This window comes from Epilithonimonas zeae (genome assembly GCF_023278365.1).
GTDB lineage: Bacteria > Bacteroidota > Bacteroidia > Flavobacteriales > Weeksellaceae > Epilithonimonas > Epilithonimonas zeae_A.
Map to the genome: position 1 here is coordinate 230,686 of NZ_CP075338.1, position 230,686 is coordinate 461,371.

General features: G+C 35.4%; 185 protein-coding genes, 1 tRNA gene and 1 riboswitch (2 of these 187 running past the window's edge). Of the genes, 105 read left to right on the plus strand and 81 right to left on the minus strand.

Going from position 1 to position 230,686, the window contains the following annotated elements; genetic code table 11:
• Positions 1-16 carry the beginning of a type I restriction enzyme HsdR N-terminal domain-containing protein gene (locus KI430_RS00935; RefSeq protein WP_248876426.1) on the minus strand. The gene continues 419 nt to the left of window position 1, outside the view, so only the first 16 of its 435 coding nucleotides appear in the window; it begins with the start codon at positions 14-16; its stop codon lies beyond the left edge, outside the window.
• 8 nt (positions 17-24) lie between these two features.
• Here KI430_RS00935 and holA point away from each other — a divergent pair, with 8 nt between their 5' ends.
• From holA to trxB, 4 genes are all read left to right on the plus strand, one after another.
• On the plus strand, positions 25-1,062 hold the full coding sequence (holA, locus tag KI430_RS00940; protein ID WP_248876427.1) for a DNA polymerase III subunit delta: 1,038 nt from the start codon (positions 25-27) through the stop codon (positions 1,060-1,062).
• Positions 1,063-1,090: 28 nt separating this feature from the next.
• Positions 1,091-1,492, plus strand: coding sequence for a hypothetical protein (locus KI430_RS00945; protein ID WP_248876428.1), 402 nt, complete (start codon positions 1,091-1,093; stop codon positions 1,490-1,492).
• 86 nt (positions 1,493-1,578) lie between these two features.
• Positions 1,579-2,274, plus strand: coding sequence for a hypothetical protein (locus KI430_RS00950; RefSeq protein WP_248876429.1), 696 nt, complete (start codon positions 1,579-1,581; stop codon positions 2,272-2,274).
• Between the two features lie 163 nt (positions 2,275-2,437).
• Positions 2,438-3,406, plus strand: a complete 969-nt coding sequence (trxB, locus tag KI430_RS00955; protein WP_248876430.1) for a thioredoxin-disulfide reductase — start codon at positions 2,438-2,440, stop codon at positions 3,404-3,406.
• Between the two features lie 114 nt (positions 3,407-3,520).
• On the opposite strand, the gene KI430_RS00960 is transcribed toward trxB, so the two are convergent.
• The 4 genes from KI430_RS00960 to KI430_RS00975 all read right to left on the minus strand — a co-directional run bounded on the left by KI430_RS00960 (position 3,521) and on the right by KI430_RS00975 (position 7,268).
• Positions 3,521-4,369, minus strand: a complete 849-nt coding sequence (locus KI430_RS00960; protein WP_248876431.1) for a YoaK family protein — start codon at positions 4,367-4,369, stop codon at positions 3,521-3,523.
• 46 nt (positions 4,370-4,415) lie between these two features.
• Positions 4,416-4,907 (minus strand): hypothetical protein, encoded by a 492-nt coding sequence (locus tag KI430_RS00965; protein ID WP_248876432.1) that lies wholly within the window; start codon positions 4,905-4,907, stop codon positions 4,416-4,418.
• A 263-nt stretch (positions 4,908-5,170) separates the two neighbouring features.
• The gene (locus tag KI430_RS00970; protein ID WP_248876433.1) at positions 5,171-6,562 is read right to left on the minus strand and encodes a sensor histidine kinase; all 1,392 of its coding nucleotides are present in this window, start codon (positions 6,560-6,562) and stop codon (positions 5,171-5,173) included.
• Positions 6,563-6,566: 4 nt separating this feature from the next.
• The gene (locus KI430_RS00975) at positions 6,567-7,268 is read right to left on the minus strand and encodes a response regulator transcription factor (protein WP_248876434.1); all 702 of its coding nucleotides are present in this window, start codon (positions 7,266-7,268) and stop codon (positions 6,567-6,569) included.
• An 826-nt stretch (positions 7,269-8,094) separates the two neighbouring features.
• Between KI430_RS00975 and KI430_RS00980 the strand changes: the two genes are divergently transcribed.
• Together KI430_RS00980 and KI430_RS00985 are read left to right on the plus strand one after the other, a co-directional pair.
• Entirely contained in the window at positions 8,095-8,292 is a 198-nt protein-coding gene (locus KI430_RS00980) for a hypothetical protein (RefSeq protein WP_248876435.1), read from the plus strand.
• Positions 8,246-8,800, plus strand: coding sequence for a restriction endonuclease subunit S (locus KI430_RS00985; RefSeq protein ID WP_248878384.1), 555 nt, complete (start codon positions 8,246-8,248; stop codon positions 8,798-8,800). Before KI430_RS00980 ends, KI430_RS00985 begins: the two co-directional genes overlap by 47 nt.
• Positions 8,801-9,034: 234 nt before the next feature.
• Here KI430_RS00985 and KI430_RS00990 read toward each other — a convergent pair whose 3' ends face one another.
• Complete coding sequence (locus tag KI430_RS00990; protein WP_248876436.1) at positions 9,035-10,204, minus strand: serine hydrolase domain-containing protein; 1,170 nt, start codon at positions 10,202-10,204, stop codon at positions 9,035-9,037.
• A 658-nt stretch (positions 10,205-10,862) separates the two neighbouring features.
• Positions 10,863-13,334, minus strand: coding sequence for a T9SS type A sorting domain-containing protein (locus KI430_RS00995; protein WP_248876437.1), 2,472 nt, complete (start codon positions 13,332-13,334; stop codon positions 10,863-10,865).
• A 1,165-nt stretch (positions 13,335-14,499) separates the two neighbouring features.
• Here KI430_RS00995 and KI430_RS01000 point away from each other — a divergent pair.
• From KI430_RS01000 to KI430_RS01020, 5 genes are all read left to right on the plus strand, one after another.
• Positions 14,500-15,840 (plus strand): tetratricopeptide repeat protein, encoded by a 1,341-nt coding sequence (locus KI430_RS01000; protein WP_248876438.1) that lies wholly within the window; start codon positions 14,500-14,502, stop codon positions 15,838-15,840.
• A gap of 9 nt (positions 15,841-15,849) precedes the next feature.
• The gene (locus KI430_RS01005; RefSeq protein ID WP_248876439.1) at positions 15,850-17,010 is read left to right on the plus strand and encodes a lamin tail domain-containing protein; all 1,161 of its coding nucleotides are present in this window, start codon (positions 15,850-15,852) and stop codon (positions 17,008-17,010) included.
• A gap of 11 nt (positions 17,011-17,021) precedes the next feature.
• The gene (locus KI430_RS01010) at positions 17,022-23,810 is read left to right on the plus strand and encodes an RHS repeat-associated core domain-containing protein (RefSeq protein ID WP_248876440.1); all 6,789 of its coding nucleotides are present in this window, start codon (positions 17,022-17,024) and stop codon (positions 23,808-23,810) included.
• 7 nt (positions 23,811-23,817) lie between these two features.
• Entirely contained in the window at positions 23,818-24,417 is a 600-nt protein-coding gene (locus tag KI430_RS01015; protein ID WP_248876441.1) for a hypothetical protein, read from the plus strand.
• A 182-nt stretch (positions 24,418-24,599) separates the two neighbouring features.
• Positions 24,600-25,774, plus strand: a protein-coding gene (locus KI430_RS01020) for an IS3 family transposase (RefSeq protein WP_410744662.1) whose coding sequence is annotated in 2 segments (ribosomal slippage) — positions 24,600-24,867 and positions 24,867-25,774 — 1,176 coding nt in all. Because the reading frame shifts where the segments join, the coding sequence is not laid out codon by codon here.
• A gap of 171 nt (positions 25,775-25,945) precedes the next feature.
• On the opposite strand, the gene KI430_RS01025 is transcribed toward KI430_RS01020, so the two are convergent.
• From KI430_RS01025 to KI430_RS01045, 5 genes are all read right to left on the minus strand, one after another.
• The gene (locus KI430_RS01025; protein ID WP_248876443.1) at positions 25,946-26,767 is read right to left on the minus strand and encodes a T9SS type A sorting domain-containing protein; all 822 of its coding nucleotides are present in this window, start codon (positions 26,765-26,767) and stop codon (positions 25,946-25,948) included.
• A gap of 118 nt (positions 26,768-26,885) precedes the next feature.
• Positions 26,886-29,084 (minus strand): glycoside hydrolase family 3 N-terminal domain-containing protein, encoded by a 2,199-nt coding sequence (locus KI430_RS01030; RefSeq protein ID WP_248876444.1) that lies wholly within the window; start codon positions 29,082-29,084, stop codon positions 26,886-26,888.
• 81 nt (positions 29,085-29,165) lie between these two features.
• On the minus strand, positions 29,166-30,587 hold the full coding sequence (locus KI430_RS01035) for a hypothetical protein (protein WP_248876445.1): 1,422 nt from the start codon (positions 30,585-30,587) through the stop codon (positions 29,166-29,168).
• 194 nt (positions 30,588-30,781) lie between these two features.
• A complete protein-coding gene (bglX, locus tag KI430_RS01040; protein WP_248876446.1) occupies positions 30,782-33,058 on the minus strand; it encodes a beta-glucosidase BglX in 2,277 nt (758 codons plus the stop codon).
• A 60-nt stretch (positions 33,059-33,118) separates the two neighbouring features.
• A complete protein-coding gene (locus KI430_RS01045; RefSeq protein WP_248876447.1) occupies positions 33,119-34,546 on the minus strand; it encodes a carbohydrate-binding protein in 1,428 nt (475 codons plus the stop codon).
• Between the two features lie 474 nt (positions 34,547-35,020).
• On the opposite strand from KI430_RS01045, the gene KI430_RS01050 reads away from it, so the two are divergent.
• From KI430_RS01050 to KI430_RS01080, 7 genes are all read left to right on the plus strand, one after another.
• A complete protein-coding gene (locus tag KI430_RS01050) occupies positions 35,021-35,851 on the plus strand; it encodes an SDR family oxidoreductase (protein ID WP_248876448.1) in 831 nt (276 codons plus the stop codon).
• Positions 35,852-35,867: 16 nt separating this feature from the next.
• Entirely contained in the window at positions 35,868-37,052 is a 1,185-nt protein-coding gene (gene uxuA, locus KI430_RS01055; protein ID WP_248876449.1) for a mannonate dehydratase, read from the plus strand.
• A 26-nt stretch (positions 37,053-37,078) separates the two neighbouring features.
• Positions 37,079-41,206: a two-component regulator propeller domain-containing protein gene (locus KI430_RS01060; protein ID WP_248876450.1), complete on the plus strand. Its 4,128-nt coding sequence runs from the start codon at positions 37,079-37,081 to the stop codon at positions 41,204-41,206.
• Between the two features lie 200 nt (positions 41,207-41,406).
• Positions 41,407-44,241 carry a SusC/RagA family TonB-linked outer membrane protein gene (locus KI430_RS01065; RefSeq protein WP_248876451.1) on the plus strand — a complete coding sequence of 945 codons (2,835 nt, stop codon included), beginning with the start codon at positions 41,407-41,409 and terminating at the stop codon, positions 44,239-44,241.
• 31 nt (positions 44,242-44,272) lie between these two features.
• Entirely contained in the window at positions 44,273-45,886 is a 1,614-nt protein-coding gene (locus KI430_RS01070) for a RagB/SusD family nutrient uptake outer membrane protein (RefSeq protein WP_248876452.1), read from the plus strand.
• A gap of 42 nt (positions 45,887-45,928) precedes the next feature.
• Complete coding sequence (locus KI430_RS01075) at positions 45,929-47,761, plus strand: glycoside hydrolase family 2 protein (RefSeq protein WP_248876453.1); 1,833 nt, start codon at positions 45,929-45,931, stop codon at positions 47,759-47,761.
• 14 nt (positions 47,762-47,775) lie between these two features.
• Positions 47,776-48,906: a glycoside hydrolase family 5 protein gene (locus tag KI430_RS01080; protein WP_248876454.1), complete on the plus strand. Its 1,131-nt coding sequence runs from the start codon at positions 47,776-47,778 to the stop codon at positions 48,904-48,906.
• Positions 48,907-49,368: 462 nt separating this feature from the next.
• Here the strand turns inward: KI430_RS01080 and KI430_RS01085 are convergent, their stop codons facing one another.
• Both KI430_RS01085 and KI430_RS01090 read right to left on the minus strand, forming a co-directional pair.
• Positions 49,369-50,592 carry a site-specific integrase gene (locus KI430_RS01085; RefSeq protein WP_248876455.1) on the minus strand — a complete coding sequence of 408 codons (1,224 nt, stop codon included), beginning with the start codon at positions 50,590-50,592 and terminating at the stop codon, positions 49,369-49,371.
• Between the two features lie 253 nt (positions 50,593-50,845).
• Positions 50,846-50,933: transfer RNA gene (locus tag KI430_RS01090), tRNA-Ser, on the minus strand.
• A gap of 507 nt (positions 50,934-51,440) precedes the next feature.
• On the opposite strand from KI430_RS01090, the gene KI430_RS01095 reads away from it, so the two are divergent.
• The 3 genes from KI430_RS01095 to KI430_RS01105 all read left to right on the plus strand — a co-directional run bounded on the left by KI430_RS01095 (position 51,441) and on the right by KI430_RS01105 (position 54,019).
• A complete protein-coding gene (locus KI430_RS01095) occupies positions 51,441-52,955 on the plus strand; it encodes an acyl-CoA dehydrogenase family protein (protein WP_248876456.1) in 1,515 nt (504 codons plus the stop codon).
• A 301-nt stretch (positions 52,956-53,256) separates the two neighbouring features.
• Positions 53,257-53,679 (plus strand): cold shock domain-containing protein, encoded by a 423-nt coding sequence (locus tag KI430_RS01100; RefSeq protein ID WP_074233687.1) that lies wholly within the window; start codon positions 53,257-53,259, stop codon positions 53,677-53,679.
• A 79-nt stretch (positions 53,680-53,758) separates the two neighbouring features.
• A complete protein-coding gene (locus KI430_RS01105; RefSeq protein ID WP_248876457.1) occupies positions 53,759-54,019 on the plus strand; it encodes a SemiSWEET transporter in 261 nt (86 codons plus the stop codon).
• On the opposite strand, the gene pdeM is transcribed toward KI430_RS01105, so the two are convergent.
• From pdeM to KI430_RS01165, 12 genes are all read right to left on the minus strand, one after another.
• Positions 54,016-54,660, minus strand: a complete 645-nt coding sequence (gene pdeM / locus KI430_RS01110; protein WP_248876458.1) for a ligase-associated DNA damage response endonuclease PdeM — start codon at positions 54,658-54,660, stop codon at positions 54,016-54,018. The two genes, KI430_RS01105 and pdeM, sit on opposite strands and share 4 nt — an antisense overlap.
• Before the next feature lie 125 nt (positions 54,661-54,785).
• Positions 54,786-57,182, minus strand: a complete 2,397-nt coding sequence (locus tag KI430_RS01115; RefSeq protein ID WP_410744678.1) for a ligase-associated DNA damage response DEXH box helicase — start codon at positions 57,180-57,182, stop codon at positions 54,786-54,788.
• 221 nt (positions 57,183-57,403) lie between these two features.
• The gene (locus tag KI430_RS01120; protein ID WP_248876460.1) at positions 57,404-58,984 is read right to left on the minus strand and encodes an ATP-dependent DNA ligase; all 1,581 of its coding nucleotides are present in this window, start codon (positions 58,982-58,984) and stop codon (positions 57,404-57,406) included.
• Positions 58,985-59,246: 262 nt separating this feature from the next.
• Complete coding sequence (locus tag KI430_RS01125) at positions 59,247-60,263, minus strand: ligase-associated DNA damage response exonuclease (RefSeq protein WP_248876461.1); 1,017 nt, start codon at positions 60,261-60,263, stop codon at positions 59,247-59,249.
• 42 nt (positions 60,264-60,305) lie between these two features.
• Positions 60,306-60,665: a rhodanese-like domain-containing protein gene (locus tag KI430_RS01130; protein ID WP_248876462.1), complete on the minus strand. Its 360-nt coding sequence runs from the start codon at positions 60,663-60,665 to the stop codon at positions 60,306-60,308.
• Complete coding sequence (locus tag KI430_RS01135; protein ID WP_248876463.1) at positions 60,662-60,964, minus strand: DUF3817 domain-containing protein; 303 nt, start codon at positions 60,962-60,964, stop codon at positions 60,662-60,664. The genes KI430_RS01130 and KI430_RS01135 overlap by 4 nt, the downstream gene beginning before the upstream one ends.
• A 2-nt stretch (positions 60,965-60,966) precedes the next feature.
• Positions 60,967-61,428 carry a hypothetical protein gene (locus tag KI430_RS01140; RefSeq protein ID WP_248876464.1) on the minus strand — a complete coding sequence of 154 codons (462 nt, stop codon included), beginning with the start codon at positions 61,426-61,428 and terminating at the stop codon, positions 60,967-60,969.
• A 69-nt stretch (positions 61,429-61,497) separates the two neighbouring features.
• Entirely contained in the window at positions 61,498-62,088 is a 591-nt protein-coding gene (locus KI430_RS01145) for a TetR/AcrR family transcriptional regulator (RefSeq protein WP_248876465.1), read from the minus strand.
• An 88-nt stretch (positions 62,089-62,176) separates the two neighbouring features.
• The gene (locus KI430_RS01150) at positions 62,177-62,686 is read right to left on the minus strand and encodes a pyridoxamine 5'-phosphate oxidase family protein (protein WP_248876466.1); all 510 of its coding nucleotides are present in this window, start codon (positions 62,684-62,686) and stop codon (positions 62,177-62,179) included.
• 34 nt (positions 62,687-62,720) lie between these two features.
• On the minus strand, positions 62,721-63,584 hold the full coding sequence (locus KI430_RS01155; protein ID WP_248876467.1) for an SDR family oxidoreductase: 864 nt from the start codon (positions 63,582-63,584) through the stop codon (positions 62,721-62,723).
• Between the two features lie 311 nt (positions 63,585-63,895).
• Positions 63,896-64,654, minus strand: a complete 759-nt coding sequence (locus KI430_RS01160; protein ID WP_248876468.1) for an SDR family NAD(P)-dependent oxidoreductase — start codon at positions 64,652-64,654, stop codon at positions 63,896-63,898.
• 86 nt (positions 64,655-64,740) lie between these two features.
• On the minus strand, positions 64,741-65,682 hold the full coding sequence (locus KI430_RS01165) for a helix-turn-helix domain-containing protein (RefSeq protein ID WP_248876469.1): 942 nt from the start codon (positions 65,680-65,682) through the stop codon (positions 64,741-64,743).
• A gap of 188 nt (positions 65,683-65,870) precedes the next feature.
• On the opposite strand from KI430_RS01165, the gene KI430_RS01170 reads away from it, so the two are divergent.
• From KI430_RS01170 to KI430_RS01200, 7 genes are all read left to right on the plus strand, one after another.
• Positions 65,871-66,680, plus strand: coding sequence for an SDR family oxidoreductase (locus KI430_RS01170; protein ID WP_248876470.1), 810 nt, complete (start codon positions 65,871-65,873; stop codon positions 66,678-66,680).
• 11 nt (positions 66,681-66,691) lie between these two features.
• Entirely contained in the window at positions 66,692-67,603 is a 912-nt protein-coding gene (locus tag KI430_RS01175) for a helix-turn-helix domain-containing protein (protein WP_248876471.1), read from the plus strand.
• Positions 67,604-67,611: 8 nt separating this feature from the next.
• Positions 67,612-67,944 carry a nuclear transport factor 2 family protein gene (locus tag KI430_RS01180; RefSeq protein ID WP_248876472.1) on the plus strand — a complete coding sequence of 111 codons (333 nt, stop codon included), beginning with the start codon at positions 67,612-67,614 and terminating at the stop codon, positions 67,942-67,944.
• Positions 67,945-68,033: 89 nt separating this feature from the next.
• Positions 68,034-68,220, plus strand: a riboswitch (cobalamin riboswitch).
• Positions 68,221-68,330: 110 nt separating this feature from the next.
• Positions 68,331-70,355: a TonB-dependent receptor plug domain-containing protein gene (locus KI430_RS01185; RefSeq protein ID WP_248876473.1), complete on the plus strand. Its 2,025-nt coding sequence runs from the start codon at positions 68,331-68,333 to the stop codon at positions 70,353-70,355.
• Positions 70,352-71,488: a YncE family protein gene (locus tag KI430_RS01190; protein WP_248876474.1), complete on the plus strand. Its 1,137-nt coding sequence runs from the start codon at positions 70,352-70,354 to the stop codon at positions 71,486-71,488. The genes KI430_RS01185 and KI430_RS01190 overlap by 4 nt, the downstream gene beginning before the upstream one ends.
• Positions 71,489-71,710: 222 nt before the next feature.
• Positions 71,711-72,889: a cell surface protein gene (locus KI430_RS01195; RefSeq protein ID WP_248876475.1), complete on the plus strand. Its 1,179-nt coding sequence runs from the start codon at positions 71,711-71,713 to the stop codon at positions 72,887-72,889.
• Between the two features lie 141 nt (positions 72,890-73,030).
• Entirely contained in the window at positions 73,031-75,304 is a 2,274-nt protein-coding gene (locus KI430_RS01200; RefSeq protein WP_248876476.1) for a DUF5074 domain-containing protein, read from the plus strand.
• A 49-nt stretch (positions 75,305-75,353) separates the two neighbouring features.
• Here KI430_RS01200 and KI430_RS01205 read toward each other — a convergent pair whose 3' ends face one another.
• From KI430_RS01205 to kduI, 11 genes are all read right to left on the minus strand, one after another.
• The gene (locus KI430_RS01205) at positions 75,354-76,337 is read right to left on the minus strand and encodes a lipoate--protein ligase (RefSeq protein WP_248876477.1); all 984 of its coding nucleotides are present in this window, start codon (positions 76,335-76,337) and stop codon (positions 75,354-75,356) included.
• Between the two features lie 142 nt (positions 76,338-76,479).
• Positions 76,480-78,093: a UxaA family hydrolase gene (locus KI430_RS01210; protein WP_248876478.1), complete on the minus strand. Its 1,614-nt coding sequence runs from the start codon at positions 78,091-78,093 to the stop codon at positions 76,480-76,482.
• A gap of 144 nt (positions 78,094-78,237) precedes the next feature.
• Entirely contained in the window at positions 78,238-79,695 is a 1,458-nt protein-coding gene (locus KI430_RS01215) for a tagaturonate reductase (RefSeq protein WP_248876479.1), read from the minus strand.
• A gap of 4 nt (positions 79,696-79,699) precedes the next feature.
• The gene (locus KI430_RS01220; protein WP_248876480.1) at positions 79,700-81,229 is read right to left on the minus strand and encodes an MFS transporter; all 1,530 of its coding nucleotides are present in this window, start codon (positions 81,227-81,229) and stop codon (positions 79,700-79,702) included.
• 29 nt (positions 81,230-81,258) lie between these two features.
• On the minus strand, positions 81,259-81,918 hold the full coding sequence (locus tag KI430_RS01225; RefSeq protein ID WP_248876481.1) for a bifunctional 4-hydroxy-2-oxoglutarate aldolase/2-dehydro-3-deoxy-phosphogluconate aldolase: 660 nt from the start codon (positions 81,916-81,918) through the stop codon (positions 81,259-81,261).
• 4 nt (positions 81,919-81,922) lie between these two features.
• A complete protein-coding gene (locus tag KI430_RS01230; protein ID WP_248876482.1) occupies positions 81,923-82,372 on the minus strand; it encodes a YhcH/YjgK/YiaL family protein in 450 nt (149 codons plus the stop codon).
• 11 nt (positions 82,373-82,383) lie between these two features.
• Positions 82,384-83,388, minus strand: a complete 1,005-nt coding sequence (locus KI430_RS01235; protein WP_248876483.1) for a sugar kinase — start codon at positions 83,386-83,388, stop codon at positions 82,384-82,386.
• 131 nt (positions 83,389-83,519) lie between these two features.
• Positions 83,520-83,870 (minus strand): cupin domain-containing protein, encoded by a 351-nt coding sequence (locus KI430_RS01240; protein ID WP_248876484.1) that lies wholly within the window; start codon positions 83,868-83,870, stop codon positions 83,520-83,522.
• A 296-nt stretch (positions 83,871-84,166) separates the two neighbouring features.
• Positions 84,167-85,576, minus strand: a complete 1,410-nt coding sequence (uxaC, locus tag KI430_RS01245; protein ID WP_248876485.1) for a glucuronate isomerase — start codon at positions 85,574-85,576, stop codon at positions 84,167-84,169.
• 51 nt (positions 85,577-85,627) lie between these two features.
• Positions 85,628-86,413 (minus strand): gluconate 5-dehydrogenase, encoded by a 786-nt coding sequence (locus KI430_RS01250; protein ID WP_248876486.1) that lies wholly within the window; start codon positions 86,411-86,413, stop codon positions 85,628-85,630.
• A gap of 114 nt (positions 86,414-86,527) precedes the next feature.
• Positions 86,528-87,364: a 5-dehydro-4-deoxy-D-glucuronate isomerase gene (gene kduI / locus KI430_RS01255; protein WP_248876487.1), complete on the minus strand. Its 837-nt coding sequence runs from the start codon at positions 87,362-87,364 to the stop codon at positions 86,528-86,530.
• A 791-nt stretch (positions 87,365-88,155) separates the two neighbouring features.
• Between kduI and KI430_RS01260 the strand changes: the two genes are divergently transcribed.
• The 15 genes from KI430_RS01260 (at position 88,156) to KI430_RS01330 (ending at position 112,825) form a co-directional block, all read left to right on the plus strand.
• The gene (locus tag KI430_RS01260) at positions 88,156-91,446 is read left to right on the plus strand and encodes a SusC/RagA family TonB-linked outer membrane protein (protein ID WP_248876488.1); all 3,291 of its coding nucleotides are present in this window, start codon (positions 88,156-88,158) and stop codon (positions 91,444-91,446) included.
• A 10-nt stretch (positions 91,447-91,456) separates the two neighbouring features.
• Positions 91,457-93,280 (plus strand): RagB/SusD family nutrient uptake outer membrane protein, encoded by a 1,824-nt coding sequence (locus KI430_RS01265; protein ID WP_248876489.1) that lies wholly within the window; start codon positions 91,457-91,459, stop codon positions 93,278-93,280.
• Between the two features lie 246 nt (positions 93,281-93,526).
• Positions 93,527-96,091: a T9SS type A sorting domain-containing protein gene (locus KI430_RS01270; protein WP_248876490.1), complete on the plus strand. Its 2,565-nt coding sequence runs from the start codon at positions 93,527-93,529 to the stop codon at positions 96,089-96,091.
• Between the two features lie 235 nt (positions 96,092-96,326).
• Entirely contained in the window at positions 96,327-97,343 is a 1,017-nt protein-coding gene (locus KI430_RS01275; protein ID WP_248876491.1) for a pectinesterase family protein, read from the plus strand.
• 31 nt (positions 97,344-97,374) lie between these two features.
• A complete protein-coding gene (locus KI430_RS01280; protein ID WP_248876492.1) occupies positions 97,375-98,619 on the plus strand; it encodes a glycoside hydrolase family 105 protein in 1,245 nt (414 codons plus the stop codon).
• Positions 98,620-98,763: 144 nt separating this feature from the next.
• A complete protein-coding gene (locus KI430_RS01285; protein ID WP_248878225.1) occupies positions 98,764-100,401 on the plus strand; it encodes a glycoside hydrolase 43 family protein in 1,638 nt (545 codons plus the stop codon).
• A 26-nt stretch (positions 100,402-100,427) separates the two neighbouring features.
• Complete coding sequence (locus KI430_RS01290) at positions 100,428-101,264, plus strand: rhamnogalacturonan acetylesterase (RefSeq protein ID WP_248876493.1); 837 nt, start codon at positions 100,428-100,430, stop codon at positions 101,262-101,264.
• An 87-nt stretch (positions 101,265-101,351) separates the two neighbouring features.
• Positions 101,352-103,019 carry a glycoside hydrolase family 28 protein gene (locus tag KI430_RS01295; RefSeq protein WP_248876494.1) on the plus strand — a complete coding sequence of 556 codons (1,668 nt, stop codon included), beginning with the start codon at positions 101,352-101,354 and terminating at the stop codon, positions 103,017-103,019.
• A gap of 80 nt (positions 103,020-103,099) precedes the next feature.
• The gene (locus KI430_RS01300; RefSeq protein WP_248876495.1) at positions 103,100-104,044 is read left to right on the plus strand and encodes an alpha/beta hydrolase; all 945 of its coding nucleotides are present in this window, start codon (positions 103,100-103,102) and stop codon (positions 104,042-104,044) included.
• A 4-nt stretch (positions 104,045-104,048) separates the two neighbouring features.
• Positions 104,049-105,020, plus strand: coding sequence for a pectinesterase family protein (locus KI430_RS01305; protein ID WP_248876496.1), 972 nt, complete (start codon positions 104,049-104,051; stop codon positions 105,018-105,020).
• A gap of 355 nt (positions 105,021-105,375) precedes the next feature.
• Positions 105,376-106,167 carry a T9SS type A sorting domain-containing protein gene (locus KI430_RS01310; RefSeq protein WP_248876497.1) on the plus strand — a complete coding sequence of 264 codons (792 nt, stop codon included), beginning with the start codon at positions 105,376-105,378 and terminating at the stop codon, positions 106,165-106,167.
• 476 nt (positions 106,168-106,643) lie between these two features.
• A complete protein-coding gene (locus tag KI430_RS01315; RefSeq protein ID WP_248876498.1) occupies positions 106,644-107,423 on the plus strand; it encodes a T9SS type A sorting domain-containing protein in 780 nt (259 codons plus the stop codon).
• Between the two features lie 205 nt (positions 107,424-107,628).
• Positions 107,629-108,936 carry a polysaccharide lyase family 1 protein gene (locus tag KI430_RS01320; RefSeq protein WP_248876499.1) on the plus strand — a complete coding sequence of 436 codons (1,308 nt, stop codon included), beginning with the start codon at positions 107,629-107,631 and terminating at the stop codon, positions 108,934-108,936.
• Between the two features lie 42 nt (positions 108,937-108,978).
• Positions 108,979-111,615, plus strand: a complete 2,637-nt coding sequence (locus KI430_RS01325; protein ID WP_248876500.1) for a pectinesterase family protein — start codon at positions 108,979-108,981, stop codon at positions 111,613-111,615.
• A gap of 178 nt (positions 111,616-111,793) precedes the next feature.
• Entirely contained in the window at positions 111,794-112,825 is a 1,032-nt protein-coding gene (locus KI430_RS01330) for a LacI family DNA-binding transcriptional regulator (RefSeq protein WP_248876501.1), read from the plus strand.
• A gap of 58 nt (positions 112,826-112,883) precedes the next feature.
• Here KI430_RS01330 and KI430_RS01335 read toward each other — a convergent pair whose 3' ends face one another.
• Positions 112,884-113,549: a head GIN domain-containing protein gene (locus KI430_RS01335; RefSeq protein WP_248876502.1), complete on the minus strand. Its 666-nt coding sequence runs from the start codon at positions 113,547-113,549 to the stop codon at positions 112,884-112,886.
• Positions 113,550-113,664: 115 nt separating this feature from the next.
• Here KI430_RS01335 and KI430_RS01340 point away from each other — a divergent pair, with 115 nt between their 5' ends.
• The 3 genes from KI430_RS01340 to dnaJ all read left to right on the plus strand — a co-directional run bounded on the left by KI430_RS01340 (position 113,665) and on the right by dnaJ (position 117,167).
• Positions 113,665-115,209: a S41 family peptidase gene (locus KI430_RS01340; RefSeq protein ID WP_248876503.1), complete on the plus strand. Its 1,545-nt coding sequence runs from the start codon at positions 113,665-113,667 to the stop codon at positions 115,207-115,209.
• A 222-nt stretch (positions 115,210-115,431) separates the two neighbouring features.
• Positions 115,432-115,971, plus strand: coding sequence for a nucleotide exchange factor GrpE (locus tag KI430_RS01345; RefSeq protein ID WP_248876504.1), 540 nt, complete (start codon positions 115,432-115,434; stop codon positions 115,969-115,971).
• Between the two features lie 77 nt (positions 115,972-116,048).
• A complete protein-coding gene (gene dnaJ / locus KI430_RS01350) occupies positions 116,049-117,167 on the plus strand; it encodes a molecular chaperone DnaJ (RefSeq protein ID WP_248876505.1) in 1,119 nt (372 codons plus the stop codon).
• 477 nt (positions 117,168-117,644) lie between these two features.
• Here dnaJ and KI430_RS01355 read toward each other — a convergent pair whose 3' ends face one another.
• Positions 117,645-118,292: a metal-dependent transcriptional regulator gene (locus KI430_RS01355; RefSeq protein ID WP_248876506.1), complete on the minus strand. Its 648-nt coding sequence runs from the start codon at positions 118,290-118,292 to the stop codon at positions 117,645-117,647.
• Positions 118,293-118,548: 256 nt separating this feature from the next.
• On the opposite strand from KI430_RS01355, the gene KI430_RS01360 reads away from it, so the two are divergent.
• Entirely contained in the window at positions 118,549-119,580 is a 1,032-nt protein-coding gene (locus tag KI430_RS01360; protein ID WP_248876507.1) for a threonine aldolase family protein, read from the plus strand.
• Between the two features lie 53 nt (positions 119,581-119,633).
• Here KI430_RS01360 and KI430_RS01365 read toward each other — a convergent pair whose 3' ends face one another.
• The 3 genes from KI430_RS01365 to yidD form a co-directional block, all read right to left on the minus strand.
• A complete protein-coding gene (locus KI430_RS01365; protein WP_248876508.1) occupies positions 119,634-120,833 on the minus strand; it encodes a serine hydrolase domain-containing protein in 1,200 nt (399 codons plus the stop codon).
• A 90-nt stretch (positions 120,834-120,923) separates the two neighbouring features.
• Positions 120,924-121,730, minus strand: a complete 807-nt coding sequence (lgt, locus tag KI430_RS01370; protein WP_410744672.1) for a prolipoprotein diacylglyceryl transferase — start codon at positions 121,728-121,730, stop codon at positions 120,924-120,926.
• 480 nt (positions 121,731-122,210) lie between these two features.
• A complete protein-coding gene (yidD, locus tag KI430_RS01375; protein WP_074233486.1) occupies positions 122,211-122,447 on the minus strand; it encodes a membrane protein insertion efficiency factor YidD in 237 nt (78 codons plus the stop codon).
• Positions 122,448-122,740: 293 nt separating this feature from the next.
• Here yidD and KI430_RS01380 point away from each other — a divergent pair, with 293 nt between their 5' ends.
• Positions 122,741-123,892, plus strand: coding sequence for an MFS transporter (locus tag KI430_RS01380; RefSeq protein WP_248876509.1), 1,152 nt, complete (start codon positions 122,741-122,743; stop codon positions 123,890-123,892).
• Here the strand turns inward: KI430_RS01380 and KI430_RS01385 are convergent.
• The 3 genes from KI430_RS01385 to KI430_RS01395 are packed head-to-tail and all read right to left on the minus strand — an operon-like array spanning position 123,885 to position 126,545.
• Positions 123,885-124,499: an alpha-ketoglutarate-dependent dioxygenase AlkB family protein gene (locus tag KI430_RS01385; RefSeq protein WP_248876510.1), complete on the minus strand. Its 615-nt coding sequence runs from the start codon at positions 124,497-124,499 to the stop codon at positions 123,885-123,887. The genes KI430_RS01380 and KI430_RS01385 overlap by 8 nt on opposite strands.
• A complete protein-coding gene (locus KI430_RS01390) occupies positions 124,499-124,954 on the minus strand; it encodes a nuclear transport factor 2 family protein (protein ID WP_248876511.1) in 456 nt (151 codons plus the stop codon). The genes KI430_RS01385 and KI430_RS01390 overlap by 1 nt, the downstream gene beginning before the upstream one ends.
• Positions 124,955-124,964: 10 nt before the next feature.
• The gene (locus KI430_RS01395) at positions 124,965-126,545 is read right to left on the minus strand and encodes a Na+/H+ antiporter (protein WP_248876512.1); all 1,581 of its coding nucleotides are present in this window, start codon (positions 126,543-126,545) and stop codon (positions 124,965-124,967) included.
• A 157-nt stretch (positions 126,546-126,702) separates the two neighbouring features.
• Here KI430_RS01395 and hisS point away from each other — a divergent pair, with 157 nt between their 5' ends.
• Entirely contained in the window at positions 126,703-128,052 is a 1,350-nt protein-coding gene (gene hisS, locus KI430_RS01400; protein WP_248876513.1) for a histidine--tRNA ligase, read from the plus strand.
• On the opposite strand, the gene KI430_RS01405 is transcribed toward hisS, so the two are convergent.
• Positions 128,049-129,809: a helix-turn-helix domain-containing protein gene (locus tag KI430_RS01405; protein ID WP_248876514.1), complete on the minus strand. Its 1,761-nt coding sequence runs from the start codon at positions 129,807-129,809 to the stop codon at positions 128,049-128,051. The two genes, hisS and KI430_RS01405, sit on opposite strands and share 4 nt — an antisense overlap.
• Before the next feature lie 295 nt (positions 129,810-130,104).
• Between KI430_RS01405 and KI430_RS01410 the strand changes: the two genes are divergently transcribed.
• The 6 genes from KI430_RS01410 to KI430_RS01435 all read left to right on the plus strand — a co-directional run bounded on the left by KI430_RS01410 (position 130,105) and on the right by KI430_RS01435 (position 134,435).
• Positions 130,105-130,326, plus strand: coding sequence for a hypothetical protein (locus tag KI430_RS01410; protein WP_248876515.1), 222 nt, complete (start codon positions 130,105-130,107; stop codon positions 130,324-130,326).
• Positions 130,327-130,475: 149 nt separating this feature from the next.
• A complete protein-coding gene (locus tag KI430_RS01415; protein WP_248876516.1) occupies positions 130,476-131,291 on the plus strand; it encodes a hypothetical protein in 816 nt (271 codons plus the stop codon).
• Between the two features lie 148 nt (positions 131,292-131,439).
• Positions 131,440-132,264 (plus strand): S1 RNA-binding domain-containing protein, encoded by an 825-nt coding sequence (locus tag KI430_RS01420; RefSeq protein ID WP_248876517.1) that lies wholly within the window; start codon positions 131,440-131,442, stop codon positions 132,262-132,264.
• Positions 132,265-132,351: 87 nt separating this feature from the next.
• On the plus strand, positions 132,352-133,251 hold the full coding sequence (locus KI430_RS01425; protein ID WP_248876518.1) for a TIGR01777 family oxidoreductase: 900 nt from the start codon (positions 132,352-132,354) through the stop codon (positions 133,249-133,251).
• A 36-nt stretch (positions 133,252-133,287) separates the two neighbouring features.
• Positions 133,288-133,878 (plus strand): hypothetical protein, encoded by a 591-nt coding sequence (locus tag KI430_RS01430; protein ID WP_248876519.1) that lies wholly within the window; start codon positions 133,288-133,290, stop codon positions 133,876-133,878.
• Positions 133,879-133,889: 11 nt separating this feature from the next.
• Positions 133,890-134,435 carry a coiled-coil domain-containing protein gene (locus KI430_RS01435; RefSeq protein ID WP_248876520.1) on the plus strand — a complete coding sequence of 182 codons (546 nt, stop codon included), beginning with the start codon at positions 133,890-133,892 and terminating at the stop codon, positions 134,433-134,435.
• A 1-nt stretch (position 134,436) separates the two neighbouring features.
• Here KI430_RS01435 and KI430_RS01440 read toward each other — a convergent pair whose 3' ends face one another.
• From KI430_RS01440 to KI430_RS01450, 3 genes are all read right to left on the minus strand, one after another.
• Positions 134,437-135,438 (minus strand): FAD-dependent monooxygenase, encoded by a 1,002-nt coding sequence (locus tag KI430_RS01440; RefSeq protein WP_248876521.1) that lies wholly within the window; start codon positions 135,436-135,438, stop codon positions 134,437-134,439.
• 111 nt (positions 135,439-135,549) lie between these two features.
• A complete protein-coding gene (locus tag KI430_RS01445; protein WP_248876522.1) occupies positions 135,550-136,143 on the minus strand; it encodes a hypothetical protein in 594 nt (197 codons plus the stop codon).
• A 105-nt stretch (positions 136,144-136,248) separates the two neighbouring features.
• Positions 136,249-137,115 (minus strand): RNA polymerase sigma factor RpoD/SigA, encoded by an 867-nt coding sequence (locus KI430_RS01450; RefSeq protein WP_027383822.1) that lies wholly within the window; start codon positions 137,113-137,115, stop codon positions 136,249-136,251.
• Positions 137,116-137,562: 447 nt separating this feature from the next.
• Here KI430_RS01450 and gldD point away from each other — a divergent pair, with 447 nt between their 5' ends.
• From gldD to KI430_RS01470, 4 genes are all read left to right on the plus strand, one after another.
• Entirely contained in the window at positions 137,563-138,123 is a 561-nt protein-coding gene (gene gldD, locus KI430_RS01455; protein WP_248876523.1) for a gliding motility lipoprotein GldD, read from the plus strand.
• A gap of 92 nt (positions 138,124-138,215) precedes the next feature.
• Positions 138,216-139,136, plus strand: a complete 921-nt coding sequence (locus KI430_RS01460; RefSeq protein ID WP_248876524.1) for a PfkB family carbohydrate kinase — start codon at positions 138,216-138,218, stop codon at positions 139,134-139,136.
• A gap of 57 nt (positions 139,137-139,193) precedes the next feature.
• On the plus strand, positions 139,194-141,029 hold the full coding sequence (locus KI430_RS01465; protein WP_248876525.1) for a hypothetical protein: 1,836 nt from the start codon (positions 139,194-139,196) through the stop codon (positions 141,027-141,029).
• Between the two features lie 66 nt (positions 141,030-141,095).
• The gene (locus KI430_RS01470; RefSeq protein ID WP_248876526.1) at positions 141,096-142,472 is read left to right on the plus strand and encodes a peptidylprolyl isomerase; all 1,377 of its coding nucleotides are present in this window, start codon (positions 141,096-141,098) and stop codon (positions 142,470-142,472) included.
• Between the two features lie 69 nt (positions 142,473-142,541).
• Here KI430_RS01470 and KI430_RS01475 read toward each other — a convergent pair whose 3' ends face one another.
• From KI430_RS01475 to KI430_RS01490, 4 genes are read right to left on the minus strand one after another with little or no spacing between them, the layout of a single operon-like run.
• Positions 142,542-142,880, minus strand: a complete 339-nt coding sequence (locus KI430_RS01475) for a hypothetical protein (RefSeq protein WP_248876527.1) — start codon at positions 142,878-142,880, stop codon at positions 142,542-142,544.
• A 27-nt stretch (positions 142,881-142,907) separates the two neighbouring features.
• Positions 142,908-143,993 carry an MBL fold metallo-hydrolase gene (locus tag KI430_RS01480; RefSeq protein ID WP_248876528.1) on the minus strand — a complete coding sequence of 362 codons (1,086 nt, stop codon included), beginning with the start codon at positions 143,991-143,993 and terminating at the stop codon, positions 142,908-142,910.
• A gap of 2 nt (positions 143,994-143,995) precedes the next feature.
• Complete coding sequence (locus KI430_RS01485; protein ID WP_248876529.1) at positions 143,996-144,349, minus strand: DUF2116 family Zn-ribbon domain-containing protein; 354 nt, start codon at positions 144,347-144,349, stop codon at positions 143,996-143,998.
• 43 nt (positions 144,350-144,392) lie between these two features.
• Positions 144,393-144,926 carry a hypothetical protein gene (locus tag KI430_RS01490; RefSeq protein ID WP_248876530.1) on the minus strand — a complete coding sequence of 178 codons (534 nt, stop codon included), beginning with the start codon at positions 144,924-144,926 and terminating at the stop codon, positions 144,393-144,395.
• Between the two features lie 183 nt (positions 144,927-145,109).
• Here KI430_RS01490 and KI430_RS01495 point away from each other — a divergent pair, with 183 nt between their 5' ends.
• The 6 genes from KI430_RS01495 (at position 145,110) to KI430_RS01520 (ending at position 150,453) form a co-directional block, all read left to right on the plus strand.
• Positions 145,110-145,445: a single-stranded DNA-binding protein gene (locus KI430_RS01495; RefSeq protein ID WP_248876531.1), complete on the plus strand. Its 336-nt coding sequence runs from the start codon at positions 145,110-145,112 to the stop codon at positions 145,443-145,445.
• Between the two features lie 59 nt (positions 145,446-145,504).
• A complete protein-coding gene (locus tag KI430_RS01500) occupies positions 145,505-145,945 on the plus strand; it encodes an HRDC domain-containing protein (protein WP_248876532.1) in 441 nt (146 codons plus the stop codon).
• A 69-nt stretch (positions 145,946-146,014) separates the two neighbouring features.
• Positions 146,015-148,561 carry a phosphoenolpyruvate carboxylase gene (locus KI430_RS01505; protein WP_248876533.1) on the plus strand — a complete coding sequence of 849 codons (2,547 nt, stop codon included), beginning with the start codon at positions 146,015-146,017 and terminating at the stop codon, positions 148,559-148,561.
• Positions 148,562-149,211: 650 nt separating this feature from the next.
• Entirely contained in the window at positions 149,212-149,415 is a 204-nt protein-coding gene (locus KI430_RS01510; protein WP_248876534.1) for a hypothetical protein, read from the plus strand.
• A 329-nt stretch (positions 149,416-149,744) separates the two neighbouring features.
• A complete protein-coding gene (locus tag KI430_RS01515; protein ID WP_248876535.1) occupies positions 149,745-149,972 on the plus strand; it encodes a hypothetical protein in 228 nt (75 codons plus the stop codon).
• Between the two features lie 70 nt (positions 149,973-150,042).
• Positions 150,043-150,453 carry a hypothetical protein gene (locus tag KI430_RS01520; protein ID WP_248876536.1) on the plus strand — a complete coding sequence of 137 codons (411 nt, stop codon included), beginning with the start codon at positions 150,043-150,045 and terminating at the stop codon, positions 150,451-150,453.
• 43 nt (positions 150,454-150,496) lie between these two features.
• Here the strand turns inward: KI430_RS01520 and KI430_RS01525 are convergent, their stop codons facing one another.
• The 4 genes from KI430_RS01525 to pyrH form a co-directional block, all read right to left on the minus strand.
• Complete coding sequence (locus tag KI430_RS01525) at positions 150,497-150,658, minus strand: T9SS type A sorting domain-containing protein (protein WP_248876537.1); 162 nt, start codon at positions 150,656-150,658, stop codon at positions 150,497-150,499.
• The gene (locus KI430_RS01530; protein WP_248876538.1) at positions 150,648-151,160 is read right to left on the minus strand and encodes a hypothetical protein; all 513 of its coding nucleotides are present in this window, start codon (positions 151,158-151,160) and stop codon (positions 150,648-150,650) included. The genes KI430_RS01525 and KI430_RS01530 overlap by 11 nt, the downstream gene beginning before the upstream one ends.
• Before the next feature lie 87 nt (positions 151,161-151,247).
• A complete protein-coding gene (frr, locus tag KI430_RS01535) occupies positions 151,248-151,802 on the minus strand; it encodes a ribosome recycling factor (RefSeq protein WP_248876539.1) in 555 nt (184 codons plus the stop codon).
• Positions 151,803-151,908: 106 nt separating this feature from the next.
• On the minus strand, positions 151,909-152,616 hold the full coding sequence (pyrH, locus tag KI430_RS01540; RefSeq protein ID WP_027383816.1) for a UMP kinase: 708 nt from the start codon (positions 152,614-152,616) through the stop codon (positions 151,909-151,911).
• A gap of 147 nt (positions 152,617-152,763) precedes the next feature.
• Here pyrH and porQ point away from each other — a divergent pair, with 147 nt between their 5' ends.
• The 5 genes from porQ to KI430_RS01565 all read left to right on the plus strand — a co-directional run bounded on the left by porQ (position 152,764) and on the right by KI430_RS01565 (position 155,896).
• Entirely contained in the window at positions 152,764-153,762 is a 999-nt protein-coding gene (gene porQ, locus KI430_RS01545) for a type IX secretion system protein PorQ (protein ID WP_410744663.1), read from the plus strand.
• 79 nt (positions 153,763-153,841) lie between these two features.
• Positions 153,842-154,519 (plus strand): (d)CMP kinase, encoded by a 678-nt coding sequence (gene cmk, locus KI430_RS01550; RefSeq protein WP_248876541.1) that lies wholly within the window; start codon positions 153,842-153,844, stop codon positions 154,517-154,519.
• A 103-nt stretch (positions 154,520-154,622) separates the two neighbouring features.
• Positions 154,623-155,000 (plus strand): YtxH domain-containing protein, encoded by a 378-nt coding sequence (locus KI430_RS01555; protein ID WP_248876542.1) that lies wholly within the window; start codon positions 154,623-154,625, stop codon positions 154,998-155,000.
• Positions 155,001-155,090: 90 nt separating this feature from the next.
• Positions 155,091-155,399 carry a phage holin family protein gene (locus KI430_RS01560; protein ID WP_074233518.1) on the plus strand — a complete coding sequence of 103 codons (309 nt, stop codon included), beginning with the start codon at positions 155,091-155,093 and terminating at the stop codon, positions 155,397-155,399.
• Positions 155,400-155,401: 2 nt separating this feature from the next.
• A complete protein-coding gene (locus KI430_RS01565; RefSeq protein ID WP_248876543.1) occupies positions 155,402-155,896 on the plus strand; it encodes a phosphoribosyl-ATP pyrophosphatase in 495 nt (164 codons plus the stop codon).
• Positions 155,897-155,913: 17 nt separating this feature from the next.
• Here the strand turns inward: KI430_RS01565 and KI430_RS01570 are convergent, their stop codons facing one another.
• Positions 155,914-156,642: a TrmH family RNA methyltransferase gene (locus tag KI430_RS01570; protein WP_248876544.1), complete on the minus strand. Its 729-nt coding sequence runs from the start codon at positions 156,640-156,642 to the stop codon at positions 155,914-155,916.
• On the opposite strand from KI430_RS01570, the gene KI430_RS01575 reads away from it, so the two are divergent.
• The 7 genes from KI430_RS01575 (at position 156,628) to KI430_RS01605 (ending at position 166,890) form a co-directional block, all read left to right on the plus strand.
• Positions 156,628-159,225, plus strand: a complete 2,598-nt coding sequence (locus KI430_RS01575; RefSeq protein WP_248876545.1) for a BamA/TamA family outer membrane protein — start codon at positions 156,628-156,630, stop codon at positions 159,223-159,225. The genes KI430_RS01570 and KI430_RS01575 overlap by 15 nt on opposite strands.
• Before the next feature lie 18 nt (positions 159,226-159,243).
• Entirely contained in the window at positions 159,244-160,278 is a 1,035-nt protein-coding gene (locus tag KI430_RS01580; protein WP_248876546.1) for a polyketide cyclase, read from the plus strand.
• A 126-nt stretch (positions 160,279-160,404) separates the two neighbouring features.
• The gene (locus tag KI430_RS01585) at positions 160,405-163,215 is read left to right on the plus strand and encodes a 2-oxoglutarate dehydrogenase E1 component (protein ID WP_248876547.1); all 2,811 of its coding nucleotides are present in this window, start codon (positions 160,405-160,407) and stop codon (positions 163,213-163,215) included.
• A 65-nt stretch (positions 163,216-163,280) separates the two neighbouring features.
• Positions 163,281-164,522: a 2-oxoglutarate dehydrogenase complex dihydrolipoyllysine-residue succinyltransferase gene (odhB, locus tag KI430_RS01590; RefSeq protein ID WP_248876548.1), complete on the plus strand. Its 1,242-nt coding sequence runs from the start codon at positions 163,281-163,283 to the stop codon at positions 164,520-164,522.
• Between the two features lie 77 nt (positions 164,523-164,599).
• Positions 164,600-165,058, plus strand: a complete 459-nt coding sequence (locus KI430_RS01595) for a hypothetical protein (protein ID WP_248876549.1) — start codon at positions 164,600-164,602, stop codon at positions 165,056-165,058.
• 132 nt (positions 165,059-165,190) lie between these two features.
• Positions 165,191-166,273: a DNA polymerase III subunit gamma/tau gene (dnaX, locus tag KI430_RS01600; RefSeq protein ID WP_248876550.1), complete on the plus strand. Its 1,083-nt coding sequence runs from the start codon at positions 165,191-165,193 to the stop codon at positions 166,271-166,273.
• Positions 166,274-166,551: 278 nt separating this feature from the next.
• A complete protein-coding gene (locus KI430_RS01605; RefSeq protein WP_074233525.1) occupies positions 166,552-166,890 on the plus strand; it encodes a hypothetical protein in 339 nt (112 codons plus the stop codon).
• Here the strand turns inward: KI430_RS01605 and KI430_RS01610 are convergent.
• Positions 166,885-168,648 (minus strand): helix-turn-helix domain-containing protein, encoded by a 1,764-nt coding sequence (locus tag KI430_RS01610; protein ID WP_248876551.1) that lies wholly within the window; start codon positions 168,646-168,648, stop codon positions 166,885-166,887. The genes KI430_RS01605 and KI430_RS01610 overlap by 6 nt on opposite strands.
• A gap of 276 nt (positions 168,649-168,924) precedes the next feature.
• On the opposite strand from KI430_RS01610, the gene KI430_RS01615 reads away from it, so the two are divergent.
• From KI430_RS01615 to rsgA, 4 genes are all read left to right on the plus strand, one after another.
• Positions 168,925-169,137 carry a hypothetical protein gene (locus KI430_RS01615; RefSeq protein ID WP_248876552.1) on the plus strand — a complete coding sequence of 71 codons (213 nt, stop codon included), beginning with the start codon at positions 168,925-168,927 and terminating at the stop codon, positions 169,135-169,137.
• Positions 169,138-169,307: 170 nt separating this feature from the next.
• On the plus strand, positions 169,308-170,045 hold the full coding sequence (locus tag KI430_RS01620; RefSeq protein ID WP_248876553.1) for a hypothetical protein: 738 nt from the start codon (positions 169,308-169,310) through the stop codon (positions 170,043-170,045).
• Positions 170,046-170,525: 480 nt separating this feature from the next.
• Positions 170,526-171,605, plus strand: coding sequence for a chorismate mutase (locus KI430_RS01625; RefSeq protein ID WP_248876554.1), 1,080 nt, complete (start codon positions 170,526-170,528; stop codon positions 171,603-171,605).
• A 254-nt stretch (positions 171,606-171,859) separates the two neighbouring features.
• Positions 171,860-172,786: a ribosome small subunit-dependent GTPase A gene (gene rsgA, locus KI430_RS01630; RefSeq protein WP_248878233.1), complete on the plus strand. Its 927-nt coding sequence runs from the start codon at positions 171,860-171,862 to the stop codon at positions 172,784-172,786.
• Positions 172,787-172,838: 52 nt separating this feature from the next.
• On the opposite strand, the gene KI430_RS01635 is transcribed toward rsgA, so the two are convergent.
• Both KI430_RS01635 and KI430_RS01640 read right to left on the minus strand, forming a co-directional pair.
• A complete protein-coding gene (locus tag KI430_RS01635) occupies positions 172,839-174,251 on the minus strand; it encodes an OmpP1/FadL family transporter (RefSeq protein WP_248876555.1) in 1,413 nt (470 codons plus the stop codon).
• Between the two features lie 30 nt (positions 174,252-174,281).
• The gene (locus KI430_RS01640) at positions 174,282-175,370 is read right to left on the minus strand and encodes a prolyl-tRNA synthetase (RefSeq protein ID WP_248876556.1); all 1,089 of its coding nucleotides are present in this window, start codon (positions 175,368-175,370) and stop codon (positions 174,282-174,284) included.
• Positions 175,371-175,518: 148 nt separating this feature from the next.
• On the opposite strand from KI430_RS01640, the gene proS reads away from it, so the two are divergent.
• From proS to KI430_RS01655, 3 genes are all read left to right on the plus strand, one after another.
• Positions 175,519-176,994, plus strand: coding sequence for a proline--tRNA ligase (proS, locus tag KI430_RS01645; protein WP_248876557.1), 1,476 nt, complete (start codon positions 175,519-175,521; stop codon positions 176,992-176,994).
• Between the two features lie 183 nt (positions 176,995-177,177).
• Positions 177,178-178,503, plus strand: coding sequence for an OmpA family protein (locus tag KI430_RS01650; protein ID WP_248876558.1), 1,326 nt, complete (start codon positions 177,178-177,180; stop codon positions 178,501-178,503).
• Between the two features lie 115 nt (positions 178,504-178,618).
• The gene (locus KI430_RS01655) at positions 178,619-179,953 is read left to right on the plus strand and encodes an Nramp family divalent metal transporter (protein WP_074233534.1); all 1,335 of its coding nucleotides are present in this window, start codon (positions 178,619-178,621) and stop codon (positions 179,951-179,953) included.
• Between the two features lie 166 nt (positions 179,954-180,119).
• On the opposite strand, the gene fsa is transcribed toward KI430_RS01655, so the two are convergent.
• The 3 genes from fsa to gyrA all read right to left on the minus strand — a co-directional run bounded on the left by fsa (position 180,120) and on the right by gyrA (position 184,877).
• Positions 180,120-180,773: a fructose-6-phosphate aldolase gene (fsa, locus tag KI430_RS01660; protein WP_074233535.1), complete on the minus strand. Its 654-nt coding sequence runs from the start codon at positions 180,771-180,773 to the stop codon at positions 180,120-180,122.
• Between the two features lie 88 nt (positions 180,774-180,861).
• Positions 180,862-182,238: a tetratricopeptide repeat protein gene (locus tag KI430_RS01665; RefSeq protein ID WP_248876559.1), complete on the minus strand. Its 1,377-nt coding sequence runs from the start codon at positions 182,236-182,238 to the stop codon at positions 180,862-180,864.
• A 17-nt stretch (positions 182,239-182,255) separates the two neighbouring features.
• Positions 182,256-184,877 (minus strand): DNA gyrase subunit A, encoded by a 2,622-nt coding sequence (gyrA, locus tag KI430_RS01670; protein WP_248876560.1) that lies wholly within the window; start codon positions 184,875-184,877, stop codon positions 182,256-182,258.
• A 147-nt stretch (positions 184,878-185,024) separates the two neighbouring features.
• On the opposite strand from gyrA, the gene KI430_RS01675 reads away from it, so the two are divergent.
• The 3 genes from KI430_RS01675 to KI430_RS01685 all read left to right on the plus strand — a co-directional run bounded on the left by KI430_RS01675 (position 185,025) and on the right by KI430_RS01685 (position 189,586).
• Complete coding sequence (locus tag KI430_RS01675; RefSeq protein ID WP_248876561.1) at positions 185,025-185,339, plus strand: DUF4286 family protein; 315 nt, start codon at positions 185,025-185,027, stop codon at positions 185,337-185,339.
• Between the two features lie 41 nt (positions 185,340-185,380).
• Positions 185,381-187,018, plus strand: a complete 1,638-nt coding sequence (locus tag KI430_RS01680; protein ID WP_248876562.1) for an ABC1 kinase family protein — start codon at positions 185,381-185,383, stop codon at positions 187,016-187,018.
• A gap of 306 nt (positions 187,019-187,324) precedes the next feature.
• Positions 187,325-189,586: a polyribonucleotide nucleotidyltransferase gene (locus KI430_RS01685; RefSeq protein WP_248876563.1), complete on the plus strand. Its 2,262-nt coding sequence runs from the start codon at positions 187,325-187,327 to the stop codon at positions 189,584-189,586.
• A gap of 444 nt (positions 189,587-190,030) precedes the next feature.
• Here the strand turns inward: KI430_RS01685 and KI430_RS01690 are convergent, their stop codons facing one another.
• Positions 190,031-190,765 (minus strand): hypothetical protein, encoded by a 735-nt coding sequence (locus KI430_RS01690; protein WP_248876564.1) that lies wholly within the window; start codon positions 190,763-190,765, stop codon positions 190,031-190,033.
• Between the two features lie 251 nt (positions 190,766-191,016).
• On the opposite strand from KI430_RS01690, the gene KI430_RS01695 reads away from it, so the two are divergent.
• The gene (locus KI430_RS01695; protein ID WP_248876565.1) at positions 191,017-192,888 is read left to right on the plus strand and encodes an ATP-binding protein; all 1,872 of its coding nucleotides are present in this window, start codon (positions 191,017-191,019) and stop codon (positions 192,886-192,888) included.
• A gap of 229 nt (positions 192,889-193,117) precedes the next feature.
• On the opposite strand, the gene KI430_RS01700 is transcribed toward KI430_RS01695, so the two are convergent.
• From KI430_RS01700 to KI430_RS01725, 6 genes are all read right to left on the minus strand, one after another.
• Positions 193,118-195,550 (minus strand): TonB-dependent receptor, encoded by a 2,433-nt coding sequence (locus KI430_RS01700; RefSeq protein WP_248876566.1) that lies wholly within the window; start codon positions 195,548-195,550, stop codon positions 193,118-193,120.
• A 70-nt stretch (positions 195,551-195,620) separates the two neighbouring features.
• The gene (locus tag KI430_RS01705) at positions 195,621-196,061 is read right to left on the minus strand and encodes a MarR family winged helix-turn-helix transcriptional regulator (RefSeq protein ID WP_248876567.1); all 441 of its coding nucleotides are present in this window, start codon (positions 196,059-196,061) and stop codon (positions 195,621-195,623) included.
• A gap of 121 nt (positions 196,062-196,182) precedes the next feature.
• Positions 196,183-197,619, minus strand: a complete 1,437-nt coding sequence (locus tag KI430_RS01710) for a serine hydrolase (RefSeq protein WP_248876568.1) — start codon at positions 197,617-197,619, stop codon at positions 196,183-196,185.
• Between the two features lie 125 nt (positions 197,620-197,744).
• A complete protein-coding gene (locus KI430_RS01715; protein WP_248878236.1) occupies positions 197,745-198,803 on the minus strand; it encodes a DNA polymerase beta superfamily protein in 1,059 nt (352 codons plus the stop codon).
• A gap of 5 nt (positions 198,804-198,808) precedes the next feature.
• Positions 198,809-199,558: a DNA polymerase beta superfamily protein gene (locus tag KI430_RS01720; RefSeq protein ID WP_248876569.1), complete on the minus strand. Its 750-nt coding sequence runs from the start codon at positions 199,556-199,558 to the stop codon at positions 198,809-198,811.
• 4 nt (positions 199,559-199,562) lie between these two features.
• Positions 199,563-200,945 carry an RtcB family protein gene (locus KI430_RS01725; protein ID WP_248876570.1) on the minus strand — a complete coding sequence of 461 codons (1,383 nt, stop codon included), beginning with the start codon at positions 200,943-200,945 and terminating at the stop codon, positions 199,563-199,565.
• Positions 200,946-201,042: 97 nt separating this feature from the next.
• On the opposite strand from KI430_RS01725, the gene KI430_RS01730 reads away from it, so the two are divergent.
• Together KI430_RS01730 and KI430_RS01735 are read left to right on the plus strand one after the other, a co-directional pair.
• Positions 201,043-201,378 carry a HopJ type III effector protein gene (locus KI430_RS01730; RefSeq protein WP_248876571.1) on the plus strand — a complete coding sequence of 112 codons (336 nt, stop codon included), beginning with the start codon at positions 201,043-201,045 and terminating at the stop codon, positions 201,376-201,378.
• Positions 201,379-201,463: 85 nt separating this feature from the next.
• On the plus strand, positions 201,464-202,480 hold the full coding sequence (locus KI430_RS01735; RefSeq protein ID WP_248876572.1) for a helix-turn-helix transcriptional regulator: 1,017 nt from the start codon (positions 201,464-201,466) through the stop codon (positions 202,478-202,480).
• Here the strand turns inward: KI430_RS01735 and KI430_RS01740 are convergent.
• Complete coding sequence (locus tag KI430_RS01740; RefSeq protein ID WP_248876573.1) at positions 202,477-203,619, minus strand: DEAD/DEAH box helicase; 1,143 nt, start codon at positions 203,617-203,619, stop codon at positions 202,477-202,479. The genes KI430_RS01735 and KI430_RS01740 overlap by 4 nt on opposite strands.
• A gap of 109 nt (positions 203,620-203,728) precedes the next feature.
• Between KI430_RS01740 and KI430_RS18005 the strand changes: the two genes are divergently transcribed.
• Together KI430_RS18005 and KI430_RS01745 are read left to right on the plus strand one after the other, a co-directional pair.
• Positions 203,729-203,854 carry a hypothetical protein gene (locus KI430_RS18005; RefSeq protein WP_262494426.1) on the plus strand — a complete coding sequence of 42 codons (126 nt, stop codon included), beginning with the start codon at positions 203,729-203,731 and terminating at the stop codon, positions 203,852-203,854.
• A 119-nt stretch (positions 203,855-203,973) separates the two neighbouring features.
• Positions 203,974-204,138 (plus strand): hypothetical protein, encoded by a 165-nt coding sequence (locus KI430_RS01745; protein ID WP_175565863.1) that lies wholly within the window; start codon positions 203,974-203,976, stop codon positions 204,136-204,138.
• Positions 204,139-204,183: 45 nt separating this feature from the next.
• Here KI430_RS01745 and KI430_RS01750 read toward each other — a convergent pair whose 3' ends face one another.
• Positions 204,184-204,471 carry a rhodanese-like domain-containing protein gene (locus KI430_RS01750; RefSeq protein WP_248876574.1) on the minus strand — a complete coding sequence of 96 codons (288 nt, stop codon included), beginning with the start codon at positions 204,469-204,471 and terminating at the stop codon, positions 204,184-204,186.
• 141 nt (positions 204,472-204,612) lie between these two features.
• Here KI430_RS01750 and queG point away from each other — a divergent pair, with 141 nt between their 5' ends.
• From queG to alaS, 4 genes are all read left to right on the plus strand, one after another.
• Positions 204,613-205,536, plus strand: a complete 924-nt coding sequence (gene queG / locus KI430_RS01755) for a tRNA epoxyqueuosine(34) reductase QueG (RefSeq protein WP_248876575.1) — start codon at positions 204,613-204,615, stop codon at positions 205,534-205,536.
• 220 nt (positions 205,537-205,756) lie between these two features.
• Positions 205,757-206,437: a TIGR02117 family protein gene (locus KI430_RS01760; RefSeq protein WP_248876576.1), complete on the plus strand. Its 681-nt coding sequence runs from the start codon at positions 205,757-205,759 to the stop codon at positions 206,435-206,437.
• A 3-nt stretch (positions 206,438-206,440) separates the two neighbouring features.
• A complete protein-coding gene (locus tag KI430_RS01765; protein WP_248876577.1) occupies positions 206,441-207,097 on the plus strand; it encodes a hypothetical protein in 657 nt (218 codons plus the stop codon).
• 41 nt (positions 207,098-207,138) lie between these two features.
• Positions 207,139-209,742: an alanine--tRNA ligase gene (gene alaS, locus KI430_RS01770; protein ID WP_248876578.1), complete on the plus strand. Its 2,604-nt coding sequence runs from the start codon at positions 207,139-207,141 to the stop codon at positions 209,740-209,742.
• Positions 209,743-209,908: 166 nt separating this feature from the next.
• Here alaS and KI430_RS01775 read toward each other — a convergent pair whose 3' ends face one another.
• The 3 genes from KI430_RS01775 to KI430_RS01785 form a co-directional block, all read right to left on the minus strand.
• Positions 209,909-210,391: a SixA phosphatase family protein gene (locus KI430_RS01775; protein ID WP_248876579.1), complete on the minus strand. Its 483-nt coding sequence runs from the start codon at positions 210,389-210,391 to the stop codon at positions 209,909-209,911.
• 73 nt (positions 210,392-210,464) lie between these two features.
• Positions 210,465-212,759, minus strand: a complete 2,295-nt coding sequence (locus KI430_RS01780) for a GH92 family glycosyl hydrolase (protein ID WP_248876580.1) — start codon at positions 212,757-212,759, stop codon at positions 210,465-210,467.
• A 102-nt stretch (positions 212,760-212,861) separates the two neighbouring features.
• A complete protein-coding gene (locus KI430_RS01785) occupies positions 212,862-214,022 on the minus strand; it encodes an aspartyl protease family protein (RefSeq protein WP_248876581.1) in 1,161 nt (386 codons plus the stop codon).
• A gap of 82 nt (positions 214,023-214,104) precedes the next feature.
• Here KI430_RS01785 and KI430_RS01790 point away from each other — a divergent pair, with 82 nt between their 5' ends.
• A complete protein-coding gene (locus KI430_RS01790; protein ID WP_317231440.1) occupies positions 214,105-214,782 on the plus strand; it encodes a TetR/AcrR family transcriptional regulator in 678 nt (225 codons plus the stop codon).
• A 167-nt stretch (positions 214,783-214,949) separates the two neighbouring features.
• Here KI430_RS01790 and KI430_RS01795 read toward each other — a convergent pair whose 3' ends face one another.
• The 5 genes from KI430_RS01795 to KI430_RS01815 form a co-directional block, all read right to left on the minus strand.
• Positions 214,950-215,534 (minus strand): DDE-type integrase/transposase/recombinase, encoded by a 585-nt coding sequence (locus tag KI430_RS01795; protein ID WP_317231449.1) that lies wholly within the window; start codon positions 215,532-215,534, stop codon positions 214,950-214,952.
• Positions 215,535-215,777: 243 nt separating this feature from the next.
• The gene (locus tag KI430_RS01800) at positions 215,778-216,842 is read right to left on the minus strand and encodes a hypothetical protein (RefSeq protein ID WP_248876582.1); all 1,065 of its coding nucleotides are present in this window, start codon (positions 216,840-216,842) and stop codon (positions 215,778-215,780) included.
• A gap of 10 nt (positions 216,843-216,852) precedes the next feature.
• Complete coding sequence (locus tag KI430_RS01805; protein ID WP_248876583.1) at positions 216,853-219,303, minus strand: D-Ala-D-Ala carboxypeptidase family metallohydrolase; 2,451 nt, start codon at positions 219,301-219,303, stop codon at positions 216,853-216,855.
• Between the two features lie 3 nt (positions 219,304-219,306).
• On the minus strand, positions 219,307-219,996 hold the full coding sequence (locus KI430_RS01810; protein ID WP_248876584.1) for a DUF4280 domain-containing protein: 690 nt from the start codon (positions 219,994-219,996) through the stop codon (positions 219,307-219,309).
• Positions 219,989-221,023, minus strand: coding sequence for a LysM peptidoglycan-binding domain-containing protein (locus KI430_RS01815; protein WP_248876585.1), 1,035 nt, complete (start codon positions 221,021-221,023; stop codon positions 219,989-219,991). Before KI430_RS01815 ends, KI430_RS01810 begins: the two co-directional genes overlap by 8 nt.
• A 401-nt stretch (positions 221,024-221,424) precedes the next feature.
• Between KI430_RS01815 and KI430_RS01820 the strand changes: the two genes are divergently transcribed.
• The 8 genes from KI430_RS01820 to KI430_RS01855 all read left to right on the plus strand — a co-directional run.
• Entirely contained in the window at positions 221,425-223,908 is a 2,484-nt protein-coding gene (locus KI430_RS01820) for an ATP-dependent Clp protease ATP-binding subunit (RefSeq protein ID WP_248876586.1), read from the plus strand.
• A gap of 23 nt (positions 223,909-223,931) precedes the next feature.
• On the plus strand, positions 223,932-224,768 hold the full coding sequence (locus KI430_RS01825; protein ID WP_248876587.1) for a transglycosylase SLT domain-containing protein: 837 nt from the start codon (positions 223,932-223,934) through the stop codon (positions 224,766-224,768).
• A 17-nt stretch (positions 224,769-224,785) separates the two neighbouring features.
• Positions 224,786-225,226 (plus strand): GPW/gp25 family protein, encoded by a 441-nt coding sequence (locus KI430_RS01830; RefSeq protein ID WP_248876588.1) that lies wholly within the window; start codon positions 224,786-224,788, stop codon positions 225,224-225,226.
• An 11-nt stretch (positions 225,227-225,237) separates the two neighbouring features.
• Entirely contained in the window at positions 225,238-227,115 is a 1,878-nt protein-coding gene (locus KI430_RS01835) for a type VI secretion system baseplate subunit TssF (RefSeq protein ID WP_248876589.1), read from the plus strand.
• A 9-nt stretch (positions 227,116-227,124) separates the two neighbouring features.
• On the plus strand, positions 227,125-228,072 hold the full coding sequence (locus KI430_RS01840) for a hypothetical protein (RefSeq protein WP_248876590.1): 948 nt from the start codon (positions 227,125-227,127) through the stop codon (positions 228,070-228,072).
• Positions 228,073-228,105: 33 nt separating this feature from the next.
• Entirely contained in the window at positions 228,106-229,023 is a 918-nt protein-coding gene (locus KI430_RS01845) for a TssN family type VI secretion system protein (protein ID WP_248876591.1), read from the plus strand.
• The gene (locus KI430_RS01850; protein ID WP_248876592.1) at positions 229,020-230,165 is read left to right on the plus strand and encodes a hypothetical protein; all 1,146 of its coding nucleotides are present in this window, start codon (positions 229,020-229,022) and stop codon (positions 230,163-230,165) included. The genes KI430_RS01845 and KI430_RS01850 overlap by 4 nt, the downstream gene beginning before the upstream one ends.
• A gap of 186 nt (positions 230,166-230,351) precedes the next feature.
• Positions 230,352-230,686, plus strand: partial view of a hypothetical protein gene (locus KI430_RS01855; protein ID WP_248876593.1) — the start only. 634 nt of this gene lie beyond the right edge of the window; 335 of the gene's 969 nt are visible here — the first part of the coding sequence; its start codon is at positions 230,352-230,354; the stop codon falls past the right edge of the window.

Genomic DNA, 230,686 nt, shown 5'->3' on the forward strand with positions numbered 1-230,686 from the left:
GCTTCGGAACCTGCATACTTTAAGATGAAAGAAATAGATATTATCCTCAAAAATATTAAAAATAAAGAACTCTTACCGGTTTATTTTTTTCAGGGCGATGAGGCTTTTTATATCGATTTGGCTGTCAAACACTTTGAGCAGGATGTTTTGGAAGAAGATGAGAAAGCCTTCAACCAAACGATTGCGTACGGCCGTGATACCAACTATCTGGAAGTTCTTTCTCTGGCGAGACAATATCCAATGATGGGAGACAAACAGCTCATCATAGTGAAAGAAGCACAGGATATGAAGCTGAATGAAGAGGAATCCAAAGCTTTGGAAACTTATCTGGAAAACCCTGTTCCTTCAACCATTTTGGTTTTTGCTCATAAACACAAAAAGTTGGACGCCAGAAAAAAAGCGGCTAAAACTTTGGCTAAATCCGGAATGCTTTTCACCAGCGAGAAGATGAAAGATTATCAGCTCCCAACTTGGATCCAAGGAGAAATGACCGTAATGGGAATCAAATCTGCGCCTAACATCAGTCACCTTTTGGCAGAATATCTTGGGAATGATCTTTCCAGAATTGCGAATGAATTGAACAAACTTAAAATCGTTCTAAAAGACGGCGCTGTTCTCGACGGAAAAATTATTGAGGAACATATCGGAATTAGTAAAGATTTTAACATTTTCGAACTTCAGAAAGCATTGGCGACTAAAGATCAGGCAAAAGCTTTCAGCATTGCTTATTATATGGGAAAGAACAAAAAATCGAATCCCGTGCAAATGGCTTTTGGTGCGCTTTACAACTTCTTTTCCAACATTATTATTTATCATACTTTGTCCGGTCAATCTCCTCAAACGATAGCTTCCACAATGGGTGTGAATCCTTATGCAATTAAAGATTATTCTGAAGCAGCAAGATTTTATCCGTTGAAGCACGCAACCAGAGTTATTTCTATTCTTCGTGAAATGGATTTGAAATCGAAAGGCCTTGGCGTAAGACAAATGGAAGATGAAGAAATTTACAAAGAATTGGTGTACAAAATCATAAAAATTGATGAACTGAAAATGAAGGTTTAAATCAAAGCCAAAAAACTAAACACACACAATGAAAAAACTAATAACAAAAGGCATTTTGATTGGTGCAGGATTAGAATTCTTGGTCAAATTTGCCATATTCCTTTCAAGTGAAATTTCCCGAAAACCTAAATTCGATGAGCCAAGAATGGATTGTCTTGGTGGCTTGCAATATGTTATTTTTATAATTATTGCAATATTAGCGGTATTAATTAGTTTGCCTGCTTATCTTAATCTTTATCCTAAAGTTCGGAATTCAAAATGGTTATCATTTCTGACGTTTTTTGCCCTGCATCTTGTATATTTTGTACTTTGTCTTCCGTTAATTTGGGAAAAGTATTCGTCGTATTTAGATTTTTTGGCTCTTACGCCGTGTGTATTTTGGATAGTTTGGGTTATAACTTATTGGCGAATTAGAAAAATATCAAATTAGAAAAAAAATCCCAATTTCAATTGATAACAACTATTTCTGGTAGAAAAAGCTTAGATTAAACACATAAAAACTAAAATACAAAACAAATGAAAAAAGAGGCAGCTAGTAACATCAAATTATTCGGGAAAATCACAGCAAAATCATTATTCGCTTGGATAAAAGTCACTTTTATTGGAGTGGTGATTATGATTACCAACATTACAATTGCTGTCATTTTATTTAGTGATAATTCGGGTGGTGGATTTCCGGCTGCGGCGCACGGCGGAATTTTAGGTGCGATTTTAGGATTCTTTTTTCTTTTTATGGTCGAGTTTTGGTCAGCTTTATTGTTGACGGTAGGAATTCTCTCGCCGGTTCTGTTTATTATTTTAGCCAATAAAAATGCAATTGCTTCCGCTATTTATAATATTTGGAAATTCAAATTGGCGGATTTTATAGAACCTAAAATTGAGTTTTATGTTGATAAGATTCTTCAGAAACAACCGGATTTTCTAAAGAATATTACAGATTGGAGTGTGGTAAAAGTAAAATTGCTGGATACAATTAATAATGATTCACAAACACCGAAACTTCAGAAAAGAATCATCAAATTCATTCTGAAAAAAATCAAAATGGATGATGTTGATTTTAAAAATCCGAATACCAATCTGAGCAGTATTTTATCTTTTAAAATAAGACAATTCATAGAAGGTTTTGCAGAACCAGACCTCAAATTGGTTTGGATACTTGTAGCCATTGATATTGTGTTGATTATTCTGGCTTTTGTTTTCAATAAACATTAATTATTTACCATTCATATATTTCACATTGACAGTTTAGATAGGTTCTGAATAATTAATTCCCGAAATTTGTACTCGATTTTTCAAACAAAGAATTATATTTGAAAATTCCAATTCGAAAGGAAACGGAATTATTCCTTAAAAATAAAATAATTTAATAATAAAAATGGAGAACAATATCTTAGACTGTGTGATTGTTGGTTCTGGACCAGCTGGCTTTACAGCAGCAATTTACGCAGCAAGAGCAAATCTTAAACCTGAACTTTTCACAGGATTAGAACCTGGAGGACAATTAACAACAACAACAGAAGTAGAAAATTTTCCTGGCTATCCGGACGGAATCACCGGACCGGAAATGATGCTTCATCTTCAAAAGCAAGCGGAGCGTTTCGAGACCAAAGTTCATTACGAGATGATTTCCAAAGTTGAATTCTCAAAGGTAAGAGGTGGAATTCATAAATTAAGTACAGGTTCTCGTGAGATTTTAGCTAAAAGTGTGATTATCTCTACAGGTGCAGCCGCAAAATATTTGGGTTTAGCTGATGAGAAAAAATATGCAGGTGGAGGCGTTTCGGCTTGTGCAACTTGTGACGGATTTTTCTACAGAGGAAAAGATGTGATTGTAGTTGGAGCAGGTGATACAGCAGCAGAAGAAGCGACTTATCTTTCTAAGATTTGTAATAAAGTCACTTTATTGGTAAGAAAAGACCACTTCCGTGCTTCAAAAGTAATGGTTGACAGAGTTTTGAGTACATCAAATATCGAAGTGAAATATAACCACGAACTCATCGGAATCGAAGGTGAAAACGCCTTGGTTGAAAGAGCTAAAGTGGTTAATAATTTGACAGACGAAGTTTCTACAATAGATGTTCACGGGATCTTCATCGCCATTGGTCATAAACCAAACACTGGAATTTTCAAAGGTCAAATCGACCTGGACGAAAACGAATATATCATCACAGAAGGTAAATCCGCGAGAACCAATCTTCCAGGTGTATTTGCCGCAGGAGATGTACAGGATCACCATTATAGACAAGCGATTACAGCTGCAGGAAGCGGTTGTATGGCAGCGATGGATGCAGAGAAATACCTTGGCGAATTAGCTGGCGAAAACCATACTTGGGTTGAACAATAATTGAAAGATTATTAATATCACAAATCAAAACCGCCGGAGAATTTCTCCGGCGGTTTTTTAATAAAGAACTATTACAAAAAATTGATTTATGATGAAGTGTTTTTAGAGGAATAATTACTTGTCGCTAAAGGCCAATTTTGCATTAGTATTAGGTCTACTTACAGTTCTTTTCTCGTCTTTATTATGGATTTTGTAGTACAAAAATGCAATGAAGGTTGGTTTGTGATAGATTTTATAATATCTATATTCTGTATGGAAATGTCTGAGGTTAATTTTGTAGAAATCATAACCGATTACAACCAAAAGACAAATACTTATCACATAAAAAACTCGGAATTCCAGATGATAATAGGTCAATCCAGAGAACACAGCACCAAGAACATAAGCTGTCATAATGCTTAGCAAAAGTTTCGCTTTACCCATTAATTCAGGGTTTTTTCTGAATTTTTTCTGTGTAAACATAGATGCTAAAATTCCCAAATCTGTAGTTGTTCCCGTAAGGTGTGTTGTTTTTACAGAGAAGTTGGAGATACTCGCCGTTAAACCGTTTTGTAATCCAGTTGCAAATAACATCAAGGCTACCAAAGCTTCGGTTTCTCCCAATGTTTTTTCATAATAAAACTGTCCGTAGATTCCCACTGCCAAAAGACAGAGTATTTCTAGTATAATTGGAAAGGCGTGAGCAAAATATTTACTTTTCTTATTGAAATTGATAACACTTAGGTTGGCTACAAATCCTCCGAAGAAGAATAGGAAAATCCATCCTGCAACTACAGCAACCTGTGCCCAGTTTCCTTGGCTGATTTCTGCTGCAAAAATCGCATAGTGTCCTGTTACGTTGGATGTAAATGAGAGAAATATCAATAGAGATGCTATATTTATAGTCCCTGCAGTGAATGCAGTCAGCGTCCCCAGTCTAATGTTGTCTCCCAACGTTCTGCTGTTACTATAATTCCTTAACATAATTTATTATTTAAATTGGTTTGATGTGTTTTTTGAGTATGTTTTTTTACAAGAAAACTTCTGCCAATCTTCCTTTTTCAGGAACAAATTCTGGCGTTTGCGTTAGAACTTCGATAGCATTGATGTTTTTGCACTTTTTCAGATAAGGTGTCACATCAAATTGTCCTTTGCTGAGATTTTTACTTTTCACAGAAGAGAAGTAAGCCTCGTCTATCCCAGCAGTTTCGATATAACTGTTGAAAGTTCTCTGGAAGCTTCCCGTGAAAATGTCACAAGTGATTTTGTTGATCAGGTTTGGATATTTGTTGTTGATAATGCTGTAAGCATCGCAAAACTCCTGTGATCTTATTTTTCCAAAAATTGTACTTTTGGTCGTGAACAAAAGATCTCTGATAGAGTCGCCCATATCATATCCCGAAACGAAAAGGATATTATATTGGTTTTCATCATTCTGTTCCGTTTTATTTTTTAAAACTTTTTTCAATACGTCTAGAGACTCTAAAGAAAAATCCGTAGCAATTAAAATGGTTTTGATCATAACTATATAATTTTGTGAGTTGTTATTTTTTGATAATACAAAACTATACTCACCAAATTAGAAAGTTTTTGGAACGAAATTAAAATGTAATTAAAGAGATTAAAATGAGATTAGAATTTCAATTAAGAAATTAATTTAGAACAAAAGCGAGTTCCAAATTTTACTATTAAAGTATTTTTGGCAGCTTTTTCCGCCCTCCGTTCCCGCTACCTCGCCAAAGGCGGGTGAGCTCCACTCAGGTCGGGCTGCGGACAATTCTACTTTTACTCAGTTGGAACATAGATTGGAAAACGGATTTGAACCGTTGTTCCTACGTTTTCCTTAGAATTCACAATCAGTTCACCATTATGGATTCGGATGATATTTCTTGCCAAAGGTAATCCGATACCGTAACCTTCATAGTTTTTTGTATTCGAGGCACGGAAAAACGGATCATAGATTTTATCCATTTCAGAGTCCGGAATCCCAATTCCGCTATCCTTGATAATCACATAAACGTGATCATCTGTTGCGCCCAAAGAAACTTTAACCTGCTGGAAATTAGAATATTTGCAACCATTGTTGATGATGTTCGCCATTGCGAGATGCAGAAGTTGCTCGTTACCTTGGACTTTCAGTTTTTTAGGATTTTCAGGCAACATACTGATATCCATAAAAACATTATTCTTAGAATTAATCCTTGTTGCTGTTTCTATAACATCCCAAAGCAGCTGATCCATTCTTACTTTATCCATTTTTTGGATTTTACCATCAAATCCCGTTTGGGCAATCATCAATAAAGCTTTGATTTTCTTATCCAGTTTTTCAGCTTCATTCAGAATAATTTGAAGCGTTTCCTGATAATGTTCTTCCGATCTTCTGATTGATAACGCCACGTCCGCTTCGCCCATAATCGAAGTTAAAGGTGTTCTGAGTTCATGAGATACATTTCCAATCAGGTGATTCTGAGTTTCAAAAGAAGTTTCTATTCTATTCAACATATCGTTGAAGGTGTCAATCAATTCATTTAATTCTTTATTATCTGGTTGAGGTTCTAATCTCAGATGCAGATTCTCGGAACTGATTTCCTTTACCTTTCCAGTAATTTTAAGAATCGGGCGGAATAAAGTCTTCGACAGATAAAATGAAAAAATCATCGAAAAGAATAATGCTAAAACCATACAGGTAATCAAGGTTCTTTTCAGATAGCCAAGATAATAAACTACATAATGGTTTTGCGCTGAAGCTATCGCGATGTATGTTTTGTTATTCGAGGTGAAGGATTGTCCTATATAATAGAATTCTTTATCATTATAATTGGATTCGCCTTTTTTTACAATACTCTTGAAAAAAGTATCAGGAATATGGATTTGATTTGATATCTGACTGTAATTAGAATCCTTCGGAACCTCGAAAACATAATCTTTTTCCATCGGAAGTTCCTCGTTATTCAGACTGTTAAGGATATGATTTTCAGGGATGTCGAGATGTTCTTTACTTTTCTCGATTTGGACAATCGTCGTCGCCCGGATTTTCAGTAATTCGTAAAAACGCTGATGAGAAAAATTAACAATGGAAAAATATACCAATCCACTGAACAGCAGAATGACAACTGTAAAAACCAGCATCAGGAGAAGCATTGTTTTTGTTTGATTGGTAGGATTTCCTTTCAACATTTTTTTATGATTTTTTGAGAACGTAGCCCATTCCTATAACGGTGTGGATCAATTTGTCATCATCCTGATTATCAAGTTTTTTTCTGAGATAATTAACGTAAACATCTACAACATTGGTTCCCAGTTCATAGTTCACTCCCCAAACTGCTTCCAATATTTCTGCTCTGGAAATTACTTTTTCCGGATTATTCAGAAAATAGAGTAGGAGTTTATATTCTGTTGAGGTTAATGAAATTTCTGCTCCAGCGCGGGTTACTTTTTTGGTGTAATCGTTAACTGTTAAATCTGAAAATTGATAAGTGTTTTCATCATCAATCTCGTTAGATTCGTTTCCGTTGCTGTGTCCACTTCTTCTGAGAAGAGATTTGATTCTGGCCACTAATTCTATAAATTTGAAAGGCTTCACAAGATAATCATCGCCACCACTTTCTAGTCCAAGAACGATGTTTTCTGAAGAATCCAAAGCAGTTAAAAATAGAATAGGAACGCTTTTATTCTTCTTTCGGATTTCTTTACAGACTTCTAAACCATTGATATCGGGTAACATAATATCCAAAATGATCAGGTCAAAATCGTTGTCTTCGACCAATTTGATACCTGTGGAGCCGTCCAAAGCTACGGAAATCTCATAATCCAATTCTTGCAGTCCTTTTTTGATAAAGGAAACAACACTGGATTCGTCTTCTATCAGAATAATTTTTTTCATAACTAATTCTACAAAAATATAAAATTACGGTTATTGGAAAAACTTTGATGGAGTATAATTAATCTCTTCTGTTGGATGTTGATAAAAATGCGATACTTAAAACAATAATGGTTAATAAGCCAAAGTAACTGAAAGATGTATCGTCTTTTGCATCTATTAGAAATAATAATAATCTACCCAATTATTGATATCTCTTTTTAAGGTTAAGAAATAACAGAATTAGATTAATTATTACAAGCGAAATAATAATGTAATTGTCGTAGTCGCCAAACATAAATACTTTTTAGTGTGGCAAAGCTAGTTTTAAAGGGAGGATTGGGATTCAGTAGAAATACTTAAATTTTTGTATGCCTAATGAGGGATTTTGTAACCTCTGATGACATTTAGCTGTAGCATCTTTTAATTGGCCCTAAATAGGTCACCTGCAAAAAAACGACAAAATCCTAATTTAAATTTTACTTAGTAAAACTAGGAGTTTTCGCTCAAATCTGCAAGTAAAATGTCCAAAATTTGAACAGGTTTTTTAGAGTTCAAACCAAGAATTTAATACTTCTTTTTGCACCTTAAATTTCTCAGTTGAAATATTTTTAAAAGAAAACGAAGAAAAAAAAGAAAAAAAGAAAGCCTTCTTGAAAGTGAGCGAGGCATTCTGTCAAGGTTTTTTGGAAAAAATTTTTGTGTATATTTTATACATAAAAACTTTTTCTGAAAATCCGGAGGACTTGACCTTGATAGAATTTAGCTGTTTGACTGGGAAGCGAATTATCTTTGGCTTGTTTTTTTGTGAATCCTTTTTAAGATTGAAATAAATGATAATTTAGAACGTATGGCAAAGACGCTGTACGACTACTGGTTTGTGCAGTTTGATTTTCCTGACGAAAACGGAAAGCCTTATAAATCAAGCGGTGGCAAGATGATTTGGAATGAAATTTTAAAAAGAGAAATTCCGGAAGGTTGGGAAGTGAAAAATAAGAGAGATTTGTTATACTGGATCTGGCGGTACTCCAAAATCTACAGAGGTTAATTATTATGAAAATGGAAAAATCCCATGGCTAAATAGTGGTGAATTGAATAAAACATTTATTATATCAACGACTAATTTTATTACAGAATTAGGAATGAAAAATTCTAGTGCTAAGCTTTTTCCAAGCAATATAATTTTAATGGCTATGTATGGTGCAACTGCAGGTAAAACAAGTATTGTTTCTTTTGAAACAACAACTAATCAAGCAGTTTGCGCAATTATTCCTAATGATCATTTGCTTTTTCATTACATAAAATTTAGCTTGGATAACATGTATAGATATCTAGTAAACCTAAGTACAGGTTCAGCAAGAGATAATCTATCTCAGGATAAAATAAGAGATTTAAATACAATTATTCCTGCTGAAAGAACAATAAGGGATTTTTCAAATACTGTAATTATCTTGTTTAATAAAATAAAAAATAATCATATTCAAAACCAACAACTTAGCTCTCTGCGCGACTGGCTTTTACCTATGCTAATGAATGGGCAGGTAAAAATTGAATAAAATAGTAAGATAAATTATCATTTTCACGTGAGATTATTTCCTTATCCAATTGCTTATGTTGATTATATATTTAATTTTACCGATAGCAACATTATCTAAATTATGAATTTTACCATTAGATACATAATGAAGTAAATTCAGCATAAGCACTTACTTTTTTATATTTTGATATGGTACACTCAAGTATATAATTGCCTAATAGTTTTACTTCAATGAAAAATCATTTTAGCAAGACTATTTTAAAAATTCATTTTTCATCTTAAGTGTTTTTAGCCAGCTCTGGTAGATCGGAAACCACACCCGATCACCATTAGATCCATTACATAGAACAATGATACCGCTCTGGGTTGGCAGATCCAAAAATAATGCAGCGCTCCATCCTACATTTTCGCCCGTGTGTCCTACGGTTCTGAAACCTTCGTAATTCATGAACCGATATCCAAGACCACTTTCGCCTTCATTGGAATTTGGAAGGACAGGCGTTTCCATTAACTTGATGGTTCCAGGTTTCAAAACTTTATTCAACTCTTTTGGATCACGGGTAATGGACAACTCTGCGAAATGAGCAAGGTCCTTGATCGTGGTCTGAAGTCCTGCCGCTGCTTTTTCTGTAAAGATCCGTTTCTTTACAGGATTACCATTCTCGTCGTATGCTGTTGCCGAATTAACCATCATTTCGGTTTTCCAATCATAACTGCTATGTTTCATTCCAAGTGGTAGCAAGATATTATTTTTCATATAGGTGGTGAAACTTTGGTTGGTTCTCTCTTCGAGAAGCAGTTGTGCTACAGTGAAGCCTCCCCCGGAATAGTCCCATTTAGTTCCCGGCTCACTGATAAGATGTACTGTTTCGCCATTCCGTTTGGTTTTTCCATTCAATGATTCTTCCAAGCTTAGCAGTGGCTTTCCTTGGTCTGATCCGCCATAGCCATGAACAGAAAGTCCTGCAGTATGACTTAAGATTCGTCTTAATGTTACTTTTGATCTGTCAAATTCAGATTCCGGGAGATGCCATCGGGATAGCAATGGATCGACGGGATCGTCTAATTTGACAAGATCTTTTTCAGTTAGTTGCATAAAGCCCCACGCAGAGATCAGCTTGGATATGGAACCGATATTAAAGATCGTTTCAGGCGTTACAGGTTTTTTGCTTGCAAGATCCGCATAACCGATCGATTGTATCCAGGCGATCTTTCCGTCTCGGATCACAGCCACTGCGGCTCCGGGAACATTATTTTTTATAGTAAGCTCTTGTCCTAATTTCTCAATTTCTCCATATAAAGGATCTGTTGTATGAAGAATAACATCCTGTGATCTGCTTGCAGAGCAGGAAAAGATCAAAGCCAGATAACCAACGGATAAAGTAACTGCAAAGAATTTTTTTGCTTGACTAGTATATTTCATAGATTTTAATTGACCAGCAATCAAATGTCCGAAAAAATAAGACAATGGTATACTTAATATTACAAAATAGATTTTTAAATGCGTATGACCTTAACTGACAGGCAACTATATCTGTTCTTAATTAGCAGCAGATCTATCATATACAAGATTGTAATGCTCATTGAGCCTATGAGGTCTTTTGTGATTTTCTATAGCAAATGTATTCCGTTGTCCCTGCTGAAAAAAACTTTTTGGGTATCCGGAAAGTGTAGCTTTCCAAACCCTCCACAAAAATATTTCAAGCTTTCATCAATTGTCTTTCTTATTGTTTTCAAGGAATTGATTGCAGTTTTCATTGTGCCTGCCTGAATGGGTAATCCGCATAGAAAAGTCAGAAACCTCACAAGGTGCAAATGCAGTTCATTGAAATTTTTGAAAAAAATATATGAATTCTTCAGTGGCAACGGATAGACGTGTCATTAATAATTATTTGTTTCAATTCTTATTATGGATAATGAATAGAATTTAGATTTTTAATGCAAGTAAATACATCATACTGTTTAGCTTAGATAGATATTAAAGATTTGATGAAATTCTTCGATTGCTTAAATTTAATGAATTCCTTAAAATGGATATAAACAAAAACTGCCAGAATCAATCTGACAGTTTTGCGATGTTTTTACTCTTTAATAATCTTGGCTGTTTTGTTTTTTAAACCATTCTGCAAAAACAGAATGTAATTGCCTTTTGGTAAACTCTTAATATCTATATTGTTTTGACCCTTGTGTAGCTGGGATTTTGTAACAAGATTTCCTAGCATGTCGTATAAATAAACGTTTCCTTCCTCTTTGTTATCAATATGTAAAATATCTTTCACCGGATTTGGATATAAGCTGATACTTTTTTCATTAATTTCAGTATAACTAAGGATTGGTTCGTTTGTAAGTCTGGCGATCCTATTTCTTCCTATACCATTGAAAGAAACAAAAGCACCTCCAATAAGGATTTTATTATCAGGTTGTAATGCGATTGTATGAACCGTATTGTCAGCACCACCGCCAGGGTTGAAATCAACATCCAATGTACCATTAGCATTAAGTCTAGCAATCCTATTTCTTGATATTCCGTTATAAGTTGTGAAAATACCTGCTATCAAAATTTTGCCATCAGATTGTATAGCTATACTATTAACATTGTTATTTGCTCCACTTCCTGGATTGAAGTTCGTATCCAGCGTCCCATCATTATTTAATCTTGCAATACGATTTCTGGCTATCCCATTGTAAGAAGTAAAATTACCACCAATCAAAATTTTGCCATCGGATTGCAAAACAATAGTATTGATATCATTATTAGCTGCGGTTCCTGGATTAAAGCTCGTATCTAATGTTCCATCTTCATTTAATCGAGCTAGTCGGTTTCTGGAACTGTTATTATACCTATTAAAAAGGCCTCCCACCAAAATTTTACCATTTGGTTGTAAGGCAACAGTATTAATTATATGATCAGCACCGATGCCAGGATTGAAAGTTGTATCAATAGATCCATTGGCATTTAAACGCGCAAGGTGACCATTTAATTGTCCTCCTATTAAGATTTTCCCATCAGATAAAAATACAAGACTTTTAAAGGGACCTCCGGCTCCATTAACTTGTAAAAAGGTTCTATCTAGTGAACCATCTGCATTAACTCTTGCAATATTCTTTCTGACTGATCCTTCATAAAAACTAAATTGTCCCACAATTATAATTTTGCCATCAGACTGTATACCAATACTGTTTATTGTTGTAGTTGCTTCAGTAATACCTGATACAGCAGATTTGAAGCCCAAGTCCAAAGTTCCATCTATATTTAAACGGGCAAGATGGTTTCTCTCCATTCCATTATGAGAAATAAAATATCCACCAACCAATATTTTTCCATCGGGCTGGAGAGCAATGCTGGTTACCGTATCACTTGCACCACTCCCAGGGTTAAATGTCAGATCCATTGTTCCATCACTGTCTAAACGAGCAAAACGATTTTTTCCTAAGTGATTAAATATTGTAAAATCTCCACCAATCAATATCTTTTTAGTGGGAAGTAGAATGATAGTGGAAATATAACTTGTAGCTCCCGTACCAATATAGAAGTCTCTATCCAAGGTTCCGTCTTCATTCAATCTCGCAATTCTATTAGAGGATTCGCTATTGAAAGTGCTGAAAGCACCAGCAACAATAATCTTATTATCGGGCTGTACAATAATCTTTTCGATGGAATAGTTGCTTCCACTTCCTATGTTGAAACTTGTATCTAAATTTCCATTGTCATTCAATCTAGCGATATGATTTTTTATAGTGCCATCGTAAGAGGTAAAATCTCCGCTGATTAATATTTTCCCATCAGATTGTAATGATAAGCAACTAATTGAATTGTTAGCGCCAGATGCAGGATTGAAATCCAAATCCAAAGTTCCATTCGTAGTCAGCCTAGCAATTCGATTTCTTATAGAACCCTTATAATTTGTAAAGTCTCCACCAATAAGAATTTTTCCATCTGATTGTAATACAATACTATTTACAGAAGCATCTGCTCCATTACCGATACTAAAGTTGGTATCTAATGAACCATCACTATTTAGTCTGGCAATTCGATTTTGAGCAACACTGCTGTAGACAGTAAAAGCACCACCGATTAAAACTTTTCCATCTGACTGTAAAGCAATATCGTTGATGGTCTTATCTACACCAGTTCCGATATTAAAACTTGCGTCCAATGTTCCATCCTTATTCAGTCTGGCAATTCTATTTCTTACAGAGCCATTATAATTTGTAAAGTCTCCACCAATAATAATTTTTCCGTCTGGTTGTAAAATAATATCTGTAATTGTATTATCAACACCCGTTCCGATATTAAAACTTGTATCTATTGTACCATCACTATTCAGACGGGCAATACGATTTCGAGCTGTACCATTGTAGGAGGTAAATTTACCACCAATTATGATTTTTCCATCTGGTTGTAAAGCACTGCTGCTCACAACACTATTTGCTCCATCACCATTGCCAAAACCAATATCTTCAGGATTAAAATTAGAATCTGTAGTAGCTGTTTGACAAAATATATTTGATGAGAAAAGTAAAAAAACAATGATTTGCCAGTATTTTTTCATATAAATAAAATGAATTAGGTTACTTTTTTTCGGCAAATATAAATTTAAAAATTACAATAGATTGTTTTATAAATGTTAAATATATATTTTCAAAGATTGAAATTGTTACTGAAATACATTTGCGTTATCTAAATGAATATTTGTATCAATTCGATCTCAATGTTCATTCTCCATCTGAAGCTATCTCATTTTCTATAGCAAATCTATTCCGTTATCCCAGCTGAAAAAAAATCTTTTTGGGTATCCGGAAAGTGTAGCTTTCCAAACCCTCCACAAAAATATTTCGAGCTTTCATCAATTGTCTTTCTTATTGTTTTCAAGGAATTGATTGCAGTTTTCATTGTTCCTGCCTGAATGGTAATCCGCATAGAAAAGTCAGAAACCTCACAAGGTGTAAATGCAGTTCATTGAAATTTTGATTCTTTATTATTCTCTTAGTATAAATCATCTGATCAGATATTAGTATAAAATCATCTTACTATCCATTAGTATAAATCGATTATAAGACTCTTCCATTATACCTTTTATCAGATTTAGTTTTAAATCGATTTTAATTGAATTCAAATAATCGAATTTATTTAAAAATTAGTTGAACAGATTTAATCATCAAGTTTTAATAATAAAAATAGTCAAAATTTCCTTCAAGCTGCAATTACAGAATCTACAGGTTTTTAATTAGTAGATGCGGGAAAATCAAGTCTCCGCCGCACTCGGACCAAAACAGATGAAATTCAATATTGTGAATGAAATTAAATTGAGTTACACAGGAAACGAAATAGTTAGCACTCTATCGCATTCTAGTAACTTTAGCTATATATAAAGGGGTTTGTCTTAATCATAATTACGGACTATTGTGAATATAAGCACCTCCATGCCATCTTAAAAGCGCTTGCCCAAATTACTATTAACTTATTTTAAATTAAAAATTATGAATATTTCAATAAGGTTTGATTAAAATCATAAATACCGCTTAAATGTTGTTAATATCTAACGTAAAAGCGTAATAATTAATTTTTATTATCTTTTATTAACTTTTTTTAACTGATTTAAATTATTTGTATATATTTGCAAAGCAAGGGGAAGTTGAATTTTTGAATATATAACATTTACGGTAAAAAAAACAGGCCCGAATCCTTTCTTCCCCTTTTTTATAAAAACAGACACCATGATTACGAGAAAAAACTTCCTGAGGATAGGCTCTTTAGGTATAGCTTCTATTTTAGTTCCCAATTTTCTTTTTTCAAAATCGTCAATTTTATCGCCAGTTGAGGATGTCACAACACTGCTAAAGCAAGCAAGAAGATATCGACGTCAGGGACGTTTTTCCAAAGCAAAAACCACTTATCAGCAGGTGCTGTCTTTAGATGGTACAGAGATTCGTGCATACAATGGTATTAGAAAGATCTTGCTAAAGGAAAAACATAAAGAACTGGAGGTTATTCAACTTTACCAGCAAGCTTTATCAAATCTACCTAATCACTTTAGATTTAAAAGAAGTCTATATGGTGAATATTTGAGAGCTAGTATTGGAAACCAAAAACTTTTTAAGCAATTAAACCTTACATCTGGAAGACCATTATCATTTATAAAACAACATTTTGATACTTTGTTGCAGGAACGCCCTGATAATAAGAATCTTCAAAAACAGGTAGCAAAGATTAATAAGTATATCGCCATGAATGTTGATACGACTTATGCGCACAAAAATAAGGCCGTAAAACAATTTCGTAAGGATAATAAGAAAGCCCACAAGGCTAGATTTGCAACTTTAACCTCCACGGAAACAACACAAAGATTGGCCGATCTAAATGCGCTTCCGGTAAATCCTGATCGTCAACAACACATCAGGGAAATGAATCAGGTTAATGTAAAAGCGTTAAGGACAGATAAGAATTATGCAGCTGCACTTACTGCAACTGAGGCTTATCTAAACGATGTGAGTAATTCTGATGCGTATTTCATCAAGCAATTCCGGGACTTATCAAAGCAATTGAACCAATATGATAAGCTGATCAATTTTGAGATTCAAAATCATGCAGCTAAGAATACCTACTGGTCAGCTGTAGCATTATTTGATGCCTATCAAAGGAAATCGGAAGAAATGAACCAGCCGGCACCGGCTGTTATGGATACTCTGTTAACATATATCACAAATAATTACAACAATCCAATGCAAAGGTTCGAGGCTGCAACTAGAAAGATAAAGCTGAGTTTATTGAGAAATGAATTGAGCGATGTTAGAGAACTTTTAATAGAACAGTGCAAAGAGAAAATGCTGGTTAGCGATTCTCACTCCATTGACAGAATCAACATACTTATTGCAAAGTACTGGAAAAAAAGCGGTGAAAATGATTATAAGAGGATAATCTCTATCTGCAATCTGCCTAATGATTATCTACAATCAGATGATGAATTAGTTTATAAAGCATCATTAATGAATATGAATCGTTCTAGAAGCAAAGCTATCCATATTGACCAGCTACAATACAGGATTTCCAAACTTTAATTTCCGACAATGATCAAGAAAATTATCATCTTATTATCATTAATTTATATATTAAATGATATCAACGGTCAGATTGTTATAACTGAAATTCACTACGACACACCTTACAGTGAAAGGCTATATCGTTTGAACGAAACGACACAACAGATTGACGAGGCAAGAAGGCATCATTGGGGAGAATTTATAGAAATATACAATTACAGCGACAGAGATCTAAGCTTACAAAATTGGTATGTACAGGATAAGCTTGGGACAGCTTGGCTTCCTGGGAATAAAGTGATAAAGTCCGGTGAGTTAATGGTGATTGCATATAGTAAATTGGTTTACAATACCACTCCATTTACTGAATTATTTTCAAGGACTCGAGGAAAAGAATCCCAAGTGATCTTGCAAGATAAAATTTTGCTTAGAAATAAAGCCGAATTAGTCAGATTAGGGTATCACGCTTTTGGAGGAAAGGTTCCCTTACAAAAGGGAGAATTTATGTGGAGTCCTTCCAATCCTACAGCAAATTATCAAGAGAAAGCATGGATGACTCCCGATGTTAGTTATAACTACAATTCATATCAATTAACTTCCAACAACACTTATGTATTAGGACCAGTTGATCCTTTGGAAGCGGCATATAAACCACCAATCCAGAAATATGAAGATATTATGAAGGATGTTTATCAGCAGTATTATTCTTACGTAGACTGGGGCGAATTTGTACGTGAGTTGGTTGATAAAATATGTGGAATCAGTATACCATTGGAACAACAGACACCTAATGGAACATACACAAGTGCCGGAAAATGTTTTCACTATGACATTGCAGGTAATCGCGATACTGCTACAGATTGTGCTTCGCCAACAACAAGTAATCCTCAGCCTACGGTTTATACTAGTGATGAACTAGATGAAATAAAGAGTTATATTGCTGTTTACCCTAACCCAGCAACTGCTTCCAATCAGTATTTGGTTAATGTAAGCTGGAATGGTCCCGCCATCAACAAAATATATAATATTCAAATTTATAATTCAGCAGGTGGAGTTGTTTATGGGTCTAATCCAACACAAAATTCCACATCAGCTAGCTTTTCATTAGCTAATCAATTGCCGGGTGTTTTTGTTATCAATTTTACATTGAACACGGGACAGGTTATATCAAAGAATATTCTTAAATGGTAGAAAGCTAAACTATGAAACTTAAATTACTTTTTCTTTCAGCTTTAATCGGCTGCTCACTATACGCCCAGACTGATACAGAATCTATCCCCCTAGTTTATGATACCTCTGGTTATCTCGAGAATAATTCAGGATCTTCAGCTCTTGTAGCTGTCCCTGTTGATCCGGGAGATCAATTAGCGACTGTTATTCCAACGGTTAATGCTGAAATGAATGTCAATGAAGTTGGCGCATTAACCTATATGCTTCCTATTGAAGTTTTAAAGGGACTGAATAACTTTCAACCCAATTTGGCATTAGTATATAGTAGCCAGAGCGGTAATGGTCAGGCAGGTTATGGATGGAATATCACCGGGACTTCAATGATTTCGAGGGGAGGAAGAAGTAAAGAAGTTGATGGTGTAACAATAGGTCCTCAATTTGATAATTCTGACCCCTTTTATTTGGATGGACAACGCTTACTAAAAGTAAATGATACTGATTATGTAACTGAGAAGTTTTCTAAAATTAAAATTCAGAAGTTCAGCAGTGGAGAATACTCTTTCATCGTAAAATATACAGATGGCCGAATAGCTAAATATAAGCAACTATTGACAGGTCAGCATTATATTTCTGTTATGCTGGATGCTTTCGATAATGAAATACATTACGGGTATAATATCGAGCATAATACACCAATGTTGATAAGAGTTTCATATGGCGGGACGAGCTGGACAAATGATAAGTTCTTTGTCAATATTACATATAAAAATCGAAGAAATGGAATTACTATTTACAGAGATGGAGCACCTACTCTCAGTTTTTCAATAATTGATTTCATCACTACATCTTCTACATATACGGGAACTTACCGAACCTATCAGCTTTCACACGATTATATAGAAAACAATACCACTGAAAGACTACGAACAATTACGGTGTCAAACGAAAACAACGAGACACTAAAACCTGTCAAGTTCAATTATAACACTCCTTCAAGTACAGGACAAATTAATTATTTATCTAAAACTTCAACGGCAATTCCAAGCGGTACTACTGGATTAGGGAGTATTGCAATGGGGGACTTTTTTGGTAGAGGAGAAGTGGAGCCTATCTATCAAGTTAAGAATTCGAACAATTCTTATTCACTTTATGGTAACGCGGGACGACTTAATACGTCCGTGGGGAATAAGGGTAATGATGAATTCTTTGCAGGAAAAATACTTATTAATAATAGAATCAGTAAGAATGATCAATTAATTACTGCGTCTACAGATTACCTTGGTGATTTTTCGGATGAAAATGAAGGTTACAATGAATATAATAATCATTTAGTTGACAGAATTACTTTTTATATCAACGATCTTGTATCGAATGTTTCAAGACAGGTAACCGTCGACGTGAAGGGAAGCACTGCTACACATGTTGAATATGATCCTTATAATGGTAATCAGCCTGAAACAGCATATGTCTATCGAGATACTACTGAGAGGGAATTTATTTCAGGAGATTTCAACAATGATGGATTAATAGATTTTTTGATCCATGAACCTGCTAGTACTAATCGTAGTGCACAATTATATTTAGTAGAAATTGGGAAAACTCAAGGCGGATCACTAACGGCGAGTAAGATATCAGGTCCCTTGAATAATCTTTATTTGAAAGATCCTTATCTACTCGAATTTGATGGTGATGGAATTCCGGAGATTATGACTGTCAATCAATATTCTGGACAATATTCAGTTTATAAAATTGATTTGGCTAACAAAATCAATGGTATTGATTATAATTCTAAAACTCTGCTTTCCAATCAAAGTATTCCAAATTACATTAATTATAAAACACCTCTTTTTTTTGGTGACTTTAATGGTGATGGTCTTACAGACTTTATGACTCCTCATAAAGTTTATAAAATGGATGAAAATGATTCTTCATTAGCTAGGGAATTTTATAAAATTGAGAATGAACCATTAAATTGGAATAAATTCATTTCAACGGGAAAAGCATTTTTAGTTAGCACAGAAGATCTTAGTGCACAAAGAATTGCTTACATTGAATCCACTCAAAGAAACATTATTAAAAAAAGTTCATTCTGGCAAAAATTATGGTCTGGTAAAATGGATTCATATGAAGGTTCAGAATTTTCTACCAATAGTATTATTGTTACTGATTTTAATGGAGATGGCCGTTCAGACATTATTATGGTTAATAAGATTGGTAAGATTAAGTATAGTACGACAGGAAACCTACGTAGTGCTGTGGTTGAAAATATTGGAAATAACTTATCCTTTAGACAAGCGACCGGTGGATTTCCATTTTATCAAACAATTAATTTCCAGTCTAAGATTGCTAACCGAATAAGTTACATTCAGAATATATCAGCTAATACAGCTTCTACAAGTATATTTAGCTCAATCAATAACCCGGTCAAGCCAATTGATAATCTCAATTATTCTCCTTTCACACTTATTTCACCCTCCGCACAACTAGGACAACTGAACCAGTATAAATCCGGAGTTCTTTTTAACGATGTTTTAACTGGAAGTTCAGGAGCATGGGTAGTTGATAACGATAAATTTCTTGAGAAACAAATACAGGAGGTCGATAACGGCTCAGGAGTATTACAAAAAATAGAGTATAGAGTAATGGCTCCTAGCCACACCAAAAGAGAAGCTCCATACTATTATGATAAGTCAGAAGCAGATAAATTTGAGTATCCAATTTACATTCATAATACAAATTCAGGAATGTACCTTGCGCACAAAATACATACAGAATTTGATGGAAAAATTCTTACAAAAGAATATAGATTTGAGAATGGAGTACAGCATTTGGAAGGTAAAGGATTTATTGGATTTCAGAAAACTTATGTCAGCGACGCGTATGAATCTGAAATTAAAAACGGGATTTATATAAATAGATTTCCTTTGAGGGCTGTTTTTTGGAATATTTCAAGTAAAGATCCTTTAAACGAGAATGCTGTCTCACGAACTACTTACGGTGGAATAAAAGATTTTTTCACTGTAAATAGAATTAAGAATGAAAAATTCACTCAAGGCAGCCAGTACCTAATCCTTGCGACAGAAGAGGAATCAACAGATAATCTGAAAAGAATTGTAATCAATAAAAGATATAGTTATGATCTCGCGGATGATTTTAAACTGAAGAAAGCTTACACCGATTATGATAGTGTAGGCAGTACAGAATCAACGTATTCCTATAAGCCCGAATATAATAACGGAGACCACTATTTCTATGGAAAGATTGCTTCAGTAACTGAGACGACGTACAGAGACAACCTATCCTTTACTACACGTGAAGAAAGCGATTATTTTCCTAATGGGAATGTTCAGGAGAATAGAAAATTTGGTAATGATGTTAATGCACCACCAATAATTACCAATTACACTTATGACCAGATTGGAAATCTTATTACCCAAATCGCCTCTACAAGTGGTATAGCATCACAGACCACATTATATGAGTATGATGCAACTCAAAGGTATGTTAAGAAAACAGTAGAGCCGAACGGATTATTTTCAGAATATATTGTTAACTCACTAGGCAGAGTTTCCGAAGAAACTTCACCATTAGGGCTTAAAACCTATTATCAATTCGATACTTGGGGAAACATTATTAAGATCACAGATTATCTTGGCAAGAAAACGACGATCACTAAAGCACTTGCGAACTCACCTACTGGTGCTGCTTATACACTTTCAAAAAAGAGAGAAGGTGGAGCAACGACCGTTATTACATTTGACAAATTTGACCGAGAGATACAATCTAGGACCCAAAGTATTAATAATAAATGGACTGTTGTTCAGACGGAATATGATCTGTATGGTAGGAAATCTAGATATTCAGAACCTTATTATCTGGGCGAGACTCCTAAATGGAACAAAGTAGAATATGATGAGCTTAATCGACCAGTAAAAATGACATCTTTTACAGGAAAAGAAATAAAGTCCTGTTATGAGAAGATGAAAGTTACAGTTGATGATGGTGGTAAATTGACCTCTAAAACACTTGATGCAATGGGCAACATTATTCGAGTTCAAGATTATGGAGGAATTATTAGTTATGAATATTATCCAAACGGTGCTTTAAAAAATACGAACTATGAGGGAATAAAAACAAGCTTTGAGATTGATGGGTGGGGTAATAAGACAAAAATGATTGATCCATCGGCTGGTACTTTTACATACCAATATGACAATCTCAGCAGGGTCATTAGGGAAGATAATCCTAAGGGATATACGATTTTTGCATACGACGATTTAGGTCGACCATTATCAGAAAAAACATACGGTAATTCTACCACTGATAATACTAGCATTGAAAAAACGTATTCCTACAATAACAATACAAAACTGCCTTTGACAATTAGTGGGCAGAGTAACGGTAATACATTTGTTTATACTACATATTATGATCAGTATTACAGAATAAGTGGTAAAAAGGAACAGACGCCGGATTTCACTTATATAAGTAATACAACATTTGACGATTATGGTCGTGCGGACGTCATTACATATAGTAGTACAATCAATAATCCTAATCATACAACCACCTCTTCAATAAAGAACATTTATGATACTAATGGTACACTAATACGCCAAAATGATGCTGCATCTGGCAATAAAATATGGAGTATTACAAACATTAATGCTGATGGTAAAATGACCGATATGGAGTATGGAAACGGTTATATTATAAAGAATAGTTACAGGGAGAGTGATAACACTCTTACTGATATTCAGCACATAAAACAATCTGACCACTCAATAATTGATATTGGGTATGATTATGATTTAGATAGAGGTATCTTGAAGTCCCGCAATAACAGAACTTTCGGAAAAGTCGAGGCTTACGCATACGATAAGCTGAACAGACTGTTGACAGAAACTGTAAACAATAATGTCGTCAATGAGTATACATATGACCAACGCGGTCGTATGACATCTAATACTGAGCTGGGAAAATATAATTATAATGCCGGTGACTATAAATTGCAAAGCATCAATTTTAATACTAATGGTCAAAATGTCAATGCTCAAAGAGGATTTGCCGAAATAAGTTTTAATGCTTATAGAAGCCCGCTAAGAATTACTCTTGCAGGTAAAGATGACCTGCGATTTAATTATAATATACTGAAAACCCGTTACGAAATGACATCTTCCGTAACTGGGAAACAGAAATTATACTCATCCGATTTTGCCATTGAGATTACAAAGCAAGGGAATAAGACAGAGATCATTACGTTCGTTACAGGAGATCCTTATAGTGCCAATTATATCAAAAAGGAAACTTTGATCAATGGTAGTGTTAGTGAGATTGGAAATTACTACCTTCACCGTGACAATCAGGGTAGTATCCTGGCTATTACCAAAGCTAGTGATGGTGCAGTAGTAGAAAAACGTTATTTTGATGCATGGGGTAACCTAAAAGCGATGACCAATGCTCAGCAACAGCTTGTTACTAATAATGCTCAAATGCAGTTTATGGATCGTGGTTATACAGGACATGAACATTTGCAAAGTGTGGGGCTGATCAATATGAATGCGAGGATTTATGATCCTTTGGTCAAAAAGTTCCTGAGTGCAGATAATTTAGTTTCAGACGCATTCAATACACAGGCTTATGACCGATATTCTTACGTGCTAAACAATCCATTGTTATATATGGATTTGGATGGTAATGAGCCAATTACATTTACGACTGCAGTCATCATTGGGGTAGCTGTTGCGGTTTTTTCAAAAGCAATCACAAATATGATTAGTGGTATACCTTTTTGGTATGGACTTGGAAAAGCTGCTACTATGGGTGCTGTAAGTGCTGCAATAAGTTTTGGAATTGGAAGTTTAGCGACTTCGACCTTTGGAACAGTGGTAAGTGTTGGAAAAGCTGCATTCGAGGCGGGACTTCATGCGTTAAGTAGCGGTGCAATGTCTGCATTGGATGGCGGAAAATTCGGAAGCGGATTTTTGAGTGGAATGATGTCATCTTTGGTTTCTTCTGGTATTCAATCACTTGGGCAGACTGGTCAAACATTAACAAAAGTGATAAATGGAAAAGAAATCACTTCGCCAGTTCTGAATGGTTTTGGGCAAAATTTTATGAAGGCCACAATGCTTGTTGCAGGAGGCTTATCGGGCGGACTTTCTGCAACCATTGCAGGTGGGCAGTTTAGTGATGGTCTTCGACAAGGATTAATAACAAGTGGATTAAATCATTTAGCGCATTTAACTGTTGAAAGTATTAAGGAGTCAGCAATTCGAAATAAAATAAAAGATGCAATAATAGAGCGATGTGGTACCGAGTATCTAAAATGGCCTGTTACAGAGGGTACTTTGCTAGATCTAGCTGAAATTTTCCCCGATCTATATAGTCAAACTGCAAAGGATTTCTCAATAGCAAATGCTGAAAATATAAAGGATTTTGCAAGTGAAGGTTTTTCACTAAATATGGGTGGTGAAATAGTGGATAAGGTTGGATGGAAATCTAATGGACTAACAGATAGTTTTGGAAATGGTAAAGTTATAATAGCTCCCGATAGAGCCAGACAAGGAATTTTGTTTTTTGCGAGCACATGGTATCACGAAGGAATACATTCGATACACGCAGTTTCAGGATTCACTCGGGCAAACTATGCAAGATTTGTTAATCTTGGCTTTAAAAATGCTGATTATTTGGCTAGAAGTGTTTCGGAAGCGATAGCTCATTCTACAATAGACTCTATGACAGGCTCGACAACATCTCCATTTATTTTAAAACCATATCTCAAAGGGTTTGGGATGTGGTTAGGTTTATCGATACATTAATTAAATTATGAAGATTAACATTAAATATTTGCTATTTGTTTTTTTTATCAACTTATATAGCGCACAGATTGAGACTGAAATACAAACAATTCAGGAACCTGAAACATATATCCAGATAAAAGTAACTAATAGTACAGATAAAAAGGTTTTGATTTATGATAGTTTTTTATATTCAGATTATAACATTTACCAATCTGATGATGATAAAATAATAGCCTTGGAAAATTATTCCCCAAGCAGTCATTTGGACTACGGAAATTATCAGTCAAATTTTAATAAAAAGCTGATAGAAGAAACCCAGATTGAATATAATTTGTCATATGAAAATGCTGTTTATTTTCTACAGAATAAGAAGACATCAATTATCGTAGAACCAAATACCATAAAAACTATTAAATTGAGAGTATTTAATAGAGCGTCTAGACCTACTGGACTAATCAAGAATGTTTCATATCATTTGTCGGGTAAAATTGTATTTACTACTGATTTTTTTCCTAGAAAATTTGTTGACTGTTTAGAAAAACTAGGTTTTTATATTTTGAATGAAATTGAGATTCCAAAAACAAAAATAGATATAGACAAATTTTTTATTACAAATAAAAGATAGCTTTAATCCATAATTAAATTTAAATATTTTAGTCTGAAATTGGCTGAAATATAAAACCTTCAATTCTTTTTGAAGGTTTTTTTTCGTATTACTTTCGTTGTGATTTAATCTTTACAAGTTTTATCTGGATGTACTAATTTAGCTTCCAGTTAAAGTTAAGCATAAAACCTTAATTTTAACCTATGAAAGGAGAGCGAAAAATCTACGATCCTGCTTTTAAAACCAAAGCTGTTGAGCTAAGCAAAGAACGAACTAATGTGTCAGAACTCGCAAGGGAGCTGGGAGTCGCAGTCACGCTGCTTTACAAATGGCGTAAGGAGTACGAAGAATTTGGAGAAAGAAGTTTTCCAGGGAATGGAAAACTGAAACTGACACCCGAACAGGAAAAGATTCATGAGCTGGAAAAAAAGTTGAAGGATGCAGAATTAGAACGAGATATATTAAAAAAAGCAATCGGCATCTTCTCCAAGAGCGGTCGCTGAAATATAAATTCATAAAAAATAATGAATCTATTTTCCCGATTGAAAAGATGTGCAATGTTTTAAAACTATGTTCCAGTGGTTATTACAAATGGAAAAACAGGCCTTGCAGCAAGAAATTGCTTTTGAAGGAAAAAATAAAACAGCAAATCACTTCAATATATTTTTCATCAAAACAGCGCTATGGCAGCCCTAGGATTACGTCTGAGCTAAATTCCTTGGGTTACAAAATATCCCGAGTCACAGTGGCTAAATATATGAAAGAGCTTGGACTGCGAAGTAAACTGAGCAAGAAATTTAAAGTGACTACAAACTCTAAACACAATTATTTGGTGGTAGAAAATGTGCTGGACAGGAATTTTATAGCCGAAAAACCTGCGCAAGTTTGGGTTTCTGATATTACCTACATTCAAACCAAAGAAGGATTTTTGTACTTGACAACAGTGATTGATTTGTATGATCGGAAAATCATTGGATGGAGTTTAAGCAACGGAATGAGCACCGAAGAGACAAGTCTTTCTGCCTGGAAAATGGCTGTCAAAAACAGAAAAATAGGGGAAAGTCTAATTTTTCATAGCGACAGAGGCGTTCAATATGCAAGCAGAAAATTTGCAAATACTCTGGAATTTTATGGAGTTACAAGAAGCATGAGCCGGAGAGGAAATTGTTGGGATAACGCTGTGGCAGAGAGCTTTTTCAAATCTTTGAAAACAGAACTGATTTATGGAAACAAGCTTATTACAAAAGAAAAAATGGAGCTGGAAATATTTGAATATATTGAAATATGGTACAACAAAAAAAGACGCCACAGTGCCTTGAATTATCAAACTATTGAAGAGTTTAACAATCAAAACAAAATTTATCAAAATGTAGCTTAACTTATACTGGAAATTTTGTTTGCATATCCAACTTGGATGATAAAGCAAAAGAACTGTTTGAGTTTAACCATTTTGTAACAAATAGAAAAAGCAATTAAAAAATGGATAGAGAATGAAAAAGAGCTGTCTAAAATCTTAGGCAGCTCCTATATAATAAACAATTTTACTATTCTATTTTTTAATAAATTTCGATGAATTTACCCTACCATTAGATTCCACAGAAATGATGTATGTGCCTGTGCTTAGTTTTGAGATGTCAATTTGCGATATTTTCTCGCCTGACTCTTTACTGATTGCTCGTTTTCCAGTAGTGTCATAAATTGATATTTTATCTATAGTCTGATCCGATGTAACTGTAATTTTAGATGATGCTGGATTAGGGAAAATACTCAATGGCTTATTCTTTTCTCCTGACATTACAGATAAAGCACTGGAAGTAGATAAATAGACGTTGTCAACTTGAAAATTATTAGAGGAACCAACGACAGTAGAAATCGCATTTTCGCTCCTTAAAACAAATATTTCTGAAACGTTGGACAGGCTAAAACTGGATGACTCAGGAATGAAGGCAGAAAGAGGAATAGACATAATGTGCCATTCATTGTCATTAGTAAAATTATAATTGTTGGATGCTGGATTGATCAATACTTTAGCAATTACATTGTTCCCTCTTAATCTGATGTAAAAAGGATGAGGCGACGCAGTTTTGATGGCTAAATTATAATAACTATAAGCTGATATATCAATGACGGCATCCGAAGTGTTCGCTGCGTTTCGGGGAAACATGATGGCGTGAAAGTAAGTACTGGTTCCGTTATAGGTTAATAGAAAGTTTTTTGCTCCTTCGTATGCCCCCGTCCCTGGTTCTGTAAGTGTAAATCCCGACCCGTTGCTGAAGCGTAAAGAATTGATACCTGCTCCAATGTTTGAATTCTCTGTATAAATTGAGAAAGTTTGAGCATAAGTTAATGCTGAAACAAACAGCATTACCATAAAATTAATTTTTTTCATAGTGTATGAATTTTTATTGTTAATTGGTTCGAAATTACTTTTGTTGGGAAATCTTGAGGAATCAAAATGTCCTTTAATGGGGGTAGAAATGTTTGGATAATTAGTCGTTTAACTCAAATTTTGTCTTCTTGTTACCGACGATGATGTAAAAATCTCCGGATTCTAAATGTTTATCACCATTGCTGTCGACATAGGTCAAATCTTTTTCAGGATTGATTTCAAAGCGGTATATTTCTTTTTTTCCTGCTATGATTAATTTTTTTTCAAAAAATTTGAGTTCTTTCATTGGACGGGAAATATTTGCAACAGGATCATTGATATACCAAAGCACAGCTTCTTTACCATCCACGGTTCCTTTGTTAGTAATTTCTATCTCTGCTACAATTTTTTCATTTTTTCTAAATTTGTTATTCGATAGTTTTATGTTACCATATTCAAATTTGCTGTAGCTCAATCCGTGACCAAACCAATATAGTGCATCTCTCGGAATATCCTGATAATGTCCAGCTTCTGGTCTCGCCGACTGTCGCATATTATAATAAATTGGAATTTGACCCGTAGTTTGCGGAAAAGTGGCAGAAAGTTTCCCCGATGGATTGTGCCTTCCAGACAGGATACCAGATACAGCAGCTCCCGCCATTGTTCCCGGTTGCCAAATTTCCAATATTGCATCAGCCATTTTGTTCAACCGAATTAATTCTAAAGGTCTTCCACTGGAAAGCACCAGGATAACACGTTTCCCTGTTTTGGATAGTTCTTCAACAAGATCTTCCTGGATTTTTGGTAATGCAATAGTGGAGCGGGAGCCATTTTCGCCACTCCAATTTCTCTTTTCACCAAGAAAAACAAGTATAATATCTGACTGATTGGCAACTTCCACAGCCTTGGCAAAACCACTTCTGTCTTCGCCCTCAAAATCACAACCTAAAGCATAATTAATCTTTAATTGGTCATCAAATTCTTTAGTCAAGCCGTCAAAAATGGTATTCACATCTTTTGGATCACCCATTCCTTCCCAAAATCCCATAATGTGAACAGAATCTTTTACCATCGGACCAATAGCTGCAATACTTTTATATTTTGAAGTTATTGGCAACACCTGATTTTCATTTTTCAATAAAACCATAGATTCCTGCGCCAATTCTTCAGCGACTTTTAAATAATCAGGTAATAGATATCGATCTTTTTCAGAAATCACATCCACGTAAGGATTTTCAAACAGACCCAGATTCATTTTAACCCGAAGAATTCTTCTCACAGCTTCATCAATAGTTTGTATTTTAATTTTTCCTGAGGCTACCAATTCTGGGAGATAGTCCATGTAAATGTTATCAACCATATCCATTTCTACACCAGCAAGCAATGCTTTCTCCGCTGCTTCTCTGGTGTCTTTGGCGACGCCCTGTACCACAAGATTTTTAACTGAGCCCCAATCTGAGATCACAAAACCGTCGTGCTTCCATTTCTTCTTAAGGATCTCTGTAAGAGTGTAATGATTAGCTGATGCAGGAACGCCAGAGATGTCATTAAAACCACTCATTACGGTGGCTGCACCTGCTTTAATGCCAGCTTCGAACGGTGGGAGAAAGCTTTCCCAAAGGGTCTGTTGCGATATGTCACTGTAATGATAATCCCTACCACCTTCAGACATACTATAACCGATGTAATGTTTCAAACTTGCGGCAATGGTGTATTTGTCTTTCAGATTATTTCCCTGATAACCTTGGATGGCAGCAACACCAAAAGCTGAATTAGCATAGGTGTCTTCTCCGTAACCTTCAGAAATCCTACCCCATCGGGCATCTCTGGCAACGTCTACCATCGGTGAAAAAGTCCAGTCTAATCCAGACAACCAACTTTCTTTTGCGGTAATGGCGCTTGATTGTTTTACCAAATCTGTATTCCAGGAGCAAGCTTGGGCCAGCGGAATTGGAAAAATGGTTTTGTAGCCGTGTATGGCATCAAATCCAAATATAATCGGAATACCCAAACGGGTTTCGTTAACTGCCTTTTTCTGAATCTGATTGCGGTACTCTGGATTGGTACTTCGATATAGCAAAGAACCAATTTCTGGTTTTACGGTTTTCATCTGCTCGTCAATATTGTTGGGATTGGCATTTTTTCCATAAGTCCATTGGTTCATCTGCATTATTTTTTCCTCAAGAGTCATCTGACCTATCAGATCATCAATACGTTTTTCTACAGGAGCATCTTTGTTTTTGTAAAGTGGCTGTTTTTGAGCATTAGCGAATGAGCAACTCATTACCAGAATGCTTGCAGCGTAAAAGATATTTTTCATATCGAAGATTATATTGTCTTAGCTAATTATATTTTGTGGAAACTTTAGGATGATAAATTCAGATTGCTTTTTAAAAGAATTTTATTTGGAATCTAAATATTGACTTAAACCGTAGATATTATCATTAATGATTTTCATATTGTCGATGAGAGGCATATAGTATTGATATGCACTATTGATAATACCTTTATTAGAATCACGGTTTGAGTAATCTGTCTTCATATTATCTGGATCATTGTCCTGATATCGGAACCAATGCCATCCCACACAACCTTTGCTTTTCAACAACTCGATAACGAAGTTTTGGTAGAAGTAACCTCTTTCTTTTTGGGTTTGGACATTCCATCCGGCGCCAGTTTTATTAGGTAAACCTGAATCTTCGCCCTTGGTGTACCATTCAGTAATGATGAACGGTTTTCCAGACCAGGCCATCCAGTTGGATAAAATAGGCTGCTCTGGTTCCCATTTTCTGTAATGATTAATGGAAATAATATCCATATATTTTCCCGCGACCTCAAATATTTTTGGATTGTCCAATTCATCCAACTCTTGATTGAAACGGCAGCCGAGATAAAGATGGTTTGGATCATACTTTTTTATGGCAGCAGTCACCTTTTTCATATAGGTTTCAAAATAAAATCCTGTGAAATCTTGTCTATCAGCATCTGTAATATCTTCCAAAAAAGCATTTTTATGCTTGCGGTCGTCCAGCCATTTCTTTGCCACAATGTATCCCGCCTCATCCTTTTTAAGATATTTAAGATGTCTGTCCAAAGCATCGTCTACCCAAGGCAACTCATTGTCTGTAAAATATCCAAGAAGGAATTGATCATCTTTGTATTTGAATATTTTTGAAATTTCCTGATCTACATAAAGGTCAAATTCTTTATCAAATACCATCACCAAATCGTATCTATAGCCTTGCCAACCAGCTTCTTCATATTTACCATTATATTTTTTGATATGCTCGGCTTTGTAAGTACCCATTGGACTTACTATCACAGTGTAGACCAGAGGTTTTGTAGATGAACGGATCAAGTCTACATTTGACCAGGCACCGGCTCCGTTAAATCCATTTTTTTTGAGGAATTTTGTTTCTTTTGCAATCCAATTTTTACCAGTTTTATATTTTTCATTGAATGCATTCTCTTGATTTTCAGAGTTGCCAGGATTGAGCACAGCAACGCCTTTATGTATAAAAGGGTTTCCCAAAGGATCTACAATCCACCATCTGCCGTCTTTTTTTTCTGTTCTGAAAAAACCGGTTGCCTCTAGCTGACATGTTTTGTATCCACCAAATTTGTTGGTAGCAGGATCTTTTGATGATTGATATCCAGGAAGTCTGTCGATGGTTTTTGCAACATAAGGTTTCCACAAAGAATCTTCAGCATTTAGACGGGCCAGAACAGTATGATAATTTTTTTCTGAAGCTTGATTGATTGAAGATTTCTGTGCTTTGAGTTCAGAATAATTGTTGATACTTAGTGTAATAAGTGCAATCACACTTTTTTTTATAAAGTTTATTTTCACAATTTAGAGATTATAATATTATTATTGATAAGAGAAAATTGAAAACATTATTTTAGTTGATTAGCTGATAATCATAACTAAAAATGCGGTGGATAAGATCATAAGATTGACACTCCAATATTTTTATTGGATAGAATTCTAGAGTGATGAAATTGGTTTGTAACTTATTATTTTAACTCGAATTCTGTTTCTAGCAGCTGATCAGAACTGGTTCCGACAAATACTTTAAACATTCCCGGCTCCAAAAGATAATTCCCTTCATTGTCATAGTAGCCTAACTCTTCCTTATTCAAAGTGAAGCGAATGGTTTTTTGTTCGCCTTTTTTGAGAGATATCAACTCAAATCCCTTCAATTCTTTGACCGGTCTGGAAATACTTCCGCTCACATCTCTTATGTAAAGCTGAACCACCTCTTTACCATCTAAACTGCCTGTATTAGTTACAGAAACTGATACATTTACGGGCTCTCCAATAGAGAATATTTTTTTATTAATTGTAAAATCTCTATAATCGAATTTCGTGTAACTCAATCCGTGACCAAAAGGAAAGAGTGGCGTTTTTTCTATGTCGGAATAATGAGACCAGAACACATTATTTTCTGAATTGATAGGTCTTCCAGTATTATAGTGGTTGTAATAAATAGGAACTTGTCCAACATTACGGGGGAATGAGATCGGCAACTTGCCACTCGGATTGTAATCTCCATAAAGAACCTGAGCAATGGCATTACCACTTTCACTTCCCAATTGCCAAGCCTCTACGATAGCAGGAATATGATTTGCTGCCCATTGTATAGCCAATGGTCTTCCGTTATTCAGAACCAAAACTATATTTTTATTGACTTTAAATACCTCTTCTAGCAACTCCTGCTGATTACCTGGCAGATCAAGATTTGTTCTACTTCTCCCTTCACCGCTTTGGAAGCCATGTTCGCCCAAAACCATCACAACTACATCTGCTTGTCTAGCTGCTGCAATGGCCTTTTCAAAACCACTTTTATCATCATTATTGATTTCTAATTCTTTGGTAAAAGTTGGCTTACCTGAAAATACGGCAGTTCCAAGAGCATAGGTGACTGGACTGTTTTTGTATTTTTGCATTCCTTCCAAAACGGAAACTGCAGTATCATCATCTGCCGCAATTCGCCAGCTTCCCAGCGGACTTGTTTTATCAATGGCCAAAGCGCCAATTAATACTATCTTTTGCCCGGACTTTTTAAGTGGCAACAAGTTATTGTCATTTTTTAAGAGCACAATAGATTTTTTGGCCATATCCAGAACACCATCGTGATGCGATGCGCTGCCAATCACTTCTTTTTCTCTTTTTTCGTCGCAATATTTGTAAGGATTTTCAAATAGACCCATTTCAAATTTTAATCTCAAAATTCTTCTTACGGCGTCGTTTATGATTTTGATGTCTAACTTCTTTTCTTTGACAAGATTTACCAGTTCGTTTACATATAAATAAGATTCCATATCCATATCAGATCCTGCTTCTGCGGCTTTTTGCGCGGCCTCCGCACCGTCTTTCGCAAATCCGTGAGAAATCATCTCTCTAATAGACGCCCAATCGGATACTACAAAACCTTGAAAATCCCATTTTGTTTTAAGAATATCTCGAAGAAGAAAACGGTTTGCGGTAGCCGGAATACCGTTTAAAGTATTGAAAGCGTTCATAAATGTCTTGACACCAGCATCATTGGCCGCTTTGAAAGGAGGCAGTACTGAATTGTACAATCTTGATACACTCATATCTACATTGTTATATTCTTTGCCGGATTCTACAAAGCCGTATCCTGCAAAATGTTTTGCGCAGGCTGCAATTGTATTGGTTTCAGAAAAATCATCACCTTGAAAACCCTTAACTCTTGCCACTGCAATTTTACTGGCAAGAAAAGGATCCTCACCGGCGCCTTCCATTACTCGACCCCAGCGGGCATCTGTTGTAACATCTACATTGGGCGCAAAAGTCCAGTTGATACCGCTTGCAGCAGCTTCGGCAGCAGCTATTGCCGCAGATTTTTTTATTGCTTCCATATCCCAGCTGGCAGCTTCGGCTAATGGAATTGGGCTAAGTGTTTTATAGCCGTGTATCACGTCAAATCCAATAATCAGAGGAATCCCTAACCTTGTATTTTCAACGGCAATTTTTTGCACTTCGCGTACTTTCTGAACACCCCGCACATTAAGTAGTGATCCAACCCAACCTTTGTTGAGATGATCATATTTAATTTTGGATGAGCCACTCTGAGGAGCAGGACCTGTTACTTCCCAGAAACCATTGTACTGATTCATCTGACCCACCTTTTCTTCCAGCGTCATTTGATTCATCAGTAATGTAATACGCTCTTCTATAGATTTTGTAGTATCGAGGTGCGCTTTGTTCTGTGCAGTTATATTTGTAACACCAAAGACAACAAAACAAAATAGGGTGGTTTTGATCATTTCTAATTTTTAATGGTAATAACCGTTATTGTTTAGAGAGTATTTTAATTTTTGTAAAAGTTAATTTACAGTAAAATAAATATCATCAATATAATAGTCGAAAGAATTTGGTGCAGTACTGTAATCACTATCGTCGGTACGTATTGTAAATTGTTTGATGCTTGATTTAGCCGCAGCTACGGTAGAAAGAGCTGCACCATTACCATCTCTCAGAAGTTGGGAAAAAGGAATTACCAATTCGTGCCATTGTCCATCCCACAACATTCCATACGCAGGATTTCCAGGGTTAAGTGTCACCCAATAATTTCCGGAATTGGTATTCAGTCTAATTCTTACTTTTTTTGGTGTGCTGGATTTTACAGCAACATTCAAATAGTTGTAAGCTGTTGCATTATAAGGGGAAACAGTCAGATCCATATGCGAAAGGGCATATCCAGTCTGTGGGCTGCCATTTCCTGCAGGATCAAAATGATACCATAACGCCTTGCTACCGTGATTAGTATTAGTGGTAACAATTGTAATAGCCATATTTCCTCCATTTGGCGGTGGTGCTATGCCAGGATTTGAACTCACGATATCTTTTTCTGTGAAAATCCCAACACCGTCGATTGGTGGAGGTGGAACACTCACTTTAATGTTAATCTTATCCAGATTGGTGTTAGGACCTGTAAACAACAAACGAAATGTGTTTTTTCCCTCTGTCAAATTAACTCCAGTTATATTTTTGGAAATATAGGTATTATAGCTTCCTGTATTTGGAAAATTGCCTGTCTGTCCTAGATCAGTTGCAACGCCCGTATTAGGATTAACCAGCTGAAGTTTAATAGATTTTCCTCCAGCAGTATCGCCCGATGCTACACTGAAATCGAAATCATAAATTCCTGTAGCTGGAACAGTGATCGTGTAATTGGTCCATTCCCCAGCTTCTGTGTAACTGATATTAGTGATATTATTGCTTATCTGAACATCCACACCATCGTCTGTTCTATAGCGCGGACTCCCGTTCTGTACAGCAAGGTTTTGCTCCTCTGTGTCGTGATAAGCAATGCCTTCACCGCCAAGATTGTAATTCTCTGCTTCAATCGTACCAGGAATGGCAATTGCAGTCCCACCATACGGCATAGGCGGGTCGATACCTTTAACAATGATTTTAAACAATTTTGTCTCGACTGTATTATCAATATATTTTACGACCAATTTTGCATCATAGGTTCCAGGATTATTGTAAACAACTGTAGCATCAGGATTGACGGATGACGCTGGACTGCCACCTTCAAAAGTCCAGGTTGTAGTAAGATGTTTGAATGAGGTACTTTTAAAATCTACAGTTTCTCCAAATTTAATATCTGTACGGGAGGCACTAGCTTCTGTATGAGGCTTGTCGTAAAGCGTGACCTCTCTAATTTCTTCCTCAACACAGGAAAATAACAAAGCAAAAAATAAAAGTAAAAGTATGCTTTTCAAAAAGTCAGTATTTTTTAGAATCATAACTCTAATGGTTTTTAATTTTGATTATATTTTATCTGCCACAAATTTTATATAAATAACAAAAAAAATGGGTCTTAAACATTTTAGTTTGGGGTAAGAAATGTACTTTTTGGCGAATACAACTTCCAATAGATTTTTCAGTGAATTTCAGAATGCTTTTTTATTAATTAAAATAATTAATAAAATTTTTTTTAATGACTATAAAGTAGTTACAAAAATGAGATTGAAATATTGACGTTTTATATACTAGATTTTTTCTTTTAAATTGTAATGATCTCTTGTTAATATTTATGATAATAATTGATATTGTGCATACTTTAATTAATAATTTTGAAGGTAAATAAATTAGAATTTAAACATATAATATATTTTGTATATTTTTAGTACGGACGTAAATACCCCTAAAAAAAGATATTTGAACTGCATCACAATGCGGCGATAAATTACTTTTGTGAGTCTGATTATCAAAAATTTATGAAAAACAAAGTCGTTGTTATCACAGGATCCACTGGAGTTTTGTGTAGTATAATAGCAAAATCATTAGCAAAGAAAGGTTGTAAAATCGCGCTGTTGGCAAGAGAAATTGGAAAAGCAGAAATTCTGAAAAATGAGATTATAGAGGCTGGAGGTATTGCACACATTTTTGAAACAGATGTGTTAAAAAAAGAAACTTTAGAAACAGCAAGATTACAAGTAGCAGAAAAATTGGGAACTTGTGATATTCTGATTAATGGAGCGGGAGGCAATCATCCTCTCGGAACAACATCTGAACCCTATCTTTCGAAAACTGATTTGGATAATAACAATCCTGACTTTAGAACAATTTTCGATTTGCAACCTGAGGGAATAAAATCAGTTTTTGATCTCAATTTCTTGGGCACATTTTATCCTACTCAGGTATTTGCAAAAGATATGGTAGGGAAATCAGGCTGTAGTGTTCTCAATATTTCTTCTTTGAGCGCTGTGACACCATTAACCAAAATTCCTGCTTACAGTGCTGCAAAAGCTGCGACTTCTAACTTGACTCAGTGGCTTGCTGTTCATTTTTCCAAGGTTGGAATCCGTGTTAATGCAATTGCGCCAGGATTTTTCCTGACAACTCAAAATAAAACTCTTCTCACATCCGAAGACGGAAGTCTCACAGAAAGAGGACAGTCTATTATCTCGCATACACCTGCGGGAAGATTTGGAAACCCAGAAGATTTGATCAGTTCAGTACTGTTTTTATGTGACGACAGATCATCTTTTGTAACCGGAATTGTAATCCCTGTGGATGGTGGTTTTAGCGCATTCAGCGGTGTTTAATTAAAAAAAATAAAAAATGGAACAATCTTGGCGCTGGTACGGACCGAAAGATTCAGTATCATTAGTAGATATAAAACAGGCTGGAGCAACTGGTATTGTAACCGCACTTCATCATATTCCCAATGGTTCTGTATGGACTGTGGAGGAAATCAACATCAGAAAAAAAATAATCGAAGATGAAGGACTTCGGTGGAATGTTGTAGAAAGCATACCTGTGCACGAAAATATAAAAACCCGTACTGGGGATTTTCAGAAATATATTGAAAATTATAAACAAAGCATCGCAAATTTGGCTCATTGTGGGATCAGCGTTATATGCTATAATTTTATGCCTGTTTTAGATTGGACTCGTACAGATCTTGAGTTCGAACTGGAAGACGGTTCCAAAGCCTTGCGTTTTGATCAGACAGCATTTGCTGCATTCGACCTGTATTTGCTGCGGAGAGCTGGTGCGTTATCAGAATACTCACAGAAAGTAAAAGAGGACGCCAAAGCCTATCTCGAAAAACTATCACAATCAGAGAAGACAAAACTGGTCAACAATATAATTGCTGGCTTACCGGGCGCAGAAGAAGGTTACAGTCTGGAAAGTTTTCAGGAAAATTTAGATAATTATGCAGAAATTGATGCCAATCAACTAAGACAGAATCTGATTCTCTTTCTCGAAGAAATTATTCCTGTTGCCTCCCAAAATAATGCATTGATGTGCATCCATCCCGACGATCCACCATATTCCATATTGGGGCTGCCTAGAGTTGTAAGTACCGAGGAAGATTATGTTAAACTATTTTCAGCAGTTCCGGACCTTGCAAACGGAATGACCTTCTGTTCCGGTTCATTGGGAGTGCGTGAGCATAATGACTTGGTAAAAATATTTCAGCGCTTTGCGGAGAGAGTTCACTTTTTACATCTTCGCAGTACCAAGAGAGATGAAAACGGAAATTTCTATGAAGCCAATCATCTGGAAGGTGATGTGGATATGTACGGATTGGTAAAAGAAGTAATTTCAGAAGAACGTAAAAGAGCAGAGCAGGGAAGAGCCGACTCAATGATCCCAATGCGTCCGGATCACGGGCATCAGATGTTGGATGATCTGCAAAAAAAGACCAATCCTGGATATTCTGCAATAGGTAGACTTAGAGGCCTTGCAGAGCTCCGTGGTTTGGAGTTGGGTATTGCCCGTAGCTGTAGTGTGAATTAGAATTGATTATAATCATTTTGGTAATTATGAATCTATTGAAAAGAATAACCAATGTATTAATATATATTGTTTTTGTTTTGATTTCTGGCATTTTTCCTGCTCAGGAAGCATCACTTCATTTCGATCAGATTAATTATGACGATGATTTCTCGCCCAGTATGATCTCCAATATAATCCAGAATAAATCCGGATTTGTGTGGATCGGAACAGAAAACGGACTCTTCCGCTACGATGGTTACAGCTACAAAAAATACGCAAGAGACAAGCAATCAAAGGGCAACCTGAGCAATAATCATATTAATGTGATTTTTGAAGATAGCGACCAGAATCTATGGATCGGTACTAACCACGGACTCAATTTTTATAACAAAAATGCCAATAATTTTCTAGCATTGGATGTGACAAAAGAAAAAGGCGGAAGTAATTATATTGCTGCCTTTGCCGAAGATGCCCAAAAGAATCTTTGGGTGGGAACTTTTGGTGGCGTCAAAAAACTTCAAAAGTCTACCCGGACGTTAGAAAACTTCAATAAGGATTCGGAATTGCATAAAAGCAGGGTTCTATCTTTATTTTATGACTCCAATTATGGGATGCTTGTAGGAACATCAAAAGGTCTGAAATGTTTTGATCCGAAGACAGGTCGTCAAAACCCGTTACCTGTAGAATTGTCTGATAATGCAGAACTTATCAGTGCTAAGGTGAGAAAAATTATAAAGACCAGCAAGGGCGACCTTTGGTTTGCTACGGAAAGCTCTGGCGCATTTTTACTATCTTCAGGACAAAAAGTCCTCTCACATTTTAAACACGATCCTTCGAACCAAAATTCGATGTCATCCAATTGGATCAATGATATCATCCAGTGGGATCAAAATACCGTTTGGTTTGCAACAAAAGGAGGACTAAGTATCTTCAATTATTACAATAAAAAAATTAAGAGAATAAAGCATAATCCAGATAATCTTTACAGCCTGAGCGATAATGATCTGAAATGTTTTATGAGAGATCATACTGGTTCTGTTTGGATAGGGACCTCGGCAGGAGCGATTAATATTTATAATAGATCAAATCTCAATTTCGCTAAAATTTCAGAGGTAACAAACGCAGGGTTTGGGCTCAGCAATGCTGCAGCTAGCGCTATTTTAAAAGAAAATGATCAAGGTATTTGGGTGGGAACTTCTGGCGGAGGGTTGAACTATCTTGATCTTCAAACCAAAACATCCCATTCTTATGCAATCGATAACAGTAATGAGAAAAATATCAAAAATATCATTACTTCGCTGGCGAGAAAAGATTCCAATACGCTCTTGTGTGGCACTTTCAACGGTTTGTTTGAGTTTAATAAAACCTCAAAAAAATTCACTCAAATTGTTCTCACTTCTGATTCTGCTGAAAAAGGCGAAAGACCTATTACTTCTATCCTGGTGGATGGAAGCAATATTTGGATAGGAACAGATGGTAATGGATTAATAAAGATACTGGCTAACGGGACAATTATTAATTTTAAAAATGACGGAACAGCGAATGCCTTGTCTGATAATTTTGTAATGGCATTAGAAAACAGGAGCAATGGTATCTGGATCACTACACAAAATGGACTCAATTTTTTCGATAAAAGACTTAACCGAATTTCAAAGGTATTTCGGTCAGACAATGCAAAACCGCTTGATAATAATAGTCTGACAGTGATGTTTACAGATTCAAAGAAAAGGCTTTGGATCGGTGCAGATTACGATGGTTTATATTATCTCAATGAGAACAATCAAAAGTTTTTTGTTCTTAATAAAGAAAAAGGATTTACCGATGCCTCTGTTAAAAGCATTACCGAAGATTCTCAGGGAAATTTGTGGGTTGGCGCAGAGGATTTTCTTTTTAAAATAAAAATAAAAAACGAAGGAAGTAATTTAAAAGCGTCCGACTTTGAAATTACACGTTATTCTTCTGCGGACGGTCTTTCTGTAAAACAATTTTTATACAATTCAGCTGCGAAGATCAATCAAGATATGGTAGCTTTCGGAGCTTCCAAAGGTTTACTGATCTTTGATCCTAAGAAATTAATAAAAACATCTAACAACACACCAATAGTCCTCACTAAGCTTATCGTAAATAACGAAATCGTAGAGGCGGATCAAACGGGTGGAATTTTAAAACATCCTATTTCTGAAACTTCTGAGATTACGATCAATTATGACCAAGGTTATATTGGGCTTGAATTTACTGGGCTTAATTTTATCAATCCACAAAAAAGTAAATATGCCTATAAGTTAGACAATAGATTATCAGAAGATCAATGGCATTTTATCGGGACACAAAATAGAATCAATCTTTCCAATTTGGATCCTGGAAATTATACGTTGTCCATAAAATCTACCAATGGCGATCAAAGCTGGAACAAGAATATCAAAAAACTGAAAATTGTTATACTGCCGCCCTGGTATAGAACATGGTGGGCATATTTATTTTATTTGATCATTTTTGTAGGGGCCAATTATACAGTTTACCGTTTCATAAAATATCGTTTGAAACTCAGAAGAGAAATATTTTTGGAACAGGTGGAAAATGAAAGAAAAGAAGAAATCCTTACCACACAGATTAATTTTTTCACAAATATTTCGCACGAGATAAGAACACCGCTTACACTGATCAAAGGGCCAGTGGAAGAATTGTTGTCTTATGAAAAAGATCCAAAGATCAATGCTAAATTAAAAACGATCAAGCAGAACTCAGATCGTCTTCTTAAGCTTGTAAACGAACTGTTGGATTTTAGAAAAGCTGAAAAAGGCTATATGAAAATCTACTGTCAAAGACAAGATGTGGTCTCTTTCTGTTTTGAAATATTCGAGTCTTACAAAGGATTGGCAGCTGAAAAGAATATCGATTTCAAATTTGTACTCAACTCCAATGTGATCATTGCTTATTTTGACAAAAACCAGATGGAAAAGGTTATTTATAATTTGCTTTCCAACGCTTTCAAATTCACAAAAAAAAATGGTAAAATAGTTTTTGCTGTCGAAAAAGGTTCACCAGAGGAAAATGCCGTATTCATCAAGGTTAAAGATAATGGAATAGGCATTCCGGAGAACAACCGTACCAGTGTTTTCGAAAGGTTTTTTCAGGTGGATGATAGAGGGGTACAAAATATGGGAAGTGGTGTGGGACTCGCACTTTCAAAAAGCATTGTAGAATTGCATAAAGGCGAAATTTCTACTCCGGAGGAAGAAGGGACTTGGGCCAAGACCGTTTTCCAGATTAGATTACAATTGGGTAACAAACATTTGTCCGAAGATCAAATCATAGAAAGTAATGCCGAGGATTTTCAGCAGATGATTATAGATTCACCGACAATTGTAAGCAATGATTATATTGCCTTTGCGGATTTTCCGGACAAGGACAAGAAAACTATAATGGTTGTAGAAGACAATGAGGATGTACGCAGATTTATTGTCGGTATTTTGTCCAATGATTACAATACAGTGGAATTTACCAATGGTAGAGATGCGGCAAACTATTTAGAAACCGAGATCTTAGATGTTATCATCAGTGATATTATGATGCCTGATATGGATGGTATAGAACTTTGTCGCATTGTAAAAACTAATGAGAGCACCAGTCATATACCGGTACTACTTCTAACCGCCAAAGCATCTATCGATCATAAAATAGAAGGTCTTTCTACAGGTGCAGATGCTTATATCACTAAACCATTTAGTACGCAGGAACTTAAACTGAGTATTGCCAATCTACTTTCTGCCCAGGAGATATTTAGAAAGAAATATAGTGGGAATTTTATTATAGATTCTGATTTGAACAATCTTACTACGCCCGAAGAAGCATTCATCAAAAAATTAATGCGAGTTATAGAAGAAAACCTAGAGAATTCTGAGTTCGATGTCAATATGTTGGTCGACAAGATTGGAATGAGCAGAACTATACTTTACAAAAAAGTCACTGCACTTACCAACCATTCGGTAGCAAGTCTCATAAAACAGCTAAGACTGAAGAAAGCAGCGGATATAATTCTGAACACAACACATCCAATTTCAGAAGTTGCTTTTATGGTAGGATTCAATGATCGTAAACATTTTAGCCGTGAGTTCAAAAAAGTGTACAAAGTTTCCCCAACGTCTTACAAAACTAGTCCGAATTCCGGTCGGTAATTGAACTAAAACCTGACACAAATACGAATTTTCAACATCATTTTCTTTCTATTGAATTTGAAATAGATTTATAACGTATTGTTTTTCATTGTGTTAAAATGATTCATACATTATGACCCCGCAAAAAGCATATTTAGATACCCTAATAGATATGATTATCAGACATATTTGTAAAAAACAAAGCTATTAAACTAAACAATATGAAAAAATTCGACAAGAATATTGTTCCACTTAAAAATTACAATGGCAAAAAAATCGGACTAATTGCAGTTGCTTTTCTCCTCTCCGGGCAAGCGATTGTGCAGGCTCAGACCACTCCAAAATCTGATAAAGACACTTTAGTTGGGGCATCTAAAGAAATTGAGCAGGTTGTAATCATTGGATATGGCGCAAAAAAGAAAAGTGATGTCATCAGTTCCGTGGTCAAAGTCAATGCAGAGGATCTTACAAAAGTAGCTACATCGGACGTCGGTGAAATGTTACGAGGAAAAGCTGCCGGGGTACAGGTGACACTTGCCAATGGTGCGCCAGGTAGCTCATCCAATATTCAAATTCGTGGTCAGCGATCGATATCTGGAGGAAATAATCCTATCGTAATTGTTGATGGAGTGAGAGTTGGAAGTATCAATGATGTTAATGCTAATGATATAGAATCTCTTGAGGTTTTGAAAGATGCCGCTGCACAATCCATCTATGGTGCGAGGGCATCTAATGGAGTCATACTCATTACTACAAAACGAGGAAAAAGTGGGAAGGCCAAAGTAACTTATAATGGTTTTTCTGGTTATCAAACAATCAATAGAAATTTTGATATCTATAGTGGTGAAGAATTTGCCCAACTAAAGAGAGAAGCTTTCAGAACCAACAACGGAGGTGTGTACAGACCGGACAGTGAGATTTTTTCTGCATTAGAATTGGAAAGTGTCCAAACTGGGAAGTATATTAATTGGGAAAAGCTGATGCTCAGAACAGGTGAAACACAAAACCACGCCATCAATTTTTCATCGGGCAGTGACAAGTTCAGTATATTTAGCAGCGTGAACTACATAGGGACCAAAGGTGTTATCCCCAATTCAGATTTTAACAAAACAGGAATCAGATTAAATGCTGATCAAAAAATAAGCAACACTCTGAAAGTGGGTCTGAACACTTCCTTTCAATTCTCCGAGACCAATAATCCAAATAATGCAGGTGTAATTTTAAGTTCTATTACTACATCACCTCTCGGACGTGTTTACAATGATGATGGCTCACTCAGACTATTGCCCGGAGGTTTTGCTGAAAATAAAAATCCACTCATCGATCTTTACCAAACGACCAATTTTGTCCAAAACCGAAATGACATTCTCAACCTTTTTGTAGACTTTACACCATTTCGAGGTTTCAAATACAGAATGAATGCCAGCAGAAGATCCTGGAATTACAAAAGAAAATCATATAATACTACACAGTCCATCGCAGGTATTGCTAATAACAACCAAGGTAGTGGAAGTATACAATTTCAGGATGAGGTAGAATGGCAATTGGAAAATATCTTAACCTACAACTTCAAATTAGCTGAGAAAAACCATTTCGCTGCTACTGTGGTACAGAGTATCTCCAAAACCAACCGTAATGATTTTCAGAATGCTTCTACAAACATTCCGAATGATATCTTAGGAATTAACGGTTTGCAATCAGCATTACTCAATACACCAACCATATCAGAATATAACAGAGGAATCGTATCTGCTGTCGGCCGTTTGGAGTATGATTATGATAACAAATATTATGTGACCATTGCAGGAAGAATGGACGGCTCCACGGTATTTGGCAAAAATAACAAATGGGCTTCTTTCCCATCAGCCAACATTGGATGGAATATTCATAAGGAAAATTTTATGGATAAGTTGAATTTTATTAATAATTTAAAACTTAGATTCAGCTATGGTAGTGTAGGAAATGAAGCCATCTCGCCTGGACTAAGCCAGAGTACTGCAGACCAGAGCAATTATGTAATAGGAGGTAATCAAGTTTCTGGATATATCCCCGGACCTACTTTGCCAAATCCCAATTTGAAATGGGAAACCTCTACAACATTTAACTCCGCATTGGATTTTGGATTTTTCAGAGATAGGATTACAGCTACTGTCGAATATTATAATACACGAACAAAAGATCTACTTGTTCAGGAGCAATTGGATCTTTCATCCGGATACAGCAACAGATGGAGTAACCTTGGTGAAGTAGAGAACAAAGGTTTGGAAGCTTCATTAAATGCAGATGTAATCAAGACTTCTGATTTTAAATTTAAAATTGGTCTAGCTTACACGAAAAATAAAAATAAGATCATCAGTTTGTATGGTAGAGACGCAGACGGTGATGGTAGGGAAGATGATGATATTCTGAATAGACGTTTCATTGGCCAGCCAATCAATGTTTTTTACCAGTACGATGTCGTAGGCATTTTTCAACAGGGTGAGGATATTGTGAACTCTGCGCAGCCACTTGCTTTACCGGGCGACATCAAGCTTAGAGATGTAAACGGTGATGGGGTAATCAATGACAAAGACCGTGTGATCACATCACAGATGCCGGATTGGTACGGTACTTTATCACTTGGTTTTGAGTATAAGGGATTTGACATCAATGCAGATTTCTATACTGTGCAAGGTGTTATAAAAAATAATCCTTTTCTGTACAGTTATCTGGAAGGTGGATCGTTAAGGGGAATCAAAAATGGTATCAAGCAAGATTATTGGACACCAGAAAATCCTGGCGGAAACTACCCTAGACCAAATGAAGGGAATGATCCTTCCAATATTTTTAATATGGGACTTCAGGATGCTTCTTATTTTAGATTACAGAATATTACTTGTGGTTATTCATTCAAACCGGAAACGGTGTCGAAAATTGGTCTGAGCAACCTTAGAATCTTTTTGACTGGTAGCAATCTTTTCACAATCACAGATTACCAATCTTATAGCCCAGAAAAAAATCCAAACGAATATCCAGAGGCAGTAACCCTTGTTGCGGGAATTAAATTTGGATTTTAAAAAAAATATGAAAATTTTAAGTCATTATATCATGAAAAAATTACAGTGTTTAGTCATTTCTATCATATCTCTCGCAGCGACTTGCATATCTTGTGACAAATTCTTGGAAGAAGAAATCATAGATCAGGTTTCTGTAGATTATATCTATACGACCCCCGAAGGCCTGGATGTAGGCGTCAATGCTTTATATAACAGGATGCGGCAGTATAATGCACCGTCTGGAGATAATAGTAATCTGCAAGCTAATGTGTTTTTTATGGCCGCTACCGATCTTGGGCTTCATAGAACTTGGTTTACGCCGTATGGAGCTACCACTCATACGCCACAAAATTTCCCTAAGGACAAATGGGTTAATGCCTATAAAATTATAGATAGAGCGTCTGCAATTATCAGTAGTGCAAGAACAGTCTCTATGGATAATAATGCTAAAAAGAAACTGGTTGCACAGGCACGTGTAATTAGAGGTGAGCTTTATCTGGATCTGATAAGAATGTATGGTACTATCTTACTGGACACTGTGGCAACCAATGCACAAAATATAGATGATGCAGTCACTTACAAAGCAGCTACAGAAGATGAGGTTTTCGGGGTAATCAATCAGGATTTGGATTATGCTGTTGCAAATTTGGATTGGCAGGTGCCCGCTGGCAGATACGGTCAGGGAGTTGCGAGGCATTTGCGTGGTAAAGCGGCAATGTGGCGCAAAGACTGGCAGAAAGCTGCAGAAGAATTTGATGCAATTATTCTCAATCCGACCCACGATTTGGTAGATATTAATCAGGTTTTCGGAGCTGATGTCAATCATAAAGAAGCACTATTTGTTTATCAACGCAACCAAAATCTCGGACAAGGCGATGATCTTGCTGGTGGTGGTGGATTTTGGCTTGGAAGTGTTTTTACCCAGAGGATTTATGAAAAAGCATCGGGAGCATCTGCCAGTGCAGGAAATGAGATGATTCTGGATGTTAACTATGGTGGACAATCTTTAGGTTGGTTTTATCCTAATAATTATTTGAAATCTCTTTATGATAAGACGAATGACAAAAGGTTTTCAACCTATTATTGGCCGGATAATTATACTGCTTACATTGTTAATAATCCCAGCCATCCACGCTTTGGACAGCCTATTACGCAGCCGGAGGATAATTACAGAAGATACCACTGGAGTTTGAAAAAATATGCAGACTTCCAAACAAAACTGGTTGGAACAGAAAACAGTTTTAAAAATTATATGTATTACCGGTATGCAGAAACACTACTTCTGGCGTCGGAAGCTCATCATAATCTTGGAAATGATGCCCTGGCCTTATCGTACATTAATAAAGTTCGCAGAAGAGGTTATGGTCTGAATCCTAACGCAGTATCATCATTTGATTTTACAAGCTGGACGCAGGAAACTTATTTGGAAGAATCAGCAAGAGAATTGGCTTTTGAAAATGAACGTTGGTTTTTGCTAAAACGATTAGGCATTTTAGGAGAGAGAATTACCCTGCACTACAGAAACGGTGACAATACAAGCTCTGAAGCTTCTGATGCCATCAATAGTCTTACCCCATGGAGACCGCAGTATGTCAACTGTCCTGTGCCTCAAAGTCAGATTGACATTATGGGTGCTGCAGCTTCGCAATTTAATATCGGATATTAAGATTATAACTTAATATTTGAGTCAATCATTAATCAAAATTTTATGTTAAAAAAAAATATCATCCCATTGCTGTTAATAGTCTTTATCCTAAGTTCATTTTGTACACCGGTTATGGGACAAAAAACGATTCAACACGCTTTTGCCAGAGATCATATTAATCTAAATGGCTCTTGGAAATATATCATAGATCCGTACCAAATGGGTTATCTCGATTACAGACAAAAACCATTCGATCAAAGTAAATCAGGAAAAGGAGGCTTTTATGACAACATTACTTCCCCAGACAAGAAAACAAGAGTCGAATACAATTTTGATTTTGAACCTTCTTTGCAGGTTCCTGGTGATTGGAACTCTCAGGATCAAAAACTACTATTTTATGAAGGTACTGTTTGGTACAAAAGAGATTTTGTCGCAGATCCACAAGCCAATAAGAATTACTTTTTGTATTTCGCAGCGGTAAATTACGAGAGTCACGTTTATTTGAATGGCGAAAAAGTAGGTACACATAAAGGTGGATTCACTCCATTTCAATTTGATGTAACATCTAAATTAAAAAAGGGCAATAACTATGTGGTGGTGATGGTTGATAACATACGCAAAAAAGATGAGGTACCAACGATCAACACAGATTGGTGGAACTATGGCGGAATAACTCGCGATGTTTTACTAATAAACACACCAAAATCTTACATCGAAGACTACAAAGTGCAGTTAGCTAAAAATGATCCTACTCAATTAGAAGGTTTTGTCAAGTTAACAGGTAATACAAACCGCGAAAAAGTGGTTGTAGAAATTCCTGAACTCAGGATAAAAACCACGCTTGAAACTGATGCCAATGGTTATGCACAAATCATAATTCCTACAAAAAAAGTTGACTATTGGTCGCCAGAAAATCCCAAGTTATATGATGTTAAGATTAGTTCAAAGTCAGATAAAATTAATGATAAAATTGGCTTTAGAACAATTAAAACCGTTGGAAAAGATATTTTGTTGAACAATCAATCTTTGTTTCTCAAAGGAATTTCTGTGCACGACGAAAATCCGTTGGTGGGAGGTCGTTTACGGTCGGAAGGTGATATGAGAATGATCCTTGGATGGGCAAAACAATTAGGTTGTAATTATATCCGCCTGGCACATTACACTCATAACGAAACGATGCTGAGGCTTGCTGACGAGATTGGATTATTGGTGTGGGCAGAAGTTCCTGTTTATTGGACGATCTCTTGGAGCAATCCTGAGACCTATAAAAATGCCGATGATCAATTGACTGTGGGGATTGAGAGAGATAAAAACAGAGCTTCCGTAATTATCTGGTCAGTAGGGAATGAGACGCCTGTCAGTAAGGAGCGTAATGTTTTTATGGGTAAATTAATTGACAAAGTTCGTAGTTTAGACGATAGTAGACTTGTTGCAGCCGCCTTGGAAATCGAACGCAATGGCTATGACGTAACCGTTGAAGATCCTTTGGGTGATAAGCTTGATCTCGCCAGTTTTAATGAGTATGGAGGCTGGTATTGGTCTGAGCCAAAAGAATTACCAAAATATAAATGGGAAATAAAATTCAATAAACCAGTGGTAATCTCCGAGTTTGGTGCCGATGCATTAGCAGGATATCACGCAGATGAAGATACAGTATGGAGTGAGGAGCATCAGCAATTGTTTTATGAAAAACAACTAGAAATGCTTGACAAAATAGATGGACTGCGAGGAATGACACCTTGGATTCTAGTCGATTTCAAATCTCCAAGACGTCAAAATCCTGTTTATCAGAATTTCTGGAACAGAAAAGGTCTTATTTCGGAAACTGGGGTCAAAAAGAAGGCTTTTTACACGCTTCAGAATTATTATCAACGGAAATCATTAAATAATAAATAAAAACCTCATTGTATATGAAAAATATATTTAGAGTATTAAGATTAAGCATGCTTTTCTTTCTAGTCTCTTGCACGCACGAGGATAAAGTAGAGTTTGTTAATGGGGAAACAGGACAAGTGGAAAATCCCGATCCTTTTTCCGCAAAAAAGATAATTGCTGATATGGGACCTGGTTTTAATCTTGGTAATACCTTTGATAACGGGATTCATCCGACCTCTTTGTCAGCAATCAAACCCGTTATTGATCTGTATAAAAATGCTGGGATGAAACATATTAGAATTCCAACTACCTGGATGGATAGATTTGCATCTACTCTTGCAGACAATAATGGTAATATTAATGTCAATCATCCAAGGTTTCTGGAACTAAAAGCAGCTATAGATTATGCTCTTTCTCAGGATTTATATGTTATTCTGAATACCCATCACGAGTCTTGGCTTAAGGATCATTACGACGGATCTGAGCAGTATGACAGTAAGTTCCGGACTTTATGGACAGGTATTGCTACCTATTTTAAAGATTATCCACAGAAATTAATTTTTGAAGTTCTAAACGAGCCAGAAGGTAATTTGGGAGAGCTAGACGGCAATGGTCCCTTTCCTGATCCTACCGATGCATTGGCTTTACAATACACCAGAAAAGTAAATCAAGTTGGCTATGAAGCTATACGTGCAACACATGGTAACAATGAAAAACGATTAATTATGGTAGGTACTAATGGACAAGGAAATGCATTGTATATAAGTAATGTCTATCCAAGCAAATCGTCATTGCCAGGTGGAGGAAATGATAATTATCTATCTATACAGGTTCACACTTATTCTCCTTGGGCATTCTGCGGAGAAACTGGAAGTAATGCTGCTTTTCCCGGAACGGCCAGTTTTGAGACGGGCATTCAAAATGTGAAAGCACATTCGATAAAATTGAATGTTCCTGTTCATTATGGCGAATTCGGAGTAGGAAGAAGTAGTAATGCTGCAGAGAGAAATACCGATCTTGTTAGAAATTATTACCGTACAATGGCAAGAACAACCTTAGCTCAATCAATGTCATACAGCGTTTGGGATGATAGAGGTTGGTTTGCTCTGATAAATCCAACGGGTACATCTTTCGTAAATAATATAGTACCGTACATGCTACAATAAAATCAAATCACAATATTATTTTCTTTAAGTTGCTGTTTCATAATTTTATATAAAACTATGAAACAGCTTTTTTAATTGCTGGCTGATAGCTCTGAAAATCATTTAATAATGCTAGCAATTCCAATTAGAGAAAATGAAAGTAGGTGAGTTATACTTAATTGTCAAAAATATTTTTGGAAAATATATATACATTATGAATTCTGGTTAATTTATTGAAATCCTCTAAAAAAGTGTTCAATAATTTTATCGCTAAAATCAAAAACAAAAAATGGCTCCAATTTACTATAAATTGAGTCATTTTTTGTTTTGATTCCGGAATTGTCCGGATTAATCTTTTTAATGTTTAATTAAAATAGGTGTGAAACATTTGATATGTGTTTTGTTTGAAGTGTGATATTAATTATGATATAAATGATTGTTTAGCATTGTCTTATGTAAATTATATCAATGTTTAATTTTATATTATTTTTCTGATTTTGTAAGAATGTTTCTCAAATTTGACATATCATCACTAATTCGTTTATCAAGTATTTTTGCATAATGCTGAGTAGTTTTGATATTAGTGTGACCAAGCATTTTACTAACACTTTCAATTGGAACTCCATTGGATAATGTTATAGTAGTCGCAAAAGTATGGCGAGCAATATGGAAAGTTAACTCTTTTTGGATGCCACATATGTTAGCAATTTCTTTCAGGTAGGAATTCATTTTCTGATTACTGAGGACTGGAAATAATCTATTTAAATTTATGCATTCGGGGTGGTCTTCATATTTCAAAATAAGTTCTTGTGCTAATGGTAATAATGGGACTCTAGTTGAGGTGTCAGTCTTCTGACGTTTTTTAAATATCCATTCATTACCGTCTACGCCAGTATTTATGTGAAATTTTGATAACTGCTTGACATCTACATATGCTAATCCCGTGTAGCAGCTAAATAGAAAAATATCTCTAACCTGATTTAATCTTTCGGAAGCAAAATCTTTTTCAAAAATAGATTGTATCTCTTCTTTGTTTAGGTATGTTCTTTCTACAACTTTAATTTTTGCTTTGTATCCTACAAAGGGATCTTTGGCTAACCATCCGTTCGCTATGCATAATCGTATTATTTTTTTGAAATTTTTAAGATATTTAACTGCAGTGTTGTTTGCGCATTTGCGAACGCTCCGAAGCCAAAAATCATAATCCGCTATAAAAGCGTGGTTAATCTGCGTGATGTCTATATCGCAAATTTTATATTTCCATTTTAGAAATTCCTGAGTGTGTTTTAAAGATGTCTTATAACGTTCTAAGGTTCCTGGTGCGAAATCCTGACCTATTAATGCTTCCACCTTATCATTGTGATCCTGAAATATGGGGATTAGCATCCGTTGTTCCAAATCAGTACCCAAAAGCTTCGACTTCAAACCATCTGCCGTTACAAAGTTTTCCTCTTTCAACATTGAATAATGTGTATCATAAACTTGCTGTTCCAAAGTTTTGAGGTAAGTATTTAGTATTTTGGCATCTTGCCCATAACCAACAGCTTTATGAGATTTACTGTCCCATTTCTTTGGGTCAATATACCTTTTGGCTGCAATTTCTGCGGCTTTGCCGTCGATTGTTATACGCAAATAAATTGGAGCACTTCCGTTTGTGCGGATTTTATTCTTTTTGATAAAGAATAGAAGATTAAATGTCTTGTTCATTTTGTGATAATTTTAATTGTTTAAAAAGTTACTTTTTATTACCACTTTTCTGCAAGATGTATGTTGTTTAAACATCCTATTCATAGGCTTTTTCAGGTTTTTTAGTGACCTGTTTTTGGTGTTTTTTGAATAGGTCACTAAATAGGTCACTTGAAATATGACCTTTTTTGTATTATTTTGCTATATGAACAGAAACAAAAAACGCTGTAAACATTTATGTTTACAGCGTTTTAGCTTATTTTGGTTTCTAACCTGGCGGAGAGTGAGGGATTCGAACCCCCGGACCTGTTACAGTCAACAGTTTTCAAGACTGCCGCAATCGACCACTCTGCCAACTCTCCTTACTTGCTACGATTTCTCGTTTTCAGTGGTGCAAATATAGAAAGCTTTTGTGTTTTGTCCAAATAATATTTGAAAAAAGTTTTTAAGTTATTAATTATCAAACTGAAAAATTAATTGTGATACTTTAAAACCTTGTTGATTCTTGTGCTTTACGAGAGAAAAGTCTGTAAATCCAGTGTTTTTGTTATTACAATTTTACCAAAAATGAAAAATTAGTTGCTTTAATTTTACTATTAATCTATTAAATTAGGAAAAGATTTGGAAATTAATTTAGACTTAAAAATCAATCAAATTGTAAATCCTTCATCATAATGCAAATTGAACACCTTGCAATCATAAATCATAAATAAAATCAATTTCTAAAATAACTATAAATTATTAATAGTATCTTTGGTGCGGTAATGTATATGTGAAGTGCTGATTTTAAGTGATTAAGTCCTGTGCCATTCGCTTCACTTTATTTTTTGCTGTAGAGATGGCATACAGCGTTTTATTTTATTTAAATTATGAATGCAGTAGCATTAGACTTTCCTACAGTTTCTTATGCAGAGTTCCTTTCTAATTTTAAGGCTTCTTTAGGGTCTTTGTTTCAAAGAGAAAACATAGATCAATTAAGTCTTTCCAGAGGTTTGCCTCCTAATGTTTGGAAAGAAATTTTCAATTTGAAACCTCTTTCTGTTGCTATTCCAACTGAATATGGTGGAAGAGGCGTGAAGGTGAAAGAATGTCTCGGATTGCTTTCTGCAGCTTCATACGAGTCTCTTCCATTGTCATTGACATTCGGGATTAATATTGCATTATTCTTGGAACCTTTGGCTAAATATGGGAATAACATCATCAAAGGTGATATTTTCAAACATTTCCTAGATTTTGGAGCAATGGGTGGATTGATGATTACTGAACCAGATTTTGGTAGTGATGCATTGAATATGAAAACCCAAAACAAACAACTGAAAGACAATTCTTACCACATCAAAGGAACTAAACATTGGCAGGGTCTTACAGGTTTGGCTAATTATTGGTTAATTACTTCAAGAAATATCAATGCTGAAGGTAATCTTGGTAGAGATGTGGATTTCTTCATAGCAGATACTCACAAGCCAGAACAAAACATTGAAGTTAAGGAATATTATGATAACGCAGGTCTTTATATGATTCCTTACGGATTAAATAAAATCGATATCAAAGTTCCGGAACAAAATAAGTTAATTCCTGAAAGTACAGGTCTTAAAATGATGTTGGACATTCTTCACAGAAGCAGATTCCAGTTTCCGGGAATGGGAATGGGATTTTTAAAAAGAATGATGGACGAGGCTACAAAACATTGTAAAGAAAGAATTGTTGGTGCTTCTAACTTATTTTCTTTGGATCAGGTTCAATATCAATTGGCAAAATTACAGTCATTCTTCACGCTTTCTTCTGCAATGTGCGCAAAAAGTACAAGCGTAAGCGGGATTGATAAAGATGTTTCAGGAAGTGGTGTTCACGCTAACAGTATGAAAGCTTTTGTGACAGATATGATGCAGGAAGCTGCTCAGATTTTGGTTCAATTATCTGGTGCAAAAGGTTACAGACTAAGTCATATCGGTGGGAGAGGAATTATGGACAGCCGACCTTTCCAAATCTTTGAAGGTTCAAACGAAATGCTTTATACGCAAATTTCTGAAGGGATTTTGAAAGATATGAAGAAGAAAAAAACAGACAATTTAGGAGAATATCTTTTGATTAATGATATTACTAAAGATGCTGCAAAATTATACTCGAAAGAACTTAATGTGACGATTGATGGTCCACTTTCTCAAAGAAAAATGATAGACCTTGGGAAAATTATTTCAAGAATCGTGACAGTTAATGACTTACTAGATCTTAATAATGCAGGTTTTAATCAGGATTTGAGTGATAATTCTATCGAAATTGTAAGACAAGAAGTTGTGACACTCTTAGCTTCTATGAGCCACCACAAAAACATCAACGCCGTTTGCGATATCAGTGAGAAAAGTGATTGGATGTCATTTTTCTAATGATTATTTCAAATTATAGATAAGAAAAATGCCTCTAATTTTAGGGGCATTTTTTATGTCTCGCATATTTGTCGTATATTTGCGTATAATTTCTAAACAGTTTTCTGTAATTGCTGAAAATTTTCAAGACAATTTATTGTGTTTTCGGTCATATGGGTTAATGTTATATTGGCAGCACAAGTTCCAAATTGCAAAGACAGAACGGCTTTTTAATCTTATTGAGATTTGATTTCAAATTATTGATGAACTCATTTCGGACTTCGTAACTTCATTTCAATAACTAAAATAACAAACATAATTTATGGCAGATTCTTTCTCCAAAAAAGAAAATTTCAAGAAAAAACAACAAAAACAAAAAGAAAAAGCACTTCGTCGTGAAGAGCGTAAAACTAATAACGACAAAGGAAAAGACATCGAGTTTATGTATGTGGATGCATACGGAAGATTGACTTCTACACCTCCAGAGGAGAAGTTGGAAGTAGATTTGGATAACATCCAGTTAGGTGCAGCGCCTGTGGAAGCAGAAGAAGCTGTGAAAACAGGAATCGTAACTTTCTTAAGTGAAAAAGGATACGGTTTCATCACTGAAAATAAAACCAACGAAAATATCTTTTTCCATAGTAACAATTGTGCAGTGCCGGTAAAAAAAGGAAACAAAGTAGCTTTCGAAAAAGAAAGATCCCCAAAAGGCTTTTCGGCAGTCAATATCGAACTTGTCAAATAACTTTTTGATTTTAAAATATTTACAATAAGCTCCAGTCGGAGCTTATTTTTTTTGGCTTCATTTTAGATAAAAGTAATTTATGAATATAGAATTACTAGGTTTAATTGCCGGAGGAATTACATCAATCGCAATGATGCCACAACTCATCAAAGTTATCAAGGAGAAAAATGCCAAAGATATTTCCGTTGTGATGCTTTTGGTTTTGATTACAGGATTATCACTTTGGGTTTGGTACGGAATCTTACAGGACGAATTACCAATTATTTTATCAAATGGTTTTTCGGTTTTAGTCAATCTAACTTTGCTGGTATGCTGTATTATTTTCAAAAAGAAAAACTAAATCTCATAAATCTCAGCATCCGTAAACACATAGAATCTTCCTTTTTTAGGGAGATTTTTTGTATCTAATCCTGTAAACTCGCTGAAAGCAGGAAGCAATAATTGACTTTCTGAGACAACAAAACAAGGCAATTTGATATTTTTCACCGAGGAATTGATGACAAATCCCGGATGAATATGACCCGTAATCTGAAATTTCTCATTCTTTTTCTGAAAATCGTGAACGAAAATAAATTCATCAATTTCGAGAAATTCATCTCTGAAATTAAGGCAGAGTTTGGCTTCCAGTTTTTTTGAAATTCTGTCGTGATTGCCTTCTATCAGATGAAATTCAAGATTTGGAAATTGGTTTTTCCATTCGCAGAATTTGTCGACACCAGAATTGTCTCCGGCGTGCAATAAATCACCGACCACAAGGAACTTTTCGGGTTTAAAATATTCTATGAGAACGGATAATCTTTGCAAATCGTTTTCAAAAACCTGGTCGGAGAGGGCAATCCCGTTTTTGCGGAAATGAGCGGTTTTTCCGATGTGCAAATCGGAGAGAATCAACGCTTTTTCTTTTTTCCAAAACAAGGCACGCTGATTGGTTAAGGTAAAAACTTCGTTTTTTATGTTGATATTTTTTGTTGCTATTTTCATAATTAAATAAACATAATCTTTGTCATTCCGTAAGAAACCTAGCGTAGCGGTTCGACGAAGTCAATCTAAACAGCTGAGATTCCCACGGAATGACAAAAACACTGCAAAATTCACAAAAACAAATATTATTTTTTCTTCGCCTGCTGAATCAGTTTCTGAATTCTCAAATCCAAATCTTCACTCGTCAAAGTCTGTCTCAAACTGTCTACTTTTATCGGGAAACTCAGTGGCGTAAAAGCGTTGGCAAATTTCAGGATAATTTTTGATTTTTCGATTCTTTTGAATGCTTCAACCAAACGCTGTTCCTGCAATTGCATATTGAATACCTCCGTATAAGCCTGTCGCACGAGGAAATGATTCGGGTCGTGGTCTTCCAGAACTTTGAAAATAAGACCTGCCGAACTTTGCAAAGATTTGTTGGAGCGCTGTTGTCCGGGAAAATTCTGAACAACCATCCCGGAAATCACCGCAATATCACGGAATTTTCTCCTTGCCATTTCTGCCGCATTGATGCTGGAAATCACATCAGTCATTAGATTTTCTCTCGTTAAAATTTTGTCTAAATTTTCTTCATTAAGCGGAATTTCTTTATCACTGAACAGTTCAAAGCCGTAATCATTCATCGCCATCGAAAAGGAAATCGGAGCCAGCTTTGAAATCCGGTAAGCAATCAATGCAGCCATTACTTCGTGCACCAAACGACCCTCGAAAGGATACATAAACAGATGATAACCTTCACGGTTCTTAATCAATTCCACCAAAAATTCATTATCCTTCGGAATGTGCGACCGTTCTTCCTGATTAACCAGAAGCGGATGCAGGAATTTTAGTTCTTTTTCAGAAGCTTTCGGATTAAGCGCTCCGGATAATTTTTCACGCAAAAACTGACCGAGATTAGAACTCAATGGTAATCTTCCGCCCAAGTAACTCGGAGCCTGCGCTTTTCCTTTGGAAGCCCGAACGAAAACCGTCATATCCTTTATCATTGCGACTTCCAGAACTCTTCCGGCCAAGATAAATTTCTCTTCTTTTTTTAATCTCGAGATAAAATATTCCTCAACCATCCCGATGTATCCGCCGGAAATAAATTTCACTTTCAGCATCGCATCGCTCACAATCGCACCCATATTCATCCGGTGAAGCATCGCAATTCTTCGGGAAGTTACTTTGTGCAGACCATCTTCCATTACCACGACTTTATGGTATTCTTCGTAGCTTTTCAGCGCGCTTCCACCAATTGTGAGAAAATCAATCATCGACTTCCATTCTTCGTCCGTCATTTCCTGAAATGTGTAAACCTGCTTGATTCTTTCATAGGTTTCTTCGGGATAAAATCCGTCGCCAATCGCCAAAGTCATCAGAAACTGAACCAAAACATCGAAGCATAAAACCTGCGGTTCACGAGGCTCAATCACATTTTGTTTGACGGCTTCTTTCAGGGCTGAAACTTCAATCAATTCCAAAGAATGGGTCGGAACACAATAGATTTTTGAAGTTTCAAAAGGGGAGTGACCGCTTCGTCCGGCACGCTGCAGAAACCTCGCAACACCTTTTGCAGAGCCAATCTGAATAACCGTATCAACAGGTTTAAAATCAATTCCTAAATCCAGAGACGACGTTGAAACAACGGCTTTCAGTTTTCCTGAACTTAAATTTTCCTCAATCCAAATTCTCAGATGTGCATCAATCGAACTGTGATGAATTGCGATTTGTCCGGCAAAATCTGGATAAGCATTGAGCAATAATTGATACCACATTTCACTTTGGCTTCTCGTATTGGTAAAAACAATCGTTGATTTTGATTCGAGAATAATTGGAACAACTTTATCCGCCAATTTTTGCCCGAGATGTCCTGCCCAAGGCAAAATTTCAACTTCATTCGGAAAGACGGAAAGAATCTCAATTTTCTTGTGTTCTTTGGCGGTAACTTTTGTTTTTTTAATTGGATAAGGAATCAAAACTTGCATCGCTTCATCGAGGTTTCCGATTGTTGCCGTAATTCCCCAAATCTTCATTTTGGGAACATAATTTCTTAATTGCGAAATCCCCAATTCCACCAAAACGCCACGTTTTGAACCCAATAATTCGTGCCATTCATCGACAACAATTGTTTGTAAATTCGTGAAAAAACGCTGATGATTTTTCTGCCCGAGAAGAAGATGTAAACTTTCGGGAGTTGCCACGAGAATTTCGGGCATATTTTTGACCTGCTGTTGCCGGACTTTTGGGTCGGTGTCGCCATTTCTGACTCCGACTGTCCAATCCAGTCCGATTTCGTCAATCGCTTCCTGCATTGCCTTGGCAATATCTTTCGAAAGGGAACGGAGCGGCGTAATCCAAATCATTTTCAGTCCCTTTTTGTATTGGTCGGGATAATTTAGAAAGTCTGAAATTAAAGCTAAGAAAACGGAATACGTCTTCCCAAATCCGGTTGGCGCAACCACCATTCCGCTATAACCATTCCCAAATTTCTGCCAAGTCTGAATCTGAAACTTGAATGGAGAAATACCTTTATCGCTCATCCAGTTTTGAATGATTTTGTAGCCGTCGGTATTTTCGAAGTTGCTCAATTTTTTTTTATTTTATACTTAGTTCTTCTTAATAAAATAAACTCGTTTATTTCTTCAACATTAAGAATTTAAGAATATTGAATGAAATAATTTATTAAGAATCAATAAATTGATTTTGTTTAAAAACATTAAGTAAAAATTAAAACTTAATGCCTTAATGTTTAATATTCAAATTACTGTATTAACTTTTTTATCTCCTCAATATTATCAATCTCATCCACTGTTTTATCTTTTCGCCATCTCAGGATTCTTGGGAAACGCAAGGCAACACCACTTTTGTGGCGATTACTGAAACCGATTCCTTCAAAAGCAATTTCGAAAACCAGTTCAGGTTTTACGGTTCGAACCGGACCAAATTTCTCGATCGCATTTTTATTCACGAACTTGCTGACTTCCATAATTTCCTTATCTGTTAATCCGGAATACGCTTTGGCAATTGTGACTAATTTATCCTCGTTTTTAACGGCAAAAGTATAATCGGTGTAATATGCGCTTCTTCGTCCGCTGCCTTTTTGGGCGTAAATCAAAACCGCATCAATGGTTAACGGATTAATTTTCCATTTCCACCAGTCGCCTTTTTTTCGTCCGGAATGGTATGGAGAATTTTTCTGTTTCAGCATCAGACCTTCACTGTTGATTTCTCTGGAACTTTCCCTGATTTGGTCTAATTCGTTCCAATCTTCAAACTCAATTTGTTGTGAAATTCTGATGTTTTCAGGGCCTTCGTTCAGTAATAATTCTTCCAGCATTGCACGTCTTCCGGAAATCGGTTTTTCCCGCAAATCGTTGCTTTCCAATTCTAACAAATCATAAGCAAAAACCTGAATCGGAATGTCGGAAAGCATTTTCTTGGTTAGAGTTTTTCGGTTGAGACGCTTTTGTAATTCATTGAAATTTAAAACTTTATTATCTTTTACAGCCAGAATTTCTCCGTCAATAACAAAATTACCTTTCATCTGTTGAACCACTTCTTTGATTTCAGGAAACTGTTCGGTAATCAGCTCTTCGCCTCTTGACCAGATAAAAACTTCGTCATTTCGTCTGATGATTTGACCACGAATTCCGTCCCATTTGTATTCAATCAACCATTCATCGGGCGTTCCGAGTTCTTCCAAATCTTTTTCCAAAGGATAAGCCAGACAAAAAGGATAAGGTTTTGAATTGTCGGGATTGACGTTTTCTGCTGAAATCAATTCCTGAAAAGAAACTTCATTCGGCAACCATTTCCCCATCAAACTGTGCATCAAGGCACTGGATTCCTGTTCGGAAAATTTAGTCAGGGCATTAATCAAAGTCTTATCTGAAACGCCAATTCTGAAACTTCCGCCCAGCAATTTGTTAAAAATCAAACGTTCTGTATAATCCAAACCGTTCCAGGAATTCAGAACAAATTCCTTTTTCTCGAGGTCAGTTTTTGTTTTAAGGTTGATAATATCATTCATCCATTCCGATAAAGAACGTTCGATTTTTTCGGTTGGAGGCGGAAGAATTAAGGACAATGTTTCTCCCAAGTCGCCGACCGAAGAATAACTTTCCTGAAACAGCCAAAACGGCAATTGCGTGATTTCCAATGCCCATTCTTTCATATAATTGGTGTTCACGTTTCGTTTTGGTCTTTTCCCCGTAAACAAAGCGATGAACCAGACTTTATCTTCATCAGGCGCGCGTTCCAGGTAATCGATGATGGCATCGATTTTAGCGTTGGTTTTGTTGGTGCTTTCGAGAGCGTTGATGAGTTCAGCGAAATGTCTCATTTCTAAATTTTTATAATTTTGGGCAGCTTAATCTGCCTTCCGTTCCCAAACCTAACGGAGTGTTTCGACGTAGTCCATCTTTTTTACAAGACATTTTCAAAATTTTAGTCCAGCAAAAAAAGAATTTCCACTCAAGTCGGGCTGTGAGAGATTCTCTGCTTTATATGCTGTTATTAATAGGTCGCTCCTACGGAGCTCCGCTTTACCGTTAATTCTTTTTGCTATTAACAGTAAGTTCCTACGGAACTTTTCAAGCATTGCTTTAATCTTTGATAATTTCTTTTTCAGTTTCTTCTTCGTCATCGTCGCCGTACAATGTTTCAACAACATCAGATTTGATTCCGATTTCATTTAAATATTTAGAAAAAACTTCGGTTTGCCCGTGTGTCACGTGGACGATTTCGGCTTCGGTTGCCTTGATCGCTTGTAACAAACCTTTCCAATCGGCGTGATCGCTCATTGCAAAACCAGCATCCGCACTTCGCCATCTTCTGGCACCACGAACCTGCATCCAACCAGAGCAAATTGCTGTTGCCGCATCGGGAATTTTCTTAATAACATTGGAATCCAATAATGCGGGTGGAACAATAACGATATCTCCCGCAACGTGCTTAATATTTTCCCTAAAATCAGGAACTTCATAATCGGGAAGTTGAATTCCGACTTCCTCAAAAGCCTGATTGAGCTTACCAATAGAGTAGTGGACGTGAATTTTCCCTATTCCTTCCACCGCTTTCATCACTCTTTGCGCTTTTCCCAAAGAATAGCCTATGAATACTGATGTTTTCTGATTTTCCTGATTACGTAAAACCCAGCTTTGCATTCTTTTGTTCAGATCATCTACTTCCAGCCAGTTGTAAATCGGAAGTCCGAAAGTACTTTCTGTCACAAATTCATTGCATTTTACAAGTTCAAAAGGTGTACTCAATCCGTCATCCTGAACTTTGTAGTCGCCTGAAATTACACTCACATAACCTTTATATTCTAAACGGATTTGCGCAGAACCAATGATGTGACCCGCCGGATGAAGCGAAAGTTTTACACCGTTGATATTGAGAACTTCGCCATATTGTAAAGTCTGACATTCAATATCTTCAGCAATTCTTTTCTTTAAAATAGGTTTTGTAAAATGATGACAGAGATATTTTTTCATTCCCCAACGGGCGTGGTCGGCGTGACCGTGCGTAATAACCGCCAAATCAACCGGTCGCCAAGGATCGATGTAAAATTTCCCTTGCGGACAGTAGATGCCCTTGTTTGTGAATGTGATGAGTTTCAAAAGAATTCAGGTTTCTTTTGAATATTCAAAAAGCTGACCAATTTATTTTAAGTTCAAACTTTTCTGCAAATCACTCCACGCTCCTCCGTTATGGACATTTTTGAATCCTTTTTCCTTTAAGATATTCTCCACTTTTACGCTTCTCAAACCGTGAGAACAAACGGTAATATAAGTTTTATTCGGATCAAGTTCTATATATCTTTCACGGATTGTTCCTAAAGAAATGTTCTGAGAACCGGCAATGTGACCCATTTCAAATTCTTTTTCCGTTCTTACATCGAGAATGATTGCTCCGTTTTTTATCAATTTATCTAAATCCTTATCCAAAGTCTGATATTTATAAATTCTGTACACGACATTAATGGCAAGGATGATTCCGCAGAAAATCAATACATTTTTCATAGTTTGCTTAAAATTTTTCTGTCAATATAAAATGTTCCAAACGGGATAATGCAGGCTAAAAGCACTTTCCAAGTTATTTCTTTAAACTTCCAATTCTGTTCGACACCGACGCTCAAAGTGTTGAATAAAAAAAGTAGAAATAACGAACCGTGAATCGGTCCCATCATTTTTACAAAAGCTGGATTATCAAAGCCATATTTTAATGGAACTGCAATGAATACTAAGGTTAATAATGAAATTCCTTCGAGAATCGCAATAATTCTTAACCGTCCGATTTTAGTTTTAAATAAATCAATCATAATTATCTGAAATAAGGTCTGTTAGCGAGAGGAGAGAATGGCCACGGAATGGCTATAAAAATGATAATCAAAGCAATGACAAAATAAATCAACATTATTTTAAACTTCTCTTTGTTAGTTGTTTTTCTTTTAGAAATGGATGAACCGATTGTAATTAAAATAATAGAAAACAACATCAGGAAAATATGGATTATTCCGAAAAATAAAAGATCAAACGACTTTTTAGCCTCATCAAAATTGTTCCAAAAGTATTTAATGATCGGACTTTGAGAATATAAAGTAATTCCCAGAACCAACTGAATATGAGCAATCGTTGCCGTCCAATGCCTCACGGAATTGTCTGTTTTTGAGAATTCTTTATTTGAAAAATATCCTTTGTAAGCCCTGAAAATCGAGTAAACTAAACTCAATAAAACCAACCACCGAAAAGTAGAGTGCAAGAAAGTCAATGTCTGATACATCATTAATTTTTTTAATAATGAGACAAAGGTAAAACAAAAACATACTAATTAGTATGTTTTTAATCAAAAAAATTATTTCAGGGTTTCAAAATACGACTTAAGGCCTTTTAAATAAACAAGATAAACGGATTTGGAATTCTCTAATTTTCCTAAATTTCTTACTCCCCAATATCCTGAAAGTACAAAAACGGCAACTTCTTTTGCTTCAACATCAGCTTTCAACAAACCGTTTTCTTTGCCTTTTTCAATCGCTTCAATCATTGTGTTTTCCCATTGTAAGGAAAGTGTATTCAGAGCCTTGGTAAAATCAATGTTCCAAGGCGCCATTTCCTGGGTAAAGTTGGAAGCCGGACAGCCATATTCAACCTTTAGCGTGTCGTTTTCCATTAGCAGATTATACATTAAGTTATAAATTCCATCTAACGGATTTACAATATTTTGAAAAGGTTCAATGAAAGTATTTTTGAAGTTGGGAATCATAAGATCATTAATGATCGCCAAACCCATTTCGTCCTTCGTTTTGAAGTGATAGTAGAACGCTCCTTTTGTCACCTGAGTAGTCGCAAGAATCTCATCCACACTGGTGGTCTGATAACCTTTTTTGTATATTAAATCAAATGCTTTTTGGAGAATATTCAATCGTGTTTCCTGTGACTTTTTCATAAAATGCCGGATGAGCTTTTTGCAAAGGAACAAATTATTTTAATAAAAAACTCCAGCAAATTTTGCTGGAGTTGAATGATTCTGATTTTTAATTGATTACTGCATTTCCTTCGACGCCGTCGGAATTATCTGTTTTATTTCCAGTAACAGCAGCTGCGACAAAACTTAGAAGACTAACTACTTTTCCGGCTTTTGTATCCCAGTAATAAGTGTCTTTTGGTTCAACTCGAATGATGGAAACATTTGGGTCATCTTTTCCATCGAACCACGCATTGGCCATTGGTGACCATTTTTCTTCGATGGTTGCACGGTCTGTGTAAACAAAGGCTTCTCCATAGATAGAAAGGTATTCGGAATCGCTGTTATTCATAAAATAAAGTTGTACGCGATTATCTTCCTTGATTTCGAAATTTTTATTACTTGTTTCGCTACTGATGAACCAAAGATTTCCATTGTCGTCGGTTTCCTGCAAAGACATTGGTCTCGAATTGACTGGTAATCTGTCTAGTTCTGTGGCGAACATACAAATCCTGGCTTTTTCAGATAGTTCCTTAATTTTTTTAATTGCTTCTTGCTGTGTAAGATTTTCTGTAGACATAATGTTTTATTTTTAGTGATTTGTAAATTTTAAATTATCCATTAACAATTTCCCCGCCATTAGGATGTAAGACTTGACCGCTTATGTACCTAGAATCGTCGCTGGCTAAAAATAGGAAACTTGGAGCCACCTCATTGGGCTGTCCCGCACGCTTCATTGGCGAATCACTCCCGAATTCAGAATTCTTTTTGGGTTTGAATGATGATGTAATTAGTGGTGTCCAGATTGGACCAGGTGCAACAGCATTCACTCGGATTCCTTTATCGATCAAATTAGCGGAAAGACTTCTTGTAAAAGAAATGATAGCACCTTTTGTAGCAGAATAGTCTATTAATTTTGGACTTCCTCGGTAAGCGGTTACGGATGAAGTGTTGATAATGCTCGCACCTTTATTTAAATAAGGTAACGCATATTTTGTAACCCAGAAATAAGAAAAAACATTATTCTCAAATGTTCTTACCAATTGATCTGTAGAAATTTCTTCAATAGATTCTGATTCCCAATGTAGACCAGCATTATTGATGATAATATCGATTTTTTTGTGAATTTTTATTGTAGTTTCGATCACTTTTTTACAATGATTTTCTTTTCCCAAATCTCCTTTTATTAAAGTGCATTTTCTGGAATAAGCTTCTACTTCTTTTTTAGTTTCTTTGGCATCTTTGGTTTCGCTGAGATAAGCAATGATAATATCAGCACCTTCTTTTGCAAACAGTAGAGCAACTGCTTTCCCGATTCCACTGTCTCCGCCAGTAATTAAAGCGACTTTGTTTTTTAACTTTCCTTCTTTCGGATAATTGATTGGATCAGTTTCAGGAATTGGATTCATATTCTTTTCCAATCCCGGCCGTCTTTGTTTCTGCTGAGGTCTTATTTTCTTTTTCGTCTCCTTTTCCATTTTTACTTTTCGGAATAATTACAAATAATGTGCTATTTATGAATTAATAAAAATCAAGCGAAAAAATATCCGATAGAAAAACCAGCAGATTTTTTATCAATTAAAGCGACTAAATGAAAATTTCAATTCAAATTTCTATACTTATTTGGGCTTACATTAATTTTTGATTAAACTATGTCGTAAAAGGCTGGAGGAATTATCAGTATAACTTTTTCACAATCGCAATAAAAAAACGATGCGGCTTCCTTATATAAAAAAGTCCGTTCAACAATTTGTGAACAGACTTTTTTTGAAAATTTAGTTAGACTCTATTAAATTTTAAATCCACCAGAAACCTCAATTCTTTGTGCATTAATCCATTTAGAATCATCAGAACAAAGGAAAGCAACAACGCTTCCGATATCATCTGGCAAACCAACTCTTCCCAAAGCTGTTTCAGACGAGATATGGTTGTTCAAATCTGCCACGTCACGCACAACGCCGCCTCCAAAATCAGTTTCAATGGCACCAGGCGCAATGGAGTTCACTCTTATTTTTCTGCTTCCCAATTCCAAAGCTTGGTATCTTGATAAAGAATCAATCGCCGCTTTCATTGCTCCATAAGCAGAATATCCAGCGAAAGAAAATCTTGCCAAACCAGAAGATGTGTTCACAACGCTGCTTCCGTCATTCAGCAATGGTAATAATTTTTGGGTTAAAAAGTAAGGTCCTTTGAAATGGATATTCGTCATCGCATCCAACGTTTCCTCGGTTGTTGTTTCAAAACTTTGATTAATTCCGATTCCTGCGTTATTAACCAAAGCGTCCAACTTTGCAGATGCAAATTGATTGTCCAAAATATTTTTTACTTCTGTTACAAATTGGTCAAAGCCAGTAGTTGTTGAAATATCCAAAGGTAAAGCGAATGCCTTTTGTCCGATGCTTTCAATTTCTTTTACGACTTCGTCTGCAGCCTCTTTTTTCGTTTGATAAGTGATAATAAGATCAAATCCTTTTTTTGCCAATTGTAAAGCTGAATCTTTACCCAATCCACGGCTTCCGCCAGTTACTAATGCTATTTTACTTGCCATTTTTTTTAATGTTTTAATTAATGATACAAAGTTGAAAAATCTGGGCATTAACCTATTTGCATAAATCAAATTGATATTTGTGAAAATCAAACAATCAATAGTTCTCGATAATGTTGTGGTGATTGTTGACTGTGTTTCTTGAAAAAGTTAGAAAAATGCGCGACTTCTTCAAAACCTAATGTGAAAGCAATTTCAGAAATATTCCATTGTGTTTGGGTTAATAATATTTTAGCTTCCTGGAAAATTCGGCTTCCAATGATTTCTCCGGTCGTTTTTCCGGTTGTTTCCTTTAAAACTCTATTCAAGTGATTCACGTGGACTCCCAATATTCCGGCAAAATCAGCAGGTGTTTTCAGTTGCAGAAGCTGACTGATGTTTTCGATGGGAAACTGTCTTTCCAGTAATTCGATAAATAATGTTGTGGTTCTGGAAGCGGCAGTTTTATTATTTTCAATGGGTTGGATTGGTTTTAATTTCTGGCCAAAATGAATCAGTTCCATCACATAATTTCTCAGCAAATCATATTTATATAGATAATCCGACTTGATTTCTTCGTGCATTTTCAGGAATATAGCTTCGAACTGAAGATATTGTTCTGTAGTAATCTGAAAAATAAAATCGCTGTTTGCAGAGAACACAGGAAGATTATCCAGTTCTAATCCAATCTTAGTAGTTGGTAAAAAATCCTTGGTGAAAACACAAAAATGTCCGGATTGGTCTGTGCAGAGATGTGTATAATTATAAGGAATTTTTGGTGATGCAAAAAGAACGGCACAATCTTCAATCTGGATTGTTTTATCGGCATATTCCACTTTATTCTGTCCGTTAATTAGGCTTATTTTGTAATAAGTTCGTCTGTTGTAAGGCATTTCGGTTTTCGATTTACAGCTTCTGTAAATTTCAGAAATATCAAAAACATTGAAGTGGCCAATATCCTTATTAATATTTTCATTTAGGAATTGATTGATATCTGGACAAGTATCTCCAAGAATATCCTGATAAAATTCTTTGATGGTGATAGAACTCATTGTATTTGTAAAAATCAAAGATACGGGTTTGAAGTTGATTTCAAAAGATATATTACTTAATAGAAGATTCCATTTATATATAAAATTGAATCATTCCGTCATTTTGGCTACAACCAAACTCATTTTGGCAACATTTCGCTTGCTGCTTCTGCAGACATTTGTATTATAAAATTTAAACAAAATTTACAATGCAAAAAGCAATTTTTATCACAGGCGCATCATCAGGATTAGGGAAAGCAACCGCAAAACTATTTCAGTCCAAAGGCTGGAATGTAATTGCTACAATGCGAAATCCACAAAACGAAACCGAACTTTCTCAATTGGACAATGTAATATTGCTTCCTTTGGATGTTACCAATTTGGAACAGATTCAGGAAACAGTAAAAAAAGCGATTGAACTTCACACGATTGATGTGGTTTTCAATAACGCAGGTTATGGTTTGATTGGGGCTTTGGAAGCTTTGACAGACGAGCAAATCGTGAAACAATTAGACACTAATCTACTCGGAGTCATTCGTGTGACACAAGCTTTCATTCCTTATTTCAGAAAGAATAGAAACGGATTATTCATTACCACAACATCGATCGGCGGATTATTGACTTTTCCTCTGGATTCGCTTTATCACGCTACAAAATGGGCTTTGGAAGGCTGGAGCGAAAGTATGTCTTTTGAACTTGCTTTACACAATGTTGGTATCAAAACCATTGCACCGGGCGGAATTAAAACTAATTTTGCAGGAGAATCTTTAGCTATTGCCAATCATCCGGCTTATGAAAACGGAACGCAGAAATTATTTGAACTGATGAATCCCAACAACTTCGAACCTGTAGAATGGATTGCGGATGTGGTTTATGAAGCGGCGACAGACGGCAAAAATCAGTTGCGATATGTAACTGGAGAATTCGCGAACCAGTTGTACAATCGTCGTTTGGAAATAGGTTCGGAAGCTGCAGTTCAGGAAATGAAACAGATGGTTTTTGGAAGTTTACTCAACTAAAAAATTAAGAAATGAATAATCCGATAAAAGTAAATTCTATATCAGAGCTTCACGAAATGTTGAATTTTGATAAGCCTGTTCATCCCTTGATCAGTATCAATGACAATGCTAATATGGTTGTTGATGAAAATCTTCTTAACCAGCATTTTTTGTTCAATTTCTACAAGATTTCATATAAAAAAACACTAAAAGGTAAAATTGGTTATGGCCAAGGTTATTATGATTTTGATGAAGGCGGAATGGTTTTTACCGCTCCCAACCAACTGATTTCCACAACGTCGGATGACACGGAATATGAAGGTTTGACAATGCTCATTCATCCCGATTTTCTGAGGAATTATTCTTTGGCAACGCGAATCAAAAGCTTGGGATTCTTTTCTTACGCCGCGAATGAAGCTTTGTTTTTATCGGACAAAGAAAAACAGACGATCTTTTCGGTTTTTGATAATATTAAAGAAGAACTGAATAACACGATTGACGATTTCAGCCAGGATGTGATTATTTCTCATATGGAGGTTTTGCTCAATTATAGCAATCGTTTTTACAAGCGACAATTCATCACAAGAAAAGCTGTGAATCACGATCTGCTTTCGAGAGTTGAAGAGCTTTTAAAAGTTTATTTTGATAAAGAACAAAGTTTGAACAAAGGTCTTCCAACCGTAGAATTTCTCGCTACAGAATTGAACCTTTCCCCAAGATATCTAAGTGATATGCTACGTTCTTTGACGGGACAAAATGCACAGCAAATCATTCACGAAAAGCTCATCGAAAAAGCTAAAGAATATTTGACAACCACGAGTTTTTCTGTTTCGGAGATTGCTTATCAATTGGGCTTTGAGCATCCTCAATCGTTCAGCAAGTTATTTAAAAATAAGACCAATCAAACGCCAGTACAATTCAAACAAAGTTTTAATCATAATTAATTATTGAAATGAATATAGAAAAGTTGATTAAAGATTGGATTACAGTCAGTAATAGTTATGACACCGAAAAATATTTGAAATTCTATCTGATGGATGCTGTTTTAGATGATTCTTCGGTTGGAATGAAATTTATTGGAAAAGATGGGATTAAGGATTATTTTGTTAGTTATTTTATCGGTTATCAAACTCAAACTGAATTAAGGAAATTGGAAATTAACGAAAATTCAGCTTATTTGGAAGTGGAATTTACAGGTGATTTTCCTGAAGGTAAAATTGGCGGAACCTTTGATTTTATTTTTAAGGATGATAAAATTGAGTTTTTGAAAGCGGATTTGATTTAAAATAATTGACCTTGATATTTATAAAAAATGGTGAGAAATTCTTATCACTTTTGTTTTTCAGAAAGGAATTAAACTCAAAATTATTTTTTATACATTTGCGCCAATCTGGTGAGCTGTAAAAAGCACTTAATAGGGAATCCGGTGAAAATCCGGAGCAGACCCGCTGCTGTAAGCTTCACAAAAAAGATTTTTGAAAATTATATCCACTGTTGAAAGATGGGAAGGATTTCAAAAATGAAGTAAGTCAGAAGACCTGCCAGAAGTTTAAAATAATTGACGCTTTCGTGGAATAAAGCTTAGTCAACAATGATTTTTGTGCAGCCCACGTTGTACTCTGTCATTGCTTTCTTACATCCATTAGCGTCATCATTATTCGATATGAGCTAATGGTGACACGATCTACTTTTCGGTTTTACAAGGCTGTTGTTGCAATGTTTGTGACAGCTTCTTCGCTGTGTTTTTCCCAATCTAAAAAAGATACAATTGAGACAGAGATTCTCAAAGTTGACGTTTACAAAAAGAGTTCCAAGGAGATTTTACCAGCGCAAACACTTTCTGGCGAACAATTGGAAAGGCTCAACAGTCATTCGGTTGCTGATGCATTGAGGTATTTTTCAGGTGTTCAAATCAAAGATTATGGAGGAATTGGCGGACTGAAAACCATCAACATCCGAAGTATGGGAAGCCAGCATGTTGGCGTTTTCTATGACGGAATCCAATTGGGAAATGCGCAAAATGGATTAGTCGATTTAGGAAGGTTTTCTCTGGATGACATCGAGGAAATCTCACTTTATAACGGACAGAAATCTGAAATTTTCCAGCCTGCCAAAGACTTTGGTTCATCCGGTTCTATTTATCTTCAGCCAAAAACGCCTCAATTTAAATTCAATAAAAAAACAAATCTCGTTCTGAGGTTAAAAAACAGTTCTATCGATTTATTCAATCCGTCATTCAGGTTGGAACAGAAGATTTCGGATAAAGTTTCAGCGAGTTTCAGTTCTGAGTTTTTGCAGAGTGACGGGATTTACAAATTTCGTTATCGTAAAAAATATCCGGATGGTGAAACAGCTTATGACACGATTGCCAAACGTTTCGATTCTGATATTCGAGCTAAGCGTTTTGAAACCAGTCTTCACGGTAGTTTGGATAAAGGAAGTTGGCACGTTCGTGGTTACGGATATATTTCAAATCGTGGAATTCCCGGAGCGATAGTTAATAATAGATTTGGAGCGAGAGGACAGAGAATGATGGATGAAAATTACTTTGTTCAAGCCAATCTTGTCAAGAAAATTTTTCCAAAAATAGAGACGCAGTTTAAAGCCAAATTCGCATACGATTATACCAAATTTGTTGATACTTTGGAGACTCAGGCAGCATTTCCTGTTGTTAATACTTATATTCAGAAAGAGGTTTATTTGTCGTCGTCCAATCTTTATTCTATTACGCCCAATTGGGATTTCAGTGTGAATGTTGATTTCCAGTACAATCATTTGGATGCCGATTTGGTCAACTTTTCTTATCCTTCCAGATACACATCTTTGGCTGCTTTCGCCACAACTTATCAATGGAAAAAACTGAAATTTCTTGGAAGTGTTTTAGGAACTTTCATCAACGAGACAGTGGAAAAAAATTCTAAATCGCCTGATAAAACAGAATGGACACCAGCCGCTTTTTTGAGTTATCAACCTTTTGATTCCAAGGAATTGACATTGAGGGCTTTCTATAAAAACTCTTTCAGGATGCCGACTTTCAACGATTTGTATTACACAGTTATCGGAAATTCTCTTTTGAAACCTGAGTTTACCAATCAATATGATGTTGGATTCACGTATCAGAAATTTTTTCAAAATCAAATTTTCCAATCGTTTTACATCAAGGTTGACTGTTATTTCAATAAGGTCAAAGATAAAATCATTGCAGCCCCCAACGGAAGTATGTTCCGCTGGACGATGCTGAATCTCGGCGAGGTGGAAATCATTGGAACTGATGTCAATTTTCAGGCAGATCTGAATCTTGGTCAGGTCAAATTAAAACCATTATTGACTTACACTTATCAAAGTTCCCGAGATTTTTCTGACAGAAATGAGTCTTATTTTGGAGACCAAATTCCTTACACACCTTGGCATTCCGGGACATTTACGCTGATGTCGGATTACAAAGACTGGTCTTTCAACTACAGTTTTATTTATGTTGGAGAGCGTTACGATGTTAATCAGGATAATATTGCTTATAACTATATCCAGCCTTGGTACACGCACGATTTATCGATTCAGAAAAAATTTAAAATGAATAATCATCAGTTCAAAGCCACTCTGGAAATGAACAATATTTTCAATCAGTTTTACGAAGTGGTTTTGAGTTATCCAATGCCGGGACGAAATTTTAAACTCATTCTAAGTTTTACATTATGAGAAAACTAAATCTTATTTTAAATCTTTTCGCACTGCTCTTCTTGATGTCGTGCAGAACGGATGATATCATTATTCGGCCAGAAGTAGTGAAAGGTCTTGCACCACCGGAAAATACGGCTATCAAAGGATTTTATCTTCTGAACGAAGGTAATATGGGAACCAACAAAGCGACTTTGGACTTCTTCGATTATACGACGGGAACCTACCACAGAAATATCTATTCGGAAATCAATCCGGATGTTGTTAAAGAACTCGGCGATGTCGGAAATGACATTAAAATCTACGGTAGCAAGATGTACGCGGTCATCAATGTATCCAATAAAATTGAGGTTCTGGATGCCAAAACGGCGAAAAGAATCAAAACGATTCAGTTGCAGAACTGCCGTTATATGACTTTCAAAGATGGGAAAGCTTACGCATCCAGTTACGCAGGTCCGGTTTCTCTTGACCCCAATGCACCGATTGGAAAAGTCGTTGAGATTGATACGCTTTCATTGTCCATCCAGAGAGAAGTTGTCGTTGGTTATCAACCCGAAGAGATGCAGATTGTTGGGAACAATCTTTACGTTGCTAATTCAGGAGGTTACCGATTTCCGAATTATGACAGAACAGTTTCAGTCGTTGACTTGAACACATTTACAGAAACTAAAAAAATCGATGTTGCGATTAATCTTCATCACATTGCAAAGGACGATGACGGCGATTTGTATGTAAGCTCCAGAGGCGATTACTACACAATTCCTTCGAGTTTATTTTTAATTGATTCTAAAACAGGAACGGTCAAAAAAGACTTTAAAATTGCGGTCAGCGAAATGACGATTGTGAATGGCAAGCTCTATTTCTACGGTAACGAGTTCAATTACAACACACATTCCTACACCAAATCTTTCGGAATCATCGATGTCAAAACTGAGCAAATCATTTCCAACAAAATCATCGACCAGGAATACGTGGACGCCATCAAAACGCCTTACGGAATCGCTGTCAATCCAATTACAGAAGATATTTATCTAACCGATGCGCGGAATTATGTCTCCACAGGATTTGTTTACTGTTTCGATAAAAACGGAAAATTCAAATGGAAAACAGAAGGCGGCAATATTCCCGCACACTTTGTTTTCCTCTATAAATAAATGGATATGGATAAGAATTATTTGGGCAGCTATTTCCGCCTTCCGTTCCCGCTATTTTCTTTTTTCTCAAAAAAGAAAATGAGCTCCACTCAAGTCGGGCTGCAATCGTATTACGTTCCAAAAAGCTGCTTTTCTTCGATGAGCGTTAGCGTCTTTGCGAACTTTAAAGAAGTTAATTGTTAAAAAAATCTTTGCGCACTTTGCGTTCAAAAAATTATAAATATGAAAAATAAATACTTAAAACTTACATTTCTCTTCTTCATTCTTGCGGGAATCATTGCCTGTAAAAACGATGACGAAGCCAATACTTTCAATCTCGCCGAATCTTATTCAGTTGACCGTTTCAAAGTATTGAACATTCCGACTAATATTTCAGGAACTTTTACTTGGAAAATTAATGATTCTCTTATATCGGATAATTCAAATTTGGATTTCATCAGTCCTTATGCGAAAACTTATCCTCTGACTTTGAAAATTGTTTCAAACGGAACAACGACAACATACACTTCAAAAATCATTGTCAACAAAGAATCGGTTTCTTACAGCAAGTACATTTCCAATGTTTTTGATTTTCGTCCTGCTGTTGGTCAATTTATGAATGAGATTCCGGAATATTCTGCTGGAAACACTACGGAACAAATGATCCAGAAGGCGAAACAATCTTTGGTTGGTTCCAATTCTTCGATGATTTCGCTGGGCGGATTTGGAGGTTATGTCACTTTTGGATTTGACCACACCATCCCAAATATGAATGGCAAAGATTTCAAGATTCTGGGCAATGCATTTTGGGGCGATTTGTCTGCGGAAGAACGTTCGGGCTCTTGCGAACCGGGAATCATTCTGGTAGCTTACGACAAAAATAAAAATGGAAAACCCGATGAAGACGAATGGTTCGAAATTGCAGGAAGCGAATATTTCAAAAATACAACCGTAAAGAATTATACCATCAATTACTTCAAACCCAACGAATCCAAACCGCCAGTTACCGGAAACGAATACTGGGAAAACGATGTGGAATACATCAAGTGGACAGATAATCTGGGGAATTCTGGTTACAAAACCAAAAATGTTTTCCACGTTCAGAGTTATTATCCATTATGGATTTCGGATGCTTCTTACAGTTTCACCGGAACTAAACTCGCCAACAATTATTATGACCAGAGCGGAAGCGGAACTTATTGGGTTGGCAAATCCTATGAATTCGGTTATGCGGACAATGCTCCGAATAATGATGAGGCTTCCAACATCGATATCTCTTGGGCAGTTGATAAAAACGGAAATTACGTCAAACTTCCCGGAATCGATTTCGTGAAAGTTTATACCGGAGTCAATCAGGAAGCGGGCTGGCTGGGAGAAGTTTCTACAGAAGTTGCTGGTGCTTACGATTTACATTTAAAATAAAATCAATTAAAGATTGGTTCTCGCAGATTTATCAGATTCTGCAAATTTAAAATCAAACATCTACCAAATCAAAATAATCCGCGAGATCTAAAATACCTTAAAATAATATTCAACAATAAAAATTCTTTAAATCAATTAAAAATGAAAAAGATTTATCTTTTGACAATGCTGTTATTCTTTGCATTTTTTACCAATGCACAAGTCACAGTCCAAGGTGTTCCGAGAAATGACCTCCAACAAAACTCGGTTAAAAAACAATCCAAAAAAGCCAATCTGACGATGGATGATATCGTCTATTGGGTTGGAACAGGTTCTAATAAAGCGGCTTTCGTTGTTCAATGGAATGATGCTAAAAATCCGGATGCTTTGGTTTGGGGCTTCAAATGGGATGGAAATGCAACCGGCGAAGATATGCTGAAAGCGATTGCAAAAACCGATAAGCGTTTCTTTTCGTTATTATACCAAGGAACACAATACGGAAGTGCAATCGGCGGACTTGGTTTTGACCTTGATGGAAAAGGAACAATCGGACTTTACAATAATGGAAATACAACTTATCCGCTATATCCGGTGGATGGATTTGTTAATACAACAGCTTATGATTTTGATAATTATACAGCGATTGATCCTAATGACCATTGGGGAGCTGGATGGTACACCGGTTATTGGTCGTATTGGGTAAAAGATCCTACAGATACGGATTTTGGGTATTCTGGTTTAGGAGCGAGTAGCAGACAATTGCAGAATGGTTCCTGGGATGTATGGAATTTCAACCCAAATTTTGAAAGCTTTGATATCTCATCAACGATGACGCCTGTTTCCGCTTATTCGGCACAGGCAGATTTTACCAAAGGTTATTTTATGGTGAATGAAGAATGGTTTGGTCATACGAACGGTTCTGTGAATTTTGTAGGAGACAACGGCCAAATCTATTACAGAGTTTACAGCGAGAAGAATAATAATCAGGCTTTTGGTGCTACGACTCAGTTTGGTACAATCTACGGTGATAAGTTCTATTTCATTTCAAAACAAGCTTCTGACGGAGGCGATACACAATACATACCAGGCGGAAGATTGGTAGTTGCTAATGCTTTGACAATGGAAAAGATTAAAGGCTTCGATAACATCGGTGGAGGAGATGGACGTTCTTTTCTTGGTGTGAATGAACATTTGGGCTATATCGGTGCATCCAACGGAATCTTTTTATTTGATATCGATAATCTTCAAGTGGGAAGTATGATTGCGGGAACTGGCGGCGGTTCGGCTTATGCAGGACAAATCGGAAATATGGTGAGAACTTCGCAGTATGTTTTTGCTGTGAAACAGTCAACAGGTATTTTAGTAATCGATCCGAAAACTAATACTTTAATTCAGACAATTTCCGGTGCTTTCCACTCAGTGGTTCAGGCTAAGGACGGAAGTGTCTGGGCGATTCAAAATCAGAAATTGATTAACATTAATCCAACAACTTTTGCTACAACAGAATATGCGCTTTCTACTGCAACCCAATATCTAGGTTCTTGGGGAGCCTGGAACGCAGGAAGTTTTACTTACAGTAACCAGCAAAATGCCTTGTACTGGATGAACTCGGTTAATGCTTTCACATCTGGTACGAAGATTATTAAATTTGATGTAACAAACAAAACATTGGTTGATAACTTCATCACAATTCCCGGACAGGAAGGAACTTACAAGCAGATTCCTTACGGTGCAGCTTTGAGAGTTAATCCTGTTTCTGACGAATTAATCCTTAATACAACAGAAAGCGGTTACGGTGCACATTATCAGAAAAACTGGATTCATACTTACAGCAATACAGGTGCTTTATTGAATACAAAAATCTTGAATGATTATTATTGGTTCCCAGCTGTGACGGTATTTCCGGATGTAACTGCGCCAGTTGTAAGTTCAACTTTCCCAACAGAAATTAATGCTACATCTGCTGTAACTATCGATTTGAAAACGATTGTGACCGATGCTGATAATCTTTCATCATCTATTTTAAAATCAATCAAATCCAATAGCAACACCACAGCAATTAAAGCGGAAATCAATACCAACGATGAATTAATTCTGACACCTTTGGCCGCAGGAACGGCTTCTATAGTGGTAAGTTTTAACTCCAATGGAAAAGTGGTTGATAAAACGTTGACTGTTGTTTCGTCTTCACTGGCTGCAACGGCAGAAATCAAGAGAGTGGATTTGAGCATCTACCCAAATCCAACAACCGAAATTCTTAATATCAAATCTCAGGATAAAATTGTTGAGGTTTCTCTATTTGACATTTCAGGGAAGCAAATCAATACTAAAGTTGTGAATGGACAAGTCAATGTTTCTAAACTATTGAAAGGAAATTACATCTTGAGAGTGACGACGGATAAAGCAACTTATCAGGAGAAATTCATCAAGAAATAATATTGATTAATTCAGTTGTTAAAAACCTTTAGATTATTCTAAAGGTTTTTTATTTGAATAATTCCAAAATCTCGTCAACAGTCACTTTTCCGAAATAATCTGTGATGTTGGTTTTAGAAATAATTTGGTTTAAATTTTCAATATCGTGCTTTTCATCGATTAATAAATCTTCCAATTCTTCAATAGGTTTTGAAGCAAAAAAGTCACCGAATATTTTGGCTTTTTTAATAATTCCTTTTTCAACGTCCAAATGGATTTCTATAAAACCTGCAGGAATCTTAATTGCTTTTTTGAAGTTATAATTCGGAGAAAATCCGAAGTTCCAATCCCAAGTTTCATATTTTTCTTTTACTAATTTCTCAATGGTTTGAATATCTTCATCTGTGAAATTGTAGATTTGTCCATTGTCGGAACCTTTCAGGATTTCGTCAATCAGCTTTTGTTTCAGAACTTCTATCGAGGTTCCTTCTGGTAAATAATCAATCAGATTGGTCACTCTGGAGCGATTGGATTTTGTTGCTTTATCAAGAAATTTTAAAGGATTGACTTTCAAAGCATCACTCAGAACACTCATTTCAGAATCGAACAAAATCGTTCCGTGCTGAATCATTTTTCCGCTTCGAGCCAATTTTGCATTGCCACTGAATTTCTTTCCGTCCACCAAAAGGTCATTTCTGCCTTCCAGTTTTGCGGGAACATTCCAGTCTTTCAAAAGCTGAAGGACCGGACTTGTGAATTGTGAAAAATCCATAAAATCATAATCGCCCAAAAGCGTGTGAAAAGAGAAATTAAGATTCCCCAAATCGTGATAAACCGTTCCTCCGCCCGACATTCTTCTTACAACTTTGATGTTATTGTCATTCACATAATCCAGATTGATTTCTGCCAAAGTATTCTGGAACTTCCCAACAATAATCGAAGGTGCATTGATGTAAAGAAGGAAAATATTTTCGGTCGGAAATTTGGTCAGCAGATATTCTTCGGAAGCAATATTGAAAAAAGCATTGTGAGAAGGGGAGTCTATGATGAGCATATCGTTCTATTTTCTAACAAAATTACTGAGTTTTTGCCGTTAATAAAATTGATTTTATTTAGAACTTTCCTTAATAAAAAAGAGCACTCTTCAAAAAAGAAGAAATGCCCTTTAAAAATAAAAACCTTAAAAATTCAAATATTTATAATGATACGCCTCGTTTCCAAGGAATAAACACATCTTGTTTCAATTGGTCTGCTTTTGTTTCTACGTTTCCACTTGCCAATTCTATAATATAATCTACGATTTCTTCGCCCACTTCCTGAATGCTTTTTTCTCCGGTGATTACAGTTCCTGCATTAACATCGATGATGTCAGACATTCTGTTGATCAATGCAGTATTAGACGATATTTTCACAACCGGTGCGATTGGATTTCCCATAGGATTTCCTAAACCTGTTGTAAATAAAACGACTGTTGCACCGGCACCCACTAACCCTGTGGTACATTCAGCATCGTTTCCGGGAGTGTTCAATAAGTTCAGACCTGGTTTCGAAATATATTCACCATAATCTAAAACATCTACAATAGGAGCGGTTCCGCCTTTTTTAGAAGCGCCTGCAGATTTCATTGCGTCTGTAATCAAGCCGTCTTTGATATTTCCCGGCGACGGATTCATATCAAACCCAGAACCTGCATCGACTACGGATTTCTCAAAAGCTTTCATTAATGATAAAAACTTATCTGCTTTTTCCTCATCCACACATCTGTTCATCAATTCCTGTTCCACGCCGCACAATTCCGGGAATTCTGCCAAGATTGTTTTTCCGCCCAAGGCTGCAAAAATATCTGAAACAACGCCTAAAGCCGGATTCGCAGAGATACCTGAAAAACCGTCAGAACCACCACATTCCAGACCTATGCTTAGTTTTGAAACTGGTGCAGGCTGGCGTTGGATTTTATTGGCTCTTTTTATGGCTTCAAAAGAATCTTTGATAACCATTTGGAACATTTTATCTGTAGTTCCTATTTTCTGCTGTTCAAAAATTAAAATCTCTTTATCGCTGTTCGGGCTCATCTCTTTCAAAGCATTTTGAAAAATATCAACCTGCAGATTCTGACAACCTAAACTCAAAACCGTTGCTCCAGCCACATTGGGGTTGTTCACATAACCGGCAAGCAGTTTTGCCAAAAGTTCCGAATCCTGACGGATGCCACCACAGCCACCTTGGTGATTGATAAATTTAACTTCGATGTTATCCAGAAGGTTCTCATTTCGGGATTGGTCTTCCACTTCTTCCACGCTTTTTTCTTCAATCAGAGAACGCAGGAAATTCTTATAAGAAACTTCTTTTTTCGGTAACAATTCGTTCTCGAAAATATCTTTCAGCTTCTCGATATTTTTGTTTTCACAAAACACCAATGGGAAGAATAACCATACATTTTTGGTTCCCACTTGTCCGTCAGCACGATGATATCCATTGAAGGTCTTATCTTTCCATTTATCCACATTTGGCGGATTCCAACCCAAATCTCCTGTCTTTTTGAAAACCTCTTCACTCTCGTGTTTTACGTTTTCAGTCGTGATAACTTCACCTTTTTGGATTGGCTGATTTGCTTTTCCAACGATTACGCCATACATAATGATATGGTCGCCAGCCACAAAATCTTCTGCCGCGAATTTATGTTTTGCTTTCGTATCTCTCAGAACCGTGTAATCTGCACCTTCAAGATGCACGATTTCTCCGGCAGACAAATCCGTCAGCGCAACAATGATATTGTCTTTAGGATTGACTTTTAAAACTTTCTTTTGCATAATTTTCAGATTAAATTATTCTCAATAATTTGGGCAGCTGGTTCCGTCTTCCGCTCCCAATCTTTTCACTCCGCTGCGCTGCGTAAAAAGGATTTCCGCTCAAGCCGGGCTGCTGCAATTCAATGGTTAATTATTGAACAAAAATTACTGAATGAAACTTTTATACCCTTCTTCAATTCCTGTGGAATCGATTGCACTTAAAGCCTTGGTTACAGCTTCTGTTAATCCAGGAACCTGAGTCAGATCTGTATCCCAGAAACTCACTTCAGATAAAGCATTTTTCGCTACTTCTCCAAGGTCGTTAGTTGACCAGATTTCTTTGAATCTTTCCAAAACCGGCGCATCATCGCTTACAGGAAGTTGTTTTCCATCAAACTCACCTTGGTAGAATCTAATCAACGCTGCTAATGCAAAAGTCAAATTAGTTGGTAATTCATTCTTGATTTCAACATACTTCAGAAAGCTTGGTAAAACTCTCACTTTGAATTTTGAAACCGAATTTAGTGCAATGCTGGAAAGCAAATGTTTCAGGAACGGGTTTCTGAATCTGTCAAAAACTTCATCCGAAAACGCCGTCAATTCTTCTGTTGATAAATCTAGGGTAGGGATGATTTCGTTATAAACCGTATCAGAAATCCACTTTCCTGCAAAGTCTGCATCAATCGCTTCTTTCACAGTTTCTTTTCCGTCAAGGATAGAGAAAGCCAACATTGCGGTGTGAGCACCGTTCAGGATTCTAACTTTTCTGGTTCTGTAAGGCGTAATATCATCCACTATCAAAACCTGGTCATCAATTTTATCAAAAGGAATCAAGGCTTTCAATTTCTCATCACCTTCGATAACCCAAAGTAGGAACGCTTCGCAAACTACCATCAGATTATCATCATAATCCAATTTAGCTTCGTATTCATCTTTTTCTTCTCTCGGATAACCCGGAACAATTCTGTCCACCAAAGTGTTGTGGAAATAGTTGCTGTTTTCTATCCAATTAGAAAATTCTGAACCTAGATTCCAAAGCAAAGCATATTTTAGAATATATTTCTTTAATGTCAAAGCATTATTTTCAATCAATTCGCAAGGAATGATATGAAGTCCTTTCTCCGAATCGCCATTAAAATGCTTGAATCTCTCATAAAGGAAAGCTGTCACTTTCGCAGGGAAATTCTTGTGAGGACCTGAATCTAAAGACGTTTCAGATTCATCAAAAGCAATTCCTGCTTCAGTTGTATTGGATAAAATGAACTGTAAATCTTCGCCTTTCGCCAGCTCAAGATACTCCGCATAATTTTCGTAAGGACTGAATGAACGCTGGATTGCAGAAATCACTCTCTGGTCATCTACGATCTGGCCTTTTTTCACACCTCTCACAAAAAGCGTGTAAAGATTATCCTGTTCTTCCAACATATCGACAAGACCACCAACAGTCGGCTGAACAACAGCTACACCAGCATTGAAACCAGCTTCTTTGTTCATCTTGTCGATTAGGTAATCTACAAATGCACGAAGGAAATTACCTTCCCCGAACTGTAAAAATTTGATTGGAAGTTTCTCAGTCGAACCTGAGTTTTCACGGTTAAGTTTTTGTTTAGTTTGATATTCCATTTCTTTATTCTTTAATGATTTTGTATTTAGGAACCAATGATTTCATCACAAACCACGCAATCAGATAAGCCACTGCGCAGATTGAGAAAATAATCATATATCCTTTATCGATACCGTCTGAGATGACAGCACCGGAATTTTTCAATTGAATCAACAGATCATCAGGAAGCCTTGTATCCTTGAATTCAGGATATTTTTCTAAAAGTGGAATCCCGTCAATAGTTGTCCAGGCTTTGTGGGCGTGGTCAAACAATAATCCAGAACCTTTATTAATAAGAAATGAACCGATTCCGCCAGCCATTCCACCGATTCCTGTAATCGTAGCAATTGCTTTTTTCGGGAACATATCGCCAACCGTTGAGAAAATATTAGCCGACCAAGCCTGGTGTGCTGCACCTGCGATTCCGATAATCAAAACCGGAAGCCAATAAGAGATAGTTCCCGCTGGTTGTGCCACTAAAGCTAATAATGGAAAGAAAGCGAAAATCAACATCGCACGCATTCTTCCTGCATAAGGATTCATTCCTTTTTTGTCTACAAAATATTTTGGAAGCCAGCCTCCGACAATGGAAACCAAGGTTATCATATACAAAACGAAGAGTGGTAATGCACTTTGCGTGCTATCCATTCCGTAAACTGAGCTCAAGTAAGCCGGAGTCCAGAACAGGTAAAACCACCAGACACCATCTGTCATAAATTTACCAAAGATAAAAGCCCAAGTCTGTCTGTATCCAAAAGCTTGTTTCAAGCTCATTTTTTTCTGAGGAACTTCTGTTGTTTCTTCTGCGACATCGTCCTGGTCCTGTTGGATGTAAGCCAATTCGTGTTCGTTAACTTTCGGATGCTGATGAGGTTTTTTGTAATAGAAAATCCAAAGTCCCATCCAAACGAATCCAAGCGCACCAATGATGATAAAGGCCATTTCCCAACCCATCGATTTAGCGATGAAAGGAATAGTAACTGGCGCAGCTAATGCACCAACAGTTGCCCCAGCATTGAAGATACTTGTAGAAAACGCTCTGTCTTTTTTAGGGAAATATTCTGCAGTGGTTTTAATCGCTGCAGGAAAGTTTCCCGCTTCACCAACCGCTAAAACAAATCTTGCAAAGATGAAAAGCGTCACACTTGTGCTTGTAACAAGCGATATATTGTTGAGAGTTCCAATGATTTCTTTTGATTCTGCAAATCCTACCAACCAGTTTCCTGTTAAGATTCCCGAAGTTGCAATACCACAGAATGCGTGTAAAATAGCTCCAATTGACCAAATGAAAATTGCCCAAAGAAATCCTTTTTTCGTATCCATCCAATCCACAAACTTTCCGGCAAACAACATACTTATTGCGTAAAAAATTGAGAACAATGCCGTGATGTTTCCATAATCATTATTATTCCAATGGAACTCGGGTTGGATAAAATCTTTCCAGGTCAAAGAAAGAACCTGCCTGTCAAGATAATTGATGGTCGTAGCAATGAACAGAAGTCCACAAATAGACCATCTGAAATTACTCGGTTTTAAGGATTTGACTGAACTCATATTGGTTTTAGGAATTTAGTTTTCAATAATTATTTGATAGATTGGATGATGTCCAATACTTTTTTCGTTTCGTTTTCGATGGTTGTGTAATCTTTGGCAGCCATTAGTTCTTTACTGACTAATTTGCTTCCCATTCCAACCGCGGAAACGCCGGCTTTGAACCAGCTTTCGATGTTTTCTTTTGTTGTGTCAACGCCACCTGTCGGCATAAATATCAAGTTTGGAAACACATCTTTGATAGCACTCATAAATCCAGTTCCTAAAGCATTTCCAGGGAATAACTTGACGAATGTTACACCTGAATTTTCAGCTTCGATGATTTCGGTTGGCGTCATACAACCTGGGCTATACAATACATCTTTCGGAATCAGGAATTCTGCAACTTCTGAAACAAATCCCGGGCTGATGAAAAAATCAGCACCAACATTGTAATAATCTTCTGCTTGTTTTTGATTTTTAATGGTTCCGATTCCAAGCAGCATATCCGGCATTTCGGCATTACGGATTTCTACCATTTTTGTGAAATTACTTAGTGCAGATTCGCCCCGGCTTGTATATTCTACTGCTCGGATTCCTGCTTTGTAAAGCGATTTCAGTATTTCTAAAGTTACCGTTTCATCAGCATTATAATACAAAGGCAAAAGTCCTTGCTTGATGATGGCATTCGTAACTAGTTGAATCTTTGTCATTTTTTTAAATTTTTACTTTAAAAACTATTTTTCTGATGAAACCATTTCCAATCATTGGCGCGTGGACGTCATTGGGATAAAAAACAGCAAACTGATTTTCATTTAATTGGAAAAACATATCCGGATTATCATTGTAAAAAAGAACATCTTTTTCTGCATTGTATTCTCCGATTGGGTTTGCGCATTTTTGCCTTGATTTCCAACCAATATTTTCTATTCCCTTCAGACAGATTTGAATATCAATATTTTGATTATGACATTCGAATTTGGAAAGACTTTCTTCTTTTGTTTTGGCCATTTCATCAAAAACAATCATTCGAAGACCTTCCTCAATCTCTGTAACTCCAACCTCTAAAGCATCTAAATTTTTGTATTTTAAATACTCGAAAGCTTTTTCAAATAATGGATTGAGCAAAGAATATTGAGAAGCATTTTCTAATGTATCTATAATCATTTTTTTCTAAATTATCTTTTAATTCTTCCTCCTGAATTGCCATTCATTACTTCCAGAATATCATTAGCGCTACTCAGATTTACATCGCCTAAAATCGTGTGTTTGATGGCGCAGGCTGCGTTAGCAAATTTCAAAGCTTTCTCATCATCGAAGTGGATTAAACCGTAAATCAAACCTGCAGCAAACGCATCGCCGGTTCCGATTCTGTCCACAACAGGATTTACTTCCAGACTTTCGGTTTCGAAATATTGTCCGTTAACGAAAGCTCTTCCTTGTGTCGCCTGATTGCTCGCTGTAACACCAATTCTGGTCTTATCAAATACTTTTTTGATAGAAGGAATTTCTTTCATTAATGTCTCAGCAGCATTGATAAAACTGTCTTTGTCATAACCGAAAGTTGTTTCCAGGACTTCATTGATTTCATTCACACCACCGATGAAAATTGTAGAGTAGGAGATGAGTTCCTTAAGAACCGAAAATCCTTCTTTTCCGTATTTCCAAAGATTGGAGCGATAAGCCGGGTCGGCTGTGATTTCTATTCCTTTTGAATAGGCTAATTGTAAACCTTGCTTCAAAGTTTCATAAGCACCTTCCGAAATTCCGGGAGAAATTCCTGTCCAGTGGAAATACTCAGCACCTTCCAGAGCTTTTTCCCAATCTACTTGTTCCGGTTTGATGTTGGCAAAAGAGCCATTCAATCTATTGTAAGAAATTCGACTTGCACGCATCGCGGAACCAACTTCCAAGAAATATAAACCAATCGGATGTTCTGTTCTATTGACGAATTGCGTATCAATTCCGTAACTTTTCATTGCTGCAATGGCTGATTCTCCGATGAAACAATCGGAAACATTGGTGATATGTCTGGTCTCGCATCCCATAATTGCTAAAGACGCACCGACATTCATTTCTGTTCCTCCGAAGAAGAATTCCATTTCGCGGCTTTGTCTCAGCATTTTGCTGTCGGACGGAGACAATCTCATCAATACTTCGCCAAAGGTTACAACTTTGCTCATTTATGTAGTTTTTTTAGAATCGTGATTCTTAATTTTTTTTTTCTGAACGCGAAGAGCGCAAAGATTTTTTATTTAATTCTATGTTTTAAGTTCATAAAGGCGTAAAATTTAACAATGTTCGCAGTGAGAAATTAATACTTTATAAAATCTTCTCTAAACGGACTGAAAACATCTACCAAAATCCCGTCTTCCAGACATTCGACGCCGTGAAGAACATTGGAAGGAACGAAGAATGAATCGCCTTTCTTCAAAATTGAAATATCTTCTCCGATGTTGACTTCAAATTTTCCTTCTGCAACATAAGTCACCTGAATATGAGGATGTTTGTGTTTGTAACCAATTCCGCCTTTTTTGAAACGGACATTCACCATCATTACAGATTCGTCGTAGCCTACAATTTGGCGGTCGATGTATTCATCTATTTTCTCCCATTCTGTTGAATCGGATTTGTAATATATTTTGGATGTTTGTTTTGTTTCCATTTTATTTTGAACACAAAGTGCACAAAGATTTTTTATTTAATTCTAATGTTTTTAAGTTCACAAAGTCCTTCGACTCCGCTCAGGATGAAAACTCTAATAGTAACTTTTTAATCCGCGAATCACTCGCAGCCCGACTTGAGCGGAAATCCTTTTTTGCTTCTACTTTAGTTCTATATTAAACTGAAATGTTCTGCAAAAAAGATTGACTTCGTCGAACCACTTCGTTGGGTTTGGGAGCCCTTCGTCAAGCTCAGGATAAACTACAGGCGGATTAAGCTGCCTTAATTATTTTTATCTTAAAAGTTGAAATATTCCTTAGCGTTAAAATAACAAATATCTGCCACAACTTTTCCTACCAAATCCAAATCCTCAGGAAGTTCGCCAGACTCGATTTCGTTTCCTAAAAGGTTACACAATACACGTCTGAAATACTCGTGTCTTGGGAACGAAAGAAAGCTTCTGGAATCGGTCAGCATCCCAACAAATGTGCTGATGAGTCCCATATTGGAAAGGGCGTTCATTTGTTTTTCCATTCCGTCTTTTTGGTCCAAAAACCACCATCCGGAACCAAATTGAACTTTTCCTTTCACTGAACCGTCATTGAAATTCCCAATCATTGTTGCCATAATTTCGTTATCGGCTGGATTCAGGTTATAGATGATTGTTTTAGTCAACTTGTCCTTAGAATCCAATGTGTTCAGGAATCTCGAAAGGTTCGCAGCCTGACTGAAATCGCCTATGGAATCCCAACCTGTGTCTGGTCCAAGAACTTTCAACATTCTTGCATTGTTGTTTCTCAAAGCGCCCAAATGATATTGCTGAACCCAACCAAATGAATGGTAAGTCTCACCCAAGAACAGCAAAATTGCTGTTTTGAACTGCTCAATCTGATGTGGCGTTAAGGTTTCTCCTTTTCTCTTCGTTTCAAAAATTGAGTTGATTTCTGAATCTGTGAACGTTTCAAAAGAAATGTTATTCAATCCGTGGTCACACAATCTGCATCCATTGGCGTGAAAGTATTCAATCCTTTTGATTAGCGCATCCTGTACATCCTTGTAAGAGTTGATTTCGATGCCTGCAGATTCGACTAATTTATCGATGTAAGAATTATAATCCTCGTTATCAATCAAAATCGCTTTGTCCGGACGGAAAGCCGTGCTAACTGTGATTCCGATATTATTTTGTTTGATTGTTTGATGATACTCTAAAGTGTCAATCGGGTCTTCTGTCGTACAAACCGTTTCTACGTTTCTCATTTTTAACAATCCTCGAACAGATTTCTCTGGCGTTTGAAGCTGAGCGGATACATTTTCGTAAACTTGGTCAGCGTTTTTTTCGCTTAACAAATCGTAAACATCGAAATATCTTGCTAATTCTAAATGTGTCCAATGGAACAAAGGATTTCTCAATGTATTCGGAACTGTTTTTGCCCAAGCTGCGAATTTTTCTTTGTCAGAAGCGTCTCCGGTGATGAATTTTTCGTTAACGCCCATTGTTCTCATCGCTCTCCATTTGTAATGGTCACCACCAATCCAAACCTGAGTAATGTTCTCAAACTGACGGTTTTCTGCAATCTCTTTCGGAGGCAAATGGTTATGATAATCGATGATTGGTTGGTTTTCAGCAAATCTGAAATACAACTCCTCAGCGAATTTGTTCTTTAATAGAAATGTATCTGTGATAAATGGTTTTGTAAGTGTGTTCATAAGACTAATAGATGATAGACTGATAGATGATAGACTGATAGATGAAAGACTTTATTCGTTTGAAGGTTTTCCGATGGTTGCTAAGATTCCGCCGTCAACGTAGATGATTTGTCCATTAATAAACTGACTCGCTTCGGAAGCTAAAAATATTGCTGTTCCAGCCAAATCTTCGGGATTACCCCAACGACCTTCCGGTGTTCTGCTGATAATGAACTCATTGAAAGGATGTCCATCCACACGGATTGGTTCTGTCTGAGACGTCGCAAAATATCCGGGACCGATTCCGTTTACTTGGATATTATGTTTTGCCCATTCTGTTGCTAAATTTTTAGTAAGCATTTTCAATCCGCCTTTTGCAGAAGCGTAAGCCACAACATTATCACGACCCAATTCGCTCATCATAGAACAAATGTTGATAATTTTACCAGATTTTCTTGCAATCATATTTTTGGCGACCAACTGAGACATAATGAAAGGTCCTGTCAAATCTACATCAATCACTTTTCGGAAATCGGAAACTTCCATTTCCAGAGCCGGGATTCTTTTGATGATTCCGGCATTATTAATAAGGATATCGATTTGCTTGTGATTGGTTTCGATTTCTGCCACTTTTTCAGCAGCAATTTTCTCGTCTGTCACATCAAAAATATATCCTGTTGCTTTGTATCCTTTTGACTGGTAATAAGCAATGGCTTCTTCCAATTTGGATGGAGTAGTACTGGTTACAACCAATTCCGCTCCTGCTGAAGCCAAACCTTCTGCCATTGCCAAACCTAAACCGTGTGTTCCTCCAGTTACTAATGCTACTTTTCCAGTTAAGTCAAATAAATTTTTCATTTAAATATCTTTAGATAGAATATTTCAAATATTTTTTTTCTCGCTGATTTTATAGATTTAGCAGATTTGAAATCTGCATAATTTGCTAAATCTGCGAGGATTAATGTTTTTCTTTTATTTTAATTCGTCCGTTTTTACAGCATCCATATCGCCGTAGTCCATATTTTCTCCCGCCATTCCCCAGATAAATGTATAATTGGAAGTCCCAACACCAGAGTGGATAGACCATTCCGGAGAAATCACGGCATCTCTATTTTTAAGGAAAATGTGTCTTGTTTCCTGAGGTTGTCCCATAAAATGAGAAACCGTTTGACCTTCTTCCAAATCGAAGTAGAAGTAAGCTTCCATTCTTCTGGTATGCGTGTGAGAAGGCATTGTATTCCAAACGCTTCCTTCGTGCAATTCCGTCATTCCCATCTGAAGTTGACAAGTTTCGAGAACACTGTTTACTAGTAGCTTATTGATTGTTCTTCTATTAGCATATTTCGAATCACCTAATTCTACGATTTCAGCTTCATTTTTTGTAACCTTTTTTGTTGGATAAGAATGATGAGCCGGAGCAGAATTGATATAGAAATATGCTTGTTCACCCTCAACATTTTCAAAAGTTACGTTTTTATTTCCTTTTCCTATATATAATGCTTCCTTATTATTAAGTTCGTAAACTGTTCCGTCAACTGTTATTTTTCCTTTCCCACCAACATTGATGATTCCGATTTCTCTTCTGTCTAGAAAGTTTTCAGCTTTTAGTTCATCAATTGTTTCAAGCTTTAAAGCTTTGTCTGTTGGCATTGCTCCTCCTACAATTAATCTGTCGTACATTGTATAGACTAATTTGATTTGTCCTTCTTGAAATAAATTGTTGATTAGGAATTCTCTTCTAAGATCTTCTGTTGTGTATTTTTTTGCATCATTCGGATGATGAGCGTATCTGAATTCTGAAGTTGTCATTTCTTTATTATATAAATGTTAACTAAAAATTAATTGTGTAATCGATTGCATTAATAAATACTCTTTTTGGCACAATAAATAATTTCTGTAAATATATATATAAATATTAACCAAGAAAGAAAAATTTGAAATAAATTTTAATTACTTTAATATCAATGCTTTGAGCTGTTTTTATTGATGTTTTTAATTATTATTTCTGTCTGTTTTGTGCTCTATTTTGCACTGCCATGTCAAATTTGTGCAATATTTTGCATTTTACCAATTTTTATTGCTTTAAACATTGTTTTAAGTTGTCGTTGTATTTAATTTATTGATAATGAATTGATTAAATTTATTTTTGTGATGTTCTTCTCATAGAATATATGAAGTCTAAAAAATTTGATTTTGAATATAAAAAATGCTACAATTTCCAAAAATGACTTTCTTAAGTTAAATTTTGGTTAATTAAAAATTGATGATATCTATCATTTTTTGACTCGATTAATCGAATATTGTAGCTAAATAAAAATTATTTGATATAATTTTTAATATTTATTTTTAAATGAATGTGTTTTTTAATTCATTGAAAATGAATTATTTAATTGAGTTTTCGTAATGTAAAAAATTACTATGTTAAATTAATATTAATAAAAAATTGATTTTTTTTATTTGCCAATTGAAAAATAATCTTAGTTTAGTCGAGTTAAGAAAAATTAAAAATTTTAAGTGCAATCGATTGCATTTTTAACCTGTTTTTCAAGACAATTTTGAGTAAAAAACATTACTAAAATTATAAAAACTAAAAAATATCTATGAGTGGTTTAAAATTAGGTATTCAAAGTGCTTTTATAAAAACGACAATTGCGTCGGTCTTTTTATTACCCGCCTTTGGATTAGCTCAAGAATTAATTAAAGTTTCAGGAAAAATTACTTCTGACCAAAACAAACCTGTACAAAATGTAGAAGTTACTGTAAGAAACTCCAAGTTTTCTACAATGACCAACAAAGCAGGACAGTATGAGCTTAACGTTCCCAAGAATGCGACGCTTATTATCCGTTCCAAAGGTTTTGAAGAACAGGAAGTAGAAGTTAATGGAAGGACTAGCATTAATGTTTCCTTAGCAAAATTTGATGGCAATAAAGAGAAGGCTATTGACGAAGTAGTTTTGGTTGGTTATACAACTGTTTCTAAAAAAGATGTGACCAATTCTGTTGCCTCTGTAAAAGGAGATCAATTGAATGATATGCCTGTAAACAGTGCTGCGGAAGCTATCCAAGGTAGAATGGCTGGTGTGCAGGTAACATTTGGAGAGGGGGCGCCAGGTTCTGATCCTGAAATCAAAGTGAGAGGTGGAACTTCTATCACCCAGGATAATGCGCCTCTTTATATTGTAGATGGAATCCAAATGGATAACGCATTATCATTAATCTCTCCAAAAGAAATTGAGTCGATTGAAGTCCTTAAAGATGCATCTTCAACCTCTATCTATGGGGCAAGAGGTGCAAACGGTGTTGTTTTGATCACTACAAAAAGTGGTAGAAAAAATGCCAAAACTACTGTGAATTACAATGGTTATACAGGAGTAAGATCTATTGCTAAAAAATTGGACGTAATGAGTCCTTATGATTTTGTGCTTTATCAATATGAGCTTTATAATAGAGATGGCGATCCTCAGCTCCATGATAAGTTTATTAGTTTATATGGTAATTATGAAGAAATAAGAGATGCTGAAGGAAGGATAATAGATCCGGGAATCAATAGATATAAAACCATCCAAACGAGAGATTGGCAGGAAGAAGTTTTTGGTAAAGAAGCATTCAACTTTACTCATAACTTGAACATCTCCGGAGGTAATTCCAATTCTGCTTTTACATTATCATTAAACCACGTTGAAGAGGATGGGATTATGATTAATTCTGGCTATAAAAGAAATATGGCCAACTTCAAGTATGATTTTGATATCAGCAAAAAATTGAAAGTAGGAGTGACAGCAAGATATAGCCAAACTTTCATCAATGGTGCTGGAACTGCAACTGCAGGCTCTCAAAGTACAAACAGACTTAGAAATGTTATCCGATACAGACCATTTGAAAATGGATTAGGTACGGGAACAGGTTCAGACGAATTTGATACAGACGATTTCGCAGTGACTAACTTGGTAAATCCAGTGTTGCTTTCTAATAACGAGATCAAATATAATAATGCCGATAACTTATTCTTAAACGGCGTTATTACGTATAATATCTTCAAGGATTTGACTTTCAAAAGTACGATTGGATATGTACAGAATGATCAGGAGATTCAGCAATTTTCTGGTCCTAAAACATACTTGTCTAGAATCTATTCTGATATGTCTGTTGTTCAGTTAACAAGCAATCAAAGTAGAAGAATAACTAATACCAATACGCTAGCATATAAGAAAAAAATAGGCAATCATAAAATGGATTTCTTATTAGGTCAAGAAATTGTGAAGACAGATGGTAATAAAACAGATATGACTGTAAGATGGTTGCCAACTTCTATGGATGCTAACCAAGCGTTTGCCAACATTATTCTTGCCGCTCCACCAGCAGGAATGGTTCAAGATGCTCCTTATGCAGGTGTTTTACCTCCATATAGACTGGCATCTTTCTTTGCTAGAGCCAATTATATTTATAACAACAAGTATATCGCAACTTTATCTATAAGAAGAGATGGATCTAACTCATTTGGACCAGCTAACAGATGGGCTAATTTCCCATCCGCATCATTGGCTTGGAAAATTGGAGAAGAGAACTTTCTGAAAGATTCTAAAATAGTTAATGATCTTAAACTACGTGTCGGTTATGGTCAATCTGGAAATGATAGAATTGCAGCATTCTTGTTCGATACATTCTACAATCCTTCCAGCACATATGGATATACAGGTGGAGTTGGAATCATTACAGGAGCGGCTGCAGGAAACATTAAGGCAAATAAGAACATCAAATGGGAAGCAACGGTTTCTAAAAATGCAGGTTTAGATTTTACACTTTTCAATAAGAGAGTTTATGGAGCAATTGATGCTTATATTACAGATACAAAAGATTTGTTATTACTAGCAAAAATCCCTCAGACTTCTGGTTACGAGTATGAATATCAGAACTCTGGAAAAACTCAGAACAAAGGATTAGAATTCAGTTTAGGAGCTATTGTTGTAGGTAATGAAAATTTTACTTGGAAAACAGATTTCAACCTTGCGGCTAACAGAAATATGATCAAAAGTTTAGGTTCAGTAACTCAGTCTGGAACAGATTTTTATCTGCAACCTTCCGGATGGGTTAATAACTTATTTGATTTCAAAGTTCAGATTAATCAGCCAGTTGGGATGTTCTACGGTTATGTAACGGAAGGTAGATATGAGGTAAGCGATTTTGATTTCAATCCGGCTAATAATACTTATAAGTTAAAAGATGGAATCCCGACAACCAGTTCTGTAGCTTTAGGAAACAGAGCAGCGCAACCAGGAGATCTTAAATTGAGAGATATTAACGGAGATGGAATAATCGATAATAAAGATCAAACAGTCCTAGGAAACGCTCAACCAAAATTCTACGGAGGTTTCAACCAAACTTTCAAATACAAAAATTTTGATATGAGTTTGTTCTTCAACTTCTCTGTTGGAAACAAAGTTTATAATGCTAATAAAATTGAGTTCACGACCAAGTATCAGTATACAGACCAAAATATGTTAGGCGATATGGCCAACAGATGGAGATGGTTTAATGATGAAGGTGTAAAAGTTACAGATCCTACTGCATTAGCAGCTCTGAATGCCAATACTACAATGTGGACGCCAACAGGAGGTAACTATTTCTTACATTCGTACGCAATAGAAGATGGATCTTTCCTGAGATTGAATAACGTAACAATCGGATATTCATTAAATAAGGATGCGCTTAAAGCCATTGGTATTACCAATTTGAGATTATATGCTACGGCAAATAATGTATTTACAATTACCGGTTATTCGGGATATGATCCAGAGGTAAGTACTAGAAAAAGTACACTTACTCCTGCTGTAGATTATGCAGCATTTCCACGAAGCAGATTTTTCTTAACAGGTATTGATGTAACTTTTTAATTCAAAAAAAATGAAAAAACATAGACTTTTAATTGCAATATTGAGTTGTACACTTACTTTATCTACAGTTACTTCTTGTGATAATTTCTTAGATGCAGAGAACATTTCTAATTCTAATGAAGAGCAGCAGTTTGATAGTACTGCAGATACTTTCACAGCATTGATTGGTGTTTACAATCAGGTTATTGGTGATGATGGATACGGACAGAGAATCAGTTTATATTTTCCTCAGTCAGCAGACGATTTCAAAACGTCTGGAGACTATAACTGTAATGATAGAAGAGGACTGAGTACTTATGGAGCTTGTACCTCAAATCCAGATCTTAACAAACCTTTCTTGAAATTATATTCAGGGATAGAAAGAGCCAATCTTGTTATCAAAAATATTCCATTATCAAAAGTAATGCAATCTGGCTCTGAAGCTGATAAGAAACTAATGAACCGTTATTTGGGAGAAGCTTATACTTTAAGAGCGTTATTCTATTTTGACTTGATCAAAAACTGGGGAGATGTTCCAATGCAAATGGTGCCTTCTTCAGATTTGGAGTCGGTTTATTTACCAAAAACAGACAGAGATGTCATCTATGACAAAATCATTGCTGATTTGGAAACGGCATCTAATCTAGTACCTTGGAGATCAGAAGCTAACAGCAGCAATACAAGAATTACGAAGGCGGCCGTGAAAGGACTTAGAGCAAGAATAGCTTTGGCTAGAGCAGGCTATTCTTTGAGAAGAGAACCAAGAATTATGGCTAAAGGTTCCAATTCTCAAACTTATTATCAGATTGCTTATGATGAGTGCAAATCGATTATCACAGAAGGACAACACGGTTTGAATGGAAACTTCGAAGCAACTTTCAGAGCATTACACGACAATACAGAAGATGCAGCGCACGAAGTGATTTTTGCGGTCGGAGCTTTTGGTGGTAACGCAGCAACAGATAGTAAAATAGGTTATTATAATGGAATGAGACACGGCGATGGTTCTAACTGGAAAAGTAGTGGCGGGATCAATGCTATCGCAACTTATTTCTATGAATTTAGCAAATACGATGTTAGAAGAGATATTACAGTAGCATCAATGCAGATTAATGATGCCAACCAAGCGATATTAGCAACAGGTGCTGTTTGTACCGATGGAAAATTCAGAAAGTCTTGGACCAGTGTTACAGGAACTGCACAACAATTGGCGATTGACTGGCCTTTATTAAGATACTCAGATATTTTATTAATGTTTGCTGAGGCAGATAACGAACTGAATGGTTCTCCTTCTGCTGAAGCTGTAAACGCAGTGAAGCAAGTAAGAGATCGTGCGTACGTAGGTAACTTAGGACAAGCAGGAACTATCCCAACAGATAAAACAGGTTTTTTCAATTATATCGTTAAAGAAAGATTATTAGAATTTGGAGGAGAAGGTCTTAGAAAATATGACTTAATCCGTTGGAATCTTTTGGCGACAAAAATTGCTGAAACAAAGCAAAAGCTAACAGACTTATTGAATGGAACAGGGCAATACTCAACAGTTCCTTCTTATTTATACTACAAAGCTTCGCCTTACGACAGAACAAAAACTGCTCAGGCAGCATTGCAAGCTATAGATATATATGTTCAGCCGGGGACGACAAGAGAAGATGTTTATTATACACCTTCCGTAACAAGTACACCAGCTGGTTATACAAGAGTCAACTGGAGAGTTGCAGTAACTGCAGATTATATCAGCAGTCCTTTGAAAGGTTATGCTCAGTATTTTGAAGCGAACAGAAAAGAATTGTTCCCGATCTACGATGATATTATACTATCAAACTATAATCTGAAACAAGATTACGGTTACTAGGATATAAGAAATTCTGGACTAGAATTTTTTAAGTTATTATATTTTTAATTTTTTTTGAAGAATCACTCTGTCAGGGTTTTATGCCCTGATGGAGCTGACTCTAAGGACTTCTTTGTCCAAATTTTAAACAAAGACTACTGCTATTATTTAAAATTAGTTAATGAGATGGGTTCGTTGAGGTTCAACACTAATTATAATAATTACTTTTTATAAAAACTCGTAAAAAACTCATTTAATAAATTTTATATGAATAAACTGAAACTACTTTATGTATTCTTTTTACTTGCATTTATGCAGGTATCAGGACAGTCTGTTACGTTTAACGAATCGGCAGGCTGGATAGAAACTGCCTTTGTAAAATGGCAGCCGGTGGAAAATGCCGGTAGATACAATGTTTACTATTCTGGTGAAGGTGTAGTCAATAAGCAGGTCGATGATTATTTGATTCGTAGCTACGGATCATATCTGAGAGCTGATATTTTGGGATTAAAAGCAGGAAATTATACGATTACTGTTAAGCCTGTGATTCTGGGAATCGAAGGTTCTGGCTCTACAACGGGAACTTTGACCGTTCTACCCCAGGACAGAAACGGTTTTGCTTTCCACGGCGGAAGAGTTCCTGGCGGATACAAAGCTGACGGAACACCAAAAGATAATGCAGTGATTCTTTACATTACTGAAAAAAGTAAAAACACGATCTCTTTCAATGTAATTACGAATAACAACGGAAATACAACTAATTATGTTGGCTTCCAGAATATCTTTTCTGGAATCAAAAAAGGAATTGATAAGAGACCATATATTTTCAGACTGGTAGGTAATATTACAGATTTTACCGATATGGAAGGTGGTGATCTTGTGGTTGAAAACAAGAATAACGATTTAAGTTACATCACTGTAGAAGGTGTTGGAGACGATGCAACAGCAAACGGTTGGGGAATTCGTGTTAAGAATGCTACCAATGTTGAGATTGCGAATCTTGGATTTATGAATTGTGACAGCAGCGAAGGCGATAACATCGGGATGCAGCAAAACAATTCTTACATCTGGGTTCATAACAACGACTTGTTCTACGGACACGCAGGTAGTGACGCAGATCAGATCAAAGGAGATGGCGCATTGGATAACAAAGGGACATCTTATGCAACGTATTCTTACAACCACTTCTGGGATTCTGGGAAAGCAAGTTTATTAGGTCTAAGTGAAAATACAACTGCTGGTTTGTACGTGACCTACCACCACAATTGGTTTGATCATTCAGATTCCAGACATCCGAGAGTTCGTTATTATTCGGCTCATATTTATAACAATTATTTTGACGGAATTGCAAAGTACGGTTCTGGCTCTACAGAAGGTTCATCTTTATTTTTAGAAGGAAACTATTTCCGCAATGCAAAAAATCCAATGATGATCTCGCTTCAGGGAACAGATGTTTGGAATCCTTCAAAACAAATGAATGATCCAACTAATCAGGGAACTTTCTCTGGCGAAGATGGCGGAATGATTAAGGCTTTCAATAACTTGATGGACGCTGATATTGCAACCAATTCTATGCGTTTTGTAGCTTATGCAGACCCTAATCCTTTATATAATATCGAAGGGAAAATCAGTTCATTGACAGATTTTGATGCTTACTTAGCAGCAACTCGTGGCGAAACTGTTCCGGCAACTGTGAAGTCGAAAGTGGGTGCAAAAACGTATAATAACTTTGATACAGATGCTTCGCTTTATGTTAAAAATTTATCTGTTGAAGAACCAACTGTAGCGAGAGACAGAACAAAATTATATGCTGGACGTGCTCAAGGTGGCGATTTCAAATGGACTTTCGACAACACTGTGGATGACAAATCTTACGCAGTAATTGCAGGTCTTAAATCTGCGTTGACAAACTATGGGACTTCTATGGTTTATATTCAGGCAGAAGGTAGTTCTCAGACTTTGGTTAATACTTCTGGAAACAAAGATCAAACGGTTGCTACAGGTGCTGCAGTTGCTCCAATTGTCTTCACTTGGGGTGGAGATGCGACAGATGTTACATTAACTGGTGTTACAAATGGTCTTACTTTCACAAAAGATGCAACGGCTAAAACTGTTACAATTACTGGAACACCAACTCAAACTACTTCTTACACGGTTACAACTGTTGGCACTTCAGGAACTTCAGCTTCTATCAGTGGAACAGTAACAGTTGGTACACCTGGAAATCCGGGATCAACAGATGGAATGATTCACAACTTCACAACATCTGGAAAAATAAGTACATTCTATGCAATTACAGGTAATATGAACTCTACGGATGGTTCTCAGTCTTACGACGGATTAACGTTGACAAAACGTTTCAAAATGGAATCTTCTACGAGTATCAAATACACTACAACAGCAGAATCTACATTAACTTTGGTTTTCGATGCTGATTTTGCTAAAGTGGTTAAGTTCGATGGCGTGAATTATACAGCGGCCAATGGTATTGTTACAATTCCTAATGTTGCAGCTGGAGAACACACGATTACAAAAGGAGATACAACCAACTTGTACTATATCAAGACGGTTTATGCAACAATGGCAACATCCGATATCAACAAAGCCCAAGTCACTTTATATCCAAATCCGGTATCAGATCATTTATATATCAACACCGCTGGACAAAAAGTTCTGAGCGTTAAAGTTTACAATTTTGCAGGTGCTTTGGTTAAGAACATTGTTGATGCAAAAGCGGATTCAGTTGATTTGAGAAACCTTGTATCAGGTAATTATATCATCAGCATCACAACTGATAAAGGAACAATTACCAAAAAGATTATCAAAAAATAACCATACATAACTTAATGTCTATCTGTAGTTTTCAGATCACATTATTTAATTGTTAAATTCATACAGGTTTTCATCCCGAAAGGGGTGGAAACTTGTATATTTAAAAAAAGATAAGCTCAATTTCATAATTGAAATATCAACGAAGTCAAAATCTTAGTGACCTTAAAAACATTAATTATTAAAATAAAACTTAGTGACTTTTGTGTTTAAAATAAGTTCAAAAATTTCAATGAAGATGTCAAAAACCAAAAATCTATTGTTGTTTTTTTCTTTCATTCTTGTTTTGATTGTTATTAATTCTTTCAGCGTTATTCATAATTCTGAAAAAGTTTATACAGTTTCAAAAGACGGAAAAGGAGATTTTAAAACAATTCAGGAAGCGGTCAATGCAGTTGAAGATAGATTTGAATCTAAAACCAAAATCATCATCAAAAAAGGAATTTATAGAGAGAAAATTACAATTCCAGCAACCAAAGGTGCTATTTATTTTCAAGGCGAAAGTTTGGCAGAAACCATTATTGTGAATGATGATTTTGCATCTAAGAAAAATGCTGAAGGAAAAGAAATGGGAACGACAGGTTCTTCCACGATTTTTATTTTTTCGGATAATTTCTCGGCAAAGAATATCACGTTTCAAAATGATGCTGGAAAAGTAGGACAAGCCGTTGCCGTTTTGATTACAGGTGATAAAGCCATTTTTGAGAATTGTAGATTTCTTGGATTTCAAGATACACTTTATTTAAAAGGAGAACAGGATGTTCCAACTCCTAAAAAAGAAATTCGGCATTACTTCAAAAACTGTTATGTCGAGGGAACAACTGATTTTATATTCGGTGCAGCAACAGCAGTTTTCAAAGATTGTACAATCTATGCAAAAGAAAGTGCAACTTATCTTACGGCAGCTTCAACACCGGAAAATAATAAATATGGTTTTGTTTTCATCGATTGTAAAATCGTAGGCGAGGCGAAACCAGAATCTGTTTATCTGGGAAGACCCTGGCGACCTTTTGCTAAAACAGTTTTTATCAATACAGACATTTCGAATGTCATAAAACCGGAAGGTTGGCACAATTGGAATAAGCCGGAAGCTGAAAAAACAACTTTCTATGCAGAATTCAATTCGAAAGGAGTTGGAGCTAATTCAGAAAAAAGAGTCGCTTGGTCTCATCAAATAACCAAGGAACAATTCAAAAAATACTCAATTAAAAATATTCTTTCAGGAAAAGACAACTGGAGTTTTAAAATGAAATAAAAGTTAGTATTAAAAAGTAAAAGTAATTAAAATGAAATTCAGTAAACTCAAAATATTAACCATCGCAGCTTTAGCAGCAGGATTATTCTTTTCCTGCGCACAACAGCCGAAGCAAAATAATCAACAAGTTTCGAAGGTTGTGAGACAGACCATTTCTACAAAACTGCCTTGGTCAGAAAGAATGATGCAATCCGAGATGAAGCGTTTTCCCGAAGCCTGGATGCTGGATTTTCACAAATCGCCAAAATGGAGCTATCCCAACGGATTGGTTTTAAAAGGTGCGGAACAACTATTTAAGAAAACAGGAAAAAGAGAATATTACGATTATATCAAAGCTTATGCAGACGAATTAGTCAATGCAGATGGCACAATCAAAACCTACGATATCAACAAGTACAATCTCGATATGCTGAATTCCGGCAATGTTTTGATCTATCTTTTTCTGGCAACTAAAGATGAAAAATATCTAAAAGGCGCTCAATTGTTGAGATCACAGTTAAACGATCATCCAAGAACTTCAGAAGGCGGATTCTGGCACAAGAAAATTTATCCGAACCAAATGTGGCTGGACGGTTTATATATGGCGGAACCTTTTTATGCGAGTTACACAAGGTTGTTTAATGATGGTGCGGAAGCTGAAAAAGCTTATAATGATATTATTAATCAGTTTGATGTAATTCAGAAACATATGGTTGATTCTAAAACAGGATTGTTGTATCACGGTTGGGATGAGAGCAAAGAACAACAATGGGCAGATAAACAAACCGGACTTTCTCCTAATTTCTGGGGAAGAGCGATGGGTTGGTACGGAATGGCGATCGTAGATGTTTTGGATTATCTGCCAGAAAATCATCCGGGAAGAGAAAAATTGATTGGTTATTTGAAATCTTACTCAGAAGCTTTGTTGAAAGTTCAAGATGGTAAAACAGGTCTTTGGTATCAGGTTTTGGATAAAAGCAATGAAAAAGGAAATTATTTGGAAGCTTCAGCTTCATCAATGTTCGTCTACACTTTTGCAAAAGCAGCCAGAAAAAAATATCTTCCAACTTCTTACAAAACAGTTGCAAAAAAAGCCTACAACGGAATCCTGAAAAATCTAATTACAGTAGAACCTAACGGAGTCGTTAATCTCAATAAAAACTGTGCTGTGGCAGGATTAGGCGGAACACCTTACAGAAGCGGAACTTATGATTATTATGTGAATGAAGAAATCCGCTCCAACGATCCAAAAGGTACCGGACCATTCATCCTCGCTAGTTTAGAATTAGAAAAATAGAATTATAAATCTGTTTTTTAATTCTTTGTCTTTCTTTGTTGATTTTTACGCCTTTGCGAACCTTAAAATATTTTCAACAAGTTCAAAAAAATCTTTGCAGACTTTGCGTTAAAAAATATTCTATAAAAATTTAAATTATTGAAAATTAACAAGAAACATATCATCCTATTCTTTTTTACATTAGCATTGAATCCGATTTCTGCACAAAAAACGAAACCTTATGTTTCAGAAGTTTGGGTTTCGGATTTAGGAAACGGAATGTATAAAAACCCTGTTTTGTATGCAGATTATTCCGACCCGGATGTGATTCGTGTTGGCGATGATTATTTTATGACGGCTTCCAGTTTTAACGAAATGCCAGGTTTACCAATTCTTCATTCGAAAGATATGATCAATTGGAAGTTAGTGAATTATGCCATTACAGATTTAATTCCAAAAGAACATTTTAATCAACCAAGACGTGGCGACGGCGTTTGGGCGCCAAGTATCCGTTTTCACAACAATGAATATTACATCTATTGGGGCGACCCGGATTTCGGAATTTATATGTTAAAAACCAAAGATCCTTTCGGGAAATGGGACGAACCTGTTTTGGTAATGGAAGGAAAAGGTCTTATCGATTCTTGTCCGTTTTGGGATGAAGATGGTCAGGCTTATTTGGTTCATGGTTGGGCAGGAAGTAGAGCAGGAGTCAAGAGTATTTTGACGATTAATAAAATGAATCCGGAAGGAACAAAAGTTCTGGACAAAGGTATTCACGTTTTCGACGGACACGATGCGCATCCAACTATTGAAGGCCCGAAGATGTATAAACGAAATGGTTATTATTACATTTTTGCTCCGGCTGGTGGCGTAGCGACAGGCTGGCAATTGGCTTTACGTTCAAAAAATATATACGGACCTTATGAAGAGAAAATCGTTTTAGAAAAAGGTTCAACTAAAATCAACGGACCACACCAGGGTGCTTGGGTTGATACACAGAATGGCGAAGATTGGTTTTATCATTTTCAGGATGTAGACGCAGGCGGAAGAATCGTTCATCTTCAACCGATGAAATGGGAAAAAGACTGGCCAATAATCGGAATTGATAATAATAAAAATGAAATCGGAGAACCGGTTCTAACTTTCAAAAAGCCAAATGTTGGCAAATCGTATCCAATTGAAACTCCTGCAGAATCGGATGAATTCAATGATGATAAAATCGGTTTGCCATGGCAATGGAGCGCAAATGAAAATGTTGTTTGGTCAGCGAAACTTGTGGGAAAATATTATCTGAGATTGTTTTCAATCAAAATTCCGGATGGCGAAAAAAATCTTTGGAATGTTCCGAACTTGTTGACTCAGAAATTCCCGGCTCCAAATTTTGCTGCCACTACAAAAGTCAAATTATTTCCCGAAGATGCCAAAGAAGGAAAAACTGCAGGACTTCTGGTAATGGGGATGGATTACCAGTCATTAGTGATTACCAACAAATCTGACGGATTTTATCTTCAATTAAGAAATGCTCAAAAAGCAGATAAAGGCGGTGAAGAAAAAATTCTGAACGAAATCAAATTAAAATCAAACGAAGTTTACCTGAAAGTCAATGTCAGCGAACCCAACGGAGTCTGTACTTTCAGTTATAGTGAAAATGGGAAGAAGTTTGAGAACATCGGTGAAACATTTCAGGCAAAACCTGGAAAATGGATTGGTGCAAAAGTCGGAATTTATTCTGTCAGCGATTCCAAAGTTTCAAGAGGTGGTTACGCCGATTTTGATTTTTTCAGAATTACAAAAAATTAAAATGAAATAAATTATAATTATCAAAAATGAAAATATCCCTCAAAAATATCTCAACAGCATTTTTTATCACAGCTTCTGTGATGATTGTTGCTCAGACAGAACAGGATAATCAAAAAGAGAGAATCGTTCAACCTTCCAAAGATAAAAGCACAACCAATATTTTTCTAGCCGGTGATTCTACGCTGACAGATTATACTTTGGAAAGCAATTATCAGGAAAAGCGTTATCCACAGCAAGGTTGGGGCGGTGTTTTTCAAGAGTTTTTTGTTGCTGACAGTCTCAAAACTTTCAAATCTCCATTAGCAAAAAATGTTTTGGTTGTTGATAAAGCTAAAGGTGGAAGAAGTACGAGAACGTTTTTTCAGGAAGGCAGATGGCGATATATTTTTGAAAATCTGAAACCGAAAGATTGGGTTTTGATTCAGTTTGGTCACAATGATGAATCGGAGAAAAAGGTTGACCGTTATGTGGATGTTCCGGGTTATAAGGAATATTTGAGATTGTACATTCATCAGGTTCGGGAGAAAGGAGCAACGCCGGTTTTGGTCACGCCTGTTTCCAGAAATTACCCTTGGAAAGACGGTGTTTTGGGTGACAGCCACGTAGATTATGCGAAAGCGATGATAGAAGTCGGGCAGGAACAAAAAGTGGATGTGATTGATTTGAATAAGCTTTCCAGAGAATTCTTCACACAAAAAGGAAAAGACTTTGTCACAACAACTTATTTTATGAATCTTCCCGAAGGCAAATTCACAGCTTATCCGAATGGACAAAAAGATGATACGCATTTCCAGCCGGAAGGTGCAAAAGCAGTCGCTCAGCTGGTTTATAATGAATTCAAAAAAATAGTAAGCAAGAAATAATTTTTAAATACAAAATTTATCTCGCAGATTTTGCCAATTCAGCAAATTTAAAATCAGTCTAATCTGCGAGAATTTAAAAAGATAAGAATGAAGAAAACGATTAAAATTTTAGCTTTAAGCTTAGCAACATTATTTTCAGGAAACGCTTTTGGACAGAGCATTTCTGATATTTACAAAAATGTAGAATTCAAAATGCCGATGGTCGCAGAAACATCTTTTCCTGCAACTTCTGTTAATATAAAAAATTTTGGTGCTGTTTCTGGCGGCACCATAAAAAATACCGAAGCCTTCAAAAAAGCCATTGACGAAACGTCTCAAAAAGGTGGCGGAACAGTTATCGTTCCAAGAGGAATCTGGTTAACGGGACCAATTGTTCTGAAAAGCAATATCAATTTGCATCTGGAAGACGGCGCTTTGGTGATGTTCAGCAGAGATTTTGCGGATTATCCTTTGGTGGATGTTAGTTTCGAAGGCTTGAATACAACCCGTTGCCAGTCTCCGATTTCGGCGAAAGGTGCGACCAATATAGCCATCACTGGAAAAGGCGTGATTGACGGCAACGGTGATGCCTGGAGATATGTGAAGAAAGGAAAAATGACCGATGGACAGTGGAAAGAATTATTGTCCAGAGGTGGCGTTTTGTCTGCCGATAAAAAGATTTGGTTTCCAAGCGAGAGCTCCAAAAGAGGTTTTGAAAGCACGGCTAATTTCAACATTCCGGAAAAGCTGACAACAAGAGAACAATTAGAATCTGTAAAGGATTTTCTTCGTCCGGTTATGGTAAGTTTGGTTGGTTGTGACAAAGTTCTTTTGGACGGTCCAACATTCCAGAATTCACCAGCTTGGAATCTTCATCCATTGATGTCAAGCAATTTAATTTTGAGAAATTTAACTGTTAGAAATCCTTGGTATTCTCAGAATGGCGACGGTTTAGATTTGGAATCTTGTAGGAATGTTTTGGTTTATAATAATACATTTGATGTCGGTGATGACGCGATTTGCATCAAATCAGGAAAAGACAAAGACGGCCGTGACAGAGGTGTTCCGACAGAAAATGTCATCATCAAAAATAATACGGTTTACCACGCTCACGGCGGAATTGTTATCGGAAGTGAGATGTCCGGTGGTGTGAAAAATCTTCACGCTTCAGATTGCACGTTTATCGGAACAGATATTGGTCTTCGTTTCAAAACGACCAGAGGAAGAGGTGGTGTTGTTGAGAATATTTGGATTAGCAATGTGGATATGACGGGGATTCCGGCTCAGGTTATTGGTTTCAATATGTTCTACGAAGGTAATTCGCCAATTATCGAAGAAGACCAAAATGAGGACGACGAAAAAAGAGTAGAGAAACAAATTCCTGTAACCGAAGAGACACCAATTTTTAGAAACGTATTCTTCAAAAATATCACAGCTTCCAATTCTTATGAAGCTTTGTCATTAAACGGTTTATCTGAAATGAACCTTAAAAATATCGTGGTGGAAGATTCTTATTTCGATACTAAAAAAGCTTTAACCATTGTAGATGCAGACGGAATTACACTGAAAAATGTAAAAATAAAATATACCGACGGAACCGGTGCAACAATCTATAATAGTAAGAATGTTGACATCTCAGGACTGACTTTGGAATCTTCTAAAACGCCTTTTGTAAAGGTTATCGGAAGTAAAACTAAAGCTATTAAATTACCAAAAGAAATCTCAGGCGATAAATTATCGATTTCCAAAGATGTTCCGAAGAATGCTGTAAAATAATTACAATTGTCATTCAGAACGGAATTTTGCGAAGCATTATGAAGTGAAGAATCTTAACATACCAAAAAAAGATTAAACGGATGAAACCTACCAAAGCTAACTTGAATCACAATAGTCATCTGCGGAAGATTTTCATCCGTTTTTCCATTGTTTTGATTTCGGTTTCGAAGATTTATTCTCAGGAAATCGAAAGACCAAAAGCACAACCTTACACCATTGAAGGAACTTATGAAAAACTGAAAAAGAAATATCCTTTCATTCAACCGTTGAATCTGGAATTTCCAAAAAATATCAAAGTCAAAAGAGACATCGAATACAAAACCAGAAATGGTAAATTGCTTTTGGCAGATATTTATTATCCTAAAGATTCGACTCAGAAATATCCTGCAATTGTTTTGGTTCACGGTGGCGGTTGGATTTCTGGAAGTAAAGAAAACGAAAGATTTCTCGCCCAGAAATTGGCTTCTAAAGGTTATGTGGCGATGGCAATCAATTACAGCTTGAGTGATGATGCAAAATATCCTGCTGGAGTTGAAGATATAGAAGATGCTTTAAAATTTTTGAAGAAACATCATAAAGAATTTGCTGTTAATAAAAGGAAAATTGCGGTTGGTGGAAACTCTGCCGGAGCGCAATTGGCAACTTTGGTTGGTGTGAAAAATAAAGTTCAGGCAATTGTCAATATCGATGGAATTGTCTCATTTATTCATCCCAAATCCGAAGAAGGTACTTATGCGGCTTATTGGTTTGGTGCGACAAAAGCTCATAATTTCGAACTTTGGAAAGAAGCATCACCTTTAGAATATGTTGGAAAAAATACGCCTCCAACATTATTTATTAATAGCTCTCAGCCGAGATTTCACGCTGGCAGAGATGATATGATGAAATTATTAAAAAGTTACAATATCCCAACAGAATTTCACGAAATCAAAGATTCTCCACATTCGTTTTGGTTGGTTCAGCCTTGGTTTGATGAGACTTTGAAATATACGGTTGATTTTCTGGATAAAGTTTTGAAAAATTAATCCAATGAAAAAACTATTTTCTTTTCTAAATTTTTGCTTCGTGGTTTTGTATTTTGCTCAATCACCTTATGTCACGATTACAGTTGCTAAAGATGGTTCCGGAGATTTCAAAACGATTCAGAATGCGATTAATTCGATTCGGGATTTAGGTCCGGGTGAGGCTTTGATTAAAATTAAATCAGGAATTTACAATGAAAAAGTAGTGATTCCTTCTTCAAAGCATTGGATTACAATTGAAGGTGAAGACAAAGAAAATACTATCATTACTAATGATGATTTCTCAGGAAAACTGAACCCTTTGACCAATGAAAAACTCAATACATTCAATTCCTACACATTTTTAGTTGCCGGAGATAATATTAAAATTTCTAATTTGACCATTAAAAATTCTTCGTGTAATGAAGGTCAAGCAGTTGCACTTCACGTAGAAGGTGACAGATTTGTGATGAAAAATTCCAAAATTTTAGGTTGTCAGGACACGCTTTATTCCGCAACTGACCACAGCCGGCAATATTATGAAAACTGTTTTATAGAAGGCACGACGGATTTTATTTTTGGTCAGGCGACTGCAGTTTTCAAAAATTGTGAAATCAAAAGTTTGGCGAATTCTTATATCACAGCTGCAGCAACAAGTAAAGACAATCAATATGGTTTTGTCTTTATTGATTGTCATTTGACAGGAAAAGAAGGTATTACAAAAGTCTATCTCGGGCGACCGTGGCGGCCTTATGCCAAAACGGTTTTCATCAATACAACAATGGAAAACCATATTTTGCCAGAAGGCTGGAATCCTTGGAAAGGCGATAAAATGTTTCCTGATAAAGAGAAAACGGCTTTCTATGCAGAATTTGGAAGCAAAGGAGTCGGCTCAAGTCCCGACAAAAGAGTAGAGTGGTCACATCAGCTTTCCAGGTACGAATTGAAAAACTATTTGATTGAAAAGATTTTCAAGAAGTCGAATAATTGGATTCCATAAGATTGTTGCACAAAACGAAATTTTATTCAAGCTTAAAATTTTGACTTTTCGGTTACGATTTTGGGAATTTTTATGCAATCGATTGCTATGTATTTTTACCATTATTCTTTCATTGTGTCATTTTATAAATAACTTGTTTGAAAAATATTTAAACAATTATTTAATCTGCTGGTTCTTTATTTAAAGCAAATTTTAATCATTTGTTAATTTAAACTAAACTCAATTTCAAAAAAAAATCAGAAAAATATCGGATGAGATAGAAATAATTTTATATTAGAACCGTCGATTAATTACATAAAATAGTGTAATCGATTGCGCAACTAATATAAAACAAACAACTATAAACTCATTTATTATGAAAAAACTATTATTTTCTTTAATGTTTGCGGGGATTTCTGCAGTTACATTCAATTCTCAAAGTAAAACTTGGGACTTTAGCGATACTTCAAGATTTCCTGCTGGTGCCATTGCGATTGATAAAACTGTGGATGGTTTGTCCTTTGTTACAGGAGGCAGCAATCTTACTATAGCGACTAACAGTCTTGCAACGTTTGACGACGGTTATGCTCCTACTCAACGTTTACAATTTGGCGGTAACAGCTATAGCGGTTCTACGAATCCTGCTGTAGGAACGACTTCTATGCCGACAAGAAGGTATTTGCAATTTGCGGTGTCTAGCAACGCTGTGATTAAGTTTTGGGCAAGAGGAGGAGGAGCTAACAGGTCAATTCTGATTTCGGACGAAACCGGAAAGGTGTTGAGCTCAACAACATTTGCAGGAAATACAACTGCTGATATAGCTATTGCGACTTATACTTATACAGGTGCTGCTGGAAACATCTTGATAACGACTGGTAGTGGTGATAATAGTTTGTATAAAATAGAATATACTGATAATGCTACAATGGCTGTTGGTGATGTAAAGTCTAAAAATAAACTAAATGCCTTCTCTGCAGGAAACAAAATCTACATCAAAGATTTAGATGCTAAGAATACTCAGGTTAATGTATATTCTGCTAATGGTACGTTGGTCAAATCTTTGAAAACGACTTTGGATACTGATTTTGTGATCGATAATAAAGGTATTTACATTGTAAATCTGAAATCAGAAGCAGTAGAAAAATCTGTGAAGGTTATGATTAAATAAAAAATTAAGTTATAAATATTTTTCATATTATTTTTTTAAGAAAGCCCTTGGAATCTTTATTCTAAGGGTTTTTCTTTGATTCGAATATTATTAAAGCAATTTTATTTTAATATTTCTATTTGAAACAATAGATGTCTATCAGTATGACATAGATAATAGATTTTTTTTTGGAAATTTAGTTATTCCAAGAACTTGGATGTGTTTTTAGTTAAATTAAGACAACCGATTGCGCAGATTTTAATCTAAAAAATAACTTTTTCAAGATTAAAATATTAAAATTTACACTTGTTATTTTAATTTGAAACCATTATTAATAGAGGGTTTCTGTCTAGTGTTAAAGAAAATTAATATTAAATTAAAAGAAAATATCTTGGAATTGAATAATAATTTTATATTAGAACCGTCGAATTACTATAAATATTTGTGTAATCGATTGCATTAAAAACTTAAACAAACAATTAATAAATCATTTTATCATGAAAAAATCATTACTTCTTTTAGCATTTGCAGTTGTTGCTACTGTAGGGAACGTGAAAGCGCAAACCACTTGGGACTTTTCATCTGCTGCTTGGCCAGTGATATCTGGTGAAACTGCAAAAGTGAAAAATAATCTGGCATTGGTTCCTGGACCAGAAACTGTTGTTAATTTTGGAGCTGTGGAAGCTAATACTGCTACTTTTTCAGATGGCTACTCCGCATCAAAACGTTTTAAACTGAATGGTGGAGGTTATACTTCGACAGGAGTTAATACAACGCCGACACAACGTTACATATACTTTAAAGCAAATGGTAACTCTTCTATTACTATTTGGTACAAAAACGGAGGTGGTGGAGACCGAACTTTGTATATCGGTACAGGAACAGAAATTTTAGCTTCTAAGACTTATTCTAATTCGCAAGATGGTATTATCTATACTTATGATTATGCTGGACCTGCAAGAGATATCTATATCTACGGAGATCAGTCTCTTAACATTTATAAAATTACGGCAACTAACGTTGGAAACACAGTTCTTGGTGTGAATGATGTGAAGAAAGATTTGAAAGCTACAGTTTATACCAATGGAAACAAAGTAGTGGTTTCTAATCTTGAATCTAAAAATACAGAGGTTAATATTTTCAATGCGAACGGATCTTTGGTAAAATCTATGACGACTTCTACTGATGCTAACTTTGAATTGAGTACTAAAGGTTTATATATCGTAAATCTTAAATCTCAGGCAGGTGAAAAATCTGTGAAAGTTTTAATCAGATAAGACTATTTCTACAGCATATAGAGAATCAATAAAAATTTAAATAAATTAAATTTTTCATTAATTAAAGTTTGATGAAACGTGTTTTTATCAAACTTTTTTTTGCCTCAATTAAAATAATTTTGATGTTTAAATTACTGTTAATCAATTATATGTGATTTAAATCAACTTTAATCTTCTCATCAATTCTTACATATTTTTATTTCTAATGAAAAGAATATTTTTAATACTCACATTTCTTACATCAACTATTATTACCCATCTAAACGCACAATGTCCTGTTTCCGGTTGGGCTTCTACAAATGGTGTTACCGGAGGCGGATCAGCAACTCCTACTGTTGTTACGACTTATGCAGAGTTAAGAGCTGCAGTAAACAGTACCTCGGTAAAAGTTATACACGTTTCGGGGCAAATTACTTTTCCTGCTGCCGGACGGTTGACGTTGAATAATCAAACCAACAAATCCATTTTAGGTTTATCCGGCGCTAGATTGATTTCTACGGATCTTACGGCTGGCGGTTCAGGAATTCTTACCCTGAAAAGCAGTTCCAATATTTTGATAAAGAATATCACGTTTGAAGGTCCTGGTGCTTATGATGTAGATGGAAATGATAATATGACCATTGATAACTGCACCAATGTTTGGGTGGATCACTGTACATTTCAGGATGCTTTGGATGGTAATCTTGATATCAAAAATGCTTCTGATCTAATTACTATAACATGGACAAAATTCGAATATCTGAAAGCTCCGATTCCTGGCGGTTCTGGTGGAAGTAATGATCACCGTTTCTCTAATCTTTTTGGCTCTGGTGATGATGCGACTCAAGATGAAGGAAAATTGAGAATTACGATGCAATATTGTTGGTGGGCCAATGGTGTAAGAGAAAGAATGCCAAGAGTACGTTACGGAAAAGTTCATCTTTTGAATAATTATTTTAATAGTTCTGTAAGTAATTACTGTATTTATGCAGGTTATAAAGCAGATTTGCTAATAGAAGGTAATTATTTTGAGGGCGTGAAAAATCCAATCCGTTTAGAAACCGGGAATTTCACTGCCGCTCAATCTGTTGATAATACATTTGTTGGGACATCGGGAACAGCAGTTGGTTCAGGAACAGCTTTTACGCCACCTTACTCGATTAACAAAATTGCATCTCAGGATGTGAAACAAACGGTTATGTCAGGTGCAGGCGCAGTTTTGTTACAACCAACCGATTGTGTTTTTTTAGCAACAAATGAAATCCATTCCAAGTCAAAATCTGAATTTCTACTTTTCCCAAATCCGGCTTCGGAACAGATTTCTTTAAAAGCTTTTTCTGAAAATAATCAGTTGGTAAAAATTAACGTGACAGATATTTCAGGAAAATCAGAAGGAACAATTTATCAGGGAAATATTAATAAAGGAAATAATACAATCCATTCAATTTCAATTAAAAAATTGAGTAAGGGAGTGAAGCTTTTTGAAGTGAAAACTGATAAAGGTTCTTACACCCAAAAAGTGATTGTAAAATAAATTAGAATCAAATACTACACTTACTATTAACTTTAACTACTCATGAAAAAAAGTCTAATCTTGCCAATTGTGCTGTTCAGTACAGCTACGATTTTCGGAATCGGAAAGAGCATTTCTTTTTTGTCAGATTCTATCAATGAAGTTTCAAAGCCATCTTTTTCCTCAATAAAGGAAATTGAGAGTAAAACAGAATCTTCAAAAAAATATTCAAAACTATTTGAAGCAACACCGGCTTCTGTCAACTGGCCTCTGATTGCAGATGTTACCACCAAATCTTTAGAAGGTAATCTGGAATCAGCAGTAAGTTATCCAACGACAATATTAAAAACGGAAGTCAATTATAAAGTTGATTTCACGGGTGATGGAACAACTGATAGTAATGTCGATTTCTACCAGTATACAGGAACCAACACCAATAGTTGGACGGGAACTGGAAGTACGACAGTTATCGACGAAACGAAATATGTTCAGTTTGAAGTTAACGCTACTAATAGCGGAACTTTTACCATCAATAGAGTAGAAGCTCAGGTTGGAGCTGGTGGAACTAGCAATATGTATTATCAGGCATTTTATAGTTTGAATGCAGATTTCTCGGACAGAGTTCAGATCAAAAGTGCGACTCAGTTAACACCTAGCGGAAAAGCGTTAACTCTGGATGTCACTCTTGCCACATCGGTTGTAATCTCTGGAAGTCAAAAATTTTATCTTCGATTCTATCCTTACATTGCTTCTGCAACTACAGGGAAACAATTTGCACTTAGAAATGTAAAAATATCCGGAACTATGGAAGGCTCTGTTGCTAATCCTGCGACAGTTTCTACAACAGCAATCTCATCTATTTCCACAACAACAGCAGTTACAGGAGGAACAATTTCCAGCAACGGCGGTGGCGCAATCACAGCAAGTGGTGTTGTTTACAGCACAAGTGAAAATCCAACGATCGCAGATTCTAAAACGACTGAAAATGCGACTTCAGGCTCGTATGTAAGTAATTTATCAGGATTGCTGCCAGAAACAACTTACTATGTTAAGGCTTACGCAACCAATTCTGCAGGAACATCGTACGGAAGTCAGGTTAGTTTTACAACATTATCCAATATTATTGCACCAACAGTAACAACAACTTCTCAATCCCAAGTTACCAATAAGTCTTTTGTGGTTTCTGGAAACGTTACAGACTGGGGCGGTGCCAATGTAACAGAAAGAGGAATCGTTTATTCAACAGCGGAGAATCCAACAATTAATAATGCCACAAAAGTTTCTACAGGAACAGGTCTTGGTGCTTTTTCATCTTATGCTTATGGTGTGATGCCTTCTACTTTATATTATGTTAGAACATTTGCAACCAATTCGGCTGGAACATCTTATGGTTCCCAAGCTACCGTTAATACAAAAGCTACAGAACCAGATGTTATCAAAACAATTGCTAAAGACGGTTCCGGAGATTATACAACTGTACAGGCAGCTTTTGATGCAGTACCGGATAATTACACAGGAAGATGGATTCTTCATATCAAACCTGGAACTTATACAGAAAGACCGACGCTTTTGTCTAGTAAAATTAATGTCTTTCTAGTTGGAGATAATGCGGATACAACTGTTATTACCAATAATATTTCTGCTGGAGACATCAACCCTGATACGGGAACTGCTTATGGAACTTCTCTGTCACAAACGATGGCGATTTTCGGAAGTGATTTTACAGCGTCCAAAATTACTGTTGCCAATACATTTGTTAACTCAACCGCTAATACTCAAATCAATTCATCTACTCAGGCTGTAGCGCTTAAAACGCAAGGCGATCGTCAGGCTTTTTATGATTGTAAGATTTTGGGTTATCAGGACACTTATTTAGGAAACAGTATTGGAAGAGCTTACTTTAAGAATTGTTATATCGAAGGAAATGTGGATTTCATATTTGGACGCCAAACGGTTGTCTTTGACCATTGTATAACTTATATCAATCGTAACAATAGTGTTGTAACAGCACCTTCTACAGAAGCAACTACGAAATACGGATTTGTTTTCCTGGATTGTAATTTGACTGTACCAGCAGCCGGAACAACTGACTTTAACGGAATAGTAATCAGCAATTTTCATTTCGGAAGAGCTTGGCAGAATATACCAAAATCAGCTTTCATCAGATGTGAAACACCTTCTATGCTGAATGTAACAGGTTGGACAACACCAATTAATGGGCCGCTTCCAGTAACATTCGTGGAATATGGAAATACCGGAGCTGGAGCAACGCCTGACAGATTAGCACAGAGAGCCAATGGTGGAGTAGTTTTAACTCAAACCGAATCTCAGGTTTACACTGTTTCTAACGTTTTCAAAAAAGATACAGATCCTTCATTCGTTTTCGATTGGATGCCGGAAGCTTCGGTTAATATAGACTTTGAAACTTTAGCAGTTAATGATATCAAAAACAGCAAGCTTTTAGTTTACCCAAATCCGTTTGCAGACCAAGTCACCATTGCATTTGATTTGAAATCTAATTCTGATGTTAGTATTAAAATTTATGATGTTAATGGAAGGGTTGTGAAAACAATCACAAGTAACGAAAAGAAAGGACTGAATAATTTAAAAATCGATACAAAAGATTTGAGAACCGGAATCTATTTTTACAATTTGAAAACCAATTCGGGAGAATCAACTGGTAAACTGATTAAAAAGTAAACAATTTAATTTTCATAATAAGAGCCGTCTTCATTTCGATGGGACGGCTTTTTATCTGCTATGAAATTACGAATTGTAAAACTGAAAAAAGAAATCAAAAGATTTTGATTCCGGAAGCAGTTGTGACGGGTATTATTTATATATTTACAACCAACCAAATATTCATCAAAAAGAATATATGACTAAGAAAAACACGACGATATATGACATTTCCAAAAAACTGAATGTAAGCGTAGCCACTGTTTCCAGAGCGCTAAACGACCATCCAAGAATTAGTCAGGAAACCAAGGAATTGGTAGCTGCTACAGCTAAGGAAATGAATTATAAACAGAACAATTTGGCAAAAGCCCTGCAAAGTGGAGAGACCAAAACTGTGGGTGTGATTGTGCCTTATATCAATACCAATTTTTTCTCATCCGTCATTAGAGGAATAGAGGAAGAGCTGTCTCCTCACGGCTATCGTGTGATTATTTGTCAAAGTCACGATGATGCTGCAATAGAAAAGAAACAGCTCAATACGTTGTTGCATACTCAGGTAGATTGTATTTTCATTTCGATATCAAGAAACACGACGGATATGGATTATGTGAGAAAAATCCTGAGCACAACCAATACACCAATTATTCTTTTTGATAGAAAAAAAGATATACCAGGCGTAAGTACAATCACGATTGATGACCACAAAGGGGCATATCAGGCAACAGAACATTTGATCAACCAAGGTTATAAAAATATTTGTCATTTCTCTGGAGATCAGAATCTGGAAATTTATCAGAATCGTTTGAATGGCTATATTGATGCTTTGAAAGATCATAATCTACCAGTATTGAAGGAAAATATTATCAATACAGGAAGTTCTATCGAAGAAGGAATCAGTGCTATGAAAAGTCTTTGGAAACGCAAAGTGAAACCGGATGCTATTTTCTCTGCCAGTGATTTTACAGCTTTAGGTGCATGCAAAGAAATCAAAAATCTTAAACTTAAAATCCCTCAGGATATTGGCGTAATTGGTTTCAGTAATGAGCCATTTACTCAATTTATGGAGTTATCAATAAGCTCTGTTGACCAAACACCTGTTTTGATGGGGAAAATCTCAGGAAATGTCTTTCTGGAAAGTATCAAAGACAATTCTTCCGGAATCAGTATCGAAAAAAAATTGGTTTTGACGCCAACGCTTCATATCAGACAATCATCCAGCAGAAAAAAATAAAAAAACTCCCGAATTTTGGGAGTTTTTTCTTTCTACTTTTTACTAAACTATCAAACTGTTAACGGTAATTGATTTTACCGCCTACTACTTTTTTCTCATTTTTCATCTGTGGTTTTCCATAAACATCTATTACACCGCCGGCTCTGGTTGTAGCATCTACAGATTTAGAAGCGTATACGGACGCGTTTCCGCCAGCGTTGGTTGTTATTTTTGTAATTTCTGTTTTCAGATTTTGTCCGTCATACTGTCCGCCAGTATTCACAACTACGGTTTGGGATTCCACATCGCCGGATAATTTTAAAATTCCGCCTGTGTTGACTTTTCCTTCAAGAACATCAGCGTCAATATTAAGATCAATCTGAGAACCTTCATTAGAAGTAACTTCTAATTTGGTAAATTTCACAGGGTCATTTGAAGTGATTCTTGCACCTTGACTGGCCTGGATTTGATTAATGTCTTTATAATAAAGAATAACTTTGACATCATCGCCTTGCAATAATTTGGTTGCTTTCATTTTCACTTTCAGTTCATTTCCTGAGCTAACCAATTCAACTTCATTGGCTTTTGTTCCACTTAATTCTGCTTTATAGGAAGTGGATGAAACCAATTCTACAGGTATTTTATCAAAGACTTTGAGTGATGTGAACGCCGCTACATCTTTTGTCTGCGCAAATGAAAACTGAGAAATCAGAAATACAGATGCTGCAACAATTATACTTTTCATTATTAATTTAAATTTCGTTGTGATCAACAAATTTAAAACCACTTTATGTTAGAATATGTTAAATTTCATTCTGCAATTACCGTTGTGTGATTTAATAATCTTATTTTTATTCATTATGAGAAAAGCTTTATTCTTATTGGTATTTATTTTTCTAATGTCTTGTCAGTCTGTCAGGAAAAACAACTTGTTACTAGAGAAAAAAATACCGGTTTCTGAACTTAAAAAAGATATTGATTTCACTTATAATAAACTGAAAAAATTCCATCCGGAACTCTATTGGTATATTTCTAAAGAAGATTTGGATTATAAATTCGATAGTCTGAAAACCAGTCTTAAAAAACCAATGACACCTAACGAATTTTATTTCCAACTGTCACCTGTCATCGCAAGCATTAATGAAGGTCATCTCCGACTGAGAGCGCTTTCCAGAAGGTATACAAAGGCAGAACAAAAAGCCTTTAAAAATAAACGTCCTCTCTTTTCTTTGATGGATTATCAAGTAGTGGATGATAGACTTTTTATTAAAGAAAATAAAGAGAACATCAAGGATATAAAAGTTGGGACAGAGATCTTGAAAATCAATGGAGAAGATGTATCAGCTCTGATTAAAAAATACAGAAAGCTCATCAGTTCCGATGGTAAGAATAAGACCTATCAAAAATATTTTCTTAATCTGGCTTTTCTGAATTATTATACTTTGGAGAAAGGCTATCTGGACAGTGTTGCTTTGCAGACCAAATACGATAATAAGATTGCAGATATTTCTATCAAAAGACAGAGTAAAACCGATAAAGAACTTGTTACCGATAAAGTACAACCAAAGGTAACCGCCGAACAAAAAGTTCAGGATTATGATATTAATTCCAAAACTTATAACAGAAGCTTTAAATTCATAAAAGCTGACAGCAGTGTTGCTTACATCAAAGTGAAAACTTTTTCTTCAACTTTGGCCAGCAAGTTTTATAAAGAGACTTTCGAAAAGATAAAACATAGCAAAGCAGATTATCTGATTTTGGATATCAGGGATAACCTTGGAGGATCGCTTTCGGAAATCAATACGCTCTATTCTTATCTTACGGATAAAGAATTTGTATTGGTGAAAACACCGGAAATGACTTCTAAAACGTCCAGTATGCATCAGAATTACTTCAGAGGTAAGACTTTTTTTTCAAAGATTTATATTGCTGTGACTTATCCATTCTTTTTGGCTGGCAATTATTTTATGTCTTCTAAAAAAGATGAAAAGTATTACTTCCGAGAGTTCGCCTCTAAACCTACCAAACCAAAGCACAATGCGTTTAAGGGTAAAATTTACGTCCTGGTAAATGGTGCCAGTTTTTCAGCGTCATCAGTGATTTCGGCAAAATTGAAATACGAAAAAAGAGCCACCATCGTAGGCGAAGAAACAGGCGGTGCCAACGACGGAACCGTTGCCGGCGTAAGTAATACCGTGATTTTGCCACATTCTAAATTAGCTTTACCAATCGGACTTTTACTAATCCGTCCGAATATCGAGTTTGATAATCAGCACAGAGGCGTTATCCCAAATGTAGAAATAGATCCAGATTTCGGAAACCTATCTGATACTGAAGATAAAACAATGAAGTGGGTGATGGATGATATTGATTTTCGAACTTCAATTACAGGTACTACAAAATAGGCTAAAAAATATTTGCCTTAACTCGTCCGAACAAAGCATCTTTGTCCGAGCGAGTAAAGTGTCTTTATAAAATCAGCTAAAAAAATATTCAACTTCTTACACTTTCACACTCCCAAACTCTAAAACCCTCTCACACTCCAACTCAACACCAAACTCTGCCTAATTGTCAAAAAAACACAATTGGCAAAGGAATTGAAAAAACAACCCTGTAAAATTACCATAATGGAAGAAAACAAAGATATACACGAAGAAAGCCTGAATACAGAGACTACAAACACTGAAGCTACGGAAAACGTAAATCAGGAAAATGTGTCACAACAACCGACTGCCGAGGAACTTTTGGCAGAAGAAAAAGACAGATACATCCGTTTGTATGCAGAATTCGAAAACTATAAAAAAAGAACGCAGAAGGAAAAGAACGATTTCTACCTGTATGCCTCTAAAGATTTGATGACATCTATGCTTGGTGTTTTAGATGATTTTGAAAGAGCTATCAAAGAAATTTCCAAAAACGGAAACGAAGCTGAGTTAAAAGGCATCGAATTGATTTACCAAAAACTGAAAAGTAAATTGGTAGAAAAAGGCTTGAAGGTGATCCACGTAGAGCAAGGTGATGCTTTCAACGTAGATTTACACGAGGCTATTACATCTATTCCTGCGCCTTCAGAAGATTTGAAAGGGAAAATCGTCGACGTGATAGAAACGGGCTACGAACTACACGACAAAGTGATTCGATTTGCAAAAGTGGTTACAGGAAACTAAAATTTTTGGCTAGATGTCGGAAGCTGGATGATACCAACATCCATCATTCGACACCCATCATCCAACAATAAAAAATTATGAGCAAGCGAGATTATTACGAAGTTTTGGAGGTTTCCAAAAGTGCAAGTGCTGACGAAATAAAAAAAGCCTACCGAAAAATGGCTATCAAATATCACCCGGACAAAAATCCTGGTGACAAAACTGCTGAGGAGAAATTCAAGGAAGCGGCAGAAGCTTATGAAGTTCTGAGCGACGACAACAAAAAAGCAAGATACGACCAATACGGTCACGCAGGAATGGGTGGCGCTGCCGGCGGCGGCGGTTTCGGTGGATTTGGCGGCGGAATGAATATGGAGGATATCTTCAGTCAGTTCGGTGACATCTTCGGCGGTGGATTTGGCGGCGGTGGCGGTCAAAGACAGCAGCAATCTCGTGGTTCTAACCTGAGAATCCGTATCAAACTGAATCTAGAAGAGATGATTAACGGAACTCAGAAAACCGTTAAAGTTAAGAAGATGAAGTTGGCTGCAGGCGTAACTTCTAAAACTTGTCCTACCTGTGGCGGTAGCGGTGTTCAGGTAAGGATGATGAACACAATGTTCGGCCAAATGCAAACCCAAACCACTTGTGGAACTTGCCAGGGTGTTGGAAAAGTGGCGGATAAAATTCCTTCTGGAGCTAATGCACAAGGTTTAATTAAAGAAGAAGAAGAAATCACAATCAATATCCCAGCCGGAGCTAGAGATGGCATCCAACTGAATGTAAGAGGAAAAGGAAATGATGCACCTTTGGGTGGTGTTCCTGGAGACCTTTTGGTTGTAGTAGAGGAGGAAGTGGACAAAGTGATTAAGCGTGAAGGGGACAATCTTCATCAGGAATTGTATGTTTCTTTTGCAGAAGCAGCTTTGGGAACTTCAAAAGAAATCAATGTGGTTGGTGGAAAAGTGAAAATCAAAGTGGACGAAGGTACGCAGTCTGGTAAAATCCTGAGATTAGCTGGCAAAGGTCTTCCAAACATCGAAGGTTATGGTGGAAAAGGCGATATGTTTGTTCATATCAACGTTTGGACACCACAAAAATTGACCAAAGAGCAAAAAGAATTCTTCCAGAAACAATTGGACAGTGGTGATATGAACGCCGAGCCAACCGGAAAAGAAAAGACATTCTTCGAGAAAGTAAAAGATATGTTCAACTAAGAATAAACAAAAAGAGACTTAAAATTAAGTCTCTTTTTTATTATAAAATATTTTATAATTCTTTATTATTTCCTTTAATTTTTTACCACTGACATTGAGTTCACTTATTTCAATTTCAAAATCTTTATCAGCTTTGGTTGTTAATGATAAAATTCTACAGAAGTTTTTCCTGTACTTACTTTATCAATGTTAATATCATTGATTTGATTCCAACTTAAAAAGTGATTTTTAAGTGTAATCCCTTTATTATTAATCTTAAGCTGAGTTTTATTATTTGTTATTCGGCTGATTGTAATAAATAGAATTTAAAATTCCTATTACTAAAAGGATGATAGCTAATCTCAAATTATTTTTCTCAAAATACAAATATCCTGCTAATACAAAAGTTGCCAAGACAAATATAGATTCAAAGCTTAATAAACTTTTTGAGTATTTGAAATTATATTCTTTTAATTGGTTATTCATTATCAAACAATTCTATTTCACCAACAACCTATCACAAACCGTTTTACTAAAATTCTCTTCCTGACCGTTATAAAAAACCTTTATCGATTGGTCAAAATCTTCCTTTTGTAAAACCTTAATTTCAGTTCCAAGGCTAAGATTTCTTTTGTTAAGAAAATTCAAGAATTCCTCGGAAGAAGTCGTTACTGAAGCCAGTTCCACCGTTTCATTTTCTTTGCATTTACTCAGTTTCTTCAAATCTGGTTGGATCACATTGCCGTCTTTATCAGGAATTGGTTCGCCGTGTGGATCCACTTTTGGATAGTTCAGAATTTCGTCCATTTTATCAAAGAAAATATCAGAGTGGATATGTTCCAATTGCTCTGCGATTTCGTGGACATTTTCCCAGCCAAATCCCATTTTTTCTACCAAAAACATCTCTGTCAGTCGGTGTTTTCTTACGATTAGCGATGCTTCTTTTTTTCCGGATTCGGTGAGTTTGATGGGTTTGTACGACTCATATTTCACCCAATTTTTGTCTGCAAATTTCTTTATCATACTATTTACAGACGGCATTTTGATGTTAAGCTGTCGGCTCAAATCATTCACAGAAACTTCATCATTCTCATTCACAAGATGATAAAGCGCTTTTAGATAATTTTCCTCGGTTAAAGAATTCATAGGTCAAAATTAGTAAAAAGTTAGAAAAGATTATGTTTTATTCTAACAATTTAAAACTTAAAATAATTTGAATATTAAGTCATCCTTTGCTGAGCGAAGCGCCTTCGTGAAAACTTAAAAATATTTTCAACAGGATTTAAAAAAAACTTTGTGCTCTTTGCGTTCAAAATATATTAATTTAGGCCATTTAACCTTGGTTTAATTTTATCTTAAGATAATTCAATAACTTTGATTCATCAAAAAAGAGGTAGAAATAATGAAGAAATATTCTTTCAAAAACGATTATTCAGAAGGTTGTCATCCCCATATTTTAGAAGCATTAATCCAAACCAATCTCAGTCAGCAAAATGGTTACGGTTACGATGATTATTCCGAGGAAGCCAGAGAATTAATTAAAAAAAAAACTAATCATCCAAATGTTGATATTCATTTTGTAAGTGGTGGAACTCAAGCTAATTTATTAGTCATTTCTTCGATTCTTCGTCCACACGAAAGTGTTGTTTCTGCTGAGACGGGACATATTTTTACCAACGAAACCGGCGCTATAGAAGCAACAGGACACAAAGTTCACGGATTAGTAACCGAAGATGGAAAACTGAAGCCCAAACACATTCAATCGGTTTTGGATACGCATACCAATAAACCACATCAGGTTAAACAAAAACTGGTTTACATTTCCAATTCTACAGAAGTCGGAACGATTTATACAAAGCAAGAATTACAAGAATTATCTACGTTTTGCAAAGCCAATGATTTGTATCTTTTTATGGATGGTGCAAGGTTAGGTCAGGCTTTAACTTCCGAAGTCAATGATTTGACATTAGAAGATATTGCCAACTTAACAGATATATTTTATCTCGGCGGAACCAAAAATGGAGCACTTTTAGGTGAAGCAATTATCATCACCAACAACAAGCTGAAAGATGAATTCGGATTCCATATCAAACAAAAAGGTGCCATGTTGGCAAAAGGCAGATTGTTGGGAATTCAGTTTTTGGAATTGATGAAGGATGATTTGTATTTCGATTTGGCAAAACATTCCAATGTTCAGGCAATGAAAATTAAGTCTGCTTTTCAGAATAAAGGTTTCCTGTTTTTGTCTGACACATTTACCAACCAAATTTTTCCAATTCTCAATAATTCTCAAATCGAAAAGTTATCAGAGAACTTTGATTTCTATGTTTGGAAAAAGATTAATGAAGAAAACTCAGCAATTCGATTGATTACATCTTGGGCAACTTCTGATGAGGTTATGGAAGATTTTGTAAATGAAATCCAATCATTATAAATAAAAACTTCCGATTCAATCGGAAGTTTTTATTTGAATTTATCTTGATATTTTTACAATGCATTCCAAATGTCGAAGAAAGCTTTGTTCCCTTCTTTGTCAGAGAAATTGGTGTTTAAAATCATTATTCTGCCAAGATTGGTTTTAGGATTAAAAAACATAATCGACATTGTTCCCGGATCGCCTCCCGTATGTCCAACATAGCCAGTGTAACCAAAACCCATAAAAATGCCAACATTGTAAGATTCATTATACGGATTTTTGGTATTTCTTTCAATGAAATTGGTTTCAGAAAGCTGCGGTTTGAAATATTCTTTATAACTTTCTTTTGTAAGAATCGTTCCATTGCCATTGTAACCTTTGATTAGCTCTGATAGGTATTTACTTAAGTCATTAACATTGGTTATAAATCCGCCGTCAGGATATGTAATCAGTTCGTAATAGGGAAGAGGCGTTGTTGGATTTTCATAAAGTCTTGAATAGTTCGTCATATTTATTTCTTCCGATTTCCAACCAGACTCTTTCATTTTCAAAGGCTCAAGAATATATTTTTTAGTGAATTGATTGAATGATTCTCCAGTTGCCTGCTCAATGATAAAACCTGCCAAAGCAGTTCCCACATTCGAATATTCATAAATAGTTCCTGGTTTGTGAGCAGAAAAACTGTCTTTGTTCCATTTTCCATTTTTTGTGAGAACGTTTTCCAAAAATGATTTAAGAGAAATAATAGAATCGGATGGATTGAAAGATTGTTCATCTTCAAATGTCAGCTTAAGTCCTTTCAGATTTTGATTAGGCTTTAAATAATAGTTCTTTGAGGAATAAAATTCGTTATCAGTAATGGATGAAGTATGAGTTGCTAATTGACGAATTGTTATTTTTTCCTGTGGAAAATTCGGATTAATAACTTTAAAGGGAAGATATTGATCAATCGGGTCATCCAATTTTAATTGTCCTAATTCCTGAGCCTTTAAAAGTGCAATCCCGACAAAAGTTTTGGAAACAGATCCGATATTCTGGATGGTTTCTGTAGTGTATTTTCTTTGAATCTCGACATCGGAAAATCCAAATCCATTTTTATACAAAGTTCCATTTTCATTAACAACCGAAACTGCAAATCCATTGAATTTTTTCTGATTATAAATGGTATTGATTTCATTCGTCAATGCTATTTTATTGTTTTTATTTTCTTTCGAAACAGAGCAGGAAATCAAAATAAAAAATGAAATGAAAAGCAAATATATTTTTGACATAAACTTTTTTCAAATTAGACAATTGGACGACCATTTTGTTACACCATTGTTTTGTTAAAAAAAAAACTCCCAAATCTGGGAGTTTCTATTTTATGCGGTTGCATTTTCTTCTTTCGGAAGTTTGAATTTCTTAGAATAAATCATAATCACCAAACCGGCAATCATAAACGGAATACTCAAAACCTGACCTGTATTAAGCCCGGCAAAATGAATAATCTCGTCACCTTGTGGCTCTTTCAAGAATTCTACAAAGAATCTAATCGCCCAAAGTAAAATGAAAAACAATCCGAATAACCAGCCTTGTTGATATTTCTTATCAGTTTTACGGTACAAGAACCAAAGTAAAACGAAAAGACAAACATAACCAAATGCTTCAAATAACTGGCTTGGATAACGTGGAATAGTTACACCATATTCAGAACTTTGCTGAGGGAAAAGAATCGCAAATGGCGAAGATGGGTCAACAGGTTTTCCTAAAATCTCAGAATTAAAGAAATTTCCCATTCTCACAAATGCGCCGCCTAAAGCTACCACAATCCCAATTCTGTCATAAACCCAAAGCGGATTTTTTTTGATGATTTTCAAACTGTAATATAATGTAGTTGCAATTACCGCAATCGCAGCACCGTGACTTGCCAAGCCGGAAAAGCCTGTGAAATGCAATCCACCTCTCGTACTGATTGGCAAGAAAACACTCAGGAAATCTTCTTTGAATAATTCTGGCTGATAAAAAATCACGTGACCTAATCTAGCTCCAAGAATAGTTCCTACCAAAGTCCAAGTGAAAAATGGCTCTACAAATTTTTCATCTACACCGTCTATTCTGTAAATTTTGGTCATAATAACATAACCGAATCCAAATGCGAAAATGAACATCAAACTATAGAAATGCAGCATTACAGGCCCTAATTTAATACCTTTTATAGGATCCCAAATTTTGAAACCGGTTTCCAGTTCTACTTGGTCAGTTGGTTTTATAACGGTTTTAGATTTCAGAAGATATTTGAAATTCTCAATATTTTTCTGCTCCAGCGTAGCATCTACAGGTTTGAAATCCTTATCCAAAAATTGAAAATTGAATGCTTTATATTTTAAAAGGATATTCTGGATGCTTCCAAGATGTTCTGCAGATTCCGCTTTGATGTTGTCTTCATTCAGAATAACCAATTCATTCGGAATGTTATTGGATGCTTCATCATAAAACTTGGTGTTGTTTTGCGTTGCGAAGATTTTCACAGCAACCGTTTCTTTGTTGTTGATTTTCAAAGTTCCGTCAGAAAGTCCTGATACAGCACTCTGCGCAGAAACCATCTGGAAAATTCCGGCAAAAATAATGAGATAAAATCTTAGAAAAATATGGTTCATTGATAATTGATTTTAATGTTGTTTCGGCGGAACAGGGTCGTAGCCTTCGCCTCCCCAAGGATGACAGCTCCCGATTCTTTTCATCGCCAGCCAGCTCCCTTTGATCAGTCCGTGCACCTTCAAAGCTTCCAAAGTATAATGCGAACATGTCGGGTCATACCGGCAGTTTTTTCCCAGCCAAGGTGAGATAGCGAGTTGATAAAACTTTATCAAAACCACCAACGGAAAAGTCAGAATCTTGTTCAGCATAATTTTGAGCTATGCAAAAATAGCAGAAAAATCAAAACACTGTTAGAATTTAACTAATTATAATACTTTGGGCAGCTTAATCCGCCTTCCACTCCCGCTATCCGCCAGAGGCGGATGAGCTCCGTTTAAGTCGGGCTGCGAGATTTCAGGATAAAATTAGATTTGAATATCCAATACACCATTTCCAGTTCAATGTTAACTAGATTTAAACAATAGTTTAATTTAATAACACCATTCGATATTTTGAATCTCTACATCTTGATTTTTCTCGTTAAATTGAAGACTTTTGCAAAATGGATAAAAGGATATTTCCACTGGCATTAGGTGGATTGGGATTAGGCACAACAGAATTTGTAATTATGGGACTTTTGCCAGACGTTGCAGAATCACTTAAAATCTCCATTCCGCAAGCTGGACATTTGATTTCTTCTTATGCATTTGGAGTAGTTGTAGGTGCACCGATCCTGATTGGTTATGCTGCAAAATATCCACCAAAGAAAATCCTTATTTTCTTGATGATTGCCTTTACTTTGTTCAATGCGCTTTCTGCTTTTTCGAATGATTATTATTCGATGATGGCGATCAGATTTTTGGCTGGGCTTCCTCACGGGGCATTTTTCGGGGTTGGAACTGTGGTTGCAACAAGATTGGCAAAGCCTGGAAAACAGGCACAAAGTATCGCAATGATGTTCACTGGACTCACATTGGCGAATCTTGCAATGGTACCTTTCGTAACTTGGCTTGGACATCAGCTAAATTGGCGATATGCTTTTGGAGTGGTCGCTATCATTGGATTGATAACAATTGTCGGTCTCAAATTCCTGCTTCCATCAATGAACAGTTTACGAACCACAACATTGAAAAAAGAACTGGAGTTCTTCAAAACTGCAAAAGCTTGGCATATTATCGCTATTACAGCCGTTGGATTTGGCGGATTATTCGCTTGGTTCAGTTATATCACACCGTTGATGACTAATGTTTCTAAATTCGAAACTGATTTTATCGCTTATATTATGATTCTCGCAGGAGCTGGAATGGTGGTTGGTAATTTTCTTGGCGGAATTTTGGCTGATAAGATGCGTCCTGCTTTGGCTGGAGCAATACTTTTAAGTGCCATGATTCTTGCTTTGATTGGTGTGTTCTTTTTTTCGGAGAATCAAACTATTTCTTTGATTTTGACATTCATCTGTGGTGCTTTATCGATGGCTGTGGGAACTCCAGTAAATATTATGATGTTACGCTCTGCGAAAAATTCTGAAATGATGGCAGCTGCTTTTATGCAGGCCGCTTTCAATATCGGGAATTCTGTAGGCGCGCTTTTTGGCGGATTTCCTTTAGAATTTGGATTGTCATATAATTATCCGTCGTTGGTTGGTGCAGGTTTGGCCGCGCTAGGATTCTTGCTTTGTCTTGCTTTTATCAAGAAATATAAACCGGTTATTTAGACTTATCAATTGTCCGGAAAGTCAGACTAATTCTTGATTTGATAATTCTTGTAGTTGTTGGTAATCTGTGGAGCCAGAATTTCTGAGTTGTATCTTTCATCATCAAAAGACTGCCGTGTTCAAGAACAAGAGAAATCAATTCTTTCGTAGTTTTATGTTTGAAATTGAATTTCCTTTCAGCACCAAAACTCACAGAGCTTATTGCGCCATTATCTTTCAAATCCTTTTCGCCGTCGCTGTGATAAGCCATTCCTTCGGAACCGTCGTGATAGAGATTCAGTAAACAGGAATTAAAAGTTTCGCCACTTACGTTTTCAATTTTTTCTTTGATTTCAAGAAGGGTTTTGTTCCAAGGCAAAGCTGTTTTCGTCCTTCCTGAATAGGTATAACTGAATTCCTCATTGCCATACCACGCGACTTTTCTTTTGGTTTCAATAAGTTTTCCGAAGATGACCGCTTCATCACTTTTCCATTCAACTTCGGTCATTAATTTTTGAAAATAATTGTTCGCTTCTTCTTCAGAAAATATTTTTCCATAGTAAGAAGTTGTTCCATCATAGGGCAGAATGTTTTCTATGATGTCGAATTGGTCGTCAAAAAGGCTCATTATTTAGTTTCGTCAAAATTATCGTAATAAGTAAAATCTTTGGTAATTTTTCCATTCTCAATGGTGAAAATAGTACAAATAGGCAATTTAAATTTGGAATTATCCGGCGCAGTTCCTGTCGAAACAAATTCAACGATGACGTTATTATTACCAGATACATAAATTGTTTTGATTTCGTCCTTCAGGTCAGGAAACATTTGGTTTAACTCCGAATATTTTCTGACGAATTCTTGCCGGCTTTGCTTTACAATTCTGGTTCCGAAACTTGGATCTTTGAATTCTGCGTTTTCTACATAAAGCTCGGAAAGCGCTTTCCATTGATGTTGGTTGAACAATTGGAAATATTTCTTTACGAATTGTTCATTAGTCGAATTGTCCTTCGAATCACAATTGTTACAGGCAATTGTCATTACAGAAATAAATAATGCCGTTATCAGAATTTGAATGGTTTTCATATTATATTTTTTAGATGCTCTTAATTCGTTCCTCTTCCAAATCAATCTGATACAATTGCTGACGGATGATTTCCTCATCAATTTTCGGATCTTGATTCAGTTCTGTCAGATATTCTCTTTGGTTTTCAAGAAGTTCGTAAAATATTTCTTTCGATTCATTGCTCATCCAGTTGTCGTCATTCGCATTGATTTTTTCTTCCCAATGTTTCATAATCCTATCAAATCCTGGATTTCCATTCAAACCGTTGTCATATTTAAATTTCAATTTGTCATAAATATGGTGTCGCAATCCGTGCTTGATTTTTCGTCTGGTTTCCAATTCGTCTTCCTCATTGTAAATTCCCCCAAACAAACCTGTTCTTTGAATTAGCACAGGCAAGGTAAGCCCCTGAATCACCAAGGTCAATAAAATGACGATAAATGTGATGAATAAAATCAAATTTCTGTGTGGAAATGCTTCGCCATTTAAACTCACCGGAATAGCCAAAGCAGCAGCAAGTGAAACCACACCACGCATTCCTGTCCAACCGAGAAGTAATGGCATTAGATAACGTCTGCGTCTGGATGAAGCATTAGGAATGACACTGGGACGGAAAATAATCGTCGCCACCAAAGCCGCATAAGCACTGATAATTCTGGCCAAAATCAAAACAGCTGTCACCAAAATGCTATAACCAACTGCCGTTCTTACCTGAACACCCTCCGAACGGATGCCGTCTACAATCTCCGGAAGTTCCAATCCTATCAACAAAAACACGATGCCGTTGAGAATGAAAACAAAACTTTCCCAAACGCTGTAACCTTTGATTCGGCTGGCACTGTTAAGAAAAATCAAACGTTTGGAGGACATATACAATCCGCCGGCAACTACCGCCAAAACGCCGGAACTATGTAATAATTCTGCAGCGAGATACATAAAATAAGGCTCAATCAATGTCAATGCGACATCAGAAGCAGGTTCTGTATCCAGTAACTTGTGAATCTGAACGAATAACCAACCCAAAAGCAATCCGATTCCAGCACCGCCGATGACCATCCATACAAAGCTGGTAGCTGCTTCCTGCCAGATAAATTGTCCAGTGCCTACAGCAATCAGCGCAAATCGGAAAATAATTAATGATGAAGCATCGTTCAGGAGACTTTCGCCTTCAAGAATTGCTGATGTTGATTTTGGAATTTTGACGAATTTGGTAATAGCACCCGTACTTACAGCATCAGGAGGTGAGACAATTCCGCCCAAAAGAAATCCCAATCCGATGGTGAAGCCGGGAATAAAATGATTGGCGAAAATGGCCACTGACAATGCCGTGAAGAAAACCACCAGAAATGCGAAGCTGCCGATGATTCGCCACCATTTTTTCATTTCTTTAAAAGAAATGCTCCAAGCTGCTTCGAACAATAAAGGTGGTAAGAAAATGAAAAAGATGAGGTCCGGGTCTACTCTCACCATTGGCAAACCAGGAACAAAACTGATGAGTAAGCCGGCTACCACCAGCAAAATAGGATAGGCGATTCTCAGCTTATTGGCCAAAATGGTAAGCAACACAATGGCCGCAACCATAGCAAGCAAAAAAGGTAAAAGTGTATGCATCAATTATTGTTGTGTTTTTAAATTCAAAATAATTCTTAAAAATATGAAAATGCCCGAATTTTTCCTATAAGTTATTTCTGATTTTAGAAACCTTTGTTTGATTATTCTTATTTTTGCAGTCGATTTATCATTTATCAATCATCATTTATTTTATATAATGAAGCCGAGCTTAGCAAAAGGAACAAGAGATTTTACCGCGAAAGAAGTTTCCAGAAGAAAATATATCATCAATACATTACAGAATAATTTTGAATTATTTGGATTCCAGCCGTTGGAAACACCAAGTTTCGAAAATCTTTCAACTTTGACAGGAAAATATGGGGAGGAAGGTGATCGATTGATTTTTAAAATCTTAAATTCCGGTGATTACGCTTCAAAAACCAATGAAGAAGACTGGATCAATAAAAATTCTCAGAAACTGATTTCCCAGATTTCCGAAAAAGCACTTCGTTACGACTTAACGGTTCCATTCGCTCGTTTTGTAGCAATGAATCACGGACAATTGGCTTTTCCTTTTAAACGTTATCAGATTCAGCCGGTTTGGAGAGCTGACAGACCTCAGAAAGGGCGATTTAGAGAGTTTTACCAATGTGATGCGGATGTTGTAGGAAGTATCAGTCTTTGGCAGGAAGTTGAATTGTTGCAATTGTATTTTAAATCATTCAAAGATTTGAAGTTATCGGTTTCGATTCATATCAATAACAGAAAAATCCTTTCTGGATTAGCCGAATATGCCGGAATTGCCAATCAATTGATTGATTTTACAGTTGCGTTGGACAAGCTTGATAAAATTGGAAAAGAAGGCGTTGTAAAAGAAATGCAGGAAAAAGGAATTTCTGAAGAAGCAATTTCTAAACTGGATTTTCTTTTCAATCAAACGACAGATGCGTTGGAAAATCTTCTTAATCTTAAAGAAAAATTTGCTGGAAACGAAATCGGACTGAAAGGCGTTGAAGAATTAGAATTTGTTATTACCAATGCTTTGAATCTCGGCATCGATTCTCAAAATTTAGTTTTTGATATTACTTTAGCTCGAGGTTTGGATTATTATACCGGTGCTATTTTCGAAGTTAAAGCTGATGAAGTTGCAATGGGTTCTATCGGCGGCGGTGGACGTTATGATAATCTGACGGAAGTTTTTGGCGTTAAGGATATTCCTGGAATTGGAATTTCTTTTGGCTTGGACAGAATTTATCTGGTAATGGAAGAACTTGGAATTTTCCCTGAAGATTCTGTAAATAATGTAAAGTACCTTTTTGCCAATTACGGAGAAGCTGAATCTATTGAAGCTTTAAAACTGATTGCTGAACTGAGAGAAAGAAATATTTCTGCAGAGCTTTATCCGGAAGCCTCAAAATTGAAAAAGCAGTTCACTTATGCTGAGAAAAAAGGAATAGAAAATCTGGTTTTTCTTGGTGAACAGGAAATTAAAGATGGAAATGTGACAGTTAAAAATCTTAATTCCGGCGAACAGCAAACATTAAAAATAGGTAAGTTTCTGAATTAATTTTCAGAAACTAAACCCTGAATATTATCAACAGAAGAATTAATATTAACTCCCGCTATTTCTTTTTTTCTGTTTCGTATAAAATCTGTGGGTCTAATACCGTTGATCTCAAAGAAAAGGTCTGAGAAGTTTTGTCTTGAAGCAATTCCACATTCTTTTGCCAAAGTATCAATGGTATAATTGAGGTAGATATTCTTTTCAAAAAGTAATTGAGTGATATGTCTGATTCTCAAATCGCCTAGGTACTTGTTGAAATTCATTCCTTTGTTATCATTAATAACATGAGAAAGATAATTGGAATTGGTGTCCAACTGAGTAGCTAACTTCTGTATAGTCAGCCCTTTCTGAGTGAATTGTTTCTTCTCTTCAAATACTTTCAGCTTGTGTAATAGTTCTTCTTTTATCGTCTCTGCGATGTGAGATCGCTTATCGTCATTATTTTCTGTATTATTAACAACAGGTATAGAACTTTCAGGACGTGTATAATTATGTGTTTGCAATTTTTCTTGCAAAACAAAATATTTTTGAAGGATATCTTTTTCTTTTTTAAACTTTTTGAACAGAGTAATGATGAGAAAAGTGGCCAATCCAGCTAACAAAATGATAAACACTCCACCCCAAATATTAACTTTTTCTAATTTACCCTTTTCTTCAAGAAGCGCATTGGTATCGTATTCTCGATGAACTTTAGGAGACAGATAAGCAAAATCTCTTGAGATAATACTATCAGCTTTTAATAATTGAGTAGTATAATACAATTGTTGTTTTGCATCATTCTTTCCTTTATAATAATTGATGAGAAGTTCATAGTTTTCTCTTAATTCGGGCAACAAAAATTCTTGTTTAGTAAAAATAGAATCAATTTTCTTAAAATTAGAAATTGCCAGATCTTCTTTTTTAAGAGCCAAATAACTTTTTCCAATATAGAAGTAATCAACAGATTTCCAAGCAAAATCTTCTTTCATCAAATCCAAAGACTGAGTAAGATAATCGATTGAAGATTCGTATTTACTATTGGAAAATTCAGATAGTCCCTTGCTTTTTAAGAAATAGCCTCTCTCTTGGGAAAAATCTGGTTCGTTGAAAGTTTTTAGTAATCCAATATTGATTAAAGAATCTACTTTTACAAAATCTTTCTTATTTCTATAACAGATAATCATTTGATGTAGACTGTTCAGATAACCTTTTTGATTATTAAAGATTTGAAATTTATGAGCTTTTGTGTTATTAACCTCACTTTCAAAAAAATTGACGCATTCTCGGAATAGATCTAAAGCTTCATCATTATAACCTAAATAGTTTTTAACAACTCCTAAATGGTAAGAAACCTTGTTCTTAAGATATAAATCTCCCGTATTTTTAGAATATTTATAAGCCATTAGATATTCATCCAAAGCAGGCTTATATTTTTTCATTTTTGCATAATAAATACTGCCTTTCAGTACATAAGCTGTAGAAATCCTGTCCTCACTTGTTGATTTGTAGGCGGCATCCAAGCAGCTATCTGCATATTTTATTTTTTTATCAACAGATTTGGAGTAGAAAACCGCATCTCTGTATGCCTGGAAAAGTTCAGGATATTTTTTTTCCTTTTTTGCTTTCTGAATATAAGGATTGATGTAAGAAAAAGCTCGTATGTCATTTTCTGAATAACTTTCATATCCTTTTCGAAAATCTTCATAGCTTTTTGGATTAATGTCTTTGGAAAAAACAAAACCGAAAAACAGGACGAATATGATAAAGAAAAAATTTTTCATTTCAAATTTTAAAAACTTCATCATTTGTGTCCACAAAAATACGGAATTATCAAATATTATTGAAAATTATTTATTAAGAAAAGGTTATGGATTAGAATAATGTAATTTGCGGTTTATATAATTGAAAATCAATTGTTTATATTGGTCGCTATTTGTGAATTAGGACGTCATGATTTCCCAATCGTGACCATGATTTCTTTCACGTATCAAAATTAGGATATAATTTCGTCACAGAAAATGAGAAGAAAACCTTTGTTTTGCATCTCAATAAAATTTATAAAAATTATTACTCAATATGAAAAAATTCATTTCAATCTTAGCAATTGCTTTTGTGTCTTTGAACTTTGTATCTTGTAGACAAGATGATTCAACTTCTGATATGGAAGTTACTTCTCCTCAGGACAATGTCAGCTTTAAAAAAGGCGGTGATAGTACAGAGACGGACACAATAACAGTAACTGCAAATAAAAGACCTGTAGATCCAGATCCACCTGTGAAAGATGGAACTAGCTGGTAATCTATAGTAGATTTTACAACATTCATTCAAGCACTATAAACTGCCTCAATTTATTCAATTAGATTGAGGCAGATTTGAAAATAGGCATTTGAAATGAATATCGGTACGTCATAAAACTGAAATTTGATTTCTTATTTACTTTTAAAGCGATGAAAAACATCCCAACAATTATTTTAGTTTTATTAATGGGTAATGTCAATGCCCAAATTGGAATCAATACTTCTAATCCGTTAGCAACTTTGGAAGTACATAAGTCAATGTCATCCAAGGTTCCGGAAGGGATTATTCCACCCAGAATTACGGCAGATTCTCTTCAAATGAAAGATCATCTTTATGGTCCGGCACAAAATGGAGCGATGATTTATATTACAAAACCTGTTTCAAAAACATCAAGTAGAACACAACAAGTTACAAGTTCTGGCTATTATGTTTATGATGCAGGATATTCTAATCAAGATAAATCTAGAGGGACTTGGAAGAAAATGTTCAGCGACCCAAATGCTTTTGCAGCAAACAGTATTTCTCCAGTTTCTTTTGCTTCAATAGACTTAAGTTCATCTAAATTAAACTTTCAGGCTATTAAATTTGATTCAGCAATTGAGAATGAAATCGGTTCAGAATATATCGCAGATAATCAATATATAGTTCCGGAAACTGGATTGTATGTTATTAATTATTATATCACATTTGATAATATTAATGACAAAGCGGTTACTCAGAGGCCAAGTGTTGCGATTGCAAAATCAAATTCAAGTACTTCTAATCGTACTGTATTAAGCTCAAAAATGTTTGATGGTGTTTTGTCTGAAACTTCAAATAGGATGTCTCTTTCTTCACAGGCGGGAATCAATCACATTTATAACCTTAAACAAGGAGAGAAACTAAATTTTGGATTGATGACAGAGAATGAATCTCTTTCTTTCGGACAGGTTTCTACAGAAATATCAATTTATAAAATAAGATAAAAAACAATGTCTAAATTCAATAATCTAATCTTCGTAAAATTGGTCAACTTCAGTTTGGTAGTTTTAAGAATTTGTTTTGGCGACGGAATCTTCCGTAACAGACCAGAATAAAAAAAGTTTAGTTACTTTTGCAGCAAATTCAATTTTTATGAAGCCTGGACAAACTCAAACTCTTACAATTTCTGAACAAATTTCATCCGGATTTATCCTTCGAGATGAAAACGGTGAAAAAGCTTTCATCCAAAAAGTTTTTGCAGATGATTCTTGGGAAATTGGAGGAGAAGTAGAAGTTTTTGTTTATCAGGAAGAAGGTAGCCTAAAAGCTACCACTGAAAAAGCGAATGCCGAAATAGGGGAGTTTGCAGTTATGACAAGCGTGCAAAGTTTGCCAAGTGGTGCTTTTATGGATTGGGGAATTATCAAAGATCTTTTTATTCCATATAAGCAGCAAAAATCTAAAATCATCGAAGGAAAGCGTTATCTGGTATATGTCTATATCGATGAAGCTACTGGACTGATTACGGGAACAACCAAATTCAAACGTAATCCCCAATACGAAAATTTACCTTTTAAAAATGGCGATAAAGTAGATCTGATTGTCATGAACGAGTCTGAATTAGGTTGGAATGTCGTTATCAACAAGCAATATATAGGATTAATCTACGCTTCTGATGTTTTCAAAAAACTGTATCCACTGTCAGAAGAATCTGGTTATATCAAAACTATTCGTGAAGATGGCAAAATAGATATCACGTTGCAGCCTCAAGGTTTTGAGAATGTAGACGAGTTCAAACAAAAAATCATCGATAAACTAAATGATAACTACGGATTACTTTATTTATCTGACAAATCTTCTCCTGAAGAAATCAAAGACGAGTTGCAAATGAGTAAGAAAAACTTCAAAAAAGCAATTGGAAGTCTTTATAAAGATAAAGTTATCGAAATTTTGGAAGATAAAATCCGATTGCTTTAAATCTGTAAATTATCAGCTTTTTCGAAAATCAATCCTAATAATTTTTCATTGGAATCGTTTTTGTTAATAAAGACAAAATAAAAACTGATGAAAAAAATTCTCATAAGCGGCGCAACCGGACTTGTTGGTAAGAAACTCACCCGAAAGCTATATGAGCGCGGCTACAAAGTTGAAATTCTTGTTCGTTCCAAATCAAAAAATACAGACTTCAAATCCTATATCTGGGACTATGAAAATGGATTTTTAGAAGAAGGTGCCTTAGACAATACTTATATTTTTATCCATTTGGCAGGAGCTTCGATCAGTAAGCGCTGGACGAAAGATTACAAAAAAGAAATCTATAAAAGCAGAATAGATTCGGCGCAGTTCATTTATGAAAAGATGCTGGAGAAAGATATTCATCCAGAGGCAGTTATCTCATCTTCTGCCGTAGGTTTTTATGGACAAATCACATCAGAACATATTTTTTCGGAAGATGATTCGCCCGCAGAAGATTTTTTAGGAAGCATTTGTACAGATTGGGAACTCAAAGCTTTGCAATTTGAAAATCTTGGTAGCAGAGTGGTCAGAATCAGAACTTCAACTGTTTTATCAGAAAAAGGTGGTGCTTTGGAGACGCTGAAAAAACCAATTGAACTGAATGTTGGTGCTGCTCTAGGAAGCGGTAAACAGTATTTTCCTTGGATTCATATTGATGATTTGGTGAATATCTATTTCAAAGCTGTAGAAGATGTTTCTATGAATGGTGCTTATAATGCTTCGGCTCCTGATTTCGTAACCAACGAAATTCTGACCGAAAAAATCGCTTCTCATCTCAATAAGAAAATATTTCTTCCCCATATCCCCAAGTTTATGATTAAAACTATTTTAGGGGAAATGTCAGTTTTGGCTTTGGAAGGAAGTCGAACTTCTTCAGCAAAAATTGAGAATGCAGGATTTAAATTTGTATATGATAATTTGGATAAAGCTTTAGCTGATGTTATTTAACAATTTGTATATTTGAGATTATTCAGTTTCTTATTTATGAAAAATAAAATAACACTTAGGAGTTTAATTTCTTTAAGTTTCCTACTTTTCTTTTTACCATTTTTAAAAACCTGTTCTGACACTCATAGAGCAGAAATAGTTGAAACTGTAGTCGTAGATTCGACAAATACAATTATAAAGGAAAATGACACAGGACATGCATTTAAAAGATTGTCGCAAAAACAAGAAAGTGAAGCTTTAGTAAGAGATGAAAATATTCAAATTGCTAATAAAAAAGAATCTTTGACTTATAGTTTTTATGGACTTTTGATAAACACTTTAGGTAAAGGAGAATTCGATTCAAATCCATTTTTAGACAAAACATTTTATCCATTATTTGGATTTTTGTTGGTATTAATAATAAAAATCGTAATGCTTGGATTATCATTTACTCATAAGATACAAACCGTGAAAAGGCTATCTGTAATTAATTTAATTTTATTAGCGACTTCTACAATTTTACTCTATTTTTGTGAAGTTTTGGAAGCAATAGATCAGATTAAAATTGGTTACTATTTAATCATTATTAATTTTATTTTAATTATTATTTTTTGCAGAAAAGTTCTGAAAGAAAATCCAATAGCTTAAAAAAATCATCAATGAGATTGACTGAAGAAAATAAAGAAAAACTATCTGTTTTAGAAAAAATTGCGAATGGAATTATTTGGTGGGTAGGTTCTATTCAGTCATTGGTTTTTCATACTATTTTTTTTATTGTCAGTTTTGCTTTACCTGTTTTTAATATTGTAGAATTTGAACATATGTTGTTGGTTCTCACAACGGTAGTTTCTTTGGAGGCAATTTATCTGGCAATTTTTATTCAGATGTCAGTTAACAAAAGTTCTGAACATATAGAGGATTTGAAAGAAGATGTTAATGAAATTCAGGAAGATATAGATGAGATTCAGGAAGATATTGAGGAAATTCAGGAAGATGTAGAGGAAATCCAAGAGGATATTGATGAAATCCAAGAAGATGTGGAGGAAATCAATGAAGATGATGACGACGAAGACCACAGCGAACGTGCCAGAACAGTAATGCTGAAAAGCAAGGTCACTAATAATAAGAACGATATCAAAAACCTGAAAGATAAAATCAAAGAACTCGAAAGTTTGATTGAAAAAATAAAAAAAGAAGGGGAGTAAATTATAACTCCAATTTCAAAATCTTCTCCATTTGGTTTTGGTTAACAGCTTCCGGAATCATACTAAAAATAAAATTCCGAAATCCTGTAAAATGTTCCCATTGTGCTAGTTTTCCAAGTGTCCAACTTGTGTTCACAATATGATTAACCTTTTCCTTCCTGAGTATTTCAAATTGAGAAAAAATCTTATTCCAATCCTTTTCAGTTTCCAATAGTTTCCCAATCACAAAAGCATCTTCAACGGCTTGGCAACCGCCTTGTCCCATATTAGACGTTGTTGCGTGGGCTGCGTCACCAATTAAACAAAGATTTTCCGTTGACCAATTATCCATTGGTTTGATGTCGATGATGTCATTCAGAATAATTTGGTCTTTGGAAGTTTTAGAAATCATTTCCAAAATATCAGGATGGAAACCTCTGAATTCCTTCAACAAATCAATACTCTCCGAATAAAACCTCTCATTGATCAAAGCGTACCAATACAAAGTGTTTTCTCTGATTTTCACAAAGCCAAAACGTTTTCCTTTTCCCCACATTTCATAGGCGTTGTGCCTGTATCTTTTCGGAATTTCGGTTTGTAGAATTCCACGCCAGCATTTTTGTTTGGCATTTCTGATTTCGCCAGATTTCAGAATTTGATTTCGAACCAAAGATTTTACGCCATCCGCTCCAAAAACGATTTCACTTTCAATTTCTGTTTTATCTTCAAAAGTCAAATGGTAATTTTCTTTCTTCTCAATTTTCGAAAGACGTTTATTTAGAACAATATGTTCCGAAATATTTTCACTCAAGATTTTTTGCAAATCCGCTCTGTGAATGGCAATGTTGCAGACCTTATATTTGCTTTCAAGTTTTAGAACATCGGTTTTGGAAATGGTTTTTAGATTTTTATCAGTAATGATTAATGCGTGCATTTTCGTTCCTGCATCCTCGATTTTCTCTTTCAATCCGAGTTTGTCAAAGATTTGCATTGCATTTCCAGCCATTGCTATTCCTGCTCCCACAGGTTTTATTTCCGGCGCACTTTAATAGATTTTGAAATCGATGTTTTGTTGCTTTAGAACATTTCCCAAAGTCAAACCGCCAATTCCGCCACCAATGATTGAGATGCTCATTTATTTAACGCTTTTTAATTCTGTCAACAACTGATTTTGCTTGTTGACGAATTGAGTCAAGCTGTCGGTCTTCAAAGGATGGGCTTGTTGATATTTTTCAATTTCAGGAATTGTTTTCTTAATTCTGAAAACAATATATTGGTCTTTGATTTTAGATTGATTTCCATTAATTCGTTGAATCAAATCCTTAATATTCTTAGTCTTTAACTCGTATTTTTCCGAGCTCATCTTTATATATGCTCCCACTTGTTTCTTTGTTATAGAATCTGTAATTGCTCTGGTCAAATGCTTTGCATCATTATAATAGATAGCTGATTTATTAATCACATCCTCATATCTCGAAATTGTCTTTTGAGTTCTTTCATTGATATCGCTGATTTTCTCATCCAATAATTTAAGGTTTTTATCATTTTTCATCAATTCATTATAAATCTGATGAACCATATTTTCACTATATCGCCCTCGTTTTAACGAACTCATTGGAGAAGATTCTGCATTGTCAACGGCATTTTCTACAATTGGAGGATTAGTTTTAGTTTCATCGCAAGAAATAACAAAGAAAGAAAAAGCAAACAATAAAAATATTCTTTTCATAGTGGTTTTTGATTTTAAACAAAGTTAATTTATTCCTTCAATTATAGACACAAAAAAAGCAAGACCAAAAAGTCTTGCTTCAATTTCATTCCGAAAAATGAATTTTTATTTACCAAGGTAAGACTTCAAAATCTTACTTCTTGTATTATGTTTCAATCTCTTGATTGCTTTTTCCTTAATTTGACGAACTCTTTCTCTCGTTAGGTCAAAAGTTTCTCCAATTTCTTCCAAAGTCATTGGGTGTTTTCCGTTCAATCCGAAATACAATCTTACCAAATCAGCTTCTCTCGGCGTCAAAGTTTGAAGAGCCCTTTCAATTTCAATTTGTAGAGATTCCAACATCAGATCTTTGTCTGGACTTGGAGATTCTCCCGAACGCAAAACGTCATAAAGGTTAGAATCTTCACCTTCCACAAGCGGCGCATCCATCGATAGGTGACGACCACTGTTTTTCATAGATTCTTTGATGTCTTCCTCGCTCATATCCAGAACTTCTGCCAATTCTTCCGGAGAAGGCGGTCTTTCGTTCTCTTGCTCCAAGTGAGCATAAGCTTTGTTGATTTTGTTGATAGAACCAATCTTATTCAAAGGTAATCTTACAATTCTCGACTGCTCAGCCAAAGCCTGCAAAATCGATTGACGAATCCACCAAACAGCATAAGAAATGAATTTGAAACCTCTCGTTTCATCATATCTTTTCGCTGCTTTCATCAAACCAAGATTTCCTTCGTTAATCAAATCCGGAAGAGAAAGTCCTTGATTCTGATACTGTTTAGAAACCGAGACCACGAAACGTAAGTTAGCTTTGATTAGTTTTTCCAATGCAGCTCTGTCTCCGGCACGGATTCTCTGAGCCAAATCTACCTCTTCATCAGCGGTAATCAATTCAACTTTTCCAATCTCTTGCAGATACTTGTCTAGTGATGCGGTTTCCCTGTTGGTAACCTGTTTTGTAATTTTTAATTGTCTCATTATAAAAACCTCATTCTGTTAGGTTGCATTATATTATACGATGAGAACATCAAAAAGGTTACAAATATTTTAATTTCATCAGATTAATGTTCATTTTTAACTTAATTTAAAATTAATTAGTAAAATTTGGGCAGCTATTTCCGCCTTCCACTCCCGCTATCCGCCAGAGGCGGATGAGCTCCGTTCAAGTCGGGCTGCAAGATTCCACATAAAAACAACATTAAGTAATAAAATCCAATATTGTCATTCCGTAGGAATCTAGACTGCTGAAATTCCTACGGAATGACAATATTATGTTTAATACTAAATCAGCAAAATCCCATAATCAGCGATAAATTTATAATCAATAAGTACTTCAACCACACATTTCTCTGTAAATCAATTATTCTTAACAAAAATTAGGTTTTCAAAATTCTCTGTATCAATTCTAATTGTTATTTTTGCCGAATGTTTAAAAATCTGATCAGAATTTTTGTTGGTCTATCGTTATTCTCCTGTGGCAAAGAACCTGTTCCAAAGCCCAAAGGAGACTTGCGTCTGGAATACCCCAATCCAAAATATCTGAGTTTTTCTTCACCCTGCAATTATTCCTTTGACTATTCGGATTTCGCGAATATCAAAGATGCAAAACAGCCTTGCTGGTACAATCTGTCTTATCCGAAGATGAAGGCTAATGTTTTCATTACTTATTTTCCAATTAAGAATGATTTTCAGTTACACGTAAAAGAGGTAGAAAAAATGGTTTATGAACATACGATAAAAGCGAGTTCTATAGATACCAAGACTTTTGCTTATCCTGAAAAAAAAGTATACGGGAATTTCTATGAATTGAAGGGACAGACAGCGTCTAATATTCAGTTTTTTGTGACGGATAGTACGAGACATTTTGTAACAGGGAATTTATATTTCAATTCCCGTCCGAAACCGGATTCTTTAGCGCCGGCTGTGGATTATATCAAAAAAGATCTTCTGCATATTATAGATTCCTTTGAATGGAAGAATAACTAAGAAACAAGATAAAAAAAATCAAGAAACAAGATTCTTAATTAAAATTATAAATTAAAATATCCGATCTGATCTCGGAAAAAAAACAAATAAATATGAAATTACTAGCAGTAGGAACTGTAGCATTTGATGCCATCGAAACACCTTTTGGACAAACAGATAAAATTCTTGGTGGTGCAGCCACTTATATTGGTCTAGCAGCTTCATCTTTGGATACAGAAGTAAGTTTGGTTTCTGTAATCGGAGGTGATTTTCCGCAGGAATATCTTGATATGATGACTTCTAAAAACATCAATGTTGATGGAGTAGAAATGGTAAAAGATGGTAAAACTTTTTTCTGGAGCGGGAAATATCATAACGACCTTAATTCCAGAGATACTTTGGTTACGGAACTTAATGTTTTAGCTGATTTTGATCCAAAAGTTCCGGAACATTCTGCAGATGCCGAAGTTTTATTGTTGGGAAATCTTGATCCCGTAGTTCAACTTTCGGTTTTAGAAAGAATGAAAACAAAACCACAACTGGTAATCCTTGATACAATGAATTTCTGGATGGATATCGCTTGGGATAACCTAATGAAAGTAATTGCTAAAACGGATGTTATTACAATTAATGACGAAGAAGCAAGACAACTTTCAGGAGAGTATTCTTTGGTAAAAGCTGCTAAGAAAATCCACGAATTAGGACCAAAATATGTCATCATCAAAAAAGGAGAACACGGCGCTTTGCTTTTCCACGAGGGGAAAGTTTTTGCCATTCCTGCTTTGCCTTTGGAAGAAGTTTTTGATCCAACAGGAGCTGGTGATACTTTCGCTGGAGGATTTGCGGCTTATCTTACGAAGAAAGGCGATTTCAGTTTTGAAACTATGAAAACGGCTATTCTTGTAGGAAGTGCAATGGCTTCTTTCACGGTAGAAAAATTCGGGACAGAAAGAATCGAAACTGTTACAAAAAAAGAATTGTCTGAGAGAATCAATCAATTCAAAGAATTGACCTCTTTCGAATCTACAATATAAATTTAACCTTATCAGAATTTAGCACTCAAATGAGTGTCATAAATTAACATATATAAAATGAAGAAGATTTTTTTTCCAGTTGTTTTAGCATTTGTCTCGCAAACTGCTTTTTCACAATATCTGATTGTTGGCAAAGACAGCATCTCTGTAAAAGATTATATCAAAGAAAATAAATATGGGCTGGAAACCAACGGTCCTGATAAATCTGTAAATTCTACAGTAGAATTTTTGCTATTACAACAATTAGCAAAGGAAAAAAAAGCAGATACGCTTAATTTTTTCGTTAATTCTTACAATCAAAAATTATCTGAGTTAAGAGAGCAAAAATTCTATCCAAAACCGATTATAGATCCATTGGTTCAGGACTTTGTTAATTCGAACAAGATTGAAACTCAGGTTTTACTTTTCATCAAAGAAAAAAAATCGGATGATAAAACCGACTACAAAGCACTTTACAATGAAGTGAAAGCCGGTAAAATGACAATGGAAGATTTCTTGGCAAAAAATGCTAAACCAGAAGCCGCAAAACCATTTTATGTAAAACCAGGAATGCTGGATTATGAGCTTTATCAGCAGATAAAAAATGCTCCGGCTAATTCATATACCACATTTATAGACAAACCCAATGTTGTCGCTTTTGCAAAAGTGGTGAATACAAGACCTAGCCTTGGTTACATGATTTTTGGCGTTTTGTCTCTTCCAAAGGATGATAATTATGAAACGACTAAAGCTAAAATTTATAAAGAACTGGCTTCTGGAAAGAAATTCCAAGCGGTTGTAAAAGAATTTGGCGCTACTGAAGAAGAGAAAAATTCTGGAGGTGCAGTAATGGGATCACCAATTTTACCGGATGAAGTTTATAATGCTCTGAAAGGTCAGAAGAAAGATTATTACACAACAGAACCAATTTTGTTTGGCGACAAATATTTTATCTTCAATATTTATAATATCGAGCCTTATCAATTGACAGATGATAACAGAAGATTTTTCCAAAAAGAAATGTTATCTACAAGTTATGGTGAAGAGGCGACTTCTAAATTGGTAAACTGGCTGAAAACTCAGGATAAATTTACAGAAACTAAAGATTTTGCTGAGATCAAAAAATCTTATCAGGCTTACCTTAATCCGAAAAATCCTAAAGCTGTTCTTTTCACTTATGGGAAGAATGCAGTGACTTACGAAGATCTTAAAAAAGCCATAGATTCTCAGTACAAAAGTTTGGAATTGATTCCAACTGCTCAGTGGGCAGAGCTTGTAGATTACCAGGCGGAGCAATACATTATTGGTGTTTATGCTAAGAATTTTGAAAATCTTCCTGAGGTAAAACCAGAATTGACAGAACTTAAGAAAAATTTATTCTCTGAATATATCTTCTCTGAATATCTGAAAGATGAGGTGAAAAATAATCCTCAGCTTTTTACTGAATATTATAATGCCAACAAGTCCAAATTTGTTTGGGAGAAAAGAGCAGAATCCAGAGCGGCTGTTATTTCTGACCCAAAACTGGTAAATGAAATTGAGAAAGAAGTAAAAGATCCTAAAAAATGGACGGCACTAAAAGAGAAATATAAAAATCAGGTAAACGATAAAAACCAAGTTTTGGTTCATTTTGAAGAAGGTAAGATTCAGGAAAGTGCGGATATTTTCAAAAAACATAATGTACCATTTAAAAAAGGAACTTTTGCAACCAAAATATCAGACAGAGATGTGATTGTTGCCATTGATGAATTGTTGCCGGAACAGCAGATGACGTTGGAAGAATCTAAGGAAGATATGACAGATGCTGTAACAGAAAAAGTATTGCAGACGACTATAGCCAATCAGAGAGCAAAAACTAAAGTTGAGATTGAGCCTGCTTTTATGGCAGAACTGAAGAAAAATTTTAAGAAATAATTATAACAAAAAATGAAGCAGAATTGATGGATAATCCTAATTTTGCAGCTTAATAATCAAAATATAATGTTAAAATACACAAAATGTCTTTTTTTATTGTCTGTTTTTGTTTTCCTGTTTAGTGGAAAATTATCAGCACAATTACAAAAAGGTCAGCTGATAGATGGGATCGCAGCCGTAATTGGTAATGAGATTGTTCTGGAATCTGACATAGAGGATCAAGCGAACTATGCGAAACAGCAGGGCGCCAATGTAGGTGATAAATGTGATTTTATGGAAAGTATCCTGAACAACAAGTTGCTGATCTACGAAGCAAAAAAGGATACATTGATAGAAAACAGAAGTGCAGCTATCAAGGAAATGGCGGGGAACAAATACAACCAAATTCTTGGTCAGTTTCCGGATGAAAAAACAATGTTGGCAGCGTACAAATTTAGAACATCTTACGAGATGAAAACTGCAATCGAAAAAATTGATGCTGATAACTATTATGGCCAGGCCAAATATGGAAGAATTACTGAAAAAGCGGATGTAACGCCAAATGAAGTAACGGATTTTTATAATCAATTCAAATATCAGCTTCCGAATGTAAAAGATGAAGTGACGCTTTCTAAAATCAGTATCTATCCGAAGATTTCTGCAGCTCACAAAAAAGAAATTATTGATAAGCTTAACAAAATAAAGCAGGATATCAAAGGTGGTGAAAGTTTTGAAAACCAAGCAAGAATCTATTCTGAAGATGAAGGTTCTGCTGCTGTTGGTGGGATTTACAAAAACATCAATATGGGACAGATGGTAAAACCGTTTGAAGCTGCCGCGCTTAACCTTCAGGAAGGTGATTTGTCAGATCCTGTGGAATCGGAGTTTGGATACCACTTGATTCAATTGGTGAAAAGGAATGGTAAAAAGTACGACGCAAGACATATTCTCATAAAAAGTACGCCAAACGCCGAGGAAATTACAGCTGCAAAAAAAGAGTTGGATAGTATCAGAACTTTGATTTTGGAGAAGAAAATTACTTTCAAAGATGCAGCTTACAAATATTCAGATGATAAGAGCAACAAATTCAGTGCTGGTATTATGACCAACAACCAAGATGGTTCTGATAAACTAGAGAAACTGAATCTGGATCCAACCATTTCTTATCAGATTGCAGGACTTAAAAAAGGTGATGTTACAGATCCTTTCCAACAAGAGGATTCTCAGAAAAGAAAAATGATAAGCATTGTTCAAGTGAATGATATTATCGATGCGCATCAACTGGAATTGTCCACAGATTATGAAAGAATCAAGGATATGGCGCTGAACAAAAAGAAAAATGAAATCGTAGAAAAATGGGTGACGAATAAAATCCCATCAATTTTTATCTCGATTGACAACAAATATAAAGATTGTAAGTTCCATACAAACTGGTTGAAAACATCAGTTGTTGAAGCTAAATAATCAACTTATTCGAAAATAAAAAATGATGAACATCATTGTTCATCATTTTTTATTGTTTTTAATCTAAACTCATTCTGGTTTTACAATTTTATAATCACCAAATATCCCATCCCATTTTTCATTGTATGTATTGAATTCTATGGAAGTGATTTCGCCATTACTGACATCAACGACATAACTCAAGCCATCTTTTAAACCTTTAATTTCGATATTTTCTCCATTGCTGAATAAAGCATTAATATCGTCAAAATCTCCACTGAAATCCGAATAAATAAGATTGACAATCAAACTATCTTTGTTAAGTTTTCTTTCCTTAACTTTTAGAAAAGGAAGGTGAGGTTTTAAGGATGGATATTTTATTGTTAAGTTATCTACGAGAATTAGTTCTAGTTCGTTTAGTTCATCCATATCACAAATTTAAATGAGTATAATAGTTTAAGAATTCCACCACTCTGGAAAAACCTTCGAATCATCATTCAGATTCAATTTTTCGCCAATGATGGGTGTGGCTATTTTGAAATTTTTACCTTGGCTGTTTTCAAATATTTTCTGCAAAGGTTCGTTCCAAGAATGTTGCGCTAATGCAAATTTTGAAGAATGAACGGGCAAAACATTTTTCACATTCAGATCTTCTACAACCTGTACCAATTCTTCTGGAAGCGTATGGATGTTTCGCCATTTCACATTGTATTGTCCATTTTCTAAAATGGCCCAATCGAAAGGTCCGAATTTCTCTCCAATCTGTTTGAAATGAGAATCGTAACCACTGTCTCCACCAAGAAAAATTGTCTTACTCGGCGTTTCCAGAACAAAAGAAGACCAAAGTGTATTATTCCTTTTAAATCTTCGTCCGGAAAAATGTCTCGCTGGAGTAGAAGTTATCTTAAATCCGGTTGCGATATTTTCACCCTCATACCAATCCATTTCGATGATTTTTTCTTCATCAAAACCCCATTTTTCAAAATGTGAACCTACACCCAGACCACAGATTACGTCTTTAATTTTAGGTTTAAGGCTTTTCACGGTTTTGTAGTCCAAATGATCGTAATGATCGTGCGAAATAATCAAAAAATCAATCTCAGGAAAATCTTCTGCGGAATAAATATCTGTTCCATCAAAAGCTTTTGTAGTTCCCGGGATTGGTGAGGCGTTTCCACTAAAAACTGGATCAACCAGAAATTTTTTTCCATCAAGTTGAAAATAGTAAGACGAATGTCCCATCCAAACTAAGAAATTCTCAGTTATCGGTTGATTTTTCAAATCGGTTTTATGAGTTGGTAAAAGATTTTTAGGTTTTTTATTTTCAGTTTTGTCTGTAATGAATTCCCAAAGAACTTGTCTCATTGTAAAGCCTTCTGCCAAAGATGGCGTATAACTTAAGTTCTGAAAAACACCATCTTTATAATTAGGCGATTGTTTCATCCGGATTAACCTTTTGCCGGAAAAACTGCCACCAAAAACAGGAAGATTGTAAAGATAAATTGCCAAGGCAGCTAACAAAATGAGAAAAGTAAGAATCATAATTAATCGGTCTTTTTTACTATTAAAACCCAATCGTTGTCAAGGATTTTGTAACCTTGGTCATAAACGAAAAAGTATTGTGAGCCGTTTTTATAGGTCACGATTTGTGTGATAAAATCGAAATCAAAATCGGCGTTCTGTAGTTTAAGACGATTGATTTTTGTTTTTCCTTCAAAATTATGTTCAGAAAGTATGCGGTAATTTTTGCGGAGTTTGTTGTTGACGTTCCGCATATAGTTGGTTGTCGTTTTATTTTGTTTATTGTTAAAGGCGTTTCGGCAAGCATCGGAACAGAATTTTTTATCTGATCTTCCAACGATTTTGTCACCACATTCAGGGCAGGTTAGATTTTCCATTTGTGTGTTTATCAATTTAACTAAATTACAAAACTTCAGAAACTTAATGATTAGTTGTTGCTTTTTTCTTAATTAATTTTCCATTCTCAGTGCTCATATCTTTTTCCAAGAAATAGATTGCCTTATTTTCCTTGAAAACTCTGTTCTGTAAATCCTTTTCACTAAAACTTTCACATCCGGTTGGAATCAAAAACGGCTGAACAATTTTTATCCAGTTTCCTTTGATGAAAGAATAGGTTGTCATTGTGTAAGTGCAGCCATTCATCGGTGCTTGATAAATTGAGATTTCGTCGCTCCCATCATCATTCAGATCGCCTTCGTTAATGAGAATAATCTCGCAACAGCCTGCTTTGATCGGTTTTAATTTTACATCAGAAAATCGAATTTCGAATTCTGCTGGTGTACCGTTTTCTATCGGATTTCCTGTTGCTTCTTTAGTTTTGATGACAAAAGCTGTTACTTTTTTACCATTTCCCAGAAAGTTACCTTGGATTTTTTCTCCGATTTTATTTTCGAGTTTTGAATTTTGTCCGAAAGTTAAAACGCTAATAGCCAGAAATGTTATTATAGATTTCATTTTATTAAATCAATTTATCCTCTCTAAAATTATAAAAACTTTCCATTTACAAACGATTACAAACGGATATAAATGCTTTTTAACCGAATCCAGTTTTCTTTTTGATGAATATTTGCAACAGAAAATCAAGCGAAAGACAAAACCCGGCTTGGTTTTAAAAGTTTAATTCAAAAATTTAATATTATGTCTTTAAGAAACAAAGTGACACTTATTGGTCACACAGGAAAAGAAGTAGAAGTTTTCAATTTCGAAAACGGAAATAGAAAAGCAACTGTTAGTCTTGCAACAAGTGATCATTATATTAATGCTGCAGGTGAAAAAGTAGAGGAAACGCAATGGCACAATCTCGTTGCTTTTGGAAAAGTGGTGGATATTCTTGAAAAGTATGTCCCAAAAGGTAAAGAAATAGCAATAGAGGGAAAACTAACTTACAGGTCGTACGATGACAAAGATGGAACAAAACGTTTTTTGACTGAAATCAAAATAGAAGAACTCGTTCTTTTAGGATCTAATAAATAATATCAGATCAACCTTGGCAAGTCAAGAACTTGTTGAGGTTTATATTTAAATTGAATATTATGAAAGTAAAAGTTTTGAAAATTAGGCTCTCCAATCAGTTTCAGAAAATGGATGAGGATTCTGTTAATGATTATTTTTCCAACTTTGAAGTGATTAGTATGGAAACAAAATTGATTGAGAATGAAATCAATTATTGGTCAATTTTACTTTGCTATAAGGAGAAATCTGGCAAACCAATTTCCAATAAAACTATTGTCAACTCAGAAGAAGATTTATCACAAGAAGAAATGATTATTTATAACAAATTGAAAAGTTGGAGAGCCGAAAAAGCAAAACAATATCAGCTTCCACCTTATATTATCTTTCATAATACGCATTTGATGTCCATTGCAAGACATAAACCTTGCACTCTGGAAGACTTGGAAAATGTAAATGGAATCGGGAAATCTAAAATAGAAAAATTTGGGATAGAAATCATCGAAGTTTTGGAAAATGCTTAAATGTAAAATTTACAATAAAAATAACATTCCTAAGGATTGATTTTATGATTTATCTCTTATTTTTGTTATATGCTAAACGATCAAAAAATTGAAAAATTCAGGCAAATTGTAGAGAATAAATTTCAAATCTACAACTCGCTCTTCATGAGTTTGCCTTATGATAAAATGACGAATATTGGGATGTTGCTTCCTTTTCTTTATGAAGAAAGTAAAGATGGCTATAATGTCGGGAAATCTCCGGAAGAAATTGTGGAAGAGTTTTTCCAGAAACATACCGAGTTACAAACAGAAGACCAGAAACTGGAATTGTTGTTTAAAATTATCCAATATATTGAAAGACAAGTGGTTTTGTTTGACAGTATAGAAGATGCGGCTTTCCAGCAATTACATTCTGAAACCGATTCTGGAACGGTAATGAATCTCTATGACAGAGCCAATCAGGAACATCATTTGACAGCCATTCGAAAAAAAATGGATGACTTTGGAATTAAGATTGTTTTCACGGCGCACCCAACTCAGTTTTATCCAAACGCTGTTCAGAGAATCATCCATGATTTGCGTGATGCCATCATTAATGATTCGGTGACGCAAATTGATACCTTGCTTCAGCAATTGGGGAAAACGCCTTTTGTTAATAAAGAAAAACCAACACCACTAGACGAGGCGATGAGCATCATTTATTACCTGAGATATGTTTATTATCAAAGTATTGGTGAGCTTTACAGAAAGATCAAACAAGTTTACGGAACATCTAATTTCACGCCGAGCCCAGATATTATTCAGTTAGGGTTTTGGCCAGGTGGAGACCGCGATGGAAATCCTTTTGTAACGGCAGATATCACTATGAAAGTGGCTGAAGAATTGAGAATTTCTATTCTTAAAGATTATTATGGACATCTTAAAATTGTAAGAAGGAGACTGAGTTTCCGTGGTGTTTCTGATGTCTTGGATAAATTGAGTAAAAATCTTTATGCTTCCATCTTCCAAAAAGAGGCGCGAATTTCAACTGATGAAATTGTAAAAAAACTGGATGAGGCAGAAAAAATTCTTAAAGAAGAACATAATGCACTTTTCATAGATGTGTTAGATGACTTTAGAGATCGAGTGAAGATTTTCGGAACTCACTTTGCGACTTTGGATATCCGTCAGGACAGTAGAGTTCATCAAAATGTAATCGATGATATTTTCAAAAAAGTAATAGACGGAAATGCAGATTCCAGAACGGATGATGAAAAAGTTCAGCTTTTGATTGATTCTAATCAGGTTTTGGATCCACAAGATTTTGAAGATGAAATGACGTGTGAAACTCTGAAAAGTATTTATAATATCAAAAAAATTCAGGAGAGTAATGGCGAGCGAGGAATGCATCGTTATATCATTTCCAACTCGGATGAAGTGAAAGATGTGATGAATGTTTATGCTATGATGAAACTTTGTGGTTATGCAGATGATGAAATCAACATTGATATAGTTCCGTTGTTTGAAACGATGGAAGGTCTTGACAGATCGGAAGAAGTGATGAGAACTTTGTATAATCATCCGATTTATAAGAAGCATCTGCAAAAACGAAACAACAAACAAATCATTATGCTTGGCTTTTCAGACGGAACCAAAGATGGTGGTTATCTGAAAGCGAACTGGCAAATCTATACTTCGAAAGAGAAGTTGACTAAAATCTCTGAGGAAAACGGAGTGAAAGTTGTTTTCTTTGATGGTAGAGGTGGACCGCCAGCGAGAGGTGGTGGAAAAACCCACGATTTCTATGCTTCGCAAGGAAAAACGATTGCGAATAATCAAATTGAGTTGACGATACAAGGGCAAACTATTACGAGTGTTTTTGGAAATAAAGATCAGGCAAAATTCAATTTTGAACAGTTGTTGACAGCTGGGATTGAGAATGATGTTTTCAAAAGTGTGAAAAAAGATTTGAACGACGGCGAAAGAAAATTAATCTCAGAATTAGCAGACATCAGTTATGGTAAATATTCTGATTTGAAGGCGCATCCAATGTTTGTTCCTTACCTGCAAGAGATGAGTACTTTGGAATACTATGGCCGAACTAATATCGGAAGTCGACCAAGTAAAAGAGGGGCGGGTTCTGAACTGAAGTTTGAAGATCTTCGTGCGATTCCGTTTGTGGGATCCTGGGCTCAGCTAAGACAGAATGTTCCTGGGTTCTTCGGATTTGGCTCTGCTTTGAAGGCTTTGAAAGATGCAGGAAGATTTGATGAAATTAAAGAATTATATAAAGGTTCGGACTTCTTCAAAACGCTAGTTCTCAATTCGATGATGAGTATGAATAAGACTTATTTCCCGCTGACTTATTATATGAGAAATAATGAGAAATTCGGTGAGTTCTGGAATATTCTTTTTGCTGAATTCTCTTTGTCTAAAGAAATGATGCTGGAACTAACCGGTTATAATATCCTGATGCAGGAAGAACCTATCAACAGAAAATCTATCAGAATTAGAGAAAAAATCGTACTTCCGCTGTTGAGTATCCAGCAATATGCTTTGATTAAAATCCAAAAAGGAGAAGGCGATCGTGAGTCTTATGAGAAGCTTGTGATGCGTTCCTTGTTTGGAAATATTAATGCCAGTAGAAACTCGGCTTAGTAGTAAAATTATGATTTATAAATTATAAATTGATTAAAGACGGTATAATAAAAAAACTCTCAATCATTTAAGAGTTTTTATCGTTAATAACTCAAGATAAATTTTTGCTTTGATGATTATGAGGAAAAGAATTGATAATCATCCAAAGAAAAACTGCAAAACCAAGTTTGTCATAGCTCCAATCAAGTTGAAATGGAATGAATGTCATAGCACTTAAAACCGCAATCAACAACATTAGAGTCCAAGATATTTTAGTCTTGAATATATACTTTGTAGCATTTTGGAATATTATTGATTCTAAAAAAGCTCCCAGGAAAAATGAGATGATAGGTTCTGTCATTATACAAATAACTGAAGGAAACCAAGTAGAAAATCACGTTACTGACTACTAAATGTCTTATTAAATCTAATTTGTTTCGTTTAAAGCCTGCTACAAGTAAAGGAAACAGTATAGCTCCAATTAACATTAATATAGTAACGATTCTTTCATCACCATTGTTTTCAAGAGTAACTCCGGCAATCCAAAATAAAGTTGGAGCTATTATACAATAGGTGAATCTTTTATACATTGATAGAAGAATTACAGTTGTGATTTCGAACAAAATTCTTTTGCATTGCTTTACTCCTTAATAAAATTCAAACAAAAGAAATTGACAATTGCAATAATTATCCAAAACGGTGAAGCAAAGACGATTGCAAAAATAAACATCGGAATAATGCCTTTTAAGCCTGCTGTTATGATGTTATCCATTGGCAAGCGCATTCCGATAGAGGTAAAAATGCAAGCAATCATCATTCCTGATAAACTTAGCAAAATTGAGATGCCAACGAGTTGCCATTTTGTTTGTTTTTGAATGTTTTGCTGTAATCGGTAAAATGAAAATCCGTAAAGAATAATGATACAGAAAGAAATAATTAAGCGATAAATGATTGCCAAATCAGGAAACATCAACAAAGCAAGATTGCCAATAATTAAATTGAGAACGATACAAAATATAGCAATTGATTTAAATCGGTTAGACATTTCTTAATGGAATTGTGTTGTGTAAATATAACAGATACTTCGGAAAGAAAAAACCTCACAAGCAATGATTTGAAAATGTATTTGTTATAATCTTATTAATATTGATTAGACTAAGATGGCATAAATTCTGATAAGTAGCTAATATCAAATCACAAAATTATGGCAATAGAATTACATTTGAAAAAGAACGAAGCATTGAAAACTTATCTGCCTTCAACCTTATTAATTTCCAAAGAAAACTACAATCTACATTTGGCGCAGCGTTATTTTTATGCTGGAGTTTATGCTGACAAAGAGGCTCTGAAAAAGTATATTAATGAGGATATCTATTTCTATGATCTTTACATCACTTACCATAATTTTCATCAGGATGTTCCAACTAAATAAATTCTATGATTGTATTTAATTAGCAATGGCTCAATTTGTGCAAGTAGGACTAACATCGAATCCAATTATTATGTACAAGAAAATACTTGCAGGTTTGGGCGGTGCGATTGCCCTGAACCTTTTGCACGAAATCGTTAGGAAAAACTGCACGAATGTGCCGGAAGTGAACAAAGTAGGAGAGGAAGCTCTCAACAAAGCTTTGGATACTGTCAATATGAAAATTACCAACCACGACCAACTCTATGCTGCAACACTGGCGGGAGATGTTATCAGTAATGCTGCTTATTATGCAGCAACAGCTACAAGTGGTTTTAATATTGCATCGGATATTACTGCTGGTTTAGGAGCGGTGGTATTACCAAAACAAATGGGTCTTGATGATGCTCCAGTTGCGGAAACGACACAGAAAAAACTGTTGACTGTAGGTTATTATCTTTTTGGAGCCGTGGTAACAAAACTCATCTATCATAAAATAAAATAGGATATTAAAAAGCCTCGTTTCATCCATTGAAACGAGGCTTTTTTTATTCTTTAATGAATTTTTCAACTTTTTCTCCAAAATCGGTTTTTATTTTCAGGATGTAATTTCCTTTTGATAATTGAGAAACATTGACTTTAGTAGATTTTTCTGTTTTTATGAGAATTCCTAAAGTATTATATATTTTAACGAAATTATTATGAATCATAATCATCATTAGTTAAAATCGATAAATACCAAAAGCCTATTTCGTCGCCATAATTATTTTCTCCAGTAGTTGATCTGATAATAAATGTTGTTGTTGCACCTCGATATATTTTTTTCATTTCATTATCTACTATTTCTGAAGATATCAGTTTACATCCATATCCTTTTATAGCATTCATATACTCTGTATATTTTGCTTTTTTAAAGAACTGAATTGTAATTTTCGTTTTATCAAAGTCATTTTTGAAGGCATAGAGTATATAAGATTCTGCATGATCGGGTTGATCTGGTACTTTATTATATAAAAAAAAGACTTGTGAAAATTCTTCGTTGAAATCAGCTTTACCAGCTTCTTTAAACTCCCAACCTTTAGAAACCAAATATTCTTCAGCATTAGCTAAATTTTTCTTTCTAATTTCTAAGAGCTGAGCTAATGATAAATTTTGAGCTTGTAAGGCAATATTTATTAAACTAAAAATAATTAATAGTAAAAAGTTTTTCATTTATAGTTTGTATGATTTTATTAGTTTAGATTAAAGCCTCGCTCAAATGAATGAAACGAGGCTTTATTTTTTAAAAAGAGAAAAAACTTAAACTTTTAAGATTTCTGCTTCTTTGATTTTCAAATGTTCATCAGCTTTCTTAACATAAGCATCTGTCAAATCCTGAATGTCTTTTTCAACCCCTTTAATAAGGTCTTCCGCAACACCTTCCAATCTTTTCAGTTCTTTGTTACCTTCTTGTCTCGCGTTTCTGATGGTTACTTTTGTCTGATCAGTTTCTCCTTTTGCCTGTTTTGCCAATTCGCGTCTTCTGTCCTCTGTTAAAGGCGGAACATTGATAATGATAACATCACCATTGTTAGACGGTGCAAATCCAAGGTTAGAGTTTACGATTCCTTTTCCAATTGCTCCCAAGGCTGTTCTGTCCCAAGGCTGGATAGAAAGCGTCATTGCATCTACCACAGAAACGTTGGCGACTTGACTAAGTGGAGTTGGTGCACCGTAGTATTCTACCATTACATCCTGTACCATAGCTGTAGAAGCACGACCTGCTCTAATCTTTTGAAAAGCGTGATCCAAATGCTTGATTGCAGCATCCATCTCTTGCTTTACCGATGCTACAATGAGTTCTAATTCTTCCATTGTATATTTAAAATTTGATAATTGACACATATTTTATTCATAAATGATAATTTATAAACGATAAATAATTCGATATTGATATCATTTATCACTCATTAATTATCAATTATACGTTAACTAAGGTTCCGATATTTTCTCCGTCTACCAGTTTTTCCAGATTACCTTCTTTGTTCATATCAAAAACGATGATTGGTAACTTGTTTTCGTGGCTCAAAGTGAAAGCGGTCATATCCATAACTTTCAGATTTTTTTCAAAAACCTCGTCGAAAGATAGGCTGTTGAATTTCACTGCGTCTGCATTTTTTTCAGGATCACTGTCGTATATTCCGTCCACTCTGGTTCCTTTCAGGATTACATCTGCGTCAATTTCGATTGCTCTAAGTGTTGCAGCAGTATCTGTCGTGAAATATGGATTTCCAGTTCCAGCTCCGAAGATTACAACACGTCCTTTTTCCAAATGACGAACTGCTTTTCTTTTGATGAAAGGTTCAGCTACTTTGTCCATTTCGATAGCAGATTGCAATCTGGTGATAATTCCGGCATCTTCCAAAGCACCTTGTAGAGCCATTCCGTTGATAACCGTTGCAAGCATTCCCATATAATCTCCCTGAACGCGGTCCATTCCTTTTGCAGCACCGGCTAATCCTCTGAAAATATTTCCACCACCGATAACAATCGCTACTTCGCAGCCTTTATCTACTACTTTTTTGATTTCGACTGCATACTCTTTCAGTCTGTCGTTATCGATGCCGTATTGGCGTTCTCCCATAAGTGCTTCACCACTCAATTTCAGAAGGATTCTTTTATATTTCATCTAGCTTGTAATTACTTTTTGATTTTTATTTCAAATTTTGACTGTGCAAATATAATGAAAGCAAAAGAATTACGTTAATGAAAAAGATAGTAGTCCAAAAATTTTGATACGCATCAAAATAGATTATTTTTGCAAAGCCAAAAGACAGTGTTGAAGAAGTTTTACAATCTTTTTTTTATCGCAATTTCCACTATGGTTTTCTCTCAAACGGGAACCTCGGTTTATCAGTTTCTTAATATTCCGATTTCTCCAAGACAAGCAGTTTTGGGAGATGCTATTTCTGTTCGGGATTATGATGTCAATTTCACAGCAGCCAATCCGGCTCTTATGAATCTTGCAATGGATAAAATGTTATCCGTCAATTATGCGTCATATTTAGCTGATACCAAAATTGGAAGTGTCAATTATGTTCGTGATTTGGGTGAGGGACATTTAGCATCGTTCAGTGCAAGATATATGGATTACGGAAGTATGCCAAGAACGGATGAGAATTCTATTGTTAATGGTGATTTTTCTGCAATGGATGCTTCTGTCGGACTTGGTTATGCGTATCAGTTTGAAGATGATTTCACGATTGGAATCAATGGTAATTTTGTAACTTCAAAGATCGATACTTATACATCTTCTGCTGTTACAGCAAGTGCGGGAGTTACTTACCATTTTGATAAAACCAATGAAACCCTAGCCTTGGTTTTTAGGAATTTTGGATATCAAATCAAACCATATAACGGTGTGAGAGAAAGGTTACCTTTCCGTGTGGATCTTGGTTATACTAAAATTTTGGATGAATTTCCAGCAGCATTAACGATTACGGCACACGATCTTCAGCAATTTAATATCTCTGCGGAAACAGATATCAATGGACAGCCTACCAAATTCGGAAGAAAAGTTTTGGACCATATTTCTTTGGGAGCAGAATTATTTCCTGGTCAGGCTTTCAATATCAGATTCGGATATAATGTCAAGAGAGGAGGAGAACTGGCAGTTTTGGATCAAAGAAGTTTTACAGGTTTGTCTGCAGGTTTCAGTTTGAAGATTTCTTCTTTCAGATTCGATTATTCTCACATGCGTTATCATAATGCTTCCAATGTAAATATGCTGGGGCTTACAATGGATTTGATAGAACTTGGCGGAAATAGGAGATAGCGTTTGAGAGTTTTAGTGTATTAAAGTATTTTTTAATTTTTCTCAATGCCAAAATCTCAGAATTTTCTAATTTTGCGCTATGATAAAAAAACCGGTAATTGCTATCGATGGCTTTTCATCCACGGGAAAAAGTTCGATTTCTAAAATCATCGCCAAAAGGTTAGGTCTTATCCATATGGATACAGGCGCGCTTTACAGAGGTATTACTTTTTATGCTATTCAGAATTGTACAGATAACGATGGTAATATTGATTTGCAAAAATTAATTTCTTCACTTCCTAAAATCAATCTAGAATTTCAAAATATTGATGGAGAACTGATTCTGTTTCTTAATGGAAAAAATATCGATAAAGAAATCCGTTTTCCTCAAGTTTCAGATAATGTAAGTCAGGTCGCAAAAGAAGCAGAGGTTCGTAATTTTCTGTTGAATACTCAAAGAGATATTGCTGAAAAAGGTGGAGTGATAATGGATGGAAGAGATATCGGAACAGTTGTCCTCCCTAATGCGGATTACAAATTTTTTATGACAGCAAGTCAGGATGAGCGTGCCAGAAGACGTTTTCTGGAATTGGAATTGGCAGGTGAAAAAACAGATGTGGAAACTGTGAAACAAAACCTGATCTCTCGTGATAAGATCGACAGTGAAAGAGAAATTTCTCCTCTGAAACAGGCTAATGACGCTATTTTGATTGATAACACTAATATCAACAAAGAAGAAACGATTGAGTTGATTTTATCCTATATCAAAAAGTTTTAACAAAATTTTAAGAGCCTTATTTTTTCTTTGGCATTTTAGTTGTAAATTTAGAATCATCAAAATCATCAAATCGAATTTTACAATAAACTAAAAATTATAAATAATGTCAAAAAAATCAAATTCAGCAGCAGTATTAGCAGCATTGTTAGCAGGAGCTGCAACAGGAGTTATATTAGGATTACTTTATGCTCCGGAAGAAGGTAAAGAAACAAGAAAAAAAATCAGAGAAAAAGCAAACGACTTGAAAGATAAAGCTGTAGATGAATACGGTAAAACTTCTGAAAAAGTGAGAGATGCTTATTCTGATGTTTCTCACAATGTAAGAGATAAATACCAATCACTATCTTCTACTTTCAAAGAAACAGCTCAAAATGTAGCTTCTACAGTGAAAGATAGTTATGACAAATACAAAGATCAGATTGTTTCCAAAACTTCTGATGTTGTAAAAGATGTAGAAACAGAATTAGATGGTTTGAAATAGCCTAATCTAATATAGTTATAAAAAGGAATTTAGTTTCTAAATTCCTTTTTTTGTAAATAATTGTGTAATTTTAAAACTAATAAGATTCTTATGATTGATATTATAAAAGATTATACGACCAAGCGTCTGGATCTGATAAAACTCCAGTTCACGGAAAAATCGTCACTTTCAGCGGGAATTATTGCGTTTCTATCTATATTATTAATTGCATTTTCTTTTTTTATTATCTTATTCAATTTCGGAATTGCATTTCTCATTGGGCAATCTTTAGGTAATGCCGCACACGGATTTTTGATTGTTGCAGGATTCTATTTTGTGTTGATGATAATCGTTTTCCTGATGAAGAAAAAAATTGTAACCGTTGTAGCAAACCAAGTTATTGACTTTCTAAAAAAATAATTATGGCGACTAAATATACTAACTTAGATGAGTTGAGAAGTGAAAAAAGACTTCTGAAAAAGGAGATTGGAGAGTTGGAAGATATTCTGACCTTCAAAAGTAAAAAAGAGAGTCTGGGAGTTTTGACGCATGGATTTACCGATAAATACCTAAAAGAAACTCAAAATGCAGAAGGTGAAAACGAACTTTCTTTGGATACTCAAAATATAATGCGGGAAATATCTTCTGGACTGAAAGAGTCTGCATCCAAAAAAAATGTAATGAGTTTGGCTAGCGATAGTTTATCTTCCGGATTATTGGAAACCACAATTAAAATGGGAGTTGTATCTTTGGTGGGAAATTTTGCAAAAAAAAGCGTGATGAATAAAAACTGGAAAAGAAAACTATTGGGGCTTGCATTGATTTATGTAGCACCTTATGCCCTTAGATTTGCACGAAAAAAGCTGGATGAGTTCCAGAGAAATAAAACAGCGAAAAGCTTAGAAAAATTGATTTAGTTATAAATCAATTTTTTTTATTTTTTAGAGAATATTTCTCCCAAAATGATTCCTGTTGACATAGAAACATTCAAACTTTCTGTGGATTGATTTCTCCCGAATCTTGGGATGGTAATCATTTTAGTAATCAGATTTTCTGTAGAAGATCTCAGTCCATTGCCTTCGTTCCCAAAAACTAAGGAGAATCTTTCCGGGAATTGGGTTTTATAAATATTCTCTCCATCCATATCGGTTCCGAGAATAGGATATTCGTAAGTAGAAAGATAATCTTCCAAATCAACATAACAAACATTCACTCTTAGAAAAGAACCCATTGTTGCTTGTATCACTTTGGGATTATAAACATCTACAGTATCATTACTGCAAATAATCTGTTCTATCCCAAACCAATCTGCCAATCTGATGATCGTTCCCAGGTTTCCGGGATCCTGAATTCCGTCCAAAACCAATTGAATTGAAACATCTTTCAGAACTTTATTTTCTGGAATTTTGCAAACTGCTACAGAATCCTTCGGAGTTTGTAAAAAGCTGATTTTTTTGAGTTCAGCGGGCAAGATTTTTGTTTCGTTTGCCGTTTTTATATTTAATACCTCGGGATCAATGGAATACAGGTTGGTAATTTCGTAATCAGAATTTGGTAGTTCTTTTATGATTTTATTACCTTCAACTAAAAACAAATTGTATTTTTGCCTGTATTTCTTTTTGTCCAGAGATTGTATAGTCTTTATAGTATGAGCCGTAAGCATATCAACAAATATTTTCAAAAATATCATATATTTTATTACTCCGCAATTTTCAGTGTGTTTTTGTACGCATGTAATGTGACGAAAAAAGTTCCTGACGGTGAGTATCTGTTGACAGCTAACAAATTCGAATACACAGATGGTAAAATTTTCTCAGACGAAATCCCGGATCTTGTAGCTCAGAAACCTAATAAAAAAACACTTTTGGTTCTTCCTTTAGGAGTTGGTCTTTATAATATGGCAAATCCTAAATACGATACAATTCTGAAAGAGTATATGACCTATCCTAGCGAAATGAGAAATCAAAAGCTAAGAGATTCTCTTTTTAAGAAATTTGATCATCCGGAATTTGTAGGACGTAATTTATTCTGGAATCGATTCTTCCATACTGTTGGAGAAGCTCCCGTGATTTATAGCGATGCAAAAACGAAACAAAGTGCAAAAAGTATTAATAACAGATTGATTAATCGTGGTTATTGGGATGCTGAAGTTACAACTAATGTAAAAAGAGATTCGGCTGCTAAAAAAGCAGAAGTTGATTATATTATTACCCACAATGATCCAACTTATACCAAGGATTATTTCTATAATATTCCGGATCAGAATGTCAGAAGTATATATGAATCTCAATTGACCAAAAGTCTTGTTAGAAAAGGTCAAATTCTGGATGAAACGGTTTTGGAAAAAGAGATTACAAGGATTAATGATTTGATGAAAGAAGAAGGTTATTATAAATTCAATAATGACAATCAGGATATTTATTTTGTTGCTGATTCCTTACAAAGCCGAAAAAATGTTCCTTTGGTAATGAACATTATTAAGGATTCTATAGGAACACCTTACAGAAAAGCCACCATTGGAAAAATTACAGTTTCTGTAGCAGGTAATGTAAACAATGCTGATAAACTTCCATTGAAAGACAGTATTCGCGGAATTAATATTTTCAGAAGAGACAGTGCTTATAAAGCGAATGCTCTTTGGTTACCAATTATCCTGAAACCTGGTGACATTTACAAACAATCGAATCTTGATCTCACAAGAAGGAATCTGATATCAATGAATAATTTTACGATTCTCAAAGCTGCTGATTTTCTACGTAAAGAAGGTACAGCTGCGGAAAGAGACAGTATTATAGATGTTGAATATGTTCTGAGACCTTTGCCGAAATATGAGTTTAATATCGCGACAGATATTCATTATTCTCAGATTCTGAATTTCGGTTTTTCCCCATCTGTAGATTTAACAACAAGAAATGTTTTCGGAGGTGCTGAAAACCTTGTGACAAGTTTCTCGGGTGTAATAGGAACCACTAAAGATCCTAAAAATCCGGATGCCGTTTTTAATGCTTATGAGTTGTCTGCTCAGGCATCCCTTCAGTTTCCAAGATTGTTGGTGCCTTTTAGAAAATACTATAAAGTAATCCCGAAGAGATATTCACCGATTACCAGTATCAACTTAGGAGCATCTGTTCAGAATAATATTGGTTTGGGGAGAATCAACTTCAATGCGGGGCTTAATTATTCAGCGAATGTTGATGAAGGAAGAATTCAGCATAGATTGACTTTATTCAATACCCAATTCAGTTTTACTCAGAATAAGGACAAATATTATGACTATTTTCCTGCTGAGGATTTAATAAGACAAGCCGTTTTTGGTTGGTATGATGATTGGAATCCTGGTGTTGTTAATTCGGGCTTATCTTATGATGAAATTATTAAAATGCTGGTAAGTGATCAGGCGTTTTTAGCTTCTATACCTGCGGAAAATGCTGATATTTTCAATGCTTTTACACAATCATTGATTAACAAAGATCGCCAAACTCAGAACGTTATTATTTCTTCAATTATTTATAATTTCACTTATAACGAGATTGGAAAAAAGGAATACTCCAACCCCATATTTTTCAGCGGGAAAGTTGAGTTTGCGGGTAACACACTCAGTCTTTTGACTCATAAAGAAAAAGAAGATGGAGTAGTGTCGGGTAATTCTAAAACGATATTCAAAATTCCATATTCTCAGTTTATCAAATTTGATTTCGATTTCAAAAAATACTTCACTTTTTTCAACGACAGAGCTAAACCGCATACATTAGCATTTAGACAGCTTGTCGGAGTAGGGATTCCGTATGGTAATTCATCTACAATGCCTTTCATTCGTTCTTATTTCAATGGTGGAGCCAATGATATCAGAGCTTGGGTGGCATTTGGAGGCTTAGGTCCCGCCGATTCTCAGTTAGATGAGAGAGTACGTTCTTATGCGATGGATAACGTGAAACTGACAACCAGTTTAGAATATCGTCTTCCCTTAACCAATATGTTTGAAGCAGCTTTGTTTACGGATGCTGGAAATATCTGGGGGCTGAAGGATAATGGATATGGTGATCAATTCAAATTCAAAAAATTCATTTCTCAAATTGGTGTTGGTAGTGGTTTCGGAATCAGGATGAATATAGCTTATGTAAATCTGAGACTTGATTTTGCTTACAAAATGCATGATCCTAACCGTCCAAAAGGAAGCCGTTGGGTTATAGATGAAATTAAACCTCTGCAACCAACTGTCAATTTTGCAATCGGATATCCTTTCTAATTCTTTATTTCATAAAAAATGCGCTGGCTCAAATTTATTTTAATTATATCATTTTGTCTTTTCGGTATCTATTCTGTATCCATGAATTTTGTGGATGAAAGCAAAAGTTTTACCCATCAGTCAGAAATCAATTATCCTGTTGATAAGGTTTTTCCACAGTTCAACAATCTTCAAAACTTTGCAGCCTGGAACGACTTTTTTGCTGGCAAGGAAGATTTGACTTATTCATTTTTTACACCTTACGAAGGTCTAGGAAGCGCAATGAAGTTCTCTGATGAAAAAAATAACAAATTGGGCGATTTGTTTATCCGATATTCTAATGCTAACCGTACTTTACGTTATCAGCTTTTCGATGGCGAAAGTGCTAATCCGTATTTGATAGATGTGAAATTCGTTCCTAATGGACAAAAAACCAAATTATTCTGGAATATCCACACGCCAAAAAGAGATTATTTAGAACGTTCTCTCAATCTTATTGCTGAAGATTTTTTTGTCGAAAATATTGATAAAAGTATGAAAAATCTTTATCAGTTATTAGGTAATAAAGTTGATAGAGATCAGAAATTAGCCTCAATCAAATATGATAGTATTATGGTTGAAAATAGGGAAGGAGAATTGCTTCTAGGAGTCAATGTCAGCACTCGAAATACCAAAGATATTCTTTTCAAAAATGTCATAATGAATCACGGAAAAGTGGTAAATTATGTTAGGTCAGATTTAGGAAAAAAAGATGATGAATTCGGGATGCCTGTACTTCTTACTAATCCGGCTAACCTGAAAGATAAAGAGGTGTCTTATTTCTACGGTGTTCCATTGTCCAAAAGGATTTCTGTGAGCGATAATAATTTCAGTTTTCAAACGCTCAATGCTTCCAAAGTTTATTATATCTATTATCAAGGGAATTATAACAACCGTGTGAAAAATATTCAGGAGCTTCTCAAAAAGGCTAAAAAAGATACTTTGAGAAATGGTCAGCTAATGGAAGAGTTTCTGGAAGAACCGATTGATAATCAAGATGTAAAACTCAAATTGTCCTTGCCGGTTTATCGATAGAAAAATCTGATAAATATCATGTATATTTACTGGAATAAATCACTCCTTTAAACATTAGTCCACAAAAATTTAGTAAATTTGTTGGCAATTATTTAAAATTAAAATTTTAACAGATAATCTGTAATAATGGATAAATTTTCATTTCTAAATGCCGTACATGCTCAGTTAGTTGATGATATGTACGAGCAGTACAAAAAATACCCAGATGCTCTAGAACCTTCTTGGAAAGCTTTTTTCCAAGGTTTTGATTTTGCATTGGAAAATTACAGCGATGAAGATGCGACATCACAGTCCGTTTCTCAATCAGCTCCAGTTCAATATGCTCAGCAAGCAGTTACAAACAATGCTGTTTCAGAAGATATTTCAAAAGAATTCAAAGTGGTGAACCTAATCGAAGCTTACAGGTCGAGAGGTCACCTTTTTACAAAAACGAATCCTGTAAGAGAAAGAAGACATTATTTCCCAACACTTGATATCGAAAATTTTGGTTTGTCTAAGGAAGATTTGAACAAAAAATTCAATTCTGCAACACAAACCGGGATGCCAGGTCCTGCAACTTTGCAGGAGATTATTACACATTTAGAAAACATTTATTGTGATTCTATCGGTGTGGAGTATATGCACATCCAAAATGTAGAAGAGAAGAAATGGATTATGGAATGGGTAAATGTGAATGAAAACCATCCGACATTATCTGCTCAAGAAAAAACAGAAATCCTTTTCAAATTAAACCAAGCGGTGGCGTTTGAAAATTATCTTCACACAAAATTCGTAGGTCAAAAACGTTTCTCTCTTGAAGGTGGCGAATCTCTGATTCCTGCATTGGATCAATTGATTACACGTTCTTCACAATTAGGCGTTGATGAGGTTGTTCTTGGAATGGCTCACAGAGGTCGTCTGAATGTTTTGACTAATATTTTCCAAAAGTCTTACAAACAGATTTTCTCAGAATTTGAAGGAAAAGAATTTGAAGAAGATGTATTTTCTGGTGATGTTAAATACCACTTGGGTTCTTCTAAAAAAATTACAACAGCGAACGGAGAAGAAGTTAGAATCAACCTTACTCCGAATCCATCGCACTTGGAAACCGTTGCCGCGCTTGTAGAAGGAATTTGTAGAGCAAAAGTAGATAACGTTTACAAAGATGATTATTCTAAAGTTTTACCAATAGTGATCCACGGAGACGGGGCTATTGCCGGGCAAGGTATTGTTTACGAAATCGCTCAAATGATGAATCTGGAAGGTTACAGAACGGGTGGAACTGTTCACATCGTTGTGAATAATCAAGTTTCTTTCACCACTAACTATCTTGACGCAAGATCATCAGTTTACTGTACAGATATTGCAAAAGTGACGGATTCTCCAGTAATGCATATTAATGCAGATGATGTAGAAGCTGTGGTTCACGCGATTAGATTTGCGGCAGATTTCCGTGCAAAGTTTGGCAAAGATGTTTATATCGACCTTTTAGGTTATAGAAAATATGGTCACAACGAAGGTGACGAGCCAAGATTTACTCAACCAAATCTTTATAAATTAATTTCAAAACACCAAAATCCAAGAGAAATCTATAAAGAACTTTTGATTAAGGAAAATGTAGTTTCTGATGAGGTTTTGAAAAAAATGGAGCAGGATTTCAAGGCTTTGCTTGATGAAAACTTTGATGCTTCCAAAGAAATCGAAAGGAATACAATGGACATCTTTATGAAAGATGACTGGACCGATTTCCCAATCGGCGGAAAGGGCGCTGTAGCTAATTCTACCATTGATACAAAATTCGATTTAGAAAAATTAAAAGAATTAGCAATCAAGATTTCGACACTTCCTGCAGATAAGAAATTCATTAACAAGATTACCCGTCTTTTTGAGAACAGAATCAAAATGGTGGAGAATAATTCTTTGGATTGGGCAGTTGCAGAATTGTTGGCATATGCTACACTTTTGACAGAAGGTTACAATGTGAGAATCTCTGGAGAAGATGTGGAAAGAGGAACGTTCTCCCACCGTCACGCTGTTGTAAAAACAGAAGATACAGAAGAGGAGTATATCCCATTAAGACACGTTAATGAGCAAAGATTTGATGTTTATAACTCTCATCTTTCTGAATATGGTGTTTTAGGATTTGATTACGGTTATGCGATGGCTGCTCCGAAAACATTGACTATTTGGGAAGCTCAGTTTGGAGATTTTACCAATGGCGCTCAGATTATTGTTGACCAATATTTGGTTGCTGCTGAAGAAAAATGGAAAATCCAAAACGGAATGGTGATGATGTTGCCTCACGGTTCTGAAGGCCAGGGTGCGGAACATTCTTCTGCAAGACTGGAAAGATTCTTGACACTTTCAGCTAACGAAAATATCATTGTTGCAAACATTACTTCTCCAGCGAACTATTTCCACTTGTTGAGAAGACAAATGAAATTCGGATTCAGAAAACCATTGGTTATTATGACGCCTAAATCTTTATTGAGACATCCAAAAGTGGTTTCTCCTTTAGAAGATTTGGCAAACGGAAGTTTCCAGCCGATTTTGGACGATCCAACTGCTGACCCTGCAAAAGTGGAAAGATTGGTGCTTTGTACGGGTAAATTGTATTACGATTTATTAGCTAAGAAAGAAGAGCTTAATGACGATAAAGTTGCTTTGGTAAGATTAGAGCAAATCTATCCTTTGAATATGGATAACGTTAATGCCATCTTTGATAAGTATAACAACAGAAAAGATTTAATCTGGGCTCAGGAAGAACCGGAAAATATGGGTGCTTGGAGTTATATTTTGAGAAACTTCAGAAACACAGATATCCAGTTGATTTCTCCAGTTGCTAGTGGAACGCCTGCGCCGGGAAGTCATAAGATGTTTGAGAAAAATCAGACCAAAATCATCAATGATGTTTTCCAAACGGATGATGCACCTGCAAAAAGACCAGTAACAGCTTAATAAAATTAATAAACTATAAAGAATAACAATCTCCGGATTGTTCTGAAATTAAAAACAATATTAGTATGTCAATATTAGAAATGAAAGTTCCTTCACCGGGAGAATCTATCACAGAAGTAGAAATTGCAACGTGGTTAGTACAAGACGGTGATTACGTAGAAAAAGACCAGCCAATTGCAGAAGTAGATTCTGATAAGGCAACTTTGGAACTTCCTGCTGAGCAAAGCGGAATTATTACTTTGAAAGCTGAAGAAGGAGAAGTAGTACAAGTTGGACAAGTGGTTTGTCTTATTGATATGGATGCCGCTAAACCAGCAGGTTCTGCAGCTCCAGCCGAAGAAAAACCTAAAGAAGAGCCAAAAGCAGAAGTTAAAAAAGAAGAACCAGCTCCGGTAAAAGCAGAAGTTGCAAAAACTGAAACTTATGCTTCTCAAACACCTTCACCCGCTGCTAAAAAAATTCTTGACGAGAAAGGAATCAGTGCATCTCAGGTAACAGGTTCTGGTAGAGATGGAAGAATTACCAAAGATGATGCGGTAACGGCTTCAGTTCCTGCAATGGGAAGTGCTCCTGCTGGTGGAAACAGAGCTCAGACCACTACAAAACTTTCAGTTCTTAGAAGAAAGATTGCTGCAAGATTGGTTTCTGTTAAAAATGAAACAGCGATGTTGACGACTTTCAACGAAGTTGATATGTCAGAAATCTTCAGAATCAGAAAACAATACAAAGAAGAGTTTGCTGCTAAACATGGGATTGGACTTGGATTTATGTCATTCTTTACAAAAGCGGTGACAAGAGCATTAAAACTTTATCCAGACGTTAATGCTTCTATTGATGGCGATTTCAAAATCAATTATGACTTTGCTGATATTTCTATCGCAGTTTCCGGACCAAAAGGTTTGATGGTTCCTGTGCTTAGAAACGCAGAAAATATGACGCTTAGAGGTGTTGAAGCTAACATCAAAGATTTGGCAACTAAAGTTAGAGACGGTAAAATCACTGTTGACGAAATGACTGGTGGAACTTTCACAATTACCAATGGTGGAACCTTCGGTTCTATGATGTCAACGCCAATTATCAACCCTCCACAATCTGCAATCCTTGGAATGCACAACATTATCCAAAGACCAGTTGCGGTTGACGGACAAGTGGTGATCAGACCAATGATGTACGTTGCAATGTCTTATGACCACAGAATCATCGACGGAAAAGAATCTGTAGGTTTCTTGGTTGCTGTGAAAGAAGCGATTGACAATCCGGTAGAATTCCTAATGGATGGCGACGAAAGAAAAGCGTTGGAATTGTAAGAAATTACAATCAAGATATTTAAAGAGAGCAAATTGCTCTCTTTTTTTGTTATATTTAATTTCAAAATTTAATTTTGATGAAATGCTTTGAATTACCGATTTATAAAAAATCTCAAGAAATTTTTAATGTCCTTGAAACTATTACAAGTTTGTTTCCAGAAGATAATGACTATTTGAAAAGCATTAAAGGGGATTTACTTGGAGATATTATGCTAATTCAAGCTAAAATTTGCAGTGCTGAAGCTGTGAAGCTTTATGATATTAAAATGGAGAATGCTACAATCATCAGAAAAGCAGCAAGAAATATTTTTGTTGGAGGAAATACTTTGGAGTATTTTGGTTTTTCTGATTCAAAATATTATAATTTAGTGAGAAACTTAATTGAAGAATTCAGACTTCTATTCATCGATTGGATTTCTAGCTTTAATCCAAACCATTATATTGTTGACAATTGGGGATTGTTTAATCCGCCAGGAATTTCCCCTAATCATATCCAGAGTGATGACGAACTTGATTTTTTAGATGAACATGAATAATTCTTATTCTTTGCGAACCTTAACGATATTCTCAATAATTAATAAAATCTTTGTGTTCTTGGTGTTCGAAAAATTTTTCGAGTTAATCGAAAACCATTTCCAAAATTCACAATTAATCCTTACTTTTGAGCAATGGAAAATTTCATCGTATCCGCACGCAAGTACCGTCCGCAAGAGTTTGACACTGTTGTTGGACAATCTCATGTTACCGATACTTTGGAACACGCTATTGACGAAAGTCAGTTGGCTCAAGCCTTATTGTTCTGTGGACCAAGAGGCGTTGGTAAAACAACTTGTGCCCGAATCTTAGCCAGAAAAATCAATGAAAAATCTGGTGCGGCAGATGATGATGGATTTGCATTTAACATTTATGAATTAGATGCGGCTTCCAATAACTCAGTCGATGATATCCGTGAATTGATTGATCAAGTAAGATTTGCACCTCAGGTTGGTAAATATAAAGTTTACATTATCGATGAGGTTCATATGTTGTCTCAGGCAGCTTTCAATGCGTTTTTGAAAACTTTGGAAGAGCCGCCAGCTCACGCTATTTTTATCTTGGCGACTACTGAGAAGCATAAAATCATTCCAACGATTCTTTCAAGATGTCAGATTTATGATTTCAAAAGAATCACAATTGAAGATATTCAGGAGCATCTTAGAAAAATTGCTGAAAAGGAAAGTATCACTTACGAAGATGATGCGCTTTATCTGATTGCTCAGAAAGCTGATGGTGCCTTAAGAGATGCTTTATCTATTTTTGATAGACTAAGTACATTTTCTCAAAAAAATATTACACTTGAAAAAGCAGCTGAAGTTCTTAATATTCTGGATTATGACCAATATCTGAAGATTGTTGACTTAGCTAAAGAAAATGATATTCCAAGTGTTTTGACCGCTTTTGATGAGATCGTTAAGAAAGGTTTTGACCCGCATATTTTCATTGCCGGATTGGGGAATCATTTCCGAGATCTGATGATGGCTCAAAATCCTAAAACTTTGAATCTTATCGAAGTTGGAGAAAAAACGAAATCAAAATTCGCTGAACAATCTCAGAAATGGTCGGCTCAACAATTAATTGATGGGATCGAAATTTGTAATTTCGCCGACATCAATTATAAAAATTCCAAAAACCCGAGACTGACTGTGGAAATTGCGTTGATGCAATTGTCAAGTCTGGCTGCAGGTTTGGAAGCTAAAAAAAAAAGTTCTTAATATTAGCGCCGCTTCTTGAGGCTAATTTAATTGCCGATAATAAACCTGTTTCTACAGAACCAAAAGTTCAAGCTGAACCCAAGCCCGAAACGGTAAAATCCGTTTTTGAAGAACCAAAAAAAATTATTCAGAAAGCTTCTGAACCCATTGCCAGAAGTTCTTCTAATTCTCAATTCAGCATCAAAGCGGCTTTAGAGAAAAAGGAAGAAGTCAAGAAAGACGAATTTTCAGAAATCAAGGATGAAAACCTTCCGTCGAATCATTTTTCTCAGACGGATTTGGACAGAGAATGGGAAATTTTCCTGAAAAACACTTCAAAAACCAACACATTTCTTTACAATGCCATCAGTAGTTTTAAGATGGAGAAATCTGATGAGAATCTGGTAGTTGTAAAGTATTCTTCAGAATTTGCTAAATCAGAATTTGATAGAGTCAGCCCCGAGTTTTTTAACCATTTCAGACACAAAGTCAATAATTTTAAATTTGAAATCGACTATCAAACAGACTTAACGATTAAAAAAGAAGTGATGACCAAAAGAAAAATCTTCGAAAAGTTTGTTGAGATTAATCCTCTGTTGAAAGATTTGGATGACTTGATGCGATTTGATCTTTCATAAAATAATTTTTTTTGTAGAAGATAGTATTGGAAAATTTTTCTTGCTGTCATCAGTATTTTTTGTGATATACTCCTGTCTTTTTTTGATAAATTCTGTTGGTCTCATCCCATTGATTTCCCTGAATAAATTAGAAAAATTGGTTCTGGACGCAATACCACATTTTTCTGCCAAAGTTTCTATTTTGTAGTTCAGATATACTTTGTCAGTGTATAATTTGTTAGTGATATAATTAATTCTTAGTTCACCAAGATATCTATTGAAATTCATTCCTTTGTGGTCATTAATAACTTGAGAAAGATAGGTCGAGTTGGTTCGTAATTTATGCGCCAGCTTATTGATTGTTAATCCATTTTCAATATAGCCACATTTGTCTTCAAAGGATTTTAATTTACACAATAGGTTTTCTACCAAGTTTTCGTTTAGAGGACATTTCTCTGTTTCCTCGTGATGTTCTGGTGATTCTATTTTTATTTTATCCTGAGCTAAAGTATAAATGCTGTTCAAAATTTTATCTTCCAGTATTTTGTAATTAATTCTGGTTTTTCTTTCATTTTTTTCTTTCATTACCAGAAGTAGCATTAACGTTATTGCTACAGAAGACAATATCCCAACAATCCAAGCTCCAACGGAATTTGTATTGTTCAGCTTATCTTGTAAAATTTTCGTATCAAATTTTTTGTGGATTGTAGAAGATAGGTAAGCAAAATCTTTGTTGATAATTCTGTCGGCTTGTAGAAGTTGTTTGGTGTAATAGAGTTCTTTGTCCGTGTCTTTTTGATCTTTATAATGAAGAATCAGTAATTCGTAATTTTCTCTAAGTTCAGGGAGTATGAAATTATGTTTTTGAAAAACAGAATCAACTTTTTTGAAATATAAAATCGCTTTAGCTGGATTATCGTTAGCTAAATATGACTTCCCTATGTAGAAATAATTGACTGTCGCCCATGAAAAATCTTTAATTTTTAAAAGTGGTTTCTGAGATTCTTGTAATGAAGAAATAGCATTTGTGAATTTCTTATTTCGGAAAGCTTCAATTCCTTTTTCCTTTAGAAAATAACCATACTCCTGCTTGTAATCCGGATTGTTTTGTGTTTGTGATAATCCAATATTGATAAGGGAATTTAGAGCTTTGTAATTTTTCAGATTTCTTTGGCAGACAATGATTCTGTGCAAAGTATTGTAATAACCTTTTTTGTTATTAAAGATAATATTGGGATGTGCTTTTTCCTGAATTCCTTTGTAGAAAAATTGATTCGCTTTCTGGAAATGTTCCAGCGCAGAATCGTAGTAACCAAGGTAGCTTTTCACTACACCAAGATGATAAAGAATTTCATTTTTCAGATATTCATCTTTAGTATTTTCTGAGTATTGATAAGCCTTCAAATATTGATCTAAAGCAGATTTATATTTTTTATAATTGAAATAATAAATAATACCTTTTCCCAAAAAAGCGTCGCTTATCAAATCATTATCTTTTGTAGATAAAGCCGATAGAATAGTGCTGTCAGCATACTTCAGTTTATCTTTTGATGAAGCCGTATAGAAAACAGCATCTTTATAAGCCTGAACCAATTGATAGTTGTTCTTTTCCTTTTTTGAAAGCGATATAGCTTTATTTAGGAATTGGAATGCACGACTATCATTCTCTGGGAAATATTCATAATTTTTTTTCAGTTCATAAAAATCGCTGAACTGTTTTTGTTGAGAATAGAGACTCTTAAATATTAGAAGTATAGTTATGAAATAGATTTTTTTCATACCTCTTCAAATTAGTGGTTAAGTTTTCTGAACTAAAATTAATCAAAATTTATACTAAATCGATTAAAACAATTGTGAAATATTTAAAAATTAATATGATTGTTGCGAATATGTAATTAATAAGAGAGTATCGTATTGTTAGTGTTAATCATATAAAATATTGTGTGCTTATTTGGAAATAAGCACCAAGCTTCGTTTTAAAAGCAAAAGATTGTCAATAGATTTGATGAAAGAATTCTAATAACCGGCCGGGATAACCTTCAAAATTTTTTACCAATGAAAAAGTTTATCTCAACTATTTTGACATTAGCAATAGTAACTATTGCACATTCTTGCAGACCGCAAGATGATATTTTAACAGCTAATAATGAAATTAGCCAAAATTCGATCTTCAAAAAAAGCAGTGATAGTGTACAGACAGATAGTACCAGCATTCCGCAAAAGCCAGTGGTAGGAGATCCGCCTCCGAAGAATGGTCATCAATGGTAACCTCATTGTTTTAATAATGGACAATAATAAAAACTAATAACCGTGGAAACCTACAAAAAACAAAATCATATGTAGAAAAAGTATTGATAGTGGTGGGATATTATTCTGTAGGTAGTTAAAGAAGCTAAAATTGGTTTATGCTTTCAACAATAATATTTAATACGGGACTCATGGAAAAATACTTCAGCTTATTCGTTGTTTTTGTGTTAACGAATATTTTATACGCACAAGTTGGGATTAATACATCTACTCCCAAATCGACCTTGGACATTAATGGAAATTTGAAAATCCGAACATTACCAGTTATTTCAGTTTATCCAACGAGTGATCAGGTGATTTTAATTTTGGATAAAAATGCTATGACTGGCGATTTCGAGGTTAAGCAGATTAGCGCAGATATATTGTTTGGTGGTCAGGCTTATTACGCTTCCAAAACTGGATCTTGGTCTTTGTTGAACCTTGCAATAGGTGATTCTTGGTATAAATTAAATCTTACAGGTACTGCAGACACGAAAATAGGCGACCAATCTCGTTTTACTGATGGAGTATATACAGCTCCACAATCTGGTGTTTATTCTGTCAACTATGAGATCCAGTTGGCTTCAGGTGTAGATATTGAAGTTTTAGGAGGCAAGAGGATTGGTCTTATAAAAAATAATACTGTTGTTTGGGATGAGAAACTTTTTGATGCTGTTAGAGTAGCTATTAATGTTCCATTGGTTCTGACACTTACTCTCGCTGCTATTCCTGTCAATTCTACATCACTTAACTCTATGGTGCATTTAAACGCTGGAGAAACCTTAACATTTGCTCTCAATACGTCAGGCGTTTTACCCATAAATCTGGGGCTTTTGACTACTGCAAAAGTGAATATTAATATCCATAAAATATCAAATCAAACGCAATAATTGTTAAAACAGATTCTAAGTAAGAATCGAATATTAAATTTAAATTTTGTAAAAGCAGATTCGTCTGCTTTTATTTTTTTATCTAGAATTGAGCTAAGTTTGATATTAATTTATATATTTGTCAAAGATTTCTTCGACACAAGAAGAAAAAATATCAACCAAAACAAGCTAAAAGTCCTTTAACAAAGGATTTATAAAATGGAATCAAATCAATTTCCATATTTTACAACTTCAAGATCTGTCATTTCTTTTGACAGATTATTTAGTTTTTTTGGATTTTATTATGGAAATTTCAGAACCTATTACCGATTTTATTGGCTTAGCTAACTGAATTTCTTTCTCAAAAAACTCACGGAACAATTTCAAATTCCGTAACACATTTAAAATTTTTTTAACGGTACTTTTTGAAAAGGAATTATAAATCAAGATTTATAACAGATACACTATTGCATTAATTTAAAATTATATAAAATTAAAAATATGAACTTAAACGATTTAAAGAACGATTGGATACAAGACTTCGCAAACCCAATGATTATTGCAGGTCCTTGTAGTGCAGAAAGCGAATCTCAAATGCTAGAAACAGCTAAAAGACTGAAAGAAAGTGGTGCAGAAATCTCAGCTTTCCGTGCAGGGATTTGGAAGCCAAGAACCAAACCAAACGGTTTCGAAGGAGTAGGGGTAATCGGTCTTAACTGGCTAAAAAAAGTAAAAGAAGAATTCGGTTTCAAAACGGCAACAGAAGTTGCGAATGCACACCACGTTTTTGCAGCATTGGAAGCAGATGTAGACATTCTTTGGATTGGAGCGCGTTCTACGGTTAACCCATTCACGGTTCAGGAAATTGCTCAAGCGTTGAGAGGAACCAACAAACCAGTTTTGGTAAAAAATCCGGTTAATCCAGATTTGGCGCTTTGGATTGGTGCTTTGGAAAGACTTTTGGGTCAAGGTGTAGAAAATATCGGCGCCATCCACAGAGGTTTCTCAACTTACCAAAAAACCAAATACAGAAACATCCCGAACTGGCAAATTGCTTTAGATTTCAAAAATCAATTCCCTAATATTCCTTTGTTCATAGATCCTTCACACATTTGTGGAAACAGAACTGGTTTGGCAGGCGTTGCGCAGGAAGCTTTCAACGTGGGTTACCAAGGTGCAATTATAGAAAGTCACTGTGACCCGGATAATGCGTGGAGCGATGCTTCTCAGCAAATCACACCAGAAGTTTTGGCAGAAATGATAAACAATCTTCAGGTTCGTAACTCTGATATTTCTGGATATGAAGACGAAATGGGAAAACACAGAACTTTAATCAGTGATATGGATTTCCAATTGATTGAGTTGTTATCTCAAAGAATGAAAATTTCTGAGAAAATTGGAACATTGAAAAAAGAGAATAACATCGCTATTTTCCAGCCGGAACGTTGGAAAGTAATTACAGAATATGCGACTCAGAAAGCATTTGAAACAGGTATGTCTCAGGAGTTCATAGAAAAAGTTTTCAAAGCCATCCACGAAGAAAGTATCGAAGTTCAGAATAACATTATGATTGACAGATAATAATTATTTGGGCAGCTTAATCCACCTTCCGCTCCCAAACTTAACAGAGTGGTTCGACGAAGTCAATCTTTTTTGCAGACCATTTCAGATTAAGTAGAAATTGAGTACAGGCAAAAAAGGATTTCCGCTCAAGTCGGGCTGCACAAGATTCTCTGTTTTAATACTAGAAATCAAAAGAAGCTAAATTATTAGCTTCTTTTTTTATTGAGGCTGATTTTAAATTTCTAAATTTGCCAAATACAAAATTCTACTGTTTGAAAGGAATCATCATCAAGTCAACCGGAAGCTGGTATCAGGTTTTGGAATCAGAAACGAAACAAATCTTCGAAGCCAGAATCCGTGGAAAATTCAAATTAATCAAAACACGTCTTACCAATCCGTTAGCGGTAGGAGACGAGGTAGAGTTTTCTTTGGAACAGGATGACGTCGCCTGGATTACCAAGATTTTCCCAAGAAAAAATTATCTCATCAGAAAATCTGTCAACCTTTCCAAAGAAGCACATATCATAGCTTCCAATGTTGATATTGCTTGTTTCATTTACACTTTGAAATTTCCTGAAACGTCTTTGGGTTTTCTTGATCGGTTTTTAGCTTGTTGTGAGGCGTACAATATTTCCCCATTGATTTTATTCAACAAAATGGATACGCTGAATGATGATGAAAAGGAAATTGTAGAAAATATAGAAGCAATGTATCAAAACATTGGTTATGATACTTTAGAAATTTCATCATATTCAAAACTGAATCTTAACCTTCTTGTAGAAAAAATTAGAAATAAAACCTCGGTTTTCTTCGGACATTCCGGTTGTGGAAAATCAACACTAGTGAATGCAATGCAACCTGATTTACACATCAGAACAGGCGAAATTTCAGAATCTGTACTCAAAGGAAAACATACCACGACATTTGCCCAGATGCATTTTTGGGATTTCGGAGGTTCAGTAATCGATACTCCAGGCGTTCGAGAATTTGCAATGATAGATGTAGGGAAAGAAGAAATTCAACATTATTTTCCTGAGATTTTCCAAAAAGGTAGAGATTGCAAATACCACAATTGTATGCACATCAACGAACCCAAATGTGCGGTTCTTCAAGGCTTGGAAACGGGCGAAATAGAAGAAACCAGATATTCCACTTATCTCAAATTAATGGAAGAAGCAGAAGAAATGAATCAGAAATAAAAAAAATCCTACAAATTATTGTAGGATTTTTAGTTTTATGTCAAGTTGGATTTTAGAATTTCCAACCAAGCGTGATAAAGAAATTATCTCTCTTGTTTTTCACTTTGGAAACGGCATAAGCCTCACTGTTGACGTCATATCCACCATTAAAATAACCTGAATTATAATCTACGCTTCCTTGTAAGAAAGGGCTGCTGTATTCAGATGTGACATTTTGGTAAGAAGCATCTATATAGAAAGCCTGAAAATCGTAACCTAAACCTGCTCCGATTACATTGCGCTTTCCAACAATTAAATTAGAATAAGACTTGTTTGAAGCCGAACCATTATCGTTATAACTTAATAAGGATAAATTATCAATATTATTTCCTTGATAAGCGTAACCACCTCTCATTCTAAAACCGGCAATTCTATATTCTGCACCAACTCTAACTTCAGACGAGTTTTTGTAAGAATCTTTAAAAAAGTCATTCAATTCTTTTTCAGTTCCTGTAACAACATCGTATTTTGGTTTTGTTAGACCTTGAATAAAATCGACGTTTAAAGCGAAATTCTTGCTTGGTACAAAAGCAGCACTCAATGATGCTTTCATAGGCGTCGTTAGATTTCTGTCTTCAACGCCAGAGTCATCATTTTGACCAAAATTATAGATGTTAAAACCTCTGTCAATGTTCCACCAAGTAGGAGTTTCGATGGCTGCACCAACTCTGAACTGGTTGCTCAATTTGGCAATCACACCTACATTTGCAGAAAATCCATTCGCTCGTTCTTCATATCCGGTATATTGTTTAGAATACCCAAGAGAAGTTTTATCTAAATCTGAATAGAATCCTGCGGTATCATACTGTGTAAAATATGAATTTTGAAAATTCAGTCCGGCACCAAAATATAATCTATTGTCGTAATTACTACCAACAGTAAAACTTGTTTTTGAGAGATCTCCTGATCTTTCGTAAGAATGACCTAAGAATGTATAATTGATTACTGTATTAGGAACAGAAAAATCATCTATAATTTTAATATTCGAATTTCCTGGTGATCTTGAAACATTATCCAAAGACTGCGTTGAATAGTTAATCCCAATATTCACGAACTTCCACTTAGACGCTGTCTGCGTTAGATCAATAGTCAGTACTCCTCCAGAATTATTCAAATCAGTATTATTGACTTTATAGGCGGAAGATGCACCTGTCAATGATGACGTATTTTTATTATTATTGATTCCTAAAGTTAGATTAATATCACTTGTAATGAAAACACCAATCCCAGCAGGGTTTACACTCGATGAAGAAATATCTCCACCTAGCGCTCCCATCGAGCCAGCCATTGCATTGTATTTTGAAGTTCCATTAATGGAGTTATTAGAATAAATATCAATTGTATTCGTAATTACTGAAACATCCTGAGCTTTAAGATAAACCAAAGAGATAGGAACACTTAACAGTAAGAAAGTTTTTTTTAGCATTTTTATATGAAATGTTTTTAGAATTTACAATTATCTTCTTCCGCCACCGCCGGATCTCATTCCACCGCCGCCACCAGATGAACCACCAGATCTAAATCCACCGCCAGAATTGAAACCGCCGGAATTACTTCCAGATCTTGATGGGGCTGTATAACTATCATTTCTGAAACCTCCATTATTTTGAGTTCTTATATTTCCGTTGTTAGGATAACTTGGAGAAGTTCTTACGCCGCCATTGTTAGGATAAGTGTTTCGTACGTTACCATTGTTTGGATATGTGTTTCTAGTGCCGCCGTTATTTGGAAATTGTCTGATGTTACCGTTGTTCTGGTTTCTTATATTTCCATTATTGATTCCTCTGATGCCGTTACTATTTCTAATGTTGCCATCATTTCTAATAATTCTATTATTATTAGCAGTAATCATCTGTGATGTTCTTGAAGAATTAATACCACGGAAACCATTTGTTCTGTTGTTGGTAGAAATCATTCCACCTAGTCTACCGTTAGAACCTGATCTGATGTATGCCGGTCTGTAGTAATTTCCATAAGGATAATATCCTCCGTAGTAACCGCCCCAGCCATAGCCCCAGAATGGATCATAGAAACCTCCTCCCCAGCCCCAAGGTGAGTAGAATGAGCTTCCCCATCCCCAGCCAAAGCCCATTCCCCAACCGAAAGAATTGAATCCCCAACCGTAGTTAGGATAGCCCCAGCCAAAACCGCCCCAGCCACCATAGCCATAGCCCATTCCCCAGCCACCATAGCCCCAATTATTAAAGCTGGAATAGTTGGTTTCTGTTCCTGTAAAATTGCCCCAGTCAGAATCGGATGTTAGAGCGTAACGGTTATTTTGATCTTGGATGTTTTGCTGGTTGTTATCATAGATGCTTGGATAAGTATCCTGATAGTTATAATAATCATCAACTTGATTACCATAATTGCCTGTATAAGACCCAGCAGGCAAAGAATCTTTGTTCGGGTCGTAATAAACACCATCTGTTTCTGAGTAACCTCCAGTATAAATAACACAAGAAGTCAAAAGAAAACTGCTGGAAATCAATATCAAACATTTTGATTTGATGAAATTGAATAAGCTTTTATTGTTGAAATTTTTCATTTTATGAGATGTATTAAGTTTCATATATTTGCATTTCTTAAAAGAGACCAAAATTTATACCATTTAATATTAATAAATACGTGTAAAATTAGGCTTTTTATTTAGATTATAAATAGTTAAAAAAGTTAAAAATCATATCAAAAAATTTATGGCAAAGTTAACATCAAGAGCAGAAGATTATAGCAAATGGTATAATGAACTGGTTGTCAAAGCAGATTTAGCAGAGAATTCAGGCGTTAGAGGATGTATGGTTATCAAGCCCTATGGTTATGCAATTTGGGAAAAAATGCGTGACGAGATGGACAGAAAATTCAAAGAAACCGGACATCAGAATGCTTACTTTCCTCTTTTTGTTCCCAAAAGCCTTTTTGAAGCTGAAGAAAAAAATGCTGAAGGTTTTGCCAAAGAATGTGCTGTGGTTACCCATTACAGATTAAAAACTGATCCAAATAATCCTGGGAAATTAATTGTTGACCCAGACGCAAAACTGGAAGAGGAATTGATTGTTCGTCCTACTTCTGAAGCGATTATCTGGAATACTTATAAAAACTGGGTTCAGTCTTACAGAGATTTGCCGATTTTGATTAACCAATGGGCGAATGTCGTAAGATGGGAGATGAGAACCAGATTATTCCTTAGAACTGCTGAGTTCCTTTGGCAGGAAGGGCATACAGCTCACGCTACAAAAGAGGAAGCTATAGAAGAGACTGAAAAAATGCTTGAGGTTTACGCAAAATTCGCTGAAGAATTTATGGCAATTCCGGTAATAAGAGGAATCAAAACACCTTCAGAAAGATTTGCCGGAGCAGATGAAACTTATTGTATCGAAGCTATGATGCAGGATGGAAAAGCTTTGCAGGCTGGAACTTCGCATTTCTTAGGTCAGAATTTTGGGAAAGCTTTTGATGTGAAATTCACAACCAGAGAAGGAAAAATAGAACACGCTTGGGGAACTTCTTGGGGAACTTCTACAAGATTGATGGGCGCTTTGATTATGACACATTCTGATGATTTAGGTTTGGTTTTGCCTCCAACTTTGGCACCTATTCAGGTTGTGATTGTTCCAATTTTCAAAGGAGAAGAGCAATTAGCCCAAATCAGTGATGTTGCTTTGGATATTCAGGCTAAGTTGAGAGCAAAAGGAATTTCAGTGAAGTTTGATAATGATACGCAAAACAAACCAGGTTGGAAATTTGCTGAATATGAATTGAAAGGTGTTCCGTTGAGAATCGCAATGGGACCAAGAGATTTGGAAAACAGAACTGTTGAATTGGCTAGACGTGATAATTTGACCAAAGAATCGGTTTCGATTGATGGATTGGAAAACTATATCGAGGAATTACTAAAAACAATTCAAAATGATATTTATACCAAAGCTTTAACTTACAGAGAAGAAAATATCACGAAAGTTGATTCTTACGAAGAGTTCAAACAAGTTTTGGAAGAAAAAGGTGGTTTCATTTTAGCACATTGGGATGGAACAGAAGAGGAAGAAGAGCAAATCAAGCAAGAGACAAAAGCAACAATTAGATGTATTCCTTTGAATAATGAGCAGGAAGATGGAGTTTCTTTAATATCTGGAAAACCTTCTAAGCAAAGAGTTGTATTTGCAAAAGCCTATTAATTCTCAAAAAATATTATAATAAGAACCGAAGATTATTCTTCGGTTTTTTTGTTTTTTAATTATGAATCTAATCAAAAAGTTAAATCAGAAATAGTTAAAGTTTTATTAAAATTACGAACACCCAAAATTTGTGGATTAAAATTTGGTAACATTACATCACATCAAACATTAAAATAAACTACTATGTCAATCAACTTAATCGATCTTATCAAAGGTCAGCTGGGACCGGCAACAGTTTCCCAAACAGCAACTCAACTAGGAGAAAGTGAGTCCGGTATTTCAAAAGCAATTTCTGCGTTATTGCCTGCCGTGGTAGGTGGTTTTGCTAATAGTAATGCACAGTCTGAACTTTTTTCGACTGTAAAAGAAGCGGCTTCTTCAGGTGTGCTGTCCAATTTATTAGGAAATCTGAATGGAAGCGATTCTGCAATTTCAAAAATTCTATCTCTGATATTCGGTGACGGAGATAAGTTAGCCGCAATCACAAATTCTGTGTCCAATTATGCAGGAATCAGTAACGATTCTACAAGCTCTCTATTAAGTCTTGTTACTGGAGCTACAGCGGGAACGCTTGGAAAATACGCATTGGATAATAATACCGATGCGTTTTCTTTTGGTAATCTTCTTAGCGAACAAAAAAATAATCTATCAGCACTTTTACCTGCTGGATTTAGTTTTGCAAGTTTAGGTTTGGGGAATTGGTTTGGTAGTGTAGATGCTGAACCTGTAAACGTAGTTCCGGAACCAATGCAGACACCAATTGCTGATGTGAATCCTGTAACGCCAGTCACGGAAAAACCTGTAGTAACAGAAACGCCGCAAGTGGAAGTTACAAGAAGTGGAACAACGCACGATATTGTTGGGAATAACGATTCTGGAGGAAGTATCTGGAAATGGTTGTTACCATTATTATTGTTATTGCTTTTAGGATGGTTTTTCTGGAAACAATGTGATAAAAAGGCTGAGCCCGCACCAGTTGCTATGACAGATTCCACAACAGTAGTTACCGATTCTACAAATGCAGTAGGTGATACGGTTTCTACGACTAGAGAAACTTTGGTTGTGACTTTGCCAAGTGGTAAAACTTTACAAGCATATAAAGGCGGAATCGAAGATCAAATTGTAACTTTCCTGAAGTCTGACGAATATAAAAACTCAACAGAAGCACAATTGAAAGACAAGTGGTTCAATTTTGATAATCTGAATTTCGAATTTGGAAAAGCAGTTTTGACACCAGAATCCCAAGTTCAATTGGATAACTTGAAAATGATTTTAGCCGAGTTTCCTGATGCTAAAATCAAAATTGGAGCTTACACCGATAAAAAAGGTGACGAGGCGGTGAACCTAAAATTATCTGGTGAAAGAGCAGGTGTTGTAAAATCGGCGATCAATTCTAAACAAGTTTTGGAAGCGGAAGGATATGGTTCTAAGTTTGCCAAAGTTCCGGCAGAAGCTTCTGACAAAGAAAGAGAGTCTGACAGAAAAACAGCTGTGAGATTTACAAAGTAAAATATAATTTCGAATTAATAAAAACTGTCAAATTCTGGCAGTTTTTTTATTGTCTTATTGTAAGTTAAGAAAAGTATTATTAAATTTGTTAGTCTAATCTAACAATAGAAATTAATTGAATCAAAATAATAACAACAACGCTTGGAGAAAGGAGAGAAGTTCCAATTCACTTCAAGAGGTTTTCGCCAGCGTCAATATTCCCAAAGATGGGAGTTTTAAGAAAAAACTAATGGCTTATATGGGACCGGGATTACTGGTCGCAGTTGGTTACATGGACCCTGGGAATTGGGCTACAGATATTGCGGGAGGTGCGCAGTTTGGTTACACTTTACTTTCAGTCATTCTTATTTCTAATCTTTTTGCGATAGTTCTTCAATATTTATCTGTGAAATTAGGAGTTGTTGCGGAACGCGATTTGGCGCAGGCCTGTAAAGACCATTTTCATCCGGTAGTTAATTTTATACTGTGGATATTTTGTGAGATTGCGATTGCAGCTTGTGATTTGGCTGAAGTTATCGGTTCAGCAATTGCATTGAATTTGTTATTCGGAATTCCTTTGAGCGTTGGGGTTGTCATTACTGTGATTGATGTTTTTCTGATTTTATTCCTGCAATCGCGAGGTTTCCGGTATATAGAAAGTATTGTTGGCGGTTTGATATTCATCATTTTTGCATCTTTCTTATATGAGATAGTTTTGAGCAAACCGGAGATTTTACCAATGTTGGAAGGATTGATTCCCAAGAAAGAGATTGTAACAAACCCATCAATGCTTTATATTGCTATCGGGATTTTGGGTGCTACTGTAATGCCACATAACCTTTATCTTCATAGTAGTATTGTTCAAACCAGAAACTATCCGCGTACTACTGAGGGTAAGAAAGAAGCCTTGAAATTTGCCGGACTAGATAGTAGTTTTTCTCTGATGTTGGCCTTTTTTATTAACGCTGCTATTTTAATTATTTCGGCTGCTACTTTTCACACAACGGGTAATAAAGACGTAGCAGATATCAATGATGCTTATATGTTACTGACACCACTTCTTGGAACAACTTTGGCAAGTATATTTTTTGGGATAGCATTATTGGCTTCAGGACAAAATTCAACATTAACAGGAACACTTGCAGGACAAATCGTAATGGAAGGTTTTCTTAATATAAGACTGAAGCCTTGGGTAAGACGATTGATTACAAGATTGATTGCGATAGTTCCGGCTTTGATTATTTCTATCAAATATGGTGAGCGAGGAACGGCTGATTTATTGGTTTTCAGTCAGGTTATTTTATCGATGCAACTGAGTTTTGCTGTGGTTCCTTTGGTAATGTTTACCGGAAGTAAGGCTAAAATGGGCGAATTTGTTAATAAGCCTTGGTTGAAGATTGTAGCTTACATCATCAGTGCAATCATCATCGTTCTGAATCTTTATCTTTTGAAGGAGACTATATTTCCTTAAGTTATAAAAATAAAACCGAATCCTGAGATTCGGTTTTTTGTATGTTGATTTTGGAAAATCAGTGTTGTTTTGTGCGCAGCGCACCCCGACCTGAGCGGAGCTCTTTTTATTTTTTTATGAAAAAATAAAAAAGCGAGAGCGGAGGGCGGATAAGGTGCCCCAATAATTATCCTAATTTCTTAGAATCTGCCACGAATTGTGCTAACCCAGAATCTGTAAGCGGGTGCTTCAACAAGCTAAGAATCGGTGCCAATGGAGATGTAATCACATCTGCGCCAATCTTTGCACAATTGATGATGTGCATAGGACTTCTGATAGATGCTGCTAATATTTCTGTTTCGAAATAATAGTTATCGTAAATCGTTCTGATTTCCTCAATAAGATTAAGTCCATCTACAGAAATATCATCCAATCTTCCCAAGAAAGGAGAAACGTAAGTTGCGCCAGCTTTTGCAGCCAATAATGCCTGACCTGCTGAGAAAATTAATGTGCAATTGGTTTTGATGCCTTTATCAGAAAAATATTTAAGAGCTTTTACGCCGTCTTTAATCATTGGGATTTTCACTACGATTCTCTCGTGAAGTGCCGCCAACTCATCTCCTTCCTTAATCATTTCTTCGTAAGTTGTCGAAAGAACTTCTGCAGAAACGTCGCCATCTGCAATGTTGCAAATATCGATATAATGCTGGTTGATTGCTTCTTTTCCGGAGATTCCTTCTTTTGCCATTAGCGAAGGATTGGTAGTAACGCCATCCAGAATCCCCAAATCTTGTGCTTCTCTGATTTGGTCTAAATTGGCTGTATCAATAAAAAATTTCATATATAGGTTTTTATAAAATTGTTTTGTAAATATAGGTATTTAAATAGCATTGTGGAAATAAAAAAGAAGCCAAAAGGCTTCTTTTAAGTTATTTCATTCCAGCTTCTTTTGCTTTGAACTCGTTGTACTTTGCAGTGTTTTGAGTGGTCATATACATTCCTTTTAGGAGTGTTACAACTTCTTTGTTATTAGGCTCATTAGCATAAAGTTTTTCAGCATAAGGTAAAGCTTTTTGGAATCTTGCTCTTCTTTGCTCCAGAACTTTATTAGCTTCATCTATTTTCCCGGCTTTTTTCAAATCTCTGTATTGATTGATTGCGGCCTCATCTTCTCCTAAAATTGCAAAAACTAAGTTGTTAAGTGCATTAGGGAATTTAGAATCAATCTCTACTAATTTTTTGAAAGTAGCTTCAGCTTCAGCTTGTTTTGCCGGATCTTTACTTAGCATAACACCAAGGTTATAAAGACTTTCTTTATCGTTTGGATTAGCAGTAATTTTTGCTTTCAGGTTATTCACAAACTCATCTGTTTTTCCTGATTTGAAGTAAGAATTGCTTTGAACCTGACCTAAAGATTGATTTTTAGGGAATTTCTTTAAACCTTCCTCTGCAACTTTTCCAGCTTCCTCATATTTCTGCTGATCGAAAAGTAATGAAGCAGTTACTTCATAAAGTTCTTCTTGCTTGCTTGGTGTTTTCTCAATTTTGAAATCTGTATAACCAGCATTTGCTTTTTTATAAAGGTCAAAAGCTGCTTTGTCTAAAGTTTCTACTTGTCCAGATTTGGTATTTTTTGCTGTATAAACAGTTTCTTCTCCCGTATAATTGGATTTAATTAAAGATTGAAGAATATCTGTTGATTGTGCCTTTTTATCAGGAGTTTGAGCATAAGCTACACCAGCATAATATAGGAAATTTTTATTATCCTGACCTGCCGCTTTGAACAGGTAATAAGTCTCAGCGAACTTTGCACCAGCAACATCAAACTTTTTGTTGTTATAGTTGGTTGTTGCTTCTTCATTTGCTTTTCTTAAAAGCGGATCAATTGCTCCTCTTAATTTTTCCGTCAAAGAAGGCGAATATTTTTCCTCTTTCAAAGAAAGACCACTTCCAGACTTATCAGCAGCTTCTTTTCCAACAAAATACACTTTATTCTTTTCTGCATCTTTTCCAGAATAAATTGTTTCATTACCTAAAGTTGCAATTTTAGCAAGATATTCTGCGCCTTCAATATTTTTTCCAGCTTTCAAAAGAGACAATCCTTTTGCGTAGTAATATTGCTCAAGAACAGAAGGTTCCAACAAATAAGTTTTGTCACCAAAAATACCTTCCGCCTTTGAAATTTCAGTATTTGCAGTTGTAAGATCTCCTGAATCAACTGCTTTTACAGCATTAGCGATTTCTTTTTTCTGAGCATTCATCAATGCTACAGATAGAACTGCTAGACTTAAAATTAATCTTTTCATATTAAACTTTTAATTTTTTATTCGTTATCTTCTGATTCCTCAGTGTTTTCTGGCGCTTCGTCAGTCGTATTGTTTACTTCTTCTGATTCACCGATATTTAATTGGCTGTCTCCAGTTTGCTCTTCTGCTGTGAATTCTGGATTATTGCTGTCGTTCTCGACTCCTTCTTCGTTTTCTTCCTCTACATCTCTGTCCATTTCTACTTTAGCAATAGCTGCAATTTCGTCTTTAGTTTTTAGGTTAATAACTTTCACACCTTGTGTATTTCTACCCATCACACGCATCTCGTTCATATTCATTCGTATGGCGACACCGGATTTGTTGATAATCATCAATCCATCTTCATCTGTTACACTTTGGATGGCGATTAGATTACCTGTTTTTTCGGTAATGTTAAGTGTGATAACACCTTTTCCACCACGGTTGGTGATACGGTAATCTTCTACAGCCGTTCTCTTTCCGTAACCTCTTTCAGAAACCACCAAAACAGTATCATTTTCCAAATCGTTAACAACAATCATTCCGATAACTTCGTCATTATCTTCAAGGGAAATTCCTCGCACACCAATAGATCCTCTGCCGACAGCTCTTGCTTTTTCTTCTGGGAAACGGATACATTTTCCGTTTTTGGTAGCGATCATAATCTGAGAATTTCCGTCCGTTAATTTTGCTCCCAATAATTGGTCATTATCACGGATTTCAATAGCATTTACACCATTGGTTCTTGGTCTGGAGTAAGCTTCCAAAGATGTTTTCTTGATGGTTCCGTTTTTGGTAATCATCACAACATTCATTTGGTTGATGTATTCCTGGTTTTTAAGATCTTTGGTTCTGATGTAAGCTTTAATCTTATCATCAGGTTCGATGTTGATCAAATTCTGAACAGCTCTACCTTTTGCAGTTTTAGATCCTTCCGGAACTTCGAAAACTCTTAGCCAGAAACATTTTCCTTTTTCTGTGAAGAATAGTAGATATTCGTGGTTAGTTGCTGTTACTATGTATTCTAAGAAATCTTCATCTCTTGTCGTTGCCGCTCTATTTCCAACGCCACCTCTGGATTGTACTTTATATTCAGAAAGAAGTGTTCTTTTGATATATCCTGCGTGAGAAATAGTCAAAACAACTTTTTCATCTGGGATAATATCTTCGATAGACATTTCTCCTCCAGAATAATCAATTTCTGAACGTCTCGCGTCACCGTATTTTTCTTTGATTTCAAGAAGTTCATCTTTGATGATTTGGTAACGTCTTGGCTCATTAGATAGAATATCTTCCAAATCTTTAATCAAAGCCATTATCTCTTCGTACTCAGCACGGATTTTATCCAATTCCATACCGGTAAGACGAGCTAAACGAAGATCTAGAATAGCTTGAGCTTGGATTTCAGAAAGTTCAAATTCAGAAATCAAACCTTCTTTGGCAGCAGCTGGATTCTCACTATGACGAATGATTGCAATCGCTCTATCCAAAGAATCCTGAGTTCCGATAACCTTCATAAAGCCTTCAAGAATATGAGCTCTTTCTTTGGCTTTTTTAAGTTCATATTCAGTTCTTCTAACGATTACTTCGTGACGGTGATCCACAAAATGAAGAATCAAATCTTTAACATTCAACTGTAAAGGTCTTCCTTTAACTAAAGCAATGTTATTAACTGAAAATGAAGTTTGTAGAGAAGTGTATTTGTATAAAAGGTTTAATACAACATTTGGAATGGCGTCATTCTTTAATTCATAAACAACTCTAAGTCCGGTTCTGTCAGATTCGTCACGGATTTCGTAAATTCCAGGAAGTTTATCGTCCTTAACCAACTCAGCAGTTCTGGCGATCATTTCTGCTTTATTTACTTGGTAAGGAACTTCAGTTACGATAATAGCATTTCTGTTTCCGATTTCTTCGAAATTAACTTTTGCTCTTAGAACAATACGTCCTCTTCCCGTGTGGAAAGCATCACGAACTCCATCATAACCATATATAATCCCACCAGTCGGGAAATCAGGAGCGATGATATGTTTCATCAACTCATCAATGGTAATTTCTTTATTATCGATATATGCACAAATGGCATCAATACTTTCAGATAAATTGTGTGGCGCCATATTCGTCGCCATACCAACTGCAATACCAGAAGTTCCGTTGACCAAAAGGTTTGGAACTTTTGTAGGAAGAACAGTAGGTTCTTGCAAAGAGTCGTCAAAGTTATTCTGAAAATCAACAGTATCTTTATCAAGGTCGGCAAGAATTTCATCAGAGATTTTCTTAAGTCTTGCTTCCGTATAACGCATTGCTGCAGGCGGATCTCCATCCATAGAACCGAAGTTACCCTGCCCGTCAACCTGCTCATAACGCAAACTCCAAGGTTGTGCCATTCTTACCATTGCATCGTAAACCGAGCTGTCTCCGTGTGGGTGATATTTACCCAAAACGTCTCCAACAATTCTGGCAGATTTCAAATGTTTTCTGTTGGAAAATACATTCAGACCATACATACCGTAAAGAACACGTCTGTGTACGGGTTTCAAACCATCTCTTACATCTGGCAAAGCTCTTGATACAATTACTGACATCGAGTAATCGATGTAAGAGGTTTTCATCTCGTCAACAATGTTGATCGGTATTAACCTTTCTCCTTCCTTATGCATAAATATTTTTAATTTATTGTAAATCAGAAATTTATTTTAGTTTCTGACCTGTTGAGTTTTTCTGTTTTTTATAACGGGCTAATTTACAAAAAAAAACCGATTTTTGCATTCTGAATTTATCAACATTAATCATAAAAATATAAAAATATGAGCATCCTTAGTATTACATTTCACACCGTTGAAGATAAAATAGAAGAATGGGATTTGTATGTAGAAAATGACTTGCATCAAATGGTTGAGAATCTTATAGATGTTGAAAAATATATTCTGTCCGAAGTTCATTCTGATATGGTAAACGAAGGAAAAAATACCAACCTTTTTCTTTTGTTTGATAATGATGAGATCCGAAACCAGTTTATGGAAAGTGAATTGGTGAATATAGAAGAAAGAATTTTGCAGAAATTCGGGCCAGAAGTGATGGTTTTTCCCACGTTTCTCAATCCAAAAAAGAAAAGATTTTAAAGGGAATAATTTTTGAGGACAATTAAAACTCAATTCAAATTATGTTCGACAAACAACAACGAAAACTTAAACGATCTGCAAAACTAATCTCTGTTTTAAGCAAGTATGGATTCAAAGATTTGATTGCCAGGATGGGCAAAAAGCCAGAAGAAAGTTCTGTAAATGAAATTGTTTCCAAAGGAACGGTTTATGAAAGAATCAGATTGGTTTTGGAAGAGTTGGGACCAACGTTTGTGAAGCTTGGACAGACTTTCAGTAATCGTGAGGATTTGTTGCCGCCGGAATTGATTCAGGAGCTGCAGAAACTTCAGGATCGAGTGGAAGTTGTCGACATGAATGTTGAGGAAATTCTCGAAAATGAATTCAATATTTCGGTGAAAGAACATTTTTCGGAAATCATTTCAAAACCTTTGGCGACAGCGTCTATTGCTCAGGTTTACAAAGCTACTTTAATTTCTGGTGAAGAAGTGATTCTGAAAATCAAAAAGCCTGATGTTCTCAGTGTTATTGAGGATGATTTGCTTCTTATTAAAGATCTAGTAAAGCTAATCTCTACTTATTCTGAAATTGCTTCAAAACTAAATCTGAAACAAGCGATTGCAACCTTCGAAAAGTCTTTGCTGGAAGAGGTTTCTTTGGTTAATGAGCGTAATAATATCAAGCAATTCTCTCTCAATTTTAAAAATAATAAAGAAACTTACGTTCCGATTGTTTATGACGAATTTTCCAAAAATAATGTCCTTTGTATGGAGTTTATTGACGGAATCAAAGTCACAGATAAAGCTGAACTTTTACGCCATAATATTGATCCGGTTAAAATTTCGGAAGTTGGATTAAGGCTTTTTGTTTCTCAGATTTTGGATTACGGATTTTTCCACGCTGATCCTCACGCAGGAAATATTTTGGTGAAAAAAAATGGAAGAGTAGTTTTTATAGATTTTGGTGCAGTTGGAAAAATTCAGCCAAATGATAAGGAGATTTTGGAGAGTCTGATTGTTGCTTTTGTTGCGAAGAATTCTAATAAAATTGTACGTTCTCTCAAGAAAATGGCGGTGAGTTATGAGATTCCGGATGATAGGAAATTTGAAAATGATGTGGATGAAGTTCTGAATTTCGTTCACAGCACTTCTTTAAAAGATATTAATCCGCACATTATCATCAACAAAATGAAAGATGTTCTTAAGGATAATCAGCTTTACATGCCAGATTATTTTTATCTTTTGTTCAAAGGAATTGGTTTGATAGAAGGCGTTGGCAGAACCATTAATCCGGATTTGGATATTGTAAAAAGTCTACATCCTTACACCAAGAAAATATTAACAAAGAAAATCAGTCCGAAAAAACTCCTGAAAAACGGAATGGATAAAGTGATTAATTTCACGGATAATGTAGATGAAATTCCAAAAGAACTTCGTTCTGTTCTGCAAAAACTGGATGATAATAAATTCACGATCTCAAGTGAAATCAAAAATATTGAGAAAACGAATAATCTTATTAAATCTAGCATCATTAATCTGATTTTAGCGATGATTCTTGGAGCGAATATTATTGCAACTGCCATAGTTTTTGTTTCAGAATCAGGTCCAAGGATTGGAGAAATGTCTTTGGTGGCGGTTTTAGGATTTGTGTTTTCTATTTTCCTGGTTATAGTTTTATTATTAAGGATTACAAGAAAGTGATTATGTCATTTGTTAAACACAAAGGCACAATGTTTTTTTTAATTCAAATTAGATTAGGGCACAAAGTACAACTTAGTTAAATAAAAAATCTTTGATTTTCTTCGTGCCTTAGTATAGCTAAGAGCTAACATATTCTTCGTGCCTTTGTGTTTAACTTCGAGCAGATTTATTTTAAAATTTCTTTCTCAGAATCGCTTGTTTTCAACACTTATTTGTAATCCAAATAAATACATTAAATTTGCACCAAATTTTAGACGAAATACATTAATTAAAAGTACTCAATACGGAGTACAACACAAACAATTTATGAGTGCACCTCAAGCAATTACAGAGCTGATTACTCTTGCAGACGGCAGAGAAATCACAATCGAAACAGGGAAGCTGGCAAAACAAGCTGACGGATCTGTTGTAGTAAAAATGGGCGGAACAATGCTTTTAGCAACGGTTGTAGCCAACAAAGAAGCCAATCCTGGTGTAGACTTTTTACCTTTAACAGTTGATTACAGAGAAAAATTCTATGCAGGCGGTAAAATCCCCGGAAACTTTTTCAGAAGAGAAGCCAGACCATCTGATCAGGAAATCCTGACAATGCGTTTGGTTGACAGAGTTTTGAGACCTTTATTCCCTGAAGATTTCCACGCGGAAGTTCAGGTAATGATTTCATTAATTTCTTATGACGGACAGTCGATTCCTGATGATTTAGCAGGTCTTGCGGCGTCTTCAGCGATTGCGATTACTGATATTCCTTTTAATGGGCCAATGTCTGAGGTAAGAGTAGTAAGAATTGATGGTCAGCTTTCAATCAATCCTAAATTCGAAGATCTTAAAAATTCTGACCTTGATATTATGGTTGGAGCAACTAAAGATTCTATCGTAATGGTGGAAGGTGAAATGAAGGAAATCACTGAGGCAGAAATGCTTGAAGCGATCAACTTCGCTCACGCTGAAATCAAAAAACAAGTTGAAGCTCAGGAAAGATTAGCTGAGAAAGTAGGAAAAGCTTTCCCTAAAAGAGAATACAACCACGAAAATCACGATGAAGCCATCCGTGAGAAAGTGTGGAAAGAAACTTACGATAAAGTTTACGAAGTAGCTAAAACTCCTTCTAGTAAAGAAGAAAGAGGAGAAAAGTTCAAAGCGGTGCGTGATGAATTTTTAGCTCAATATGTTGATGATGCAGAAGAACTAGAAAGAGTAACCCCTTTCGTGAAAGTATATTACCACGATGTGGAAAAAGAAGCGATGCGTCAGATGATTTTGAATGACAAAATCCGTCTTGATGGTCGTGATCCTCAAACGATTCGTCCGATCTGGAGCGAAATCGATTATTTACCTGGAGCACACGGTTCTGCGATCTTTACAAGAGGGGAGACTCAGTCTTTAACGGCTGTAACGCTTGGTTCTGTAAAAGACGCAAATATGGTCGACAGTGTAATGGTCAATTATGACGAAAGATTTTTCCTTCATTATAACTTCCCTCCATTCTCAACGGGTGAAGCTCGTCCTTTAAGAGGAACTTCTAGAAGAGAAGTTGGTCACGGAAACCTGGCTCAAAGAGCTTTGGCGAATATGATTCCTGAAGAAAATCCTTATACCATCCGTGTTGTTTCTGATATTTTGGAATCAAACGGTTCGTCTTCTATGGCGACAGTTTGTGCAGGAACTTTAGCATTGATGGATGCGGGTGTTCAGATTCATAAGCCGGTTTCAGGTATTGCAATGGGATTGGTAACTGATGTAAAAACAGGGAAGTTTACAGTACTTTCTGATATTTTAGGAGATGAAGATCACTTAGGTGATATGGACTTCAAAGTAACGGGAACTGCAGACGGAATTACGGCGTGTCAGATGGATATCAAAATCCAGGGGCTTTCTATGGATATTATGGAAAAAGCGCTTCTACAAGCCAGAGAAGGAAGACTTCATATTTTAGATAAAATTACTGAAACTATTGCTGCTCCAAGAGAAGATGTGAAACCTCACGCTCCGAAAATGGTGATGATGGAGATCCCTAAAGATTTCATCGGTGCTGTTATCGGGCCTGGTGGAAAAATCATTCAGCAGATGCAGAAAGATACGGATACCGTTATCGCTATCGAGGAAGTTGGAGAAATCGGAAGAATCGAAATTTCCGGTATCAGCAGAGAGAAAATCAACGAAGCGGTTGCGAAAATCAATGAAATTACTTTTGTACCGGTTGTAGGCGAAGTCTACCAAGGTAAAGTAGTGAAAGTAATGGATTTCGGAGCTTTCGTAGCGATTGCTAAAGGGACTGAAGGATTGCTTCACATCTCAGAAATCGAGTGGGCAAGACTTGATAAAGTTCCTTACAAAGAAGGTGACGAAGTGGAAGTGAAATTTATGGGTTATGATGACCGTAAGAAAATGAAACTTTCAAGAAAAGTTTTGTTGCCAAGACCACCAAGACCTGAAAAGAAAGAAGGTGAGCAAAGAGGTCCAAGACCTGAAGGTCAGAACAGACCGGAAAGACCTGCGAGACCGGAAGGTAAAGTAAATCCTGAAGGGAAAGACCAGCCGGGAGAGCACAAGCCTTTGAACGAAGCTTAAGATTATCTTAATCATATAGAAAACCACCGAAATTCGGTGGTTTTTTTGTGGTTTTTTGTTGAAAATCCTTCGAGAGCATCAGGATGACACCGCTACTTTTAGATTTATATATTGCTTATGACTTAAGAATGTTATTTCAAGTAATGAGAATATACTTTACAGTGACAAGAATATGATTTGCAGTTGGGAAAATATGCTCTAAAGTAATGAGAATATGATTTACAGTAGCGACAATATTTTTCACAGTAGGGGTAATGTGATTTTAAGTAATGACAATATGCTCTGCAATAGTGAGAATATGGTTTGCAGTCATAAGAATATGATTAATAGTTATGGAAATATTAATCTTGTTACAAGCATATAAAAAAACATCCTGACTGGGAATTCATTCAGGATGTATAATGTTATGTTTTGATGCTAAAAATCTGTGAATATCTGTAGATTTTAGCTTTTTACTACTGTAAATTTTATTGCAGATACTGTTTCAAATTCCGGGGAGGTTGCTCCGTAAATCGTCTTGACATATTTTTTGACGTTTTGGGCGATGGTGTAGAGTCCTGTTTCTTCTGCGTATAAAACCTGATCTCTTTCTGTGAGTTTGATATTCAGTTCTGCTTCGGTCTGGTTTACTGGTTGGGTAGCGCTCACCAGTGACGCGTGATAGGAAGTGAGATTGTTTAATTTTAAATCGTCCTCATTAGGCGTGTAAGCGGGGATGGTTGCCAGCAACTGTAACAGAATCCCAAAATTCTCTGCCTGTTGAGTGTAGGATTGGCGGGAAGTGGAAATTGAGTTGTTGTTTGATGATTGTCCGTTGTCGGGATTTTCGGAGGTTGTCTTTTTCTTTTGTCCGCCTTGTATGGTGCGGTTTAAGGTTCTGGCTTGGTCGATAGTTGCCTGCTGTAATCCCAAAATGTCTAAGAAGCTGACAATACGGGTGCAGATTGGTTTTAGATTTTCGTAAGCGGTTTGACGCACTGCAATGGCATTTTTGTTGGCGGTTCGTTTTTCTTCTACTTCGCTGAGTTTTGCAACGGCAGTGGTGTAGAGGTTTTGGAGACTGTTGACCGATAGATTTGCTACCGGTGGATTGTAGAGTGTGTAAACGCTAACTTGTTCGATTAGTTTTTGCAGGTTGGCTACGTTTTTAGCGTGTCCTACTTCTGAAGTACTAGACATAATATTTGTGTTTTAAATTGTTTTTTCAAATATAGAATTTATTTTGAATTGAAATTATTTTTAGGTTAAATATTTTGTTATCAGGATATTATGTTAAATTGGGAATGGGAAACCCTAGCGGGAGGCTAGGGTTTTGGGGGGTTGTTGTGGAGGAGTGCGGAATGTAAATATGTTCTATCGGTATTAATATTTATCTTTTTTATTCATTAAACATAGTTTATTTTTACTTTTACAATATAATTATTATTAAAATGAAAGTTAAATTAGGACAGGCTGTCAAAATGTTTTTTGGTAGTTCATCTCTCGAAATGGTATATTTTGAGGCTATCAGTAATGCTTTAGATGCTGAGGCAACTGAAATTAACTTAAATATTAGTATTGATGCTATAAGTAGGGCTGAAACTTTACAGATTGTAATTATAGATAATGGATTAGGATTCGATGATTGGAGATATAAGAAATTTTCTAATTTATTTGATGTTGAGGAGAGTTCTCATAAAGGCTTGGGCAGATTGGTATATTTGTGCTATTTTGAAGAAGTTGCGGTCACTAGCGTCTTTGACAAAACGAAGGAAAGGGTTTTCACTTTTTCCGAAAATTTTGATGAAACTGACAATGAAATTAATTTAGTAGATAATGCTCCTACAGGAACAACATTAGTAATGGAGAGATGTACTTTACAAAAAGTTGCAACATATGATTTTTTAATACCCGCAAAGATAAAGTCAAAAATTTTAGATGAATTTTATTCACGTTTATTTCAATATAAAAAAGCTGGAAAAAGAATTGTAATTAATATTAATTCTACAATTGCAAATAAGTATTATAATGATACTCTTTCAACGGATGATATTCCAAATATGTCACTTGTAGAAATAGATTCATCTTTAAATCTTTATGACAAATTTCAATTATATTATTCAATAGAAGAAGTAAGCCCAAATGATACATCACTTATTTCTGCTATTTCGGTGGATAATAGAACTATCAAAGTTGACATTATTGCTGATGAAAATATACCAACCGGATACAAAATGGTCTTTTTATTAATGTCTGATTTTTTTATTGGTAAGGTTGATTTAACTAGACAAAATTTAACTTTAACTAAAGCAGAACTACGAGAAATACAAAGATCATTTAGAAAAGAAGTAACAAAATTAATCGAAACTCATATTCCAAGAGTCAAAAAGACAAATACAGCAATAAAAGAAAGTCTTGTCAACAGATATCCACATCTTAATGGCTATTTTAATGTTGATAACATTGGTTATGTTAAAAGGAATGATATTTTAAAAGAAGCACAAGATGAATTTTTTAAAGCTCAAAAAGAATTATTAGATGCTCATTCACTGACAGACGAACAATTTAAAAAATCGTTAGAAATTTCGGCGAGAGCTTTAACAGAATATATATTATTTAGACAATTAACTATTGATAAATTAAGAAATTCGACAGATAAAGATTCTGAATCTTATCTACATAATTTGATAGCTTCCAAGGGAAAAGACGGTGTTTTTGAAAAATCTAATCTTGTCAATGATATTTATAAAAATAATTCTTGGTTATTAGATGATAAATTTATGACATATGAAGTTACTCTAAGTGACCGTGAAATGACAGATTTGGTTGGACACTTAGTGGATGGAGAAGAAATTGAAAGAGATATTGATAGACCTGATTTTGCATTTATTTTTTCTAATAATCCAGATGAAGACAAACCTTTTGATGTTGTTATTGTTGAACTGAAAAAAAGAGGTGTTAAGTTATATGAAAATCTTAAAACAGTAAATCAATTAGAAACTCGTGCAAGAAACTTAATGAAATATTATAATAACAAAGTACAAAGAATCTGGTATTATGGTATAATTGAGTTTAATGAAGAAGTTGAATTAGCGCTGGCAAGTGATTTTACCCCACTTTACTCTTGTGGTAAACTTTATTATAATCAAAAAGATGTAGCAATATCTATCAATCCTACAAAAATTACAGTCCCTGTAAGTTTATTTATGTGGGATCTTGATGCTATTATAATGGATGCTGATGCTAGAAATAGTACATTTCTTAATTTTATAAAGAGTAAGTTTACTACTACTACTACTACTACTACTACTACTACTGAATAATATTTTAGCTATACATTTATCTCGTCTTAAAATGTATAGCTAAGCTTACAAATAAAAAGGTTATGAAAAGAAAGATCATAACCTTTTTACGTTCAAAATCAATTTGTTTAGATTCCTCCGGAATGACAAAGAGGATGTTTGCAAAGTTGAGATTGCTTCGTCACTTCGTTCCTCGCAATGACAATGCTGAATTCCTCGCAATGACAATGTTGATTTCCTCGCAACGACATTACCCATTCCCAGCCCTCTGCTTCAAATCATCAGCCCCGCCTGTTTTTCTAGCTTGCCCGGATTTTCCGGAACCGAAGTTATAAGTGTAGGAAAGCGTCGCCACTCTGGTGTCTCTTCTCACAATGAAGTTTTCTACATAGCCGGAATAGATGTTTCGGGCTTCCGGATTGCTCTTGAAGAAGATGTCGTTGAAAGAAAATTTGAGCGTACTGTTGTTCTTGAATTTCTTCTGAGCACCGATGTTTACAGACCACATTGGTTTCAGGTGCATATAGGCATAGATTTGCTTTGCCTGATAGTTTCCTGATAACTCTGCCGAATAACCGTTCCCAATCTTGAAAGAGTTGATGCTGTTGATGTTGAAGGTGAAGTTTCCTTCGTTTTTTATGTAAGTATTGGAGATGTTCCCTGTGTAAGTTCCGTAGTAGAAATTGGCGTTGTTATTCATATCCCACCATTTGGTCACTTTTACAGGTGCAATCAGGTTGAGTCCGTAATAAGATGCGGAACTCAGATTCTCGTTGGTCTGTACCACCACTGTTTTATCGTCTTCGATAATCGGCATCAGAACATCGGTGATGTTTTTGTTGGTTTTGCTGTAGCTCAAGGTTGCAAAATATTTGTTGCTCAAACTGTAGGTGAACTCATAATTCATCATAGTTTGCGGATCGAGATTGGGATTTCCGGCCTGGTAGGTTGTCGGGTCCAGATAGAATTTGAAAGGATTAAGCTGACGGTAATTCGGTCTTGTGATTCTTCGGCTGAAGTTGAGCTCTACCGTGTTTTTGTCATCGATATCATAAGAAAAAACGGCACTTGGAAATAACTGTGTGTAATTCTTTTTGTTGATTTGGTTTGTTGTGACCTGATTTCCTGTAACGTTGGTGTTTTCTACCCTCAGACCAAAATTAACTTTGAACTTATCCCAGTTTTTGATCACGTTTCCATAAGCTGCGTTGATGTTTTCCTCGTAAATGAAATGGTTGGTTTTTGATCTGTCAATCACAGAATTGCCCGAGCTTGCATTGAAAAACTGAAGGTCGTTATCCGCTGTCACGAAGCTTGTTTTGACTCCTGTTTCCAATTTCCAGTTGTTTCTGAATACTTTGGTAAGGTCAGATTTTAAGGAATAGATATTGAGATTGCCGTCCAGATCGCCTTTTAAAATATATGGATTCGGATTGTCGTCGGTAGATGGCGAAAGATTGCCGGCAACATCAAAGTTCCTTGTGTTGAAGTTCTGAAGCGATGTGTTGGAATAGTTGATGTAATCCAGATCGGTTGTGAGTTCCGAACCTAACGAGTCGATTTTGTACTTGTGGTTGAAGTTCAGAGATACATTTTTCCAATGGTCGCGGTTGTTGCTTTTGGTGTTAAATGTTCCGTCGGGCTGGTAATTTTGGTTCAGAACCTGTGTGTCGTTATTACTTGTCGGGTCAAATCTATTGCTGACAAAACCTACTGAAAATCCTAAAACATTTTTATCATTGGCGTAATAATCCATTCCGACTTTTGCGATGTGATTGCGGAAATTCATTTTCAAAAAATTATCCTGATCATAAGCATTCTTGAAAGTTCCATTCTCATAGAAGTTCCTGTCGAGAATCAACTTGTTGTAAAACTCCCTGTAAGCAAAGCTGTAATTGGCAAAAAGATTGACTTTTTTGTTTCTGTGGTTGATGCTGAAACTGTTGTTGTTTTTAATATATTTTCCGGTTCCGAGAGACGTAGATAGACTGCCGTTGGTACCCTTTCGCTGATCTTTTTTGAGTTTGACGTTGATGATGGATGTTCCCGCCGCATCATATTTTGACGAAGGATTGGTAATGAATTCGATTTTTTCAACACTTGAAGACGGAATTCCTCTGAGGTAATTCGCAAGGTCGGTTCCGGTCATCGGTGTGTTTTTTCCATCGATCTGAACGAGGAGATTGGCTTTACCGCGCATACTGATATTGTCGTTGCTGTCGATGTTGACGCCGGGCGCTTTTTCCAACACTTCAAAGGCAGAATTTCCGGTGGAAGCGATGCTGTTTTCTACGTTCAGAATCATTTTTCCGTCCTGTCGTTCGATGTAAGGTTTTGTTTTGGTAATGGTTACCGCTTCAATAGATTTCTCGTTGAGTGCAATCGAAGGCATTATAACATTTTCATTAACTGAAACTTCCGATTGATAAACTTCGGCACCGTTCTTATTGATTTTCAGATGGTAATTTCCTGATATCAAATCATTGAAAGAGAATTTTCCGTTTTGATCGGTGACTTCGGTTTTTACCAATTTGTTTTCCGAATTGAATAGATTGATTTCTACCTGATTCGTATTGCCGGAATCAATCGTTCCCGACAAAGAAAAATTCTGGCTGGACTGCGCAAACAATGTGGTGCAGAAAGACACTATCCAAATGAGTATGGCTAAAAATATTCTGGTCATTGTGTTATTTTTTTGATTAAAAGTCATTTTATTTCTCGCTGATTTAATTGATTTTTTGCAGATGGGAGTTTTATTTTTTTGTGTTGATACAGTTTTCTGCTATTTTGAGAAGGGCAGAGTTCATTATTTCTAACTCAGATTTAGAAACATTTTCTAAAGCCACGCTTCTGTTATTTTCTACAAGATTCTGGACTTTTTCGATGATTTCTTTACCAGATTTTGTGACTTTCAGGTTGGTTTTTCTACGATCGTTGGGATGAATTTCCCGAATGATGAATCCCGATTTGACTAATAAATCAATAATCCTCGTAACCGAAGCATTGTCCTTGAACACCAGATTTCCGATTTCGTTCTGTGTGATTTCTGGGTTTTCGAGAATCGCTTTGATGATGAGCCATTGGTCGATTGTGATCTTGAAGCCATTCGCTTTCAGTTGTCTTTGTGCGTAATTTCTGTAAGCTCGGATGGCTTTATCGATATTGTAAAATATGATTGAATCTAATTTTTCCATAGTTTGAAATTTTAAAATGATTTATCAATTATTGATATGTCAATTAATTGGTTGTGATTGTTTTTGATTTGTTACAAATAGGTGAAAAAAAATATCCATCTTTTTGAGACGGATAATGATTTTACTTTATAAGTTTATCTAATAGAAATTTCCAGCGGGGATTTTCTGGTTCCAGTTCCTGTGCTTTTCTGAAACATTCGATTGCTTTTTTCTTGTTGTTATTTCTTTTATAAATTTCTCCAAGATTTTCGTAGGGAAGTGTAGAGTTAGGATATTCGGAAACATTCATTTCGAAAATTTTAATTGCATCATTTAGTTTGTTGGCTTTTCTTAATTCGTGACCGAGATAATTGAGCTGGTTCTCATTGAAATCTAAATCCGATGCTTTTGAGATTTTCAATCTCTTATATAAACTGATTCCTTCATTTACACCAGATTGCTTAATAGTTGTTCGTAATGTGTCCAGCAATTTCCAGGGATATTTGTAAGGTGTTATATTCGCAGTAGGATCTATGATGTGATTGCCGATATCTGTAACACCATTATTTGAATTGGACAAAACAACAACTGCAAACCCGTTCTTTTTATCGATCCCTAAAAATGTTCTGAATCCTGGCGTTCCGCCATCTTTGAAAAGAATATACCTTCCTTCGTCATTGTGCAAGGTCCAGCCGAGCGTGACATAACCTCTGTTGCCATCCTTTTTGGCTTGCTGCAGATGCGTTAGTTCCATTGCGGGATAAATATCGGATTTGATGAATCCCAAATTTGCCGCCGCAAAAGTCAGCATATCATTGGTTGTTGACCGGAAACCACCTCCCGCTTCAATTGCTCCCAACTCAATAAAATCAACAGGTTTACCGTATTCCGAATGCCCGATTGCTGCTCTTTTTTTGATTTCCGGAGTAAAGGTAATCACTGTACTTTTCATTCCCAAAGGTTTGCAGATGACATCCTTCACAAATGTCTCGTAATTCTTTTTATGAGCCACAGAAGTCAGAATCTCGCCTAAAACACCATATCCAACATTGGAATATTGCCATCTGGAATCGATGTCAAAACTTGGTTTGAAATCAGAAACATATTCGTACAAGCGCTTCACACTATAATCTTTATAAGGCTGATCCAGATTTTTCGGGTCAACATTGTAAGGAAATCTTGGGAAAGTTGACCGATGAGTAGAAAGATTGGACAAGGTAATCTCTTTTCCGTTTCTTGTTGGTGATTTTACATTTTGTGGAAGATATTGTGAGATGGGATCGTTCAGATTAACTTCATTTCTCAAACTCATATCTGCCAATAGGAGAGAGGTGAAAACCTTTGTGATAGAGCCAATCTCATAAACTGTATCTCCGTCTGGTAAAGCAGGATTTTCATCACTCAAAACGCCTTCAGAATAAATTTGTCTTCCGCTTTTATCAATGAATCCAACAACAATGCTTTTGCTTCTTTTATTAGCAACTTCCTGTTTGATGATCGCTTTTATACTATCCGCAGATAATTGTGCAAAAGTGATTTGTGACACAAAAGTCAATAATATCAGGATTGATTTCTTCATTTTTTGTAATTAATATTCCAGAGTTAAGACAACTCAAAGCTATGGATAATTACATTGGCAAGATATGGTTTGTTATTATTACTTTTTCATTGAATAAAAAATAACACCATCGAATTTTGATGGTGTTATTTGTAAAGTTGATTTCTAATTTCTATTAATGTTCTCTCAGCTTTTTCTTTATCAGGCAAATCTGGTAAAGAAGATTTATCAGTGAGTGAATTCAATTCTTCAATTAGTTTATCCGCTAACAAAAGCAAGTCATCATAATCCCAATTTCCTGTTTTGATGTCCAAAAGTTCATCACGGTTTTTAACACGGATTTCAATCTTATTATTCCTGAAAATATTAACCGCCGATTGCAAAAGACGAATAGTATGCATCATATTTTTGCTGTCGTAATTTTTGCCGTGTTTTTGATTGGTATTGTATCGGTCATCATTTCTTTTCTCGACCCATTCCCAATATTCCTTATAGTTTTTGCAATAAATAGAGTAGGCATCCTGATTGAAAAACAAATAAGCTTCTTGCTTTTCTTCTTTTGGGACAGATGATAAACTGACTTCATTAGAATCTTCAATTTTGTAGATTCCACTGTAATCCTTATCTCCCAAGTCATCATAAAACAAAGCGAAAACACCTTTTGAATTGGGCATCTTTACCAAACCGCAATTTTCTTGTAAAAAGTTTTTTTCCTTCAACCAATCTTTTGCAGGAATTGAATTTGAATCTTCCAAAATCACACAAAAATCCAAAATTCCTTTTCGTTCTTTTTCAACAGGATTCACAATCTTTTTATTAAGTCCTCTTGCTTTCTGAATCTGAGTTGACGCATATCCACCAAAAGTATCTTTACAAAGTTTTGATAGAAAATCTTCCTGACGAAATTTATCCATTATCGGATTTTTGTAAAGAATACAATCTTCCGGCGTTGCTAATATTTCCAGAATATTTGGATTATTTTTTAATAGAAGTTCAACAAAACGTCCTATTTCATAGTAAACAATATCATTAGTTGCATTTGAAACTTGCGGAATATATTCTAAACCATAGAATAAATCTTTCGGTAAATAGAAAACACCTTTTATATCCGTATCCGAATTTTCCGTCGCCAATCCGAAAGACTTGCTTCCGGAAATGGCTTCGAAAAGGATAAGGTTATTTTGTTTTAAAAAATCGATAGTTATCATTGTTAAGATTTCAATAATTCTACAAATATTCTTTCAGCTTCTGATTTATCAAGATTTCCTGCTCTCAAAGTTTTTGCTTTTTCTGAAAGGTTTTCTATTTCTGATTTAAGATATTCGAAAAGTTCCCAATCTTGACCGTGGAAATATTTTTCTCCATTTTCAGATTTTATATTCAATAAAAATTGAACTTTATAGAACATATTTTCGGGTAACAAATCTAACATTTCGTGAAATATTACCGGCGGAAAAGTTCCTTTCTCAACAACCCATTTTGAGGCTAAAGTTGTCCTTAGACAATAGAAATAATCTTTAAGCTTCACTTCATCTTTGTTACACGATTCCAAATATTTTTTACTTATTGATAAATAATGGAAAACTACTGAAACAGGAGAAAAAGCTTCTTTTGCTAAAGGTATCATCTTTTCCAGAAATGTATCATTTTTTATATAAAATATGTGTGAAAACAGATGCTCCAAAAGCGGAACGTTCGATTTGTTCAATAAATGAAAAGTCTTCTTCAAGTCCCAACCGGAACCGTCCAAATCATCTTCGGTCATAAATTCTATTGTATCGCGCTTTTCCCACGGCGAAAGATACCAATCTGTAGGATGTTTGTATATGAAACGTATATCGTAATCGCTGTCCGGAGAAGCAAATCCCCAAGAACGGCTTCCGGATTCTATAGCGAAAAGTATGTCTATATTTTTCTCTTTTTCAAGAGTTTTTAATTTATCTATTATTTTTGTTTTCATTGTTTTATTTTCTAAATTTTTTCTTCTTTTTCCAAGGCGCATTTTTCCCAACATCGCCAGCCATAATACAACCGTAAGGTATCACTTCGTCCAGAACTTCGCAAAGTCCATATTCTTCTATTTGGGCTCTTACGTTTTTGGCACTTTTGTAGGCGCTAGGTAATTCGGAAATATCAATTTCGTTGGTGAAAAAACGGATATCCAGACCTTGGGTTTCCTCAGCAAAAACGTCATCAATGGTTTTATGAGCCAGAGATTTTTTATGAAAGCTTCTGCTAAAGTTTCTTCCTGCGCCGTGAGGAGCAAAACCTAAATTTCTGTCGTTCGTTGTCCCTTGGACAATCAATACAGGTTCCGCCATATTCAGAGGAATCAGTCTTGGACCTGTAATATCCGGCAAAAATTTGTCGTCCAGCGGCGTTGCTCCTTTCGCGTGGTAGAATAAATCTCCGTCTCTGAATACAAAATTATGTTCGTTCCAATATCTGTGTTGTTTTTCAATATTTAATTTGTCTAAAGTCGCATTATGAATGGATTCGTGATTTTCTTTAGTCCATTTTCTGATTAATCGCAAAGCTTTCCAATATTGCTGTCCTTCCTCAGTTTCAAACGGAATCCAGGCGTTTTCCTTCAATGTTTCCGGCGAAAGTTCCATTCGGAAGCGGTTGGCGACTTTCATTCCTTTGTCGTATAACTTTGCACCAGGCGCTCTGGAACCGTGATGGGTCACTAGCATTGTGTTTCCCGTGTTTTTAGAAATTCCGACAAACAAAAAGTGGTTTCCGTCACCCTGAGTTCCCATATGCGAACGTGCGATGCTGATGAGGTTTTCGTCATTCAGAAAAAGATTTTCTCTGAAAGCATCCATCAACTCCTGAGACATTGGCATTTGTTCTCCTCTGGGTCTTCCGCCGTAACCGAAATGTGTGATTGAGTGTGCTGCATCCAAAACATCTTTCGGATTAATTTTTCCAAAATCTGTCAACATCACAGAACAGCAGATGTCTGCACTATGAAATCCTGGATGAATGGCATTTTTCGCCACCACAACGCCGCCAACAGGAATATGACCTTCTGGACCTGTTGGACAAGCATCAGGCATAATTGCTCCCTTCGTCAAAGTTGGGGTTTTCATCAAAACATTCATTGTGTTGATGACTTTTTCAACATTGTCATTTTCGCTTTCATCTTCTGCTCGGATATTGATGATGAATTCGGCCGGATTGTTCAATAATGAAATCGGTTCCGGAGATTTGAATTGTTCCAGATATTCTTTCATTTGAGTTTCATTAAGGTTATTTTCATTGATATATTCCAAAGCTTCAGCAAACCATTTTTTCGGTGTGAATCCAAAAGCTATTAAATCATTTCCTGTAATTGTTTTCATTTTTGTTTGTTTTGATGATGCAAAGTAATTGTACAAGTGCGCAATGTTTTTGCGTTGTTGAAATTATTTTAATTATTTTTGATGAAATTTTATTAAAATGATTTTAGAACAACTGAAAAATTCTCCTGAAAGTATAGATTTCAAAGAAGCAATTGCTTTTATTGATGAGAATTATGATTTCACACCAACGAAATTCACGAACGGAAATACGGTTAACGAAGCCAATCAAAATAATGGTTCTTGCAAGGTTTTTAGTTTTGCAAAATTGAATCAACTTTCAAAGGAGGAAACTTTAGCATTGTTCGGGGACTTTTATAAAACTGATGTTTTGAAAAACCCTGAAGGAACAGACCACCAAAATATCAGGAATTTTATAGAGTTTGGATGGGACGGGATTTCTTTTGAAGGAGAAGCTTTAAGGAAAAAAGATTAGGATTTACTGGAGCTTAGAAAATTGTTAAATTTTACGGCAATTCAAATTCATTTATAATTCATAATTAATCAGTTATAATTATTCTATGTCATCCAACAAAAATGCTTTAATCCGCTATAAAACACTCGACAAATGTCTCAAAAATAAGTATAAAAAATATACTTTGGAAGATCTGATGGACGAATGTTCCGAAGCCTTGTTTGAATTTGAAGGCAAAGAATCTTTTGTGAGCAAACGCACCATCCAGTTGGATTTGCAGAATATGCGGAGTGAGAAATTTGGTTATGAAGCGCCTATCGAAGTTTATGAAAAACGATTTTATCGTTATAGTGACCCAGATTACAGTATTCATCAGATTTCTGTGAATGAGAATGATTTGAAAGCTATGAATAATGCCGTTCAGATTCTGAAACAGTTCAAGGATTTTTCAATGTTTAAGGAGATGAATGGCGTGATTCAGAAACTGGAAGATTCGATACAATCTACGAGTCAGAAATCAATTATTCATCTTGATAAAAATGAACAGCTAAAAGGTCTTGAACATATTGATATTCTTTATGAAAGTATTCTGAACAAAAAAGTTTTAAGGATTCTTTATAAAAGTTTCAAAGCCAGAGAGTCGAATCATTACATTGTTCATCCTCAATTATTGAAAGAATATAATAACCGTTGGTTCTTGATATGTTGGCATAAAAACAAGATTATGAATCTTGCATTAGACAGAATGGAAGACATCTCTGTTGAAGATAAAATTGAATATATTGATAAGGAATTTAATGCCGACCGATATTTTGGAGAAGTCATTGGCGCAACGGTTTCCGAAACACAGCGTCCGCAAAATGTGATATTCTTTATCGACAGAAAGCACGCACCTTATGTCAAAACGAAACCTTTCCATCATTCTCAGGAGATTATCAAAGAAGAAGAATCGGGAACGACTTTCAAAATCTGTGTTCAATTGAACTTCGAATTGGAAAGAATGATTCTTGGAATGGGAGAGTTTATCAAAGTTTTAGGACCTCGAAAATTGAAACAAAGAATTGCTAAAAGTCTGAAATTGGCGAGTGAAAATTATACTTCTGAAGAACTAAAAATTAATTAATATCCGTGCAAATCCAAGCCTTCCATCCTTTGCAAAGTCACTTTTTTGCCCATCTTTTTCTGAATCACTCGGAAATGATGTAATTCATCATCCGTTAAAATATTGATGGCTGTTCCTTTTTCGCCTGCACGACCTGTTCTACCAATTCTATGGATATAATCCAAGGGCGAACGAGGCAGTTCGTAATTAATAACACAAGGCAAATCATCGATATGGATTCCACGACCAATCAAATCTGTGGCTACTAGAATCTGAGCACCATTAACCTTGAATTCTTCCAAGTTATTTCGTCGAGCACCTTGCGATTTCTGGCTATGGATGGCAACAGCTTTTATTTTATTCTTTTTAAGTTTTTCAACCAAATTATCTGCAGACCTTGTGGATGAAACAAAAATCAAAGCTTTTTCAACTTTCTTTTTTTTGATAAGATATCTCAAAAAAGGACCTTTGTTTTCGGGGGCAACGTGATAGGCTAATTGTTCGATATTGTCAATTTCAACTTCTTCCTTTTTGATTTCGATTAAAGTCGGGTTGATTGAGAGTCGTTCCCTCATTTCAGAAACTTTATCATTCAAAGTTGCGGAAAATAGGGTTGTTTGTTTTGCAACAGGCATCATTGCAAACAGCTTGTTCATTTCTTCACCAAAACCTAATTGAAACATCTTATCTGCTTCATCAATCACTAAGTGTTGGATTCCAGAAATGCTCAGAGCATTATGATCAATCAAATCCAAAAGGCGACCAGGCGTTGCAATAAGAACTTCTACGCCGAACATTCCTTTCATCTGGGGATTGATAGAAACACCGCCGTAAACAGCCATTGTACGAACTTCACGTTTTAGATTATCTGTAAAAGCGCGGAAAACTTCATCAATTTGAATGGCTAATTCTCGTGTAGGAACCAATATTAAAACCTGAACGTTTCTGTCTTTTTTAACTTCGGTATTTTGTAGTTTTTCTAAAATAGGCATTACGAAACAAGCTGTTTTTCCCGAACCTGTTTGTGCTATTCCCATCAAGTCTTTACCTTGTAATATCACAGGAACTGCTTGTTCTTGGATTGGAAAAGGTTTCAGATAACCCAATTTTTTAACAGACCGAATAATATTGCTTGATAATCCTAACGCTTCGAATGACATAAAACTAATTTGCGGCAAAGATAAGTTATTGAATCTGGTTTCTATTATTTGTTGGGAATCAAAAGATTAAATGGCTTATTTCTTGTAATGATTTTTCAAAATTTAAATTATGAAATCAAGATTGTTAAGAATGGCTTTGACTTGGCTGGCTCCGATTGTAATTGGATACGTTGTCAAAAAAATAGAAGAGAAAGTGTCTAATAAGAATCAGCCAAAAGAGATTCCGACTAACTAAAAAATCATCCATCAATTTACTGATGGATTTTTTTATTTTTCATAGTCATAATCATATAAAATTGATTTGTTTATTTGTTTTTGGCTTAAGTTTTGAATTTAATTCACAAATATTATACTATGAAAAAATATATTAACTTTATTCCGCTGTTTTTATTAGCGGGAATGTTGACAAGCTGCGAAGCAGTCGAAACTATCTTCAAAGCCGGTATGTGGTGGGGAATTATTTTAGTTGTAGGTGTTATCGGCTTAGTAATGTGGTTGTTATCTAGGGGTAAAAACTAAAAAAAAGCGGGAAATATTTCCCGCTTTATATTTTTTTGTATAGTCTTAAAGATTCTCTAAAGTCGCACTTAGGTCGTTGTAACCACCACCATTGTAGACATTGTCAAAACCTTGAGATTTGTAAAATTCAGTTGCTTTTCCAGATCTGTTTCCAGATCTGCAGAAGAAAATTACGTTGCCATCTAAAGCTCTGATTTCATCGATATGCGCTTCGATGTCTCCCAAAGGAATATTATTTGCTTCTGCGATATTTCCATCAACTTCCAGTTCCAAAGGTTCACGAACATCAATCAAGTGATAATTTCCAGCTTTCAATACGTCTTCTATTGCCATAATATTTTATTTTTTTACGTTTTAATACTAACAAAAATACAAATTTTAGATATTAGTTTTAATATAAAATAAGTTCTTTTTTATGTTGCAAAATCAATTTTATGATTGATGATTTTAAAACATTAATTTTGCAATTTCCAAATGAACAACAAAGAGAGATACAGCAATCTGATAAAATCCAAAGCTTTAGCTTTCGGGTTTCAGTCTTGTGGTATTTCCAAAGCTGATTTTCTGGAAGAAGAAGCACCGCATTTGGAACAATGGTTGAAGAACAATTTCCACGGTGAGATGAGATATATGGAGAATTATTTCGATAAACGTCTAGATCCGAGATTGTTGGTAGAAGGTTCCAAATCTGTGATTTCTCTGAGTTACAATTATTTCCCTGAAGAAGTTCAAACCAATAAAGACTTTAAGTTAGCCAAGTATGCTTACGGCGAAGATTATCACGATGTTATCAAAGATAAATTGAAGCTAATGATTGCTGAACTTCAGGAAGAAATAGGAGAGTTCTCTTTTCGCGTTTTTGTAGATTCTGCACCGGTTTTGGAGAAAGCCTGGGCAAAGAAATCTGGAATTGGCTGGGTTGGGAAAAACTCAAACCTTATTACCAAAAAAAATGGTTCGTTTTATTTTTTGGCAGAAATCATTTGTGATTTGGAATTGATTCAGGATTATGAGGTAACAGACCATTGTGGGAGTTGTACCAAATGCATCGACGCTTGCCCAACACAAGCAATAGTTTCTGATAAAATCATCGATGGAAGCAAATGTATTTCTTACGCAACCATTGAATTAAAGGACCAAATTCCGGATTTTTTTAAAGATAAAATGGAAGATTGGATGTTCGGTTGCGACATTTGTCAGGATGTTTGTCCGTGGAATAGATTTTCAGCTCCTACATTAGAGGAGAAATTTAAACCGAATTCTGAGATCAAAAACTTTACAAAACAAGACTGGAAGGACATCACCCAAGAAGTTTTCTCCATGGTTTTCAGAAAGTCGGCAGTAAAAAGAACCAAATTTGCAGGTCTTAAACGTAATCTGGATTTCCTTTCGGAGTAAGATTATCGTTTTTTCTGCGATCTTTTTGGGGCAACTTTTACTCTGGTTTTTAGTCTTTTGTTGGATTGGCGTTTTTTCGGCATATTTCTGTGTTATTTCTGTATTAAATTTGAAGAAAAATTTTAATAAAACCAAGATTTATTAAAAAAAATTAACATTTTGATTTTGTGTCATAAATTTTGTTAACTTTATAGTTCGACGCTCTGGCAAAAACCATACAATGAAAAAAATGTTATTTCTAATTCTTAAAATAATCGGCTTCTTGATTGGAGTCGTTTTTTTATATATTATATTGAGTTTGTTACTCCCGATGATTCCCGTGAAAACTGAGGAAACAAGCGATCCAAAAATAGTTGAAGCTTATATTTTGACAAATGGCGTTCATACGGATTTGGTTGTTCCTGTCAAATCAAAATATATAGATTGGAGCCAGAAATTACCTATCGAAAATACCAAAGGAAGAGATGCTGATCAAAATTTTATTGCGTTCGGTTGGGGTGATAAAGGTTTTTATCTCGATACGCCAACTTGGGCAGATCTCAAATTTTCTACCGCTTTCAAAGCGGCGTTTTGGCTCAGCGAATCAGCAATGCATTGCACATATTATAAAAAAATGACTGTTGCCGCTGATTGTAAAAAAATCATATTGACTGAAAAGCAATATCAGGATTTAATCAAATTCATAGATGATAAGTTTGATAAAGATTCAGAAGGGAAATATATTCTGATAAAAACCAATGCGGTTTACGGGAACAATGATGCTTTTTATGATGCAAAAGGCAGCTACAACTTCACCTACACCTGCAACACCTGGGCAAATGACGGACTAAAAGCTGCCGGGCAAAAAGCTGCATTCTGGACACCTACAGATTTTGGGATTTTCAGACATTATAAAGATTAGAAAATGAAAAAAATCTTTTATGTTCCGGGACTATTAAGTGCAGTTGTCATTCCAATTTTATTTTGGTTTTATGGAAATCGAAAATATGAGGAAGTTAATATCGGAGTTATTGATATTGGTCTGCCTGCGAAAGTTCATTCAACAAGTTCAAAGGAAGACAAAGACCGAATTTATCAAAATTCTTTTGAACCTTTGAGAAATTGGGACTACAAAAAGATTATTGTAAAACCAAATACTGCAAGACATAATTCGAATTATTACATTTCTGAAATAAAAAAACTACAACAAAGTAATCAAAAAGAAACAGGAGTTGAATTTGTTATCGATAATGAAAATTCTTATGATGATTTTATTTCTCTTTTGAATGATTGCCATATCTCAAAGCAAGAAATTTATGGTGTAGATATGGATAAAACTGGACATTTTTTTGTTTTAGTAAATTACAAAGACCCAACCAAAATTGACAGAGGCTATGATATGGTTTATGGAAATGATAATCTATATTATAGTTATGTAGAAAGTCATTATTATAAAGGTTTTCAAAAATTCTCATATCAGATATCTCAACTTCCAAAAGAAACGTTCTATATAATTTTCGGATTTTTGATTTTCTTAAATATTTCAATGTTTAGTATCAAAGAATCTTTCCAAAATCATTAAATTTGCCAACCACAAAAAGCTTCAATTAAGCAAACTAAATTATGACTTCACAAGAAATAAGACAGCAATTTTTAGATTTTTTCAAAAGCAATGAACATTTGATCGTTCCTTCTGCGCCAATTGTCCTGAAAGATGATCCAACACTGATGTTTTCCAACTCTGGAATGACACAGTTCAAGGACTACTTTTTAGGTTATAAAGAACCGAAATCATCCAGAATTGCCGATACGCAAAAATGTCTTAGAGTTTCGGGAAAGCATAATGATTTGGATGATGTAGGTCGTGATACCTATCATCATACTATGTTTGAAATGTTGGGAAATTGGTCTTTTGGTGATTATTTCAAAAAAGAAGCGATTACCTGGGCTTGGGAATTATTGACAGAAGTTTACAAAATTCCGAAAGATAACCTTTACGTAACCATTTTTGAAGGTGACGAAAAAGAGAGTCTTGAAAGAGATACAGAAGCTTACGATTTGTGGAAGCAATTCATTTCCGAAGACCGAATCATCAATGGAAATAAAAAGGATAATTTCTGGGAAATGGGTGCGAGCGGACCTTGCGGTCCTTGTTCAGAAATCCATGTGGATTTGAGAAGTGAAGAAGAAAAAGCGAAAGTTTCAGGATTGGAATTAGTTAATAACGATCATCCGCAAGTTGTTGAGATCTGGAATCTGGTATTTATGCAATTCAATAGAAAAGCAGACGGTTCTCTGGAAAATCTTCCGGCAAAACATATCGATACAGGAATGGGATTCGAGCGTCTTTGTATGGCACTTCAACAGAAAGAATCCAATTATGACACCGATGTTTTCACACCTTTGATTGCTAAGGTTGAGGAACTTTCCGGTAAAAAGTATACAGGAATTTTAACCGACGAAAAAGATATTGCCATCCGTGTGGTTGTAGATCATATCCGTGCAGTTTCGTTTGCGATTGCAGACGGACAGCTGCCTTCCAATGGTGGTGCAGGTTATGTGATCAGAAGAATTCTGAGAAGAGGAATTTCTTATGCATATCGATTCTTAGATAGAAAAGAACCTTTTCTTTATCAGTTGGTTGCTGTTCTTCAGGAACAAATGGGCAAATTCTTCCCAGAATTGCAAAAACAAGGAACTTTGGTTACTGAAGTGATTAAAAGTGAAGAGGAATCTTTCTTAAGAACTATCGAAACAGGTTTAATCAGAGTTGATAAATTAATTCAGCAGACGATTTCTGAAGGTAAAAAAGTATTGCCGACAGAAGAAGTTTTTGAATTGTATGATACATACGGTTTTCCCGATGATTTAACAAGAATTATTGCGGAAGAAAAAGGATTAACCATCGATGAAGCTGGATTTGAACAGGCTTTAAATCAACAAAAGCAGCGTTCTAAAGCAGATTCGGCTCAGAAAGTTTATGATTGGGTAACGTTAGAAGAAAAACCAGAAAACTTTGTAGGTTATGATCAATTAGAATCGGAAACTTACATCACAAGATACAGAAAAGTAGAAAATAAAGACGGCGAATTTTACCAGATTGTTTTAAGCGAATCGCCTTTCTATCCGGAAGGTGGAGGACAAGTCGGCGATAAGGGAACGCTTGAAAATGCAACCGAAAGCTTTGAAGTTTTGGAAACTAAAAAAGAAAACGGATTGATTATTTCTTTGATCAACGCGCTTCCAAAAGATGCTGGCGCAGTTTTCTATGCCAAAGTGAATGTGGCTGACAGAAAAAATTCTCAGGCCAATCACTCTGTGACGCACTTGTTACACGAGGCTTTGAGAGAAGTTCTAGGAACTCACGTTGAACAGAAAGGCTCTTATGTTGGTCCGGATTATTTGAGATTCGATTTTTCTCATTTTTCTAAAATGTCTGAAGAAGAATTGGCTTTGGTAGAATCAAAAGTGAATGCTAAAATCAAGGAAAATTTGGCTTTACAGGAATTCAGAAATATTCCGATTCAGGAGGCTTTGGATAGAGGTGCAATGGCGTTGTTTGGTGAGAAATATGGTGATAATGTCAGAATGATTCAATTTGGAAGTTCTAAAGAACTTTGTGGCGGAACGCACGTTAAATCTACAAGTGAAATTGGCCATTTTAAAATCGTTTCAGAAAGTTCTGCTGCGGCTGGAATCAGAAGGATTGAGGCTATTTCCGGTGAGAAATCAGAAGAATATTTCAAGAATTTGGAAACTCAGTTTACAGAGATTTCTCAATTGTTGAAATCAAAAGATTTGGCAAAATCAATTGAGAAATTGCTGGAGGAAAATTTTGCTTTGAAGTCTGAAATCGAATCTTTCAAAAAAGAAAAAGCGAAAGGTGAAATCCAAAATTGGAAAAACGATTTCGAAGATAAAAACGGAAAAAAATTATTGGTTAAGAAAACTTCTCTGGATGCAGGTTCTATAAAAGATATCGTGTTCCAATTGAAAAAAGAAATTTCAAATTCTGTGACGGTTATCATTTCTGATGCCGGCGAAAAACCAATGATTACAGTTGGTGTTTCTGCAGATTTGGAAGCTAATTATCACGCTGGAAATATCGTAAAGGAATTAGCCAAAGAAATCCAAGGCGGTGGCGGCGGTAATCCAGGCTTTGCTACTGCTGGTGGAAAAAATCTTGACGGAATTGAAAATGCTTATCAGAAAGCTTTAGAAATATAAATTTCTAATCATATCATTAGAAAACGCCCAAATCTGGGCGTTTTTTTATTGAATTGTATTTTGGAACTTAGAATTGTACGCAGCCCGGCTTGAACGGAGCTCTTTTTCTTTTTGATAAAAAAGAAAAAAGCGGGAGTGGAAGACGGATTAAGCTGCCCAAATTATTTTATTGATTAAAGTTCTTAGGCGAATAGAAATACAAAAACTTCTTTTTTGCCATTTCGAAATCACTCCATTTGTCGCAATCGATTTGATAAGCGACTACGCCGGAAGTTGGGAGATTTACGATCTCGTCGGTGAGGGAATTGGCGAAATTTGATATTCCGTTGTTATGTGAAAATAAGGCAACAGAATTGATAGAGTCGTCTAAACTGTAAATCAAATTTTCAAAATTGGCCTCACGAGGATTATATAGAGTTTTCTCTGTTGAGTAAGGTTTTCCGAAAACCTCCGAAAATAATTCGCACGTATGCAACGCCCGTTTTGCAGGACTGGAAATGAAAGTATCTATTTCTACGGATTTATCTTTGAGCAAACGAGCCATTTTTGGAGCGTTTGTTTTTCCAAGCTCAGTCAAGGGACGGTCAAAATCATCCATATCTTCCGGCCAATCGCTCTTGGAATGCCTAACAAGTAAAAGTGTTTTCATTCAAAAAGGGTTTAATCAAATAAAATTAGTAAAAAAAATGATGGTAAAATGATTTGCGGAAATTATTTATATGCTATTTGTCAGGTGTGCTCATAGAAAAGGGTGCGTCAGAATCCTGAATTCCTCTTTCTGTATTGGGTTTTGAACTCATGTCAAATTTTAATTTTGCACCTTTCAGCAGTTCAAAATGATCAATCCAGTTTTTAGAATAATTTTTTCCATTGAATGTTAATTGATTAATGTAAATGTTATTTTCCGAATTTTTAGGCGCTTCAATTTGAATGGTCTTATTATTTTCCAAATTGATTTTAATTGATTTGAAAAGTGGTGCACCCAGAACATATTGTGTACTCGCTGGTGTAACCGGATAGAATCCTAAAGCCGAAAAAACATACCAGGCGGAAGTTTGCCCATTGTCTTCATCTCCGCAATAGCCATCTGGCGTTGGCTTATATAATTTGTCCATCGCCTGTCTTACCCAATATTGTGTTTGCCAAGGTTGACCGACGTAATTATACAAATAAAGCATATGCTGGATAGGTTGATTCCCGTGTGCATATTGTCCCATTCCTACGATTTGCATTTCGCGCATCTCATGGATGACTTCTTTATAATAACTGGTATTAAATGTCGGTGGCATCACAAAAACCGAATCCAGCATTTTAGCGAATTGTTGTTTTCCGCCCATTAATTCCTTCAATCCATTTATGTCCTGAAAAACGCTCCAGGTGTAATGCCAGCTGTTGCCTTCCGTAAAAGCATTTCCCCATTCGAAAGGATCAAAGTTTTCCTGAAATTCGCCATTTTTCTTTTTACCTCTCATCAGATTGTATTTCGGATCGAAAAGCTTTTTGTAATTCATTGCTCTTGATTTGAAGGGCTTCAGTTCTTCTTCCGATTTATTCAAAGCTTTCCCGAATTCGTATATCGCATAATCATCATAAGCATATTCCAAAGTTCTGGCTGCACTTTCATTGATTCCAGCGTCCGTCGGAACATAACCTATAGAATTGTAATCAGCTACACCTTTTCTGCCGACTGCGCTCAGTGGACCTTCGTTATTAGCGCCGTGTTTCAGGGCTTGCCAAAGAACTTCAGCATCATAACCTCTAAGACCTTTTAGATAAGCTTCAGAAACAACCGAAGCAGAATTGTTACCAATCATAATATCCGCAAATCCCGGGCTGCTCCATTCCGGTAAAAAACCGCCTTCCTGATACGCTGAAATCAAACCTTTTTGCATTTCAACATTGATAGATGGATAAACCAGATTCAGAAGAGGGTAGAGTGCCCGGAAAGTGTCCCAAAAGCCAGTCCCACCAAACAAATATCCGGGCATTATTTTTTCATTGTAAGGACTGTAATGCTGGATGTTTCCGTTTCTGTCTTTCTCATAAAGTTTCTGAGGAAATAGTACGCTTCTGTAAAGGCAACTGTAGAATGTTCTTGCCTGATCGATGGTTGCACCTTTGATTTGGATTTTATTCAAAGTCTGATTCCAGATTTCTTTGGCTTCGGATTTTACCTGGTCAAAAGATTTACCTTTGGATTCTTCCAGATTAATTTCTGCTTGTTCCGGACTGATAAACGATGATGCGACTCGGATTGTGATTTGTTCTCCTTTTTTAAGGTGAGGAAATTTGACCAAACTTCCCACGTGATCAGCTTTGATTTCAAGAATCGATTTTTGGATTTCGGTTCCGCTCCAGACATTTTGGGAAACAAAATCTCTGTCAAACTGAATCACAAAGTAATTTTTGAAATTCTCCATTTTTCCTCTCGCATATCTTGTCGAATACCCGATGATTTTTCTTTCGGATGGAATAACCTTCACATAAGAACCTCGGTCAAAAGCATCCAATAAAATCTGAGCCTGATTGGTTTCCGGGAAAGTGAAACGCATCATTGCTGAACGTTCTGTCGGTGCAATTTCTGTCCAGACATCATAATCTGCAAGATAAACTTTGTAATAATAAGGATTGGCAATTTCTGTTTTGTGAGAAAACCAACTTGCTCTTTTTTCCTGATCTATTTCAGGATTACCAACGATTGGTAAAATGGAGAATTGTCCATAATCATTCATCCAAGGCGATGGCTGATGCGTCTGCTTAAACCCCTGAATTTTATTCGAATTGTAAGTGTATTGCCAGCCATTTCCATTTTTTCCGGTTTGCGGCGTCCAATAATTCATTCCCCAAGGTAATCCAATAATTGGATAAGTATTACCATTTGATAATTCGTATGAGGATTGAGTTCCCATCAATGGATTAACGTAATCTACAGGATTTGTAACCCAATCATTGATTTCCTGAGATTTGAATCCTAAAGAAAGAAAACTGCAAAAAAGAAATAGCTTGATTTTGGACATTCGAGATTTATTTATCTCAAAAATAATAAATAATTGTTGTGAACTTTAAAATAAAAAAGCAACATTAGAATTGTTGCCATTATTTTAATACTCAAAAATATTTTAAGATTTGATATTGTCGCCGTAAGGTTCTTTGAAAAGATGATTAGGCTTCAGATAAACCAAATTATTTTGGAAATCCAGAATGATATTGAATCTTTTCAAAACCTCGCCACCTAAGAAATTGGTTGCATAACCAGCAGGTTGGCTGTTACTGTTGATTTGTGCCGGAATATTTTCAAGAATGTACTTTCCAAAAATCAATTTATCGGCGGAAACAACACTTACGGGGATCTCTTGATTTTGCGAGTTATACATCACAGATTTTTTGATGAGTGGTAATTTATCAACAGGAACACCTGTTTTGTTCATCAGTTTATTGTCCAGCATTACAGATTTCTGATATCCGGTATCGAAAAGAAACCTGCTTTTGTATCTCTTGTTATCTACTTCTATATCGACATTGATACAAAAATGTTCCTTCATAATTTCCATCTCAAACTTTTCATAATCTTTGGGAATTTTTGGACTTTTTGTATGAACAGTCATTAGGTTGGTGTCATAATCTATCTCAACTATTTTTCCGTCAAAGATATCCCAGCCATACATTCCACCACAACAATCTCCAGTTGTTTCCAAAGGGTAAACCTGTTGATGATTCCATTCTAAATCTGATATTTTGAAATGATTATCACTAATATCTTTCATAGTGATTTTCTTTCCTTCAGGATTCAGGAATTGTTTGATTGCAGTTTTCTTAAGATAAAATCCAGTTGCTCCAGTATCAAAAAGAAGTTTCACACTATCTTTTTTATTAAGTATGGCTTCGGTTTGGATATTGTTGTCAACCGATAATACAAAAGGAATTGTAGTTTTTTTTGAAGGTTTTTCGTTAGAAAAATTTTTGGCTTCTAGGCTTTTGAATCGCGTATAACAAGAATCTTTGTCATTCAGTAAGACAATGAAATCAAATTCCTGTTTTGGTTTCAGGTTTATTTCCAAAGAATCAATATCTGTTACGATTTTGATGTTTCTTGATTTTGTGTTCTTGCCGCTTATGTAAGTATCTGGTTTTGCTTCTGAAACAAGATTCCATTCGGTAACCAATTCTTTATTTTCAACTATTTTGACCTGTTTCGTATTTGATTTTACAATGGGTAGTTTATTTTGAGAAAAACCTAAAGTAAAACTAAAAAACGAAATCAGGATAAAATGAGTTCTCATGGTTATTAGTTGTAATAGTTTTTTAAAGAATTTGAAATTGAGCTAAAGCTTAAAATCGCACAAATATAATCAAAGTCACCAAATGGTGATAATAAAAATTGTTAATATTGCAAAGATTTTAAAATCGATGATGGAAGAGAATACAAAACCGCGGGTAAAAAGTAAAGAAAAAAGTAAACAACAGTTTATGGATGCTGTTGGAACTATTTTAAAAACAAAAGGTTATAAATATCTTAAGGTTAATGAAATTGCTGCAACAGCAGGGCTTGACAAAAAATTAATTTATAATTATTTCGGTGGAACGGAACAGCTTTTAGATGAGTATATCAAAACACAGGACTTTTGGAGCAATGTAAAGGAAGAAGATTCGGCAGTAGAAATTACTGATGGCGGAAAAGAATTTGCAAAACAGATGATGTCCGAACAATTCGATTTTGTTTCTGCTAATAAAGAGTTGAAAAAGATTTTGCTTTGGCGCTTGTCTGAAGAACGAACATCACTTAGAAAATTGACAGAGGGACAGGAGGAAAATGGGGAAATCTTATTTAAACATATAACAGATCCATATTTCGAGGATAAAAGTGAAGATTTTCGTGCCGTAATGGCCATTTTGGTATCAGGTGCTTATTACTTAAATTTATACTCAGAAATGAACGGCAGCATTTTTTGCGGGATAGACTTGAAAACTGAAGATGGACGGGAGAAAATTAAAAAAGCTTTTAGTTTTCTGATTGATGAAACTTATGAAACCTTAAAATAAAAAACCAACAATTCTAAAATTGTGCTATAACAATAGATTCGCTACAAATTAACAGAGGGTTTTCTTAGCCATAAAAGATACCGGAAATAAAAAGAGGAGACCTTTTTGGGTCTCCTTTTCCGTATATCTAAAAGCCTATTGCTGGGTAGGTTGCTCCCCAGCAGAGCCTACTTCCTCTTGGGCTTTGAGACTAAATTAGTATTTTTTTGTCTTATGTAATTTAAATACGTATAATTTCTGGGCAATATTTCTTCATTTGAGTCCCAAAATTTAGCAGTAACATCAGGCTGAATAGGGATAAGATGTTCTAAAGACTGTAATTTTTCCCAAGGCGTTTTTCCATTCAAAGAAGAGTATGGTTTTTTCTTATTGTAAAACTCCTGCCATTCAATAGCTAAAGTATTTAAATTAAGATCTGGATCAGATAAATCCACTAGTGACCAGAATTCGGATTTGTCAGTCTGTTGGGTTCTTTCTACTTTACCATTTAAATGAGGGGATCTGGGCTTTATAGGTCTGTATTTGATAAAATGTTCATGCAGCTCATATTGGAAGGAGTAATTAAAAAATTCCGTACCCCAATCGGTTTGAATATGCTGTATAGGAAAATAGAATGTATCCAAAATTTCACCTAAAAAATGTATCGTACTTTCTGCTTTTTTATTAGGGTAAACTCTAATAACTTTCATTCTTGTGCAGTCATCAATAGCTGTAAATTGATAAGCCTTACTCCTGATTTTAGTAACATCCAGCTGAACTCTATCCCCTGGAACTTCTTTGCTGTATCTTTTGTAATCAGATTTTTTACGTCTTTTTACTACAGGATTAACTTTATTTGCTGTTGCTGTTTATTCATGGATAAAATTTTTAAACTTTACACCATAAATTTAAGTCATTTTTGTAGCGGATCTATTGATACTTTACAATTAAACATTCTCATATTAACACAAGTAATCCTGATAAAATAGTTTATCAGGATTATTTATTTATAAAAATTATTCTTTTGTCAAAACCTGCCAATCCTTATTTAGAAAACGTTTACTTTTTATATAATAAACTCCATTTTCTTGTTTGAGATAAAAATCGTTAATATCGTTTTCATCACATTTTCCAGTGGCCTTTAGAACTCCATTTTCTTCGGTAAGATAATAATCACCTTCACACCAATAATCCTGAGTTTGATCTGCACCAATACTTAAAACAGCAGATTCGTTTGATTTTAATGAAATCGAGTATAAAAGATCAATTTCTTTTTGATTATAATTACTGATAGCTTTGGTTGTTATTTGATATTCACCTTTCCAATCTTGGGTTTTGTTTTTTTCAACTGATGATTCTGTCGTTTTTTTTCCTGATTTAATATCAGACATTAAAATTTTTGCATAGGAAATAGCTCCAGAATCATTTTTTCTGATTTTAAGAATCATATTATCATTGCCATCCCAAAAAACGTTATCGGTTAAATAATTTTCTGACCAAATGGTAATAAAATGTATTAGCTTCTTATTCTTAATATCATAAAGTGAAACTTGAGAAGAAAGCCCATCTGCATTTTTAAAATTGAGTGCGTAATTTTTGCTTTTAGAAAAAAATGGGGTAGAGCTAATAGTTGTGTATTGATAATTTTGATTACTCAAAAGCAATGTTTTTTCACCTTCGTAAAGATTCAAATTGATAATATGACTATCAATCACATCAGAAAAGCCTGAATAAGAATAATTAACAAAAGTATCAGAATCTTTATCCTCAGAAGGAACAAATTTTACAGTTCCATAAGCTGTTTGTAATACGTTGTTCTTAAAAACATACTGTTTTGAATCCAAACTGTTTTGATAGGCTAGAGAATCTTTTGTATATTCTTCTTTAGAAATTAGTTTTAAATAGTTATCAAATTCATATTGCTCTTTGCCGACAAATGATTCTGTTTTTTCGAGATCAATTATTTTCTCTTTATTGTAATCAAAATTATAGTCCTTAATTGTTGTATTATGCAGATTATCAGATTCTTTTTTACAAGATAAGATGCAAAATATCAAAAGTAGTGCAATCAGATTTTTCATAGATAATTATTTATATTGCTAAATCAAAAGTTATATATTTTGTTTTTCCATTCACTCTTGTAGCTCTGGTATTGATTTTTTTATTTCCCGAAGGTTTGTAGCCAACGTGTACCCAATCTGGTTCATTTTTGCTGCCATATTCCCAGATTATCTGGTGGTAAGTTAGATTATCTTTTACATATTTGAAGATCTGTTTATTAGTAATACCATTGGTGCCTTGGATATCTAATGCTTGGCCAAAACGATGTTGCGATGTGCTGGAACCTCCTACTTTTTTATTGACAGCCTCACTCCTGAAAACGCTTGTAAGTTTAACATTGCCATTGAACTTGTCATAAATTTTATCATAAATATTGATACCAAGTTGTTTTAGATTTTCTTTTTCTGCAGCACTTGGTGTATTGTCTAAACCATTTTTCTTAGCTGTATCACTCTTTATCGCTTGTGCTAAACTTAGATGGACACTTAACATTCCTTCTTTGGGAGTTTCTGGTGTTTTTGCAGCAGGAGCAGCCTTAGCGGCTGAACATTTGAATTCTTTTGGTTTGTTGTTTTTTCCTTCTTTGACACTATTGTGATAACGTTCTAATATTTCGGATCTTTGAATTTTTTTATCATTTTTATGTTCTCCAGTACTTTTTGTATCCACACTTGCATTTTGTCTGTACTCTTCTGTACCGCTCTCATATAAAACAAAATCATCAGCTTTTCCGACACCTTTGGGTGCAAAAACATGTAAATAAATATCTTCTGGACTTTTTATTTTACTTTTACTGTCTTCAAAATATTTTTTAACATAATCTAATTGATTGACCTCGCCCATTTTTGCTAATTTCAACTTCAATTCGTGTAGTTTATCAAAACCAGTTCCGGATTTGAATTCTCCTATTGCCTGCAAAGCCGCTTGTGTAAACTGAATTAAACCTACAGCTCTGGAACTTTTGGAAATTATTTTCCCATTTTTATCTTTTTTGTACAACCAAAAATCATCTTTAGTAATTGAGTTTACATCCTGTAAAGACTTACCCATAATTTGATGAGCTTTAAAAGATCCTGCAGTTTCAACATTCATTACGGCCATTAGACCATTTGCCATCTGCATTTTTCTGTCTTCTCCCCAAAGCTCCAGGCATATTTGTACTACTTTTTTCCTGAATTCGCAGCTAACTGCTCCTCCCCAAACCAGATCTTTATATTGTTCTTGGCAGATACATTTACCTTTGGTGTCCTGTTTATTGTCTTTATCAACAACAGCTGGACTCTTCAATTTTTCAACCTCCATCAGACCATCAGAATCCACTCCGAATTTTTTAGATTCTCCGGAAATTTCTAAAGGAATTACTTCGATAAAATAATTTTGTTTTTCGTTATCAGAATCTCCCCAAACTCCGGACATTCCTTTTGAGAAAACATCATTGGTTAGAGTGAATCCACTTGTAACAATAGAATCGTAATCTACACGGATTTTTGCACTCCTGTAAACCTCGTCGTGTGAAGAGATTGAATCGTATTCCCACACAACATATTGGATGTGTTTACCTTTTAGATTCTGGGAATCAACTCTTACACGGATTTTGTCACCAATCTTAACCTTAGAGAGTTTTTTTTCATTAGCATCTACAAAATAAGCATCAACGATTTTTCCTTTTTTATCAGGTTGTTTTTGTGTTTTACTTGCAGATGTTGCCGGAAACTTGGGTGTGTTTTCTTTTGGCTTAGGCTTATAATCAGGATTGGCAACATTAACGTTGACTTGACTTGCCTTTTCTCCTTTTCCGAGATGGGTTGCTGTAACATAATATTCGTGATTGGCACCTTCGTCCTGATCACCTTTCATCAGATATTTATTAGCAATTTGTCGCATTATCTTTTCATCGGCACTCAAGGAAATTTTAGTTTCAGCAATTCCTTTTTCGTTAACAATAGCTTTATAAGCTTTAGGGATTTTATTGTTTTTATTTATTTCAGGATTGTGACCTTCGCCTGGAGCATCATCTTCCCAAAGCTGAAATTCTATCTCTTGTCCGAATAAGCCTGTGCAAAAAGCCTGAGCAACCAATGTATCTCTGTAATTAGCCTTATTTACATCTTTTTTTCCACGGTTAAACAGAACCACTTTATCTATTTGTCCTATTTTACTGGCTGTTGGTTTTACTTCCAGTTTACCATATAATGTTTTGGTTGATTGTGTGCTTGGCGGAAGAGCTTGTTTAACTTCGAAAATTCGGATTTCAAATAGGTCACCAGCTACAGGTTCAAAAAAAGTATAGTCAACTTTGTTTCCTGTTTTTGGAATTCCGTTTTTAGTAATATCAATCCAGTTGCCGTTTTTTTGCTTTTTGAAAAGATACCATTCGTATTTGCTACTCGGATTGAAAAAGGGTAGTGAGCTGAAAATACTGATCTCGTAGAAATTAGTTTCTCCGACTTTTGGATTTTGATTACCGATAATTGCTGCCATAGATTATTTGTAATAAAGTTGATCCGACTGGTTGATCTCATCTTTGAACTCTTCAAAATCCATCATTGGATTGTAAGTCTGTTGTTCTGCAGAATCTGCATTATTCACATTGCTTTTTCCTGCTTCGGATTGTTGACCAGGTTTCATAACAGTAATTTTTCCACCAACAGCACAAAGTAATTCTGAAAGTTCTGTAACGCACTTTTTATCCAGAATTTTCACCTTATCATACGTTTTGGTCCATTTTCCGGAAGGTGCAAAAGCACAAGGATTTCCATTTTTTATGCTGCAAGTTCCAAAAGGCATAGCTGCAGGATTGAAGGTAAGATCATCTTCTGTAACAGCCAGATAATCGGTTTGTCCTTGTTCATCATTCCAATAATGCTTCTGCTGGCTTGTAACTTTGAACTGAGGGAATTTTGCGCCTTTGTCGCAGCAGGCTAATCCTTTTTGCACTACGAAATATTTACCGTCGTGGTCACTGGAATTGCTTTCAGATTGTTTTTCATCTTCTTTTTGCTCCTCCTTTTCATCGGTAGTTTCAGAATCTCCATCTGCTTGGTCTTCTTCATCCATTGTATCTCGCCCCTCATCTACTTCAAAAAATTCATCATCATTTAAAAGATTAGATTCATCTAAATCTGAATTTAGATTCTTATTGATAATATCATTAAAATCAGAAGTCTTATCCATTTTGGGTCAGCTTTAAGGTTTGTTTCCTGAAAATCTCTTGGTCCTTCCTGAATGTTACCGAAGCTTCTGCCTCCAGCATTCTCTTAGTTTTTTTATCAGTTCTGTAAAGTAAGTCTATTTCGCCATCAGCTAATTCTTCGTTTTGATTATCAAATGATTGCCCTCGCAATATTTCCTGGAGGCTGAACATATCCTTTATAGTTCCGTTCAGTTTTGTCTCTACAATTTCAGTGCCTTCGTGATTGTAGTTGGCAGACATTGAGCATTTTAAAAAGATTGAGTTTGGTAAAAAGTAAAATTGTTCTGTCCAATTATAAGTTTTATGAAACCATTCCATTTTTGGAAACAGGAGTTGGTATAATAAGGATGATGTGAAAAGTTTTAAGGCATAATCTTTCTTTTTCAAATTCTCAGAAAATCTCTTGAGATAAGTTTTGTAAACATCGCCAATAAAAAAATCTTCAAGATCTTGTCGTTTTCCTTCAAATTTCTGTTGGAGAGTTTCAAATTCAAAGAAGCCTGATATTCTACCTTGTACAGGAATAGTAAAAGAAATAGGAGAGATGCTTTCCATACAGGCTAAAGCAATTGAACTCATTTTATCATCCGGGGTAGAATCATTTTTTAGAAAATCATATGTCCGGATATCAGCAATCTCAAATGGAAAATTGTTGTCTTTTTTATCTCTAAATTTAACATCAACCTTATATTCTATTTCTAAGTTATTCTGGATTATTCCCGAAAAGGATTCTTTTACTAAATAAGTATCAGCATAAAAATCTCTGGTAATGCTGGATGGCGGTAACTCTCTTTCGAGTTCTGTTTTAAGTTGTGATGGACTTTTATATTGTTTTGGAATAATAATTTGCCTTACACCAGCAAGATTATTAAACCAAAGTCGATTCATTTTATCACAATGGCTGTTATGAAAATCTTTCAATTCATCACTGGTCATCCCAATTTTTCCCCCGATTTTTTCTAAGGTATCTCCAGATTGTATGTCATAAAGCAAAATGTTGTCATCCATAACTTTAGATTTTGCAAAACAGATTTTCAATTTAAATTTAGCTAATCATATTCCATTATTTCTGCTTCTTCAATTTATTTCAAAAATTGTAGTAATTCTACGATTACAAATTTTAAGCAAAGCAGATAATTTCCCTTTATCTATAGTAATCTATAAGAATCTGCGTCGAAAATTAATTGAATGATAATTAATTGATTGAATTGTTATTAGTTAATTAAAATAATCTTATGTTTTACATACATGTCATTAATATTGAATTAATCTTATAAAATTTAACATTATGGCATCATTTTTACTGCGAATTAACAAATGAAGATTTTGTTTCTTGAAGATAGGAACAAAATATTTATTTGCGTTTATAAGCCTTGCAATAATTATTAAAATACAAAATATAAATCCTTATGAGTGTATTAGTAACTAACGAGACGATTAAAGAAGTTTTTCATATTGCCGAATCTGTAGCAAGAGAAAATTACAATAGTAAATATGGAGCTTCACATCTATTACAAGCGCTTTTGCACAATAATTTTGGATTAAAAGATTTCCTTTTAAATATCGACAAAGATCCGGGCTACATCTACGAGTGGGCAGAAGTCCGTATAGAAGAACTTCCGAAAACGGCTCATCTTCCTGATGATATTTCTAAGGATGAAAAAGTTAATATCATCCTCGAGGAAGCAGATGATATTAGATTGAAATTAGGTTTAGACGAAATTTCACCGCTTTGTTTGCTGGCTGCAATCTCAAAACCGAATGTAGCTTACAATGTTCAGGAACTTAAGTCTTTTCCACTCCGCGAACACGAGATTCTCAATTTTTTCCGAGGCGAGGACAAAAAAGTCAGTATTCAGGAAAATCATTTGACTGGAAATTCTACCCCAAATAAAAATTCGTTTCCGGCTATCAATGCTTATTGTATCGACAAAACACAACAAGCTAATCAAGGAAAATTAGATAATATTATCGGTCGTGATAAAGAACTCAGAATGTTAATCGAAATTCTTTGTCGCCGCACAAAACCGAATGTCATAATTGTAGGAGAACCTGGCGTTGGAAAAACAGCTTTGCTGGAAGGCTTTGCAATCGAAATTAATAATGGGAATGTTCCGGAAATGTTGAAGGAAGCAACTTTGCTGGAATTGGACACAGGATCATTATTAGCCGGAACTTCTTACAAAGGCGAAATAGAAGATCGTCTAAAAAAAGTCATTAATGAATGTAAGAATATCAACAAAGCGATTCTGTTTATTGATGAAATTCATTCTCTGTTGGATAGCAAAGGAAGTGCAGGAAATGTTGCTAATCTCTTGAAACCTGAATTAGCGAGAGGCGAAATCACCGTAATTGGAGCAACAACTCAAGAGGAATATCGAAAAATCATAGAACCTGAAAGAGCCTTTGACAGAAGATTCGAAGTTTTGAATGTGGAAGAACCGGATGATGTGACTTGTGTAAAAATGATTGATGTTCTTCTGGATGGTTATAAAAATCATCATAAAGTAGAAGTTGACAGAAGTGCTTTGGCTGATTGTGTAAGTCTTGCAAAGCGTTATTCTAAAGGAAAAAAACTTCCCGATTCTGCAATCGATTTGTTGGACAGAACAATGGCTTCCATCAAAATGCTGGACGAATTATCTGAAACCGAATTACAATCCTGGAAAGAAAACTACGACAAAATCATTGCTGAAAGTGATGAGACAGATCCACTTTTAATTGATGAATTAATCTGGAATTACAATCTTCTTCAAAATAAACTGAGCCCGATTCTCTGGGGTTCACTTTCAGAACAACATACTTTGGAAACATCGATGGATATTGTTCAGATTAAAAATATCATTAATTCAACATTCGAAGAATTAATACAATTAGCCACAATTAAAAGAGAAAAAGTAGGAAAGCTGGAATTGGCCGCTGTAATGGCTGCAAAAACTGGAATACCGATTGGAAAAATCCAAGCCAAAGAAAAGGAAAAGCTCCTGAATATGGAGGAAATGCTCATCAAAAGAGTAGTAGGACAAGATCACGCTTTGAAAATTCTTGCTGATGCCATTGTAGAAAACCGAAGCGGACTTAATAAACCTGGACAACCAATCGGATCGTTTTTCTTATTAGGTCCAACCGGAACAGGAAAAACTGAATTAGCTAAATCTATCGCCGAATTACTTTTCAATGATGAAGCTGCAATGATTCGTTTTGATATGTCAGAATTTAAAGAAGAACATTCTGCAGCATTATTGTACGGTGCACCTCCGGGTTATGTCGGCTATGAAGAAGGAGGAATGCTGGTCAATAAAATAAGACAAAATCCTTATTCAGTTGTTCTTTTTGATGAGATAGAAAAAGCGCACACTTCTGTTTTTGATGTTTTTCTTCAGATTATGGACGAAGGAAAAATTCACGATAAACTAGGAAAAGAAGGAGATTTTAGTAACTCATTAGTTTTATTTACTTCTAATATCGGAAGTGAACAGATTGTAGAATATTTCGAAAAAAATGAAATTCCGAGTTCTAAGAATCTCATGAAAATAATGATGGATTCCGGAAGATTCAGACCTGAATTTTTGGCCAGAATTACGGAGATTATTCCATTTGCGCCAATTAATGAAAATATGGCCGAGAAGATTTTCAGTATTCAGTTGAAGTCTTTGAGAAAAGCCTTAACCCGATTGGGAATTGATTTTAATATTAATGATGAAGCTATTAAAAATCTTGCTTTGAATGGATTCAGCAGCAAATATGGTGCGCGTCAAATCTCTGGTGTAATCAGAGCGCAATTGGCAAGACCAATTTCTAAAAAAATTGTAAGAGAAGAAGTCAAAGCAGGAGAAACCATCAATGTAAGTTGGAACCAGGAGAAGGAAGGTCTGGATTGGGTAATTTCATGAAATAATCATTCAAAATATTAAGAATGAAATATTTAGTTTTATTTTTTGTCATCATAAATTCAACATATTCCGCACAGGGTTTAACGGCCTCTGATACATCGGAACAGAGTGTAAGAAGGTATCAGAATGTGATCAAAAACAACAAGCAATTGGTAGATTACATAGAATATACTTTTGTTAAAAAAGGTATTCCGAGACATCTGAAAAACCTTGCTGTTATAGAATCCGGATTGGATCATACGCAAGTTTCCCACGCTGGGGCAAAAGGATTGTGGCAGTTTATGTCCGCTCACGCCAATGATTATGGTTTGACGGATGACAACAGAACCGATATGTACAAAAGCACCAAAACTGCTGCGATTTCTTTACAAAATCTTTACAGAAAATATGGAAATTGGGTAACAGTTGTGGCGGCTTACAATTGTGGCGAAGGTAATATCCAAAAGGCTATAAATAAAGCTGGTTCCAGAGCTTATACGGATTTTGCGGTTTATCTTCCGTTGGAAACTCAAAATCACGTCAAAAAATATCTCAACGCAGGTTATGCAACAGGAGAATTGGAACAGATTCTAAACGATTACAGAAACTTCGCCACAAGCAAAAAAGCATTAGCACCTTTTAATTCTAAGTACTCGAATTCTCAAGCCAATTTAGCTGAAACTAAATTAAATGGCGCTTTTGATATTGATGAAATTGCTGAATGGCTGGATATCAACAAAGAAGAAATTTTAGCTTGGAATCCCAAATTAGAAAAAGAATTGAATGAAAAAGGAGAAAGCAATTTTTATTTACCAAAAGATCTGATGGTTAATTTCTTGATGAATAAAAATGAAATTCTGAAGAATTCTTTGAACAATTAATTTTAAAAACTAAACCAATGGAAAGCCAGAATTACAAAATTCCCTTTAATCCATCGAGTATGATGATCAGCAATGGTCAAATCGAAACTTGTGATATCGCAGAAAGTATCGCTCAAAATATTATGCTCTTAATCATCACTAAAAAAGGGGAGAACAGATACGATGAAAACTACGGAAACGACGTTTGGAATGTGGAATTCGATAATGGCGTAACGCCTGCAATGTGGGAAAATCTCTTTGTAACCAGTTTGCAAAGACAAATTGCAGAATATGAACCAAGAATCGTAAATGCGGTTGTTCAGGCGCACATCAATTATGTTGAACACAGTTATGAAACACGAGGTTTCAGCGAAGTGAAGAAGAAGGTAAAGGTAGGTATTAATGCGAAAATGGAAGCTACAGGCGAGCGTTTCAATTTTTCTACCGAATTGTTTCTAAGTCCAATGTCCATCGATTAAAATATAGAAGTATGAGTTTTGACCAACAACAGACTTTTTCTAAAGAAGTCATAAAAGCGAGAATGCTTCAGAATGCTACTAAACTTTGGGGTTTAAAAAGCATACAATCTTTGGATCCGTTTGTGAAACTGCTTATTGACGCATTCAGTACAGAGGTTTTTAAAGCCAATAACGAAATCCAAAGTATTAATGGAAGGATTTTGGAACGTTTGGCAAAGTTGCTGACACCAACCAACTACACGCATCCAACGCCATCTCACGCCATCGCTTTCTGTATGCCCGAAGAAGACACGGAAATCCTGATGGAACATTCCGAATTCTTTTTCAAAAAACATCTGAATTCTTTCCGTAAAACCCAGTCTGATAAACAAGTAGAAATTTCTTTTACGCCTGTTGATAATATAGATTTGGTAAAGGCTCAAAATATCCTTATGGTTGCCGGAAATACGATTTATCATATCGATGAACAGCTCAATAAAATTCCAATTAAGAGAATTTCGCAGGATGTTTCGGATTATCGAAATATAATGATTGGAATAGATCTTAGTCGTTATGAATCCGAAGTTTTTCCTGAAAAATTTAATCTTTATTGTTCTAATCCAACTTATGAAAAGGTAGATTTCATTTACAGACTTTTGCCGCATATCAAGGTTTTTCATAATAATATTCCTTTGCAGGTTTCTTCGGGAATTAATTATAATAAAACAATTGAAGAAGAAGGATACGAAGGGATTTTCGAGGAACAATCGATTCGACATAAGATTAAAGAAGATGTCAAAAATCTTTATAATCACAAATTTATTGAGATCAGCGGTCTTTATCAATCACTTTTGAAAAGAATAACGCCAGGCTTGCCAGAGAATATCGAAGATGGGAGTTCGGTTCTAGATCCATTCAGAAATAAAAAAATTCTTTGGTTGAAAATGGAATTTCCACCGCAATTCACTTCGGAGATTCTTGAGAATTTTTCATTCATTATGAATGCTTTTCCAGTCTATAATCGTGGTTGGAAAAAGACGGAATATAATCTGGATATTATGGGAAATAATATCCCAATGGAAACCAGCGAGGAAGAATTTTTCCTGTATGTGGAAGAAGTTGTGGATGGTCTCGGGAAAAGATATTCAGAGATTCCATTCACTCCGAATGACGAAATTGAAAAAGGTCTTTTCACTGTTAGAAAAGGCGGAATGGAACGTTTTACCAGCCGAAATGCAACAGATCTGATGTCTCATGTGATGGAGTTGCTGAGAGATGAGGTTGCGGCTTTTGCCATTGTCAACAGAGATAAGGTGAAAGATGTTTTAAGTGAAATTTCTGATAAGATGAAAGGACTGATGAAAAAAGTTGATCAGGCCAATAAAGAACTGAAGGAAGATGTGAATTACGTCATCATCGAACCTTTGGAAAATTCTTCTCATACTTATGCTTCGTTTTGGGTTTCTCACGCTTCGTTAGCTAACAGTATTCGTCCCGGAACAGATCTTAATTCTCAGAAAAAATTTCAGGTTATTACGTTAATTACCGAAACAACGGGCGGAGCAGAAGAAAAAAAGCAGTCAGATACGATTCTGGCTTACAAATATGCACTGACAACTCGAGATAAAATCATTTCCGCAGAAGATGTGAAAAATTACTGCAAAATGATGCTAAACAACGAACTGAAAAATGTTACAGTTAAGCGCGGAACAATGATCAGTGATAAACCAAGAGAAGGTTTGATCAGAACTGTAGATGTGGAAATCACGCCTTTGAATTACTCTTTTTACGGAAGGAAATATTGGGATAATCTGGCGAATGTTCTTAAAAATAATATCAAAGCAAAAGCAATAGATGGCGTAGAATATCGAGTGATGATCGTGGAAGAAGCAATGCATTTGGAAATTTAAAACTAACTAATGATGAACGAAACTCAACATATTTCTGAACTGAAGTACAATAAGCTTGGCACAGATTTTAAAATAGAATCAGTCGCTGCCAACTTGCTAAAGTATTACAACAACAGTTCAAGTATTTTTATCAGAAGAATCGGGATCAATGACCGTCCTTACCTCAAGGATATCAAGAATATCTATTCCACCTATTATGGTCTGGATAATGAGACAATCATTATGGAAACTTACCGTGAGAGTATCTACGATTATCTTCCGGAAGGTTTGTTTCATCCTCCATCTTTGGGAGGTGCTTCTAACAGAGGTGTTGAAAGTGTTGTGAAGGAGATAAGAAGGCAGAAAGAAGTAGAGGACAATGCAAGAAATTTTTTTCAGCCTTTTGAGCAGGAATTTTTCTATACAGAAGTTTCTGCGCTTCTGAAGGAAACCGAATTTGATATTGCGGATAAATCGGATACGTTGATTCAGACATTTACAGAGCTGTGGCCGCTTTTGAAGAAAGTAGACTTGGAAACTGCTAAAGTTTTCTTTTACATCCTTCCTTTTTTACACGAGGTTAGAGGAAATAAACGCTGGATCGAAAGATTTCTAACCGCTTTTTTGAATGTGAAAGTGGCGATTGATTTTGTTCCAAATGTTATCAATAATAACGAAGATGAATTAGGAATTTCATCTCTAGGAAATGCGAAATTAGGAATTACGTTGATTCCGAACGGAAAACATATGGATGGGGAAAGAAACTGGCAGATCACTGTTGGCTCCATTCCGTATGATCAGATTCATAAGTATGTCCCTGGAACCCCTTTTCGAGAGTTATTGCAAAATATCTATGACTATTTTGTTCCGATTAATGTAAAAATTGAAGAAAAATTTATCACTGAAAAAAGAGACGATTCATTTATTATAAATGCAATGGAAAACACCAATCGATTGGGATTTTCAACGTATATTTAATAAATTTAAAATTATAAAAAACAAAATACAAATATGGAAGTAGGATCTGTTAAAGAGATTTTTTTAAGGTATCTTCTGATGCCAATTATTGCAGGGATTATGGTTTTTATTCTTGCAATGATTCGCAAAAGTCAACCTGCCATCAAGATCAAACACATTATTTTTTATGTTTTGATTGCGGGATTATTTCTCTCTTTACCTGGTTTTTTGGGGTTTTCTGGGAATCTATTTAATCCCTATTGGTATCTTTTTTCGCAAGTGATTTATCTGGGATTAGGAATTTTTCACGTCAACTTATTGCATCATTATTTTAGAAAACATATCGATAAACTTTGGAAAAGTATTCTTTTTGAAAGTATTTTAAGTATTACCTGTATTCTGTTTGGTGGTTATCTTTTTACATTGATTTTCAAATGGATGAGTAAAGATCTTGGTAATGAATATATGGCTGCCACAAGCCTTTTGATTTTCATTGTTCCGCTGGTTTTCTATTACTGTTATGTTCAGTTTGTCAGTATTCCTTTTGATATTTACAAAACCTGGAGATTCGATCCGGATCAGAAACCTCATAACTTTCAAGGTGTGGATTTTGATAAATTAATGGTTCTTAATGTTGAGTTAAGCAAAAACTCAGAAGATCAGCAAAGATTCATTGTGAAAGCTAAAACTCTTCCTACGGGAATCACTTTTGGAGATTGGTTTTATCGTGTGGTTGATGATTATAATTACAAAAATCCAACAACGACTATCAAATTGATGGATGGAAATGATGAGCCTTTCTACTGGATTTTTTACATCAAAAAATCATTTTTCAGCTTCAGAAAGTATATAGATTTTGAACAAGATATTTTAACTAATAAGATTACCGAAAACCAAACGATTATCTGCAAAAGAGTCATCAGACATCAGGAAGAAGGTAATATCGCAAACCAAATAACGACAACATTATGATACAGCCAATTAAACATTATGCCGTAAACTGGGTAGACGGAATGAAGATTTCTAAAGATCATCTTGTACAGCAGGAGGATTTTATCATCGATTCTATCAGGGATTCTAATTCACTCCAGGTCAATTCCTACAATTTTGGATTGCTTCCGATCTCTGAGAAATTTGGAGACAAAACCATCTACGAACTTCAAAGCACAGCAACCAATGATGCACAGCTGATTATCAAAAAATGTACGGCTGTAACGCTTGCCGGTTACAGGATTGAGTTGTTCGATTACAAAGTTAATATCCGTAATCTGGCAAAAAATATGTCTCAGGAACAGGATGATGTGGACGGCGAATATTATATTCTGGCTTCGGTTAATCCTTTTGACCACGTCTCTTTTGGAGATATTGATGCAGAGGAAATTCCGCCAAGACATCCTTTCACAAAACCTAATTACAGGATAGAACTGGTAGATGTCTCGATTCTTAACAGCAGTTATTCCGGAGGTAATTATCTCGTGCTTGGAAAGGTTGCTATGAAATCCGGAATGGCTCAGATTGATGCGCATTTTATTCCGCCTTGCAGCTCGATAGAAAGCCATCCGAAGTTGATAGAATATTACAACAGTTATTCTAATTCTTTGAGTAATCTTCGCCAATATGCTTTCAAAATTATCCAGAAAACAGCACATAAAAATCAGAATGTAACGCTGGCGGAGAATGTAAAAATGCTTTGCAAAACGATTATTGCAAATATTGGAGAGAATTATTTCCAATTCAAAAATATTGTGACAGAGCAACCTCCGATTTTCTTGATCAATATTTTCTCAAAATTGGCGCTTCAGCTTTATAATGATACGCAGATGATTGTACAGTCTGAGTTGGAGGAAATGCTGAATTACAGCTTGGAATGGAGCGAAATTACACCACATTCTTTATTGAATCAACTGACAGTTTCAGCGGAAATCAACTACGATCATCATAATACCGGCGAATATTTTTACAATATCAATCAGATGTTGAAAAGTCTGGAGTCGATTTTTGGAAAACTAAGCGAGCTGGATTACATTGGTCAGAGAAAAGAAAATATCATTGTAAACGAACAGGAAGTGAAAACTAATGACGACCCGAAAAAAGGTTGGAGCGTAATCAACTAATTGATTTTACTTCGATAATTTAATTTGAAAGTTTACCTATCCCAAGGACAAATCTTTGGGATTTTTAATAAAAGATAGAAATCCTGAATCGTAGAATTACTACACTTTTCAAAATAATGAGAAGGAACGGTCATCAATCAAAATATGTTTTCTAATTTTAATAGCCGCAAGAGATTGTGTTAAGGAATGGTTTCAGAAGATAGTTATATCAAATTAAAAATCAATGGATTATTAGATTTGGGTGCTTTGTCAAAAGAATACCAGATTTCCAAAAAAGAGATTATCAATTTTCATAATCAATATTGCGGGATAGGAGAGATTTTACCTTTACACCTGCCGAAATATGTTCCTTTTCTTTATTTTCCAAGAAAGAATTTTGAGGACAGAAATTTGGAGTTTGTTAAGACCAATGATTTGCAATATCCAGTTGATATAAGTCAAAAAAAATATGGTGTTGCCATCAAATATCTTCATAATAATACTAAGATTCATTTCGAGGTTGATGTTAAAAAAGATGGTCT

What these genes read in the sequence shown, in the direction of transcription:
- KI430_RS01405 (WP_248876514.1), bottom strand. Translation starts at nt 129,809, where the DNA reads ATGAAAAATTTTTTCTTTATCATATTCGTCCTGTTTTTCGGTTTTGTT.
- KI430_RS01595 (WP_248876549.1), top strand. Translation starts at nt 164,600, where the DNA reads ATGAAATGCTTTGAATTACCGATTTATAAAAAATCTCAAGAAATTTTT.
- KI430_RS01665 (WP_248876559.1), bottom strand. Translation starts at nt 182,238, where the DNA reads ATGAAAAGATTAATTTTAAGTCTAGCAGTTCTATCTGTAGCATTGATG.
- dnaX (WP_248876550.1), top strand. Translation starts at nt 165,191, where the DNA reads ATGGAAAATTTCATCGTATCCGCACGCAAGTACCGTCCGCAAGAGTTT.
- KI430_RS01145 (WP_248876465.1), bottom strand. Translation starts at nt 62,088, where the DNA reads ATGAAAAAGTCACAGGAAACACGATTGAATATTCTCCAAAAAGCATTT.
- KI430_RS01735 (WP_248876572.1), top strand. Translation starts at nt 201,464, where the DNA reads ATGTCATCCAACAAAAATGCTTTAATCCGCTATAAAACACTCGACAAA.
- KI430_RS01685 (WP_248876563.1), top strand. Translation starts at nt 187,325, where the DNA reads ATGAGTGCACCTCAAGCAATTACAGAGCTGATTACTCTTGCAGACGGC.
- KI430_RS01825 (WP_248876587.1), top strand. Translation starts at nt 223,932, where the DNA reads ATGAAATATTTAGTTTTATTTTTTGTCATCATAAATTCAACATATTCC.
- KI430_RS01850 (WP_248876592.1), top strand. Translation starts at nt 229,020, where the DNA reads ATGATACAGCCAATTAAACATTATGCCGTAAACTGGGTAGACGGAATG.
- KI430_RS01015 (WP_248876441.1), top strand. Translation starts at nt 23,818, where the DNA reads ATGAAGATTAACATTAAATATTTGCTATTTGTTTTTTTTATCAACTTA.
- uxaC (WP_248876485.1), bottom strand. Translation starts at nt 85,576, where the DNA reads ATGAACACACTTACAAAACCATTTATCACAGATACATTTCTATTAAAG.
- KI430_RS00950 (WP_248876429.1), top strand. Translation starts at nt 1,579, where the DNA reads ATGAAAAAAGAGGCAGCTAGTAACATCAAATTATTCGGGAAAATCACA.
- KI430_RS01030 (WP_248876444.1), bottom strand. Translation starts at nt 29,084, where the DNA reads ATGAAAAATATCTTTTACGCTGCAAGCATTCTGGTAATGAGTTGCTCA.
- KI430_RS00960 (WP_248876431.1), bottom strand. Translation starts at nt 4,369, where the DNA reads ATGTTAAGGAATTATAGTAACAGCAGAACGTTGGGAGACAACATTAGA.
- KI430_RS01585 (WP_248876547.1), top strand. Translation starts at nt 160,405, where the DNA reads ATGGATAAATTTTCATTTCTAAATGCCGTACATGCTCAGTTAGTTGAT.
- KI430_RS01420 (WP_248876517.1), top strand. Translation starts at nt 131,440, where the DNA reads ATGAAGCCTGGACAAACTCAAACTCTTACAATTTCTGAACAAATTTCA.
- KI430_RS01300 (WP_248876495.1), top strand. Translation starts at nt 103,100, where the DNA reads ATGAAACCTACCAAAGCTAACTTGAATCACAATAGTCATCTGCGGAAG.
- KI430_RS01430 (WP_248876519.1), top strand. Translation starts at nt 133,288, where the DNA reads ATGAAAAATAAAATAACACTTAGGAGTTTAATTTCTTTAAGTTTCCTA.
- KI430_RS01185 (WP_248876473.1), top strand. Translation starts at nt 68,331, where the DNA reads ATGGTGACACGATCTACTTTTCGGTTTTACAAGGCTGTTGTTGCAATG.
- KI430_RS01760 (WP_248876576.1), top strand. Translation starts at nt 205,757, where the DNA reads ATGAAAAAAATGTTATTTCTAATTCTTAAAATAATCGGCTTCTTGATT.
- KI430_RS01615 (WP_248876552.1), top strand. Translation starts at nt 168,925, where the DNA reads ATGAAAAAGTTTATCTCAACTATTTTGACATTAGCAATAGTAACTATT.
- trxB (WP_248876430.1), top strand. Translation starts at nt 2,438, where the DNA reads ATGGAGAACAATATCTTAGACTGTGTGATTGTTGGTTCTGGACCAGCT.
- pdeM (WP_248876458.1), bottom strand. Translation starts at nt 54,660, where the DNA reads ATGAAAATAGCAACAAAAAATATCAACATAAAAAACGAAGTTTTTACC.
- KI430_RS01135 (WP_248876463.1), bottom strand. Translation starts at nt 60,964, where the DNA reads ATGATTGATTTATTTAAAACTAAAATCGGACGGTTAAGAATTATTGCG.
- KI430_RS00970 (WP_248876433.1), bottom strand. Translation starts at nt 6,562, where the DNA reads ATGTTGAAAGGAAATCCTACCAATCAAACAAAAACAATGCTTCTCCTG.
- KI430_RS01450 (WP_027383822.1), bottom strand. Translation starts at nt 137,115, where the DNA reads ATGAGACAATTAAAAATTACAAAACAGGTTACCAACAGGGAAACCGCA.
- KI430_RS01165 (WP_248876469.1), bottom strand. Translation starts at nt 65,682, where the DNA reads ATGAGTTCTATCACCATCAAAGAATTTTATCAGGATATTCTTGGAGAT.
- KI430_RS01700 (WP_248876566.1), bottom strand. Translation starts at nt 195,550, where the DNA reads ATGACCAGAATATTTTTAGCCATACTCATTTGGATAGTGTCTTTCTGC.
- KI430_RS01385 (WP_248876510.1), bottom strand. Translation starts at nt 124,499, where the DNA reads ATGAGCCTTTTTGACGACCAATTCGACATCATAGAAAACATTCTGCCC.
- holA (WP_248876427.1), top strand. Translation starts at nt 25, where the DNA reads ATGAAAGAAATAGATATTATCCTCAAAAATATTAAAAATAAAGAACTC.
- KI430_RS01835 (WP_248876589.1), top strand. Translation starts at nt 225,238, where the DNA reads ATGAGTTTTGACCAACAACAGACTTTTTCTAAAGAAGTCATAAAAGCG.
- KI430_RS01705 (WP_248876567.1), bottom strand. Translation starts at nt 196,061, where the DNA reads ATGGAAAAATTAGATTCAATCATATTTTACAATATCGATAAAGCCATC.
- KI430_RS01640 (WP_248876556.1), bottom strand. Translation starts at nt 175,370, where the DNA reads ATGAAAAATTTCAACAATAAAAGCTTATTCAATTTCATCAAATCAAAA.
- KI430_RS01345 (WP_248876504.1), top strand. Translation starts at nt 115,432, where the DNA reads ATGGAAGAAAACAAAGATATACACGAAGAAAGCCTGAATACAGAGACT.
- KI430_RS01830 (WP_248876588.1), top strand. Translation starts at nt 224,786, where the DNA reads ATGGAAAGCCAGAATTACAAAATTCCCTTTAATCCATCGAGTATGATG.
- KI430_RS01725 (WP_248876570.1), bottom strand. Translation starts at nt 200,945, where the DNA reads ATGAAAACAATTACAGGAAATGATTTAATAGCTTTTGGATTCACACCG.
- KI430_RS01310 (WP_248876497.1), top strand. Translation starts at nt 105,376, where the DNA reads ATGAAAAAACTATTATTTTCTTTAATGTTTGCGGGGATTTCTGCAGTT.
- KI430_RS01425 (WP_248876518.1), top strand. Translation starts at nt 132,352, where the DNA reads ATGAAAAAAATTCTCATAAGCGGCGCAACCGGACTTGTTGGTAAGAAA.
- KI430_RS01395 (WP_248876512.1), bottom strand. Translation starts at nt 126,545, where the DNA reads ATGCATACACTTTTACCTTTTTTGCTTGCTATGGTTGCGGCCATTGTG.
- KI430_RS01305 (WP_248876496.1), top strand. Translation starts at nt 104,049, where the DNA reads ATGAAAAAACTATTTTCTTTTCTAAATTTTTGCTTCGTGGTTTTGTAT.
- KI430_RS01195 (WP_248876475.1), top strand. Translation starts at nt 71,711, where the DNA reads ATGAAAAATAAATACTTAAAACTTACATTTCTCTTCTTCATTCTTGCG.
- KI430_RS01810 (WP_248876584.1), bottom strand. Translation starts at nt 219,996, where the DNA reads ATGGATAAGACTTCTGATTTTAATGATATTATCAATAAGAATCTAAAT.
- yidD (WP_074233486.1), bottom strand. Translation starts at nt 122,447, where the DNA reads ATGCTGAACAAGATTCTGACTTTTCCGTTGGTGGTTTTGATAAAGTTT.
- KI430_RS01080 (WP_248876454.1), top strand. Translation starts at nt 47,776, where the DNA reads ATGAAAAATATATTTAGAGTATTAAGATTAAGCATGCTTTTCTTTCTA.
- KI430_RS01360 (WP_248876507.1), top strand. Translation starts at nt 118,549, where the DNA reads ATGAAGAAATATTCTTTCAAAAACGATTATTCAGAAGGTTGTCATCCC.
- KI430_RS01100 (WP_074233687.1), top strand. Translation starts at nt 53,257, where the DNA reads ATGGCAGATTCTTTCTCCAAAAAAGAAAATTTCAAGAAAAAACAACAA.
- KI430_RS01170 (WP_248876470.1), top strand. Translation starts at nt 65,871, where the DNA reads ATGCAAAAAGCAATTTTTATCACAGGCGCATCATCAGGATTAGGGAAA.
- KI430_RS01635 (WP_248876555.1), bottom strand. Translation starts at nt 174,251, where the DNA reads ATGCTAAAAAAAACTTTCTTACTGTTAAGTGTTCCTATCTCTTTGGTT.
- KI430_RS01555 (WP_248876542.1), top strand. Translation starts at nt 154,623, where the DNA reads ATGTCAAAAAAATCAAATTCAGCAGCAGTATTAGCAGCATTGTTAGCA.
- KI430_RS01820 (WP_248876586.1), top strand. Translation starts at nt 221,425, where the DNA reads ATGAGTGTATTAGTAACTAACGAGACGATTAAAGAAGTTTTTCATATT.
- KI430_RS01365 (WP_248876508.1), bottom strand. Translation starts at nt 120,833, where the DNA reads ATGTCAAAAATATATTTGCTTTTCATTTCATTTTTTATTTTGATTTCC.
- KI430_RS01575 (WP_248876545.1), top strand. Translation starts at nt 156,628, where the DNA reads ATGAGCCGTAAGCATATCAACAAATATTTTCAAAAATATCATATATTT.
- KI430_RS01515 (WP_248876535.1), top strand. Translation starts at nt 149,745, where the DNA reads ATGGCAATAGAATTACATTTGAAAAAGAACGAAGCATTGAAAACTTAT.
- KI430_RS01320 (WP_248876499.1), top strand. Translation starts at nt 107,629, where the DNA reads ATGAAAAGAATATTTTTAATACTCACATTTCTTACATCAACTATTATT.
- frr (WP_248876539.1), bottom strand. Translation starts at nt 151,802, where the DNA reads ATGGAAGAATTAGAACTCATTGTAGCATCGGTAAAGCAAGAGATGGAT.
- KI430_RS01220 (WP_248876480.1), bottom strand. Translation starts at nt 81,229, where the DNA reads ATGAGTTCAGTCAAATCCTTAAAACCGAGTAATTTCAGATGGTCTATT.
- KI430_RS01275 (WP_248876491.1), top strand. Translation starts at nt 96,327, where the DNA reads ATGTCAAAAACCAAAAATCTATTGTTGTTTTTTTCTTTCATTCTTGTT.
- KI430_RS01460 (WP_248876524.1), top strand. Translation starts at nt 138,216, where the DNA reads ATGAAATTACTAGCAGTAGGAACTGTAGCATTTGATGCCATCGAAACA.
- proS (WP_248876557.1), top strand. Translation starts at nt 175,519, where the DNA reads ATGGCAAAGTTAACATCAAGAGCAGAAGATTATAGCAAATGGTATAAT.
- KI430_RS01845 (WP_248876591.1), top strand. Translation starts at nt 228,106, where the DNA reads ATGGAAGTAGGATCTGTTAAAGAGATTTTTTTAAGGTATCTTCTGATG.
- KI430_RS01805 (WP_248876583.1), bottom strand. Translation starts at nt 219,303, where the DNA reads ATGGCAGCAATTATCGGTAATCAAAATCCAAAAGTCGGAGAAACTAAT.
- KI430_RS01225 (WP_248876481.1), bottom strand. Translation starts at nt 81,918, where the DNA reads ATGACAAAGATTCAACTAGTTACGAATGCCATCATCAAGCAAGGACTT.
- KI430_RS01390 (WP_248876511.1), bottom strand. Translation starts at nt 124,954, where the DNA reads ATGAAAACCATTCAAATTCTGATAACGGCATTATTTATTTCTGTAATG.
- KI430_RS01235 (WP_248876483.1), bottom strand. Translation starts at nt 83,388, where the DNA reads ATGAGCAAAGTTGTAACCTTTGGCGAAGTATTGATGAGATTGTCTCCG.
- KI430_RS01520 (WP_248876536.1), top strand. Translation starts at nt 150,043, where the DNA reads ATGTACAAGAAAATACTTGCAGGTTTGGGCGGTGCGATTGCCCTGAAC.
- KI430_RS01095 (WP_248876456.1), top strand. Translation starts at nt 51,441, where the DNA reads ATGAATGCAGTAGCATTAGACTTTCCTACAGTTTCTTATGCAGAGTTC.
- KI430_RS01485 (WP_248876529.1), bottom strand. Translation starts at nt 144,349, where the DNA reads ATGGAAAATCTAACCTGCCCTGAATGTGGTGACAAAATCGTTGGAAGA.
- kduI (WP_248876487.1), bottom strand. Translation starts at nt 87,364, where the DNA reads ATGACAACTTCAGAATTCAGATACGCTCATCATCCGAATGATGCAAAA.
- KI430_RS01415 (WP_248876516.1), top strand. Translation starts at nt 130,476, where the DNA reads ATGAAAAACATCCCAACAATTATTTTAGTTTTATTAATGGGTAATGTC.
- KI430_RS01625 (WP_248876554.1), top strand. Translation starts at nt 170,526, where the DNA reads ATGAACTTAAACGATTTAAAGAACGATTGGATACAAGACTTCGCAAAC.
- KI430_RS01410 (WP_248876515.1), top strand. Translation starts at nt 130,105, where the DNA reads ATGAAAAAATTCATTTCAATCTTAGCAATTGCTTTTGTGTCTTTGAAC.
- KI430_RS01750 (WP_248876574.1), bottom strand. Translation starts at nt 204,471, where the DNA reads ATGGCAATAGAAGACGTATTGAAAGCTGGAAATTATCACTTGATTGAT.
- KI430_RS01505 (WP_248876533.1), top strand. Translation starts at nt 146,015, where the DNA reads ATGCTAAACGATCAAAAAATTGAAAAATTCAGGCAAATTGTAGAGAAT.
- KI430_RS01840 (WP_248876590.1), top strand. Translation starts at nt 227,125, where the DNA reads ATGATGAACGAAACTCAACATATTTCTGAACTGAAGTACAATAAGCTT.
- KI430_RS01675 (WP_248876561.1), top strand. Translation starts at nt 185,025, where the DNA reads ATGAGCATCCTTAGTATTACATTTCACACCGTTGAAGATAAAATAGAA.
- KI430_RS01005 (WP_248876439.1), top strand. Translation starts at nt 15,850, where the DNA reads ATGATCAAGAAAATTATCATCTTATTATCATTAATTTATATATTAAAT.
- pyrH (WP_027383816.1), bottom strand. Translation starts at nt 152,616, where the DNA reads ATGAAATATAAAAGAATCCTTCTGAAATTGAGTGGTGAAGCACTTATG.
- fsa (WP_074233535.1), bottom strand. Translation starts at nt 180,773, where the DNA reads ATGAAATTTTTTATTGATACAGCCAATTTAGACCAAATCAGAGAAGCA.
- KI430_RS01075 (WP_248876453.1), top strand. Translation starts at nt 45,929, where the DNA reads ATGTTAAAAAAAAATATCATCCCATTGCTGTTAATAGTCTTTATCCTA.
- gldD (WP_248876523.1), top strand. Translation starts at nt 137,563, where the DNA reads ATGTTTAAAAATCTGATCAGAATTTTTGTTGGTCTATCGTTATTCTCC.
- KI430_RS01190 (WP_248876474.1), top strand. Translation starts at nt 70,352, where the DNA reads ATGAGAAAACTAAATCTTATTTTAAATCTTTTCGCACTGCTCTTCTTG.
- KI430_RS01215 (WP_248876479.1), bottom strand. Translation starts at nt 79,695, where the DNA reads ATGGAATATCAAACTAAACAAAAACTTAACCGTGAAAACTCAGGTTCG.
- KI430_RS18005 (WP_262494426.1), top strand. Translation starts at nt 203,729, where the DNA reads ATGAAATCAAGATTGTTAAGAATGGCTTTGACTTGGCTGGCTCCGATT.
- odhB (WP_248876548.1), top strand. Translation starts at nt 163,281, where the DNA reads ATGTCAATATTAGAAATGAAAGTTCCTTCACCGGGAGAATCTATCACA.
- KI430_RS01330 (WP_248876501.1), top strand. Translation starts at nt 111,794, where the DNA reads ATGACTAAGAAAAACACGACGATATATGACATTTCCAAAAAACTGAAT.
- KI430_RS01815 (WP_248876585.1), bottom strand. Translation starts at nt 221,023, where the DNA reads ATGGATGACAACATTTTGCTTTATGACATACAATCTGGAGATACCTTA.
- KI430_RS01480 (WP_248876528.1), bottom strand. Translation starts at nt 143,993, where the DNA reads ATGATTCTTACTTTTCTCATTTTGTTAGCTGCCTTGGCAATTTATCTT.
- KI430_RS01155 (WP_248876467.1), bottom strand. Translation starts at nt 63,584, where the DNA reads ATGGAAAAGGAGACGAAAAAGAAAATAAGACCTCAGCAGAAACAAAGA.
- KI430_RS01355 (WP_248876506.1), bottom strand. Translation starts at nt 118,292, where the DNA reads ATGAATTCTTTAACCGAGGAAAATTATCTAAAAGCGCTTTATCATCTT.
- KI430_RS01150 (WP_248876466.1), bottom strand. Translation starts at nt 62,686, where the DNA reads ATGTCTACAGAAAATCTTACACAGCAAGAAGCAATTAAAAAAATTAAG.
- KI430_RS01325 (WP_248876500.1), top strand. Translation starts at nt 108,979, where the DNA reads ATGAAAAAAAGTCTAATCTTGCCAATTGTGCTGTTCAGTACAGCTACG.
- KI430_RS01435 (WP_248876520.1), top strand. Translation starts at nt 133,890, where the DNA reads ATGAGATTGACTGAAGAAAATAAAGAAAAACTATCTGTTTTAGAAAAA.
- KI430_RS01765 (WP_248876577.1), top strand. Translation starts at nt 206,441, where the DNA reads ATGAAAAAAATCTTTTATGTTCCGGGACTATTAAGTGCAGTTGTCATT.
- KI430_RS01000 (WP_248876438.1), top strand. Translation starts at nt 14,500, where the DNA reads ATGATTACGAGAAAAAACTTCCTGAGGATAGGCTCTTTAGGTATAGCT.
- KI430_RS01530 (WP_248876538.1), bottom strand. Translation starts at nt 151,160, where the DNA reads ATGAAAAACTTTTTACTATTAATTATTTTTAGTTTAATAAATATTGCC.
- KI430_RS01800 (WP_248876582.1), bottom strand. Translation starts at nt 216,842, where the DNA reads ATGAAAAATCTGATTGCACTACTTTTGATATTTTGCATCTTATCTTGT.
- KI430_RS00975 (WP_248876434.1), bottom strand. Translation starts at nt 7,268, where the DNA reads ATGAAAAAAATTATTCTGATAGAAGACGAATCCAGTGTTGTTTCCTTT.
- KI430_RS01295 (WP_248876494.1), top strand. Translation starts at nt 101,352, where the DNA reads ATGAAGAAAACGATTAAAATTTTAGCTTTAAGCTTAGCAACATTATTT.
- KI430_RS01230 (WP_248876482.1), bottom strand. Translation starts at nt 82,372, where the DNA reads ATGATTATAGATACATTAGAAAATGCTTCTCAATATTCTTTGCTCAAT.
- KI430_RS01175 (WP_248876471.1), top strand. Translation starts at nt 66,692, where the DNA reads ATGAATAATCCGATAAAAGTAAATTCTATATCAGAGCTTCACGAAATG.
- hisS (WP_248876513.1), top strand. Translation starts at nt 126,703, where the DNA reads ATGAAGCCGAGCTTAGCAAAAGGAACAAGAGATTTTACCGCGAAAGAA.
- KI430_RS01780 (WP_248876580.1), bottom strand. Translation starts at nt 212,759, where the DNA reads ATGTCCAAAATCAAGCTATTTCTTTTTTGCAGTTTTCTTTCTTTAGGA.
- KI430_RS01680 (WP_248876562.1), top strand. Translation starts at nt 185,381, where the DNA reads ATGTTCGACAAACAACAACGAAAACTTAAACGATCTGCAAAACTAATC.
- KI430_RS00995 (WP_248876437.1), bottom strand. Translation starts at nt 13,334, where the DNA reads ATGAAAAAATACTGGCAAATCATTGTTTTTTTACTTTTCTCATCAAAT.
- KI430_RS01120 (WP_248876460.1), bottom strand. Translation starts at nt 58,984, where the DNA reads ATGAGACATTTCGCTGAACTCATCAACGCTCTCGAAAGCACCAACAAA.
- KI430_RS01270 (WP_248876490.1), top strand. Translation starts at nt 93,527, where the DNA reads ATGAATAAACTGAAACTACTTTATGTATTCTTTTTACTTGCATTTATG.
- KI430_RS00965 (WP_248876432.1), bottom strand. Translation starts at nt 4,907, where the DNA reads ATGATCAAAACCATTTTAATTGCTACGGATTTTTCTTTAGAGTCTCTA.
- queG (WP_248876575.1), top strand. Translation starts at nt 204,613, where the DNA reads ATGAACAACAAAGAGAGATACAGCAATCTGATAAAATCCAAAGCTTTA.
- KI430_RS01200 (WP_248876476.1), top strand. Translation starts at nt 73,031, where the DNA reads ATGAAAAAGATTTATCTTTTGACAATGCTGTTATTCTTTGCATTTTTT.
- KI430_RS01775 (WP_248876579.1), bottom strand. Translation starts at nt 210,391, where the DNA reads ATGAAAACACTTTTACTTGTTAGGCATTCCAAGAGCGATTGGCCGGAA.
- KI430_RS01290 (WP_248876493.1), top strand. Translation starts at nt 100,428, where the DNA reads ATGAAAATATCCCTCAAAAATATCTCAACAGCATTTTTTATCACAGCT.
- KI430_RS01785 (WP_248876581.1), bottom strand. Translation starts at nt 214,022, where the DNA reads ATGAGAACTCATTTTATCCTGATTTCGTTTTTTAGTTTTACTTTAGGT.
- KI430_RS01710 (WP_248876568.1), bottom strand. Translation starts at nt 197,619, where the DNA reads ATGAAGAAATCAATCCTGATATTATTGACTTTTGTGTCACAAATCACT.
- KI430_RS01730 (WP_248876571.1), top strand. Translation starts at nt 201,043, where the DNA reads ATGATTTTAGAACAACTGAAAAATTCTCCTGAAAGTATAGATTTCAAA.
- KI430_RS01210 (WP_248876478.1), bottom strand. Translation starts at nt 78,093, where the DNA reads ATGCAAAAGAAAGTTTTAAAAGTCAATCCTAAAGACAATATCATTGTT.
- uxuA (WP_248876449.1), top strand. Translation starts at nt 35,868, where the DNA reads ATGGAACAATCTTGGCGCTGGTACGGACCGAAAGATTCAGTATCATTA.
- KI430_RS01265 (WP_248876489.1), top strand. Translation starts at nt 91,457, where the DNA reads ATGAAAAAACATAGACTTTTAATTGCAATATTGAGTTGTACACTTACT.
- KI430_RS01060 (WP_248876450.1), top strand. Translation starts at nt 37,079, where the DNA reads ATGAATCTATTGAAAAGAATAACCAATGTATTAATATATATTGTTTTT.
- KI430_RS01140 (WP_248876464.1), bottom strand. Translation starts at nt 61,428, where the DNA reads ATGATGTATCAGACATTGACTTTCTTGCACTCTACTTTTCGGTGGTTG.
- KI430_RS01445 (WP_248876522.1), bottom strand. Translation starts at nt 136,143, where the DNA reads ATGAAAAGAATATTTTTATTGTTTGCTTTTTCTTTCTTTGTTATTTCT.
- KI430_RS01045 (WP_248876447.1), bottom strand. Translation starts at nt 34,546, where the DNA reads ATGATTCTAAAAAATACTGACTTTTTGAAAAGCATACTTTTACTTTTA.
- KI430_RS01490 (WP_248876530.1), bottom strand. Translation starts at nt 144,926, where the DNA reads ATGAAATCTATAATAACATTTCTGGCTATTAGCGTTTTAACTTTCGGA.
- KI430_RS01315 (WP_248876498.1), top strand. Translation starts at nt 106,644, where the DNA reads ATGAAAAAATCATTACTTCTTTTAGCATTTGCAGTTGTTGCTACTGTA.
- KI430_RS00980 (WP_248876435.1), top strand. Translation starts at nt 8,095, where the DNA reads ATGGCAAAGACGCTGTACGACTACTGGTTTGTGCAGTTTGATTTTCCT.
- KI430_RS01620 (WP_248876553.1), top strand. Translation starts at nt 169,308, where the DNA reads ATGGAAAAATACTTCAGCTTATTCGTTGTTTTTGTGTTAACGAATATT.
- KI430_RS01025 (WP_248876443.1), bottom strand. Translation starts at nt 26,767, where the DNA reads ATGGTAATGCTGTTTGTTTCAGCATTAACTTATGCTCAAACTTTCTCA.
- KI430_RS01565 (WP_248876543.1), top strand. Translation starts at nt 155,402, where the DNA reads ATGGCGACTAAATATACTAACTTAGATGAGTTGAGAAGTGAAAAAAGA.
- KI430_RS01495 (WP_248876531.1), top strand. Translation starts at nt 145,110, where the DNA reads ATGTCTTTAAGAAACAAAGTGACACTTATTGGTCACACAGGAAAAGAA.
- KI430_RS01650 (WP_248876558.1), top strand. Translation starts at nt 177,178, where the DNA reads ATGTCAATCAACTTAATCGATCTTATCAAAGGTCAGCTGGGACCGGCA.
- KI430_RS01340 (WP_248876503.1), top strand. Translation starts at nt 113,665, where the DNA reads ATGAGAAAAGCTTTATTCTTATTGGTATTTATTTTTCTAATGTCTTGT.
- KI430_RS01475 (WP_248876527.1), bottom strand. Translation starts at nt 142,880, where the DNA reads ATGGATGAACTAAACGAACTAGAACTAATTCTCGTAGATAACTTAACA.
- KI430_RS01745 (WP_175565863.1), top strand. Translation starts at nt 203,974, where the DNA reads ATGAAAAAATATATTAACTTTATTCCGCTGTTTTTATTAGCGGGAATG.
- KI430_RS01065 (WP_248876451.1), top strand. Translation starts at nt 41,407, where the DNA reads ATGAAAAAATTCGACAAGAATATTGTTCCACTTAAAAATTACAATGGC.
- KI430_RS01465 (WP_248876525.1), top strand. Translation starts at nt 139,194, where the DNA reads ATGAAGAAGATTTTTTTTCCAGTTGTTTTAGCATTTGTCTCGCAAACT.
- KI430_RS01115 (WP_410744678.1), bottom strand. Translation starts at nt 57,182, where the DNA reads ATGAGCGATAAAGGTATTTCTCCATTCAAGTTTCAGATTCAGACTTGG.
- KI430_RS01560 (WP_074233518.1), top strand. Translation starts at nt 155,091, where the DNA reads ATGATTGATATTATAAAAGATTATACGACCAAGCGTCTGGATCTGATA.
- KI430_RS01740 (WP_248876573.1), bottom strand. Translation starts at nt 203,619, where the DNA reads ATGTCATTCGAAGCGTTAGGATTATCAAGCAATATTATTCGGTCTGTT.
- KI430_RS01050 (WP_248876448.1), top strand. Translation starts at nt 35,021, where the DNA reads ATGAAAAACAAAGTCGTTGTTATCACAGGATCCACTGGAGTTTTGTGT.
- bglX (WP_248876446.1), bottom strand. Translation starts at nt 33,058, where the DNA reads ATGATCAAAACCACCCTATTTTGTTTTGTTGTCTTTGGTGTTACAAAT.
- KI430_RS01695 (WP_248876565.1), top strand. Translation starts at nt 191,017, where the DNA reads ATGAAAGTTAAATTAGGACAGGCTGTCAAAATGTTTTTTGGTAGTTCA.
- KI430_RS01720 (WP_248876569.1), bottom strand. Translation starts at nt 199,558, where the DNA reads ATGAAAACAAAAATAATAGATAAATTAAAAACTCTTGAAAAAGAGAAA.
- KI430_RS01250 (WP_248876486.1), bottom strand. Translation starts at nt 86,413, where the DNA reads ATGAAAAATTTATTTGACTTAACTGGAAAAGTAGCATTAGTAACTGGA.
- KI430_RS01260 (WP_248876488.1), top strand. Translation starts at nt 88,156, where the DNA reads ATGAGTGGTTTAAAATTAGGTATTCAAAGTGCTTTTATAAAAACGACA.
- KI430_RS01690 (WP_248876564.1), bottom strand. Translation starts at nt 190,765, where the DNA reads ATGTCTAGTACTTCAGAAGTAGGACACGCTAAAAACGTAGCCAACCTG.
- KI430_RS01160 (WP_248876468.1), bottom strand. Translation starts at nt 64,654, where the DNA reads ATGGCAAGTAAAATAGCATTAGTAACTGGCGGAAGCCGTGGATTGGGT.
- KI430_RS01790 (WP_317231440.1), top strand. Translation starts at nt 214,105, where the DNA reads ATGGTGATAATAAAAATTGTTAATATTGCAAAGATTTTAAAATCGATG.
- KI430_RS00990 (WP_248876436.1), bottom strand. Translation starts at nt 10,204, where the DNA reads ATGAAATATACTAGTCAAGCAAAAAAATTCTTTGCAGTTACTTTATCC.
- KI430_RS01500 (WP_248876532.1), top strand. Translation starts at nt 145,505, where the DNA reads ATGAAAGTAAAAGTTTTGAAAATTAGGCTCTCCAATCAGTTTCAGAAA.
- KI430_RS01380 (WP_248876509.1), top strand. Translation starts at nt 122,741, where the DNA reads ATGGATAAAAGGATATTTCCACTGGCATTAGGTGGATTGGGATTAGGC.
- KI430_RS01610 (WP_248876551.1), bottom strand. Translation starts at nt 168,648, where the DNA reads ATGAAAAAAATCTATTTCATAACTATACTTCTAATATTTAAGAGTCTC.
- KI430_RS01105 (WP_248876457.1), top strand. Translation starts at nt 53,759, where the DNA reads ATGAATATAGAATTACTAGGTTTAATTGCCGGAGGAATTACATCAATC.
- gyrA (WP_248876560.1), bottom strand. Translation starts at nt 184,877, where the DNA reads ATGCATAAGGAAGGAGAAAGGTTAATACCGATCAACATTGTTGACGAG.
- KI430_RS01085 (WP_248876455.1), bottom strand. Translation starts at nt 50,592, where the DNA reads ATGAACAAGACATTTAATCTTCTATTCTTTATCAAAAAGAATAAAATC.
- KI430_RS01205 (WP_248876477.1), bottom strand. Translation starts at nt 76,337, where the DNA reads ATGCTCATCATAGACTCCCCTTCTCACAATGCTTTTTTCAATATTGCT.
- alaS (WP_248876578.1), top strand. Translation starts at nt 207,139, where the DNA reads ATGACTTCACAAGAAATAAGACAGCAATTTTTAGATTTTTTCAAAAGC.
- KI430_RS01240 (WP_248876484.1), bottom strand. Translation starts at nt 83,870, where the DNA reads ATGGAAACAAAACAAACATCCAAAATATATTACAAATCCGATTCAACA.
- KI430_RS01070 (WP_248876452.1), top strand. Translation starts at nt 44,273, where the DNA reads ATGAAAAAATTACAGTGTTTAGTCATTTCTATCATATCTCTCGCAGCG.
- KI430_RS01580 (WP_248876546.1), top strand. Translation starts at nt 159,244, where the DNA reads ATGCGCTGGCTCAAATTTATTTTAATTATATCATTTTGTCTTTTCGGT.
- lgt (WP_410744672.1), bottom strand. Translation starts at nt 121,730, where the DNA reads ATGCTGCATTTCTATAGTTTGATGTTCATTTTCGCATTTGGATTCGGT.
- dnaJ (WP_248876505.1), top strand. Translation starts at nt 116,049, where the DNA reads ATGAGCAAGCGAGATTATTACGAAGTTTTGGAGGTTTCCAAAAGTGCA.
- KI430_RS01525 (WP_248876537.1), bottom strand. Translation starts at nt 150,658, where the DNA reads ATGATTCATAATAATTTCGTTAAAATATATAATACTTTAGGAATTCTC.
- KI430_RS01335 (WP_248876502.1), bottom strand. Translation starts at nt 113,549, where the DNA reads ATGAAAAGTATAATTGTTGCAGCATCTGTATTTCTGATTTCTCAGTTT.
- cmk (WP_248876541.1), top strand. Translation starts at nt 153,842, where the DNA reads ATGATAAAAAAACCGGTAATTGCTATCGATGGCTTTTCATCCACGGGA.
- KI430_RS01010 (WP_248876440.1), top strand. Translation starts at nt 17,022, where the DNA reads ATGAAACTTAAATTACTTTTTCTTTCAGCTTTAATCGGCTGCTCACTA.
- KI430_RS01180 (WP_248876472.1), top strand. Translation starts at nt 67,612, where the DNA reads ATGAATATAGAAAAGTTGATTAAAGATTGGATTACAGTCAGTAATAGT.
- KI430_RS01280 (WP_248876492.1), top strand. Translation starts at nt 97,375, where the DNA reads ATGAAATTCAGTAAACTCAAAATATTAACCATCGCAGCTTTAGCAGCA.
- KI430_RS00945 (WP_248876428.1), top strand. Translation starts at nt 1,091, where the DNA reads ATGAAAAAACTAATAACAAAAGGCATTTTGATTGGTGCAGGATTAGAA.
- KI430_RS01130 (WP_248876462.1), bottom strand. Translation starts at nt 60,665, where the DNA reads ATGAAAAATGTATTGATTTTCTGCGGAATCATCCTTGCCATTAATGTC.
- KI430_RS01570 (WP_248876544.1), bottom strand. Translation starts at nt 156,642, where the DNA reads ATGCTTACGGCTCATACTATAAAGACTATACAATCTCTGGACAAAAAG.
- KI430_RS01470 (WP_248876526.1), top strand. Translation starts at nt 141,096, where the DNA reads ATGTTAAAATACACAAAATGTCTTTTTTTATTGTCTGTTTTTGTTTTC.